The sequence below is a fragment of the Halonotius pteroides genome, assembly GCF_003605635.1.
Lineage (GTDB): Archaea > Halobacteriota > Halobacteria > Halobacteriales > Haloferacaceae > Halonotius > Halonotius pteroides.
In genome coordinates this window covers 115,344-283,971 of the sequence record NZ_QMDW01000001.1, presented here as the reverse complement: position 1 = coordinate 283,971, position 168,628 = coordinate 115,344, and the positions used below count along the sequence as shown (strand labels likewise).

Below are 168,628 nucleotides of genomic sequence, written 5' to 3'. Positions count from 1 at the left end.
TGACTGGTCAATGATCCGCCAGCAAAATTGATGTTACGGCTTATCGAGAAGAGCGAGTATCAAATCCGCAGTGTCTCACCGCTACAGCACCGCAACAGGGGGGTAGAGGCCGATTAGAGGAACACCCAAACCCCCGCAACAAACAGCAACGAACCGAAGACAAAGGAGACATCTCGGGATCGAATCATCATATCATCAGTTCGTAGCTTGCGGCTTTTCGGATCGCTCAGTGATTGTGAGAACCCCTTCGTCTCCATCGCCTCGACGGTAACTCGAGAGCGTTTGGCGACATTGAATATCAACGGGTAGAATGCCTTGACCGAGAGCTTCAGGAGGTAGAGTAGATATCGCCAGCTCAGTAGCCCCTTCTTTTCCGGCACCTTACTTCGAAGCCGGAAGGAGTTGATGAGCGCGTGGTACTCCTCAACAAGCAGCGGCATCATCCGGTAGCCGTAAGCGATCGCAAACGTGAGCTGTCGCGGTACCCCAAGCCGGAGCATCCCTTGGCTGATCTTTTGTGGACTCATCGCCGAGAAGACCGCCAAACTGATTATCGAAATAATGGTGAGCTTGAGAAAAAACGGCACGACAGCACCGACAGCTTCGACCCCTGCCTGCTGGCTTGACAGTGCCGTGTTGATCCCCGCCCCGACAGCAGCCGCGACAATGCTGCCAGCCTCAACGATCACCGATGGGTCAACTGCGAGGACACCATCGATCAGCTGTGAACTGTTGGCACTGAGGTCTTCCCACCCGGTAACTAAGCCACCCATTGCCGGGACTAGTATGAGAAAAAAGCCGATGTTGGTGAGCTGCCCGAATAGAAGCAACGCAAGCAGATACTTGCTCACCTGCGAAAGTGCCGCGAGGGCGAACGCTGCCGCCAACAGGGTGACCAACGGGAGCGTGTCGTAGAACAACCACGGAATAATCATAAACAGCACTGTCCACAGCAACACCACCCGTGGATCAAACGTGTTCAACAATGCGTCCTCATTGTCGTAGGCCGTCCGCATCAGGTCGACCTTGAGATCCGCAATCGAGATGTCCGTCAGCGCGGTCAGATAGCTCATTGTTCCTCCCCAAGCGTCTGAGTCGTGTTCGACATCCCGGTGTCAGAAGCCGCGTCATCGCCGACTGCGGGTGTACCATCCGACGCTGTGTTCATCCCGATCGCCTCAACCATCGCGTCGGTGGTGAGCACCGGTGTGTCAAACCCAAGCCGATCGCTCAACGCAACCACCTGCGGCTGTCTGAGATCGGCCGCCGCGAGGAGTTCCGCATCGTCGAACACCGCTGCCGGCGGCGCGTCCGCGAGCACGTCTCCCTCGTTGAGCACGATCACCCGATCGGCCCAGCCGGCGACCAGTTGGAGGTCATGCGAGGCGATGACGACCGTTTCGACGTGGCTTTCGGCTTTGCGGAGGATCCCTGTCACCTCCCGGCGGCTCTGAAGATCGAGGCTCCCGGTCGGTTCGTCGAGCAGTACGACTGTTGGGTCGGTCGCTAACCCGATCCCAAGTGAGGCCCGCCGTTGTTGGCCCAGGCTCATCAGTCGCCCGTCGCGGTCGGCTAACTCCTCCAGATCGAGGTACGTCAATATCTCCTCGACACGCCGTTCGACATCGTCTGCACCGCGGTTTTTAAGATAGTAGCCGATATCCTTGCGGACGGTGTCTTCAACGAACATCTCCTCGGGGTTCTGGTGAATGTAGACGGTGTCGTCTGCAAGCTCCTCGGGAAGTGCGTTGTTCGTTTCTTGACCCAGTACAGAGACCGTGCCATCGTCCGGTGACTCAAGACCGGTGAGCAGGCGAAGCAGCGTCGATTTGCCCGAGCCGTTCGCCCCGACAAGCGCGACCCGGTCACCGGCGTACAGATCAAGATCTAACCCATCGAGTACTTGGTTGTATCCCTCACGAAGCGTCGGATAACCATGGCCGACATCACGGAGGGTGACAACAGGCTCACTGGTATGATCTTCAGCGATCTCCTCGCTTGGGCGACTGCGTGATGCCGACTCGGTCGCCCCATCTGTGGCTACTGGTTGTTGTTCGTCTGGCGGCGCGGATTCAGCCCACAATGCGGTTTCTGCCTCATCAACAGTTACCGGATACCGACCATCCGAGACGGTCGCCATCCCGGCGGGCACCGCGTCGGCGATCTGTGTGACCTGTGGCGGATGGATGTTTTCGGCACGCAGATCGTCAAGTCGGTTGAGGCCAACCTGCGCTGGTTCCTTCCAGGCGACACCGCCGCCGGAAACCAACACCATCTCATCGCAGTACTCCGCGATGAACTCCGAGTGGTGTTCGATCACGATGATCGTCTTGTCCCGTTTCTCGTGTAGCCAGCGGAGTCGTTCGTACGCCTCCCGGGCGTTCTGTGGGTCAAGCTGAGCAGCCGGTTCATCAACCACCACGAATTCGGGATCCATCGCAAGCACGCCAGCGAGCGCGACGAGGTGTTGTTGGCCACCGCTGAGCTCCCAGATAAACCGATCTTCAAGCTCGGCGAGGCCGACCATCTCAAGGGCATTCGTGGCCCGTTGCTCGTAGTCGTCGAACCCGTAGTTCAGCGGCGCGAACTCAACGTCGTCTCGCACCGTCTCCTGGACGAGTTGGTTCTCGAAGTCCTGAAACACGTAGCCAACCGTTCGGGAAAGCTCCCCGACATCGGCGTTGCGGGTGTCAGTGCCGTCGACGCGGACGGCCCCGTCAAACGTCCCCTCGAAGAAGTGGGGGATGAGTCCGTTGAACGTTTTACAGAGTGTCGTTTTCCCGCTGCCGTTCCCGCCGACGACAGCGGTAAACTCGCCGGAGTCGATGCGCAGATCCGCCTCTCGGAGCACCGACTCGTCGCCACCGGGGTATTCGAACGTCAGATCGTCAACGATGATGCTGTGTGTGCTCATACAATAAAAAAATCAGCAGCCAGTTAGTTGTCCAGCGAATCCGTCTTGCGCTGACGGTAGGCAACCACGCTGAAGGCGACCACCGCGGCGGCCAGAATCGGGACGAACAGGAACTCTTGACCGTAGGTCTCGACGAACTGCGGGGTGAAGGTAATAAGCCCACCGCTGGTCTCGCTGAACGCCTCGATAACGAAGGCCAGCGGGAGGAACGCTCCCCACGCGAACAGTCGCTTCGCCGAGGAGCGCGTGAACATGGGGCCGTCGCGGGCCTCGACCGGCGTCATCCCCAGCAGGGGTTCGATCTTCCCACGCAGCCGTGGGTAGAGGAAGTACGTCGGAATCGCCCCGAAGATGATCCCGGCAACGATGATCTGGGTGAACGCACCCATCCCCTCGGTCACCCAGACGGTTTCGGGCAGCCATGCGATCGCGTCGAGCTCTTCGACACCAACGTAGAACTTTCCGACATCGATCAGCCACGCACCGATCTCCTCCATCGCCTTTGCGATGAAACCGACCACAGCGATCTGTTTTGGATCCGTCGGATCAGTGATCAGCGACATCGCAAAGAACCACGACAGGGTGATCACGATCAGCCCTTCGACCGTCCCAAGCGCGTTGAAATCGCCGATCAGGATCTCACCGAAGACGGTGATCCCAACCGGGATCGCCAGACACGCCCAGAACGATCGGAACAACAGCGCGACCGACATCGCAACAAACCAAAACGGGCCGATCTGGACGTCTAATACCCCTGAGATACTCGGCAGGAGTTCCGAGATCATACTCTGCAGACCATGCAGCGACATGATGAGGATGAACGCCATCATGTCCCGATGGTCGAAGCTGAACGGGTTGTGTGAGCCAGACGACGTGTAGCTCGCCATGCGGGTACAAACGGTGGTGAATCCCGTTTAAGCGATTATATGAGGCGTCTATCCCGGTTCAAACCAGTTGGGAACGAACAAAATGAAATGATCTTCACATAGTAAAATAAAATCTACATATAAATATATAGCTGTACGCCAACACCTCCTGTCACCGAATGAACGACAACATTGATCCACCACGAAGCGGTGGTCGTCGCTACGACAGCACCGAGTCGACATCGACAACCGCAACGGCTGACCGATCAGCGGCGGCTTCGAGAGCCGGTACCCGTGTGGTCAACTCGTCGGGCGTGTGGCTGTCGGTGCCGAGCACGAACTCAACACCGTGGTCGTGGAAGCAACCAAACAGCTCGGGATCCGGATGAACCTGGTTCAGCGACCGGTTGACCCGGCCGGCGTTGATCTCAGGTACCGTTCGTGAGTCCGCCAACGCGGCAGCGACGCGCTCGTAGTCCGCAGTAGTCGAGAACCCACGAAGGGTAGGTAGTCGCTCAGGTAGATCAAGATGGCCGAGCACGTCGAACAGCTCGGCGTCAACAAGCTCAACAACGGCGTCGTAGTAGCGTTCAACGGCCGTTCGGCGCGTTTCATTATCCGCATCAGCGTACTGTGCGGCAGCAGTGTAGTCATACTGATCGGCAAAGTGGACGCTACCGATAGTGTACGCAAAGTCAGCGGTCGATAGGAATTCTCGGATCGCGTCCGCCTCGCTGGCGACGTAGCTCACCTCCGCAGCGTCGTACAGCGTCAGGCTGGTGTCCTCGCGGGCCGCGTCCACAACCGCCCGACGCTGTTCGTACGTTTCGACAAGATCGAACGTCTCACGACGACCAAAGGCGTCGTCGGTGACGATACAGTGATCGGTGAGTCCGAGCGCGTCAAGCCCTGCCGTTTCGGCCGCATCGATCATCGCAGCCAGCGTCGACCCGTCGGAAAACGCCGTATGAGAGTGGACATCGGTTTGCATCACTCGGCCCCAGACACGTCGTAGAGCTTCTGGCCGTCCAGTTTTGGAACAACGTCACGGCTGTCGAAATCAAGGGCGTACTCGTAGAGATCCGTCCGTTTGATCTGTGGTTTCTTCTCGTATTTGGCCCCCTTCGAATATTCGACCATCTCACGGTAGGTTCTCCGGTGGTGGTCGGTCGGCGACTCCCCGGAGAGATGCCGGGCAATGTACAGTGCACCTGCGATATCCTCGGGTGAGGGCTTCCCGTTGGAGCCAGCAGCGACAAAGTATGTCGGCTCAGTTTGTGCTCGGAGATGCGCTGCCAGCGCGGCACCGTTGGTCAAGCCGCCGACGTAGACCGTGACGGCATCATCGCCGGCCAGTCGGAGATCGGTCACCGCGTTGCCGCCGTTCGTTGAGGTCATCGCTGTTGGGCGGCCCTCGACATCGACATCCTGGACAACGCTCGGCGAATTGAAGAAGTCATAGCCTGGCTCCCCACGGTAGTTGGGCCCGGAGCCGCCGCCGATCTTCGCTCGGGGATGCTCCTGTTGAAACTCTGGTTCCTCGCCGCGGTTTTCGGTGATGTGAATATACTCCGCCCCGTTGGCAAACAGTTCCGGCACAGTCGTTGAAAACTGCGCCACATCAACAACGACGTAGTTGCCGGGATCGGGGTCAGCAGGGATCTGTGATCGTGCAGGGATCATCCGATCGACAGGGATCGGCTCCCTCGGTGAGGCTGCATGCATGCCCATATGCTTTCCAAGATCCGATGTATTACTGTGACTATGAGGGCTATATGCCCCTCTTGAGGGATAGTGAATGGAACGTATCGACACGGCCACAGGAACCAGCGTCTCTTAGGACGCAGAGACGGGTTGAACTGGACTCATGCGTCTATACGTTGAACCAACTACTGACTCGCGGTCGCTCACCTGCGGTGTTTCCGGCGACGCTACGCCGGTCGCAGCCGAACGATCGGCGCGTCTCCAGCATCAATAGCGACGTACAACGCGCCGTCGCGGCCGACGGTCACATCCCGAATCCGTTGTTGGCGGTCGGCCAACAACGGTTCCGCCTCGCGTACCTCATCGCCATCGACCACCAAATGAACAACGCGCTGGGTGACCAACCCACCGACAAAGAGGTCACCCTGCCACTCGGGGAATGCATCACCGTCGTAGAACGTCATCCCGCTCGGGGCAGGGCCGTCCTCCCCACAGGGCCAGCCGAAGACCGGCGCGATCACATCTTCGCGGTCGTCGTGGCTCACGCCGATCGGCTGGCCGGTGCCGTAGGTACAGCCCTCGTCGGCGACCGGCCAGCCGTAGTTGCCGCCGCGTTCGATCCGGTTGATCTCGTCGCCGTCGGACTCGCCGAACTCGCTTTCCCAGATCGCGCCTGTTTCGGGATGGACATCGAGGCCCTGGGCGTTCCGGTGGCCGTAGCTGTAGATCGCATCCCGCGCCTCGGCGTCGCCGACAAAGGGATTGTCTGAAGGGATCGCGCCATCCGGTCGCAGGCGGAGCGTTGTCCCGAGATCGTTGGTTCGGTCTTGGGCGACGTGGTCGGGCCCGAAATTCTTGAACTGGCGATCACCAACGGTCATGTAGAGATACCCCTCAGGCCCGAAGGCGACACGGGAGCCGTAGTGCCCGTTGTCATCGATAAACGGCTCGGCCGTATACAGCCGTTCGAACTCGATCAGCCGGTCGCTGTTGCCCTCGGCGTTCCAGCCACCGTCGCCGGCGAGCCGCCCGCGACCGAGCCGGGTCGTCGTTTCGCCGGTCTCGTTGGCGACGACGTAGGTGAGATAGATCCACTCACCATCGGGATCCCACGTCACATCAAGGAGGCCGCCCTGACCGGCTGTGTCGACGGTGGGGGTGCCGTCGATCGCGGTCGTCGTACCGGCGTCAGGATCGACGCGGCGCAGCCGTCCGGTGTCGCGTTCGGTCACCCACAGCGCGCCGTCGGGGCCACCGACGGCCAGCCCCCATGGATGGGTGAGCCCGTCGACAACCGTTTCGACGGCGAGATCCCCGCGACTCGATTCACCCGCTGGCCCGCCGAGACAGCCGCCAACCGCGCCGATGCCGACCGCGCCAACGGCCGAGAGATAGCTGCGTCGCCACATACACCGCTGTTTGGATCCGGCGGGCAAAACGACACCGTCTCACCAACGACTACATTGTCTACGGGAGTTGGCCACCGGCCGAATCTGTTTTAGGTTGGACAAAATTTTATTTTGAACTTGCAAAGTTTCTTTGCAATCGAACGGGAACATACGGATATGGGTCTCTTGGTGAACCTGACGTTCGTCTTTATTGCCGGGCTGATCACGGCGTTGGCGACCGGGCTTGGGGCGATCCCGTTTTTCTTTGTCGATGATTTCAGCGACCGCTGGAACGTCGCACTTTGGGGGATCGCCTCGGGGATCATGGTCGCCGCATCACTGTTCGGCCTCGTCAACGAGGGGTTGGCCTACGCCAGCGACGGGTTGCCGACGCTGCTGATCGGTGGCCTCGTTGCGGGGGTTGCCCTCGTTGAGGTTGCTGATCGCGTGCTCGATGCGGCCGATGTCGGTGGCGACGGCGGCCACGATGCGGCGCACGACCACGCGGACGACTCTGACGCTGACGCGGCAGCCGCCGCTATCGATGGCGAGGCACGTACCGATGGCGACGGGGAACCCCACGACCATCCGATCGACGTCGAAGCCTTCGCCGAGGGCGATCTGAAAAAGCTCGTGTTGATTCTGGGGATTCTGACCGTTCACAGCTTCCCGGAGGGTGTCGCCGTCGGCGTCTCCTTTGCGGAACTCGGGTTGGAGGGTGGGGTCGGCGTGCTCGGTATCTCCGTGCCGCTGTTAGCCGTCTTCATGACGGTCGCGATCTCGATCCACAACATCCCCGAAGGCACCGCCATCGCCATTCCGATGCGGGCGATGGGGCTCTCGAAGTGGCGGATGGTCGGCGCGGCGGTGTTTTCGAGCCTCCCACAGCCGATCGGCGCGGTCATCGCCTTTGGGTTTGTCACCTGGGCCGAATCGTTCCTTCCGTTCGGATTTGGCTTTGCGGCCGGCGCGATGGTCTATCTTGTGCTCACGGAGTTTATTCCGGAGGCGTTGGCCACCGGTATCGATCTTCCGCGTCACGGCTACGGTGAGTTGGCGACCGGGATCGCCGCTGGCGTGTTGTTGATGCTGCCGTTGTTGTACGTGTAAACTGCCTCGGGGGCAGGTGGTTCGAGAATCTTCGATTCTCGTCGTTGCCAGACTGCGTCCGGCAGGCAGCCAGAAATCTCCGATTTCTGGCCACATCACGGAAATCTTCGATCTCCGAACGACCCCGTGGCATCCGCCTTGTGAACTCTGTGAACCGTTGTCGACGTTGACGCCTCACCACTCGGCTGCTCGGTGCGGCCACCCGTTTTATGATTGTTGCCACTAGTTTGACAGCAATGAATACCATCCAGAAAATCGGCTTAGGGATCGTTGGACTGATGCTCCTGTTCCTTCTGGTCGGGATGGCTCTCGAAATCCCGTTGTGAGCCGTTTTGATCGCAGTCACCACTCTTTTGATGACTGATCGCGCCAGAACTCACCGCTCGGGGCGTCGGGTCTGAACCGCGCCAGCCAGATCGGTGTTTCTGCACCCTTTTCAGGTGTTCTGGGCGCGCTCCCCTCGGTCATATCGGTCTGAACATAGCCGGGACAGACCGAGTTTGCGAGCAACCCCTGTGTGCTGTATTCGCCGTCAAGATAGCGCGTGAGTCCGTTGAGCCCCGTCTTTGAGATCCGGTAGGCCGGCATTCCGCCAGACTGTGGCTCGGTGATCGCCCCGAGCCCGGAGGAGACGTTGACGACGCGGGGGCCGGGCTGTGGCAACAAGAGATCAAGCGCCTGCTTCGTCAGGTGAATTGGGCCGTGGAGGTTCGTCGACAACGTCTGCTCGATTGTCTCGGTCGGCATCTCGCCCAGCGATTCGCGGCTGTCCATCACGCCGGCGTTATTGACGAGGATATCGAGGTGGCCGGCCTCCTCAGAGATGCGGTCGATGGCCGCGACACGATTGGCGTCGACCGTCACGTCGAGTTCGATTGCCTCGCGGTCGTCGTTACCGATGTCAGCGGTGTCGCGCGCGCCGGCGTAGACGGTCGCGCCCTGATCGACGAGTCCGTCGGCGATTCGCTTGCCGATTCCACGGGTCGCACCGGTGACAAGCGCGACCTGCCCATCCAAGCTGTCGTAGAGAGGAATCTCCATGCAAACGACAGGGCCACAAGCGGCAAAAGCTGTCCGCCCCACTACAGCTCAGACGCTGGCTTCGACGTAGTCGATCGCCGCTGTGTGGGATCGACGTGTTCGATCCACACGACGCTGTCGACGCGATGAGTGTCGATCCCAGCGACCGGCTTGCCCAGCGTGAGCGCATGGCCGAGCTCTGACAGCACCCCCGGGCCGCTGTCGACGGCGATGACAGCACCGCCGTTCAACACAGCGACCGCATTTCGGCCATCGGTGACCCCGGTGGCGATCACCGTCTCAACGAAGGGGGTGGCAGCCGCCGGCTCCGAGCGCAAAAAATACCGATGGTGTGGCCACCGGCCGACCGAGTGCTCCGACAGACGGCGTCGATAACGCCGGTGCTACCGCTACAGATGACCTCGTGGCCGCGGTCGGCACGCCGTCTGCCGAGCGTCTGTGTTGTGACATCCTCCGCTTCGTTGACCGTGCTGCCGCCGATAACGCTGACATGCACATCCTACCTCTCGCCGCTAGGGCTCTCGCTGGTTTTGGCCGTCAAGCTGTCGACCGATTGCAGTCAGAACCCGACACCGTCAACCAGTACCGTTCTCTCGATGTAGGTTTCCAGCTCTTTGTGGAGCATCGATCGGGGGTCATCAGTCCGCGTTGTCTGCTGGAGATTGATGCCTTCGATGGTGGTGACCAGATACTCCGCCATCGTTTCCGGATCGTCAACAGCAAAGACACCCTGCTTGACCCCGGTTTCGATGATCTCGGTGAGGTTCTCGACGAGGGCGGCCGACAGCTCGGTGAACTCGGATTGAAACGCCGGGTTTTGGATCGCTTGGGCTCGCAGCTCCAGATAGGTTGAGAGCCGCGCGTCGGCGTCCGGCGTTCCCTCGGCAGCCGGATACTCGCCGAGCGACACGGTCACGAATGCGTCGAGGTCGCCAACCGGGTCACCGGTGGACTCGATCCGATACCCTCGCTCGAAGTAGTCACGCATATACTCAACGAACGAAAGAAGGATGTCGTCTTTCCCATCAAAGTGGTGATAAAACGTCGATTTCGTCAGGTCAGACTCGTCGGCGATCCGCTGGATTGAGATGCCAGGATAGCCGTGTTTGCGGAGCGCAACAAACGTGGCCATCATGATGGCCTCATGGGTATCAGCTGGGTTGCCGTCAAGCGGTGCTTCGTCACTCATGGATGTGACTTCGCTGTCAGGCCGAAAATAGCTTGGTACCCGTAGCCACGCGACACTGCCGTACAGAGATCGGGGTGACTCAACAGAACACAGCGAAACAGACTTCTGAACAGCTTAGCAGCACTTTAGCAGGCGAGACAGATCCATTGAGCTCTGATTAGGGGCAGTGGCTTTGGATTCGGGTGAAAGTAGGTCTTTCACTCACGAAGTGCCTCAACGGGGCGTTCATTTGCGGCCTTCCAGGCCGGATAGAGCCCGCTAAGGACGCTCGCAAACACCGCAAACCCCATTCCATACAGCAGATATCGTGCACTTTGCCAGCTGAATGCATCAAGCGGACTCCCGACTAAGATCTCGAAGATCACGACCCCAATGGCCGCAGACACCACCACACCAAGGATGCCACCGATCACACCGAGGAAGGCGGCTTCTGTGAGGATCATGCGAAGCACCTCTCCACGCCTGATGCCAACAGCCCGTAGAACGCCGATCTCGCCGCGACGTTCGACAGTGCTCATCAGCATCACGTTGAGAATGGCGACACTGGCGACCACCAGCGAGATCGAGCCGATCCCTAACAGTCCGAGCTGTAAGGTGCCAAGAAACGAATCGACATTCTGCTGGACGGCAGCAAAGTTTCTGACGTTGACGATCTGCTCGTCGTCGTCGTTGAACCACGACTCAATATCGGTTGTCAGGCTCTCTACCGACTGCTCAGAGGTAGTCAAGACAGTCACTGAATCGTAGTGATCTTGCTCGGCCATCGCTGACATCGGGACGACGAGTTCACGTCGCCCACCACCGAACCCCTGCGACGACGACAGGATCCCTTGAATACGGTATAATCTATTGTTATACGATACCGGATCACCGATCTCTAACCCCAGCCGCTCGGCGTCTGATTCGGTGAGTAACGCTCCTGATCGGAGCCGATTTGAGACCTGCCCTCGGCTCACGTTGTACATCGCATCCGCCTTTGTTAGTGCGGTCACCCGGAGCCGTGTTTCAGCCCCGTTTCGGGCCGACAGCGTTGTGACATTGGATTTCTCTGGAACAACCGTTGCATCGCCGGTGACTGTCTCAATGTCGTCGACTTGATCAGCGGTGATCCCATCATGAGAGTGATCCGGCCCCGCAGAGACGGTGACCTCATTTGATAACCCTTGTAGATCCGCGGTGGCCTGTTGTTGGAGGGCTGCCGTCGCCATCCCTAACGATGCGATTGCGACCACCCCGATGAGGATACCGAGTGTCGCCAACGCGGTTCGAACCCGATTGCGGCCAAGGTTCCGCCAGGCCATCAGTACACTCGGGAATCGATGTACGAAGTGTTTGCTACTCATGAGGTAACCGTCCCATCAACCAGTTCAACGACCCGGTCGGCGTACTCGACCAACTGTTCATCATGCGTGACCGCGACAATCGCGATCTCCTCGGTTTCTTTGAGCCGAGTCAACTCATCTAGGATCGTTGCTCCGGTATCTTGATCTAAATTACCGGTTGGCTCATCGGCCAGTAGCACATCGGGCTCGTTGATGAGGGCCCGCGCGATGGCAACTCGTTGCCGTTGACCGCCGGATAGCTGGGTTGGTTGGTGGGATAATCGATCACTCAGCCCAACACGGCCAAGGAGATCAACGGCTCGGTCATGTTTGTCGAGGGTGGGCTCCCACATCGTTGGGAGTTCAACGTTTTCTGTCGCTGTGAGCATCGGAAGCAGGTGATAATCCTGAAAGACGAACCCGATCTCTGATCGTCGTTCCTCCGTTAGCTCATCTGGAGAACAATCCGTGACATCACGACCATTGAGTTGCACGGCTCCCTCAGTCGGCGTGTCAAGCAGGCCAATCATATTAAGCAAGGTACTCTTGCCCGACCCTGATGGACCGATGATCGTGACCATCTCGCCGTGACTGGCCTGAAACGTCACGTCATCAAGGGCGGTGATCAACTCCTCGCCACTCTTGTATTCCTTGACCACATCCACAAGTTCGATGACACTCATTGTCTACGCCACAACACCACCCCGAGGATGCTGATGACTACGAGGACAGCCACACCCCCAATGAGCAAGATTGGTGGCCCACCACCAGATGGTGGTGTGGTAGTCGCTGTCGCTTGGGCTTGTTGTGTTCGGGGGAACCCTGATAGTGAATCTGCCACCGGTATTTGCTGGGTTTTCGTTACCCGTTCGTCATCACGATTCTCTCCGGTCGTGATGTATGTGAGTTCAACCGGCACCGAGTCTGTCCCATTGGCGATGTCAGCGGTGAGCTCATACGTGCCAAATTCACTGGTCTCGATGCCGCCAACATAGTACTCGCCGTTCGGCGGGCTCGGCGAAACCGAGCCTGTCTCTGGAACACGCAATAGCACTGATTCGACATCGGTACCGCCGATATTTGCGGCATCGCCCTCAATGCTGACGGTTCCGCTGCCGGTGACTGAGTTGCTTGTCAGACGCACATCGCCACGGAGATCCGAGTCATCTATTACATCAATGTAAAGTGGCTTTTTATACGTGTGTGATGAATCTCCACCCTCGTTTGACACAGTAATAACCAGATCAAGATGCTTCTGACCAGTGCTGGTAAACGTGACTGAGAACGGGATTGTGAGTTCCCCACCGGGAGCGATCACACCCACATCCTCCGATTGTTGGTATGTATCTAATTCACCGCCTTCACGCAACCACACATACCGCACTCGTACATTTTGGTTATTATTGTTTGCAAGATTCGAGATATTCGCGTCAATCTCAACTGGTTCTCCCGGTTTTGGTTCCTCTACATCTGTTGATATTTCAATTTGAACGGGCGGTGCTGAGGCCGCAGCTGATTGGATGCCTACCAACAGAATGGTCGTGAGTATAATAGCAGTACAGATAACTCGCAGCTTCACACACTGTGAGCCACGTTGGTTGAAATCAATCATGGTGGGTGGTTGATCTTTACATCCGTCATGACAAGGGGTAGGTTACTAGGTTCGTCGTCGCTCATATCACCGGTAGTAGATTCACTCACAAAGTCACATGGGAACTGTTTCACGGTGAGAAACTCGACATCAGCCAGTAACTTGAATGACATTCGACCCGAGAGACGCTTCACACGAACGGCACCGCCAGATGATCCCCATCGGTCTGGGCATATGTTCTATAGACCCCCGAGCTGTCTAAGCGTCAATGAAGCCGTTGGAAAGGCAGACCGATCGGATAGGAGCCGCTCTCAGTCGCTCCGAAGCCCCAACGTTTGAACGGTCGGGAGGCTCCAGTCGAATACCACCGCCACCAACCGCGTCCCGACGGTCACCAGCGCACACACCACCGCAGCGGTACCCGCTGAGACGCCAAGCAAGCCGACGACCCAATAAGCGGCTCCACCGAGGACGGCACAGCTCGCATAGAAGTCCTCAAAGAGAATAAACGGGGGTCGATCTAGCAAAATGTCGGCGACAGCACCACCACCAACGGCGTTGATCGTCGCAATCGCAACGATGCCAAACGCCGACACGCCAGCCTCAGTTGCGACGATGGCTCCCGTCGTCGCAAAGGCAGCGAGGCCGATCGCGTCGGCGACGAGCGTTACCGGATGTGTTTCCGGTGATTCAAGCACGATGCTCAGGGCGATCGCCAAGCCAACGCCGAGAAGTCCCAGGCTGATTTCAATCGGTGATTGCAGGGCCAGCGGGGTTCGTGTCACGAGCAGATCACGTGTCGCGCCACCAGCAAACGCCATAGCAAGCCCGACGATGATGAGTCCAAGCAGGTCGAACTCCTCACGGATAGCCTTCGAGGCACCAACGAGGGCGAAGGCGGTCAAGCCGATCGTATTCATCACCGCAAAGGGATCGCCGAAGAGCAGCCCGAGGGCATCCTGACTCACTGTGTTTGGCTTTGGGGTCAACGCTATTGAGTGGCACGTATCGGTTCTCCTCTCAAATCGTAAACAAGTAAACGATCGCTACTACCGTTGCGCTGATCGTTGGTTCGCACAGCTCGTCAGGAGCTATCGCAGTTATCTATCGCCGCACGACAAGGAGTGTGGTGGCAGCCAGCGAGGGCTGCCGAGGGCCGAACCGCCACGTGATCGCTCAGACCGTTCCAGGGATCCAGACGCCGGTCGGCAACACGCCAGCGACATACAGGAGCCCGACGCCGAACGACCAGATGATGATCGCCATCGCGGGCGGATCGATGTGGGTGCGGCCATGGGCGTAGAAGATCCGCTGGGTGGCCTCGCCGGCCAGCGCGGCAACAACGCCAATCCCACCGGCAAACAGCAGGCCAACGGCGGGTGGAAGGCCAGAGAGCGCGGCCTCACCCGAGGCCGTCACCGCGAGGAAGATCGTCGAGCCAGCCAGGGTGATGTGGTGAGTCACCGGGAACCGCTCGACACCAAGGTTGAGGAACAACAGTGAGGCCGCGCTCAGCCCAAAGCCGAGGAACGGGCTCCCGGTGCGGAAGGCGAGATAGCCCGACGCCAGCCCAGCAGCCAGCCCGATCATGGCGACGTTGGCCCATTTGTACTGCTGTGGCAGCCATGGCTCAGTCGCCAGCCACCCGCTGGCCGATTCGCCGCCGTTTTCGGTGCCGTTGTCGTTGGCGACTGCACCACCGTTGGCAGTCTCCGCAAGGGTGTCACCGCGCTCGAAGGGCCCCATATCGAGCAGGCCCGAGCCCTGTGGGTTACCGATCAGCGCGTAGCCGAAGACTGCTCGGTGAACAAACGCGCTGACGACGATGCTGACCGGGATCGGATCGACCGGGATCAGCAGGTTGCGGGACAGTTGTTCGACGGCAATCCCCAGCAGGCCGAAGGCCCCGCCGACGGCCAGTACATCGGGCTTGGTGCCGAGGGCGAAACCGATATCTTTCGCGTTGTGGAAGTCAAACCCACTCTCCATGTAGCCGCGTTTGGCCGCGTAGGCCGCCGCGGCCGCGCCGCCAGCAAACGAAATATGGGGGCCGAAGACGTGGCCGAAGCCGACGCCGACAAGCCCAACCGCGCCCTCAGGGGCGACGCCGACGATATTGGCCGCCGCGCCGGCGATGACCAACAGCCCGGTCAGAATGAACGCCGGCAGCGCGCCGATGGCGGCACCAAAGGCCCCGCCGGCGAACGCGCCGATCCAGATGGATGCCTCACCGAGGACGGCTGTCACGTCGGCGAGTGAGCCGCCGAAGGCCTGCAGTACCGTGACCGGTTCAACGACCATTCATCGTCACCACCGGTCGCGTGTGTGATCGCTTCTGTCTACTGGGTCTGTACGGTCTGTGTCTCGCTGTATCTATCATGATCGTTCCACCGCGTCCCGAACGAACGTTCGTTTTATTATCAACGTTACGGTAGCGGAGCTATGACGTGGGTGATCATGTACCCATAGCTCAATACGGGGGCTATATGCCTACGCGGCAGACGAAGTACCCCCGGCAACGACGGTGTACAGGCCAAACGTTGCCACTATCGTTCCGGACAACTGCGTCCCGGCCGTGGCGATGAAGCCGACATCGTACAACAGTGGGGCAGCCATGAACCACCCGCCGAAGATCGTTGTGAGGACAGCCGCCGGGAGGCTGACGGTTTCGGTCGCTCGATACAGTTGGACGGATCGGCCGGCAAACACGACGCCCAACACGCCGCTGGTGGTGATACTGCCGGTGTACGCCGCCGACGCCCCTGCGATGATCGGTGAGAGAGCGGCACCAACTGAGCCCACAAGTGCAAGCAGCGTTGCAGCGGTGAGAAACCCGCTTCTGGACGAAGCCATGCGGTTGGCTACGATCTATGCCATCAAAAATCCGTGGCACAATCCAACACGGTCGATCCCTGTGTCTTCGTCGACGGACTACGGTTTAACGAGCACCTTCACCGCCTCACGGTTGTCCATCGCGGCGTACCCCTCCGGAACGCCGTCGAGATCGACTGTCTTCGTGAAGATCGGCGACGGGTCAAGCGTCCCCTGCAACACGTCGGCCATCAACTCCTCAGCGTAGGCGCGGACGGGGGCAACGCCGCCGTTCAGCGTGACGTTGGCGCGGAAGAACGGTGCCAGATCGAGGCCGTCGCCGAGGCCGTGAGGCACGCCGACGTAGCCGACGGTGCCGCCGGGACGGGCGACGCCGATAGCAGTCTCCATCGAGGAGGTCGCGCCGACACACTCCATAACGTGGTTGACGCCGCCGTTTGTGAGCTCGTGGACGCGCTCGATGGCCTCGTCGCCGCGTTCGCTGACACAGTCGGTCGCGCCGAACTCCGCGGCGATTTCGAGGCGATCCTCGTGGTGGCCCATCGCGATGATCCGCTCCGCGCCGAGTCGCTTAGCCGCCAGCACGCCACAAAGCCCGACCGCGCCGTCGCCGATGACCGCAACGGCCGACCCCGCCTCAACACCCGCGCTGACGGCGGCGTGGTGGCCGGTGCCCATCACGTCAGTCAACGGCAGCAGCGAGCGAAGCGTGTCTTCGTCGTCGGCATGGCGGTCAGGGACGCGAACGAGCGTCCCGTCGGCTTCGGGACATCGGACGTACTCGCCTTGCGCGCCGCCGTTGCCGCCGCTCCAACTGTCCTGATTCACACAGGAGGTATGCAGTCCCTTCCGGCAGAACTCACAGCGGCCACAGCTGATGAAAAACGGTGCGAGCACGCGATCGCCGGGATCGATGGAGACAACATCGTCGCCGACTGCCTCGACGATCCCCATCGGCTCGTGGCCGACCCGAGAGGGCACCTCGCGGTCGCTTTCGCCGCGATAAAACCAGAGATCGGAGCCACAGACCGCGGTGTGGGTAACACGAACGATTGCGCCACGCGAGGAATCGAGTTCCGGTTGTGGGACAGATTCAACGCGGATGTCGCCGGGGCCATGGAAGGTAGCTGCGCGCATACTGGCTAGGTGTGTTCAGCAATGAAAAACCCATCTGTCGGCCGGATCGGCTGTGCCCCCCGGTTTTAACCCGTATTAGACAATGATATAATCGTGCTACTTACACTACTGCAAGTTCCGACCAGTCTGGATGGCCTCCTGACACAGTACGGGAACGTCGTCGTCGACTTCGGGATCACAGTCATCACGTTCCTTGTGACGTTCCTGTTGCTGTACCGAATCGGCAAATCGGTGCTTGTCCGGGCAACAAAGAGGGCACTCAACGCACGGGAGTTCTCTTCGGCGGTCGTGAGTCTTGGCTCAAGCGTCGCCGCCGTGCTCGCGGTCGTTGGTGCCGTCGCCATCGCCGCGACGGTCGCCGGCTTCCCAGCGATCCTCTCGGCGTTTGCGACGCTGGCCGGCGCGCTCGCGTTAGGAGTGTCCTTTGCCGCCGGCGACATCATCGAGAACTTCGTTGCAGGGATTTTCATCCTCAAGGACAAGCCATTTCTTGTCGACGACTACATCGAGTGGGATGGCAACAGCGGTATCGTCCGGGAGATCAACCTCCGGGTTTCGAAGCTTGATACCTTCGACAACGAGCAGCTCACCGTCCCGAACAGCGACCTCGCCAACGCGGTCGTCACCAACCCTGTCGCCAATGAAACCCGCCGTGTCACCGCCGACTTCGGCATCGAGTATGGGGCCAGCATCTCGGATGCCAGAGCGGCGATTCTTGATGAAGCCAGCAAGATCGATGGCGTGCTTGCGGATCCGGAACCGTCCGCGCCGGTGACCGGCCTTGGCGACTCAGCGGTCGTCCTAAACGGCCGTGTCTGGATCGACCCCGCAGAGACCGGTGCCGGTGGTGTGAAGCACACACTCGTCGAGAACGTCAAGCGTCGCTTCGACGCCGAAGGGATCGGCATGCCGTACCCCTACACGGAACTCACCGGCGAGATCGATATCAACAGCCGCGACATCGAGACTTCGCCCGCCGACGACTGACCGCGCTCACTGCGCTATCGCCGCTTTGGACTGGCCGCGCTGTTGTTTTTTCGCTACTGTACACCCTCGCCTGCTCGGAACACCGCCCACCGCCAGTGGGTTCGTCGCGGTGGCGGTACTTCTATTATCATCGGTCGCCGTTGTCTGAGGGAAGTCATCTATGGAACTCTCAGAGCAACTCCTCTGTCTGTTCAGCGCGTCTGTGAGCGAATCCGCCGACGGCTACACGGTCGAGGTGCCGAAACGCGAGGTCGAAACCGGTGATATCGAGGTTGGTGAAAGCTATCGGGTGGCGTTGATCGACGGCACCGACACGACAGCGTCGACGACAATCGATGACTCTTCGACGACCAGCGGCGACCGTGGCGAGCCACAACCGCCCGTCGAGCCCGGTGAACTTCGCTACGTCGAGATCGAGGATATCGGCAAACAGGGCGACGGGATCGCCCGTGTCGAACGCGGCTACGTGATTATCGTCCCCGGCGCGGAGATCGACGAGCGCGTCAAAATCGAGGTCTCGGAGGTCAAATCCAACTTCGCGGTCGGCGAGATCATCGAGGAAGAGTTCTAATTACTCGACGACCCAGTAGGACACCGAGGCCACGCGGTCGCCGCCGCCCGCCGAGCCGACCGCCCGATCGAGTTTGCGGAACGGGCGAGCGAGTCGCGTCGGGAGGCTACGGTAGAACCCATACGGCAAGACGAAATCGTGGGTGGCGTCGACGAGGTCGACACCGGCGTCGGCCAGCAGGCTCTCGACGGCCTGCCGGGAGTAGAGCCGCGAGCCCATCGGCAACAGCCAGTTGTACAGCACGCGGCTGCTTTCGAGATTGAACGTATCAAACAGTACCGGCCCCGCCGAGACACGAGCCAGCTCTGTAAGAAACGTTACCGGCCGGTCGGCGAGATGGAAAAATCGCATCGCGAAGACGGCATCGAAATGATCGTCGGGAAACGGCAGCCGCGCCGCATCACCGCGCATGAACTCGACGGTGTCGTCGACGCCGACAGCCTGTGCTTTCTCGCGGCCTTGTGCCAACATCGCATCCGACACGTCGAGGCCGACAATGTCGGCACCCAACTGTGCCAGCATGACGGTAAATCGGCCGGTGCCGCAGGCAACCTCAAGGATCTCCTTGTCTGCGACCGGCCCCAGCGCGTTGCGAACGGCTGTTTTTTCGCGGCGATCGATGAACTGCCCACCGCCGGAAAACCGCTTGTCGTCGTAGGCCTCGGCGATCTCGTCGGCCTGGTACCACTCGGTGCCTTTCACGCTGGCGGCAACTGCTCACCCGAGGGATAAAACCGTACTGGATACGCCCCACTAACGGAGCGATCCTGGGGGCTACGTCGGGCGGTCGCCGACAGACGGAATCCCACGTTTGTGACCTTATACAATATATATTTACCGGCGCAATATGGAGACAACCTTTACCACTGGCCTCGGCGGTGAGATAAATATGAGCACTAGTCCGATCGAGGCTAACAGTCCAGTTCGACTCTCAGATGCCGAGTTCCGCGAGCGGCTCCGGGAGCTACCGCCGAGTGCAAAACTTATTGCCAAGGTGCTTGAGGGCGACGAACCACTCTCGCAAGGCGAGCTTGCCGAGGAGTCGTTGCTGCCGGATCGGACGGTGCGATACGCGCTCAACCGACTGGAGGAATCAGAGCTGATCGGCTCCCGGTACAGCTTCAAAGACGCCCGCAAACAGGTCTACTACCGTAACACCTGAGCGTCAGGCTCAATCAGATGGTGTCGCCGCTGATCACCCCTTTTATATAGCAGCCGGTGTAGTAGACCGGATATGGATCTCTCGGTCGTTGTCCCTACGCTCAACGGGCGCGACCAACTGGGTGCCTGTCTCGATACGATCGCCGATCAGGCTCCCGACGCGGACGTTGTCGTCGTTAACGGCCCCTCGGCCGACGGCACCACCGGCATGGTCACCGAGCGAGCGGACGTTGATGTTCTCGTCGAAGTCGCCTCTCGTACGGTCAACGTCGCCCGCAACGCCGGCATCGACGCCGCCAGCGGCGACGTGATCGCCTTCCTCGGCGACAACCTTCGGCTCGAATCGGACTGGCTGCCCGCGGTTGTCGACGGCCTCACCGAGGCCCCGGTCGTCACCGGCCCAACCCACCGAACGCTCCGCGGCGGCGTCGCCACCGAATCAACCGAGGAGGTGACGATCGCCGGTCGCGGGGTGACAGCAATCGCCGGGCATAATGTGGCGTTTCAGCGACGTGTCTTGGAGGCTATCGACGGCTTCGACGAGTATCTTGAAACCGGCGGCGCGTGGGACGTGGCCCATCGGCTGGCGGCCACCGATCACGCCGTCGCGTGGCGGCCCGACATGAGCGTCCGCCGCGAGTTCGAAGCCGACGGCGGGCGTGCCGACCCCGATTGGGGATGGACGTATCGCGCGTTGGCCTACCGGCTGGTGAAAAACTACGGCCTTCGGCCGACGGTCGCCCGTCGCACGCTGTCACACGCCGCCAGCGACGCGATCACCGCGGCCCGCGACGTGATCCGGGGTGACGCCGAGCCGACAACGTGGTTTGCCACCGGCCGGCAGGTCATTACCGGCATGTTGACCGGTGGCTCTGATGGGCTTGTCGCTCGTGCCCGCGACCGGAGTGAGGCGCACAACCCACACGGCCTCTCAAAGCGGGCCGACCGCGCGGTGACAAGATACGAGTTTGGCGACACGAGTCAGTAGCTCAGACATCAGCACCGGCCGCAAAGCCGGGAATGAGTCGGCTCGGGTTTCGATTGAACACGCGCGTCATCGCGTCTTCCGGCAGATCAAGCGTAAGAATCTCCATGACGGCAACGTTCGGATGGACATCGGGGGTGCCGCTGCCGAAGATGATCCGGTCGGGATGTTCTTGGAGGCCGCGTTCGAGGATATCTCGGGAGCGAACCGCACAGGTATCGAGATAGAGATGGTCGTACTCATCGAGCAAGGCGAGCGCAGTTTTCATCCGCGATTCGGCCATTGGGTAGCCGCCAAAGCCAGCAAGCACGACAGGATACCCATCGTTCAGCAGCGTGTCGGCAGCCGCCGATGGTGGGAACCCGTCTCGACAGTAGACGACAACAGGAAGGTCGACATCCGCCAACTCCTCGCGTACCGGCGCTTTCGGGAGGCCGTCGTTGATCGGATCGAGCACGAAGCCGTGGAACCGGTCATCGTAGGCGTACTGCTCGATGTCGCCCGGACGTGTATGGTGGGTCTCACGGGGCGCGTAGAGGTTTCGAAACGTCGAGATCGGACTTTCGGCGGCCGCCAGCGGGCCGTTAAGTCGGGCGAAGGCGAGAAACGGGCGGTCGACGCTGAGCCGCGCGACAGCGTTGTTCGCCCGTACGTAGCCGATGTCGCTTGGACGGCGGGTCGGTGAGACGGCTGTGCGGACGACGCCGGCTTGGTGACACTCCCGTTCGAGTCGGTCGGGGCCCACATTGTGCCCGTGGGTGGAGACAGCCACCTCGTCGTGGTCGAGATGCCCGTGGATGTCGACCACGCGGAACCCATGTTCCAACTCTAGCATTGTCTGACGGTTACGGGCGGCCCACATAATTGTTGTAGACCCTTTGGGCCGAATCGACCATCTCTGACAGTACACACGCGGCAGATCTACGTGGGTATGTGACGATCCCACACGCCGCCTGCTGGCGATTTGCGGTATCGAAGGTCGATGGATTTATATAGAACTGCAAACCATCATTCAACGAGGCGATTTTACATGGCACAACGACAGCAACCGATGGTAATTCTCTCGGAGGACAACGAACGAACGCAAGGCGAGGACGCCCAGGATTCCAACATCCGGGCCGGCAAAGCCGTCGCCAACTCGGTGCGGACGACGCTGGGCCCGAAAGGGATGGACAAGATGCTCGTCGGCTCCTCGGGTGATGTGACGATCACCAACGATGGGGCGACCATCCTCAACGAGATGGATATCGAGCACCCTGCCGCACAGATGCTCGTCGAGGTCGCCGAAACCCAGGAGATCGAGGTTGGCGACGGGACGACGACCGCGTCCGTGCTTGCTGGCGAACTGCTCGCTGAGGCTGAGGAACTGCTTGATCAAGATCTCCACCCCACCGTCATCGTCGAGGGCTACCACGAAGCCGCCAAACTTGCCCACGAGGCGGTTGACGACCAGACGCTCGCTGTCGATCTCGACGACGACACCCTAGAGGCGGTTGCCCGTTCTAGTATGACCGGCAAAGGCACCGGTGATGTGACCGTCGATACCCTGGCGGAACCGGTCGTCAGCGCGGTCCAGCAGGTCGCCACCGACGCCGGTGTCGACCGCGAGGATATCCACATCCACACCCACCCCGGGGCGTCGACGAGTGCGACCGAACTGATCGAGGGCGTTGTCATCGACGAAACGCCGCTTGACGACGCAGCCCCAAGCCAGCTTGCGGAGGCGACGACGGCGATCCTCGATACGGACCTGGAGTTCGATACCGGCGAGGCCGACGCCGAGTACAACATCACTGACGTCGATCAACTCAACGAGGCTATCGCCGCCGAGGAGGAGGAGCTAGAGGGGTATGCTGACGCGATCGTCGACGCCGGGGTTGAGCTCCTGTTTGTCACCGGCGATATCGACGACCGTGTCGCCAGCCACCTCGCTGCCGAGGAGATCGTCGCCTTCGAGGATATCGGCTCCTCGGATGCCGACGCCATCGCAGCGGCAACTGGTGCCCGCCAACTCGGTACCCTTGAGGACATCGAGGACGCCGATCTCGGCACCACCGCCGCTCTGAGCGTCGAGACCTACGGCGAAGACGAGTTCACCTTCGTCGAAGGTGCTGATGCCGCCCACGTCAGCCTCTTCGTTCGCGGCAGCACCGACCACGTTGTCGACGAGCTTGAGCGCGCGCTCAACGACGCCCTCGATGTTGTCATCGCCGCTCTCGATGCCGGCGGCGTCGTCGGCGGCGCGGGCGCGGCTGAGGTCGCGATCGCCGACCACGTCCGGGGTCACGCCGCCAGCGTCGAAGGCCGGAAACAGCTCGCCATCGAGGCCTTTGCGACGGCGGTCGACGAACTGCCGCGCACGCTTGCCGAAAACACCGGCATGGATCCGATCGACGCGCTCGTTGACCTGCGAGCCCGCCACGACGCGCAAGGACGCGCCGGTCTCGTTTCAACCGGCCGTTCGGGCACGGTTGGCGACCCGGTTGAGGAGGATATCCTCGATCCCGCAGCTGTCAAACACGAGGCCGTCGACTCCGCGACCGAGGCGGCGACGATGATCCTCCGCATCGACGACGTGATCAGCTCGGACGGCTAACGCCGCTCGTTGCCGCCCCGATGGCGGTCACGGCTCGTTCCCGTTTTTTTGTTGCACATGTTTAAGTGAACAGGGCAGCACCCGTTACTAACAGCAGTTTAGTCGGTAAACCACCGCGAGCCCGGGCTACCCGACTACGGCGTACCACACAATGACAGAGGATCCACCGACCGATGACGACTACGATATCGAGCCGATCAGCACCGGCGTTGCTGAGCTCGACAAACTCCTGCATGGCGGATACATTCGGGGTCGCACCTACCTCGTACAGGGTGTCTCTGGCACCGGGAAATCGCTGCTTGGCCAGCATTTTCTCGAAGCCGGCCTCGAAGCCGGCGAGACTGTCGTTTACATCCACGGCGAGGAATCAAAAGCCGATATCGTCCTCAACGCCGCCCAGCTGTCGGTTGATATCGGCGACGCCGAATTTCTTGACATCGGCCCTGGCACCGACTTTTTCGCCGAGGATATCTCCTATGACCTCGTCGAGACCGCCGAGGTCGAGTCCGAACGCTTCACGAAGGATATCAAGGAGGTCATCGAGTCGGTCGATCCCGAACGCCTTCTGATCGATCCGATCACCCAACTGCAGTACGTCGAACGCGACGAATACCAGTATCGCAAACGCCTCCAGTCGCTGATCCGGTTTCTCCGTGATCGGCAGGTGACGACTGTCGCCACACGGACGGTGAGTCGGGGGGTTCCGCACGGCAGCAGCTACGACGACTTCGAGTCGCTCAGCGATGGCGTGGTCAACCTCTATCTGGATGAGAGCGAACGCCGCATCGCCGTCCCGAAACACCGCGGCCTCGGACAGGCCGACGGCACCCACGGCCTTGAGATCCGCGACAATGGCATTGAGATCTATCCACAGACGATCCCCGACCACGACGACCGACCCTTCGATCCGACACTGATCACGACCGGCCACGAGACGTTGGACTCGCTGCTCGGCGGTGGGATCGAACGCGGCGCGGTGACGTTTATTGCTGGGCCAACCGGGATCGGCAAATCGACAACCGGTGCGCAGATGCTTTCGGGGATCGCCGCCGACGGCAGACCCGCCCTCGGCTATCTTTTTGAGGAGTCGATCGATCAGTTCACCTACCGGTGTGAGAACCTCGGGATCCCGATCTCCGAACTTCGCGAGACAGGCCAACTTCATCTTACCGAGGTTGAACCGCTGGTGCGGTCGGCCGAGGAGTTCGGTCAGTACGTCGTCACCGAGGTCGAAACGCACGATCCGGCTGCCGTCTTCATCGATGGACTTGCGGGCTACACGATCTCCTTGCAGGGCGACGATCAGCGGCTTGTCCGCCGGCTTCACGGGCTCACCCGGGTACTCAAAAACCACAACGTGGCGACGATCATCACCGACGAATCCGATGCCTTGACCGGCTTTCCGAAGGCTACCAGCACGAACACCAGCTACATCGCCGACAACATCGTCTTTCTCTCGTATGTCGAGGTCGACGGCGAACTCCAGCGGGCGATCGGCGTGCTGAAAAAGCGGCTCGGTGACTTCGACAGTCGGTTCCACCGGTTTGCGATCGAAAGCGAGGACGGACTGCAGATCACCGGCCCCTTCGAGCACGTTCACGGGATCATGCAGGGAACCAGCCACCGATCGGAGTGACGTGACGATGCGTGATACCCCCACGGACAGCATCGATCGACTCCAGCTCATTGTTGCCAACGAGGCCGACCGCGAGGCGATCCGGACGATGCTCAGCGAGCGATACGATGTCATCATTGCGGAGGAGCTACAGGCTGCCGACTGCTACCTCGTTGATGATCGTAGCCTGCCGGCCTACCGCGAGGCGATCAAACAGCAAAAGGCCGAGTTGGATCCGACGTTTCAACCGCTGTTGTTGCTCCGCCGAGAGTCCGCGACCGAGACGGCTCCCCGGTTGGGAGCCGACAACGGTGATGATGACCTGCCATTGATCGATGAGGTGGTCACCGCCCCGATCGACCAGGCGACACTGCACCGCCGCCTAGAGAACCTCCTTGTCCGCCGCCGACAGTCCGCCGAGCTCACTCAGCGGTACGCCGACATTCAGACCCGGTTCGAACGCCTCTTCGAGGCAACTAACGACGCGATCCTTGTGCTTGACGCGGAGTCGCTGCGCATCACCGCCTGTAACCCAGCCGCCAGCGACCTGCTTGGCTACTCGCGGCCAACGATCCTCGACACAGAGCCGTCTGAACTGCTTGCCACCGACCAGCCCGATGCCCTCGCGGCGTTGTTCGAGGATACGATCGCGGCCGGCGACGCCTGGACGGACGGGCTCACCTGCCGGACGAACGCCGGCGAGGAGCGGGCGATCGAAATCTCGGCGACGACCTTCGAAACCAGCGACGAGCTGTCGATCTTGCTGTCGATCCGTGACATCACCGAGCGGAAAGCCTACCAGGAGGAGCTAGAGCTCAAAACACAGGCGATCGATGGCGCGCCGATCGGTATCAGCATCAGCGATCCGTCACAACCGGATAATCCGCTTGTCTACGTTAACGATGGCTACACGGAACTGACCGGCTATTCAGCGTCGGAAGCGACCGGCAGAAACTGCCGGTATCTTCAGGGGCCGGGCACCCGCGAGGAGCCGGTCGATAAGCTGCGGCAAGCCGTCGATACCGAGGAGCCGGTCACCGTTGAGCTCCGTAACTACCGCAAGGATGGAACGGCGTTTTGGAACCAGGTAACGATCGCGCCCGTCCGCAACGATGGGGAGGTCGTCAACTGGGTTGGCTTCCAAGAGGATGTCACCGAGCGCAAGGAGCGCGAACAGGATCTCCAGCTGTTCCGTCGTGCCGTCGAAAACGTCGGGAGTGCTGTCGTGATCACCGACCGCAACGGCGACATCGAATACGTCAACCCTGCGTTTGAAGCGCAGACCGGGTATAGCCGCACGGAGGCTGCCGAAGCAAACACCAACCTGCTGGCCTCGGGCACGCAGTCAGATGAGTTCTACGAGGAGCTTTGGGAGACGATCCTCGGCGGTGAGGCCTGGGAAGCAGAGCTGGTCAACCAGCGCAAGTCCGGCGAGCTCTATCATATCGAACAGGAGATTGCCCCCATCGAAAACAGCGTCGGCGACATCACCCATTTCGTCGCCATTGAGACCGACGTGACTGACCGCCAACTCCGGGAACAACAGCTGTCCGTGCTCAACCGGATTCTGCGGCACAATCTCCGCAACGGGATCAATGTCATCGAAGGAAACGCAACGCTGTTGTCGGAGACAGTTGCCAACGAGGAGGCCCGCCGATTTGTTGCGGCGATCGAGGAGCGAGCCACGGCGCTTGCGGCCCTCAGCGAGAAGGCATCGACGGTACGGTCGCTGTTCGAACAAGAACCGCCGACCGATGCTCGGTATCAGCTTGCGGCCCTCCTTGCGGCGATCACCGCAGCGTTCGAGGAAGCACACTCCGAGGCGGCGATCGAAACCGCACTCGCCGAGCCGCTGGCGGTGCGAGCCGACAGCCGTCTTCGAGTCGCGCTTGCGGAGTTGTTGACGACGACGCTCAGCTACAACGACGAAGCGACCCCAGCGATCACGGTGACAGCCACGCCGGCCCCCAACAACCGCGGCGAGGAGTGGGTCGAGATCACGGTCACCGACAACGGCCTCGGGATCCCGGAACACGAGTGGCAGGCGATCGAACAGGGAGAGGAGACCCAACTCCAGCACGGCAGCGGGCTCAGCCTCTGGCTCGTCCACTGGACGGTCTCGCTGCTTGGTGGGGAAGTTCGAATTGAAGAAAGCGATATCGGCACGCAAACGGTGTTGACGCTGCCGCGAGTGCCGGCTGACGAATAAGGGCCGTCAGCGGCCGAGCGAGACTCGAACCACATCGCCAGCGGCGAGCCCAAAGGCGTCGTCGCCGCGGCCCTGATTCACGTCACATTCAACGTAGCCGTGACTCCCGACAGTGACCAGCGTCTCACCGCGACCAACATGGTCGAATGTCTCGACGACCGGGACGCTTGCGTCGTTGACGCCCACCGTATCGATGTCGCCGAGCTTGTCGCCCGGGATGTTCGTGATCACGTTGCCAAAGTCGTCGACGACGAGCACCTCGCCGCAGATCGTTCCGTCGTCGACGGTCGGGGTCGGAAACTCGATGTCGACACAGGCATCGAGAGCGATCCGGCTGAGGCTGTCGATGTCGGCCATGGCGTCGACGCCGACAGCATGGATGTCGCCGGCCGCGGGGGCGAAGACATCTCGGCCATGAAACGTTGTTGACGCTGGGTCTTCGATACTGATCTCGAAGGCCTCGATGGGCGGTTCCGTGGCGGTTGAATCGGCCGCGGCTGCCGTCTCGCGGAGTCGTCGAACAACCGGCCGAGCCAGCCCGTTGTCGGGGGCAACGACCGCGTGGTTGCCGACACGAGTCGCGATCGCACGGCGGTCGGTGCCGACACCGGGGTCGACAACCGCGAGATGGACAGCCGGCGGAAACCACGGGATCGTCTCACGGAGCCAGAAGGCCGCCGCGCGGGGATCCTGCCGCGGGAGGTCGTGAGCGATATCGACGAGGCGGGCGTCTGTTCGCGAGCAGATGACACCCTTCATCGCCGCCGGATAGGGGCTGCCAAAATCAGAAGCAAGCGTGAGCATCGGGTGGCTGTTATATATCGTCCGCGCCGTCGGTATCGCTGACCTGTTGGATGCGTTCGACACCGCCGATCTCCCTGATGACGGCTGCCGCTGGATCAGGGATCAACGAGGCCCAGTCCTCGCCGTCGATCATGCGCTCTCGGAGCTCCGCGCCTTCCAGGATCTCTCGACGAAACATCGGTGACTGTCGCACCTCGACGCCGGCTTCCTCGAACAGCCGGATCACCAGCGGGTTATTCGAGAAGGCGACATCGAACGCCGGCGACATGCTCTGGACGTGGCTGACCCACACCGAGTTGCGGTCGAGATCCTCGATGGGGACGACGTAGGTCGGGATATCAAATTCGGCGACGGATTTGGTGACCATCATGACGCGTTCGCCGGCGGTAAACGGATCCCGTTGGGTATGGGAGTCCCCCGCTGAACCGATCCCTAACACTAGTTCGTCGACCTGCTCGGCGATCTCCTCGACCATGTGGTGGTGACCCGCATGGTACGGTTGAAACCGGCCGATGTAGAATCCCCGCATACCACACGCTATCACGTCACCCTTTATAAGCACGGCGAGTCTGCGGCGAGATCGCAGACGCCCGGTAGAGGGCTTCTACGACGCCAATTATGCATACTGACGATTTTTCACAAGGGGAGAAAGTATATCAGTCGCCGAGCCGTCCATTCACATAGCGAACCCGTTCTATGAGCAACAACACGGATACAGACGACGGGCCTCCCGACACGGAGGCCGAAGAAACGGCCTCGGAGCCCGGGCACTCCGAGGAGGTCGCCGACGGCGAGACCGGCGATCGACCGCACAATGACCACGAGGAACAGCCGGACGCCGACGAGAGCGGCGACCACGCTGACGACGGCGAGGAAGTATGGCCACCAACCGGGCCAGACCACGATGGGCCAACGATCGCCGACGAGGACGCCTTTGATTCCGACCCTACCACGGATCGCACCCGTGGCAACGAACCAGCCGAAACCGAAGGAACAGCGGGCACGATCGAGGAACTCGGCAGCGACGTTGAGGTTAGCGCGCCGGTCGCCGACGACCCGGATGAAGACGACCTCCTTGGCGGGCTGTTGATCGATAGCACCGAGGATGTTGAGATCCCTGACCGTCTTGTTGACCAGGTTATCGGTCAGGAACACGCCCGCGATGTGATTATCAAAGCTGCCCGTCAGCGGCGACACGTCATGATGATCGGCTCGCCGGGTACCGGCAAATCAATGCTGGCGAAGGCGATGACTGAGCTCCTCCCGAAAGAGGAGCTGCAGGATGTCCTGATCTACCACAACCCCGACGACGGCAACAAGCCGAAGGTGCGGACAGTGCCGGCCGGGAAGGGTGAACAGATTGTCGACGCTCACAAGGAGGAGGCCCGCAAGCGCGATCAGATGCGTACCTTCCTCATGTGGATCATTATCGCCGTCGTGTTGGGCTACGCGCTCATCATCGCCGGCCAAATCCTGCTGGGGATCTTGGCGGCTGGGATCGTCTATCTCGCCTTCCGCTATGCCTCCCGTGGCGGCGACGCGATGATCCCGAATCTGTTGGTCAACAACAACGACACCACGAGCGCGCCGTTCCGCGACGCTACCGGTGCCCACGCCGGCGCGCTGCTCGGTGACGTGCGACACGACCCCTTCCAGTCCGGCGGCATGGAGACGCCCTCACACGACCGCGTTGAGGCCGGGGCGATCCACAAGGCCAACAAAGGCGTGCTGTTTGTCGACGAGATCAACACCCTCGATATCCGCAGCCAGCAGAAGCTGATGACCGCGATCCAGGAGGGTGAGTTCTCGATCACCGGCCAGAGCGAACGCTCCTCGGGGGCGATGGTACAGACTGAGCCGGTGCCGACGGACTTCATCATGATCGCCGCCGGCAACCTTGATGCCATGGAGAACATGCACCCCGCGCTCCGCTCCCGTATCAAGGGGTACGGCTACGAGGTCTATATGGACGACACCATCGACGACACGCTGGAAATGCGCCAGAAGTACGTCCGCTTCGTGGCCCAAGAGGTCGCCAACGACGGTCGGCTGCCGCCGTTTGACGCCGAGGCGATCGAGGAGGTCGTTCTTGAGGCGCGGCGACGCGCCGGCCGGAAGGGCCAGCTCACGCTGCATTTCCGTGATCTTGGTGGGCTTGTCCGCGTCGCCGGCGATATCGCCCGCGCCGAGGACACCGAGTACACGACCCGTGAGCACGTTCTGCAGGCCAAGGAACGCTCCCGATCGATCGAACAGCAGCTTGCCGACGAGTTCATCGAGAAACGGAAGGATTACGAGCTCCAGGTCTCCGATGGCTACGAGGTCGGCCGCGTCAACGGCCTTGCCGTGATGGGTGAGGACTCCGGGATCATGCTGCCGGTGATGGCCGAGATCACCCCCACCCAAAGCGGTGGGCAGGTGATCGCCACCGGCCAGCTACAGGAGATGGCCGAGGAGTCGGTGCAAAATGTCTCGGCGATCATCAAGAAGTTCTCCGACGAGAACATCTCGGAGAAGGATATCCACATCCAGTTCGTCCAGACCGGCCAGCAGGGTGTCGACGGCGACTCGGCGTCGATTACGGTTGCAACAGCCGTGATCTCCGCGCTTGAGGGCGTCGGCGTCAGTCAGGATCTGGCGATGACCGGCTCGCTGTCGGTTCGTGGCGACGTGCTTCCGGTCGGTGGGGTAACCCACAAGATCGAAGCCGCCGCCAAAGCCGGCTGCAAACGCGTCATCATCCCGCAGGCCAACGAACAAGACGTGATGATCGAAGACGAGTACGAGGATATGGTCGAGATCATCCCCGTCAGCCACATCAGCGAGGTGCTTGACGTGGCGCTCGAAGGGGAAGCCGAAACCGACTCGCTTGTCGCCCGACTGAAAAATATCACCGGCTCCGCGCTACAGGATGGTAGCGTCGCCGGCCCCTCCAGCCCCAGCCCACAGTAAGCGAACTACCGGGAGCGGGGGTTTCAAGACGCTGTTTTTCCAGATTCGTGTATGGACGCAGTTCCGGTCGATATCGAACCCGATGACCTCCCGTTGGTGGCCGCGACCGTCGCCATCGCCTTCGGCAGCCTGTTTGTCATCGTTGGCAACGCTGAGGGCCACCTTTTGACTATTCTGTCCTTGGTCGGTGGAACCGTCGCCTTCGTTTGGTTTGCACTCCAGCGGATCGAGCCGGTCGAAGCCAAACTGGCGATCCCAGTCTCGGCGATGGTGCTCGGCAGTGTTCTCGTCGGGTTTGACGTGCCGAATCTCTTCGAGTTTGACGGGCCGCTGGGAGCAGCCCTATTTGTCTACGGGGCGATCCGCCTGCTCGGATACGCCGACGAGTAGCCGGTCACAGTCTGTCTGCGTTGCTGCTTGGTCGCTAGTTGTCTTCGAGGTCGCGGAGTGTCGCGGCAACATCGGGCGGTGTCGCCCCCTGTGCGTCATGGACGCGGTGATCCGGGATCAACAGCGGCACCGGGTTTGTCTGTAGTGCGTCCCGGATGGCCGCCTGATCCTCCTCGCTGTCCTCATCCATCCCAGCCAGCCGCGCCAGCCGCGAGACGGTCACCGTGTTGCCAGCCGAGACATTCTGGAGGGCATCAAGCACCTGGCGGTGGTCGGTTGGCAGCGTTAGCGCGATCTCGACGTCGGTCAGCGCGAGGCGATCACCGTCGAGATAGTCGTTGATCAGCGTGAAGACCTCGTGGTCGGTTGTGGCGTCGTCAGGAACCGTATCAGGGAACGATACGTCGATGACCTGGCCGCTGGCGACACCGAGCTGGATGACGGTATCGAGCTCGTCGAATCGCTGTGCGTAGATTCCGGGTGTCATGCTTCGATATAGGCTGCCGCTGCCTCTCAACGGTTCCGGCTCACGACGCAAGTCTTATGTACAGATACGTACATTGATGTACATAGATGAACGAACAATCAGGGGAGGTGGCCCCGGCAGTGCAGTCGATTCTCGATGCGGCCGCGGCCCGACCGGGCAGCGACGAGCGCGTGTCGGTGAGCCCGCGGTCGTTGTCAGCGGCGTTCACGGCGGCCGAACGTGACGGCCGCGTGCCGGTGATCGCGGAGGTCAAACCGACGAGTCCGACGACCGACGGCGAGCACGATGCTGATCCGGCTGCGCTGGCGAAAGCGATGGTTGACGGTGGCGCGACCGCGCTGTCGGTGCTCACGGAGCCGGAACATTTCGGCGGCTCAGTCGAGAACCTTCGGCGTGTCCGCGAGGCCGTCGACGTCCCGGTGTTGCGCAAGGATTTCATCCTGCGTGAGGCCCAACTCGACACCGCCGACAGCGACGTGATCTTGTTGATCGCCCGGTTTCTCGGCGACGACCTCGAACCGATGCTTGCGGCCGCCCAGGATCGCGGGTTTCAGGTGCTGGTTGAGGTACACACCGCCGCGGAACTCGACGCCGCAATCGACGCCGGCGCGGCGGTTATCGGGATCAACAACCGCGATCTCGCTCAACTGGAGGTCGACCTCTCGACCGTTGAGCGGTTGGCACCCGACGCCCCCGATGATGTAACGTTGATCGCCGAAAGCGGCGTTGCGACGGTCGAGGATGTCCGCCGGATGCGCGAGGCCGGCGCGGACGGCCTGTTGATCGGGGGGGCGATCATGGATGGCGACCCACAAACGAACACTGAGCGGCTGACCGGAGCAGCGCACTGATGGGAGACAGCACACCGACACACCAAAGCGAGGGTTACATGACCATGCCACACAAGAGGAACACACAATGAGTACAGACCACGCGACAGACGCTGCGGACTCACACACACAGGCGGCAGACGGCAAGTTCGGCGACTACGGCGGCCAGTACGTTCCTGAGGCCCTGATGCCAGCGATCCAGGAACTCACCGATGCCTACGAGCGATACGTCGTCAACAACGAGGATGGATTCATGGACGAGTTCCGCCAGCGGTTGGCGGATTTCGGCGGCCGACCGACACCGTTGCAGCGGGCCGATCGGCTCTCTGAGCGATACGACTGTGAGCTCTATCTCAAACGCGAGGATCTGCTCCACGGCGGGGCCCACAAGCTGAACAACGCCCTCGGTCAAGTGCTCTTGGCCAAATACATGGGCAAGGATCGCATCATCGCCGAAACCGGTGCGGGCCAACACGGCACCGCAACGGCGATGGCGGCGGCCCATCTCGATATGCCCTGCACGATCTACATGGGCGAACGTGACATCAACCGCCAGCGACCCAACGTGTTCCGAATGAAGCTCAACGGCTCGGATGTCAAACCGGTGACTGCCGGCCGGGGCACTCTCAAAGAGGCCATCTCGGAGACGATGCGGGATTGGGCCGCCAGCGTCGAGACGACCCACTACGTTATCGGCAGCATCGTCGGCCCCCACCCGTTCCCGGTGATGGTACGTGATTTCCACTCAGTTATCTCCGAGGAGATACGCACACAGACCCGGGAACAAACCGGCGGGCTCCCCGACGCTGTCGTCGCCTGTGCGGGCGGCGGCTCGAACACGATGGGTGCGTTCGCCCACTTCATCGACGACGATGGCGCGGAACGCAGTTCCGCGAAAAACCAGAGCGGCGACGAGCCGCGAGGGCGCGTCGACCTCGTCGCTGTTGAGGCTGGTGGCTCCTCGCTGGCTGTCGACGAGGAGGAAGGTGTCGCCCCCAACTCCGCGTCGCTGTCGACCGGCGACGAGGGGGTTCTCCACGGCGCGCGCACCAAGCTCCTGCAGGATAGCTTCGGCCAGATCATGGAATCACACTCGATCTCCTCGGGGCTCGACTATGCGGGTGTTGGCCCCGAGCTCGCCCATCTCGTCGACGAGGATCGCGTCACCCCGGTCGCTGTCGACGACGATGCGGCACTGGAGGGCTTCCACCGGTTATCGAACACCGAGGGGATCATTCCCGCCCTCGAAACGGCCCACGCCTTCGGGTACCTGGAGGAACACGCCGACGAGCTATCTGGCACCGTCGTCGTCAACGTCTCCGGCCGCGGCGACAAGGATCTGCAGGCGGCCATCGAGGAGACCGAGGCCCGCGACGTGCCGAACGCGCCGGATATGTCGATGTTTTCAGGGGGCATCTGAATGACCGAGGGTGGGCAGTCGGCCGAGACCCGTCGGAGCGACGGCGCGGCCGCCAACAGCGAGATCGCCGCTGCCTTCGCCGACGGCCCCGCGTTTGTCCCGTATCTCGCTGTCGGCGACCCAAGCTATGAGGCCTCAAAGGCATACGTCGAAGCCCTTGCCCGCGGCGGCGCGGATGTGATCGAACTCGGGTTGCCGTTTTCTGAGCCGATCGCCGAGGGCTCAACGATTCAGGGGGCGATTGTCCGCGCCCTGGAAGGCGGGATGACGCCCGAGCTGTTCTTCGAGTTCGTTGAGGCTGTCGATGTTGACGTCCCGCTGGTCTGTATGACCTACTACAATCTCATCTACCAGTATAGCAACGACGGCGACAGCGAGGCGCGACGCGCCTCGGGTGCGAACGGCACAGCCGCGAACACGGGGCCAGCCGCCTTCGTCGCCCGCGCCGCCGACGCCGGCATCTCGGGGCTTGTCGTTCCTGATCTCCCCGCCGAGGAAGCCGACCCGCTGCGGGCGGCCTGTGATGAACACGGGTTGGATCTCGTCTTTATCGTCGCACCGACGACCGAGGGCGACCGCTTGGAATCGATGATGGAGCGCGTTTCTGGATACGTCTACGTACAGGCTCGGCTCGGCACGACCGGCGCGAAAAGCGACGTGTCCGATCAGACCGATCGGAGCCTCCAGCGGCTCAGTGGGTGGGATGTCCCGAAAGCCGTCGGCTTCGGCATTTCCAGCGGCGAGCAGGCCGAGCGAATCGTCGCCAGCGGAGCCGATGGGATCATCGTCGGCTCCGCCTTGGTTGACATCGTTGCCGACGGTGTCGACAACGACTGGTCGACCGCGGAAACCGCTACAAAGCTGGAAGCGAAAGCCAGCGAGTTGGCCGATGGTGCGAACCGCGGGCGACCGACGCCGACGACCGGCGAGGAGTAGGCTCGGAGTCGCAAGCTACATACCCGCTTACTGACAGAGGTTCACACAACAGTTATGTCCGCAGGAATCAGCGCGCGGCTCGATCGTATCTCCACCGGGGGCCGGTATCTGATCGTCCCGATGGATCACGGGATCACAATGGGCGCGGTTACCGGCCTCAAGGAGCTGGAGGCGACCGTCGACGGTGTCACCAGCGGCGGTGCCGACGCCGTCCTTACCCAGAAGGGCGTCGCCGACCGCGTTCACGGCAACACCAACGGGGGCGGCTACATCGTCCATGTTAACGGCTCAACGACGATCGGCCCGGATGAAAACGACAAACGCCTCACCTGCAGTGTCGAGGAAGCGATCCGCGCGGGGGCTGATGCTGTCTCCTTCCATATCAACGTCGGCTCGAACTACGAACCAAAACAGATCGAAGAACTCGCCGAGATTACCGGCGAGGCCGAACGCTTTGGAATGCCGGTGTTGGCGATGGCCTACGCCCGTGGCCCCGGGATTCAGGGCGATGAACCTGAGGCCCTCGGCCACGCCGTTCGGCTCGCCGAGGAACTTGGCGCGGACGTTGTCAAAACCGGCTACAGCGGCGACGCCGAGAGCTTTCAACACGTCTGTGCGTCGACGAGCCTGCCGATTGTAATCGCCGGTGGCTCGAAGGGGACTGACGCCGAAACCGTTGAGATGGTTCGCGGCGCGATGGATGCCGGCGCGGCGGGCGTCTCGATGGGGCGATCGATCTTCCAACACGACACACCCGAGGCGATCACCCGTGCTGTCTCGGCAGTTGTCCACGACGACCACGACGCCGAGGACGCACTCAGTGCGGCTGGCCTCACCGTCGAAGCCTAACCCGCCGTGATCGAATTCGGGCCGTCGACCGATACCTGTGGTTTGATCGGCACTCACCAACTAACGGCCGTCTCAGGGGCTGAACGGTACTACTTGGCTCATGGTGAGTTTTAAGTATGCTACACGATTCCGATGAGGTAGTCGATGGTGTACCGATGGCGTGCGCGAAGCGGGGAGTTCACCGTCTGGTCGGCCAGCCGCGAGGAGACCGTCGAGCGGGTGAAAACCTACATCGCCAAACGCAATCAGCGCCGCCTCACACAGGAGGGGGTGATGGTCGGCTGGTCGTGTCCCTACTGTGATCGCCGCAACTCCGCCCACGACGAGCACGTCGCGCTTGAAACGTTCAAACAGCACCTGTTTTCACACAAAAAACCGCTGTTGGAGTCGGGCCTCCACGTCGCCGACGAGATCAACGGAACAGGGTCGATCGCGGTGCTGTCGCCTGTTGCGTCGACCGGTGCCAACAACGCCAGAGTTCATTTTCTCTCGCCGGGTGATGTCGTCGTCATCGTCACCACAGATCCGGCAGCGCGGATCGACCTGTTGCGTTCCAAACTCAGCGAATGGCCGGAGTGGACGGTTCTCTTGACGACGAAGGAAAACCCACTGGAGGGGCTCAGCGGCGTCCAGCTGATGGATATCCCCGTTGAGATCGTCCATCTCGACAAACAGATGGGGTTAGGCAGTCTCACCGAAACCATCTCACGCGTGCTTGAAGAGCAACAAGCGCCCGGTCGGAAGATCGCCTTCGAGTTCGATATCCTCACCGAACTCATCCAGAAGGCAAAGCTTCAGCGCATCTTCAAGTTCCTCCACCTGCTGACGGCCCGATTGGAGGATGTAACCGCGCTGTCGCATTTCTTTGTCAACCGCGACCGGATGGCCTCCAGTATGAACGTGCTAGATCCGGTGTTTGATATGCAGATCAAAGCCGACGGCCCGTTGTTCCTCCAGGAGTGAGCTTACTCATCGCGCTTCTGGGCGGTGTAGTCGGCGGGTTCAGTCACCCGTACGTACTCGACAGTTTCCTTTAACAGCTCCTCGGCATCGCTGTCGGTGATCTGGCTGTGGACGAATTTTGCGCGCTGGCGGGCGTCCTCGCTGGTCTCGTAGCTGTCGATGGCGTCCGCAAGCTGGTCTTCAAGATCGATGCCGCCGATCCGGACGAGACTGGTGGCGGCGATCTGTGCGGTGGTACCGTCGTCGGCATCCAGCGCGTCGATGAGTGTCTCGACTGTCTCCTCGCGCGGATGCGGGTTAGCAATGTGACCAAGCAGCCACGCTGTGTTTCGGCGGATCGCCCGCCGGTCGCTCTCCGCAAAAAGTCGCAGAAAGATCGGAACGGTGTCGCTGTCGGTGTTGGCCTGGAGCTCCTCGACGACCGTTTCGCGAACTGTATGGCTCTCCTCGAAGGGGGCTTGATACACCAACTCGACAACGGATTCGGCGGCCGCCTGTTGGACGGCGTCATCACTATCGTCGATCCCGTTGAGCAAGATTGTGAGCACATCAAGCGACCCGAGTGTCCCGAGGCTTTCGATAACCGTCCGCCGGAGTTCCGTGTTGTCAGTTTTCGCGGCGTCGATAAGCGCCTCGATGGCGGTATCGCCGCCGATCTGTGCGAGCGATCGGGCCGCCTTCATCTTGATCGCCTCGTCGTAGCTGTCGAGGGCGTCGACAAGCGCGTCGACACAACGATGGTCGCCAACCCGGCCGCATTCCTCGATCGCTCTGGCCCGAACGCGGTAGTCGTCGTCCGTACATGCGGAGGCCAGCTTTGGGACGACGGTGTGGGTGCCGACATCGCCGAGCCCAGCGACCGCCAGCAGGCGGAGTTCAGGGTGGTCGCTACCGAGCCACTCGACTAACACCAACGGGTGTGGCGAGTCGGTCGGCGTCGGCTCGGTGTCGGCGGCGACCTTTCGGACGAGCGTCTCAATGATGTCCTCGTCGTGGATGTACAGCAGCGCCTCGACGATGCGAGCCCGAACCGTTTCGTTGTTCTCGTTGAGAACGCCACTGATGAGTTGTTGTTTGATCTCACCGTTGTCTGCCCGTCTTACCCCGTCGCCGAACTCGGCGAGGATGCCGGCGGCCCCCAGTCGAACACCCAACGAGTCGTTGCTCCCGAGGTAGCGGGCGATCCGGTCGAACTGGCCGTTGGTCGCCAGTGTATAGAGGAAATCCGGCTGTGTGGTCTGTGGTTGGTCGTCCATTGCGTCCTCTGAAAGCTGGTGTTGCCCGGGTCGACAGCGGCACGCTTACCGCCGCTATCGATTCAACGTATGTGATCGCTTACAACTGAACTATAATAAGCCTGTAGGAACCCGACAGGTGGCCGGTTTGAACTGCGTGAACTCAGCTTGAGGAGTTGTTGTCGCCGTTGGTGTCAGCTTCCGGCCCATCGCCCGTGGTATCGTCGTCGGTGGGATCCGATGTGACGGCCGCATCAAGCGGCGCGACAAGCCGGTCGACGAGCGTGTATGGGTCAACGTCGCGTCCTGCGACGGCGGTGGCCACCGCATCGAGGCCGCCGTTGGCCTCCAGCAGGCGTTCGCTGATCGCACGCAGATCGCTCCGGAGGAGTCGCTGCAGGGTTGCTGCTGCCCGCCGGTGCCGGCGGCTGGTCGCTCCGGCTGACCCATTGAGGTGAGTCGTGTGTGCAGCGACAGCATCGGCGAACTCCTCAACCCCCTCGCCGGTCGTGGCGATTGTCTCGACGACTGTGGGCGTCCACGACCTCGGCGCTTCACTATCGTCGCTGATGTTGGACTCGCTTGGGGGCTCGCTGTCGTCGCTACCGTGGGCACCAGGGCCGATATCAGCGGTGTGGTGGCCAGCAACGCTCCCGGTCGCCTTCGACCCGTGTACCATCGCCTCCAGATCTGCGACTGTCTGAGCGGCCTCGTCCATATCGGCCTTGTTGACGACGAAAATGTCACCGATCTCGAGGATGCCGGCTTTCAGCAGCTGGACATCATCGCCGGAGCCTGGCTGGACGACGACCGCGACGGTGTCGGCGGTTTCGACGATGTCGACCTCGTTTTGGCCCGCACCGACGGTTTCGATGATGATCCGATCCATGCCGAAGGCCTCGAAGGCGGTGACGGCGTCGGTCGTCGCCATCGAGAGCCCGCCGAGGCGGCCGCGCGCGCTCATCGAGCGGACGAAGACGCCCTCGTCGCCGGCGGTCGACCCCATTCGGATCCGATCGCCCAACACCGACCCGCCGGTGTACGGGGAGGCGGGATCGACCGCCAACACGCCGACAGTCTCGCCGCGCTCGCGGTAGTAGTCAGTGAGTTTGTCGACCAGTGTGGATTTGCCCGCGCCGGGACTGCCGGTGACCCCGAGCACCGGTGTCGTCCCGGCGTGGGTGTATAATGCGGCCAGGAGGTCACGGGCTCCCGCTGTCCGATCTTCTATCTTCGTGAGCACGCGTGCAAGCGCGCGCTGGTCGCCGTCCAAGAGACCGTCCAGCAACGCTGTATTCGACGCCGAAAGCTGCTCACGCGGAGCCGCTGAACGGGTCGCCAGCAACGCATCCGGGAGCGATGCTGTGGGATCACTGTTGGCCACGTCATTGCCACTGCTGCCGCCGGCGGTCTGGGGGGTGTCGTCGCCCATCGCTACTCCGCTCCGGCGTGTTCGCGGACGAACGCGACGGTCTCTTCCATCGGCGTCCCGGGGCCGAAGATCTCGGCGACGCCCATCTCTTTGAGCGTCGTTGTATCTTCCTCGGGGATGATGCCACCGACGAGGATCAGGGTGTCATCGAGCGCGCCGTAGGATTCGAGACCGTCGATGATCGTCGGGATCAGCGTGTTGTGGGCCCCTGAGAGGATCGAGATGCCAAGCACATCCACGTCCTCTTGGACGGCGGCTTGGACGATTTCCTCGGGGGCGCGGTGGAGCCCGGAGTACACCACCTCGAAGCCGGCATCCCGGAACGCCCGAGCGATGACCTGCGCGCCGCGGTCGTGGCCATCGAGGCCAACCTTAGCGATCAAACACCGGATCGCCCGCTGTGTCGATTCCACGCTCATAACTGCTGATTTGGGCGAGAACGGTTTGATTCTACCGGCCAGCAGTCTCATCCCTCGCCTGCTGTTGGCAAAGCTACTTAGCTGATGTATGCACAATGCATGCATATGAGCACATCCATCCGTGTTTCCGAGCAGACAAAGGAGAAACTCGATCGGCTCAAACGCGACAGCGAGAGTTTCGACGAGCTACTGCGTCGGCTGGCAGCCGACGAACAGCCGATCGAGATCGGGGCGTGGGATTCGGAGACGGCCGACCGCGCCCGCGAGGCGATCGACCGTTCTCGGGAGAGTTTCGAGCGGTGACATTTCTCGATTCGTCGGTCATCATCGACCTGCTCGAAGGTGTTGATGCAACGGTCGGGTTCATTCGATCGCGGGACGATCAACTACTCACCTCCTCGATCTGCGTCTATGAGGTGCTTGATGGCGTTCTCGGCAGCGGATCGACAGATATCGTTGCCGAACGCCAGCGATTCGGTGGTGTTCGGGCGATCGAACTCACCGACGACCTCGCGGTGGAAGCGGCTCGGCTCCAAGACGAACTGCTAGCAGACGGTGTGCGAATGGCAGCCCGTGATTGTCTTATCGCTGCCACAGCGCGTTCAACTGGCGATCAGCTCGTGGTTGCTGACGCGGATTTTCAAACTGACGCAGTTGGGTCGAAAATCGACATCACGAATCTTCGAGACTAGATCGTTCTTGATTGTCGTTGGACGTGTTGTGAATGATCTGATCCGACCGGCCATGTTAGTGTGAGACACGACCGCAGGCCTCGGGCGCGGCTTATGACCTTCCAGCCCCAAACAAAAGTATGACCACGGAAGTTGAAGATCGACTCCTCGAACTCGCCGTTGTGGCCCTCCTCACTACCATCAGCGGTGAGCTGGCTGGTGTCACCGCAGTCGTTTCCCTCGGCGTGACGACGTTTGCGTTCGCCTTGGCTGCACTGTTGGTTGTGATGACCCTCTCGCTGGTCGTTGGCCTCAGCCGGCTCTCGGGGCCGGACATGCAGCCGGTGACATCGACTGACCGAACGCACTGAATCGCCGCTCCAACCGTCCACGGCAGGCATCGCAGCCTGCGACGATCACCTCTGTAGGTAGGTTCTGACACCAACGAACACAGACGCGACACCGTAGATACGGAGCGACAGCCACCCGGTCGCCCGCGTGGGCAGCGATCGATGCTTGCGGTCGATCGGTTGCGTTTCGCGTAGGTTTTTAATCAACGGGTGGCACCCTTCAGGTATGCGTGTCGCGTTTGTCTCGATGCACACCCACCACACCCGCGACACTCCTGGGATTCGACGGCGAACGCGACTGATTCAGCTGCTCAGCCGCACTGACCACGAGGTTGTGGTACTCTGTAGCCGCTGGTGGGACGGCGACCACCCCACCTTCGAGCAAGACGGTATTTCTTACCGCGCGGTCGACGGCGACTTCTCGACGAACCGTTTTGTCGCCAAACTCCCGTTGGCCATTCGACGGGCCGACCCGGATGTCGTCCACATGCCGAACACGCCGGCCCGACACGCCCGCGCCGCCAAAGCGGTGTGCCGACTGCTGCGGGTGCCGTTGGTCGTCGACTGGTGGGCGGTCGACGACGGCGACAGCGACAACGACTGCCGGCGCGTCGCCAGCAAGGCCGACCGGATCATCGCCCCCTCCCAAACGGTTGAAACGGTCGTCCGTGAGTATGGGGCCGCCGAGTCGACGATCAGCGTCATCCCCGAGGGATTGGACTTCTCGGTGATCGAATCCGCCCCTGTCAACGACGAGTTTGATCTGGTCTACAGCCGTCGGCTGGACTCCCATGCCAACGCCGAGACGTTTCTGCTCGCGTTGGCCGAGCTCCGCGACCGTGACTGGTCGGCGGCGATCATCGGCAACGGGGACGCGGCGTCGGATATCGAGCGGACGGCCCGCGACCTCCGCATCCGCGATCGAGTCTCCTTTCTCGGCGAGTTAGGCAACCAACAGCGTGTCGCCGTTTTGAAAGGGGCCCACGTGTTCGCCCAGACCGCCGAACAAGAGCCGTTTGCGACGAATCTGCTGTGGGGGTTGGCCTGTGGCTGTGTCGGCATCGCGGAGTATCAGACCGATTCGGCGGCCCATGAGCTGATCGAGGAGAAATCCCGGCTTGCGGCGACCCGCGGCGAACTCGTCTCGACACCACAGGAGTTTGCTGATGAGATCGTCGCCGCGGGTTCGCTTGAACAGCGAACCATCGATCCAGCGTACGAACGTTACGATTACAGCAGTATCGTCGACCGGTATCTCACCTGCTACCGGCAGGCGATCGATAACTACGGCCTGTTGTGATCAGGCGGCGTCCTCGTAGTCGCCACCGTATTTGAGGAAGAAGAAGGCAAACGAGAGCGTCGAGACCATCGCCACGAACGTTGCCAGCCCAAGGGTTTTGGCCGTATCCGGGATCTGTGGCGCGCCGCCACCGCCGCCACCGCCGCCGGTCTCGACTGTCGGCACGTCGCCGCCGACCGCGACCGCTCCGAGCATCCCGAGCGAGGAGTGGGGGACACACTGATAGTTGGTGATGCCGGTGTGTTCCTCGGTGAAGGTGAACTCGTAGCTAAAGCCGGCCTCGCTCACTGTCTCACTTCCAAGCCCGGCTGGCCCCTCAACAGCCTCGACGTTGTGGCCGCCGCCGTTGCCGGTCCACTCCCAGATGACGGTCGTTCCCGGGTCGATCCAGATGCCGGCGGGGCCGAAAGCGAGATTGCCGCCGTTGCCGCTGGCACCGACTTCGACGGTAACTTCATCGTTTCCGCGAAGGTCTTCGGTGCCGCCGTCGACGCCCTGTAGATGACTCCCGAAATCAGCCATCTCCGACTGCCCAGCCGCGGTACCTGCCGTGGCCGTTGTGGCTCCCGCCGCGGCAACGCCGCCGGCCGCTGTTCGAAGCAGCCCTCGCCGCGAGACCGCGTCGTTGTCGCTCATATTTCGCCCTTCGTGATCGGGTGTAGTGAATATGTTGGTTCGCAGCCGCCCACCCGGTGGTGAGCCTCCCCGCGTGTCACCCGTTTCGGAACGCTTTTACTGCCAATCCCGACACATTCGCCCATGTCATCAGTCGAAGCCGAACTCCGCGAGCAGTTCACCGAGGCCTTCACTGGAGCTGACTACCCGATCACCGGCCAGATGGATCTGGTTCCGGCGCTCCCAAACGGCCCGAGGACAACGTTTACTGCCGGAGAGCGAACGCTCACCGCCATGGAGCTTGCCTCGGATCTCAGCGGCCACCAAGAGTTTCCCTACGAGGATGTTGAGTCACTCGTTGACGACGCGATCGCGGGCCTGAAAGCCGAGGACGTGATCTGATCGACAGCGGCGAGACGTTCTTTATTGTGGAGCGTAAACGGCAAATGTGCTTTCCGTGCTGCAGGCCACGCTGCCGGCGTGGGTCGTCTTTGGGCTCCTCTTTGGGCTGGTTGCTTCCGCGATCGTCGCCGCGCTCTTCTATGTTGGCGATCGATTGTTTCCTGCCACAGATCACGGCCACAACGACCACACCCACCACACCAGCGGCACGGAGCGTCGTCGCGCCGAGTACAGAGACTACCTGACCGCGATCAACGAACCGTATCTTGAAGCCCATGATCGTGCCGGCCACAGCCTGGATTTCTACCTCCCGCAGCGGGATGTCGGCCTCACGTTCGATCCACGCGTCCTCTTTGGACTTGAGGAGACCACGACCCACGTCATTCTCTGTGAGGCTGAGATGCCCGCGGCCAACCTTGGTCGCCGGCTACCGTTTGAGATCCCGGATGATGTCCGTACCCCACCGACCAGCAACGACCCGGTAGATCAGGCCTACGAGCAGCTTGGGATCACACCTGATGCCACCGCCACCGAGGTTCGGGATGCCTACCGCTCGCGAGCCAAGGAGACCCACCCTGATCGCGGCGGCAGCAGCGAGGAGTTCAAACAGCTCCAGGAGGCCTACGCGACCGTGAAAGATCACGCCGAGGGCACCGCCTGAGCGCTTGGTGCGACAGCGTGCGTTTACAGTGTCGTGACATCATAATCTGTGTCGCCATCGCGGAGTGTGTCGGTGACACGACCAACCGTGTCGGTTGCGGCGACGACGACAACAGCCATTCCGACGGCGGCCGCCGCGGCGGCGACCTCGCCGGCAGCAACCGTCACTGCCGGTTCGTAGCCCGCCTCCCGGAGGGAGACAACGCCCTCGACGTCGGCCGCCAGACACTGATCGGCGGTCTCACACTCGTCGGCCAACGCGTCGGTATCGGCTTCGCGACTGCCGCCATCACGAGCCGGCGGCACCTGTGCGACGGTGACTGTGCCGGTTGTCATCTCGATGATCCCCTCGAATGAGGTGACGCTCACGTCGGTACCGGCGTCAGCGTCGGTCGTGGCGACCCCGGTTGCCGGCCCCTCGTCGCCAGGGGTCGCATGCAGCAATCCCTCCGCCAGTGAGAGTGTCACCTGCTGGCCGGCCTCGATCGTGTCCGTGGCGATCGCGGTATCCTCCTGAACGCTGCCCAACACATCGTCGGTGACGTGGTTGGCGAACCGCTGGAGGGATCTGGCCTCCTGAAACAGCCAGTCGACGCCCTCCTTGGTGACGGCATACCGGGAGCGTCCCTCCTTGCGGACGAGGCCGTCGTCGACGAGCTCGCGGATGTACTCGGAGACCGCTTGGCTGGTGACGCCGACCGAGTCGGCGATCTCGCCTTGGCTCACCGCCGGCTGGCGGTCGGCGATCTCCACCAGCACGCGAAACCGCGTGGCCGTTCGCTTGTCCGCGAGCGCATTGCTCATACCGGCTGCTTTCGGCGGCACGGTAAAAAGCCCGACGGGAGGGTTTTGTTCATTGACACCAACACGTGGGTATGGCCATCCGCCCACCGGCTGCTGAGGCACTGACGGTCGCCGACCGGGCGGTGTACCTTGATGACGCCGACGCGGTGGTGCTCGCTGATCTCCACTGTGGCCGGGGCGATGCCTCCCGTGTTGCGGCGCCGATCGACGCTGGTGAGTCGATCCGCCAGCGCGTTCGCACCCTGCTGGATCGATTTGAGCCGGCAACGATCGTTTTTGCTGGTGATCTGCTTCACAGCTTTGACCGGCTGCCACGAACTGCCGCCGACGCTATCGAGGGGCTGTGGGCCAACTGTGTCGACGCCGGCGTCGAGGTGCTCGCTGTCGAGGGCAACCACGACAGCCGGCTAGCCGACTGTTGGCCAGGCTCGGTTGCTGACGCGGTCACACTTGCTGATGGCACTGTCGTCTGCCATGGCCACGCCCCGCCCGAACAGCGGGGTCATCGCTACGTGATCGGCCATGCTCATCCGGCGATCACGATCGAGGGGGTGAAACGACCCTGCTATCTGTTTGGCGACGCGGCGTACCGCGGCGGTGAGTTGCTGGTGCTCCCGGCGTTTACCACCCTGGCTGGCGGCGTCGATATCAGCGACCGGCGGGCAGGCGATCTGCCGTCGCCGCTGGTGTCAACGCTGGGCTCGCTGCAGCCGGTGGTCTGGGATGATGGAGATAACGACACACTGTGGTTCCCCCCACTCCGGCAGTTACAGCGGTTGTTGTGACGGCGTCTCAGCGGTCATCAAGCACCGCACGGGCAGCCTCACGGCCGCTTTTCATCGCGCCCTGAATCGCCGACCACTCGGTGTACTCACCGGCCAGATAGGTGCGTCGCCCGCCATCTCGAACGGCTGGCAGTGATTCGTGCACCCCGGGTGGTTGGGCGAACTGCGCAAACGGGATCCGGTCGGTTCGTAGGGGTTCGAGACCGTCAAACTGCCGCTCGGGGTACCACGCCGACAGCGTCTTGCGTGTCTTGGCAGCGAGTTGCTGGCTGTCGGTGTCGATGGCGTCGTCGCCGAGGAACGTCGCATTCAGCAGCAACGTATCGTCGGGCGCGTACTCGGGCGCAACCGTCGACATCGGTACAACCGTATTCGGCGCGCTGCCGCCGGCGTTCAACAGGAGTCGCCGCCCGGTGTCGAGACCGTCGGCCGCTGGGAGCCGATAGTGTTGGGTGACACAGCCGACGCCATCGGTCGGGATCGCCGCACAGTCGGTGAGCCGCGCCGCCTGTCGCGGGCCGGTTGCCACGACGACGGCGTCGACCGCGCGGCGATCGTTGTCGGTGACGACGACCGCGTGGCGGCGTTTTTGTCGGAGCTCTGTGACCGCCTCGTCGGTCTGGATCGTTGCCCCGGCGTCGGCGGCGGCCGCGGCGAGTTGCCGCGGGATCGCGGCCATCCCGTCGGCCGGCACCGCGCTGTCGCCGTCGCTGAGAGACTTAAACGTGTACTCGAAGACGCGCTTCGAGGTCGACAGCGACCGATCCAGCGTGATCCCGCCGTAGAACGGCGCGATGAAGTTGTTGATGTACTGCTCGGAGAAGCCCCATTCACGAAGCCACCCACGGATCGATGTGTCGGGTCGCTGGAGCAGGTCGTCGTAGGTTCGCGTCGAAAGATCCTGCCGGAGCGCGAGCGTTCGCAGTTTGTCGGTCGTGGTGACCTCAGTAGTGAGTAGACTGGCAAGGGCGGCACTCGGATCACCCAGTGGGTCGGCCAACACCGACCGACTGCCGGGCCGAGCGATCGTTGCGCCCGGGGAAAACCGCCGGAGATCGAGGGCAGCAAGATCAAGCTCCCGTTGTACCGCCGGGTAGGCGGTAAACAGCACCTGAAAGCCACGATCCAGCGTATAGCCACCTTCGGTGTGAGTGGTGACGCGACCCCCGACTGTCTCGTCGGCCTCATACAGCGTGACAGCCACACCACCGTCTGCGAGATGGCGTGCGGCGACCAACCCGGCGAGTCCGCCGCCGATAACGACAACAGAACGACTCATACCGCTATATCGGGTGGCGGGGACAAAGAAGCACCCGGACTCCCCTCGGGCTGCAGCAGCGTTAACCTACCCACCGAGTGACTCAATCCACGGGAGCGTTGCCCTAAGGGTCTTCGGGTGAGCCATCAGTTCGAGATGCGAGAGGCCCTCAAGAATCGACACCTGACTCCCCTCGGTGTCAGCCAGCAACGACTCGTAGGCCGTCGGGATCACGGCCTCGTCGTCGGTGCCGACAAGCGTGAGCACCGGCTGTTCGATCTCGGTGATTGCGGTATGCTCATCCGGCACCAGATCGGTGGCGAGGCGGAACGTGTAGGAGCGCGTTTCACCCCCATAGCGGGCGGCTTCCGGCATCTCGTAGCTGACGACCTCGGTGTCATTGTAGAGCCCACCGCCGAGGCCGTTGAACAGCCCGGCCACCAGGGCCGACTGGAGGTTGAACCGCTGCCACCCGCCGAGGGCGCGTCGGCTTGTCGGGGTGAGCAGCCGCCCGAGATGCGGTGCCAAAAACAGATAGGCGTCGGCGAGGCTGTCGCCGAGTGGATCCGCGCCGATCTGGGCCGCAAACCCCCCGCCGGCACCGTGGCCGCCGATGATGACCGTGTCAAACTCATCGAGCGGCGTCGGTCGCTGGAGGCTGTTTGCGGTGGCGATGACCGCTTCAAGATCGTCGCTGAGTTGCCCCACATACTCGCTGTCACCACGACGAATCGGGTTCGGCCCGTGGCCCCGAATATCAGGGGTGATGACGTGGGCACCCCCGCTTTCGGCAATCGCCGCGGCCAGTGGCGTGAGCATTCGGCTATCGAGGGTGGCGTTATGATACAGAATCAAGACGGTGTCCGGATCGCCGTCGGCCGGATACTCCCGGAACACCGGTTTTTGTGTGCCCGCGGTTGTCTCCTTTGGTGGCGGGGCAGTCGCCCAGTCGATGGCATCCAGCACCGAGTAATCGACCGTTCCATCCGGTTGATCGCCGCCGAGACAGCCGGCTGTGCCGCCGGCGATGGCGGTTGCGGTCAACCCGAGTGTCTGTCGCCGGGACAGTGGGGAACCCATCGCTGTGGGCTACGCTGCCGCATACATAATAGCTTGCCATCAGGTTTCTCACACCACCCAGAAGCGACGGGAAGGGCTTAGGGTGTCGGTGTCCAACGCCGTGTATGGAACCAACGGGGGCTGTTCAGGGCCTACGGTGTCCGGACTGCGAGACGATCCACCCGCTTGATGCCGATCAGGGCTGTCCGACCTGCGGCACTGCCTGCACTGTCGCCTACGACTACGACGCGGTCGACGCTGCCGCGTTGTTCGACCGCGGTGCACCTCCCCGCGACACAGCCGTGACCACCGGGAGCCAGTCCGCACGCGGACAGTGGCAGTATGACGCCTTGTTGCCGTTCGACGCCGCCGACACCGTCACCGCCGGCGAGGGGGCGACGCCGCTGGTCGCCGCCGATCGGCTGGCCGACGAGCTCAGCGTCGACAGCGTTTACATCAAAGACGAGAGCCGAAATCCAACCGGAACGGTCTATGATCGCGGCATGAGTGTCGCGGCGACCGCGATCGCAGCCAGAGCAGCTCCCGAGGCTGTCGAACCGGCTGCACTGGCGACAACCGGCAACAGCGGGCAGTCGGCAGCGGCGTATCTGCGCCGCCTCGGCGTTCGGAGCTACGCGTTCGTTCCCTCGCGGTCGGCGTTTTCGAACAAGGCGATGATCAACGTCCACGGCGGGGAGATGCAGGTCGTCGGTGGGCGGTACTCGGATGCCGCTGACGCTGTCGACGAGCAGTTGGCCGGCGACTACTACTCGCTGCAGGAGTTTACCACGCCGTACCGACAGGAGGGCGCGAAAACCCTGGCCTTCGAGCTGTATGCGGATCTCGGCGCGGTTCCGGATGTCGTTTTTGTCCCAGCAAGCACCGGCGAGGTGGTTGTTGGGGTTGCTGCTGGCTTCGAGGAGTTGGTCACGATTGGCGTTGCTGACGAGACGCCAACCCTGGTTGCGGTACAGCCGACGGGGTGTGCGCCGATCGCCACCGCGGTCGACAGCGGCGCGAGCGCGCCCGAGCCGTGGGCCGTTCCGGATACGATCGTCGGCGAGCTAGAGGTGCCTGATCCGGCCGGTGGCTCGCAGGCTGTCGCCGCCTTGGAGGAACTTGACGGGGCGGCTGTCACCGTCGACGACGATGCGATCCTCGAATCGGCGGTCGCCGTCGCCAGCAACGAGGTCATCGAGATGGGGGCGGCCGGCGGCGCGGCCCCGGCTGGCGCGTGGCGGTACGCCGATGACGGTGGCTTCGGTGGCGACGAGACGGTAGTGTTGCTCAACACCGAATCCGGTACCAAGACCCCGGATATTCTCCGCAGTCATCTGATGGGCCCCGGTGGATAAGCTGCGGCCGTCGCTGCCTCCCGGTAGCTATTTGCCCCCGACACCGCTAGCCCCCGTATGTTCAGCGACACCATGGAGGACTACCTGAAGGCGATCTACGTGCTTCAGACCGAGGGCGGGCCGCCGGTGTCGACCTCCGAAATCGCGGAGTATCTTGAGAAAACCCCGCCGACGGTCACCAGCATGGTGAGTTCGCTGGCCGAAGACGGGCTTATCGACCACGAGAAGTACAACGGCGTCGAGTTGACCGCGGAGGGCGAAACCGTCGCCTTAGAGGTGATTCGCCACCACCGCCTGTTAGAAACGTATCTCACCGAGCAGCTCGACTACGACTGGCACGAGGTTCACGACGAGGCCGACGCCTTAGAACATCACATCTCCGAGGAGTTCGAACGCCGCGTCGCTGAGGCCCTCGATAATCCAACTGTCGACCCCCATGGCGACCCGATTCCGGGTGTCGAACTCGACCCGATCGAGGGCGATGATGCCGTCCGGCTCACCGAGTTTGCGACCGGCGATCACGTTGTCGTCAGCCGTGTCAGTGACCGCGACGAGGAAGAGTTGACCTATCTCGAAGCGGCTGGCATCACGCCCGGCACGGAACTCGAACTCACCGATATCGCGCCGTTCGGCATGATCACCGTCGAAACCGCCAGCGGCGACGAGCAGAGCTTGCCGGAGTCGGTTGCGCGGTCGATCCGAGTTGAGCCGGTTGATGAGGCTGTGGCCTGAGCTGTGAGCAGTGGCCACCGCGACACAAGCAAGACAATACGTGACGCGGTGTGTTAGGCTTCAACCCAGATCGTTTCGATCCCACAGCTCGGACAGTCGTGGAGCGTCTCCATCGGCTCGTTGTCGTCCGATACCCCATCGCCGTCGACCGATGCGACCGCTGTTTCGCCACAGATGATGCACTCGAATTCGACGTTCACGGTGTGTACCTACGTCGTTCGGTTCAATATATCTGACCCGATTGTGGCTTCTCATCCCGAACGCGGCGCTGTGAACCAAACTCCGAGCGTCGGTTCCGATCGGTTCACACGCCTGCAGGCAGCTCTTCATGGCAAAAACTGTAATCGGCTATATGACACCAAACGGTTTCATGGTCGGCGGTTGATGACCCGTATATGTTCGATAAATCGACCTGGATCAAGCTTCCGCGGAACGTGGTCGTCGGCCACGGCGTCATCGAGGAGCTTGGTCAGGCGGTCGCCGAACTCCACCTCCACGGTGACCCGCTTGTCGTCACCAGCCCGACGCCGAACGAGCTCGCGGGCGACCGGCTCCGTGCCCAACTCGACGACCCGACGACGGTAACCATCGAGTCAGCCAGCTTTGATTCTATCGAGCGTGTTACCGAGCTCGCCCGTGATATCGACGCCGGCTACCTGATCGCGCTGGGCGGCGGCAAACCGATCGACATCGCCAAGATGGCCGCCGACGAGATCGACCGCGGCTTCGTCTCGGTGCCGACCGCCGCCAGCCATGACGGCATCGTCTCCGGCCGTTCGTCGGTGCCGGAGGGCGACAGCCGCCACTCGATCGCCGCCGATCCGCCGCTGGCGGTTGTCGCCGACACCGAAGTCATCGCCGAGGCCCCATGGGAACTCACAACCGCCGGCTGTGCCGACATCATCTCGAACTACACCGCCGTCCAAGACTGGCGGCTCGCCCAGCGACTCAAAAATGTCGAATACTCCGAGTACGCGGCCGCGCTCTCGGAGATGACCGCCGAGATGTTGGTCGACAACGCCGCCTCGATCCGGCCGAACCTCGAAGAGTCAGCGTGGATCGTGGTGAAAGCGCTCGTTTCCTCCGGCGTCGCCATGTCGATCGCGGGCTCCTCCCGCCCCGCTTCGGGCGCGGAACACCTGTTTTCGCACCAACTCGACCGTATCGCACCGAACAAAGCGCTCCATGGCCACCAAGTCGGCGTCGGCTCGATTTTGACCGAATACCTCCACAGCGGCGACGGTGGTCGGTGGCGGGCGATCCGACAGGCCCTCGACAGTATCGACGCGCCGACAACAGCCGACGAACTCGGCGTCAGCGACGACGAGGTGCTGGAGGCGCTGACGACAGCCCACGAGATTCGGGATCGGTATACGATCCTTGGCAACGGCGTCGATCTCGATGCCGCCGTCGAGACGGCGACGGCGACCGGTGTCATCGACCGCGAGTAGGGGCCTCACCGCGCCGCTGCTGGTCGCTACTCGGGGTGAGTCGAAACCCGCATTACCACCACGTTCCAACAGCAGGTATGGAGACTCCGATGGTCGGTGGACGGGTTCGTGCGCATCCGCGGGCGACGACACTCCTGTTGGCCGTTGTTGGCTACGCGGCCGTCGTCGGCGTGTTCGCGGTGCCCTCGGTACAGGCCCTCTTTCCGGAACTGAGTCTTGGACAGGTCAATCTGCTGGCTCACGCGATTGCGGTCGTCAACACACTCGCGGTCACGTCGCTGGCCGCCGGCTGGTACTGGATTCGCAACGACGAGGTGAGCAAACACGCCCACGCGATGCTCTCGGCGTTTGTCCTCATCCTCCTGTTTCTGGGCATGTACCTCCCGAAGGTCGCCGGCGGCGGCACCAAGGAGTTCGTGCTTGACTCGGCGTACGGCTGGGTGCCGCTGTGGGAGTGGGTGTATCCGGCCTATCTCGCCATGTTGGCGATCCACATCCTGCTGTCGATTCTGGCGATGCCGCTCGTCCTGTACGCTGTCGTGCTTGGACTGACGCATACGCCCGAAGAACTTCGTACACAGACGCCCCACCGCACTGTCGGCCGCGTCGCCGCAGGCACGTGGATTCTCTCCTTAGCGTTGGGCGTTGTCACCTACCTACTGCTCAACCACGTCTACGCCTACGAGTTCGTGGCCGCCTGATGGCGTGCAACGCCCTCGCCGACGCGGGACTTTTGTCGGTGCGGCCGCAGCCTCCGAGCATGCGGCACGTAGCGTGGGAGCGATCTCGATGAACGTTGCCGTCGCCCAGCCCCCGGCTGACGCGGTGGCCGACCAGTTGCGTGAAGCGATTGCGGCGATCGACGGGCTCAACGGTGTCGACCCGGCGGCTGCTGACGTGCTGCTCGCTGTCGACGACGCTACCCTTCGAGCGGCTGTCGACAGCGAGCATGGCCGACCGTTGCTCGTGCTGCCAGCAAGCGACAGCGATGCTGCGCCAGCCGATCGTTCGACCGTGCTCGCCAATCTTGCGGCCCACGCAACGACAGTGCCAACAACTAGCCGCCGGGTGTTGTCAGTGCAGGCCGATGATACGGCGACGCGTGCTGTTCGGGACTGTGCGATCGTGACGACCGATCCAGCCCGGATCTCGGAGTACCGAGTGATGAGCGAGGAGACGACGGTGACGACGTTTCGTGCCGACGGCGTCGTCGTCGCCACGCCGTTGGGAACGGCCACCTACAGTCGGGCTGCCGGTGGGCCGCGGCTCGCCCCCGATACCGGACTCGCGGTCGTTCCGATCGCGCCGTTTGCGATGACAGCCGATCAGTGGGTTGCCAGCCCGCCGCTGACGCTCCGGGTCGAGCGTGACGACGCCGTGACCGTTCTCGCCGACGGCCGCGAGGTCGCCAGCGGTGGTGCCGACCTCACAGTTTCCGTGTCGGTTGCGGGATCGATTACCGTTGTTGACCGTCGCCGACTCGCCGAGCGCGGCCGCAATTGGAAAAACTCTAATGAGTCGTCGCCACAGGGCTAGGTATGTACGCATTACAGTTTCTCGTTCCCCTCGGCTGGATCGAGACGGTCGGGCCGATGCTCCCGATTGCCATCCTTACCCTCGCGGTTGGCAACATCGTCACCCGGCTGTTGAGCCACCGCACACACAAACAACAGGTTGAGCAAACCGGCGACGACGATGGGCTCAATCGGTATCCGCCACACGTGTTCACCACCACCGGGCTGGTCATCCTCGGGCTGCTGTTCACGGTGTACCGACCGACCAGCGGGATGATCCTCATGCTGCCGGTGATCGGCGTGTTCATCACCGACTTCTTCGAGTACGAGTCACGAGCGGTCGAAGCTCGCAACGATATGACATTTGAACGGCCGAAGGCCGGCATTGCGATCTCACTGCTCGTGTTGGTGTATGCCGCCTACTACAGCCTGCCGTTCCTGTATGAGCCGCTGCTTGACGCGCTGTTAGTGTAACTGGCTCACAGCGTGGCTGCTGTTCTCGGTGCGTGCTCGATCGACAGTCGCTGTTGTTGATTGGTTGGCTCTCCGGTCAAAAAATCGGTTGTAGCTGCTCAACAGATACCGGCGTCGACGCCCAGTCCTACTGGAAGCCGACGCGGCCGCCACGGCGATCGCCGAGTTGGTCGCCGCCGCCTTGGAACTGCTCTTCGATATCCTCGTAGTAGGTTTCGATCTCGTCGGTGACTGTCGGGCGCACCGATTCAAGCGCCCGCCGGAAGTGCTGCATCTCGACTTCCGTCGCGTCGTCGTCATCCCGAAGAGCTTCGATCGCGCTTTCGCGGGCGATCGATTCCAGATCCGAGCCGACGTAGCCGTCGGTGATCTCGGCCACCTCACGAAGGCTAACATCGGGTGACAACGGCGTATCGTCGGTATGAATCTTGAGAATCTGTTCGCGACCCTCTTCACCGGGTTGGGCGACCTTTACAAGCCGATCGAACCGCCCTGATCGCAAGAGGGCGGGGTCGATCATATCCGGGCGGTTGGTCGCGCCGATGACCATCACATTACCCATCTCTTCGAGCCCGTCGAGCTCTGTGAGGAGTTGGTTGACAACGCGTTCGGAGACGTTGTTGCCCATATCCTGCCCGCGAGCGGGCGCGAGGCTGTCGAGCTCATCGAAGAAGATGATCGTCGGATCAACCTGTCGGGCCTTCCGGAAGGTCTGGCGGATCGCCTTTTCGCTTTCGCCGACCCATTTCGAGAGCAGCTGTGGCCCCCGCACCGAGATGAAGTTGGCGTTGGTTTCGCTGGCGACAGCCTTCGCCATCAACGTCTTGCCGGTTCCCGGCGGGCCGTACAGCAGCACGCCTTTCGGTGCCTCGACGCCCATGCGGTCGAACTTTTCTGGCGTTGTCAGCGGCCACTCGACGGCCTCTTTGACCTGTTGTTGTGGGGATTCAAGCCCGCCCACGTCGTCCCAGGTGATCTTGGGTAACTCGACGAGCACCTCCCGCATCGCCGAGGGTTCGACCTCGTTGAGCGCGCTTCGGAAATCCTCACGCTTGACGATCATACGATCGATCAAACTCGGCGGGATATCCTCCTCGTCGAGATCGATCTCCGGGAGGTACCGCCGGAGGGCCTTCATCGCCGCCTCCTTGGTCAGACTTTGGACATCAGCCCCGACAAAGCCATGCGTTTCGCCGGCAAGATGGCCCAGCGACACATCATCCGACAGCGGCATGCCACGGGTGTGGATCTGGAGGATTTCCTTGCGGCCGACCTCGTCGGGCACACCGATCTCGATCTCCCGATCAAACCGCCCCGGCCGACGCAGCGCGGGATCGACGCTGTCGACACGGTTGGTCGCGGCGATGACGACGACCTGGCCGCGGGCTTCAAGCCCGTCCATCATCGTCAACAGTTGGGCGACAACGCGGCGTTCGACCTCGCCGGTGACATCCTCGCGTTTCGGCGCGATCGAGTCGAGTTCGTCGATGAAGATGATCGACGGCGACTCCTCCTTTGCGTCCTCGAAGATCTCCCTGAGCTGTTGTTCTGATTCGCCGTAGTACTTCGAGATGATCTCCGGGCCGGCGATAGAGAAGAAACTCGCCGACGTTTCGTTGGCGACAGCCTTCGCCAGCAACGTTTTCCCGGTGCCCGGTGGCCCGTGTAACAACACCCCTTGTGGCGGCTCGATGCCGAGCTTCTGGAAGATCTGGGGGTGTTTCATCGGCAGCTCGACCATCTCGCGAACGCGCTGGATCTCGTTTTCGAGCCCGCCGATATCCTCGTAGGTGATCCCGCCGCCGGTCTTCTCGAAGCCGCTGATTGGCTCCTCGCGGAGCTCCACGTCGGTGTCCTCGGTAATCAGACAGACACCCTCCGGCTCTGTCTCGACGGCGATCAGCGGGATCGCTTGGCCCGGCGACCGCATGAAGGGGTGGTTCGTCGAACTCATCACGGGAACAATATCGCGTTCGACAACCGGCCGCTTCAAGATCTGTCGTTTGACCATGCCCGCGGCGTCGCTGCCGAACTGGACACTGGCCTCCTCCGGCGGTGCGAGCACGAGTGTTTCGGCCTTCTCGGCCTCGGCTTTGCGGATCGAGACGCGTTCGCCGATGCCGACATCCGCGTTCTGGCGGGTGAAGCCGTCGATGCGGACGGTGTCTGTGTTCCAGTCCTGTCGGTCGGCCCGCCAGACCTTTGCGGCCGTCGTCTCCGCGCCTTCGATCTCAATGATATCGCCCGGCGAGAGCTTGAGATGCAGCAGTGTATCGGGGTCAAGACGGGCGATCCCGCGACCCGAGTCGTTCGGGTACGCTTTCGCCACTTCAAGTTGCACTTCGTTCATGATTGTCTCTCAGTAATTACCAGATTGTCGGTTCGGTCGGCTGATAAGCCTGTTGCTACCCGGGGTGATCGCCCACAGACCGCCGCCCCTGCTGGCGACCTGTCGGTCGCTCGTGTGTCGTGTCCTGTCACAGTATACCAAACGAGTGGCTCCGCACAGAAATCCCTACCGGCTGCGGCCGTATTGCGACCGCGCCATCCGCGACACTTAGGAGCCTCCCACCCACAGCCCACAGCATGCTCCTCACGAACGCCGAACTCGTTGATGGTCACACCGTCGACTGCCGTATCGACGGCGAACAGATCGCCGCGGTTGACGCCGCGCTTGATCCAGCCCCCAACGAGTCGGTGATCGACGCCGCCGGCAACCTGCTTTTGCCGGGTGCAATCGACGCCCACGTCCACTTCCGTGAGCCCGGATACCAACATAAGGAAACATGGACAACCGGCACCCGGAGTGCGGCTGCCGGCGGCGTGACCACCGTCATCGACATGCCGAACACGTCGCCACCGACGACGACCGGCGAGGGTTTCGACGCTAAGGCCACAGTCGCCGAGCAGGCCTGTATCGATTATGGGATCAACGGCGGCGTCACCGGCGACTGGGAGCCTGACTCGCTGTTCGACCGCCCGCTCTGTGCGCTTGGTGAGGTCTTCCTCGCGGATTCGACCGGTGATATGGGCGTCGCTTCTGATGACTTCGCTGACGCCGTCGACCGTGCCGTCGACGAGGGGGTAACCGTCACCGTTCACGCTGAGGATGAAACCCGCTTCGACGCCGCCGCCCGCGATGGCGACGCCGGTGGGCCGGGACGAGCTGCCAACGCCGACCTCTGGAGTGCCTACCGCACAGCAGCGGCCGAGGCGGCGGCCGTCGACTATGCAACCGACGTGGGTCAGGAAACGGGTGCTGATATCCACATCGCCCATACGTCGACGCCGGAGGGGATCGATGCCGCGGTCGACGGCGGCGCGACCTGTGAGGTCTGTCCACATCATCTCTATCTCTCCCGTGCGGATCTCGACGAGCTCGGCACCCACGGCCGGATGAACCCGCCGCTCCGGAGCGAAAATCGCCGCCGGGCCGTGTTTGAGCGCGTCGCCGACGGCACCGTCGACATCGTTGCAACCGATCACGCGCCACACACGCGCGAAGAGAAGAATGCTGGCCTGTGGGACGCCCCCAGCGGCGTCCCCGGCGTCGAGACGATGCTGCCGCTGCTGTTGGAATCGGCTCGCAAAGGAGAGTTCACCTACGAGCGCGTCGTCGACCTCGTGGCTCACAACCCGGCTGAGATCTTCGATCTGGAATCGAAGGGGCGGATCGCCCCCGGCTACGACGCCGACCTCGTGCTCGTCGACCCTGACGACCCCCGAGCGATCCGCGGCGACGACACGCACAGCAGATGCGAGTGGACACCGTTTGCGGGCCGGCAGGGCGTCTTCCCGGAACTCACGATGGTTCGCGGTCAGGTCGTCTATGAGCGCACGCCGGCCGGTGGACGTGGCCGCGGCGGCGACGACGAGCAGTTCAGCGATATCGACGGCGAAAATGTCCGCGCCTGAGGGGTTACGCTCCACCAGCCGTGGGGCGGCCACTGGACTCATATACACTGCGCCCGTTGATCAACTGTGGACGCGACTCATCTCGACGACGCCCTGCGAGCGGCCTTCGATAGCACAACAGCCGACCGTCGCGTCGTCGTCCGCCAAGCAACCGACCTCGCCGCTGTCGGCAAGCCGAACGCTGATCGCGGCGTTGCCCTCACCGTCGACGACATCGTCGACAACCTGCAGGACGCTCCCGACGGTGCGGATCTCGTTGACCGCTGGAACTGGTGGCTGGGTGCACTCGACCTCGCCTACGGTGGCTACCAGCAGTTCACCGTTCAAGCGAGCACAGACGATCCAGCACCCGGCACGTAACGCGATCGCGGATCGACGGATGAAACCGTCGCCAGCAACAACCAGTTGCTAATGGATGTACAGTTTCTCGGCGGAGCCGGCGAGGTCGGCCGCAGTGCGATCCTCGTCAACGACCGCCTGCTGCTTGATTACGGGGTTCAGTCGGCGACGCCGATGCAGTACCCCGTCGGTGACGTTGCGCCCGAGGCTGTCGTTGTCTCACACGGTCATCTCGACCACGCCGGCGCGGTGCCGACGCTGCTCTCCGGTGATCGCCGCCCCGAGATCCACTGGACGCCGCCGACCGCGGCACTGACCCGAACGCTTGCCCGCGATACGCTCAAACTCCATGGCGGCACGATGCAGTGTCCCTTTACTCAAACGCACGTCGCACGCCTCGGGGAAGTTGAGTGTCGACACGGCTACCGCGAATCTTTCGAGGCGGCAGGCCACGAGATTACCTTCTACGACGCCGGCCACATCCCCGGCAGCGCGCACGTTCTTGTCGACGACGGCGACACACGGCTGCTGTACACCGCGGATTTTCACACCGACGACACTAGGCTGTTGTCGGGATCGACAGCGCGACCTGCGGCGGATGTTGTTATCTGTGAATCAACTTACGCAGACGTGACCCACGAGAACCGCCAGTCGGTCGAAGCCCGCTTCGCAGAGACGACGCGGACGACGCTGTGGGAGGGTGGCACCGTCGTCGTTCCGGCCTTTGGGATCGGGCGCACACAGGAGTTGCTCATGGTCTGTGCCGCCCACGACATCGACTGCTATGTCGACGGGATGGGGGTTGAGGTTCTCGACATGCTCCGGGAACATCCTGCCTTTTTGCGGGACGCCGACGCGCTTGATCGCGCCGCCAGCCACGCGCGCACTGTCACCGGTCGGGACGGCCAGCGCAAGCGGATCGCCGCAAAAAACACCGTTATCATCACCACCAGTGGGATGCTTTCCGGTGGGCCGGCGATGACCTACATTCCGGAGATTCGAACTGATCCGACCAACCGGATCTCGCTGACCGGCTATCAGGTCGAGGGGACGCCGGGACGGGAACTGCTTGAGACGGGCCGATGTGAGCTCAACGGTGGCGTTCGGCCGGTTGCCGCCCAAACAGCCCTCTTTGATTTTTCTGCTCACGCCGACCGCGATGGGCTGCGATCGTTCCTTGCTGCCTACGAGGAGGCGACAGTGCTCGTCAACCACGGCGATACCTGTGGGGAATTTGCCGCGGAACTGCGTGCGGAGGGGGTTGACGCCAGCGCGCCCGGCGTCGGCGACGACTGCACCGTTCGGTGAGCCAAACGAAACGCTTTACACCACGACCCCGGTATCGTAAGCCGCGGGCTCGTGGGTTAGCTTGGCCATACTTCGGGCCTTGGGTGCCCGTGACCCCGGTTCGAATCCGGGCGAGCCCATCAAACTGACGAGTGAAGCGAGTTGTGTTTGATTTCTCGTGAACGCGGATTCGAAGCAGGGAGCGACGCGAACACCGTGAGCGGAGCGACCGAGGTTCGAATCCGGGCGAGCCCACTCAATTCTGCGAACGACGTGAGTAGTATTTTAGCCACTGCGAGCGCGGATTCGCAGCCTTACCCAACACGCACAGCGGAGCGAGCATGTCGGGTTCTGGTTCGAATCCAGGCGAGCCCACTCAACTCTGTGAACGACGTGAATCGTGGTTGATTTTTTGTGAGCGCAGGTTCGAAGCAGAGAGCGGCACAACAAAGTGAGCAAAGCGACCGAAGTTTGGATCCAGGCGAGCCGATTGTCGACGATCGCAACTCAGGACGAAGCTAAACGAGAGTAACAGCGGGAGCGAGAGACCGAAACCACAATATAGGCAGGGTTTTACTTCTTGTTGCCGACGATCAGGCCAACGCGTAGCTATCGCCGTTCTTTGAGATGAGATCCTCTTTTTCGAGACATTTGAGCACGCTGTACAGTGATATTTTCTTCATATCGAGGCCATTTTGGAGTTCGTTGATTGTCACGGTACCGTTCATCGACAGGAACAGATACACGAGCTTCGCTCGGGGCGATTCGAGTTCGCCCGGCAACGCGATCTGCGACGCCGTCTCTGCGATCATATCTACCCCTTAGCTTCGACAATTATAAATGTGGGCTACGTCGTTCGTCGAACCGCGCTATACAACAAAACCGCTGGTTTTCCGGGTTTCAGGCGTCCACACCGGTTCGACGTGATCGATCATGATCAACTGCGCCGCTGAGATCGACTACCTGTTTCGACTGTCGACGTATTCGTGTGTCTCGCTCACATACACCGTATTTTGTGCCGGTTCGGTGGTGAGATGTGACTGATTGATTCCCTGTTTGGCAGTACCGCTGATGGCTCTTCAGATCGGTTGCTGGGTGCTCCGGAGGCCTTCTGACCTCACCCTGGTTTGTGTCGTTGCAACAGTGCCAACTCAGCCAGTATCACCTACCCAAGTCGGTAAGGTCACCAGCGACGGGTGACTCAGCGAGCGTGGATCGCTTCGCCGCGTGCCGCCTCGGCGGCCTCGACGAGTGTTTCGGGGAATGTCGGATGGGCGTGCATCGTTGTTGCGAGATCATCAAGTGAGGCACCCATTTTGAGGGCTAACGTTGCCTCGGCGATCGTATCGGAGGCACGTGCACCGACGATCCGCACACCCAGCAGTTGTTCGTCACCATCGGCGATGAGCTTGAGGTAGCCCGACGTTTTGTCGGTCGTCAGCGCGCGCCCGGATGTTGCCATCGATACACGACCGACCAGCACGTCGTTGTGCTGCTCGGTGGCCTCGGCCTCCGAGAGGCCGACGGTGGCGACCTCCGGGTCGGTGTACATGACTGTCGGCATATACTCCGTGTCGACAGCGCGCTCCTCGCCGGCGGCGACCGCGGCGGCGACCTTCCCCTCGTGGGCGGCGACGTGTGCCAGATACGGCGGGCCGGCGGCGTCACCGATAGCCATGATGTCGTCGTCAGCCGTCCGAAGCTGGTCGTCGACCTCGATGAAGCCGTCCTCGGTACGTTCGACACCGGTCGTATCCAGCCTCAGCCGCTTGTACGCCGCGTTCGGCTTCCGGCCGGCGGCGACAACGATGTAGTCGCCTGAGAGCCGGATTTCCTCGTCGTCCTGTTCGGCGACGAGCACAGGTGTTCCGTTGTCGTATTCGATGCCTTGAGCCAGTGTGGAGGTATAAATCTCGTCGTCGTACATCTCGCTGGTCTCCTGGATCGAATCGACGATCTCCGGCTCGAACTGGGTGAGCACGCGGTCAAGTGCCTCGACGATCTTGACGCGTGCGCCGAACTTGGTGAACTTGGTGACCGCTTCCATCCCGATGTAGCCGCCGCCAACGACGACGATCTCGTCGGGCACCTCGTCGACCTGCAGAATCTCTCGGGAGGAGATAACGCCATCTTGCTCGTATTCGAGGCCAGGAATCTCGATGGGATCGGAGCCGGTGGCGATAATCGCCGTCTCGAAGTCGATGGTTCGGGAATCGTTGCTGGTGTCAGTGTTTTGACCGTCGCTGTCGACGTGAAGGGTATCTGAATCGGCGAAGCGAGCGGTACCCTCGATCAACTCGACGCCGTGGTGATCAAGACTATCGAGCACCTGCTGATCAAGTGTGTCGACCACGCTATCCTTCCAGTTTTGGATAGCGTCGTAGTCGACGTCGACCGGGCCGGTCTCGATGCCGAGGGCGTTCCAGTGGTCGATATCCTTCTGGAAGCCGGCGGCGTGGATCAACGCCTTTGCGGGGATACAGCCGTGGTTGAGACAGACGCCGCCGACGGTTTCGCGTTCGACGAGGACGACATCCAGTCCCTTCTGTGCGCCGCGGATGGCTGCGGTGTAGCCGCCCGGGCCGGCACCGATGACAGCGAGGTCAGTGGTTGATGGCACGTTCCATACTATTGGTCTGAACACGCTTAGTAGTGTGTTGGGCCGCCCCAGTCAACGTCCAGCACAGTAAAACTGTTATCAGTCGAACCGCTAGGTACGGTGAGTCTCGTTCGGCGGAACGACGATTCAGCCCTACCAATGAGCACAAAAGAAATTCGGAAAATCGAACGCGGAAATCGAATCACCGTCGTCGATGAGACGACTGGGCTGTCCGGTGAGGGTGACACGTATTCCGACGCGCTCGTAAATCTCATCGAACACCTCCGAGCGAGCGAAAAACTCCGACAACAGCTTAACGAGATCGACGAACTCGCAGAGCAGGCAGCACGCATTGAAGACGTAGCCGAAGAGATCGACGACATCCACGAGACGGCGACGCTCGTGAGCCAGTTACAGGACATGGAGTCGACGGCCCATTTCATTCGGTTGGCCAGTGAGACACAGAAACGATTCGAGGACGAAGCGATCGACAAGGACGTAGTCGACGAGGCAATCGAATGGGCTCGCTCGGAGTAATCTTCGATACGAACGTGCTCGTTTCGGCGATCGGCTTCGGGGGCAAGCCATGGGACTGTCTCGTGGTGGCGTTCGTTGGTGATGTCGAAATGGTCACGGCCGACGCGGCGGTAGCCGAATTCGAGCGTGTTCTCGGCTACGACCGCCTCCCATTTACCGAGGCCGAACGAGAGCAGTATCCCACACTGATTCGTGAAGAGGCAACAGTTGTCGATCCCACTCAGTCAGTTCAGGTGATCGACGACGATCCGGACGATGACCTGTTTCTGGAGATCGCGCTCGAAGCCGAGGCGGAATACATTGTTTCCGGCGACCCACATCTCACCGGCCTTGGAGCGTTTCGTGATATCGAGATTGTCTCGCCGACGGCGTTTCTCGAACAGTCATCTGAACCGGTGTAGTTCCTGAGCCAACGGACTGGGAGAACCTCCGACTGGAGTTGGGTGCGATCTATCACTGTCCACAACCGCATCCAACAACACTTATCCCCGCATATCAGTTTCCCGAATACATGAGCGAAATCGCTGTCGTCCTGCCGGACGGCTCTGAACTGGGCGTGCCCGAAGGAGCGACGCTGGAGGATGTTGCCTACGAGATCGGCCCCGGCCTCGGCGACGACACCGTCGCCGGCAAGATTGAAGGCGAATTAGTCGACAAAGCAACCCCCGTCAGCGACGGCGACCGAGTCGAGATCGTCACCGACCAAAGCGACGAATACCTCTCGGTGCTGCGGCACTCGGCGGCCCACGTCTTCGCACAGGCCCTGCTGCGGCTCTACGACGACGCCAAACTCACCATCGGCCCGTGGACCGACGAGGGCTTCTACTACGACATCACGGGCGTCGATCTCGACGAGGACGACCTCCGCGAGATCGAGAACGAGATGCAGGAGATCGTTGAGGCCGACTACGATATCGAGCGCGTCGTCTACGACCGCGAGGCGGCCGTCGACAAGTACGAGAGCGACAACGAGTACAAACTCGATATTCTGGAGGCCGAAGCCAGCGACAGCGACGAGATCTCCTTCTACGAACAGGCCGAATTCGAGGACCTCTGCAAGGGGCCGCACGTCGAATCGACCGGCGAGATCGGTGCGTTCAAGCTCCTCAACATCTCCTCTTCGTACTGGCGCGGCGACGAAGAAAACGATACCCTGACCCGCGTTCACGGCACCGCTTTCGAGAGCGAATCAGATCTCGAAGCGTTCCTCACGATGCGCGAGGAGGCCAAGGAGCGCGACCACCGCAAACTCGGGCAGGAACTCGATCTATTCTCGATTCCGACCGTCACCGGCCCCGGCCTGCCGCTGTATCACCCCAACGGCAAAACCATCCTCCGAGAGCTAGAGGCATACGGCGAGTCGATGAACGACGAGTACGGCTACGAGTACGTCGAGACGCCGCACCTCTTCCGTACGGAACTCTGGAAGCAGTCGGGGCATTACGACAACTACGTTGACGATATGTTCCTGCTCGATGTCAACGACGAGGAGTACGGCCTCAAACCGATGAACTGCCCCGGCCACGCGACGATCTTCGAGCAGAACTCCTGGTCGTACCGTGATCTGCCCGTCCGCTACGCCGAAAACGGCAAAGTCTATCGCAAGGAACAACGCGGCGAACTTTCGGGGCTCTCCCGCGTCTGGGCGTTCACCATCGACGACGGCCACCTGTTCGTCCGGCCCGAACAGATCGAATCGGAGGTCAACGACATCATGGCGATGATCAACGACGTACTGGAGACGTTCGATCTTGACTACGAGGTCGCTCTCGCCACGCGGCCGGAGAAATCCGTCGGCAGCGACGAGATCTGGGAGCAAGCCGAATCCCAGCTCGAAAGCGTCCTCGAAAGTGCGAACATGGACTACGAGCTTGAGGCCGGCGATGGTGCGTTCTATGGCCCGAAGATCGATTTCGCCTTCACCGACGCGCTCGGTCGCAAATGGGACGGCCCGACCGTCCAACTCGATTTCAACATGCCCGAGCGGTTCGATCTCTCCTATACGGGCAAGGACAACGAGGATCACCGCCCGGTGATGATCCACCGCGCGCTCTACGGCAGTTTCGAGCGGTTCTTCATGGTGCTCATCGAGCACTACGACGGGAAGTTCCCGCTGTGGCTCGCACCCGAACAGGTGCGGATCCTCCCGATCAGCGACGACGAACTCGGCTACGCCCACCGGCTAAAAAACGACCTCGAAGCCGCCGATTTCCGCGTCGACATCGAGGATCGCTCCTGGACGCTCGGTCGAAAGATCCGTGAGGCACAGGACGACCGGGTGCCGTACATGCTCGTCGTCGGCAGCGACGAAGCCGAGGCCGGCACCGTCTCAGTGCGGGATCGCAAGGAGCGCGAACAGCAGGACGTAGACCTTGACTCCTTCATCGATCACCTCACCGACGAACGCGCCGAGAAACGCGAAGCACCCGACTTCGTCGACTGAGCGAGTCGCGTTACCGACGACCCGACCTCGCCGCGGTGTTTATTCGACTCCTCTCCATCAGTGCTGGTATGCGCGCCGTCAGATTCCACAGCCATGGTGGCACCGACGTACTCCAGGTAGACGAGATCGACCGCCCCGAACCGGCGGCCGACGAGGTGCTGATCGTCGTCGACGGTGCAGCCGTCAACCCTGTCGACACCTACTTTCGGGAGGGCTCCTACGAGCCGTTCACGCTGCCGATGATCCCCGGAATCGACGCCGCCGGCGAGATCAGTGCCGTCGGCGACGACGTGACCGGCTTCAGCGAGGGCGATACTGTCATGGCTACCGGCATCGGCAAGGCCCACTACGGCGGCTACGCGGAGTACGCCGCGATTCCCGACGACCGAGTCGTCACCCTTCTCGACGGCGTTGACACCGTCGAAGCCGGCGCGGCAGGCGTTGCAGCCGTCACCGCCTGGCGCGCACTCATCGATCACGCAAACCTCCAACTCGGTGATTGCTGTCTGATCCACGGGGGAAGCGGCGGCGTCGGCCACGTGGCTGTCCAAATCGCAGCCGCCGCGGGCGCGGAAGTCATCACAACTGCCAGCCCAGGGTATCACGACGAGCTCGGCGAGCTTGGCGCGGATCACGTCTTCGACTATCACCGCGATGATCTCGCCGACGCAATCGTTGACGCCAGCGACGGAGGTGCCGATGTGATTCTTGACCATCGCATGCATGAGTACCTCCAGCTCGATGCCGACGTGGCCGCCACCGGCTGTCGGGTCGTCGGCATCGGCGAAAAGGAGCAATCGGTTGGCTTCAACCAGTCTGCAGCCGTTCGCCGAAAGGATCTGCAGCTGACGCTGATGAGCATGTTCAACACGCCAGATCTGCGAGATCCGCTCCGAGATGTATCGCGACTACTGGCGTCGGGCGACCTGGATATTGAGATCGCTCAGCAGTACGACCTTGGCGGTGCAGCCGAGGCTCAGCGTGCGGTGCTCGAAGAGAGCTTCCTCGGTAAACTCGTTGTCACCCCCTGAGCAGCCGGGCGGCTATAGTACCAAACTCAGTTGACGACGAACGCGTATCCCGCCGCGGCACCACCGATGAGCCCGCTGGCAACGAGGGCTGCCCAGGGATGGAACTCCAGCCAGTCGTACTGTGTCGGGAAGCTGTAGATGACCTCCGACGGAACCAGCAGCGTCCAGGCGGCTGTCAACCCAAAGATAGCCAGCCCAACCGCGAGCATGATCCCGGCGACAAGCGTCGGATCCGCCTGCCCGCGAACGCCCGAGAGGAAGATCACGACCCCGAGGATTGCCAGAAAGATCCCGCCGGTGAGACCAAACGGGCCGGCCGCGTAGTAGGCACCCAACAGCTCCGTCTGTCCGGTAACAAGCACATACGGCGCGGCGGCGACCACGGTGAAAACGAGTGACGCCACGGCTCCGAGATACGGCAGCGTGCGATCCGGCTCCATACCGAGTGCTCGGCCGGCCGTCCTGTTAAATCGCCCGAGATGAGCTGGAAGGGAAATCGGTAACTACCCCGCCGTGAGAGACGTGGTATGGATCGCGTTGCGATCGTCGGCGCGTCGATGACTCAGTTTGGCCAACGCGAGGGCTGGATCCGCGAGCTGCTCGCGGAAGCTGGTCGGGACTGCTTGGCCACCGCCGGTATCGACGGCGACGACCTTGAGCATCTCTACGTATCGAACATGGCCAGCGGCGAGTTCGAGGGCCAAACCGGGGTTGCCAACGCCGTTGCCCACGACCTCGACGCGCTGCCGGCCTACACCGCCCGGATCGATCAGACAAGCTCCTCCGGCGGCGCGGGCGTCCACAGTGCGTGGCAGTCGGTTGCCTCCGGCGCGAGCGACCTGACGCTGCTGATCGGCGGCGAGAAGATGACTCACCGCTCTACCGCCGAGGCGACCGACGTGATCGCCTCGCTGACCCACCCCGCGGAGTACAAACACGGCGTCACGCTGCCCTCCTTTGCTGGGCTGACCGCCCGCCGATACCTCCACGAGTACGACGCCCCACGCGAAAGTCTCGCCAAGGTCGCCGTGAAAAATCACAAAAACGGCGTCGACAACCCCCACGCCCAGTTCCAGAAGGAGGTTGACCTCGACACCGTCATGGAGTCGCCGATCGTTGCCGACCCGCTGCGGCTCTATGATTTCTGCCCCATCACCGACGGCTCGGCTGCCCTGCTCATGTGTCCCGAATCAGTCGCCAGCGAGTACGCCGACGAGTACGCCGTCATCTCCGGGATCGGCGGCGCGACCGACACCCACGTCGTCCACGAGCGCGCGGATCCGACCGTCATGGGTGGCGTCGTGGATTCCAGTACGATCGCCTACGAACAGGCCGGTCTCGGTCCAAACGACATCGACGTAGCCGAACTGCACGACATGTTCACGATTCTTGAGTTCCTCCAGTCGGAGGGGTTAGGCTTCTTCGAGCAGGGCGAAGGCTGGAAAGCCGTTGAGGAGGGTGTCACCGACCGCGACGGCGAACTCCCGATCAACACCTCCGGCGGCCTGAAATCGAAGGGCCATCCGCTCGGTGCCAGCGGTGTCGCACAGGTGTATGAGATCTACAAACAACTCACCGGCACCGCCGGGCCGCGCCAAGTCGACGCCGAAACCGGCCTCGCCTGTAACGTCGGTGGCTTTGGCAACTGTGTGATTACGACGATCATGGAGGCAGGCCAATGAGCGACCGAGAGAAGACACACGACGCTAAGAGCGACGAGCCGCCGATGGAAGCCGCCCGCTACCCCGACGGGTCGATCCTGTATCCGGCGCATCCGCTCGGCCCCGATGGCCAAGAGCCGATCGAGATGGTCGATCTCAGTGAGTACCGTGCGACCGTTGTGACGTGGACAACCTCAACGGCGACACCCTCGGGTGTCCGTGAGCCGAACCACCTCGCTATCGTCGAGTTCACCGTTGACGGCGAATCGGTGCGAGCGATCGGCCAGCTCACCACCGACGAGGTTGCGATCGGCGATGCCGTTGAACCAGTCTATGCGCCGGAGCTCCGCGATCCCGACGCCGGGATTCGCGAGCCTGACAGTCAGTCATGGGATGGGTATCGGTTCCGTCCGGTCAAGTAACTATTCGTCGGTGTCGTCGTCTTCCGTCGAGTTGTCCGGGGTCTCATCACGCTCCGCGTCGTCGATCGCCTGTTCGGCCTCGTCGAGTTCGTCTTTGATCGATTCGAGTTCGGCGTCGACATCGACCGATGGGGTGTCGTCATCGGCGTTGTTGCCGTCGTCAGCCGGCGACCGGCTGCTGTCGTCGCTGTCGTCACCGCCATCGCTAACGTCGATCATCACGCCGTCGTTGGCTTCGGCGGCGTTCGACTGTCGCTTCCGGGTCGATTTTCTGTCTCGTTCACGATCCCACTGATCGTTGACAGTTTGTTCGGCGTCGCGAAGCCGCGCTTCGATCTCGCCGGTTAACTCACGGGCGTCGGTGATGAGATCGCGGGATTCGGCGTTTTCCGGAAGATCAGCGTCGGACAGTGCGGTGCGAAGTTCGGTCAACGCGTCGGCAAGCTGCCGTCCGGCCTCGCTGCCGGCCTCGTCAAGCCGGCCTCGGACGGCAGCACTTTCCTCGCTGGCAGCACGTTCGGGATCGGCCAACCGAAGCGTTCGTCGCAGCAGTTCGAGTGAGCGAACCGTCGCCTCAAGAATCGCGATCAGCGTCGGGATCGTATACTGCTCGGTAAATCGGAGCAGTTCGCTCAGCCGCGGCGGCTGTGGTGGCCCACGCTGCTCTTCGCTGCGAAGCTCACTCCGCAGGTCTGTGAGTGTCGCCTCTAACTCGTCAAGTTGCGCCGCCAACTCATCGTTGTCCGGTGGATCGGACGGGGTGTCTGCGGACGGGGTCATACACTGTTGTTGGGCCGCAACTCTGTTAAGACTGTGGCAGCGGTATAGGCACAGTAGAATACACAAGCAGTATTACCTGTTTGATCGGCTATGTGTGTTTTCTTCGTCGCTTACGCTGTTGTACCCCTCCGAGTTGATTACTTGTTAGAGGCTCTCTTCTGCCCTTTTTCGACATATTCTACAATAAAATCAACATCAGAATATAGCCGACGTAAACCGGCTTCTTATGATTCTCGGACACATAGAATATGTATACCAATGGCCGCACCATGGACGACTTCCGCTGGCGTTGCCTACATGGGGCTGTTTTGTCTCAGCGGCCTCGCCTGTTTTGCCTCGATTCCACGAGCCCGCAGCTTCAACGATGTCGAGATGCGGTATGGACTGGTCGGCCTGCTTGCGACAACCGGTATCTGGGCGATGTTTAAGACTGCGTTTTTTATCGTCCCTGATCCGCTCCGAGAGGCAACCTACATTGTCGGCCTCGTTTCAGGGTTTGCCACCGTCTGGGCGTGGCTGTACTTCGCGTCTGCCTACACCGGTCGGTCGCTGCATAAGAATGCCACACTTCGCCGACTCAGTGTCGCCGTGTTCCTTACGGTCGTCTTTATAAAGCTCACAAACCCATTTCATGAGCTCTACTTCACCACGACGCTGGTGACAACGCCGTTCCGCTATCTGGCGATCAACCACGGCATCGTCCACTGGGTCGCAACAAGCCTGTCGTACGTGCTCGCTGCTGTCGGCCTGTTCATGGTTTTTGAGCTGTATGTCGAGTCAGGGTACGACACCAAACCGATAGGGATCCTGACCGGGCTGCTTGCCCTCCCGGTTACACTTGATATTGTTGCGATTGCGAGCCCGGAGCTGATCAACTTCATCTATGCCCCGATCGGGGTCGCCGCCTTCGCCATCGGCACGCTGTTCATCTTTGGCGAACAGTTTCTGGCTGTCCGAACCACCGCCCAGGGTGATGAGGCGGCGATCATTCTCGATGACAGCGGCCGGATTCAGGATTACTCGCCGGCTGCCGAAGCCGCCTTTCCTGAACTTGTAGCGTCGACCGGCGGGTCGCTTGCCGACGTGCTCCCGGCGGTCGCCGCCACCCGCGAACGCGACAACGAGCAGATCGTTACACGTGACAGCGATACGGGGACGGAGTACTATCTTGTCTCCCCGCGGTCGATGACCCTTGGCGATGCCGCAGTCGAGGTGCTCGCCCTCACCGATGTCACGGATATCGAACGGCAGCGACGCACGCTCATCGAGCGCGAGCGCGAGCTTGACGAGCAAACCGAACTGTATCGGGCTATTATCGCCGCCAGCTTTGCGTTTGTGTTTCGGCTTGATCTCGACGGCCGGTACGAGTTTGTCTCACCGTCGGTTGAGGGGTTTCTTGGGTACGAACCCGACGAGCTCATCGGCAACTCGGTGGTGATGCTCACACCGGATGACGACACAGCTGAGCTTGCTGAGAACTCCCTTGAGGAGGTCGCAAACGGTGAATCAGTTCAGATTCGTGACTTCCCAATTGAGGCTCGTTCCGGTCAGACGGTGTACGCCGATGTCCGGGCGGTTCCGATCTATGCGGCCGATGTTGCACTCGAGGCGCGGACACCCGCTGATATCGTCGGTGCTCAGGTGATGGTTCAAGACGCGAGTGATCGACGCCAGCGTGAGGGGCTTATCAGTGTCATCAACCGCGTGTTGCGGCACAACGTCCGCAACAAACTGACCGTAATTACTGGCTACGCCAATATGTTGGCGGCCGAGCTGGATGGTGACGATGCCGAAAAGGCCGAACAGATCGTCGGCACCGCTGATCGGTTGCTCGATCTCACCAAATCCGCACGCCAGATCGAGGACAATCGTGAGCTCTCCCCGGAGTTAGAGGCAGTTGATCTCGCCCCGGTACTACACGACGCTATCGACCAACTCAACACACGGTACCCCGAGGCGTCGGTCACGGCTGAGATTCCAGCCGCTGCGACCGCAATGACGTTGCCACGGATCGAGACCCCGCTGTGGGAACTGCTCGAAAACGCCGCTGTCCACGGTGGTGAACATCCAGCGGTAACCCTTGGTGTCACCGAAACTGACGAGCAACTTCGGATCACGATTAGCGATGACGGCCCGGGGATACCGGAGGATGAACGGCAGGTGTTGGCTGAGGGGAAAGAGGAGCCGCTCGTCCACGGTCAAGGGCTTGGTCTGTGGCTTACCTACTGGATCATCACGACCCTCGATGGCGAGATCAGCGTCCCAAAATCACAGCAAGGAACCGTCATCGAGATTCGACTTCCAACCCCATCGACAACGGCATAGCACCTCGGTCGACAGTACGACACCGCGACGGGGTGCTGATTGTTCGCCGCACGATGTTAGGCCGACCAAAACGTATATCCCTTTAGGCATGCCTAAGAAGTTGTATGGCAACTACCGACGTAACCGAGTCAACGACTACGGCTGAAGTCCCGGATGACACGCCACATGTCACAGTCTGTAACGCGACACCTGATCGAACCGTGTTCACCGAAGAAGGTAATGAGGACGGCTGGATCGCCACTGACTGCAGCGTCACTGTCACAGAGTAAGCCGTTTGTTTCTGTTGTAATCGATAGATGTAGTTGTGACTCCGCGTTAGTTACTTGTTAGACAGCTGTGTGGTGGCTGTTCGGTACGCTAAAAAATGAGAGGTCGCGGCGGTCGTTAGTTGGTTGCCGACTCAACGACAAGCGTGTCGTCTTCGAGGTAGTGTTCGATATGGTGGGCGTCTTCCTCGATCTCGATGAGCTGCTCCTTGAGGAGATGCTCGGTTGTCGGGTCACCAAGGTTGGCCGCCAGCTGGATGTGGTCGCGCATGCCTTCGATAATATCACCGTAGGCTTCCATGTCGTTTGCGAGCGAGGTTCTGATGTCGTAGACATCCTCACCCTCAAACTCGATGGTGGCATGGTCTTCCTGACTGGTCGGGCCAGCGATCGGCACACCGCCGATGGCCTGGGCGCGCTCGGCGATCTCGTCGGCACCTTCCTCAAGCGTTTCGGCGGCTTCGCCGAGGAGTTCGTGGATGTCGTTGAACTCCGCGCCCTCAACGTTCCAGTGATGCTTCTTGATCTGGTGATACATCACGTACGCGTTGGCGATATCTGTATTCAACGCGTCGATGATCTGCTCGGCCTTGTCGCCATCGAGACGCAGTGCCTCCGACTGCTCGACCGCATCGAACTGCTGGCGAACTGTCTTTTGGGTGCTCATAGCAATTAGTTACTAGACTGCCATCCACTTAAATATTTGGGATACAGAAATAGCTTTTTTGATTTCAAAAACTATTGTTTGCGAAAGTAACGAACTCCGGCGAGCGGTGTCATTACACAGTTGGCTCACTCCCGTCTGGTTAGTTCGCTGATTCCGCCGACAGTGTCTACGACACCGGCTGCTCGTCGGTGTCTCCGTACCGATGTATTCATAGTTGCACAATCTCGAAGCGTTGGTATGAATCGCGCCGAGAAGGCAGCCCTCCAGCTACAGGCTGTTGCTGTCCTTCGGATGCTGAAAACCGACCGCACCTACGCGGAACTCGCCGCGGAGACCGGCCTGCCGGATGGCGATCTCAACCGATACGTCAACGGCCACGTGCTTCCCGGAGCCGACCGCGCCGAGAGGATCGTCGGCGAAATCGGCCAGGAAGCTATCGCACAGGAACTTCGATCCCGGGTCAGCGTCGATGACGAGGGGTATGTCGACAACTCGGCGATTGTCTTCGATCAGTCGTTTCTCGACCGTGTCGCACCGGTCGCCGCCACCAGCGTTGGCTTCGAGCGCCCGGATGTGGTGTTGACCGCCGCCACCGACGGCATCACCCTTGGGGCGGCGATGGCATCGTACTTTGATGCCCGGCTCGCCTACGCCAAGAAATCAAAGGAGACCGCCGTCGAGGAGTTTATTGAGGCTCGCCAGCGGCTCTCCTCAGGGATAGAGCTCACCTACTACCTGCCGGCTGCCGGACTCGCTGCGGGTGAATCGGTGCTCATTGTCGACGATCTGATTCGATCGGGGGAAACCCAGGAGCTGTTGTTGGATATCGCTGCCCAGGCTGACGCCGCAGTTGTCGGTGTTTTCACGCTGATCGCTGTCGGCGACGAGGGGTTGGCCCGCGCTCGCGGCCGCACTGACGCGCCGGTGGCAGCACTCACGACCGTTGAGTAGCCTATGCGGTAGCGATCGTTCCCACGCTCGACACTTCGTTTCTCAGCATATCACGATCGTTCATCCGAATTCGACGGCGATCTAGTAGTCCACCACACAATTATGCGAATTTTTAAGTCAGTGTCGCAAGCAACCGCTACATACCACAAATGGGACTCAACTCGTTTTTCGATCTTGACGATCACGACACCGATGTCAACTCGGAGGTGATCGCCGGCGCGACAACGTTCCTCGCAATGGCGTACATCATCGTCGTCAACCCGACGGTGTTGTCGAACGCGATCAGTATCGAAGGCTACAGCGACCCCGAGGTCTTCCAGATGATCGCCATCACGACGATCCTCGCCTCGGTGGCCGCGATGTTGGTGATGGCGCTGTATGCAAACCGGCCGTTCGGGCTTGCCCCGGGGTTGGGGCTGAACGCCTTCTTCGCGTTCACCGTCGTTCTCGGCTTAGGCATCCCGTGGCAGACGGCACTCGCCGCCGTCTTTGTTGAGGGGATCATCTTCATCGTGTTGACCGCTATCGGCGCACGGGAGTACATTATCAACCTCTTCCCCGAACCGGTCAAGTTCGCTGTCGGCGCGGGGATCGGCGTCTTTCTGTTGTTTATCGGGTTACAGGAGTTTCAGGTGATCGTCAACGATGATGCGACGCTGGTGACGCTCGGCTCGGTTGGCTCAAATCCGGTGGCGATCCTCGGACTATCCGGCGTTGTGCTAACGCTGCTGTTGTGGGCCCGCGGTATCACCGGTTCGATCATCATCGGGATTCTCACGACCGCCATCGCCGGCTGGGGGCTCACCCTCGGCGGCGTCGTTGACCGCGGCGTGCTTGTCAACGAATCGGTGCTGTCGGCGGTCGAACAACAGGGTGTCGTTGGTGTGATCACCGGGATTCAGTACGACATCACACCGCTGGCTGGCGCGTTCATCGATGGCCTCTCACGGGTCGAACCACTTACCTTCGGCTTCGTCGTACTGACCTTCTTTTTCGTCGATTTCTTCGATACGGCCGGCACGCTGATCGGGATCGCACAGTTCGGCGACTTCCTCGATGAGAACGGCGAACTCCCGGAGATGGACAAACCGTTGATGGCTGACGCCGTCGGCACAACCGTCGGCGCGATGCTCGGCACCTCAACGGTGACGACCTACATCGAGTCCTCGACCGGTGTCGAAGCCGGCGGCCGCACCGGGCTCACCACGCTCGTTGTCGCCGGGCTCTTTCTGTTGATGATCCCGTTTGTCGCCATCGCGTCGGCGATTCCGAGTTACGCCTCGTTTATCGCGCTGGTGATCGTCGGCGTCATCATGTTTGAGGGCGTCGTCGATATCGATTGGCGCGATCCGGCGTGGTCGATCTCGGCGGCGTTGACGATCACGATCATGCCGCTGACGTACTCGATCGCCGACGGGCTGGCCGCCGGGATCATCAGCTACCCGCTGGTGAAGGCCGCCGCCGGCGAAGCCGACGAGATTCGGCTTGGCCAGTGGCTACTTGCGGCCGTGTTGGTCGTCTACTTCTACGTTCAGACCAGCGGGATGCTGCTGTAGCCTGGGGCTGCTATCCTTTGATCTCGCTACGACGCCATGCTGAGACAGTGATCTGCCCCGTTAGAAGCGTGCGACGCATTGCAGGACTGTACCAGACCGCTTTTGCGCGATTGCTTCATTACCACACATATGTCAAACACCGCTGCAACGTCGAGTCCCACAGGAATTCAGTGGCCTACCAACACACTGGGGTACGTCGCTATCATCGCTGCCATCATCACTGGCGTCGTTCACCTGCTGGCTGTCACCAGAGCCATCCAGTTCAGCCAGATGCTTGCGATCCTGTTTGCGCTCAATGGGGCGGGCTTTCTGGGCGGGGTCGGGATCTATCTCACCCGCTACTGGCGACGCTCGCTGTTTCTTGTCGCCGCGGCGTATGCGATCATCACGATCCTCGCGCTGTTTGCGTTTCAGGGCTGGAGCATCGAGGCGTTCTACATGGGCGGAAGCCTCAACCCGATTGCTGTGATCAGCAAGGCAGCTGAGGCCGCACTGGCGATCAGTGCGATCGTGTTGTACAGCCAAGCTAACGCCTGATTGCGGTCGTCGCAGCCGATCCGACGCCGCCCAACCGGTCGGGATCTCGCGCTCGAGGCGGTTTTACACACAACACCAGTGGCTTCATTTGCACCCCGTCCGTAAAACGGCTGATGTCAGATCTCATCCTCTATGAACTGCCGGGCTGTCCGTACTGTGCGAAAGTCACCTCAAAACTCGACGACCTCGGGCTTGCGTATGAGTCCCGAGAGGTGCCGCGCTCACACAGCGAGCGCACCGAGGTCAAGGAGGTCAGCGGTCAAACCGGGGTGCCGGTGTTGATCGACGAGGAACACGATATCGACGGGATGCCCGAGAGCGACGATATCGTCGCCCATCTCGACGAACACTACGCCTAAGCCTCAGGTTCGGCCGCTCGTTCCTGGATCAGCTCTCGGATCGCTTCCGGATCTGAGATCCCGGCCAACTCCTCACAGGAGACGATCGCCGTCCCACCGACGGACTCTCGTTTCGTTCGGTCGGTCGTGAAGTATACTGACCGGGTTTTTGTGACGCGACCGATCGACCCCATGAGTTCGGCTCGCTTTTCGGCGCTTTCGGTAAACGATGAGTGACCGGTCAACACGTCGCTGGCTCGCCGCCCGGTCGCCATGCTGACGGCCTTAAACGGCGAGCGCGTCGTCGGATGCACGTCGAAGCCAGCCTCCGCCAACACTGTCAACACGTGTTCGTCGTCAGGGTCGGCGTCGGGCTCGTCCGGAACCGGGTCAGCGTCGTGGACATCCTCCGCGCCATCAAGCACGGAGACCGGATTCGAGAACGGCTGATCAAACAGCTCCTCCAGCTGGATCGCCACCTCGATCGAGGCGTTCATCCCGTCCTCGTACTTTGAGACAGTTCGCCGGGAGACACCGAGTTCGGTCGCCAGCCGGCCCAAACTCCAGCCGCGGTCTTCGCGTTCGTCGGCCAGCAGATCGCCGTCGATGCTGACGTAGAGGCCACCGGGAGCGGCGTAGATCAGGGGTGGAACTGCTTCGACGAACAGGTCGTAGGCGGTATCGGGGTTGAACACCGGGACGCCGTGGCGGAAGTAGACGACGCCGGGTTTGAGATCCTCGTTGCGCGTTCGTAATCCGATCACCATCGGCGTCGCCGACAGATACTCGCCGAGTCGGCGGAGCTCCGCACCGGTTCCGGCGTTGAATGCGTCGATATTGCCGAGTATCTTCAACAGCACGAGATCCTCCCCGCGACGGGCCGCGAGATCGAAGCTCTTCGGCCGGACGGAACACCGGTCGCTGACAAGGAAGTCGGCATCCTCCAGCATCGCGGTGACGTTACCGACCAGTGCTGTCCGTGACATAACCGAGGCTAGCCTGTTATCACATATATACGTTGCGGCACCGAGAGCCGGCTGTCGGCGTCACGTCAGTTGATTTCTCCGGTCACAGCACCGATACGATTTTATATAAACCGGCTCGGCCGACCCGAAACCGATTTTCGCGTCGCGGCGGTACAGCCATCGATGACCGTTATCGGGCTCGACGATACCGACTCTCGAACGCAGGGGATGTGTACAACCTACCTTGCCGCCCGAGTGGCCGAGTCGATCGTCGACGCCGGCGGGCAGGTCACCCACACATTGCTCGTTCGGCTGAACCCGGCTGTCAAGCACAAAACGCGTGGCAACGCCGCGTTGGCGATTCACACCGATCTTCCGGTCGCCGACGCGACCGGGATCGCTGTCAAGCAGATCGAATCGCTCGCTGTCGACACCGACGCCCGAACAAGTCCCGGGCTCGTTGTCGCCGACGACGGTTCCGAGACCGTCCCCGACGCTGTCGCCGATTTTGCCGCGCACGCAATGTGCGATCAACTCAGCCTCACCACCGCGGTCGATATCGCCGACGCGGCAGGCTATGAGCATCGTGGCTGGGCCGGCGAAAGCGGTGTCGTCGGCCGCGGCCGGATCGGCGCGCTGGCGGCTGTCGGCGCGTGGACGGCGTTCGACGAATGGACGTACGAACAGATCGCCTACCGCGAGTTCGATCGTTGTGGCTCCCCCCGCGATGTTGACCTCAACTCGGTGTTTGCGGCCGCCGACCGCGGCTATCCGACCGTCTGGGATACCGTCGGTCGTGAGGCGGGCCAGGCAGTTTGTGTGCCAAACGCCCCCGGCCCGATCCTCTATGGGATTCGTGGCGACGACCCTGATGCCGTCGCCCGTGTTGCCGACGCCATCGACAGCGAAACAGTCGAACGAACCCGCTGTTTTGTGACGAATCAGGGAACCGACCTGCACCTGCAGGCAGGCACGCTTGGCTCGCTGCATGATGGCGTGGCCTATCGTGTCGACGGCGTCGTCACCGAGCCGCCGAACACACGAGCAGGCGGCCACGTATTCTTTACACTCGGGTCGTCACAGGGCGATAGCCCTGACGACGGCGACAGTGCCACCACCGCCGACTGCGTCGCCTTTGAGCCAACGAAACAGTTCCGCGAGCGGGTGCGTTCGCTCCGAGTCGGCGACCGACTCACGGTCTGTGGCGAGTACAGCGACGGCACGATCAAACTCGAAAAGTTCGCTGTTCGGGCACTCCACCGTACCGAGCGTGTGACCCCGACCTGTGGGGGCTGCGGTCGACGAATGAAGTCCGCCGGCCGCGGACAGGGGTATCGGTGTCGGGACTGCGGCACGTCGGTCCCAGGGAAGGTAACCCGACAGATCGATCGAGAACTAGAGCAGGGCTGGTATGAGGTGCCGCCGTCTGCGCGTCGCCACATCGCCAAACCGCTCGTTCGCGGCGGGTTCGACGCGCCCACACATCCGGAACGATAGATGGGCGGACTCGACTACGCGGCCGTGGTGCCGTAGGCAGCTATCACGGTTTCGATGCGGTTGGCCAGCACATCCATATCCGCGGCGGCGTGGTCGCCCTTGTAGACAAACTCGGTGACGCCGTTGTCGACGGCGTCGCTGGCGAGCGGTTCGAGCTTCTTGCCCGTCAGGAGGATAATCGGGACTGACGGCTCGGTACCAGATTTGTTAAGCGAGCCAGCAAACTCGATGCCGGTCTCATCCGGGAGCTCGTAGTTGACGACGATCACATCGAAGCTATTGGTTTCGAGACAGGTTCGTGCCTCGCTGGCTGTTTTGACGGCTGTCAGCTCCATCTCGTGGTTCGATTCCAGCGCGTCGACAACCCGCATCGACATGAACTCGCTGTCTTCGACCAGCAGTATCTTGGGTGCGGTCATCCCTGTGGCTCCTCGGGGGGTTTTGGCCCGCTGTCGTGCCCTGTGTGTTGGTGGTGTGTCATCGCCCGAATACTCCGTTATCGACGCTATGTGTCCCGACTACTTATTTTTGCGTCTCCTCTGGGCGGGTTCTCACTGACTGAGCCGACGGTCACGGCTGCTCGACAGCCCGACGACGGCGGCGAGATCAGTAGCTGTCGACGTTGGTGCCGACCGAACAGACGTACTCGCCGCTGGCGACCTGCGGCAGCCGCCGTGACCGCCAGAGAATGCCGCTGTTGTCGGCGGTGGCCTCAGCCTTGACACGTCCGAACGTGTCGGTGACGGTAAACAGCGTGTCGCCGGCATCGATGCGGTCGCCGAGGGCGGCACGGTACTCGACCAACCCGCCGGCCGACGCGCCATACTGATCGAACCGCTTGGCTCTGGTTTGCCGTTCCATCGAGGGTCCGCCGTCAAGAAACTCGTAGTGCCGAAGAACATTGTACACGCCGTCGACACCGGCTTGCACGCTCTCGGGGTCGAACCCGACCGAGCCGCCGAGTTCGGGGTCGACGGTTGGAATCCCTTCATCCGGGGCGACGCGGGCGAGTTGTCCCTCCGGGCCTTTCTGATCGAGAACGTAGCCGCAGTTGAAGACCTTCGCCAAGCGGAGGCACTCGCTGTGCATCGTGTGTCGCCGACCACAGCGCACCCGCACCTCGTTGATCATGCGACTAGTCGAGCCCTGGTGGAGATCCAAGATCAGATCTGCTGTGTTAGCAACGTCAAAGACGGCATCGGCGATCCGCTCGCTGGCGGTGCCCTCGCCGTCGCCGGGGAACGTCCGGTTGAGCTTGCGGTCGTCGATCGGGTTGCGGTGTTCGGCGATCTGAAAGCCGTGATAGTTGACGATGCCGACGACCATGATCTCGCCGGCGATCTCAGCCGGGTCAAGCTGTGGCACCACCTCTCGAATGACGCCGAGGCCATTGAGCTCGTTGCCGTCGCTGACCGCCTGCAGATAGAGCCGCTTGCCGTCGTCGGCCCCGTTGATGACCGCAACCGGGAGCCGCGCCGGGCTGCCGTCGCGGGTCTCACCAACCGCAAGCCGACCGGTGTCGATCGCTCCGGGATCGGCCGCGGCGGTTCCAAGCGTAATCGTCATTGGCGAAGTGAGGGACGCCCCGTTCTTTAGCGGTTCGATCCCACGTGAGCACCCCAACCGTGCTACTGACTCTCACGCTATCATTTTGCCGTGATAGGTTGATGAGGTTGATAATGGATGCGGAGGCCAGCCCCCTCGACGGCTACCGCCAGTTTTTCGCCCTCTCCGGCGACGTGTTCGTCCTCTCAATCGCCATGTTTGCTTTCAGCCTCGGTTTTCAGATGACAACCCGGTTTCTCCCGGAGTATCTTCGTGTTCTTGGTGCCAGTGGCTTCGTCATCGGGCTCTTCGGGACGGTTGGGAATCTCATCAGCGCGCTGTACCCGTACCCTGGTGGGGCGGTCTCTGATCGGATCGGCTCTCGGTATGCGCTGACCCTCTTTGGGGCGGCCTCAACACTCGGCTTTCTGGTGTGGGCGATCGCGCCGTCTTTTGGGACAATTGCGATCGGCGGGCTCACGATTCAGCCGTGGCTCTGGGTGTTTGTCGGCCTCGTCCTCGCACAAGCGTGGAAGTCGTTTGGGCTGGGGGCGACGTTTGCGATCGTCAAACAGAGCGTTTCAGCTGAGCAGCTGGCTCGTGGCTTTGCCAGCACTGAGACCTTCCGCCGAAGTGCGTTTCTGTTGGGGCCCGTACTTGCTGCCGGCCTCCTTGCGTTACACCCCGATTTTACCGTGAGTTTCCGCTATATCCTTGCTGTCGCCGTTGTCGTCGGTGTCGTTGCCACCGCTGTCCAACACACCCTGTACGATGCGAGCGATGATAGTTTCGGCGACTCAGTTGAGGGGCTGTCGCAACTGCGCTCGGATCTCCGGTCGTTGCCGTCGACGCTCCGACCGCTGCTCATCGGCGACACCTTGGTTCGGTTTGCCAACGGCATGGTCTACGTCTTTTTCATCATCGTCGTCACCGAGTTTCTCGACGTCGGGCTGTCGCTCTCACTGCCGGGTGTCGGCGGTGTCGACCTCGCGCCGGCGACATTTTTCGGCCTCTTGCTGGGCGTCGAGATGATCGTCGCGCTGTTGGTGATGGCTCCGGCCGCCGCCCTCGCCGAGCGGGTCGGGCTCAAACCGGTCGTTGCAACCGGGTTTGCGGTGTATGCGATCTTTCCGGCGTTGTTGATCAGCGCGCCCCCCGATGCCGTTGTGCTTACAGCTCTCTTTGCGTTCTCTGGGCTTCGGTTCGCCGGCCTCCCAGCACATAAGGCGTTGATTGTCGGCCCGGCCAAGTCCGACGCTGGCGGGCGCGTGACCGGTGCGTACTATCTACTTCGGAATCTGATCGTGATCCCGAGTGGGGCGCTTGGTGGCGCGCTTTACGGCGGGTTGCCGAACCCCTTCGGCGCGGGCCAACTCATCGCCGGTGCGCCCACGCTGGCGTTCGCTGCTGCGACCGTGATCGGCCTCGTTGGCACCGGCTACTTTCTCGTCGCTGGCGAGGAGTTTACCGCCTACCAGTGATTGGGGGTCGGCAGCTGCGACTGAGTATGGTGGCCGGCAGTCGGTGCCGCTTTTATCATCGCGTTCATAGCGGCTGTTATGAGTGAGTCCGACGCTGACGCGGACGCGGATGGCCCGCCGACAGCGGCCCTCCTTGACGCGCTGGCGGTGAAACGAAACACGCTGGTCGGTGTCGGTGTCGGGATCGGCGTTGCCGCGCTGGCATACGCTGTCCGTATCTTTGAGCTGCTTGGCCCGGTTGGGTTCGAGCGGACGTACCCGATCGTCGGCCCAGAGGCCTGGTTTCTGCTGTTGGCGATCGTGTTTGCGTCGGCGACGGCACTCGGCGTTGTCGTCGTGTTGACCGCGATCCGAGCGGTACGGCTCTCAAAAAACGTGTGAGCTAGTCAGCGGCCGCTTCGCTGTTTTCGATGGCCTCGATAGCCTGTGGGGTGAGCTCGTAGATGTTCTGTCTGGCGTCGGCAAAGTAGACATCCTCTTCGACGAGGCCGATCCGTTCGAGGCGTTCGAGGGCATACCGGACGGTACGTGCCGAAAGCATCGATTCTTCGACGATCCCCTTCTGGGTAAGGGTACCGTTGTACTCTAAGACTTTGAAAACCAGCTTTGCGCTCGGGGGAAGATCGTCAAGCGTTTCGTCGTCTGTTCCAGCCATCGATACCGATTCCGAGCGACAGCAGTATAAAACTTCACCAGTATCACGGCCGCCCGACACGCCTTTCACCCGGCCACCCGTTTGATCGGCCATGTCAGATGCCCAAGCCGACGCCGGCACCGCCGAGGGCCAAGGCCCGGTTCGGATCACCGAGGCTGTTGCCGACCGCCTCGCCGAAAAACGGGCTGACCTCTTCGAGGAGTTCGAGATCAACGACGAGTTTCCCAGCGAGGTGCTCGTCGAAGCCCGGAAGCGAACCGAAGACGTGTACGACGAGATCGAGGCTGAACTCGACGAGCGGCGCGACCTCCGCGATCTCACGGCGTGGACGACCGACCCCGCCGACGCCCAGGATTTTGACGACGCGATCAGCATCGACGCCGACGAAGACACCTACACGTTGTGGGTGCATATCGCCGATGTCAGCCACTATGTACATCCGGGCTCGGAGATGTGGGCCGAGGCGGTCGAACGCTGTAACACCGTCTATCTGCCCGCTTACACGGTTCACATGTTGCCGCCGGTGTTAGCAGAGACCGTCTGCTCGCTCGTCCCCGAGGAGGATCGGCTGGCCCACACCGTCGAGATGACCATCGACCGCGAGACCCTGTCGTTTGAGGATGTCGACATCTACAAGTCCGTCATCCACAGCGACGAGCGACTGACCTACACCGAAGCCGAAAACCGAATCGAGGAGGGCGACGCGGGACTCCACGAGGAGTGCAATCTCGTCTACGAGTTGGCCGACCAACTCCACGAGCAGCGCAAGGCGGACGGCTCGCTCGTGCTCAACCCCTCACGGGATCGCGCTCACACCATCGTCGAGGAGTCCATGCTGAAAGCGAACAAAGCCGTCACCCACGAGCTGATGTGGGATCGCGGCGTTGAGGCGATGTACCGCGTTCACCCACAGCCGACGCCTGACCAGTGGAATGAGGCGCTCAAGGAGATTCAGGATCTCGACGGCGTGTCGATCCCAGGTGGCTCATGGGACGAACCGCGGAAGGCTGTCAACGCCGCACTGGAGGAGTCGCCGGGGCGACAGCTCAACAAGATTCAGCGGGCCGTCCTCAAGGTGATGCCGCGCGCGAAATACATGAACGACCCCTTCGGCGGCCACCACGCACTGAACTTCGATATCTACGGCCACTTCACGAGTCCGATCCGGCGGCTGTCGGATCTGATCAACCACTGGATCGTCGCCGAAAACGACGTGCCCGAGGATCTGATCGAGCTCTGTGATCGTGCCTCCGACAAAGAGAAAGACGGAGAAACAGTCGAACGCCTCTACAAGCAACATATGGAGGAACTCCATCTCGAAGGCCACGCGATCAACGACCGCGGGCTGGAAGTCGTCGACGACGCCGACTTTGCGGCGATGGATGACGACGAACGCGAAAATATTAATCAGGTGCCCGAAACCCAGCAATAATAGATACCGTTTTTACACCGACGGCAAAACGTTCCGGCAATGCTGCGTAGACAGTTCGTCCGCGAGAATTCCGCGGCCGTTCGTGCTGCCCTCGAACAGAAGGGTGTTGATGTCGACCTCGACCGAATCTTAGAGATCGACGAGGAATGGCGATCGCTCAAAAGTGAGGGCGACGATCTCCGGCATGAGCGCAACGAGGTCTCAAGCACGATCGGCCAGCTCAAAGCCGATGGGAAGGATGAGGAAGCCGAGGAAGCCATCGAACGCTCCTCGGAGCTCAAAGACGAGCTCCAAGCAATCGAAGCCCGTGCCGACGAGCTGGAAGCCGAGCTGGAAGCCGCGCTGCTGACGCTGCCACAGCTACCCGACGATTCGGTGCCGGTCGGCGCGGACGAAAGCGAAAACGTCGAGCGTCGCCGCAACGGCTTCGACGAGCTCAGAGAGCGTCCCGACGAGATCGAACCACACTACGATCTCGGTGAGACACTTGAAATTCTGGATTTCGACCGTGGTGCGAAGGTCTCCGGTGGTGGATTCTACGTTGCGAAGGGTGACGGCGCGCGTCTCGAACATGCGCTGATTCAATTTATGCTTGATCTCCACCGCGAGCAGGGGTATACCGATATCTTCCCGCCGCTGGCAGTCAACAGCGCGTCGATGCGTGGCACCGGCCAGTTTCCGAAGTTCACCGAGGACGCCTACCGGATTGAGGGCGACAACAACGACCCCTACGACGACGATGATCTCTGGTTGCTGCCGACCGCTGAGGTGCCGGTCACCAATCTCCACCGCGATGAGATCCTGCTGGATGACGACCTCCCGCTGAAATATCAGGCCTACTCACCGAACTTCCGACAGGAGGCCGGCGAACACGGCACCGAAACGCGGGGGATCGTTCGCGTCCACCAGTTCAACAAGGTTGAGTTGGTGAACTTTGTTCGCCCGGAGAACAGCGACGAGCGGTTCGAAGGCCTTGTTAGCGAGGCCGAATCCGTGCTTCAGGAACTCGGGCTTCCGTACCGGGTTTTGGAGATGTGTACCGGCGACCTCGGCTTCACACAGGCGAAAAAGTACGACATCGAGGTCTGGGCCCCTGGCGACGACATGGCGGACGGCCCTGCTGTGGGTGGGCGGTGGCTGGAGGTCTCCTCAGTGTCAAACTTCCGGGCGTTTCAGGCCCGGCGGGCGGGGATTCGGTACCGACCTGAGCAACACGAATCGGCGGCGTATCTACACACGCTCAACGGCTCGGGGCTGGCGGTGCCGCGGGTGATGGTAGCGATCTTGGAGTATTATCAAAACGAGGACGGCACCGTGAGGGTGCCGGAGCCGTTGCGACCATACATGGGTGGACAGGAACTGATCGAGGGCCACGATGCCGTCGGTGAGAGCGCGGTCGGTGACGGTGAAACGTCCTGATCTGCGACATGTTGTGTGGTCAACAGCCTTACTCACTCACCGAGCCGTGTCCCGAATTGTAATCTGACGGAAGCCAAAAAACAAATAAAACAGCACCGCGACCGGGATCAGTATCACACTGTTTACGCTTGCTACTGCTACGAACGGGTGAACGTCGTGTAATGCCCGTATACCGGTAGCTGGAAGCACATGGATATAATGATGCTCAGATCGAACACGGACATGTGATCCAACCTCCTCCGGTGCCGAAATGGTGACCTGTGTTTCAGCGGTTTCCCCAGGTGGAACCCGCAACACCTGTTGAGAGTACCGAATCCCGTCTGTTTGGGGTTGTAGAATAACTACTATCGGAAACGGTTGACTGTTTTCAATGGTGGATTGAATCTGTGAGCGTCCACCTGCCTCTATCTGTAGCGGGCCGCCGCTTGGTTCAAACGCAGTGCTAAGGACGGTGAGTTCCTCACTACCACTGGGGATAGCCATCACTGCCGTTACCGGTAGCGAGAGCGCAAGTAAAATCACCACTAAGATAAGCCGGCTGTCAATCGTTTCTCGCCGGTTTGTCTGGCGTGAGGGTGTTCTGGAGTTGCCACCAGCGATCCACTCAACGGCAAGTCCAACACCCACAACAAGAATGCCAACAAGCCCGATTGTCAGCCCCACGTTGGCTGAGGGTGTTCCGCCGAGTCCAATTACCGTGGCAACGTTCGACAGTAGTGCTGAACTGGCCTGTGCAGCAGATCCAACACCAGGGATGGTGACGACTTGACCGTCAAGTTGGAGTGCAACCAACTCAATCTGTGCGTCGGTAACAATCGGCTCCCCGTTCGCTTGATCTGTGACCGCATTCGCATCACCTTTTGTGATATAGCCATTCTCACGGCGATCCTCGATGCGGTGGGTCGTCAAGCCACCATCCTGTATCGTCTGTGCCCTATATGTGACTACATCCCCCTCCGATATCTCTCCAGCGAGTGGCGCGGGAATACCGACAAACCCCGCTCCGGGATTCATCGCCGGCTCCATGCTATCGGTCGCAACGAACGCAATCGGCGACGGAAAGCCGAAGACCTGTGATAGCACAACAAAGACGATAATCGTCGACAGAAGTACGGTAAGCCCGTTGTTAACGATCGCGCTACGGTTCATTTTTATTTATTGATATTACGGATCAGGCCGTGTGTTTGGCTGACTACTACTGTCCCTGATTACCTATTACCGACGTACGGATGTGTATCTACCAGCTAATATGATTATTTCTCAACTAAAGGTGTCGACTGGACAGCTAATAGGCCGGAACCTATTTGGAAAATATTAAGTAATTTAGAAAGAATTTCACCCTCAGAGGTACAATGAATCGACGAAACTTCGTTCTCGGTCTTGGGACAGCGGCCACGCTAAGTGGAGCAGCATCAGTAACAGGCGCGGCGTTAGCGAATACGACGGATGTAAGCAACACTGACTTCCAGGTCTTCGCCCAGGCAGCTCTGGAGGCAAACGGTGTGTTCGATGGCGATGATGGTGTGCAAAACTCCTCAAACGTTGATATCGTTAATGCAAGCGGAAACAACGAGATTGACTACAGTGGGGTCGACACAACCAATTTCAACAATGACTTCCCACTTGCCACGGCGGGTGGCAGTACCACAGACAATGATCTAAGTGTTGAACTGGCGTTCAGCCGTACAGCCAGCGGCCGGAAAGACGGCGTGCTTGAGATCAACAATACCGGCTCAACCGACGAAGATGTTGGTATCGTCTTCCAAACAGACGACAGCACTGCCGGATTCGGAACCGACGTCGGGACAGCCAGTGGGCCGACAGCACAGAGCGTCGTCGAGACAATCAGCTTTGAGGCTGGTACCGGTGATACCCAGATTTCACCATCCAGTGTCTCCGGCGCGAGTGACTCCGATCAGGATCCCGCCAACAGAGTGACTGTTCCTGCCGGTGGCTCCGTAACCGTTGACATCAACTTCAGTTCAACGACAGAATTTGAAAACGGCGTCGAGGGCAACGTGTCAGCCTCGGGTGGAAACCCGTTCGAGGGCGGCGGCCTCGGTAGCATCGACCTTATCGACGGGATCCTCATCGGCACCGGCACTGCCTAATCGGCGCGGCGTCATACTCCTTTATTTTTTGTCGGCTGAGCGGCGGTGCTCTACACGTTGGTACTATCCGAACTAGTAGCGACTATCACCGGTCGATTAGCCAGCACACAATAACGGCGTTGTACGATACAGGATCACTCGATATCGACGCTACCATCGGGTTGAATCCGCACCGACACATCGAAAACCGATTTGATCGTCTCGACATCGTCCTCGCTGTGTCGGCCCGGATCGAGATGGCAGTAGCCCATCACGCCTGACTCATCGAGCTTTGAACAGAGCGTATACAAAAACGGTACCACCGTTTCTGTGCCGAGATGTTGCACCATCGACGACAGGGTATGGAACCCCAACACCGTCGGATACTGGTTGTCGATCCGGCTGAACTCATGACTGATGACGACGCCGAGCTTCGCCAGATTCTGCGGGTTTGGCACCTCCTTGTGTGAGTCAACGTTTCGCCCGAGCGTATTCGTACTGCGGGTTGACTCCGGCTCTGACCGTGGTTGGCCAACCTCGATCAGCGTTGTGTGTCCATCGACCCACGCTTGGAATTTTCTAGCCATCGGCAGTCGGTCGCTGGTCGACCGTGTCGCCGTTGCGAAGACGACATTCTGGGTCGCCGTCCCCTCAGCCACACAGATCTGCGCGAAGATATCGTTGGTGACGCCGTGGGTCGTCGGACTCAACACGAGCACCTGCGTCGGCGAGGTTGACTGCCCAAACGAAGATAGTGTGTCTAAGACGCCGTCGAACGATTGATTCGGCTCTGGGGACTGCTGTGTCGGCGACGGTGTTGCGGTACTGGCATCGGTCGTGGTCGACGCTGTCTCCTCCTCGGCGTCGCTGTCACCGGTAAAATTGTCCCATAGTCGGTTTGCTGACTGTGTGGGTGCCGTTGTGGCATCCTCGCCGGCTGCCGATGTCGCCGCAGCGAAGACCTGCCCGACGCTGGTATCCGTCTCGCGGCTGCGGTGTGAGTCGCTAGTAGCCATCGGTGATATCGAAGCTTGTGTGTTGCTGCTGTGTGTTGCCGCCAACACGGGCTCTGGATGTTCAGTCATCAACCCAATCAAACCCACCATCGGTTCGTTGTTGACCGTCGATCTCCGGCCGTTCCTGTTGGTCGGTATGTGGTGCCGACGAGTGGTCGTTCTGGTTCGATCGTCGGTCGGCCGTGTGTGAGCCTTGGTCTTGTGGGCCTCCCCAGACGTTCTCTGTCTGCGATCGCCGTGCGGTTGCTGTTCGTAGCGTCGCCGTATCGAAGGGCCACCAACTGCTCGCGGTGACGCCGGTGAACTGCTGGTCGCAGTTCGGACAGTATGGATCCGGGAGCAGCCCAAGATCGACTGTCTCGCCGCAGTCGTCGCAGTCGGCGGCGTCGACGCCCTTTTCGATCGCCTCGTTTTTCACCGTCCGCAACTGTTCCTGTTCGGCGTTGGCGGCCTGCAGCGGTTCGAGTGCCTCACGCTGGGAGTCGATCGCCGATCCAAGCCGGTATTCGAGGTTGTCGGTCGTCGACAGGAGGTGTTGGAGCACGTCTTCGACGTTGTCGAACTCGGTTTCGATCCACGCTTCGAGCTCTGCCCGTTCATCGGACTCCTCGGCAAGTCGGTCGGTGAGCTCGGCTTCAAGCTCCGAGAGCCGGCTTCTGATCTCGATAAGCTCATTGTCTAACTCGGCGACAACGCCACGACTGTCCGACCACGACTCCGTTTTTGCCGCAGTAAACTCCTCGAACCCATCGGATTCGTCGTCGCTCTCGGACGGTGACGGTGCGGCAGACTCATTCTGGTCGGTGTCGGGCGTTGTTGATTCCGGCGTTGGCAGCGACTGCTCGGTCGCCAACTCGTTGATGACCGTCCGGAGTTTTTCGAGCTCCTGCTCGATGCCCGACAGCTCCAAGTCTTCGTCTGATTTCGCTTCGATCGTCGACTCTGGTTCGGTTACCTGATCTGATTCGGCCGGTGTGTCGCTATCCGGCGACCGGCTCACGTTGTCGGTCGGTTGTTTCTGCCGGTCGGCCGGCTGTGTCTGTCGATCCGCGGCCGCCGTCCGGGCTGTCGGTTCCGGTGGGGCGTCATGTTGGCTCGATGGGTAGTCACTGCCTTCGGCGGTCGGGTCGCCGTTGAGCACGACATCGGAAAGCTCCTCAAGTACCCAGTATGACGAGAGGATCTCATCAAGCAGCTCCCGCTCGGAGACACCTTTTTTTCTCGCGGTTTCAGCGACCCACGCGCCGAGGGCATCCGTGTCGACCGCGGGTGTTCCGTCATCTGAGAGTTGGTCACGTGACATGTACGATACGTTTATTAGTAAATCAATTATCGTATTACAATGTTAAAAACATATTGTATTTCCAATGCGTGGATGGCTCATAAGCCGAAGACGCGTTGTTTCTGTCAGCTGTCTATACAATACTCCTCACCGACGATGGCGACCTCCCGCGTTGGCTAGCTCTGCCGAGCCGCTATCGACTCGCTGGGTGCAGTCGTGCGTCGTCGGTGAGCGGGTGGTTCCAAAGGTCTTTGACTGTCGCTTGTCTACTACACTGCAATGGATGCTGCCGTGCGGGCGCGGACTGCGGCCCGCGAAACCGTTGAGGATATCGAGCCACCACGGCTACGGGCCGTCCTGCTTGATCGACTTGAACGGGGGTCGATGGCCCCCGGTGTTTTGGTGTATGAGAGCGCGCTCGGACGGAAGCCGTCGCTCGCGTCGGAGGCCGTCGTCGACCGAAGTGTCGGTGTCCAGCTCATCTACGAAGGGCTCCGACTGACGCGGTCGTTGGCTCACGAAGAGCCATGGACAACCGCCGAAGCAGGCGAGATCGATGCCGATTTAGAGATTCTGGCGGCTGACATCCTCGTTTCTCGGGGGTTCCACCTGTTGGCCCGAACCGAGGTCTCCGATGCCGCTGTCGAAACGATCCGGGCGTTTGGTCGAGATCAGACTCGCCGCCGCGAGCCCGACGCTGATGCCCCGACACTTGATCGCAACCTCGAAGCCGACATCTTCACCTTGGCGGTTCGGGCCGGTGTCACCGCTACCGGTACCGATCCTACCGAGGCGTTACTTGAGTTTGCAGCCGACGCCGCTCGCAACTACGAGACGTTGCCCCCAGCGGCGAACGTTGTCACCGAGCCGGTTCGTCGGCGACTGACTGAGCTTACCGCCGGCGGTGACGACCCAGCCGCGTCGGCGGTCGGGGATCGCTGACCGGCCACAAACCGCGTGGCGGCACCGCCGAATCGAAACGCCTAAAGACAAACCCGGACTACGACTGAATGCGTGCCTGGGTAGCTTAGCGGTAAAGCGCGTCCTTGGTAAGGACGAGAGCCCGGGTTCAAATCCCGGCCTAGGCTCTCTTTGGCTGTTACGTCCGGTAGTTATCGGGTTCTTCGTCGGTGAAACAATGTCCACCGCGCAAGAACGAGTACCCGGTGTCAAAAACGGCACTCCGACGCCTTACAGCGGTTTCGACGAAAAGACAGGCATATTACATTATACATTTAAAGATTGCCACGCAAACGATCTAGATCTAGTACAGGAGATCGAACTATGACGTACAGCTCTGAAAACAAAGTAGACGGGATCGTACTCGTCACCGACGACGCAAAAGAATACCTGAACCCGAGACAAGAAGTTACATACCGCGAACACCGCCGCAACCTGGCAGAATGGATGCTGGCCCTCGGCAAAAACCCGGAGAAAGCCGAAGGCTACAGCCACAGCACCGCGAAAAACAGGATGAACCGTTTAGACCTCTTCTACCGGTTTGTCTGGAATCGTAAAGGCCGATTCATACAAGACCTGACCACGGACGACGCCGACGACTGGATGCGCCACCTTGCGACCGAGGAGATGAAAGAATCCACGAAGAACCACTACCAGAAAGCCGCATACACATTGTTCAAGTGGAAACGCGAGGCCCGCAACAAAGACGTGGAATGGGAACCTGAGATCCAGTACAGCGACCCCAGTACGACTTACACTCCTCGGGACTACCTAACCAAAGACGACCGCCGGAAAATGCGGGAAGCCGCAATGAGCTACGGAAGTGTACCCCACTACAACAGTGTAACCCCGAGTGAACGCGACAGATGGAAGACATATCTCTCACAACGCTTGCAGAAACCGAAGGACGAAATCACGATGAAGGACTGGGAAAAAGCAAACAGCTTCAAGTACACTTCGATGATCCACGTCGCCTTGGATGCGGGCCTACGTCCTATCGAGATCAAACGTTCAAATGTTCACTGGGTCGACACCGAAAATGGCGTCCTCCGTATCCCCAGAGAAGAAAGCAGTAAGAACCGGGAAAACTGGATAGTCGCACTCAAAGAAGAAACCAGTCAAATACTCGAACGCTGGCTCGAAGAACGAGAGACACGAGAAAAATACGATGATCGGGATGCGCTCTGGCTCACGATGTACGAAAATAGGTACAACAAAGACAGTTTCCGGGACGTCTTCCGCAAAATCGCATCCGAAGCAGGACTCGACCTCGAAAATAGAGACCTAACACCGTACAGCATTCGACACAGTACTGCGACCTACATAGCTGAAGAAGAAGGACTCGCAGTCGCCGCCCAGCAATGTCGACACAAATCCAAGCGGACAACGGAGAAGTACGAGCATAGCTCCACGACACGGCAGCAGGACGCGGTCAACAATATAGACTAAACCTCTCCCCCCCTTCTCTCTTCGTTGCGTGAAACCCGTACACGGCAGTAAGTCGTTCGAGTTTAGGACCTGATTCAAAGCTTTCTGTCGAAGCAGGGAGGTAGGGTTGAGACCTGTTTCAGGGCTATTTTTCTGACCCTGTTAATTTGTTCGGGGCTGTTTCCGGTGCTGGTTTTCCGTACCTGGTGAGTTGATCAGGGCTGATTGAGATATGAAATCGGAAGCTGATTTAAAAAACGAGTATGATAGGGTCAATTATGGCCGTCTCAGATCTCCCAGACTGGTGGGTTCGCCACGTTGCTTTAGAGCGTTTAAACTGCCGATCATTCTTCACCCCGGAAAATTGGATAGAGTACGACCTAGATCTAACCGATGAGAATCTAAAGATAGTAGCTGAGGCAAAGGTGTTGATCACTGGTCCCTACAGCGTCTTAGATGAGGTCGATCCAATCTCAGTTACACCGCGAATGACCCGCGGTATCGGTGGCAGCTACTTTGAGCCACTGAACGAGAATATGTTGAACGAGGGAAAGCTAAGTAGCGACTCATTCGCTCAGCCAGGGAATCCCATTGAAACTGCTGACCCAATCACATCCCTTTCATCCAATATGTATGTTCGACACGGTGAAGACATCTACCAGTGGGAGGTAGCTGAACTTCGCAAAGGCACCTTAGCAGGTCAGGAAGGAAGATTCCCGCCAAGGGAGAGAAGCTTCCAGATTTCAGACGAGTTCCCAGAGCTCTTCTACCGTGCGCAAAGGAAACATCAGGAAATACACCACCTCCGCAACCAGGTCAATTCCGAAGAGATATCGAAAAATGAAGGCCGTGAACGGATGCAAGACCGGTACGATGAACTCCGGGAGATTTACCAGGAGTATTATGATGACATCTATGAATACTCTCAGGAGCGGGTTTCAGAATACGAAGATCAGCCGAAGCCGAGGAAGCCCCCCACGCTAACCGGTATTGATCGAGCGGTTAGAGTAGATGAAGAAGGTAATGTGCACGGTAAAACCAGTGTGGAAGCACTCACATACCGTACTGCTGTTAAAGAGGCGTTGGAAGCTCGAAAAGCTCACAAGAAGTTGGAGGAGGATCGTCAGGTAACCCATATTGAGAAGGAGTTGGAGCACTCTGCAACGGCGATAATTCTCTCAGTTCAATCTTTGGAAGCCTATATCAACGGTGTTGCGCAGGAGGAGTTACCTGATTACTGGGAGAACTTGGAGAAGGCGAATATACGTGCAAAGTGGCAGACTGTACCCCATCTTGTGACTGGAGGGAAAGTGTTCGAATCTGGGGAAGCTACGTTCGGTAAATTTACACGAGCGGTTAGGTGCCGTAACCAAATTGTCCATTTCAAGAAAGATACAGAAGAGTTCGTAGAAAGAGATGACTACGGATATGTTAGCCCGGTCATCGAGTATGCGAATCATAGAGAGGCCTACAAAGCTGTCTCTGCTGTTAAAGAGATGATTGAACAGTTTTCGGAAGCACGCGGAGAGCCTTCACCTGACTGGGTGAATTCCAACCTCTGGATATACGGAAAAGATCCCGGCGGAATCGATGACCCACTCGCTTTTGATTACTGGGCCTCAAAAGAGGGTGAGTGAAGACAGTTACCTTTCTTTTAATTCCCTCTTCACCTGTTCTCTGAATAGTTGGAATGATTCTCTAACTTCCGCTAGTTCTTGTTCTAGCCGATGAACTTGTTTAACAAGTTCGTGGTGGCTCAGGTTCTCGTATTCGTCTAACTCTTGTGTGTCCGCTTGTTGAAGGTGGTGTTCTCCTTTCTCTGTGAGTTCTGCTTGTTTGGGGTGTTGGAAGACCCGTTTTTGTCCGTCGATGATTCTCTCGACTGTTCCGTCTGGCTTTGAGACCGTCAGTAGGTCGAGTTCCTCAAGTTTTTTGAAGGCGTAGGTGACGTGGTGGTTTTCGAGGGTGGTGGCCTGGGTGATTTTCTGGACGTCGTCGTTGCCACTGTCGACCTGTTGGAGTATGATTTGTTCTTTGTCTCTGAGTTCTGGTTCAGTCATCGGCCTGTAGTACGCATTGGGTTTCGAGTGCAGAGCAGAATCCATCTTCGTCGCGGTAGAGGCAGAAGTTTTTGAGGTCGCTGCGGTCGTTGTGCTCCAGCTCGGGGCACTCGTCCTCGATTTCTTCGTGTTCCTCCAGCGTGTCTCCGCTGAGTTCTAGGACGCGGTATTCGGCTTGTTTCAGTTCGTCTATCTGGGTGATGGGTTCGCCGTCGATGTTGTAGTAGCTGTAGCTACCTTCCTTGTCTTCGTGCTCTGAGCCGCGGCGGTTGACGGGGTCGGAGACGATGTTCTCCAGTTTCGAGGCTTTTCCTTCCTCGACGACATAGAAGACTTCCCTGTCTTGCTCAACGCCACGTTTCAGGTTTTTCAGGACTTTTCCTGGCTTGGTAAGTGTCGAGTTCTCTGCTTCGAGGTGTGCGACTTCGTTGTCGGGGAGGTGGACGTGGCCGTCCGGTTTCTCTTCTTCCTGACCTTGGTACAGCAGGTTGACGTGGAATCCTCGGTTTTCTAGATCTTGTTTGGCTGCTACGAGGAGCTCCTGATGTGTTTCTTGTCCGGCGTTGGCCTGGTTCCCGAGGCTTTGCGTAAGCTGGACCTGGGTTTTGTTGCTGGTGCGGGCAGCGGCTTTCTCCGTCTTGATTTTCTCCACCTCTGAGCGGTCGGCTTCCCAGGGCGGGTATGTGTTGAACAGGACTGCGTTTCTCTGATTCTTTTCCGAGGGTTTCTGGACGGCGGCTCGGTACTTGCCGAGACTGGTTAACGTGGTTTTGTTGATGTTTTGTAGCATTCCTGCGATCTGTGCCGTGTTTTCGCTGCCGCTGGGGTTGAAGACGACTTTGGTCCGGCAGTTGTTGGAGACGGCCCGCTTCATTTCCGGTGCAAGTTGTTGGAGGTACTGTGTGGCGAGCCAGCAACCGAGCCGGTATTCTCGTGCTTCACTGAGGATTTTGGTGAAGTTGCTGCCTTCGCCGGCGAAGTTCTGGAGTTCGTCGACGTACAGGTAGAACGGTGTTCGTTGTTCCTGGGGTTGTGTGATCCGGCTTTGTGCTGCTGCCCAGATCTTGGTGATGACAATTGACCCGACGAGTTCTGAGACGGTGCCGCCGACCTCTCCTTTCTGAATGTCGACGAGCACTATTTTCCCGTTGTTGACTGCTTTTCTGAAGTCTAATCCGCTTTCTTCTGCGCCGATGACTCTCCGGATTGTCGGGTTCATCACGAAGTCGTTCAATCGTCGCTGCAAGGGCTCCATCTCGTAGCTGGTCATGTCTTCTTTGACCCGGACGAGTTGTTCTCGGATGACGGAGTCCTGGGTTTGGTCGATTAGCTCGGTCAAGGGCTCGTCTTGGATAACGCAGCGGAAGACGTCGACCAATGTCTTCGATTCATTTTGTTTGATGTTCAGGTCCAGGTGTGCTCTGAGCAGGGTTTCGAGGACTCGTCCGAACTGGTCGCCCCAGTTCTCCGACTGTCGTTTGAACAGGTCGATGAGGTCGGAGACGATGATCTCCTTCTGGTTCTCCCGTTGCGCTGTGTTCATTTCGTCCGTGACCTGAGGTTCGAGGACGTTGATCGGTGTCACGGGTTCACTGGCGGGGTTGATGTAGACGATGTCGTCTAACCGGTTTTCAGGTAGTTTGGCGATGAGTTCGTCTATGAGGTCGCCTTTCGGATTGATGATGCAGAGGCCGTGGTCTTTCTCTGCGTCCTGTAGTGCGACGTGGGTCAGTAACTGGGACTTGCCGTAACCGGTCGGCCCGATGTTCAGGACGTGGGTCATCCTGTAGTCGTCGCTGAGGCCGACGTTCTCCTCAACTCCTAACTGGCTTTCACGGTAGCCGAGGTACGTCGTGTCCAGGGTCTCGGTGCTTTCGATCAGGGTACGGGTTTCTTCCGGATTCATGGTTCTGCCTGTGTAATGTTTTCCTGCTCAGTACTGGGGAGAGACAGCAAAGCCGCAAGCTCGGGAACCGAAGTTTGGAATCTGTGGCTCCAACTACCAAACTCTCGGTTAGCAACTGTTTCTGCAAAACCCAGAATCTGGTTTTCTCTGAGAGACTTGACAGTGACTGTGTCGAGGTATTGTCCGGTATCCGGGTTTTCGAAGATGTTGTAGCCGCCGCTGAGTTCCTTCACCCGGCTCTGCGTGTATTCGTCAGCTCCGATCACCAAGAAGCGGATGCTGGTGTGGAACCGGTTGGTACCGGCCTTGTCTTCGATGGCATCGGCCTGCCGTTTTTCTCGTGGAGTCGGGTTACGGCTTCCCCATAGCTTCTCTTTCTCTTTCCGAAGGTAGCCGATCCTCTGGTAGGCTCGACGCCGCCAGTACCACCGACGCAAAGGTCTTCCTATGACTGGCTGGAACAGGATTTGAACGATGAACTTGGTGTCCCGCATCGCGTGCCTATGCAAGGCGGAGACGACGGAGTTGATGGGCGGGTCTTTGAACTCGTGTTTTAACGGGTACCAGTCCCGTCTTCCCGTGGTTAGGAGTCCTCCGCCGACCGTGTCTTCTGAGGTAACCGGGATACCTTGGGAGCCTTTCTCGAACCGTATTCCTGGTATTTCGTTGGTGAGGTGTGTCCTTAGTTTTCTCTCCAGTCGAACGGTGGGTATGGAGAACTGGAATTTGATTTTGTCCGGGTGGCTTCGTCGGATCTCGAAGCTGGCGACCGGTGACGTATTCACGAATCCGAGTCGTTTACTCTGTAGCTCGGTAACCGCTTTCACCAGGTTCACCGGGACTGCTGGGATGTCGCCGTTCCTTGGTGTTTTGACTTCGAGACTGTAGGACTTTACTGGTGGTTTCTGAAGGATTTCGGCTTGCTCTTCTGTCGGCTTGGTTGTGTAGTGATGCAGCCGGTCGATCATTGTTCCTCCTGGTGGATGACATCGTGTTCAGCCGGTGTGGATTCGATCTTGATTCGGGTGTCGAGGTTACCGGAGATTTTCAGGATTGCTTCGCTGTACTCGCTATCTGTACCTGTTTTGAGTTCGTAGAGTTCCTGTCGTTCCCTCTCGGAGAGTTGGAAGTAGTCGACAACCGAGTCCGGCACCCGGTCGTGCCGCATAAACACCTTACCGGGGACGTTGTCCAGGATTTCTCGGCCTTCCCGGCAGTAGGTGAAGTGGGAGGCGTTCTGTGTAACCAGTGTGACGGCAGTGTTGGTGTCTCGGCCTTCGAGGACGAATTGATTCAATACTTTCCGGCCTTCTTCATCGTTCATCAGGATACGGGCTTCATCGATCAGTACCAGTGTTTTTCTCTGGTCTTGGCTGACATAGCTGTAGATCTCTCGAATCAGTTCGACCAGTTCCCGGACGTTTTCTTCCTCTCCCCTGTCTTTTACTTGAAAGCAGACGTGTTGGTCTTCCGGGAAATGGTAGTCACTAGTACTGTCCAGGTACTCTATACTGCCTCCAAGAGCCTCGGTTACCGTTCTGTACTCCTGTTTCGGATCGACTGTGATTATCTGAAGGTTGTCGTAGACCACGGCAGAGCGCAGCAGCTCAATTTTGGCTGCATAGCTTTTGCCGGAGCCGACCATCCCCATTCTAACCATTGAGTGAGAGGACCACTGAAAACGGTCAGCGAGGACGGGTGCCTGGTCGCTGGTGTCAACGCCGTAGATTACTCCTTGGTTTTGCTGTGTGCTCTGTGTTCCGAATGGGAATCCTGCTGCTGCACTGGTTGACGGCATTAAATGTGTTTCGTTCAATGCGTCACCGTACGCCGGGTGATCGGTTTTGAACGCTTCGTCAGTACGGAGAACTGGTTTCGTGTACTGGTTTCGCAGGGTATCTAACCGGTTCTGTATCTGCCGGTAGGTCTGGATACAGCTTTCTTTATCGTTGGCTTTGGCGGTGATGTAGACCCCGTAGTCGACAGCGGTACTGCGTCTTTCAGCCAGTAAGTCGAGTATCCATTCGGTGTCTTCGAGCAGCGTTTCGAGTTTGTTGGTGCCTCTGTATCCGTGACTAAGGATTGAGTCGATCTCGGCGTTGAGTTTTTCTGACAGTCGCTGAAGTTTGGTTGAGGCTTTCGCACTGCGTCTTGGTTCGATAACTTGTGTTATGTCGACGAGTCCTTCCGTACGCAGCAGTTGTAGAGGCCAGCCGAGCTCAACGGTGGACGGGTACTCGGAGAGGTATAGGGACTTCCTGTAGCCTTTCGTGTTGAATTTCTTTCCAACGCTAGTCCAGTCGGGTTCTATATTTTCACTGACTGTTCCTGGGTAGAAGTTACTGAGAGTTTTCAGATCACTGTCGGTGACCTGTTCTGCTTGGAGTTCTGCTGAGTTGATGGCGTCGATAACTTCGTTGCACCGGCTGTTCAGCTCCTCTGTCAGTGGTTTCTCATCGGCTTCTTTGTCGGTGAGCTGTAGGAAACTGGGCATTAGGGTGTCGACATTTTTCTCCGCGAAGATCTTGATGTAGTGCGTGGTGTAGGAGAGATCTTGATCGGAGAACTCCCGGCATTTCAGCATATACTGATGCCGGATATCTTGACGTGTATTACCAGGTTTATCCAGTTTCTGGATGTAGTCTTCTAGATCCAGGTGGTCTTGTCGGGAGATGACGTGGACAGGGTAGTTGACAGTGTCCAGCAAGTTCCGGTACAGGCTGTGTAGTGCTTTTCTTTCGTCCTCGCTCTTCATATCGAGGTTGGTTGGTGTGACCTTGACGAACGCCGCTGCCCTGTCGTCACCCATTCTAATTATTTCGTTGAATGCGGTCGGCTCAGATTCCATGTCGATCTTTTTCTGGTGGGTTCTGTACCGTATCAGGTTGTACAGCAGTGTGTCGAGGTGTTGTCCGTATGGAGTGAACCAGTACCAGGTTACTCCCAGTGCTCCGGCAAGTAGGAAGCCGAAGATGGAGGGAACGAAGATGTAAACCAGTCCTGAAGGTGTCAGTAATCGGAGCAGGTCTTTTACGGTGAACTGTCCGAAGAACTTGGTTGAGACTTCGAGTTTGCCGGGGAAGCGGATACTGGTCATTAGTCGTCACCTCCGAAATCGAATTTTTTGCTTCCAGAGGACATTCTGCGTTTTCTCCGGTTTTCTCGTAGCCGCTGCTTCTGATCCTTGTCCAGCATTTCTGAGAACTCATCTTCACCATCATCACTGGAGTTCATTCGTTGTTTCACGTTGCTGGATGCTGCGTAGGTCAGTCCGACTGCGGTTTGTGATGCGTCCCATATCTGTTTCGGCACAAGCAGGAGGAGGACTGGGAAGGATAGTGCGAGCACCCAGTTTGATACGCCTTGTACGGCTGTGTTGCCGGCTCCGTTGAACATGGCGAAGGCGAATTTCAATACGAGCATGTCCAGTGGTGCGATTAGGAGTGCGGCGAACCATCCTGCGATGAACGTGTCGGCGTATCTTTTGACTCTGGGTAGGCTCCATCCCAACGCCAGCAACGGACTGATGGCTGCGACAAACAGGATATACACGTCCCTGATAACGAACAGTACTGCGACCGCCAGCAACAGCAGTGATTGAATCAGGTAGGCCAGGATGAGTCCTGTACCCATTCCCATACGCTGTTGAAACGTGGATTCGTAGAACTCAGGTTGGAATGCAAGGGTTAGTGCGCGTGTGAACTCCACTCCGTATTGGAGCAAGGGTAGGGAGACGCTGGCGAATACCAGTGCGAGGATGACTCTTGGCAGGATTTTTCGGACCTGTCCGTAGGTGATGCCGAGAATCGGCCCGATCATATGTAGTATCCCGGCAACGATGAACACCAGTGAGGACAACAGGTATGCCACCAACAGTACGTCACTGTGGACGTCTTCGACCGCTGAGTTCGGGTGTACGTCAGGAGTTGCGGTCAAAAGACGTGCTGTAGTGGCGAGTAATGCTTCTCCAAGCCGGATGAAGGGCTCGAACAGGATCAGATACAGTGTGTCCTTCAGGATCTCGGTAAGTGACTTGCCTTCGGTGAAGTCTGAAAGTGTTTCCGCCAATCCGGACAAAATACCGGTTTGCTCCTGTTCTTCTTCGGAGTCCTCTTGTGCCACTGCTGGAGCAACCAAGACAGTGCTGAGGACCAGCAATGTCAACGCCGGAAATACGAGTTTTTGCCAGTTCATCGTCTTTAGGCGCAGATGCTACCTCCAAGCTGGGAAATCAAGTATGAGGTAATCATATTCGCTGATAGGAGCAGGATTGCTCCGATCAACCCGTTCTTGGCAATATTCTTACCGAGACGGTTGTAGCCCTGTCCGGGGATGATCAGGCAGGTGCCGGCGACAACGAATGTTAGTGTCGCTAGGCCGACTCCGGCTAGGAACGCTAACTCGGTGATTGAGTTCAGGAAAGTGAACAACGGCTCCATTCCATCCGGTGGGTCGCAGGGGAGGTCGTCCGCAACGGTCTGTGCTGAGACCGGTGTAACCATTGCCAGAAGCAAGGTGAGTGCTGAGGCTGCTGTTTTTCCCACGTCCCTTTTCCACTGACCGTTAATTCCGGGTAGTCGGATCGCGATGCGCTGTTGTGTGTCGTTGACCAGTGTTGCCACTGATCGAAGCGGATTCTCACTCATGGCTGTTTTTAGGTGTTTTCCGGGGTCTTTTCCCGGAAGAAGCCAGGATTCAAGCCTTGGTTCAGGCTGGAATTTGACTTCGAATTTCTATATGATCGGCAGCAGATTAAATGTAATATATTTTATGCATCTACTATTGATTATAGAGTTAGAACGAATCGCGTCTGATACCACATCTTTGAGTCCGTGAAATTATTATAGCAGTAGAAATCTTTCTAGGTGAGTATGAGTGACTGGCGTTTTGTTCAGAGCCGGCCTGTTTTGAGCAACCGGAAGATCAGGATTCCTGATGAGGTGAGAGAACCACTCATGGAGAATGAGGAGCGACCAGCTGTTCACTGGCAAATTGAAAAGAATGCAAAATTTATTGTGATCTCGAATAAGCCTATCTACAAGCCCACATATGAGTTTATTAACCGAACTAAAATATTCTGTGAGGGAGACAATCAGAAAATTAGACCGCCCGATGAATTTGAGGACTCTGTTTTGTCGAGGTTTGAGAAAGGTGAACATTTATTTTACTTGATGTACGAAGATTTTGAGGTTGAAAAGACGGGTGCAAGATATGCGTTTTTGCTTGATAATGGTCAATCAGCTGAATTGCTTCCCACCAAATCTCATCCTAATGATGATTTTGATGATGATGATTTACGTAAGGGTATCTTGAACGCACCTGGATTTCTACCTAACTTGTGATTAGGTTAAGTTCTGAGACGTGGGATGTAACCAGTCTCTTTGACAAGGCTGTTGAGAAAGTGGAGAAGGATCTTGATGAGGTTGATATTGAACCGGTGGTTGAACAGGAGGAAAATGAAGGTGGCTTCACTGTTTCTAAATCTTGGAGTTTCAGCAGGTTTCTAGGCTTGTGTGAACGAAGGGTGTCACTGGATTATGAGGAAGGTAGGGTCTATACAGGAACATATGTTGATCCGGTTTTCTTTGCTCTTTCCGCTTGCCTGATTGTTTCTTACTGTCTATATGTTGCGTTGCTTCCTGATCTTACTCGAAGCATTTTCTACGAGGATTATGGGTATTTGCTTCTATTGTCTGTAACCGCTGTTGTAGGGTTACTTACTTTATTTACTGTTAGTCACGAGAACTTGGTTGATATTCAAGATTATGGGGTGATAGTTTCCTGGTTTTCTAATCCGTATCCGGGTTTAGCTGTTCTCGGTATCCTTGCTGCTGTTTTCTCAAGATTTGCATTCCTTTTTCCTCCGGTTGTGACAGGAGTCGTCGTCACTATGATATTGACCGGTAGTGTATTCAAGATTCTTGTGGATGTGTATATTCCGCGGGAGAAAACCGGTTTTTCAAAGCTGTTGATCATCCCGTTTCAAGCAGCATTCTACCGTTTGATCCCTTTCGGATTGCTTGTTTTCATTGCTCTGGGTCCGCTTTCCTTGCTATCGGGATTTGATGTATCTCTGTCTTTTTATTCTGAAATTGAAGACGATATTCCGTTGTTTGGCTTGGCCAGTATGTTCTCTGATTTCACTGGAAGTTTTGCAGGGTCAGAGGCTATGGCTACGCTTTATAACGGGATTCCTTCTCTTGTCAATAATTTTATTTTATTTATGATTCTTCTGATCAGTTTTGAGTATCTTAGCTGCTATAGGACACACCGGTACTTGAGGAACTCACGGATTCAGGGCACTGATTCGAGTGTTATCTCCTCTCTTTCAGCAGTGGCATTCTTTTTTTCCAACCTGATGGTTCTCTTGCTTGGAGGTCTGGCGGCTGCGATCTTGGTCTATGACTTTGCCGGGGTCGTCTTGGTGCCGTCTGAATCAGCAGTACTGCTATCCTCCGGGTTCTATTCTAATATCCTTGTAATGTCCGAGAACTATATTGGTGGTAGCTTGATAGTTATCGAGCAGAGTATGGCCGGTTTACCTTTCTTGTCCACGCGGGCGTACACGACCCTGTATTATCTCGTGTTTTTCACGCCGCTGATCCTAACAACTGCTCTATGGGTACGGCATATTGTTTCATTGTATCAAGAGAGAAGGATTTACACTGAGCTGGATTCCCTGGATACGGATTTAGCATCAATTAATGTGGTTACGGTTGACTCTAAGGCACCTGTCGTTGGACCGGTTTCAACGGGCTTTGGCTCAACCTCTATCCTTGTCAGCCAAGCTGTTGTTGAAAAGCTGGACGATGATGAGCTGAAGGCTGTATTAAGACATGAAGAGTATCATATTATTAACAGGGATCTTTTAGCTAATATTGTAGCCAGTATCCTTTCGGTAGGGTTTGGTGGCAGAAATACTCTGCTTGCTTTTTATGGGTACCCGGGTATAGAAAAATCCGCTGACAAGTACGCCGTCGATAAAACAGACAAGCAGACCGTTTTGAAAGCAAATAGGAAGATGTACAAGTTATATCACGATTTCAAGACCCAGGATGCCGAGCTTCATGGATTTGAGAGACTCTGGAAACCATTTTACGAATTTTATTTCGGCGAGTTTTTGCTGGGAACATCTCACAATATATACAAAGAACGCATAGAAATGATTTCAGATTTCGAAGAGTAAAGGGATTTGAGCAGGTGAGAAAGTAAGGGTGATTGGTCTCTGAATTGTTTTAGATCCAGGATTTAGAGAGGTTTTTCACTTCTTTTCAGGTACATCATGATGCTTATTATTGTGATTGGCGTTGAGAGTTTCCAGTAGCCCTGTGCTATTCTTATTCCGCCTACTGCTGCGGTGAAGAGCCAGAGCTTCTGGTTTGTAAGCATCTATTTTCGACCTGGTATTTGAGAACTTGCTGTTGGTTGTTCTTATTGTTCATCCGAAACTTGGTGTGTGGCTTGAATAGTAGCGTTTCGGTCACCTGTTTTCTCCACAAGGTGATTCAACGATTCAAGTCGAAGAGTACGTTTTCGATGGTTTAGACGAGCTTTACGAAACCGCAGAAATGCTTCCGGAGGTGGACCGGCACGAAGTCTACGCCCATCACACCGGGGAGGATGACTGGGAGGATATTCCGTACCGGGACAGTTTGTGGACTGACGATGGCAGAGCCACCGGTGTCGTCTCCAGCAGCGATGATTTCTACAACATCATCCAGTACGGGGATATCCTGGAGACGGTCGGGGACGCAGTGGACAGGCACGAAGAGGTAGAGCCACAGGGCAGAGTTTCTATCTCTCCTACTGCGCACAAGATGAGTGCGAAAATAGATTTTGACGGTGCAACGGTGTACGCTGCCGAGGATGATCCTATCGACCTGGGTTTACAGGTGCAGAGCGGTCACAGTGGTTTTCACGGTTTGAAGTACGAAGTGGGTGCGGAGCGCCAGGTATGTAGTAACGGGATGACCGCCTTCATCTCCGAGCTCGGATTTGATCAGACTCACAGCGAGCCGTTCCAGCCGGGTTTGGCGTACAACGCTGTTGATGCCGTGATTGAGTCGCCGGCGGAGATCGAGCACCGGTTAGCCCAAGCCCAAAATAGAGAGTTGATGAATCAGGATGAGGCCCTTTTGGTGTTGATGGATACCGGGATTGATCGGTACTTGGAGAATCCTGTACCGGATCTTCTGAATGCTATGCATAGTGAGGTGGAGGATCTGGAGTCTCCAACACTCTGGGAGACGTACAACACAGGTACACGCGCACTTACGCATTACACGCGGGATGTACCTGATTATGAGTTGGCGCAAGGGTTTGAGCAGGCCGCCCAGCTCCTGGAGAGCGGCGGTAACGATGTACCGGAACCTGAGAATCTCGGTCGTTCAGCTGTTTATACTCGTTCGCGGGATTTGATCGAGCAGGGAGATGCAGAGCCGTACTGGCCGGGTGAAGAAAGCGCGCTTAGAGAGTTGATGGAGGAGCACGAGATGCAGGCATAGCGCCTATTCTTGTTTTTATTCTATCTTTGTATTCAGAATACATTAATAATATTCATATTAGATTTGTGACTATAAGGTGAACAATTTGGGAGATTATCTTGAGGAAATAAATACAGCACTCGCAACACAGGGAGAAGAATTTTACTACGAATCTTTAGATGATGTAATAAGTGCATTAGAGAATGAAAGCGAGGAGTATCACGAACAAGCTAAACAACGCGCAACGACAGGACTTGGAATCTCAGGTGCTGGTGTAGCCGGCAAGCTTGCTCCAGAGTTCTACTCACAGATCTCAGAACAGGTCGACACAATCACACAGAGTAATCTTGCCACAGTTGGACTCGTTGGAGCCCTGGGTGTTTCCACACTACCCGCGTATCTGACGAAAAGAAGCCTGGATGAAAGGGACGAGATCGATCAGATGATAGAAGACCTGGAAGAAGGAAATTACAGTGAAGGAGATACCGACTTCGCCTACGATGTAGCCGAGAAACTGGCTTGAAAAAGAGTCCTTAGAAAGTCAGCCAATCAGACACTCTCCTACTTTTTCTTTATTAATTTCATACGAAATACGGTGTCTCATCTCTCTACTAGCTTTACGGATTCCGTGTTCTCCACAGGATGATGACTACTGTTACATCGGATATACGAGAGGAGGTATACAAAGCCAGTCAAAAATCTTCCAAAGCCAAGGTTCGGCCGGCGGTGACGTACAATTACTGATTACGATGAGGAGGAGCCTGTCGCGGAGTGGGAGGCCGCGTTTCTCCCGGACTGGGAGTGGGAGGCCTACGACAAGGCCGGGGATGACGACGATGTCTACTTCGGCCGTGTCCGCTCTCCCAACACCTACGGAGAATGGGAGTACGGCTACTTCAGCCAGGAACAACTGGAAAAAGCCGGTGCGTACCGTACTGATCTAGATCCGGAGGAAGACGCACCCTTGTACCCTGACGGAGGCGAGGTTGAGGAGGTCATCGGGGTCTTCGAAACCGAGTTAGAGGCGTTGCTTGAGCCCGAAGAAGGTGATGAACGATACAGGGAGTAGATGAACTGCTCGAAGAATACGCCGAGGAGAAACGGTTCGTCGAGGAGGATAAGCCGTACTGGATGAATCTTACCGGCGGCACCTCCTTCTCCGGACCTCTCCGCTTCAAACTGGAGAATTACTTCCCCGAGGCACACTACAAACAGGCGATTGACCAGGCATTCGAGAAAGAAGCTGAGGAAGAGATTCTGCCAGATGGAGGCAGCAGAACGCAGTACTACTGGAGTGGAGACGAAGGAGTCGTGTACCACACCGAGGCCGGAGATGAACTGGTCGACCCCTTCTTCGGCTCTATAGATGAGGCCGAACAGTATCTGGAGAGCCTAGCTGACCGCCACGGCAAAGAACAGTACACGGGAATGGTGCTGAGAAAATCCGGGAACCGGAAAGTCATGGAAACAACAGAGGTACTGACCGAACAAAGCGGGCTGACAGACTGGTGACCGAGAGATCTTATAAAAATGAAACGAGTGGAATAAAGAGGAATGGGCTTCTCCGAATAGATAACCTGGATGCACGTAGTAAGTACGATGGGAAGTGGAGAGCTCGGCAGGCAAATAGAGCTTTCAGAGGTTATTCAAGCTCTTTCTGACGAATTCGACATAGAGGCTAAAACTCACAGCAATTCTATGGCGACGATACGTTTGGAGGAAGGAGGACCGGCTCTTACTCTCTACCGTACAGGGACTTTCCAGATCCGAGGTACCCCCAACAGGGAAGCATTGTTTGAGGCCAAGGAAGACCTGCTGAGTGCCCTTCGAAAAATCGGCGTGGAGTTTGATGAAGTCCCTTTCAGACAAAACAACTCTGTCTATCTCGCAGACTTCGATACAGAGATTCAATTAGAGGCTTTAGCTATCCACCTAGGACTTGAGAACGTCGAATATGAACCAGAGCAGTTCCCTGGCGTAATCTATCGACCTCCAGATCTGGGAACGGTGATGCTCGTATTTGCTAGCGGAAAATCGATTATCAGCGGTACTATAAGCAGGGAGGAAGCGGAGAAGTCAGAGTCTCATCTGGGAGACCAGCTTCAGATACTTCGTTGACCTCTGTTGATGGCCGCCAGTTCAACGCAACCATTAACAGTGTTTCCTCAGCAACACTATGTATGGCAATTGCGGGAAATTCTAACGGCGAACTTGAAAAGAAACTCTGGGAAACAGCTACGAAACTACGTGGACCAGTTGACCCATCAGAATACAAGGACTACACTCTTGGACTCTTGTTCTTAAAGAATATGTCAGATTCTTTTGAGGAAAGGAGGGCGGAATTAGAAAGAAAAATCGATGATCCAGACTCCCGTTACTACACTGAAGACGAGAAGGAACGCGAATATATCTTAAAAGATAACGACGAATATACCCGAGAAAACGTCTTCTACATTCCTGAGGAAGCAAGGTGGAACCATCTTGTTAATAATGCAACTGATCCTCAGATCGGACAAAAGATAGACGAAGCTATGCGAGCAGTCGAGGAGGAAAACCCTCGATTAAAAGGGATGCTCCCGAAGGGATACTCTCGTTCTACTCTTCCCCATGATTCATTGGAGGGACTAATTAACCTCTTTGCTGATATTGAGATGTCTCAGAAAGATGAGAACGGAGATAAAAAACAGGATGAAGATATCTTTGGGCGCGTGTATGAGTTCTTTATCAAAAAATTTGCTATGGAAGGCGGTCAAAAAGGAGGAGAATTCTACACGCCGAAAAGTGTAGTCGAACTTCTCGTCGAAATACTGGAACCCTACGAAGGCCGTATTTTTGACCCATTCTGCGGGTCTGGAGGGATGTTTGTACAGAGTCATAAATTCCTTCAGAATCACGGTGGAGATACTGATCAAATTTCCATCTACGGTCAAGAAATTAAGGAATCAACATGGCGGATTTGTAAAATGAACCTGTACCTCAGGGGTCTAGATGGGAATATTAAGCTTGGTGACAGTATACGTGATGACCAACATAAAGGTCTTGATGCCGATTATATCATTACCAATCCTCCGTTCAATATGGATGACTGGGGAAAGAACTCAATCGCAGATGATGATCCTCGTTTTGATTACGGGATGGCTCCCGCTCGAAATGCAAATTTCGCGTTTATTCAGCATATGATCCACCATCTCGATGAAGATGGAATGGCAGCAACTGTTATGGCGAATGGTTCTCTCGCCAACCAGGATCCAGAAGGTGAGATTCGAAAAGAGATCATCAAAGAAGATCTAGTTGACGCAGTTATTGCTCTTCCAGGAGAATTATTCTATACAACCTCAATTCCCGTGTGTATCTGGATTCTGAGTAAAGGAAAGAAATCTGACGAATATAGGGATAGAAGTGGGGAGACATTATTCGTAGATGCCAGAGACATGTATGAAGAAATTGACCGAACACTGAATGAATTATCGGAAGATCATATATCAAAAATCACAGAGATAGTAAGAGCATATCGAGGGGAGAAAAATGCTGAAGAGTACTCAGATGAAGTTGGATTCTGTGCCGTGGCCAGCCGGGATGAGATTAAAGAGCAAAACTGGGTGATTACTCCTGGCAGATACGTTGGAATAAAAGACGAAGATTATGAGGGGGAACCGTTTGATAAAAAGATGTCTCGGTTGACAGAAGCATTAGCAGGACAGTTCGAGGAGAGCGATTCACTTAAAGAAAACATCCGTGAAAATCTCCGGGGGCTTGGTTATGATGAAATCTGATTGGGATGTAGTAGAGGTCAGAGAAGCCTGTGAACTCATAGTTGATTGTATCAATAACACAGCTCCGACAGTGGATGGCCCTACACCGTATAAGATGCTGAGGACTACAAATATCGGTGAAGGACGAATTGATCTCAGTGACGTAGATTATGTAACGGAAGAAACGTATGAGGAATGGATCCGCCGAGCGGAGGTGAACAAAGGTGATGTTCTTTTAACTAGAGAAGCCCCTCTTGGGGACGTTGGACTCGTTAGAGAAGATGATACGGTATTTTTGGGTCAACGTGTAATGCAATATCGACCTGATCCAGAAGTGCTTGATTCCAGATACCTAACTTATGCGTTTCTAAGCCCTTTTGTACAGAATCAGATTCACAAATACAAGGGAAGCGGGTCAACCGTTGATCATATTCGTGTTCCTGAGTGTGAAAAGATAAAAATACCGCTCCCACCACTGGAATATCAAAAAAAGATAGCCGACGTACTCACCGACTTTGATGACAAAATACAGACAAATATAGAGATGAACGACCGGTTGGAGGCCATTGCTGATGCACTCTTCCAATCTTGGTTCATCGACTTTGACAACTATACGGATTTCAAAGACTCTAAAGAAGGTCAAATTCCTTCAGAATTTCAAGTTAAAGAATTAGGAGAATTGGTCAACCCAAGCCGAGGGCTCTCATACACCAGTGACTACCTTGATAAGAAGGGAGAAGAAGGATACCCAATGATCAACCTAAAAAATGTAGAAGAAGGCGGAGGGTTTAGAGAGGACGGTATGAAGTTTTATACAAAAGAAGAAATGAAAGAAAGATATGAGATGGAGCCATATGATCTAATTATTGCAATCACAGAACAAACTATGGACGGTTCGCTATTAGGCAGTCCTGCTTTGATCCCGCCAATATTTGATGAGGATCGCATTATTATCTCTCAGGATGTCTGTGACATTTCTCCAAAAGAAGACAATATGTTGGACGAATATTTCCTCTACTATCTAATGAGATCCGACAAATTTAGGAACTATTGTCATGCTCATGCAACCGGAAGTACGGTACATCATCTTAGGCAGGACGTCATCAAATCATATCCTGTTATTCTACCACCAGAATCTGAGATTGAGCGATTCTCTGATATTGTCCAATCTATGAAAGAACTTCAGTTTAGCAATATGATTGAGAATCGTTATTTGGAGGAAATGAAACAAACGCTACTACCCCGACTAATGACGGGGGAAGTCAGGGCAAGTGACATTAATATTGGCGAGAAAAAATTATCTAACGAGGTCTAATCGTGTATGTCTATGAATGAGATGGAGTTGGCAGAGAAGCCGGCCCTACAGGCTTTTCAGAACATCGGGTATGATTACAAGCCTGGTTCTGAACTTGGGCCGAATAGCGATGAGCCAGAGCGGGATTCTCTCTCTGAAGTTGTACTTAGAGACAGACTCAGAGCAAAGCTCCAAGAATTAAATCCATCTCTTCCGAATGAAGCTATTGAACAAGCTATATCTAAACTTATAGGATTTAATTCTCCGAAACTTCTGAAGAGCAATCAAAAGTTCCATCAAAATATTGTCCAAGGCGTGCATGTTGAGTACGAAAATGAGGGAGAGACACGAGGGGAGTATGTGGACATTTTTAATTTTGATGAGCCAGAAAAGAACGATTTCCTAGTTACTAATCAAGTAGTTATACAGGTCGGGGAAGGTCCACAACGGAAGCCCGATGTCATCGTGTTTGTCAACGGTCTTCCTATCGGTGTTTTGGAAATGAAGGATCCGACGAATCCTCAGGCATCGATGGGTAATGCGTATAAGCAGGTCACGGATCGATATGTGAGCGATATTCCGGATCTGTTCCACTACAACGAGCTTATTGGCGTTCTGGATATGAACAATGCCGAGCTCGGATGCCTTAGTGCCGGTTGGGAGTGGTTCTCACCTTGGCGGTATATCGATGAAGAAAAAGATGCTACAGATGAGCTACCACCTTCAGAGGTATTGATCCGTGGTGCATTCGACAAAGAAAGACTACTGGATCTTATCGAGAATTTCATAGTATACGCTGATGAGGACGGAAAGCTTGGGAAAAAGCTTGCAGCCTATCATCAGTTCTATGCGGTGAACAGCGCTGTTAAGAGCAGTAAGGAAGTTGTTCCCAATCCTGATGAGAATCGTATTGGGCTTGTCTGGCACACCCAAGGTTCTGGGAAGTCCCTCTCGATGGTTTTCTATGCGAAGAAAATTCGTCGTGAGAGTTCGATGAAGAACCCGACGCTTGTCTTCCTCACTGACCGAAATGATCTTGACGACCAACTATACAAAGAGTTCAAGAACCACGGTTTAGACGCTGAGTGGGCAGATAGCGACAATCGAGTTGAACTCCGGGAAAGATTGGATCGAGAGGCAGGAGGGATTATTTTTGCGACGATTCAAAAGTTCCAGACCACGGACGACGAGGTTCAGTATCCGGAAGTCAACGACCGAGATAATGTGATTGTGGTTGCGGACGAGGCTCACCGTACTCAGTACAAGAGCTTGGCTACAAACGTTCGTGACGGGCTTCCTAACGCTTCGCACCTCGGTTTTACAGCAACTCCAATAGAGAAGGAAGATCGGTCTACTACGAATACATTCGGTGGCTACATCAGCCAGTATACTATCAAGGAGTCAGAGAAAGATGAGTCCACAGTCCCGATTTTTTATGAGAGCCGTCTAGCTAAACTCCAAGTTAACGATCCTGGGATTGAGGACCGGTTTAACGAATTGATGGAGTCGAAGTCGGATGATTTGAAGCAGGAGATGAAAAGAAAGTGGACTCAGCTTCGCCGCGTCATTGAGAACAGTGAAGAGCGGACGGAGATGATCGCTGACGATATTGTTGAGCACTTCAACAACAGAGAAATCGAAGGTAAGGGAATGGTGGTTGCGATTAGCCGTCAAGCCGCAGTGAACCTGAGCAAGAAAATCAGGGATAATCCGGACGCTCCAGAGACACGAGTAGTGATTTCAGGAGCAGAAGACTTCATCGACGATCCTATCTCAAATGATGAATTGAAGCGTCGTTTCAAAGACGATGAAGATCCATTCAAAATCGCGGTCGTCTGTGATAAGTGGTTAACAGGGTTTGACGCGCCCCATCTACACACCTTGTACATGGATAAGCCGATGAAGAATCATAATCTGCTTCAAGCAATCGGCAGAGTCAACCGCATTTACAAGGACAAACCTGGTGGTCTGATTGTAGACTATATCGGGATCAGTAAGCGGCTAAAGCAGGCTTTGGATAAATACACGTCCGAGGTTCGGAACGATGCGATGCTGGATATTGAGGAGGGTGTAAAGGTGATGAAGGAAAAACATCAGAAGGTTGCGGACTACTTCGCAGCAGTTGATTACAGCGACTGGCCGGAGCTTGATAAGTTGGAGCGGAAAAGGTTGCTCTATAAGGCACAGAATGAAGTGTTGATTACTGAAGAGCGTGAGGATCAGTTCCGGGAATCAATGAAGGAGTTGAAGAAAGCTCACGCATTGGTTACTCCGCACTCTGCGGCAAGTGACATCCGTGTAGATGTAGCCTTCTTCGAAGCCGTTCTCGGAGCAATAAACAGTATTGAGGATTCCAATAATCCCGACGAGATGGAAGACTTAGACTCGGCCATGAAAGATTTAGTAGCTGAAGGAGTCGGTATTGAGGATCTGATCGAAGTTACGGGTTTCGACAAATGGGAGAAAGAGAAGCCAGTACTTAGTGATGAATTCCTTGAGGATGTGGAGGAGGTCGAATTCGAGAACCTTCAGGTGAAGATGCTCCGGCAGCTACTGGAAAATGAGATTACGACCCGGAAAAAAAGCAACTTGGCAAAGTACGAGTCGTTCGAAGAAGAACTTCAGAGTACGATTCACGACTATAATGAAGGGTTTCTGTCGACTCAGCAGGTTATCGACGAGTTGAGAAATTATGCTGAGAGGATTCAGGAGACGGATGATCGGCAAGATGAACTTGGATTGAGTGACGAGGAACTGGCGTTCTATGATGCTATTTCTGCGAATACGGAGACTGAAATCGGCGAAGAAACACTGAAAAGCATCGCTCGGGAACTCAAGCACAATCTGAAGGATAGCGTGGAGCTTGATTGGACGAACAGGGAAAAGATTAGAGCCGAGATCAAGACAGAGGTCAAAGCGGTTCTGAGAAATAACGGTCTCAGCCTCTACAAGCACGAAGACCTAGTTGATCCAATTGTAGCCCAGGCAGAGGAGTTCTACGGTGGAGCTGCCGCATAGAATTTCAATAGAAGCTTGGTATATCCCATCGTTGTAGAATTCTACCCTTTCACTGTCTGATGTGAGTCGTGATCCTGAGAAGGTTCTCCGATTGGCAGATCAACGTGGCATTCTTGATGATGATGAGGTGCAGAAGCTGGTCTTAGCCTCTGGGTTTTCCAGTAGTGAGTATATCCAGGATGCGATTTCGAAAGCTGTTTTTGGAAAGTCTGTTCAACGGTATCGTTACCCGTTCGAAAATAGCGCGAGGTACGGTGATGTTTATTTGGGGGAGACGTTTCGGAAACAGTCGTTCTATCTTTCTCAGGAGGATCTAACCAAGCATCTTCTCGCTGTCGGCCAGTCGGGGAGTGGTAAGACGACTCTGTCTTACAGGTTGATGGATGAGGTGGGTAAGCCGTTTTGGGCGTTTGATTTGAAGCAGGATTACCGGCATCTATCCCAAGACATTGATTTGCTGGTGTTGTCGTGGACTCGCCTCAAATTTAATCCGTTGAAGCCGCCGACGGGTGTTCCGCCTCGTAGATGGGCACAGGTTTTTGCTGAGATCTTTGGTCACGCTACTTCGTTGCTGAGTGGTTCGAAGAATTATTTGATGAAGAAGGTTGTCGAACTTTATACTCTGTATAATTTGTTTGATAGGGTTTCTGAGCCGTATCCGAGTCTTCACGAGCTGGAGCTTTTGATCAAGAAGCAGAAGGTCAACTTTGTTCGGAAGGCGTCTGATTACCGCGATACCTTGTTGAATCGGTTGGAGGCGATTAACCTGGTTGCAGGCACTGTTTTTGACTGTAATCGGGGGTATGCTGTAGACGAATTGCTGAAGGAGAATGTTGTCTTCGAGTTTGACGGCTTGAGCCGGGATGTCCAGAATTTCTTGATGGAGGTTCTCTTTGCTTATGTCTACGAGTATCGTTTGGCTCAGGGTCACCGGGATAGTGGTTTGAATCATCTCTTCTTTCTTGACGAGGGTAAGCGGGTTTTTTCTGTGTATAAGGAGCGGCAGGATGCTGCCGGTATCCCTGAGGTGGATGAGTTGACGGCGAAGATGCGGGAGTTCGGTGAAGGATTGGTTGTCGCAGATCAAGAGGCAAGCAAATTGACGGATTCGATCAAGGCGAATACCTTCACCAAGCTTCTGTTGCCTACAGCCGACCGGAAGCAGTTCCAATCGGTCACGGATGCGATGAACCTGTCTGAGAGGCAGGCGGAGTTCGCTCACGATCTTACCACTGGTGAAGCAGTCGTTCAGGTCGGTGGCCGGTACCCAGTCCCGGTCAAACTCGAAAACTACGAACTGGAGAAGACCGTCACGGATAGAGAACTCGAAAAGCAGCAGGCCGAAAAATGGAGTAAACTGGAAAGCGAGAGACGGAAGACCACGAAGCGTTTCGACAACCGGATTGCTCCTGGCAGATCCGAGGAAGTACCGGAGACCACGATCCCCGATGATCCGACCGAGATACAGGTATCTGAGGACGCCGACCGGTTACTGAAAGATATTATCGAGAACCCGTTCAAGCCTCTCACCAAACGATACGAGCGTTTCAGTAGTACGTACAAGGGAAACAAGGCGAAGAACGAACTGGTCGACCAAGGTGTTGTAATAGAACGCCACGTCAAGGCTCAGGATGGCAAGCGAAAGCTGCTCCAGTTGACGGAGAAAGGCCGTGACTACGCAGAAGGTCTAGATCTGGACGTGAAACACAGGGGGCGAGGAGGAATCATCCACAGGTACTGGCAGAACCAGATTAAGGAAGCATTCGAAGAACAGGGTTTGGATGCGTTCCTCGAAAAGTTCGACGCCGATGTCTACGTCAACATGGGAAACATGGAGTTAGTGGTTGAGGTGGCGATGGGCAACAATCAGCGGGAAGTCGACCATCTGAAACAACACCTGGAATCTGGTTTTGACGCGGTCTGGGTAGCAGCACGGAAGCAAGAAGTACTGGAAGGATTGAAGCAGAGGATAGAGGAAGAAGGGTTAAACTTGGATCGAGTGGCGTTTAGACTGGTTCGGGATTTTAGAGAACTTGAGACAACGTCACTATAGGATGTTCTGATGGTTCGAGAGGCCGGAGTTTATTGCCTTAGTTTTCTTCTTCGGTGAATATTTCGAGCTTTTCTTCTTCGTAGTTGTACTTTTTCAGTACCTTTTGAATAACTCTATTTACGTCGTTGGCAGAGAAGTTTGATTCTACGTATAGTTCTGTTTCTGGTATTTGTTTAGGGGAGACTAAATCAGATTGTCTTTCTTTTTTGACAAAATAGCTTCTTGTTCGTCCTTCAATTTCAGTGACTTTCTCTTGATCATCGACTTCAGCCAGTATCTGTGCTACTCCGGTTTGGAGGGTATCAGTCCAGTTATCGACTTCATGTGTCTCTCCTAATATCTTGATTATGGCAGGGGTTGTTCCAGTGTAGTTCACTGATTCCGTGTCTTCTGTATCGGTTTCTCTTTCCTCAATTTCGGCTTTAGTGGTGTTCTTCAATATTTTATTGACAGTTTCTGCAAACTGCTGGTAGCCACCTTGTAGGAAGACAAATTTTTCGCTTTGTTTATTATAGGCGTATTTTTCTGCTATTTCGTGGACGCCTTTTTCAGCTGTAGAGAGGTTCTTTTGTGGATTTGGTTTCCACATATCAAGTAATTCAATGTTTCTTGCACCCCGGCTATACTGAGATAAGGTATTATCTATGTTGGTTGATTTCCCTATTTTGACGTCCATTATTTTTAGTCCAGAGTACTCCAAGTTTGAGATTCTTACAGCGTAGACGACATCGGTCATATTAGGGAATTGTAGAAGTACTGTCTTTACATTTTTCCAAGCCTAGCTCAGAACTATGTTCGATTATTCTATATATCAGAATTCAAATAATTGATTACCTGACGAACCATGCTTCGTGAGGATCGGTTTCGGACCTTCGTTCAATTACTTGGTTGAACACGTCTTTGAGGTCTGTTTCTGTGAGGTTTGATATTGCTGCTGCGGCGACTGAAGGACTGCGGGAGGAACCAGCCGAGCAGTGGACCAGGACACGCTGACCGTTTTCACGTTGCTCCACAACTGTTTCTACGGCTTCAGCGAACGCTTGGTAACTGTTCTGAGGTCCATCTATCATCGGCACATCTACACGAGTGATGTCTCCTGTTTTCGGGTTGCTGTGAGTTAGAGAGACCACGGTATCGACACCGTGTTTCTGTAGAAGTACCTCATCGCTGGCATCAGATTCGGGACCTACGAAAATCCCATCAACAACCTCATCCATTCCGATACATCTCGTTGAAAAGGGTCTATGGCCAGGATTTGTTTAACTTCCATCCGTCGATAACCCTGAATTCAGATGGTGTACAGGACAGATTATTTAAATATTCTAGACCAATCTTCACTTGAAAAACCAAACGAAGGAAGGAGAGGACTTGAGAAACAGTGAACGGAAAGTAGGTAGCCCCGTCCGGGCACCCTATCAAGGGTTCACTGTCCTTCAACCGTAATGAGGGGTCTGAACCCCAAGAGAAGCGTTGCGATAAGGGCATCTGAACAGAGGGTTCAATGTCCTTTCCCAGCAGTTGATCCATCTGAACCGCGGCTTGTCCTCTCCTTTCCTTCTCTTTGAGGTGCAGAACCACTCTATGTCTACTACACGCTACATCAACGTTGAGCAACAGCTTAAAAATCTGAAAGACTCAGAACTGGAATCAGCTAATGTAGAGGCGATCCGGAAGTTCATTGATCACAGTGCTGCTGAAGGGATTAGTGAGGTCCGTCAAAGCCGTTTGATCACTGCTTTGAAGTCTCTAGTGTTGAATTTCGCTCCGGATGATTTTGAGTTGAGCGGAGCTTCTGAGGAGGAACTGAAACTGATGATCGCGAATTTGAACAGGAGTGATTATGCCGATTCTACGCAGCATACGATGAGAGCTGCTGCCAAGAAGTTCTATAAAGTCGAGAACGGGGGACGTGAGCATCCTGAGAAAGTTGATTTCTTCTCTGCTTCTTCGAGCCAGAAATCGACTGTAAGCCGAGAGGATATCTTCACTGAAGAGGAGTTGAAGCGGTTGTTCAGCAGTTTCATCAGCACTCGTGACCGTGCATTCACGATGGTTTTATATGAGTCTGCGGCACGTCCTGGTGAGCTTTTATCTCGTAACCTGGGCGATTTTACTTCGAATGAGAAGGGGGACTTCATCTATTTGGAGGGTATCAAGGGAACCCCTGATAGGACCAATCAACTGGTTCGTTCTGGGCGTCCTCTACGTGAGTGGATTGCTCAGCATCCTCTTGGCGGTGAGGTAGGAGATATTGATGATCCAAGTGTCCCCTTGTTTGTCAAAACTCAGCAACAGGAGTGTAAGAAGTGCGGTAATGTGCCTCAACAGCACGGCGACACTAACTGTATGTACGAACCGGATTTGAGAGACAGGTGGAAGTACGATAGCTTTCTCCGCCGGTTCCAAGATGCCTGTGAAAGAGCAAGTATCCCTGAGAACAAGCGTCGGCCATACAACCTGCGGCACACCCGTTTGACTGAGGTTGCGACGTTTATGGGCTATGAGCAGTTGAACAAGTTTGCAGGTTGGAAGCCAGGATCGGACAGAGCGAAGGTGTACGTCCACTTGAACAATGACGACGTCAATGAAGCTATCCGAGAAGAATACGGTTTGAGCGGTGGTGAAGACGAGGACGGAAGCGTTGAATGTTCGTTCTGTGGTGCGGAGAACAGCGATGTCTACTCAGAATGCCGTAACTGTGGAAGAGCTCTCAGCCTTGAGGATGAGTCTACGAAAGAGGAGAAACAAAACGTTCTGGAGCGATTAGCCGAACTGGAAGACAAGGGTGTATTGGAGAAGCTGGAACAGCTTGAGGACTAGATCTTGAGAAACACAGTGTTCCCATATTTTCCAATCTTTTCATCTCTTCTTGTTTTGGTATGAGTCGAGTCGCAGCAAGTGAAGTATTCGAGGCCGAGGATCTCTTGGAGAAAGTTGATTCTTGGAGTGAAGAGGAGATCGAGGAGTTACCAAAGTTCTATAGGGAGAAGGCAAGAGAATATCGGGGTCTAACGAACTCTGGGGAGGGATAACACCTTTTCCAGTTATCCGATCTTTATTGCGTGATGGAGTACCGGAACTACTGGGAAGACCTAGATCTATCTTCACAGGGATTCAGTGTCGAGGAGTTTCTACAGGAAGAGCAGCAGGATGAACAGGAACGGTTGGAACAGGAGCTTGAACGGATTGAAGATCTGCTGAAGGAGCGTAGGGAGATCCATTCAGAGACGGTCGAGGAACTTGAGTCGAAGCTTGACTGGTATATTGAACGGTTGGAAGACCTGTACCACGGTTTCGGAGGCGTTCAAGAAGACAAGAAGAGGGAGTTGAAGAGTACGATTGACGAGTTTTATTCAGAGTTGAGGCGGGAAAGACGGGATCAGTGGCGTGACAGGATCGAACTGGAGATGGAGCTACGTGAGGTGGAGCAGTCTTTGGAGGAAGTGCGGGATGAAGAGTCGCTGTGGGAGCTTATAGACTCGTTGTAAGTCAAGAATCAGATGGTAATTCTAAAGAAAGCAAACCAGACGGGTGCCTGTCTCGAAATTGGGCTGTTGAGATGTACAGGATATATACTTGAGATCTGGTTTCCGGCCATCATATAAATAGCCTAACTGAGATTTTCAAAAGAAATCATTCTGCAACTCTTTGTCTGACTTGGTCGTAGGCTTGGTCGGCTCTGATTTCGTTGATTCTTTCTAAAGTTGTGCCTCTGATTTCTGGGTTTTCTACTGTTCCTGTGATGGCTAGGTCTGTATCCCATCCTTGTTCCTGTCTGATTGTGTAGATTCCTCTTCCGATGTTTTCTACGTATTCTCTTGTTTCTGGGTCAGGATCTGTAACGTATTCTTCCAGTGATTCGCCAAATTCATCTGAAACTAACGTGCCTCCTACTTGAATCCCATCTTGTCTGTTGATATCCTGATTTATTTCTTCTCCATCTTCTACGTATCCTGTTACATACTGGTCATCTACTAATTCTGTTAGGAACTGTCCTATTTCATCTCCCAGTGATTCGTAATCGTTGTCTGCTGGTCCGTCGTTTGGTCCGAATCCTAGGATGTCTTCGTTTCTTAGTTCTAGTTCTCTTGCTTTGCTGTAGTCTAGTGCTGTTACGAAGTGTTCTGGGAATCCTCCGTTTTTCATGGTGTCTTGGTCAAGGCTTGCACGGTATTTGGAGTCTTCTGGGTCTCTGACAGTACTCCAAAACCTATTAGGCCATGTGGCTTTTGTTAGTTCAGTGTACTTAACTTCTGTTTCGCCTTCCTTTTCGTATTGAAGTAAAGCTGGCATATGTCCAAAGCCACTGTTCTTGTAAGTGGCTCCGCTTGATACTTCTCTAGGTCCTCCTCTGTGGCTTGATGTGGACTGGGCTGAGCGTAGTGTTTCTGTTGATGGCAATGTACTTAATTTGAAATTATCAAAATTGACGAAGTCTAGTTCTTGTTCTGCGTATTCGGCCATGTTTGATACTATGTCGTCTGCTAGTCCTGATGTGTCTACTCCTGCTTCTTGTGATGCTTTGATTAGTGATCTTGTGAATGTTATTTCGTCATCTTCGTTTTCTATATTTGGTTCGCCGTTCCACAAATTAAATTCTTGGTTTTTGTAGATTTCTTCTGCTCTTTGAAGCATTTCTTCTAGTGTTTGTTCGATTCCGTTGTTTGCTGATTGTCTTGCTAATTCTCTTTCTCTTCTTACTCTTTCTATATCGTTTGTTTGTTTTTCTTGCCATTCGTCTTCGGTTAGTTCGTTTTGTATTTCTTGCCAGTCTTTTGCTTCTGTAGGTGCTGATTGTTCTCCTAGTTGTCCCATTGTGCCGGCTGTGTCTTGGAAGAAGTATTGTTCCCCATTTCTTTGGATGGTTGTCTCTTCTTCGGTTTGTTCTGTATCTTCTTCGTCAGAATCACCCATACATCCAGCTACTGAGATTAAACTTGTTGTACCAACAGCAGTGAGAAGCTCTCGTCGGTTCATAGTGATTGCCTAGTGGTCACATTTTCTAGGCCTAAACTTATATTATTGCCAGCTATTCTTCCCATTAGTAATTACTGATAATATGAGAATATCTCCCATCATATTTTCCATTTTAATGTCGTTTACTTCGACGTCGTTTCATCTAGTCGTAAATAAGTTGAATATCCGATGTTGGTTATTCTGGCACGGCAAACTCGTTGTATTCGCCAAGGTGGTAGATTAGTTCTCCGTTGTCTTCCATCTCGTGCATAACTTCGAACACTCTGTTGTCTTCGTAGACTATGTCGTGTTCTACTCTGAGTTCTTGTCGGACGATACCTGGAGTTACTGCCGCTGCATCAGCTTCCTCGACGATTCCGAGGCAGAGCTGTTTCAGTTCGTCTTCATCAGGATCCATTTACTGACTTGGTAGATGTCTTAAAGTAAAAGATGTATGGCGTTTAGAGAGTTACCAGGTTCACGTCTCGTGTTTTGCCTTTGCTGCCGCCGTAGTGATATTCTGCTTCGATCAGGTCGACTAGTTCCAGGTGTTTCAGGTAATCGCTGAGCCGGCGTTTGGATAGCGTGTTCTCGTTGTAGGCTTTGCAGAGTTCTTCGTACCGTGTGTAGATTTTTCCTGTCTTGATCGTGTTTTCTTCGACGTCGAGTTCCCGTATTGCTTGGTACAGTAGTCGGTGATGTTCGGTAAACCGGTTGAGAAGGTTTGCTGCGTATTTCTCGTATGCCTTCTTCTGCACCTGTTGGACGTGAGATTCTGTAATGACTGAGTCAGTGGTTTCAGCTGCGTGTTTTAGCCAGTGCAGGCCGACAGAGATGTTCTGAGTGGTGGAGGTGATGTAGGTTAACGCGGCTTTCTGGAGGCTTTGGTTGACCAGTGCTTTCCGAGCTCTTTCTACGAGAATTTGGTATGTTTCTTCTGCGGTGTAGGGTTCGAAGTTGATTCTTTGTGGTTGGAGGCTGCTGTAGGTTCTTTCTTCGATCTGTGATTTTAGCCCGGTGTGGTTTGAGGAGATGAGTACTAGATCTACGCTGTTTCGTGTTTCCATCCTGGTGAGGAAGTAGAGCAGGTCGTCGCCGTCGTTCAGGAGTAGAAAGTCGATGTCGTCGAGGATGATTACCGTATGTACGGCCTTGGTTTTCTCCACTACTTTTCTCTGAAGATCAGAGGTGTGGTGGCCGTCGTTGACTTCTTCGTTTAGTCCTCTGAGGATCTGTTTCAGAGCCTTGTACTGTGTGTCGTGCTGGGTGCAGGGGACGTAGCACTTCCTGTCGCTTTTTTCGAGTGCAAAGTGTGTGACGTGGGTTTTGCCTGTGCCGCGGGGTCCGTGCAGGAAGAGGTTCTGTGGAGCAGAGTTATCCGAGGTCAGGTTTTCCAGCGGCTTCTGCTCTTCCTGTCGGTTGTACAGATTCTCAGGCAGGTAGTTTGGTTGCAGTGGTGTCGGGTCTTTCAGTGGGTCTGTCATAGATGATTTTCTTTGATGAAAGGGGTTACACGGTTTTACCGGCACCCGGGTTCGGATGCCTCTTCGATTGAGGAGTGTGGTTTTGCTAGTTTTAATTCAGGCCCGGAGGTTTCCGCGGAACACATAGATGCAAGTGAAATGCCTCCCTTGGTCCGGTTTTTGAAGCTACCTGTTACACGTTAGATGATACGAGGGGAAGGTAAACTTTGTTCCAAGAATCAACTAGCAGCGGCGGGATTCTACGTTCAGAAACCTACTTGACATCGAACTACGAGCCGGATGAGCCGGTCGGCAGAGAAGCCGAGATAGAGAGGATAGCTGACGCTGTCCGACCACTCACTCGACGGAGGACTCCGGAGAATTTGCTGGTGTATGGTCCGGCGGGAGTCGGGAAGACGACGTGTGTGAAGCATGTTTTCGACCGGTTAGAGACTGAGGCTGGTGCAGACTCTGTGTACATCAATGCCTGGCAGTATAATTCTCGTTCCTCGCTTCTGACTGAGTTATTGATTCAGCTTGGGTATCCTGCGCCTCGGAAAGGTAAGCCAGTGGATGAACTGCTTTCCAAGCTGAAGGAGTGGTTGGATAAGAATCGTGGCGTAGCTGTGGCCATTGATGAGTTTGACCAGTTACAGGAGAAGACGGAGATCATCTACGACCTGCAAATGCTGAATCAGGAAGCGGAGAACTCGCTGGGATTAGTGATGGTTTCCAATCGACCGCCCTCCAAGGCCAACCTGGATCCCAGGAGCCAATCACGTTTGAACTGCCAGACACTCCAGTTCAACTCCTACAACGCACCGCAGCTCGAAGAGATACTGAAGAAACGAGTGGAGCAAGCCTTCAAACCCGGAACCGTACCCGACGAAGTCATCGAAGAAATCGCGGAAACAGTGGCAGAGAACAGCGGAGACTGTCGAGAAGCACTGGAGAAACTATTGAGAGCAGGACGGAAAGCAGGTGAAAAAGGGCTTTCAAAAGTTACATCAGATGAAATTTCAGTTGAGCCTTGATTTTAAAACGTTCTCTGCTGTGTTAACGAGTTATGAGGATCAAAGCGGGCGACATTATGACGGAAGACCTCACAACGTTTTCTCCAGAAGATCGTGTGAATAGTGTTTTAGAAGAAATGAATAAGTTTTCGTTTGATGTGGCTCCTATCGAGATATCTGGTCACATTAGAAAGTACGTCCGACGAAAAGATCTCAAGGGTGTATCTGAGACAGATCGGATTATAGGTCACGCGGAACCTTTGGAAGAGGACGATTTATTAGGCAGTGAAGTCCCTGTTATTGATCCATCTCCAGGTTCACGAGATCTACTGAACATAATGGATGAAAGGGATAAGCGATTCGCGTTCATATTGAGAGATGGCATAGAGGGGATTATAACTCACGCAGATTTGAATAGTGTTCAAGCTGGAGTACCACTCTATCAACTTATTTCAGAGTATGAAGGCGCAGCATGTGACCTTATCTACGACGAGATTGAACATGGAAGATGGCTTTCGCATTTGACGGATAATGAGCAAGGGGAAATCGAAGATATATACCAAAGACAAGTAGACCAAGACGCTGATCTTCGACTGGTAGACTGTCTGAACACTCGTCAGATCAACGAAATCGTTCGAGAGTACGAGCTCGTAGATCGGTTAGGGTTTGAAGAGGATCAGGCGAAGGAAGTCTTGGATGATATAGAAGGTCTTCGTAACGACGTAATGCATCAACGTTCTGTTGTTGGTAAACATACTTTCTCCGAGTTTGTAGAAATAGTGTCAGATCTGAAACTAGTAAATCAAGCGTTGAAATAGAAATGACGAGGCGAGACATCTCGATTAGTATTCTTGCTCAGGCCGAAAGACTGCTTGCCCGGTGTTTCAAGGGGGTGCGCGATAATACTAAGTTGACGAAGAGACCGGCCAACACCAGAGAATACAGCAAAGTCCAAGACGGCGACGTGGTCTGAAATAAAATGAGAATACGTGTCGTCTGAAGACGGTCAAAATGCTGTTTTCAGGCCACGAAACATATCAATGTCTTGGTAAGGACGAGACCCCGGATTCAAATTCCGGCCTAGGCTTTCTGCGACGAACGTGAGGAGCGAAAGCTACACGTGGAATTTGATCCCTGGAAGACGAGCGACGCGAGTCTTCCTCTGGTTCAAATTCCGGCCTAGGCTCTCTTTGGCTGTCACACACTCTCACCTGTTCAGCGATCGCCCCCGACACAGTCGCTTACTCAAAAAGCCTCGATAGCGGTTGTTTGACCTGCCATCACAGCGTATGTAAATCGACGTGCCTACTCGGCGTGATCGAGTCGATCGATAACAGTGCCGAAGGCAACGTTCGGTCGCACCGTTTCGATCCGGATCTCGACGGTCTCGCCTTCATCAGTTTCAGGGATGATCACCACGAACCCACGTTCAACGCGAGTGATCCCGTCGCCTTGATCGCCGACGTCTTGAATCTCGACGACTCGCGTCTCACCCTCGCTCACCGGTGGCTTCGGCTGCGACGCTGTCGATGTCTCAGACCGCGCTGTCGAGGCTGTTTCCTCGGCGGTATCGTCGGGACTGTCGCTGCCATCGCCAACATCGTTGTCGGTCAGTACGGCAACACGAAGCGTCTCACCCGGCGTGACTGATCCCTCTTCGACCTCCGTGGCTGGCACGGTGAACGTGTAGCTGTCCTCGGTCTCAGTGAGTTCTGCGGTGTACAGACAGGCGAGTTGCTCAGGGATTTCCATTGAGTTGCTGAAAGAGATGCGGCCAGTCTCTTGAACCTATCGACACCGCAGAACGGCGGTGACGCTGGAAACGCCAGCAGCGAGGCGGCTACTCGCTGTACTCCTCGACAAGGTTTGTCAGTGGGGTTCGGAGCGTGCCCGTTCCGTCAACGTCGCCTGTTTTGTAGATCCGGTACTGTTCGTCGCGTTTCTCGACGGTGATCAGGTGATCGTCGGGATCGACTGTCCAGCCGGCGTCCTCAAGCCGTGTTTGGAGGGCGGTGAGATCAACTGTCTCCTCGGCGAGCATGATCGCCGCCTGCTGGCCGGTCAGCGTCCGGAGTCTGCCCTCGGGGAACGTATAGAGCTTCACGTTGTGGTCGGTTGCTCCCTCGTAGAGCGCTGCGGGTGGAGCGTCCGTCCAGTCAGGCCACTGTCGGTTGAGCCCGGATTCGACAAAGGCGACGCTGACAGCGGGCTCGGAGGCCTCGTACTCCGGGTTATCAGCGGCGACCGTTCGATCCGAATCGGGATCCGACACGGTGACTTCACTGATCGGTGCGTCTCGCTGCAAGACAACGACCGCGAGATCAGGTTCGTCGTCCTCGGTATCAACAACGTACTCGCCCGGTTCCATATGCTTCCGTTACCGAAGCCGGAATAAATAGTTCCTGCATACAGATCGTCATGATGGGATCGTGACAGCGCGTGACTAGCAACATAACGAGCACCCGCCGTCGGTGGATATCGATCCGAAAGGAGCCGATTGGAACGTTGTGTGGTCAGTATCGTGAGGGGAGGAAGGCGAAGGCGATCAACAGCATCGCGATGAAGCCGGCGGTGAACGTGACCCACCGCAGCCCACTGACGCGTTGGGAGAACGTTTCCTGTTCGCTGACGGCTGCTTGATAGGCCTCGGCGCTGGCGGTCAACTCAACCGTGTTCGGCCCGGTGAAGTAGGCGGTGTAGGTGGTGTTGTCAGCCAGTGTGATCGTATCGCCGGTTTTCAGCGTCTGACTGTTTGACTCATCAGCCGTCCATGACACGGTAACACTCTCGTTGGTGACCGAGTCAAGCGTGGCCTGTTGGCCATCGTACGGCACCGTTTCACCCTCGGTGAACGTCACCGTCGCGGGATCGAAGTACTCCGAGACAGGGACGCGCTCGTCGTCGACAAGGACGAACTCGCCGCTGTCACCCGAGTATGTCGTGTTGTCAGCCACCGGATCGGCTTCGAGAATCGCTCCGCGGTCGATGACCTCCTCGACGGTCACCGACGAGGCTGAGGTACTGACGACGTTCCACTCCTGGCCGTCGACGGTGATCGTATCGCCGACTGCCCAGTCGTCGGTGGTTTCGACATTCGCCACCGTCCATTCAAGCGTTGCCTCTCTGTGGGTGCTTGTACTCCCGTGGCCGCCCTCCTCGGTGACCTCTTCGACCGTCGCTGCGGTGTAGGACTGGCCGTCGACGGTGAATCCATCACCCGATGAAAGCTGGAAATTTGGATTCTCGACCGCTACTTGTGGTTGTTCGGCAGTTACCATCAGCGTGTACGACGCCACGCCGATGAGGACGAACAACGCGACGTACACGGCCACAGCGCGTCGTTGCATGTTTTGGGCAACGTACGTCCGGTGTATAACGATTACTAACCGCCGGTGGCTGTGAGGGCGGTTTCGACGTGCTTTTTATTGGCGACCGAACAGACAGTGGTATGGCAGAGTTCCAAGTCGCCGTCGCTGACCCGACCGACGGACAGACGTATCAACATGAGGTCGACGGACAGGACGCCAATCGATTCCTCGGGCGAGAGCTCGGCGAAGAGGTCGACGGCGGTGCCGTCGGTCTTGATTCGTACACGCTCAAATTGACCGGCGGCTCCGACGAGACAGGCCGCCCGATGCGCGAGGATGTTCCGGGCGCACAGATCCGTGAACGCCTGCTTGAGGGCGGCGTCGGCTTCAATCCGACCCATGACGGCGAGCGCAAACGCATCACCGTTCGCGGCCGTCAGGTCTCCGAGGAGACCGCACAGGTCAACGCGACGATCGTCGACAGCGACGGCAACGTTCGTGTCGCTCTCGGTCTTGAGGAGCCGGAACCGGACGACGAAACGGACGAAGCTGCCGACGATACTGACGATGCAGCCGCCGAAGACGCCGATGCGGAGGCTGCTGACGATGCGGCCGCCGACGAGGCGGCCGACGCCGACAGCGACGAGCAAGAGGCGAACGCGTAAGCACACCGCCTATGTCAACGCGGCTTCCGAGCGACAGCGATGCGATCGACTCCTCTCGGGCGACGATCGTCCGCCGCGGCGGCAGTCGTACCCCTTGTCTTGAGTTCCCGACGGCTGTCGCCGAGACGGTCGCTGTCGACGACCGTATCACGATCGTGATCGACGGTGCGGAATACTTTGCGACCGTTGCGGGCGACGACAGCGGACGACTGTTGTATGGTGCCTATGACACCCGCAAACAGGCCCGGTCGACCGGCGAGGGCACCAACCGACTCGGCGCGTGGCTCCGAGGCCTCGACCGCGAGATCGGCGACAGCGTTATCTGCGATGTGGTCGTTGACGGCGAGCGATACGGGCTGCGCGCGCCGGGTGACCGTGCCGTCTACACGGTCAAACACGAACCACGGGACTCCCTGCAATCGATCGCCGAATCGCTCGATGGCGACAGTTGAGCCGCTGGCTGTGACAGTCCAGATGACTGAGTTGCTACTCACAACGCTTTGTCTTGTTGGAAGTATACCCATATCTGGAGAGCCGATGTTGCCTGTTGACGGGGTTTTACCCCGCTTGTTGCTTGGTAGTGTGATCGCATGGATCGGTGTGACTGCGACGACCAGTGGGGCCAACTCTGTGACCGATTGGTGGATGATCGTCTCGACGGATTCAGTCTCAATCGCTGAAGCGATCGCAGCCGGTGACATGGCCCAGATCCGGGGCCGTATTCGTCCACTCCGACCAGATGACACACTCATCTCACCGCTACGAAACAAAACGTGTGTCGCCTATGCGTATACGATCAGTAAAGTTGTACAGGATGCCGGTGACAGCTCCATCGACTCCGACAGTAAGCATCGGCCATTTCTCATTTCTGACGGCACCGCCGAAATCCGTGTTGGGCCTGACGCGGATAGTTTGTCGCTGGATATGACGACCAACCGGCTCACCAGCAACGAGGAAATCATCGCACAAACCGATGATGAGCGGATTGCGTTGGAACCTGCCGCAGATCGCTCAGGAATCGGCGATAGCACGACCCCGATCGAGTTGCGGGAAGGAACACTCGCCGTCGGCGAGACCGCCACCGTTGTTGGGAAACCAGCCCCAGTGCCGGATGATGCACGCACAGCTGCGGATGCGGTCATGACAGCTACCGAATCTCACCTCACGGTGATGAATGACAACTCCGACAACACCGCGCTGCGGAACGCTGCTCGGGGCGGGTTTCTGTTGGTACTTGGGTTAGTGCTCACCGTATTCGCTATCCTTGTTGTGACGCCCGCGATCCCCGATCTTATATAACACAAGCACTGTTGAGAGCTGATCTACTGACCATACGCGATCCATCGCACACAGCGCTTGCTGATTGTAATCGAATAGAACTGTTTCAACCACCGTCGGCAAGGGTCATTGCTAAATGTGTGGCGTCACCACGGCGGATATGGACGATCTCACCGCGTTTCTCGCCGGCGACCGACTCGATGATGTGGCGATCTACGTCGCCGATACCGTCGTGGATACAGACCACCCACTGTCGACGGCCGGTATCGCTGTCGATGGTGGCGTCGTGGTCGTCGTGGCCGGCGAAACGGGCCGAGAGGCCTTCGCCGACAGCACCGGGCTTGATCCGATGGCATTCGCGAAACAGGCGATGGATCGAACCGGTGAGATCGACGACCGCCTCGCCGGTGGTGTCTGTCCGGCCGCTGCGGACGATCCAACGGCGTCCCACCACATCGAGTTCGGCTTCGCGTTTGCCGAGGCCGAAAACGAAGAGGTCGGCGGGCTCTACGCCGAGGGCGACGTGATCCACGCGTACGCTCACTGCAGCTGTGGCACCGACTTCAGCCAGAAGTGGGTGGCCGATCCACCGGCCTGAGCGGCCACTGTTGCTGCCGGGAACATACCTTTTTGATGCCGACTCTCATACGAGGCCGTATGCGAATCATTGTCGTTGGCTACGGCCGGGTTGGAGCCCGCACGGCCCGGGTGTTAGACGAGGAAGGCTACGATGTCGTCGTTGTTGACAACGTTCGGGGGAAGGTTGACCGTGCCCGCGAGACGGGCCTGACGGTGATCCACGGCGACGGGGCCAACGAGTCGGTGTTACAGGAGGCCGGCATCGACGACGCCGACGCCATCGGCGGGATCACCGGCGATGTGGTGGTCAACCACGAGATCTGTCTGCTCGGCCAGGAGTACGGCTGTCGCACCGTCCTGCGGATCAGCGACGACGTGAGCAACGACAAATACGATGAGTACGCCGCGGCCGCCGACGATGTCATCTACCCGCAGCGGCTCGGCGCGGCCGGCGCGAAAACCGCGCTGCTCGGCGGCAGTCTCAACGCGATCGGTGATCTGACCGAGGCCCTCCAGCTGACAACGGTCATTGTCGACGACGATGCCCCCATCGTCGGCCAGCGAGTCTCGGAGATCGACTTACCGGAGACCGCGCGGCTCTACGCCCACGGCCACAAGGGCGATCCGATGACGATCCCGCTGCCGACGACAACCGTCAAGGCCGGCGATCGGCTGGCACTCGTTGTTGAACAGGACGCTGTCGACGAAGTTTCCGCGATTCTTCTCGGTGCGTAACCGACTGAGAACGCTCTTGTAAACGGGCCTCCAACGCCGCGTATGCACTGGCCTGAGCTGTTTGCTCGCGCGCCGACGGTCGACCGCGAGGCCATCGAATCCGCGCTCTCGACACGCCGCGATCGCGCGGAAAAAACCGCATCAGCTGCTGTGGATCCCTCCGAGAAAGTTACCGACCCACGAGAGTCACAGCCCGTCTGTGTTGTCGCCGATGCCGACGTGCTTGTGGCCGATCTGTGTGGCGACGGCGACGCCAGTGCCGCGCTTGAATCCTTGTGGCAACACGCTTGGACAACGCTCGTCGCCAGCGACGACCTACTCGCCGATGCCGAAGCCGTCATCGAGACGGTTGCCGACAACGACTTGGCGACCGACTGGCGGACAGCCATCGATTCGTGGCGGGAGCCTGTTGTCCACCCCCCTGGCGACCACCCAGCACTCGCCTCGGCCTACCGCGGTGGCGCGATGCACCTGCTGTCGTTTAATACTGGGCTCACCGGCGCGCAGGCGGGGGCGACACTCAGCGGGCAGTTCCCGGTTAGCGTGCGTTCGCCAGCGGCGTTCGCTCAACTGTTTGTCCCCGACCGACTGTACGGCACGGTTGCCGACGACTCCTACCCCGGCCCGGATCGTGAGCCACGATCGGCGTAGCTACCGCTGCTGATACCACTCGGCGAAGGCCGCCAGCGCGCGGCCACGATGTGACAGCTCGTTTTTTTCCGCGGCGGTGCGCTCCGCAAACGTCGCCCCGTCGTGTTCGAAGATCGGGTCATACCCGAAGCCACCGTCACCGCGTGGGGCGACGATCTCGCCGTCGACGACGCCGGTGAAACACTGTACCGGGAGGTCGCCGTCGTCAACGGGGTCGTCAACCGCCTCGCCATCACAGTAGGCCAACACACAGCGGAACGACGCGGGACGATCGCTCAGTGGCTCGGCTAACTCCCAGACCCGGTCGACGCCGATCGTGGTTTCGACAAACGAGGAGTACGGCCCCGGAAAGCCATCGAACGCCTCAATGAAGAGTCCGGCGTCGTCGACGACGACCGGTTGGCCGACCTCACGGTAGGCGTCGCGAGCCCCTGCGGCCGCGATCGGCTCCAGCGTCGGGGCTTGGATCTCCGGGTAGTCGTAATCGTAGGCATCGATCATCTCGTCGCCAAGATAGCTTTCGGCCTCCCGGAGCTTGCCAGGATTGGTCGTTACATACTGCAGCATGGTTTACTGTTCGTCGCGGCGCGAAAAGAGGCGTCGATCCCTTTAGTCTTCGACGATAACTTCGACCGGTTCGTCGTCGCCGTCGTCGTCGAGATCGATATCCTCGCCGTCGTCGCTGCCGCCGCTGCGCTCCTGATAGAGCAGCGCGCCGGTGACACCCAGGGCGACCCACGACCGCCAGCTGGCGAGGTTCAGCGTGTAGCCGATGCCGAACGGTTTCTCCACGAGCATCCCCTCGTCTGGTTTCCAGTGAGCCGACAGCAGCCGGCCGATGGAGGGGCGCTCGAAGTTATACGGGATCCCAAACAGCGTTCCGGACTCGGATTTCTTTCCCATAGGAGCCGGTAATTGCCTCAGTGTAATGAAAATTCGCCTTTCGACGCTGATAGGTTTCCGCCTGGCCCCGATGTCGGCTACTGATATCGGCCGCGATCCTCGACCGTTGCCAGCCGATCGATGACCGCGGTGTCGCCGACAGCGGTGTAGCCACCACTCACCGCGTCGAGTAGCGGAGCTGGGTCATCGGCGGTCGCCGCAAGACTCTGGCGGAGCACATGGAGATCCATCGCGTAATCCTCGATGTGGCCCGAATGAAAGCCGAGGCCGAAATCGATCAGCCAGACGCGGTCGCCAACGCGGACATTTCGGGTGGTCGGATCACCATGCACCAACCCTGCATTGTGGATCGCCGCAAGATGGTTCCCTACCGTCGTGATCGCGTCGGTCGTCAGTCGCTCAGCAAGATCAGCCTCACCAACATGCTGGAGGTGGAGTGTCGCGGTTTCGCGGTCGACATCCCACACGAGGGGCGTCGGAACCCCCGCGGCGCGGGCCTCGCTGGTCAGCCGTGCCTCGGCCGTCGTGCGTTCGCCGGTGAGTGTCGTATCGAGGGCGGGATGGCGATAGGCTTTCGAGAGCCGGTGTTTCCGAACACACCGAGCGGGCAGCTCGTACTCGCAGTCGGTTGGTGCAATGATGTCGACGACGGCTTCCGCCCCGCGCTGACGACCGTGCCGATCACCGGCTGACTGCGTCGCTGTCGCCCCGTCTGTTGGCGACGCCGTCTCACCACCGCGACCACACGCGACCGACTGCTCACCCTCTCGCCACGCGACAGCGACCTCGTCGGGCCGAAAGTTCGGATCAACCGTTGAGTCCTCGATCGTGATCGTCTGGCCGGCGGCGAACTGTTTGGCCCCCAAGACGGCGATCATCCCCGCGTTGTCACGGAGAAACCGGTTGTCTGGAACGTCAAACGCCGCACCGCGCTCCTCACACATGGTTTCCAGCATCGACTGCAAGCGGGCGTTTTGGCCAACGCCGCCGCCGAGAACGAGTTCGTCGGTGCCCGTCAGCGACAGCGCGCGCTCGGCGACCTCGGTCAACATCCCGAAGATGTGTTCCTGCAGTGAAAAGCAGATATCCTCGATCGCTTCACCCTCGTCGGCAGCATCTTTTGCCGCGCTCATGATGCCGGAAAACGAGAAGTCCATCCCCTTGACGACGTAGGGGAGATCGATGAGTTCGCCGTCCGTGGCTGCCGCCTCAACTTTCGGGCCGCCGGGATGCTCCCAGCCGATATGTCGGGTAAACTTATCGAGGGCGTTGCCGACGCCGGTGTCCATCGTCTCACCGAGCACCTGGTAGCGACCGTTGTGATACCCCAGCAGGTGGGCGTTTGCGCCCGAGGCGTTCAGACAGACCGGCGAGTCGAACCCTGACTGATGGCGGCCGATTTCGAGGTGGGCGACCATGTGGTTGACGCCGACCAGCGGCACGTTGAGGGCCTGTGCGGCCGCCCGGGCGGCGGTGCCAACCGTGCGCAGACACGGCCCGAGTCCCGGGCCCTGTGAGAACGCAACGCAGTCGATCCCATAGCGGTTTGGACTGTCAGTGTCGTTGGTGGCGGTGTCGGCCGCGTCGTCGACAGTCTCAGCGGCGTGGGTGAGCACGCTATCGATAACGTTGGGGAGTGCTTCGCCCATATGTTCGGCGGCCTCACGCGGGTGAATACCGCCGCTATCGGGTTGGTAGGGATCCGACTCGATAAAAACGGAGTCGCCGGTGTCGTCATAGCAGGCCGCACTGGCGGCCCATGCGGTGCCCTCGATGCCGAGCACGCGCATGTTGCCTTAGGCTTCCTCGGCGTCGGGGGCGTCGTCGGCGATCTTGTTGCGCTCCAACACGTGCTCCTGTTCGACCTCCGCGGCGTGGTCAGGGTTATCGTAGACCTTCGCGTAGCCGACCGTTTTTTGCATCCCGAAGGTGGTATCAAGCTCGTGGACAACAACCTCTTCGGCGTCCTTATCGAGTTTGGCCGCGAGACTGTCACGCACCGAGAGCCGCGATGGCGTGGCCTCGTCGTGAACCGTCTCGAACCGGATATCCGTGCGATGCAACATGGGGTTCTCCTCCTCGGAGACGATAGTTACGTCCATGGTTAGTTAGTGATACTCCACCCGAAAGCTGTAAAAGGATTTCGAAGGGGGCTCCGCGGCCTGCCGCGGTACCTGCTGTTACTGTTGGGAGGTAACTGTCCGCGTGTCGTTCCAGTCCAGCACCCACTCGAAGAGCACAAGTCCGGTAACGGTCATCACCCCAGCCGAGAGGAAAAACAGGATCTCCTCGATCGGCAGGCCAAAGGGGGCGATTCCGGTCGTATACTCATTGGAAATAATCCACAGCCCACGACCGATCGCCCAGCGATCAATAATCCACAGATAGACGGTCGGCACCACCGCCGCCTCGATCCACGCCCGCGGCCGCCGAACGAGATAGCCGCCGCCGACGCTCCACTGGAGGGCGACGACGGGGCCAACCCACGCGAGCAGTCCACCGAGATACAGCCATGACGGCCCCTGAAACACCATCCAGAGGCCACCGCCGAACAGAAGCACACCAACACCGACGCCAGCGATCCGGGGCCCCCACGCGAAATCACCCGTCTCGTAGCTCGGATCGAACCCACGCCAGTAGAGATAAAAGCCGACGGTCAGCGTCTGGATCCCAAAAAACAGGTATTCGCCGGCCGGAATCGACAGCAGTCTGGCGGCGACGACGCCCTCGCCGTACCACCAGACACCGCGTTGGATCATATACGATCCCCACGGCGTCGTGTAGGCGACGGCGATAGCAATGAGGATCGCCAGCCCGGCCGCGCCGCGCCGCCGCCGGATCCGGTCGTATGTCGGCGTCAGGTACCACAGCAGGGCCAACAGTGGCAGTGTCAAAACGAGATGAAACTGCAGATATGTGGTGGGCACTGCTTGACGTAGTACCCACTGATAAAACAACATTGCGAATACAGTGCGCACTATGAATCAATATCGTGATACGAACTCAGGAGACGAACCGCCATTCAACAGGACGGGGGCTCTTTGCGTCCGCTCTGGTTAGCGGCTCGTCACGCCGTCGGCGCTGACTGTGATCACCGTACAGTCAAGTTCGCCTTTGAGGAACTCCCCGATATCAGGGTCGGCCCGCAGCTTTCGGAGCATGCGTTGCCACCGGCCGGCCTGTCGGGAGCCGATCACGACGAGATCGGCGTTCTCGCCGACGATCTCCTCTAGGATGGTTTCTTCGAGCAAAAAGCCCCGCCGAACAACGTACCGCACGTTGTTGAGTTCGCCGAACTCCCGTTCGACCGCCCGCTTGAGGTCGGTTCGGGTGACGTTCTTGCTGTGCTGATAGAGGTCAACGTGAAGTACCGAGAGCTCGGCGTTGCGGTCAGCGCTGATCTTGATCGCCTCCCGAAGCGTCGCTGCGGAGTGTTCGCTGAGTGGGTACCGAACCGGGACGACGATCAGCGTCATTGCCATCGTTCGCCGCCGGGCGATCAAGAAGATATCGCTCCGGTTCGCTGGCCGGCAGAGCGGTGGGTCACGGCTCAGATCGGGGCACTGCCCGGATCAGGGTGGACAACCTGAAACTCGCCGTCGGGCTCGATACCGATGATCGCCCAATCGTAGGGTGGCTTCGCCGACTGAAGTGACGACTGCAGCGGCTCGGTACAGTCCATCCAGGTGACGAAACACCGGAGCCGCGGGCCGCCCTCCGAGCCATACTCAAGCAGCTCGCCGGGCGATTTGGCGTCCTCGGCACGCAGCGGTGTCACCTGGACGCGCCGCCACTTCCGCTCGGCGACGAACTCGTTGCCGCGCTCCTCGATCGCGTAGCCGAGCCGTTTGAAGACGTCTCGGGCCTCTTCAGCCGGTGGTATGGTAACAGTGGCCATCCATATCAGGGTTAGGCGTAATCCATGATAAAGTTTCGCACGGTCGTTGTGGCGGTGTTCTGATACGGACTGAAAGGCGAGGCGTCACGATTTCTGCGTGCGTATGAAAGAATTTAGACGCCTCAATAGCAGTATCGACCAAATTGGATTAGACGTTGTGGAACGAGAGACGAAGTAAGAAAATCAGTGTTCAGCACGGTTATCTTCGATCGTAGTTGACATAGGTTGTCTAGTACATCCTCATGTATGATATGATGATTCGCAACCTGCATCACAGAAGTGTTTGTACTCGACTTCGCCGTTGTTTTCGGTTGCGATAACACGATTGGTTGGTAGATCAACGATCTTTGAACTACAGACAGCACACTGCGGAGCGTTCTCCTCTGATATTGTTGGTTCACTCATGCAATAAACAACATCAATTATCATCTAATAAAGGTTATGTTGATTCAGTTTCATGCTTCCGACTACAAACTCTATATTCAGCATCTCGAAGGCACTCATATCATACTTCAGATGCTGTTTTAGTAGACTAAGCAGGCCCTCTCAAAGATATGACCGTAGATTCAGTTAGTACTGAACGCTGGTATAGTAGCCCGCACAACAGGGCATGATATTAAACAGCCTACTACTGTATGCACAGGCATGTACGACACGATTTTGGTGCCGACAGACGGCAGCGAAACGATCCGGCGAACGCTCCCGCACGCCCTGACGCTGGCCGCCGATAACGACGCGACCGTGCGCGCCCTGTCGGTTGTTGATATCCGCTCGGTGCAGGCGGCTGGCGACGACGATCGCGAGGGCGTCGATGCGGAACTCACCGCCGACGCCGAGGTCGCCGTCGAAGAAGTCGCCGACGCGGCCGCCGAGGAGGGGCTTGCTGTCGAGACGACCGTCCGACGCGGCACGCCCGACAAGGAGATCGTTAAGGAAGCCACCGAGCAGGATGTCGATGTGATCGTCATCGGTACCGACGGGAAGACACCACGCGAAAAGCTCCGCTCGCTCGGGAGCGTCTCCGAGCGCGTTGTCGACAACGCCGAGGTGCCAGTGTTTGTGATCAAGCAAGCCGCCGAGGACGCCTCGTAAGCGACACCGCGCCATTGTCGGTGTGGGGATCTAAGCGAGTGAGACCGTCGAGCGACACGCTTAACCGCGAAACGCAACCACCACACAGTAATGCGACCCGTTCGATCGGAGGTGTTGCCGTGAGCTCTGAACTCGCCGACGGCGAGACCACCGAGGAATCCGTGGCGTTCCAACAGGCCTGCGAGGAGCTCGTCGACGGTATCATCGACGGTGAGATCGAGCGTGACGATCTTGAATCCGCGAAGCTCGATGTCTGTGCTACGTACTCCTCGCCGAAAGTGCCAAAAAACACGGAGCTGCTGTCCTACGCCCCACAGGAACACCGCGATACGGTCAAGGCTGTCGTCAAGCGCAAACCGGTACGCACGGCCTCCGGCGTTTCGCCGGTAGCGGTCATGACCTCCCCGCATATGTGTCCCCACGGAAAGTGTCTCTACTGTCCCGGCGGCCCCGCCAGCGAGTTCGACTCCGCACAGAGCTACACCGGCCACGAGCCCGCGGCCGCCCGCGGCGAGCAGAACGACTACGACCCCTACGGACAGGTCACGCTGCGACTCCACCAGTTGCGAACGATCGGCCACCCGGTCGACAAGGTTGAACTCATCATCATGGGCGGGACGATGACCGCCCGCAGCCATGACTACCAGGAGTGGTTTGTCAAGCGCGCCTTACAGGCGCTCAACGACTACGACCTCGACAGCGACCCCGCCGCCGCCGAGGGTGAAAGCTTCGCCCAAGACCCGGCGGAATACGAGTTTGAGTATCTGGAGGATGTGATCGCCGAAAACGAGAAAAACGAGATCCGCAACATCGGCACCACCTTCGAGACCAAACCCGACTGGTGTGACCCTGAGCAGATCGACCGTATGCTTGATCTCGGCGGCACGAAAGTTGAGGTCGGCGTCCAGACGACCTACGAGCGAATAAATAGGGAAATGCACCGCGGCCACGGCAACCAAGCCTCGATCGACGCCAACCGCCGGCTTCGGGATTCGGGCTTCAAAGTTGGCTTCCACATGATGCCCGGCCAGCCCGGGATGACCAAGGAGATGTGTCTGGAAGACTTCCGGCAGTTGTTCTCGAATTCGGATTACAAGCCGGACTATCTCAAGATCTACCCCACCATTGTCGTTCGTGATACGCTTACCTACGACATGTGGCGACGCGGCGAGTACGAGCCGCTGCAAAACGAGGAAGCCGCCGAACTCATCGGCGAAATTATGGGGATGATCCCGAAATACACTCGCCTCCAACGCGTCCAGCGTGATATCCCTGCGGACTTCATCGATGCCGGTGTCTGGAAGTCGAACCTCCGGCAGTTGGCCCAGCAGTACGCCGACGACAACGGCATCGAGTGCCGAGATATTCGCGCCCGTGAGGTCGGGATGAACGAGGCCGACCCCAACGCCGACGACATCGAACGCGACGTACTGACCTACGAGGCCTGTGGCGGCACCGAGCACTTCATTAGCTACGAGGATACCGAACAAGACCTCCTGATCGGCTTCTGTCGACTCCGATTCCCAAACGACCCGGTACGACGCGAACTACAGAACGCAGCGATCGTCCGCGAGCTCCACGTCTACGGCAGCGAGGCCGGTATCGGCGAAGCCGCTGGGGAGGCCGACTGGCAACACCGCGGCTACGGCCGCCGGCTACTCGAAACGGCCGAGGAACTCGCCCGCGATGCCGGTTTCGGCAAGCTCAGCGTGATCTCCGGGATCGGCGTTCGGCAGTACTACCGCGAGAAGTTGGGCTACACACAGGATGGCCCATACGTGAGCAGATGGCTGTAGAAGGACATGGTCTCTGTTTTGGTAGTCAAAACAGTCATTTTCAAGCTATCACCGACAAAAACTGACCGATACGCAACCCCTGAATCATATTAGCAGATCATCATTTCTCGTAAACGGTCAGTGGAATTTATATCCGAGTAGACAGCAATACTGGCTATGACTGCGGTCAACGACGCCGGGGTAACGTCGACAACTGAGGGCCACGGGCCATGTCTCGTCGGCCACATCGCCGACACGACAGCCGCACGGCGTGGCGCGATGGTGGGACACGCCATGGCGACCGTCCGGGACGCTGAGTTGCTCCTTGCGGAGTCGACCACCGCAACACCGGCTGGTGACACCCAACTGCCACCGGATCACCGCGATGCATACAGCCAGCCGACCACCGCCATCGCCGCGGCGGCCGACATTGAACCCGCAGTCAACCGGCGAAACCCCTCAGCACTCGTCGTCGAACGCGACTCAAGGCCATCCTTGCTGTCTGGACTCCGCGGAACCGCAGCCGAGCGGTTGGCCGACCGAACGGATGTCGTTACCGTTGACGACCGCGGCGATGTCGAAACGTTGGCGTCGATTCTTGTGCCGATCGCCGGCGGCCGTCACAGCCAGTTGGCGGTCGAGGCCGCGCGGGCGGTCGCCGCCGCCAACGACGCCGCGGTTGATCTCTTCCACGTTGTCGAAACTGCGGGAACAGCGAGTCGTGAGCGCGGCGACCAGATCCTTGCCACGGCGGCGACCGCGCTGGGCGAGTTTGAGAACGTCGACACGTGGCTCTATGAGGCAGCGTCGGCGGCCGACGCCATTATCGAACAGTCGGAGTACTACGACCTGACGGTAATGGGTGCGCCGACGGTCGGCCCGTTAGAGCGGTTTGTCTTTGGTTCGACCTCAACCGATGTACAACAGGATGCTGACTCGCCGGTTGTTGTTGCCCACGCTCACCACCCCTGAGACCGCAGCGCGCTCACTGCTTACTCCGGACGTTCTGCAAGGTCGCTGGCAACGCCAGTGTAGCCGGCCGGCGTCAACGCCAACAGCTCCTTACGAACTGACTCCGCAACATCAAGTGAGTCGAAGAGGTCATAAAAGTCCTCGATCGTGACCTGCGTGCCGCGAGTGAGTTCCTTCACGCGCTCGTAGGCGTCGGTATCCCCCTCCCGCCGGAGGATCGTCTGGACAGCCTCCCCGATGATCTCGGGTGTCGATTCAAGATCGTCAGTCATGACCTGCTCGTTGGGGACGATCTTGCCAAGGCCGGTCTGCGCCTTGTTGTATGCGATCAGGCAGTGGCCGAAGGCCGCGCCAACGTTGCGTTTGACCGTTGAATCCGAGAGGTCACGCTGGAGCCGTGAGGTTGTCACGTAGTCCGCGAGGAAGGTGAGATCCGCGTTCGCCTTCGAGAGGTTGCCCTCGCTGTTTTCGAAGTCGATGGGATTGACCTTGTGTGGCATCGTCGACGATCCGGTTTCACCGTCGACGGTCTGTTGGCCGAGGTAACGATCCGAGATGTAGAGCCACATATCCTGATCAAGATCGATGAGGACGTTGTTGACGCCGCGAACCGCATCGAACACTGCGGCCAGATCGTCACAGGGGTTGATCTGTGTCGCCAGCGCGGTGTGGTTGAGACCGAGATCGGTGACGAACGACGCCGAAAACGCCTGCCAGTCGACATCGGGGAACGCGGCGTGGTGGGCGGCATAGGTGCCTGAGGCTCCGGCGAGCTTCCCCGAGAGGTCGTCGCTGGCGTGTGTGAGTCGTGCCATCGTCTTGCCGAGTCGGGCTGCGTAGACGGCCATTTCCTTGCCGAACGTCGTCGGCGTCGCCGGCTGGCCGTGGGTACGAGCAAGCATCGGGAGGTCTCGGTGTTCGTGGGCGAGGTCGGTGAGTTTGTCGCGAATCTCGCGGAGTTCGGGCAGCAAGACATCCTCGACAGCGGGTTTGACCAACAGTCGGTGGGCGAGGTTGTTCACATCCTCGCTGGTGAGCCCGAAGTGAAGCCACGGATAGAGCCGTTCGGCGTCGTTGATTGCGTCGGCCTCGCTGAGCCGAACGCGAAGGAAATACTCGACGGCTTTCACGTCGTGGTTGGTCGCGTTGTAGCCCGCCGCGCCGTCGACTTCGAGTTCTTTGATTAGTTCGGCATCGGCGGCGTCGAACTCCTCGTAGGTCGCACGGATCGTTGTCCGCTCATCTGTGGTGAGATCAAGCTCAACGGCGGCAACGTCGGCCAACGCGAGCAGGTACTCGGCTTCGACGCGGACGCGAGCCCGCATGAGTCCGGATTCACCCGCGTACGGCGAGAGGGGGGCTGTCCGGCGGCTATACCGCCCGTCAAGCGGCGAGACCGCCGCCAGCGGGTCGCTACGCGAGAGGTCGCTCATAGCCGACGGTGCCCGTGGCAGTTGCAAAAGCATGTCGATGGCCACAGACTGCTGATGAGTTGCCAGCAGACGCCCCCGGCGGCCGACCGCAACGGTTTTTCGCTCGCCCGGATACCCATCGGTATGGTGAAAATCGCCGGCGTAGCGAGTAATCGCGGCCGAAATCTGTTGCATATCGCTGACCGCACACCGGGCGGTGCGGAGTTGGCTATCGTCCTGACAAACGAGGATGGCGCGCCCATACTGGAGGAAGCCGCCGAGCGGGGTATTCCAACCGAAGTCGTTGCCCGCGAGGAGGGTGAATCCCGTGAGTCACACGAAACACGTATTCTCGACACGTTGGAGGGGTACGATTTCGATCTTGTCTGTCTTGACGGCTATATGCGGGTGCTCACCGACGAGTTCATTGACAACGCCCCGACGACGCTCAACGTCCATCCCTCGTTGTTGCCGGCGTTCCCCGGGAGGGACGCCCACGAGCAGGTGCTTGACGCCGGCGTGCGGATGACCGGCTGTACCGTTCACGTCGTCACCGAGGAGGTTGATGCCGGCCCGATCGTCACCCAAGAGGCGGTGCCAGTCTACGAGGACGACGACACCGACGACCTCAAACAGCGGGTGCTCTACGACGGCGAGTTCACCGCCTATCCGCGAGCCGTGCGGTGGTTCGCCGAGAATCGTGTGAGCGTCGACCACGAGGCAGAAACCGTCGAAATCGACGGCGACACCGGTGGGGACTTCCCACAGCGCCGACTCATCGACGACGACCTCGCTGACACCTTACGCTACGGCGAAAACCCCCATCAGGACGGCGCGGTGTACGCCGACGGCACCTGCGAGGAGGCCAACGTCGTCTCCGCGCCGCAACGCAATGAGGGGGCGAAAGAGCTCTCGTATAACAACTACAACGACGCCGACGGCGCGCTCAACCTGATCAAGGAGTTTGACGAGCCCGCCGCTGCCGTCATCAAACATACCAACCCCGCCGGCTGTGCGGTCGCCGAGTCGCTGGCTGACGCCTACGACCGCGCGCTGCGAACCGACGCAAAAAGTGCGTTCGGCGGCGTCGTCGCGCTCAACCGCGAGTGTGACGCCGAAACCGCCGAACAGGTCGTTGACTCCTTCAAGGAAGTCGTCATCGCGCCCGGCTACACCGAGGCCGCCCTTGATGTGCTGACAGAAAAAGACAATCTCCGAGTTCTCGATGTTGGCGAACTCGACGAGATTTCCGAGACGATGACCGAGAAACCCATCGTCGGCGGGCGACTCGTTCAGGAGCGCGATCTTGGCTCGCCAGATCCCGAGGCGTTTGAGGTTGTCACCGAGCGCGAGCCGACCGACGACGAACTCGAAACAATGTCCTTCGCTTGGCAAACGCTCAAACACGTCAAATCCAACGGGATCGCCTTTGCCACCGGTACCGAAACAGTCGGCCTCGGCGTCGGGCAGGTCTCCCGCGTTGACGCCGTCGAACTCGCCGCGAAGAAAGCCGAACGCGACGCCGACGGCAAATCGTCCAAGGGCGCTGTTATGGCCTCCGACGCGTTCTTCCCGTTCCCGGACGGGATCGACGCTGCCGCCGAGGCCGGCATCGAGGCCGTGATCCAGCCAGGCGGATCCGTCAACGACGAGGATGTGATTGAGGCCGCCGACGACCACGGGATGGCGATGGCCTTCACCGGAATGCGTTGCTTTCGGCACGACTGAACGGAACGGTCAGTCGGCTGCAGTCAGATACGCCGGCGGGACGTGGTCTGTCGTATAGACGGCCCGCCCGCGTTTCGTGATCGTGTGCCCAGCAGTTTGCATCGCCGCGGCGTCAACCTGGAGGATCACAGGGTCGGCCGCATGGCGGCTCCCGACGTCGTGAGCGTCGCCAACCGAGTCACTGAGGTGGACGTGCTGTCTACTCATCGGTTTGAGGCCTTCCTCGCGGATCGATTCCAGCGCGTCCGGCGAGGTGCCGTGATACAGCGTGTCGGGAACCGGCGTGTTGTCGGCGTCCAGATCGACGGCGATCGAGTGGCCGTAGGCCGCCCGCACCCGTTCGCCGTCGACCTCGAAGCGACCCTTTGGGTCGGTTTGAATGACCCCGATGACCGCCTCGCGGTCGATGCCGTACGTCTCGCCGGCGCGGTCGACGACGCTGTCGAGGGCCGTCCAGCCGGCTTCGTCGAGGGCAAGCCCGGCATCGTCCGGGAAGTGCCGCAACGCGCCACTGAGGAACGTCGATACCTGTCGTCGGGTCGATCCATCGATGATGTGGCTGCCAGAGTTACCGCAGGTGGGGCACCGCTTGGCCGTAACGTATCCGTGGATGTCACAGCGACGAATATCGTTCATCGATGCTCGGTTGTTGTGACAACTAGTTCCTGTTGGTAGATAGCCATTTCCATGCTACCGCTGTTGGCGACACAACGACCTGTCTGTGTGGCGACAGGCGACTGGTGATCGACCAACACATGTGACCGTCAATTGAGGGCTGGGATTCTCACCGCTCGCCGGAACGAATGTGAGTTTGACGCCGCTGTTTGACTCGCGTAGCTTTATTATACGATCCCAAAAGCAACAAAAATCAATAAACGCGCATTAATATATGATTACAGTACTCATTGCGCGAACCAGAATGGATATATGGTATAATATCTCACTAGAAAATATGCGATCAGCAAAGAGACTGTCAGCACAGGTGCACAGGATCACCCCCTTTCAGACTGTTTGTGATGTGGTTGGAACTGGTTTGAAGACGCTTTCTAACGGAGCCAGCGAGATAGATGCTTAATCTGGCCCAGCAGTCAGATGATCCGATTACAATCGCTGTACTCGAAAACCGCTCAGGAAAGTTCGCTGAACTTGGCACCTCCAAATGGCAAGCAAGCCATCTTGCGGTCGAAGAAATAAATCAAAACGGCGGAATTCTCGGCCGTGAAATCGAGATCATCGACCCGGATCCACAATCCGATGTCAACCGATACCGACAGTTGGTCACCGATATCCTGGAACACGAGAACCCAGACGCGATCTGGGCTGGATACGCCTCCTCGGAAAGAGAGGTTGTCCGTCCGCTAATCAACGCTCACCGACAGCTCTACTTCTATACGACACAGTACGAGGGCGGTGTCTGTGATAGGTACACCTTCCCTGTGGGTGCGACCGCTCGCCAGCAACTGGGCGCGGTGCTTCCGTACCTCGTCTCTGAGTACGGGCCGAAGATCTTCACCATCGCCGCCGATTACAACTTCGGACATCTTTCGGCTGACTGGGTGGATATCCTTGCAGCGGAGAACGATGCGACGGTGATCGGCAGGGAGTTTGCCCCCCTCTCACAGACCTCATTCGAGCCGTTGATCGATACGATCGAGGCTGCTGATCCTGATGTGATTATGTCGATGCTCGTTGGGGACAACCATGCGGAGTTCTTCCGAGCGAAAGCCGAGCGTGGGCTTTCGATCCCTGTTGGTACGTCGACAGCGATGGCTCAGGCGTTCGAGCATGAACGATACGAGCCACCGGCGTTTGCGGACGTCCATGTTGGGATTAATTACATGGAAGAGATCATGACACAGGAAAACACCGCCTTCGTTGAGCGGTTCTATGAGATGTTCCCGGATGCGGACTACATCAATCAGGAAGCACAGAATAACTACGTCTCGATACACCTCTACGCAAAAGCTGTCGAAGCGGCAGGCACAACCGACCAAGCTGCGGTGATCGAACAGCTCGAAAGCGGGCTGACGTTCAACGCCCCAGAGGGTACTGTGACCCTTGACGGCGCGACACACCACGTCAATCACAACATGCGGATTGCTAGGGCTGACAGGCAGCATAATCTCGAATTTTTTGGGGAACAACAGCGCGACGAGACGTTTCTCTCCGAGACGGTCGGCTGTGACCTCCGTGAAGTCGCCGAAACAACCCAGTATCGACCTGCCCTGTTCCATGAGGAAGGGACGTTCGATAGCATGCACGATTCACTGCAGGATCGGATTCAACAGGGCCATGAATCACAGAAACTGCGTGAACAGCTCGAAGCACGCGCAGCGGAATACAGCGAGTTGATGAGTGCGTGTGCTGACGGTGATCTCACGGTTCGACTGCCGTCAGACACGGATACTGACGCCATGAACGAGATCGCCATAGCGTTCAACGCGATGCTTGATGAGATCGAGGCGACGGTCACAGATATCCAGGACTTCTCACAGGAGGTTGCGGCAGCGAGCCAACAGGCCACCACCGGTGCCAAAGAGGTAAAGAAAGCCAGTGACGTGGTCAGTGAGTCGATCGAGGGCGCAACAACCCGCGCCGACAAACAGCGTGAGCGGCTTGACAGCGTCTCCAGTGAGATGAACAACCTGTCGGCGACCGTCGAAGAGGTCGCAGCGGAGGCACAGACTGTCGCCGAACTCTCGGAGGACACCGCCGCGATCGGCGTCGATGGCGAGGCGACAGCCAAACAAGCGAGAGACGAGATGGAGCGTATCCAGGCGGATATGTCGTCGGTTGTCGCGGCTGTTGAGCAGCTCAACGACCAGATGGAGCAGATCGATGAGATTGTTGAGCTGATCTCCGATATCGCCGAACAGACGAACATGTTGGCGCTCAATGCCAATATCGAAGCAGCGCGGGTTGGCGGTGGCAACGGAACCGACACCGGCGATGGGTTCGCTGTCGTTGCGGACGAGGTGAAAGAACTGGCCGAGGAGACCCAAGACTCGGTCAGCGATATCTCTGCGCGTATCGACGATGTCCAGACGCGGACGTCGACAACCGTCGACCAGATCCAACACACCGAGGATGACATCGCAGAAACAGCCGCGTCGGTGGATGCTGCGGTTGACGCGTTTATCGATGTGGTGAACAACGTCGAAGACACTGATAGCGGCGTCCAGGAGATAACCCGTGCAGTTGATGATCAGGCCAGCAGCACCGAGGAGATTGTCTCAATAATTGAGGAGGTTGCTGAGCTTGGCGAAGCCACCGCCCAGGCCGCGGAGGATGCCTCAGCCGCAGCGGACGAACAGGCGTCTTCGATAACGCAGGTAACGTCGAACGCCGAATCACTCGCCACCCAAGCAAACCAACTCCAGACGCGGCTTGACACGTTCACCGTGAGCAGGTAGCGATCGGCTTGTCGAGCAGGCGAACAGCCAGCAGTCACTCCCGCTTCGGTGTCCTTTCGGCCGTCATATTCACCTGACTCGTCCGTGGTTGTCTACCGTCGATACATGCGACGCTGACAGTACACGGATACAGCAACAGAGCTACATTGCTAGCCGAGTTGATCGGTTGACACCGTTCGTTTCTTGTCGCTGCCGGCCACGTGTCAGATATGCAGCATCGTCGCGTTGTTTCTGTCCTCGCTATCATCACTGTCGTCGCTCTCGCCGGCTGCAGTGGGGTTGCCCCGCTGCCGACGCCGGATGCCGGGCCGACGACCGAGCCTACTGCGACCGCAGAGGGGCCGTCATGGAACGTCACGGTTACCCGCGTCATCGACGGCGATACCGTCGAGATCCGGTACACAAATGCCACGACCGAGACGGTTCGACTCCTCGGTGTTGACACGCCGGAAACGCCACCAAACACGGTCTCACCGGGGGAATTTGAGGGAATTCCTGACAGCGAAGCTGGCCAAGACCATCTCGTCTCGTGGGGTGAGAACGCAACTGCGTTCGCTGAGCAAAAACTGGCAGACAAGGAAGTCCGGCTCGTCGTCGACCCCGAATCGGATCGGCGCGGCGGCTACGGTCGCCTGCTGGGCTATCTCTACGTTGACGGCAAAAATTTCAATTCGCTGCTGCTGTCAGGCGGCTACGCACGGCTCTATGAGAGTGAGTTCCGGCTTCGAGATTCGTTTGCGACGACCGAAGCCACCGCACAGCAAGAGCGGGTTGGACTTTGGGACTTCGAATAAGTTGTCAGCGGCGGGACTGTGTTGTTCCTGAAGCTCCATGATGACTATTCGCGTGTTATCGCCAACGCCGCTGTGGCTGTGTTGCCACCGACTGCTTCGAGAGCCCCACCAGATCACTCTTTGAGTCGCTGCCCGTAGGAGCCGATCGGACGGTGAGGCGATCCCGTCGCTGATTCGTCTCCGACAACAGGCCATCTATGAATCGACGACAGGCGTTGACCGGGCTTGCTGGCATCGGACTCACCGGCGGGAGCCTCTGGGTCGTTCGTGGCAACGACACCAGTCGTGGAGACGCGTTTCCGATCACCGTTGAGACAATTGACGCCACGGGATCGACAGCCGGCGAAACCACGCTGCCGGTCGCCGACGCACCGACCCTGATCGACTGTTTTGCGACCTGGTGTGATCCCTGCAAGGAGCAGTTTCCAAAGCTGGCGGATCTTCACGCGGCGTTTGGCGAGTCCGTCGCCGTTGTTTCTGTGACGAACGAACTCATCGGGCGCGGCACCACGAAGGCTGAACTGCGACGGTGGTGGAACACCCACGGCGGGGCGTGGCCGGTCGGGATCGATCGAGACGGCGCGGTGCTTGCGGCGATCGGTGCCAGCAGCATCCCATCGCTCGCTATCGTTGACCCAACGGGGACGATCCAGTGGACCGACAGCGGACAGTTCGATGTGGCATCGCTGCGGACACAACTTGCCGCGGTTTCGGAGTCGCGATGACTCAGTCGGCGTTTCTCGGCACGCTGGCCTTCGCCGGCGGGGCTGGTGTGACGACCTTCTTTTCGCCGTGTGCGTTTCCGCTGTTACCTGGGTATGTGGGCTACTACGTCCACAACAGCGACGAGTCGACACCGGCGACCGTGTCGGCGATCGCGGCGGCCGCCGGCGCGCTGCTTGCGGTCGGTATGGTCGGCGGCCTCGCCTTGCGTGTCGGCCAACAGGTGACGACCCTGTTGCCGTTGTTCGAACCGCTGGCCGGTGTTGCGTTAGTCGTGTTCGGCGTTGCGATCCTGTTTGGCGTCACGCCGAGCCAGCCGATCGAGTTGCCGGCTCGGCCTGACTCGCTGCTCGGGTTCGCGGGGTTTGGCGCGGTCTATGCGGTTGCGGCCGCCGGCTGTGTTGTGCCGGTGTTTTTCGGCGTCATCTCCCAGGCACTCAGGCTGCCAGATCTTCAGGCAGTGGTCGTCCTCGGTGGGTATGCTGTCGGGCTCGCTGCCCCGCTTGTCGGGGTAACACTGCTCACCAGCGCGGGCATCGAGTCATGGCGGGCGGCCGGCCGGTACGCCGGCTGGCTCAAACGCGGGGCGGCTGTGGTGATGATCGCCGCCGGGGTCGGCCAACTGTCTCTGTCGGTCGTTGTGCTCGATCTCCTGTAAGGCGGCGGGCGCGTTGTCGCCGGGTGGTCCAACGGCCTCGCCAAGGGTTGATATCGCTGGCCCGCCGAACTGTCTCTGTGGCCGAATCGAGTCCACTCGGCTTTCAGTCAGCTACAACCGAGTACGACGACTACCGCCCGCCCGTTGAGGGAACGATCCCGGCGTGGCTTTCGGGGACGCTCATCCGCAACGGCCCCGGCCGCTTCCGTGTCGGCGAGCAGCGGGTCAACCACTGGTTTGACGGGTTGGCAATGTTGCGCCGCTATAGCTTCGACGATGGCGCGGTTCGATACACGAATCGGTTCCTCCGCAGCGACGCGTACGCCGACGCCGAGGCCGGCCGACTGACCGGACAGTTCGGGACCGATACCCGCGGCTGGCGGCGCGTGCTTGATACCCTCCGCTCGTTTGGCCTCCCGGAGCCGACCGACAACGCCAATGTCCACGTCGCCCGGATCGACAACGAGTATGTCGCGCTCACCGAGGCCCCGCGTCGGGTCGCGTTTGCTCCCGACACGCTTGCCACACGCGATGAGTTCACCTTCGACGACGACCTCACCGAACACATCACCGCAGCCCACCTCGTTGACGACCCTCACCACGAGGAGCTGATCGGCTTTGCGACCCAGTTTGGCATCCAACCGCAGTACCACATCTACCGGGTTCCACGTGGCAGCCGGCGACGGGAGCTGATCACCTCGATCGACGCTCGCGGGCCGGCGTACATCCACGACTGCAGTGTGACCGATCGGCACGTCCTGCTGGTCGAATCGCCGCTGACGCTGTCGGTGTTGCGGGCGATGAATCCGTTTTCGGAGGGGGCGATCGATATGTTGGGGTGGGAGCCCGACCGCCCGACGCGACTGCTCGTTGTCGACCGCGAAAGTGGCGAGTTGGTCGCCGAGCCAACCTTCGAGGCGACATTCTGCTTCCACCACGTCAACGCCTTTCGGGACGGGGGTGAGATCGTCCTTGATCTCATCGAGTTCCCCGACGGCGACATCGTTGGCGCGCTCTCGATGGCTGAACTCGACAGCGATGGATTCCCTGACGTGCCGGACGGCCGGCTCATGCGCTATCGGATCGATCCAACGACCGCTGACCTCGATCGAACACGGCTATACGCTGGCGGCATGGAACTGCCGCGTGTCCCGCGAGCCGCGGTCGGTCGTCGCCACCGCTACGCCTACGGGCAGGCCACCGACCGCGATGGGGCCACCGGACTGGTGAAAGTTGACTGCGAAACTGGGACGGCACAGGAGTGGTGGGAGGAATCGGTGTATCTTGAGGAGCCGATCCCGATACAACGCCCCGGCAGCGACGCGGTCGACGACGGTGTCGTAGTGGCGACCGCACTCGACGCGACACAGGAGCAGACCAGCCTGCTTGTGTTTGACGCCGAGACGCTAACGCTGCAGGCACGGGTCGCTCTGCCGCACGTCGAGCCATTCGGCTTTCACGGCCGGTTTTTCCCGGACGAATAGCCGTCGCCTTCGGCAGTCGACATCGCTTGCGGATGCAGGACGATTTTATCCGCGGTCGCAAAATCATACCTATGAGCGAGGAGCCGGCGTCGTCGCCAGCCGACACACCTGACCGCGCAGCCGGGAGCGTCCGGGCTGTCTACGACCGTATCGCTGACCATTTCGCGTCAACACGGGCATACGCCTGGCCCGAGGTTGAGTCGTTCGTGACGGCGGTCGCTGACCACGAGGGACTCGGTCAGGCGCTTGATCTCGGCTGTGGCAACGGTCGCCACACCGAACTCTTAGCCGAGTACGGTGCTGACGCCATCGGCGTCGATGTGAGCCGGGGGCTGCTGTCGGCGGCGGCGACCCGTCGACGTGATCACGGGTTTGCTGCTGCTCTCGTGCAGGGTGATGCGGCCACGCTGCCGTTCGCCGACGCGACGTTCGACCAGATTGTCTACGTTGCAACGCTGCATCATCTCCGGCCGGCGGCGACTCGCCGACAGAGCCTCGCTGAACTTGGTCGCCTGTTGCGGCCGGGCGGGCTTGGGCTTGTCTCCGCGTGGAGCACCGCCCATGACCGCTTCGACGCTGAGACGAGCTTTGATACGACAGTTGCGTGGACGCTGCCCGGCGGCGAGACGGTTGATCGATTCTATCATATCTATGATCCTGACGCGTTTCGGGCGGCTCTGAACGCCGTCGATGCGATCGAGCCTCTCACCGTGACCGTCTCCAGCGGTAACTGCTATGCGGTCGTGACGACCGCCACCAACGACGTGACGACGGACTGGGGGATCAGATCGGTATTGTAACCTGTGCGCACGATTGGTACGGAGTTATATGACTGGGGGCATTACAGAGATATACATGAGTACAACGGATGCCGCCGATACTGATGTTGAGGCCGACGAGTATGAGGTTGCGGTGATCGGGGGCGGGCCAGCCGGGCTCTCGGCCGCGCTCTATACGACGCGACTCAGCCACGACACAGTCCTTATCGACCGCGGTGGCGGCCGCGCGGCGATGATGCTAGATACGCACAACGTCGTCGGTGTTCCCGAGGAGATCTCAGGCAACGAGTTTCTGCAAACCGCCACCGAACAGGTCGAAAACTACGGCGGCGACGTGGTTCGTGATCTAATCACGGAGATCGAACGCGGCGATGACGGCCGGTTCCAGCTTAGCGGTAACGACACCGATGTTGTGGCCGACCGTGTCGTGCTCGGCATGGGCTTTTCCGATGAGCGACCTGAGCCGCCGCTACCGCGAACCGGCAAGGGATTGCATTACTGTCTGCACTGTGATGCCTACATGTTTATCGACGAATCGGTGTACGTGATGGGCACCGGCGAGGCGACAGCCCACGTGGCGATGATCATGCTCAACTTCACCGATGAGGTTGATATCCTGACGCGCGGCGACGAGATCGAGTGGAGCGAGGAGACTCAGAAACTCGTTGAGGGCCACCCGGTCGACGTGATCCACGAGGATATCGAGGGCCTGACCCGCGGTGACGACGGCTGGCTTGAAAGCTTTACGTTTGAGGACGGCACCACCCGAGAGTACCGCGGCGGCTTTGCGATGTATGGCTCCGATTACAACACTGGGCTGGCGACCGACCTCGGCTGTGAGCTTAACGACGATGGGACGGTTATTGTCGATGACCACGGAGCGACGACCACAGACGGCGTCTACGCGGTTGGCGACATCACGCAGGGCCACAATCAGGTTCCGGTCGCGATGGGGAAAGGAGCCAAAGCCGGGTTGGCGATCCACAAGGAACTGCGGACATTCCCCAAGTCGCTGGACGAACTCGAAGCTGAGGGGCCGGTCGGCGAGACTGAGGTGCCAGGGGTCTCCCCGGATATCCGGGATGCTGCCGCGGCGTTTAGCGACGACTGACGGCACTGAATCGGTAAGGTATTAATGGCCCACCGGAAAGGGAGCGATGCGTGCCGGTGGTCTAGTGGTAGGACCTGAGCCTTCCAAGCTCATGGCCCGGGTTCAAATCCCGGCCGGCACATTTTCTGCCGAACGAAGTGAGGCGAAAATTGCCACGGTGATTTGAACCAGCGAGTGGCGCGAACAGAGTGAGCAAAGCGAGTGAGGTTCAAATCCCGGCCGGCACATACCGCCGAAGACAACACTGCGAGCGACTGCTCTGTCGCTCGCCCCTCGTCTGCGGCTGTCTGTAACACGCCGGATTTGAATCCGACCAGACCGGTCGGTTCACATTCGCAAACAGCCGGTAGAATCCTGATATCGACCAATTTTATTGAGAATTTCATTGTTTCAAACAGATAACTACTACAGAACAGCAGAAAAGTTTGTTATAGTTTTGGTTTGTTCGGCTTCACTCGACCAGTGCGGGGTTTCGACTAAAATATTTACTTCAAACCGAGTTGTTCATTATTTTGTTTGCGGAGATTTTGATGATAACTCAGAGTTTGCCGCTTTAGACAAACAAATGTATGTATATATCGTGTTTTCAATTGCAATGATGGCAAGAAAAACAGCTGAATCGGAACAATCAAGTATTGAATCCGGTCGATACAAACGGTTCTGGGCAACCACCGACAGCGGCTCACGGTACAGCAGCCTGCGGGCGACGAGTGGTACCATCTACCGCCGTCGCTCCCAGCGGCGTCGCCGCTGACGCGATCGGTTCCCCTGTCGTCCCACTGTGCCACCGTTTGGTGGCCACTCACTCCACCTGGTGTTTCCGTGCTGACCCACACGCTACTCATCCCGTGGGTTTTCGAACAGCGTGAGACCAAAATCTGATACTGCACGCTTCTCGACAGCGGTTTGATACACTGGTCTCGAAACACACGGTACGCGATAGCGCTGGTAGTGCTGCCGCTGGCCAGAATCGGCTTTGCTACACAGCTCGGTGACCACTCAACGCCATATATCCCAGCGGTCTACCTCATGATAGCAGCCATGAGTGCACTGACTCTACTGCTCGCGTATGCAGACAAGTGACTAACCGAATGATTCTCTTGTTCTGTGGGTGTGACCGAATGACACTCCTGCTCTGTGGGTGAGCCGCTCTTTTCGGACTGGGAGTCACTACCGCCTATGAAAGCGTTGCTGTGGAGCGACTCGACACCATCGCTCTCGTTGCCCCCCACTCGATTCGTGGTCACTGCTGTGCGTGTCGTCAGTTGTAATGTTCCTTGAGGTACGCCGAGATCTCGGAGCTATCATGCAAATAGCCCTCGGGAAGATCGTCGCTGACGAGCACTGGGACGCCGCGTTGGCCGGTGATCGAATCGAGGGCGTCGCGGTCGGCCTTGGCTTCTGGGACGATAACCTCCTCGTGGTCGACTGCAAGGACATCGAGAACGCGGCGCACGCGTTTCGAGTACGGGCAGTCGGGTCTGTCCTAGAGGGTGAATGTTGGCATGCACTGACAGGTGGGGCTGGTAGTCGGATAGTGATTTTTCAATCAGCGACCGGAGTTGGGTCGAAGAGTGCTCAAACTCAGTTCAAAGCTTGGATAGTTTGAACCGTCTGTTGAACCGGTAGCTGGGCACGTCTCCATTCGCTTCGCCGATTTCAGGGCTGCAGTTCGGAATTGATCCCTTGCGGACCGGGGTACCAGAACACTTTTTACTGTTTTGCTGTAATCTGTAATCAAGATCCAACAGTGTCACAGCCCGTAACCCCCGCTGACGGCGACATCGTTCGTGACTTCCTCTCGGTCGCGGATCTGCTTGAAGAGCCACAGCTGGCCCAGCTGCACGCGTATTTCGACTGCGAGGGTGCGGCGACGGTCAAAGAGGCGATGGCAGCCCTCGATCTCCCGCAGGGGACAGCCTACAGCTACGTCAACCGGCTCGTCGACGCCGGCGTTGTCGAGATCACGCACGACGAACAACCCCGGCGGTATACGGCCCGCGAGATCGACCTCACCGTGACGACCGCAGCGGGCGAGTATACGATCACGCCGGCACTCATCGACGCGGTCGGCCGCCGCGAGACCGACGACGACATCGACACCTACATCGACCGCCACGGCGTCGCCGGCCTTGCGACGGCGCTGACGTATGCCGTTTCCCGTGAGCGCGGCGAAACGACCCACCGGCTGATGGCCGACGATCTCGATATCTCGCCGCTTGCTGCGGAACTAATCCTCCAAGCACTGCGCCCGGTCGTAACTGAACAGTATGCTACTGATGCGTCCGGCGGCTCGCTCGACGAAATCGACCCGGCAGATACTGCCAGCGACGCGTGAGTAGCCTGCATATCGCTGACACCGGGTTGTTCGTCGCAATGGGACAGCCGTCGAACAGTCGCTATCAGGCTGTCCGCCGGTTCGCTCGCCGCAACGATATCACGTTCGTGGTTCCGGATCGTGTCTACGAGGAGTTGACAACCGACCAGCCCGCTGTTGAGAATCCACCCGTCAACACCGCAATTGAAGCGGGCTGGGTGCAGGTTGCAGCTCCGCTTCCGTTCTCGGAGCCGATCGTCTCTCGCGTCATGGATGGTGTCCAGCGATACATCGCCAACGTCGACGACCGACCGGCCGACGAAGTAGAGCAGGCTGACGCGGCCCTCGCCGCGCTGGCGGCCCAGCAACTCAGCACAGGCCAGGCAACGGCAGCGTACATCTACACGACCGATATCCCGGCCGGCGAGGGAGCTAAAACGGTGCTCGGCGATGAGGGGTACGGCGACTCGGTGACGTTCGTGAACGGATTTCGGTTCATCGATGATCTATTGATTGGTGATACATAACTGATCGACAGCGTTCTCACGGCAGCGTCCTCCGTCCGCGAACCAAACGCGTTTTATATACTCACGGCAAAGCCACGCCAAGGAGATTATCCCATGGAAATGCCACGCCGGATGAATACATACTGTCCGCATTGTGACGCTCACCACGAACACGAGGTTGAGAAGGTTCGCTCGGGTCGATCCACCGGAATGAAGAAGGTGCAAGACCGCCAGCGCGACCGCCAGACCTCGACGATCGGCAACGCCGGGAAGTTCTCGAAGGTGCCCGGTGGCGACAAGCCAACGAAGAAAACCAACCTCACCTACCGCTGCAGCGACTGTGGCACCGCCCACATCCGTGAGGGATGGCGCGCCGGTCGACTCACCTTTCAGGAGTAAGTATGGCAGGCAACTTCGTCACCGTCGAATGCAGCGACTGCGGCAACGAACAGATCGTCTTCGAGAAGACCGCCACGGTCGTCAACTGTGCGGTCTGCGGCACCACGCTGGCAACGCCGACCGGCGGCAAAGCCGACATCGACCACGAGGTCGGCGAGACTGTCGAGGCACGGTAGGCTCCGCAACCGATGAAGTACAGTGGCTACCCTGAAGTCGGTGATCTTGTCGTCGGCGAGGTCGACGAGATCGCCGATTTCGGCGTGTTCGTCGATCTGGATGAGTATGAGGACAAACGCGGACTCGCCCACATCAGCGAGGTCGCCAGCGGCTGGATCAAAAACGTCCGCGATCACGTCCAAGAGGGCCAGACAGTCGTCGCCAAGGTGTTGGATGTCGACGAGAGCTCCCAGCAGATCGATCTCTCGATCAAGGATGTCAACGAACACCAGCGCAAAGACACCATCCAAGCCTGGAAAAACCAACGGAAGGCCGACAACTGGATGGAGCTCGCCCTTGGCGAGGATGTCGACGACGACACCTACAGTACGGTTGTCAACGGACTGTTGGCCGAATTTGACACGCTGTATGCGGCCTTCGAGCAGGCGGCGATCCACGGCACCGACGCCCTCGACGACACCGATCTCGCCGAGGAACATATCGCGGCGATCGTCCAGACCGCCCGCGAAAACGTCTCGGTGCCCTACGTCACCGTCACGGGCTACGTCGACCTGCACTGTCCAAGCCACGACGGTGTCGACGATGTGAAAGAGGCACTCCAGGCGGCAGAGGGCAACGGTGAGGTACCGGCGGAGGTCGAACTCGAGGTCACCTACGTCGGCGCGCCGGAGTACCGCATCAAGGTACAAGCCCCCGACTACAAGACCGCTGAGTCCGAGCTTGAGGCGAGTGCCAACCGTGCAACCGAAGCCATCGAGGCCGTTGGTGGCAACGGCGAGTACCACCGCGAGCGACGCGAAGACGACGACTAATCGCCTTCTCCCGCGTTCTCATGAAATCGAACATTCGTGTTTGTCGTGTCTGGGAGACAGAACACGAACGGCCGGTCTACAGCCTTGGTGATACCTGCCCCGAGTGTGGCAGTCCCACCGCAAACAGCGCACCCGCGCCGTTTAGCCCGGAGGATCCATACGGCGAGTACCGACGGGCTCTTAAGCGACGCGACCGCGAATAACGCTATGGACGAAATCGAGATCAACTCGCTTGCGGAGCCGGAGCTCCGCGATCCGGTGTTGATCGAAGGACTGCCGGGTGTCGGCCATGTCGGCAAGCTCGCCGCCGAACATCTCGTCGAGGAGCTTGACAGCGAGCTGGTACGGCAGGTGTACGCCGACGAGTTCCCCCCACAGGTCACCGTCAACGATGAGGGGGTCGCCGATCTCACATGCGCCGAGCTCCATGCCGTCACAACCGCCGGCGACGGCCCTGATCTCGCCGTCTTAACCGGCGACCACCAAGCGGCCACCAACGATGGCCACTACCGCCTGACCACCGCCTTTCTCGATGCAGCGGAATCGCTCGGCGTTGAGACCGCCTACGCACTTGGCGGCGTCCCGACCGGCGAACTCGTCGAGGAGTACACCGTTCTCGGCGCAATTAGTGCCGCCGATCAGAAAGCGACACTCGAAGACGCTGGCGTTGAATTCCGCCCCGACGAGCCCGAGGGCGGCATCGTTGGCGTCAGCGGTTTGATCCTTGGATTGGGCAAGCGCCGTGGCCTTGATGCGGCCTGTCTGATGGGCGAAACGAGCGGCTATCTTGTCGACCCGAAGAGCGCGCAGGCTGTCCTTGAGGTGCTCGAAACGGTACTCGGCTTCGAGGTCGATTTCAGCTCCTTGGAGGATCGCGCCGAGGAGATGGAGGAGGTCGTCGGCAAGATCCAAGAGATGCAGTCCCAACAGCAAGCGCAGGCGATCCCCGACGAAGAGCTGCGGTACATCGGCTGAACTGTGATCCGCTTCGGCGTGTCGACAGCCACCACGCCGATCGTACGCGCTGCGTAATTATTTTGCCCCAACTGTTGAATCGAGAGCGACGCGTTCTGTGCGTGTCGCCGGCGTCGGTCTCGCACTGTTCGGCGACCATCGAGACACGCGCAACGACCGACTTGTTGTGTTGCGGCCGGCAGTAGCAACGATCGCTGAACCGCCGGAGAGACCATCCCATCCGATCGTGTCGAGACGTCTATACCACCAGCACCCCAAATGCGAGTATGAGCGACGACGAGGGCTTGGGTCTCACCGTCAAGAGCGCGGAGAAACGCGACGCCGGCCGCGGGATCGCTCGCCTCTCGGAGCGGGCGATCCGCGAACTCGGCGTCTTGAGCGGTGATACGGTTGTTATCGAGGGCACACAGGCGACCGTCGCCAAGGTCTGGCCCGGCGGCCACGACGTGGCTGACGGCACCGTTCGCATCGATGCCGACACCCGCGCCAACGCCGACGTGAAAGTCGGCCAGCAGGTACGCGTCAGAAAGGAGCCTGTCGCCGAGGCAACCGCGGTGACGCTGCAGGCACCCGAGGAACTCGGCACCGTTGACATCGACCACGAGACGATCGAAACGGCGGTCAAACGCGGGCTGCGGGATCGGCCGATCAGAACCGGCGAGGGTGTTCGTATCGAACGACTCGCCGGCAATCGATTTGTCGTGACCGACACCGATCCCGATGGCACGGTTCGGGTGAGCGGGTCGACAACGGTGACCGTCTCGCCGACCACCGGCAGCGACGCCGGCGGGTCTGCCGGCGACAAACTCCGCAACACTGTCGACCGGGCGACGGGTGCCGGCGACGACGCGCCACAGCGACCGGAAGCCGGCGTCACCTACGAGGATATCGGCGGGCTTGATGAGGAACTCGAACTCGTCAGAGAGATGATCGAACTCCCGCTGTCGGAACCGGAGGTTTTCACCCGCCTCGGCGTCGATCCGCCGAAAGGTGTCCTGCTGCATGGCCCGCCGGGCACCGGCAAAACGCTCATCGCCAAGGCCGTCGCCAACGAGGTTGATGCAACCTTCCTCACCGTGTCCGGCCCCGAGATCATGTCGAAATACAAGGGCGAAAGCGAGGAGAAACTCCGCGAGAAGTTTGAGGCGGCCGCCGAGGACGCCCCTGCCATCGTCTTCTTTGATGAGATCGACTCGATCGCGGGCAAACGCGACGACGGCGGCGATGTCGAAAGCCGCGTCGTTGGGCAACTCCTCTCGCTGATGGACGGGCTTGACGCCCGCGGCGACGTGATCGTCATCGGCGCGACCAACCGCGTTGACTCGTTGGATCCCGCACTTCGGCGGGGCGGCCGCTTCGACCGGGAGATCGAGATCGGGGTTCCCGGCGAGGCTGGCCGGCGGGAAGTCCTTGATGTTCACACTCGCCGGATGCCGTTGGCCGAGGATGTCGATATCGACACACTCGCGGCGCGAACCCACGGGTTTGTCGGTGCTGATCTGGAGGGCCTCGGCACGGAAGCAGCGATGACCGCGCTCCGTCGAACCCGACAGGCCGGCGAGGATCTCCGAGCCGTCGAGGTCACCCGCGAGGACTTTGAGACGGCGATGACGGCGGTCGAACCCTCTGCTATGCGGGAGTATGTCGCCGAGCAGCCAACAACCGATTTCGACGACGTTGGTGGTCTCACCGCGGTGAAAGAACAGCTCAGGCAGGCCGTGACGTGGCCGCTGCGGTACGGCCCGCTGTTCGATGCCGCCGATACAACGCCACCGACTGGGGTGTTACTGCATGGGCCACCGGGCACCGGCAAGACGCTGTTGGCCCGGGCGATCGCCGGCGAAAGCGAGGTCAACTTCATCCAGGTTCGGGGCCCCGAGCTACTGGATCGCTACGTCGGCGAGAGCGAAAAGGCTGTCCGGGAGGTCTTTGAGCGCGCCCGACAATCCGCACCGGCGATCATCTTCTTTGATGAGATCGACGCCATCGCCGGTGACCGCGACAGCATGGGTGGTGATTCCGGCGTCGGCGACCGCGTCGTCAGCCAGCTGCTGACCGAACTCGATCGTCTCAGCGATACCCCGAATCTCGTGGTGTTGGCCGCGACGAACCGTCAGGAGAGCATCGATGGAGCGTTGCTTCGCTCGGGGCGGCTTGAACAATCGATCGAGGTGCCGAACCCGGATCGAGCGACCCGCAAAGCAGTGCTCGATGTGCATACGCGAACCATGCAGTTGGCCGACGATGTCGACCTCGATGCGGTCGCTGCCTCGACGGAGGGGGCTTCCAGCGCCGATCTCACCTCGATCTGCCGGGAGGCGTCGCTGCTGGCGATCACGGAGCTTACTGAGCAGTACGAAGGGGCCACAGCCAACGACCACACCGACGAGTTGGAAGTCACCGCAGCCCACTTCACGGAAGCCAAAGCATCGGTGTTTGAAACGTAGCTCTGGTGTTGTCGACACCGATCCGTGGTTTGAAGCCGGCCGCCATCAAACGGCGGAGCATGGGCGATGAAGAACCGTTGTCCGGGCAGCCACTCACCGAGAGCCGCGCCGACCAGCTCACAACCGTTTGCCGGAGCGCGGTCGGCGACAGCGACGTCTTCGTGACGACCGACGGGCTGAAGCTCACGGACTTTGACTCGTCGATCGCAATCATCTCTGGGCTGCTCGAACGCTGGGAGTAGGCTGTGTCATTGGGTCGGCTTCGCACGCTGCTCGGCGTGCCGGTGACCGCAGCACGCTGGTGGCGGCGCACAACAACCGCGCCACTCGCCGAGCAGTACCTACTGTTGGTTGCACTGCCAGCAACGCTGAGTTTCGGTTGGCTGCTCGGTGTCGGTGACGGCCTGGGATTTAGTCTCGCCGCCGACTCGTTGTTTGCCGACAGACGGACGCTGCTCACAGCCTTTACCGCGAACTACATTCACGTCAGCGGTCGACACCTTGTCGATAATCTGCTCAACTTTTGGGTGACGCTGTTTGGACTCTACCCGCTGGTGTCGATCGCTGGCTGGGAACGGCAGTTTCGCCGCCTGACAGTCGGCTATCTTCTCGGCGTTCCATTCTGTATCGCTTGGGGCACACTGGCGACGCTTGGGCAGGTCACCAACCAACTCTCAGTCGGGTTTTCGGGGATCGTCGCCGCTTTTCTCGGATCAGTGCCGGTCATGCTGGTGGCCGCTGGCAGCGAGGTTACTGACGGTGAGATCGACCCCGCATGGAGTGTGGTGCCGTTTACCGGCTCGTTGGCCGTTGTCTTTGCCGCCCCCTCGGTGTGGTACTTTCCCGTCCAGCCGCTGCTCGCTCTGAGTTGTCTCGCAACCGGGGGTCTCGCCGGTGGGCTCCTCTGGTGGCTGAAACCACCAGCCGGTGTCGTCGCCACCGCGCGGTCGACGCCGCCCGATCGTCAGCTGGCGTTTTTGATCGGAACGACTGTGTTTGTCTTCGGCGTTGTCGGCGCGTTGGTGCTTGTCCCGCGCGGCACCAATGTGTGGGGACATCTCACGGGCTACGTCGCTGGCTTTCTGCTGCCGTATCTCGGCTACGTCATCGGCCCGGCACTGCAATGAGACCGCAGCTGGCTCCCGCCAAACACGTGTCCAGCCCATCTACAGTGCCGAAACCGTTATATTGGTACTGGTTAATCCTATATTTAGATGCCTCTAATTCACACCGAAGCCTCGGTACTCTCTCATCGGAGGTGGATCGATGGCGGGTGAGATCCTCGATATCTTCCTCGCCTCGGTACGAGACGGCTACGTACAGGTCAGCGCGTTTGTCGCGGTAACTGTCCTCGCGTTCAGCTACGTCCAGTATCGAACCAAGGGCGCACTCGTTGAGCGACTGGAATCCAACCGCCGGTACCAACCGCTTGTCGGCGCGGCGATGGGGTTGACGCCGGGCTGTGGCGGAGCGATCGTGATGATGCCGCTGTATATTCGCGGGACAGTGAGTTTCGGCACCGTCGTGGCGACGCTGATCGCGACCGCCGGCGACTCCGCGTTTGTCATTCTCGCGCTGGCCCCGGAAGCCGCCCTCTACGCCTACGGGCTGGCCTTCGGCGCGGCGGTCTGCTCGGGGTACGCTATCGACCGCTTCGGGATGGGCGTCGGCCGCGTCGATAGCGCGGTGAGTCACCTACAGATGGCCGCGACCGATGGCGGCACCGCAACCAGTGTCATCGGCCGGAGCTCAAATCCGGCGCACACGTATGCCGGTGAGACGCCCGGCCACAGCCACGAGGCCGGCCCTGACCGCGAGTCGGCCGTGTTGACGCCGCTCAGCCATGCGATACATGTGTTGTGGTGGGTGGCCGCGGTGTTGGCGCTTGGGTTGGGCGTCACCTATCTCACTCGCGGCGCGCCGGCGGTGCCGCTGTCGGTTGGTGGGTCTTTCGCCGGCCTGTTCACGGTTGTCGGCATCGCCGGCACGACGCTGTCGTTTTACCTCTATCTCATCGGGCGACACTACATCGGCGAGGGGCAGGTCGGCCGCGCCCGGGAGTCCTTCGGGAGTCTGTATAGCACTTTTCAACATGCCGCTATGGAGACGAGTTTCGTCACCGTCTGGGTGCTTGTTGCCTATCTGCTCTATGAGTATCCCGTCGCCTTCTTCGAGATCGATATCGCCGCCGTCGCCGCCGCGGCGGGCGTCTTCGCGCCGGTTGGCGGCGCGCTATTGGGATTGATTCCGGGCTGTGGCCCACAGATCGTCCTGGCGGGTGCCTACGCTCAGGGCGGAATCCCATTCTCCGCGCTGGCCGCCAACGCGATCAGCCAGGATGGCGACGCGCTGTTCCCGCTGATCGCGATCGACAAGAAGGCCGCCATTATCGCCAGCATCTACACGACGATCCCCGCGCTCGTCGTTGGCGTCGCGCTGCACGTCCTGTGGGGGCCAGTTTTCGGGCTGGAATCCTTCGGCTTCGGCGTTCTCGGCGGCTAACTTAGGCTGCGTCTGCGTTACCAGCCGAGACATCGGCTGCGAGATCGGCGATAACACCGGCCAACAGGTCGATCCCGACGGCGATATCTTGCGCTTCGACATCGAATGTTGGCGTGTGGTGGCCGCCCGGATGATCGGTGCCGACGCCGAGATAGGCTGCCAGTCCGCCCCGTTGGTGGACGCGCTGCATGAGATACGTGGCATCTTCGCTGCCGCCAAGACTATCAGACGCAACGACGGTGTCGACGCCGGTCGTTCGGCGGGCGACGCGGTCGACAACCTCGACGAGTGCGGCGTCGCTGTGGGCACTCGGCGCGTCGCCCAGTCGCTCGATGGTGACCTCGCAGTTGTGCATCGTCGCCGCTCCTGCTAGCACATCCTCGGCGCGATCCCACATGTACTCCATTAGGTCAGTTGTCTCGCCGCGAACCTCGCCCTCAATGAAGGCTTCTTCCGGAACGATATTGCTCGCGGTGCCGCCGCCGACACGGCCGGCGTTGACACGGGTACCGCCGGCGGAGTTGCGCGACAGCCCGTAGAGATTTTGAACGGCAGCTGCCATCGCCTGCACCGCGTTATCGCCGGCTTCGGGCCGTGCGCCAGCGTGGGCCGATTCACCCCTAAACGTCGCTTCGAACTGTCGGACAGCAAGAAACTCATCGATGCCGGCGACAACTTCGCCTGAGGGGTGGTCAAGTCCGATATGCGGAGCCAGCAGGGCGTCGACATCGTCGAGAACTCCGGAGTCAGCAATGGATTTGCCGCCGGAGATCGTCTCCTCTGCGGGCTGGAGGATGAGTTTGAACGTGCCCGTGAAGTCGCTCCCGAGCACCCGATCAAGCACGCCAAGCCCGATGGTCGCATGCGCGTCGTGACCGCAGGCATGCATGTAGCCCTCGTTCGTCGAGCGAAACCCTGCGGCTGTGGGCTGGTGATCGTCGCTGTCGGCTTCGGTGATCGGCAACGCGTCGATGTCGACCCGGAGTGCGATTGTCGGCCCGTCGCCGCGCTCAACGACGGCGACCGCGCCGGTGACGCCGTCGCCGATTGTTTCGAGTACGTCGTCGTTTGCGCCGGCCTCGCGGGCACGCTGCCGCCACTCGGTGAGCGTCGTGTCATCGGGGACGTTTCGGCGACCCTCGGTCGCGTGGATCGCTGAGCCATACCGGAGTTTGTCTATCTCGCGCCGTTCAAGCTCGTCGATCAGGCGGCTTGTCGTGTAGAACTCACACCACGCCGGTTCGGGATACTGGTGGAGATCGCGACGAAGCGTACGGTAGCGAGCAGCGAGTGTGGGGTCGTCCATACCAGCATCAAGACGGCAGCGAAAATAAAACGCGGCGACCGTGGCGAAGCGTCGCCCATGGTTGTGGTCGCATCGCTGGTTCGGGTCGTCGATCTATGTCGTCGAGGCCCGTCTGCTACTGTGAGTACGGGATCCGGGAGGGGCGACCCATATTTCGGGTTTCGGCGGCTTCCATCCGGCCGACGACCATCCCGGCGACCTGTACCGCGGCGGCCAACACCGGTGTTTCGATATCCATGTGGAGTTCTTCGGGGGATTGGCTGGCTAACAGTTCGAGATACTCCTTATTGAGGTCGTCTAACAGTGCCGGATCGAGCTCTTCGAGAATGAACGCCTCCGCCAGCTCATCCGCTAACTCCACAACGTCGGGATCAAACTCGAAGGCCCCTCTATCGGCTGGCGACTCCGTCATATGTTTATCTACCACGCTCAGCAAAGTGAATCTTTCTCCATTCAACCGTTATGTGTGGAATACAATCCCAATACCACAACAACTAGTCAAATCAGCAACCAGTTGCTCGGCCAAACAGATTTAGTTGCCGCCCAACGGTTGCTGTTGTTCGACCTCGATTTCGACGTGGATCGAGTCGGGAAACTCCATGTGACCGACCTCGTTGGCGATATGTTCCGCCCCGTGGATATCGATCCGGCGTTCGTACACGCTGTACTCCCAGTTTGGGAAACTATCGCCGGGCTGGAGCGTCTGATACTGAGGCACGGTGAGCCGGGTTTCGGGGGAGGTATGCGGCCCCTTACACTGGCCACCTTTCCGCTCGACCAGTTGCTTTAGCTCGTTGACCGTCTCCGTAAGGACGGCTCGATCCCCGGATTGGAAGGTGAGTTTGGTGACGAAGGTCATATCCACCCCTGAGACGGCAAGCAGTAAAAGCCCGTCTACCGGCCCGTGGCGTGCGGTACCCTCTCATCCACGATGGCACGACCGGACTCCGTTCTCGGTCGGTTGCCGGCTGTTCGACCGAGAGCGTGGTACCGCCGCCTCCGATACCCTCTTAGGGTGGGCCTCCGTAGCAGAGCGCAATGACGGTTGAGGCAACCAGTGCTGGAGCGATCCTCTTCCGCGATACCCGTGGCTGCCGGGAGTATTTGCTCCTCAAAAGCCGACCAGGGGACTGGGAGTTCCCGAAAGGCGGGGTCGAAGGAGACGAGGAGCTTCAGCAAACTGCGATCCGAGAGGTAACGGAGGAAGCCGGGATCGAGGAGTTTCGACTCATCAACGGCTTCCGTGAGGACTACGATTACGTGTTCCAGGCCAGCGGCGACACGATTCATAAGACGGTGCATCTCTTCATCGCCCACTCCTTTGAGGCCAGCGCGGAGCTCTCGACGGAACACCGCGACCTGCAGTGGCGCGACTACGAGCAGGCCCTCAATACAATCACCCAAGACGGCCCCCGAGAGATCCTCAAACAGGCCGACGAGTTTCTCGATGAGCGGCTTGTAGCGGAGGGCGATTACATCTAATCCGGGTCGTGTCCGGCCCTGCAACCGCCGACTCGGAGTTTACCTACGAGCTGTGTGTCTGTCGGTGGGCGGAACTCGCGTGGCCGCCCGGCAGTGACACCCAAGCCAGCGATGACGCGGCGTATCTTGTTGCTCGGCAACTCGGCACCAAACACCGGCGCTGGGACACCGTCGTTGTCGAGTGTAACCGCGACGCACTGCAAGCCCGGGCGGCCTTCGGCGACGACGAACTCGATTCTGACCTCCTGCATGTCGTCCGCAACGCGCCCGCTGAGTGGGCATGGTACCGTGACCCACTCCCCGAGCCCGACTATCCGTGGCGATATGTCCGCGAAGCCGTCCACCGTGCGGCCGACCGTGGCGTGGTACAGACCCGCAGCGAGGGCAACCGGATTCAGCTCAAACGGATCGCTCCCTACCCCGACTGGGTGCGGCGGCTGATCGCGATCGAAAACAAACCGGATCTCGACGCCGCGGCGGCCGACCGACTGGCCGAACAGATCGATCACGATGTCGAAGCCGACCTCGCCGACGAGGTTTGGGTTGCCACCGCCGAAACCGGGGCGACCGTCGAGCCAGCTTTGCTGGAAGCACTCCCGGTTGAGGCCGGGATCCTGACGACTGATTTCGCCGGTGGCGTCGACGCCGACGCCGCCAGCGTCGCCTGGCATCCAACGTCGGTGACACCGACTCATGATGACGACGACCGGGTGTCACGCCGACTTGAACTCGCTGAACGCGCCTATGGCCGCGGCTGGCGGGACTATCAGGCGACGATGCGACCAGATTGCCGGCATTTTGAGCTGCAACGGACTGGCCGGCTTTTGATTCCATGGTGTGCTGCCAAGGAGTGCCATCAGTCGTCATCAGTGTGTAGTGGTAGTTGCGAAGCATTCGAACCTGAACCACCGACATGGCGCACCAACGGTTGGCCGATCGACGGCGGGCCGGGAGCCGGGATCCGCCGCCTGTTGGAACAGCGGGCTGAGCGAACGCGCCAACAGCGTTAAAAGAGGACGCGTTCGACCAGCCGCCGCACAAAGCCGGGTTGGTTTGCCCTCTCGGGGTAGACCGTAATCGCCGTACAGTTCGACGGTGCCCGTGGCTTTCGATCGAGGAACGCCCCTCTGAGCCGGTAGTCCGCCCCGCGTTGGATCCGGACATCCGGCGTCGACGCGACGGCATCTGCTGTCGGGGTCGTATCCAACTCGACGGACACCGAGAGCAACCCCGCAAGTTCGTCCCGGTACTCCTGTACGGTTCGTTCGCGTTTCTCGGCGGGGGTGGTCGACGGGAGGAACCGAAGCGTAACTTGGCCGTTGTTGGCGACAGCGACAGTATCGGTGACAGCGATCGCTGTTGGGTCGAACGGGCTTCCATCGCCGAGGAGTTCGATCTCCTGTGGGCTGTCATAGCCCTGATTGTCGACCAACAGCACGTCACAGGGGGCGTGACGAACCATCCAGTCGATCGGGTCGCCGATAAGCCGCGAGCGAAGGCGGAGCCGTTCGTGTTCGGCCACGATCGTGTCGACCCGGCGGTGATCGGCGAAGTTGACCATCGAATGTTTCGTGTCGTGGCTGACGATCTCGCCGACATCGACCTCGATCCCAAGCTCCGCGGCCAACTCGTCGGTTTGGCTCTCGAAGGCGACCTCAGCCGGCGTCTGGGTTTCGGCGGCGGTCGCAAGTGGCTCCTGATCCGGCACCTCCTCGAACCAGACGGCAACGACCCGGCCGTCGTGGGGTCTGACCTGATCGGCAGCGAGTTCAAGCAGTGCTCGCTCGCGTTCCCGGCTGATATCACGGGTGATCGCCACAAGCACCTCATATCGTTGTTCGTCGAGTGCGTCCTCTGTTTCGGCGATGCGGCTCCGGCCGACCTCTCGGCGGACAACATCGGCTGCAACCCCCTCACGGTCGATTCGCGTGCTGGCATAGAGGAAATACCACGCGATGCTGCCAACCGTGATACCGACCGCGCCGGTGATGGCGATCGTTCCCATCTGTGTCAGCAAGACGATTCCGCTGAGAACGCCGAAGCCCTGCATCCATGGATACAGCGGTGCGGCGAAACTCGGCTCGTAGTCGGTGTCGCCGCGGCGGAACGCGACGAGTGCGACGTTGATGAGGATAAAGACGAGAATCTGGAACGCGCTGGCAAGCTTGGCGATCTCCACGATCGGGACGAAGGCGATCAGCAGCACCAACACCGCACCGGTGAGCGTGATCGACAGCGATGGTGTTCCGAACCGGTCGCTGACCGCTGCCAACGATTCAGGGACGAGCCCGTCGCGGGCCATCGCAAACGGATAGCGGGACGACGAGAGGATTCCGGCGTTGGCGGTCGAGACCAACGCAAGAATTGCCGCCAATACGACCGCGGCGACACCGAGGGTGCCGAGGGTCTGGTTGGCCGCCGCCGCCACCGGGGTAGCTGAGCCGGCGACCGTCCCTGCGTCGGTGACGCCGACGATGATGGCGACGATCAACACGTACAGGAGGGTGGTAAACGCCAGCGAGCCGAGGATCCCAAGTGGAATATTTCGATCAGGCTTTTCGACCTCCTCGGCGATGCTGGCAACCTTTGTCACCCCGGCGTAGGAAACAAACACCAGGCCCGTCGCCTCAAGCAGACCGCCGAGCCCGCCGCCGAAAAACGGCGAGAAGTTTGTTCCCGTCGACTGTGGCGCGCTCCCGACAACGAACCATCCGAGTGCGGCAAGCATGACGACAACGATCGCAACCTGCAGTCGACCGGTCTGTTTCGCGCCGACAAGGTTGATCAGGATCAACACAACCGCCAGAGCGACCGCGACCGGTTTGGTCGGCAGATCGAAAAATATCAACAGGTATGGGACGCCGCCAACCAAGGCGAGACCGCCTTTGAACGCCAGCGAGAACCACGTCCCGACGCCGGCGACAGTGCCCATCATCGGCCCCATCCCGCGCTCAATATAGAGGTAGGTGCCGCCGGCTTCCGGCATCGCCGTCGCCATCTCGGATTTTGAGACAGCCGCCGGAATGACCAACACCCCGGCCAGCAGGTATGCGAGAATTACCGACGGGCCGGCGATGTCGAGTGCCAACGCTGGCAGAATGAAGATGCCGCTGCCGATCATCGCACCGATACTGATCGCCAGCACCGTCGGCAGCCCAAGGTCGCGTTCGAGGGTTTTCATTCAGGTCGTCCGCCTCTCGGATGTTGCCGGAAGGCCGGTAGTGCGGACAAAGAGATTTATTTCCGCATCTATGCTGAAAGATGATGCATTTTTCCAGCTGTTGCTCATCGAGTATGGTTATTTGTTGATATTCACCCGATATAAACGTATGGACTGGTATTTTCGCAGTTGCAGTTCGTGCTCGGTCGTCGTCATCAGTCTTCGGTTGTCGACACCGATACCGATTCGCGGTCGACACAGGCACGAAACGTCGGTACTGCACGGTAGCTGACTTCGACGACACCGATCCGCTTGAGTCGTTGGAGGGCCTGCCGGACATCGTCAACATCGGGGTCGATATCGGAGACCGCTCGCAGCCCGTTGAGCACGCTGACGACGCTTTCAGACCGCTCATCGGGTCCAGCGACAGTTTCGAACACGTTGGCCTCCAGCGGCGAGAGTCGAACCGAACTCGGCGGCGCGTCGTCGGCTTCGCCGTCGGCCGGCGGGGCAACGCCCGGCTCAACACCGGTGAGCTCGACGGCCTCCGGTGTTGAACGGATGAGGCTGTCGTCGTCGCGGTAGTAGTAGTCTTTGAGGTGGTCTTCGAGATACTGATGGACTTCGCTGCCGCTGTCTAGGGCCCAGCGTTGCTGTAGCTCGCCGTTTTTCGTCGGTTGGAGCTCGACGACATCTTCCAGCCGTGAAAGCTCCTCGTCGGTGAGGCTCATATCGGCTGTTTGCGACCATCCCATATCGTGGTTCCGGGTTTCGGGTAGCCACCGATCACCGTCGCAACCCTGTGGTTTAAGTACGACAGTTGATTGCCTCCCGCTAATGGAATTCTGTGACGACTGCGGGTCGATGCTGAAGACCGAGGACGACAAGTGGGTCTGTGGGTCGTGTGGCTTCGAGAAGCTCCGCGATGAGGCCGCCGAGGCCGCGATGGTAACAACCGAAGGACAGGAGAAAGGCGAGATCATCGACATCAGCGATGCCGAAGACAAGGGGCTGCCGACGACGACGGCGGCCTGTCCGGAGTGTGACAACGACCGCGCCTACTGGTATATGCAGCAGATCCGTGCGGCCGACGAAAGCGAGACCCGCTTTTTCGTGTGTACCGAGTGTGAACACAAGTGGCGCGAGGACGACCACTAGATGGACATCCCCCGGCCAGCCGTTCCGAGCGACCACCTGGCCGGCTGGCAGGAGACTGACGCCAGCGTCGAGGAAGCGTTTTCGACGCCGGTTGTGACCGTTTATACGCATACGGTCGTGTTTGAGGAGACCGAGGCACGCGAGCGGATTCGCGCCCAGACCGGCTGTGATCACCCCTGGCAGTTCTTTTTTGTGAGTCGCATTCGGCTTGCACCGCCACGCGACCCAGGGCCGGTGCTGACAAAGCTGGTGCGACGCAAGGCGGCCGCTGGCTTCACCGACCGCCTCGCCGACCGCGGTATCGAACAGGTCACCGAACGCGGTCGACGCGACAGATTGATCGGCGACACCGACGGACTACTTGTCACCTACGGCGGGCTGGTTCGACGATCGGTTCAGGATCGTGATCCCACCGACTCCTCGGCTGTTGCCGACGAGCGCACCGATGTCTCCAATCGCACTGACGATACCGCGCCCGCGCTGTTGTCGGTGCCGATCACCGCCGTCCTTGGTGTCTGGGCGGCCGATGGAGACTACCACGTTGCCGGCGGTGGTACCCCAGCGGGGCCGCCCGACAGCGGCCCCTCAGACGTTGTCGACGCCGTCGCCGAGACAGTCGATCCAACAGCAGCCCGTGAGACTCTTCTTGGGCTGATCGATGCCTGCGGCCAGGTCGGATAATCACGTGGGCTACCTGTCGAGTATCACCTGACAGCAGGCGCGAGCGGCAGCGATGTGTTCGTCGGCACTCTCGTCGCCGGTCGCATCGGCCTCAGCTAACAGCCCGGCGACCTGCTGGACTCGCTGCCGTCTGGTCGTCGGATCGATCTCGTCGCTGGCTGCATCCTGTGCCACTGCTTCGGCTTCGCCAAGCCATCGATTGGTTGCCGGTGGGATCGGTCGCTCGGCCGTGGCAGTCAGATGGGCAGCCAACGCATCGCTTGCGGCTGCGGGGTCTTCTGGGGGCGTTTCTGGTGGTTCCATACACCTCGTCGTCGGGGGAGCCGTGTAATCGTATTGGCTCCCGTTGCGATCCAGATGCAGCATCGTTTCGTTGTCGGCAGTCGATCAGTGCGGTTTTATATGTGGTGTCAGTAGCGAACAACCATATGACTGAGACGCCGTCTGTGAGTCGACGACGACTGCTTGCCGCCGGCGGTGTCGGCCTTGGGTTGGCCGCTGCCGGCTGTATGGCACCGGGATCAGAGCGACGCGCCACCGCTTTCCTGCAGCTATCGGAGGACGCACAGGCCGAACTGCAGACACAGAACCAACGGCTCAGACAGGAGCTTCAGAACGGCAGCATCTCCCGACAGGAAGCTGGCCAGCAGGTTTCGGAACTCCGCGGCGAGCTCACCGACGAGCTTGTCGACAGCGCGACCACAGAGGCCGAATCGCTCGGACTGACTGTTGAGGATTCGATCACTCCACCAAGCGGCTCACCGCTGCTGCTCGTGTCGGGATCTGAGAGTGCGCTCCTCGATTATATGAACGTCGACATGGTTACCGGTCTGACTAGCCCTGACCAGTTCGAAGAACTCCAACAACAGCGGGCCCAAGCAGCAAATCAGACTACCCAACCAACCGGCTAACCGCGGACGGTTGCACGCCGCTGGTGCCGACACCGATCTTTTTTGCGTCCGCCGCGCCGACGTGGGATGATGACTGATCCACTGCGTCGTAATCGATTGGCCGAGGAAGGCAGCCCGTATCTTACCCAACATAAGGACAATCCCGTCAACTGGCAGCCGTGGGATGAGACCGCTCTGGAAGCAGCCAAAGCACAGAACAAGCCGATCTTTCTGTCGATCGGCTACTCGGCGTGTCACTGGTGTCACGTCATGGAGGAGGAGAGCTTTGCGGACGACGCTGTCGCCGAGCGGCTCAACGAGGATTTCATCCCGATCAAGGTCGACCGCGAGGAACGACCGGATATTGACAGCATCTATATGTCGATCTGCCAGCGCGTCACCGGCCGCGGCGGCTGGCCGTTGACGGCGTGGCTCACCCCCGAAGGCAGTCCGTTCTATATTGGCACCTACTTCCCGAAGGAACCACAGGGACAGATGCCGGGCTTGCTCGATCTTCTCGACAAGATCGCAGCCTCATGGAACGATCCCGAGGAGCGAAGCGAGATGCAAACCCGCGCCGAGCAGTGGGTTGACACCGCCCGCGACAAGTACGACACCCCCGACGCCGACGGCACAGGCGAGGTACCGGGCGACGACACCCTCGACAGCGCGGTTCGAACCGCACTCCGTTCGGTTGACGACGCGTACGGCGGCTTCGGCTCCGATGGCCCGAAGTTCCCCCAGCCGGGGCGGCTCGATCTACTGTTGCGCACAGCGGGTCGCAGCGGCACCACCGACGCACTAACGGCGGTGACGGCAACGCTTGATGCGATGGCTGACGGCGGGATGTACGACCACCTTGGCGGTGGTTTTCATCGGTATGCGACCGACCGTGAGTGGACGGTGCCGCACTTCGAGAAGATGTTATACGACAACGCCGGGTTGCCACCGCTGTATCTCGCTGGCCACCAACTCACCGGCGATGAGGGATACGCTGAGACTGTCGATGAGACGCTAGCGTTTGTCGAGCGCGAGCTCACACACCCCGATGGCGGTTTCTACAGCACGCTT

The 168,628-nt window shown here is 58.8% G+C and carries 173 protein-coding genes, 3 tRNA genes and 3 pseudogenes (1 of these 179 running past the window's edge); 105 read left to right on the top strand and 74 right to left on the bottom strand.

The genetic code is table 11. The features are described 5' to 3' along the window. Nucleotides 1-113 precede the first annotated feature (113 nt). The 6 genes from DP106_RS01405 to DP106_RS01380 all read right to left on the bottom strand — a co-directional run bounded on the left by DP106_RS01405 (nucleotide 114) and on the right by DP106_RS01380 (nucleotide 6,893). Nucleotides 114-1,073 (bottom strand): energy-coupling factor transporter transmembrane component T family protein, encoded by a 960-nt coding sequence (locus tag DP106_RS01405; protein ID WP_120082782.1) that lies wholly within the window; start codon nucleotides 1,071-1,073, stop codon nucleotides 114-116. Next, nucleotides 1,070-2,914 (bottom strand): ABC transporter ATP-binding protein, encoded by a 1,845-nt coding sequence (locus tag DP106_RS01400; protein ID WP_120082780.1) that lies wholly within the window; start codon nucleotides 2,912-2,914, stop codon nucleotides 1,070-1,072. Before DP106_RS01400 ends, DP106_RS01405 begins: the two co-directional genes overlap by 4 nt. Before the next feature lie 23 nt (nucleotides 2,915-2,937). Beyond that, complete coding sequence (locus DP106_RS01395; RefSeq protein WP_240625304.1) at nucleotides 2,938-3,801, bottom strand: hypothetical protein; 864 nt, start codon at nucleotides 3,799-3,801, stop codon at nucleotides 2,938-2,940. A gap of 199 nt (nucleotides 3,802-4,000) precedes the next feature. Beyond that, the gene (locus tag DP106_RS01390) at nucleotides 4,001-4,771 is read right to left on the bottom strand and encodes a PHP domain-containing protein (protein ID WP_120082779.1); all 771 of its coding nucleotides are present in this window, start codon (nucleotides 4,769-4,771) and stop codon (nucleotides 4,001-4,003) included. Beyond that, a complete protein-coding gene (locus tag DP106_RS01385) occupies nucleotides 4,771-5,511 on the bottom strand; it encodes a 2-phosphosulfolactate phosphatase (protein WP_120082778.1) in 741 nt (246 codons plus the stop codon). The genes DP106_RS01390 and DP106_RS01385 overlap by 1 nt, the downstream gene beginning before the upstream one ends. Before the next feature lie 200 nt (nucleotides 5,512-5,711). Beyond that, nucleotides 5,712-6,893, bottom strand: a complete 1,182-nt coding sequence (locus DP106_RS01380; RefSeq protein WP_120082776.1) for a PQQ-dependent sugar dehydrogenase — start codon at nucleotides 6,891-6,893, stop codon at nucleotides 5,712-5,714. Between the two features lie 156 nt (nucleotides 6,894-7,049). Here DP106_RS01380 and DP106_RS01375 point away from each other — a divergent pair, with 156 nt between their 5' ends. Next, the gene (locus tag DP106_RS01375) at nucleotides 7,050-7,982 is read left to right on the top strand and encodes a ZIP family metal transporter (RefSeq protein WP_120082775.1); all 933 of its coding nucleotides are present in this window, start codon (nucleotides 7,050-7,052) and stop codon (nucleotides 7,980-7,982) included. Nucleotides 7,983-8,324: 342 nt separating this feature from the next. On the opposite strand, the gene DP106_RS01370 is transcribed toward DP106_RS01375, so the two are convergent. From DP106_RS01370 to DP106_RS01325, 10 genes and pseudogenes are all read right to left on the bottom strand, one after another. Continuing rightward, complete coding sequence (locus DP106_RS01370) at nucleotides 8,325-9,023, bottom strand: SDR family NAD(P)-dependent oxidoreductase (protein WP_120082774.1); 699 nt, start codon at nucleotides 9,021-9,023, stop codon at nucleotides 8,325-8,327. Nucleotides 9,024-9,064: 41 nt separating this feature from the next. Next, nucleotides 9,065-9,519: pseudogene (locus DP106_RS16495) on the bottom strand (SLOG cluster 4 domain-containing protein). 63 nt (nucleotides 9,520-9,582) lie between these two features. Beyond that, a complete protein-coding gene (locus DP106_RS01360; protein ID WP_120082773.1) occupies nucleotides 9,583-10,212 on the bottom strand; it encodes a TetR/AcrR family transcriptional regulator in 630 nt (209 codons plus the stop codon). A gap of 197 nt (nucleotides 10,213-10,409) precedes the next feature. Beyond that, complete coding sequence (locus tag DP106_RS01355) at nucleotides 10,410-11,555, bottom strand: ABC transporter permease (RefSeq protein WP_120082771.1); 1,146 nt, start codon at nucleotides 11,553-11,555, stop codon at nucleotides 10,410-10,412. Further along, nucleotides 11,552-12,217, bottom strand: a complete 666-nt coding sequence (locus DP106_RS01350) for an ABC transporter ATP-binding protein (RefSeq protein ID WP_120082770.1) — start codon at nucleotides 12,215-12,217, stop codon at nucleotides 11,552-11,554. The genes DP106_RS01355 and DP106_RS01350 overlap by 4 nt, the downstream gene beginning before the upstream one ends. Beyond that, nucleotides 12,214-13,113: a COG1361 family protein gene (locus tag DP106_RS01345; RefSeq protein WP_165857792.1), complete on the bottom strand. Its 900-nt coding sequence runs from the start codon at nucleotides 13,111-13,113 to the stop codon at nucleotides 12,214-12,216. The genes DP106_RS01350 and DP106_RS01345 overlap by 4 nt, the downstream gene beginning before the upstream one ends. 323 nt (nucleotides 13,114-13,436) lie before the next feature. Beyond that, nucleotides 13,437-14,093 (bottom strand): trimeric intracellular cation channel family protein, encoded by a 657-nt coding sequence (locus DP106_RS01340; RefSeq protein ID WP_120082768.1) that lies wholly within the window; start codon nucleotides 14,091-14,093, stop codon nucleotides 13,437-13,439. 208 nt (nucleotides 14,094-14,301) lie between these two features. Beyond that, complete coding sequence (locus tag DP106_RS01335) at nucleotides 14,302-15,426, bottom strand: hypothetical protein (protein ID WP_240625302.1); 1,125 nt, start codon at nucleotides 15,424-15,426, stop codon at nucleotides 14,302-14,304. A 189-nt stretch (nucleotides 15,427-15,615) separates the two neighbouring features. Then, the gene (locus DP106_RS01330) at nucleotides 15,616-15,978 is read right to left on the bottom strand and encodes a hypothetical protein (RefSeq protein WP_120082766.1); all 363 of its coding nucleotides are present in this window, start codon (nucleotides 15,976-15,978) and stop codon (nucleotides 15,616-15,618) included. Between the two features lie 78 nt (nucleotides 15,979-16,056). After that, entirely contained in the window at nucleotides 16,057-17,094 is a 1,038-nt protein-coding gene (locus tag DP106_RS01325) for a zinc-dependent alcohol dehydrogenase family protein (protein WP_120082764.1), read from the bottom strand. 93 nt (nucleotides 17,095-17,187) lie between these two features. On the opposite strand from DP106_RS01325, the gene DP106_RS01320 reads away from it, so the two are divergent. Both DP106_RS01320 and DP106_RS01315 read left to right on the top strand, forming a co-directional pair. Next, complete coding sequence (locus tag DP106_RS01320) at nucleotides 17,188-18,081, top strand: mechanosensitive ion channel family protein (RefSeq protein ID WP_240625301.1); 894 nt, start codon at nucleotides 17,188-17,190, stop codon at nucleotides 18,079-18,081. 160 nt (nucleotides 18,082-18,241) lie between these two features. Further along, the gene (locus tag DP106_RS01315) at nucleotides 18,242-18,652 is read left to right on the top strand and encodes a TRAM domain-containing protein (protein ID WP_120082763.1); all 411 of its coding nucleotides are present in this window, start codon (nucleotides 18,242-18,244) and stop codon (nucleotides 18,650-18,652) included. Here DP106_RS01315 and DP106_RS01310 read toward each other — a convergent pair whose 3' ends face one another. Beyond that, nucleotides 18,653-19,354: a class I SAM-dependent methyltransferase gene (locus tag DP106_RS01310; protein ID WP_120082761.1), complete on the bottom strand. Its 702-nt coding sequence runs from the start codon at nucleotides 19,352-19,354 to the stop codon at nucleotides 18,653-18,655. Between the two features lie 187 nt (nucleotides 19,355-19,541). Between DP106_RS01310 and DP106_RS01305 the strand changes: the two genes are divergently transcribed. After that, nucleotides 19,542-19,814 (top strand): MarR family transcriptional regulator, encoded by a 273-nt coding sequence (locus tag DP106_RS01305; protein ID WP_120082806.1) that lies wholly within the window; start codon nucleotides 19,542-19,544, stop codon nucleotides 19,812-19,814. Nucleotides 19,815-19,886: 72 nt separating this feature from the next. Then, nucleotides 19,887-20,801: a glycosyltransferase family 2 protein gene (locus DP106_RS01300; protein ID WP_120082759.1), complete on the top strand. Its 915-nt coding sequence runs from the start codon at nucleotides 19,887-19,889 to the stop codon at nucleotides 20,799-20,801. 1 nt (nucleotide 20,802) lies between these two features. Here the strand turns inward: DP106_RS01300 and DP106_RS01295 are convergent, their stop codons facing one another. Further along, entirely contained in the window at nucleotides 20,803-21,633 is an 831-nt protein-coding gene (locus DP106_RS01295) for an amidohydrolase family protein (RefSeq protein WP_120082757.1), read from the bottom strand. A 195-nt stretch (nucleotides 21,634-21,828) separates the two neighbouring features. Here DP106_RS01295 and thsA point away from each other — a divergent pair, with 195 nt between their 5' ends. The 3 genes from thsA (at nucleotide 21,829) to DP106_RS01280 (ending at nucleotide 27,218) form a co-directional block, all read left to right on the top strand. Beyond that, entirely contained in the window at nucleotides 21,829-23,394 is a 1,566-nt protein-coding gene (thsA, locus tag DP106_RS01290) for a thermosome subunit alpha (protein WP_120082756.1), read from the top strand. Nucleotides 23,395-23,545: 151 nt separating this feature from the next. Next, nucleotides 23,546-25,030 (top strand): ATPase domain-containing protein, encoded by a 1,485-nt coding sequence (locus DP106_RS01285; protein ID WP_120082754.1) that lies wholly within the window; start codon nucleotides 23,546-23,548, stop codon nucleotides 25,028-25,030. A 7-nt stretch (nucleotides 25,031-25,037) separates the two neighbouring features. After that, complete coding sequence (locus DP106_RS01280) at nucleotides 25,038-27,218, top strand: PAS domain S-box protein (protein WP_133305082.1); 2,181 nt, start codon at nucleotides 25,038-25,040, stop codon at nucleotides 27,216-27,218. Nucleotides 27,219-27,224: 6 nt separating this feature from the next. Here DP106_RS01280 and DP106_RS01275 read toward each other — a convergent pair whose 3' ends face one another. Beyond that, complete coding sequence (locus tag DP106_RS01275) at nucleotides 27,225-28,022, bottom strand: SAM hydrolase/SAM-dependent halogenase family protein (RefSeq protein WP_120082752.1); 798 nt, start codon at nucleotides 28,020-28,022, stop codon at nucleotides 27,225-27,227. Nucleotides 28,023-28,032: 10 nt separating this feature from the next. Continuing rightward, nucleotides 28,033-28,551: a nicotinamide-nucleotide adenylyltransferase gene (locus DP106_RS01270; RefSeq protein WP_120082751.1), complete on the bottom strand. Its 519-nt coding sequence runs from the start codon at nucleotides 28,549-28,551 to the stop codon at nucleotides 28,033-28,035. A 167-nt stretch (nucleotides 28,552-28,718) separates the two neighbouring features. Here DP106_RS01270 and lonB point away from each other — a divergent pair, with 167 nt between their 5' ends. Continuing rightward, nucleotides 28,719-30,974, top strand: a complete 2,256-nt coding sequence (gene lonB / locus DP106_RS01265; protein WP_120082750.1) for an ATP-dependent protease LonB — start codon at nucleotides 28,719-28,721, stop codon at nucleotides 30,972-30,974. A gap of 51 nt (nucleotides 30,975-31,025) precedes the next feature. Further along, nucleotides 31,026-31,364 (top strand): hypothetical protein, encoded by a 339-nt coding sequence (locus tag DP106_RS01260; RefSeq protein ID WP_120082748.1) that lies wholly within the window; start codon nucleotides 31,026-31,028, stop codon nucleotides 31,362-31,364. Between the two features lie 34 nt (nucleotides 31,365-31,398). Here DP106_RS01260 and DP106_RS01255 read toward each other — a convergent pair whose 3' ends face one another. Then, nucleotides 31,399-31,851, bottom strand: a complete 453-nt coding sequence (locus tag DP106_RS01255) for an MGMT family protein (RefSeq protein ID WP_120082747.1) — start codon at nucleotides 31,849-31,851, stop codon at nucleotides 31,399-31,401. 86 nt (nucleotides 31,852-31,937) lie between these two features. Between DP106_RS01255 and trpC the strand changes: the two genes are divergently transcribed. From trpC to DP106_RS01230, 5 genes are all read left to right on the top strand, one after another. Further along, nucleotides 31,938-32,702, top strand: a complete 765-nt coding sequence (trpC, locus tag DP106_RS01250; protein ID WP_120082745.1) for an indole-3-glycerol phosphate synthase — start codon at nucleotides 31,938-31,940, stop codon at nucleotides 32,700-32,702. A gap of 67 nt (nucleotides 32,703-32,769) precedes the next feature. Further along, on the top strand, nucleotides 32,770-34,101 hold the full coding sequence (gene trpB / locus DP106_RS01245) for a tryptophan synthase subunit beta (RefSeq protein WP_120082744.1): 1,332 nt from the start codon (nucleotides 32,770-32,772) through the stop codon (nucleotides 34,099-34,101). Next, entirely contained in the window at nucleotides 34,102-35,037 is a 936-nt protein-coding gene (gene trpA / locus DP106_RS01240) for a tryptophan synthase subunit alpha (RefSeq protein ID WP_120082742.1), read from the top strand. Nucleotides 35,038-35,091: 54 nt separating this feature from the next. Then, complete coding sequence (locus DP106_RS01235; RefSeq protein WP_120082741.1) at nucleotides 35,092-35,886, top strand: 2-amino-3,7-dideoxy-D-threo-hept-6-ulosonate synthase; 795 nt, start codon at nucleotides 35,092-35,094, stop codon at nucleotides 35,884-35,886. Nucleotides 35,887-36,030: 144 nt separating this feature from the next. Beyond that, nucleotides 36,031-36,849, top strand: a complete 819-nt coding sequence (locus DP106_RS01230) for a DUF7504 family protein (RefSeq protein ID WP_120082740.1) — start codon at nucleotides 36,031-36,033, stop codon at nucleotides 36,847-36,849. Nucleotides 36,850-36,851: 2 nt separating this feature from the next. Here the strand turns inward: DP106_RS01230 and DP106_RS01225 are convergent, their stop codons facing one another. From DP106_RS01225 to DP106_RS01215, 3 genes are all read right to left on the bottom strand, one after another. Further along, on the bottom strand, nucleotides 36,852-38,105 hold the full coding sequence (locus DP106_RS01225) for a HEAT repeat domain-containing protein (RefSeq protein WP_120082739.1): 1,254 nt from the start codon (nucleotides 38,103-38,105) through the stop codon (nucleotides 36,852-36,854). A 142-nt stretch (nucleotides 38,106-38,247) separates the two neighbouring features. Beyond that, nucleotides 38,248-39,516, bottom strand: a complete 1,269-nt coding sequence (gene meaB, locus DP106_RS01220; protein WP_120082737.1) for a methylmalonyl Co-A mutase-associated GTPase MeaB — start codon at nucleotides 39,514-39,516, stop codon at nucleotides 38,248-38,250. A gap of 2 nt (nucleotides 39,517-39,518) precedes the next feature. Next, on the bottom strand, nucleotides 39,519-39,935 hold the full coding sequence (locus DP106_RS01215) for a cobalamin B12-binding domain-containing protein (protein ID WP_120082736.1): 417 nt from the start codon (nucleotides 39,933-39,935) through the stop codon (nucleotides 39,519-39,521). A gap of 105 nt (nucleotides 39,936-40,040) precedes the next feature. On the opposite strand from DP106_RS01215, the gene DP106_RS01210 reads away from it, so the two are divergent. The 4 genes from DP106_RS01210 (at nucleotide 40,041) to DP106_RS01195 (ending at nucleotide 42,256) form a co-directional block, all read left to right on the top strand. Continuing rightward, nucleotides 40,041-40,238, top strand: a complete 198-nt coding sequence (locus DP106_RS01210; protein WP_120082735.1) for a DUF7557 family protein — start codon at nucleotides 40,041-40,043, stop codon at nucleotides 40,236-40,238. Next, nucleotides 40,235-40,627: a PIN domain-containing protein gene (locus DP106_RS01205; RefSeq protein WP_120082733.1), complete on the top strand. Its 393-nt coding sequence runs from the start codon at nucleotides 40,235-40,237 to the stop codon at nucleotides 40,625-40,627. The genes DP106_RS01210 and DP106_RS01205 overlap by 4 nt, the downstream gene beginning before the upstream one ends. 119 nt (nucleotides 40,628-40,746) lie before the next feature. Then, the gene (locus tag DP106_RS01200; RefSeq protein ID WP_120082731.1) at nucleotides 40,747-40,977 is read left to right on the top strand and encodes a hypothetical protein; all 231 of its coding nucleotides are present in this window, start codon (nucleotides 40,747-40,749) and stop codon (nucleotides 40,975-40,977) included. Nucleotides 40,978-41,182: 205 nt separating this feature from the next. After that, nucleotides 41,183-42,256 (top strand): glycosyltransferase family 4 protein, encoded by a 1,074-nt coding sequence (locus tag DP106_RS01195; protein WP_120082730.1) that lies wholly within the window; start codon nucleotides 41,183-41,185, stop codon nucleotides 42,254-42,256. On the opposite strand, the gene DP106_RS01190 is transcribed toward DP106_RS01195, so the two are convergent. Next, nucleotides 42,257-42,892 (bottom strand): halocyanin domain-containing protein, encoded by a 636-nt coding sequence (locus tag DP106_RS01190; RefSeq protein ID WP_120082728.1) that lies wholly within the window; start codon nucleotides 42,890-42,892, stop codon nucleotides 42,257-42,259. It lies immediately after the preceding gene. Between the two features lie 123 nt (nucleotides 42,893-43,015). On the opposite strand from DP106_RS01190, the gene DP106_RS01185 reads away from it, so the two are divergent. Together DP106_RS01185 and DP106_RS01180 are read left to right on the top strand one after the other, a co-directional pair. Then, complete coding sequence (locus DP106_RS01185; protein WP_120082726.1) at nucleotides 43,016-43,273, top strand: MTH865 family protein; 258 nt, start codon at nucleotides 43,016-43,018, stop codon at nucleotides 43,271-43,273. Nucleotides 43,274-43,319: 46 nt separating this feature from the next. Beyond that, entirely contained in the window at nucleotides 43,320-43,934 is a 615-nt protein-coding gene (locus DP106_RS01180) for a J domain-containing protein (protein WP_120082725.1), read from the top strand. Between the two features lie 23 nt (nucleotides 43,935-43,957). Here the strand turns inward: DP106_RS01180 and DP106_RS01175 are convergent, their stop codons facing one another. Continuing rightward, nucleotides 43,958-44,737 (bottom strand): DUF7839 domain-containing protein, encoded by a 780-nt coding sequence (locus DP106_RS01175; RefSeq protein ID WP_120082724.1) that lies wholly within the window; start codon nucleotides 44,735-44,737, stop codon nucleotides 43,958-43,960. 71 nt (nucleotides 44,738-44,808) lie between these two features. On the opposite strand from DP106_RS01175, the gene DP106_RS01170 reads away from it, so the two are divergent. Continuing rightward, a complete protein-coding gene (locus tag DP106_RS01170; protein WP_120082722.1) occupies nucleotides 44,809-45,522 on the top strand; it encodes a metallophosphoesterase in 714 nt (237 codons plus the stop codon). A 7-nt stretch (nucleotides 45,523-45,529) separates the two neighbouring features. On the opposite strand, the gene DP106_RS01165 is transcribed toward DP106_RS01170, so the two are convergent. Then, the gene (locus DP106_RS01165) at nucleotides 45,530-46,801 is read right to left on the bottom strand and encodes an NAD(P)/FAD-dependent oxidoreductase (protein WP_120082721.1); all 1,272 of its coding nucleotides are present in this window, start codon (nucleotides 46,799-46,801) and stop codon (nucleotides 45,530-45,532) included. Nucleotides 46,802-46,867: 66 nt separating this feature from the next. Further along, nucleotides 46,868-47,860 carry an alpha/beta fold hydrolase gene (locus tag DP106_RS01160; RefSeq protein WP_120082720.1) on the bottom strand — a complete coding sequence of 331 codons (993 nt, stop codon included), beginning with the start codon at nucleotides 47,858-47,860 and terminating at the stop codon, nucleotides 46,868-46,870. Nucleotides 47,861-47,964: 104 nt separating this feature from the next. Here DP106_RS01160 and DP106_RS01155 point away from each other — a divergent pair, with 104 nt between their 5' ends. Together DP106_RS01155 and DP106_RS01150 are read left to right on the top strand one after the other, a co-directional pair. After that, complete coding sequence (locus DP106_RS01155; RefSeq protein WP_120082718.1) at nucleotides 47,965-49,194, top strand: pyridoxal-phosphate dependent enzyme; 1,230 nt, start codon at nucleotides 47,965-47,967, stop codon at nucleotides 49,192-49,194. Nucleotides 49,195-49,251: 57 nt separating this feature from the next. Beyond that, nucleotides 49,252-49,926 (top strand): metal-dependent transcriptional regulator, encoded by a 675-nt coding sequence (locus DP106_RS01150; RefSeq protein WP_120082716.1) that lies wholly within the window; start codon nucleotides 49,252-49,254, stop codon nucleotides 49,924-49,926. Between the two features lie 53 nt (nucleotides 49,927-49,979). Here DP106_RS01150 and DP106_RS15695 read toward each other — a convergent pair whose 3' ends face one another. After that, nucleotides 49,980-50,126: a hypothetical protein gene (locus DP106_RS15695; protein ID WP_165857791.1), complete on the bottom strand. Its 147-nt coding sequence runs from the start codon at nucleotides 50,124-50,126 to the stop codon at nucleotides 49,980-49,982. A 195-nt stretch (nucleotides 50,127-50,321) separates the two neighbouring features. On the opposite strand from DP106_RS15695, the gene DP106_RS01145 reads away from it, so the two are divergent. The 4 genes from DP106_RS01145 (at nucleotide 50,322) to DP106_RS01130 (ending at nucleotide 53,365) form a co-directional block, all read left to right on the top strand. Further along, nucleotides 50,322-51,377: an NAD(P)-dependent glycerol-1-phosphate dehydrogenase gene (locus tag DP106_RS01145; RefSeq protein WP_120082715.1), complete on the top strand. Its 1,056-nt coding sequence runs from the start codon at nucleotides 50,322-50,324 to the stop codon at nucleotides 51,375-51,377. Between the two features lie 77 nt (nucleotides 51,378-51,454). Next, nucleotides 51,455-52,078 (top strand): DUF420 domain-containing protein, encoded by a 624-nt coding sequence (locus DP106_RS01140; RefSeq protein WP_120082713.1) that lies wholly within the window; start codon nucleotides 51,455-51,457, stop codon nucleotides 52,076-52,078. A gap of 88 nt (nucleotides 52,079-52,166) precedes the next feature. Continuing rightward, nucleotides 52,167-52,913: an NAD(+)/NADH kinase gene (locus DP106_RS01135; RefSeq protein WP_133305081.1), complete on the top strand. Its 747-nt coding sequence runs from the start codon at nucleotides 52,167-52,169 to the stop codon at nucleotides 52,911-52,913. Between the two features lie 2 nt (nucleotides 52,914-52,915). Continuing rightward, on the top strand, nucleotides 52,916-53,365 hold the full coding sequence (locus tag DP106_RS01130; protein WP_120082711.1) for a DUF7313 family protein: 450 nt from the start codon (nucleotides 52,916-52,918) through the stop codon (nucleotides 53,363-53,365). A 127-nt stretch (nucleotides 53,366-53,492) separates the two neighbouring features. Here DP106_RS01130 and DP106_RS01125 read toward each other — a convergent pair whose 3' ends face one another. Further along, entirely contained in the window at nucleotides 53,493-55,715 is a 2,223-nt protein-coding gene (locus DP106_RS01125) for a CDC48 family AAA ATPase (protein WP_120082710.1), read from the bottom strand. Between the two features lie 236 nt (nucleotides 55,716-55,951). On the opposite strand from DP106_RS01125, the gene DP106_RS01120 reads away from it, so the two are divergent. From DP106_RS01120 to DP106_RS01105, 4 genes are all read left to right on the top strand, one after another. Continuing rightward, nucleotides 55,952-57,280 carry a dihydroorotase gene (locus DP106_RS01120; protein ID WP_120082709.1) on the top strand — a complete coding sequence of 443 codons (1,329 nt, stop codon included), beginning with the start codon at nucleotides 55,952-55,954 and terminating at the stop codon, nucleotides 57,278-57,280. Nucleotides 57,281-57,346: 66 nt separating this feature from the next. Then, nucleotides 57,347-57,640 (top strand): hypothetical protein, encoded by a 294-nt coding sequence (locus DP106_RS01115; protein WP_120082708.1) that lies wholly within the window; start codon nucleotides 57,347-57,349, stop codon nucleotides 57,638-57,640. 51 nt (nucleotides 57,641-57,691) lie between these two features. Continuing rightward, entirely contained in the window at nucleotides 57,692-58,927 is a 1,236-nt protein-coding gene (locus DP106_RS01110) for an MBL fold metallo-hydrolase (RefSeq protein WP_120082707.1), read from the top strand. Nucleotides 58,928-58,972: 45 nt separating this feature from the next. Continuing rightward, nucleotides 58,973-59,046: transfer RNA gene (locus tag DP106_RS01105), tRNA-Pro, on the top strand. A 453-nt stretch (nucleotides 59,047-59,499) separates the two neighbouring features. On the opposite strand, the gene DP106_RS01100 is transcribed toward DP106_RS01105, so the two are convergent. Together DP106_RS01100 and lpdA are read right to left on the bottom strand one after the other, a co-directional pair. Beyond that, nucleotides 59,500-59,718 carry a TrmB family transcriptional regulator gene (locus DP106_RS01100; RefSeq protein WP_120082705.1) on the bottom strand — a complete coding sequence of 73 codons (219 nt, stop codon included), beginning with the start codon at nucleotides 59,716-59,718 and terminating at the stop codon, nucleotides 59,500-59,502. 389 nt (nucleotides 59,719-60,107) lie between these two features. After that, entirely contained in the window at nucleotides 60,108-61,526 is a 1,419-nt protein-coding gene (gene lpdA / locus DP106_RS01095; RefSeq protein ID WP_165857790.1) for a dihydrolipoyl dehydrogenase, read from the bottom strand. Nucleotides 61,527-61,664: 138 nt separating this feature from the next. Between lpdA and DP106_RS01090 the strand changes: the two genes are divergently transcribed. The 4 genes from DP106_RS01090 to DP106_RS01075 all read left to right on the top strand — a co-directional run bounded on the left by DP106_RS01090 (nucleotide 61,665) and on the right by DP106_RS01075 (nucleotide 65,516). After that, nucleotides 61,665-62,042: a hypothetical protein gene (locus DP106_RS01090; RefSeq protein ID WP_120082703.1), complete on the top strand. Its 378-nt coding sequence runs from the start codon at nucleotides 61,665-61,667 to the stop codon at nucleotides 62,040-62,042. Then, complete coding sequence (locus tag DP106_RS01085; protein WP_120082702.1) at nucleotides 62,024-62,443, top strand: putative toxin-antitoxin system toxin component, PIN family; 420 nt, start codon at nucleotides 62,024-62,026, stop codon at nucleotides 62,441-62,443. Before DP106_RS01090 ends, DP106_RS01085 begins: the two co-directional genes overlap by 19 nt. A 110-nt stretch (nucleotides 62,444-62,553) precedes the next feature. Continuing rightward, the gene (gene thrS, locus DP106_RS01080; RefSeq protein WP_120082701.1) at nucleotides 62,554-64,485 is read left to right on the top strand and encodes a threonine--tRNA ligase; all 1,932 of its coding nucleotides are present in this window, start codon (nucleotides 62,554-62,556) and stop codon (nucleotides 64,483-64,485) included. A 68-nt stretch (nucleotides 64,486-64,553) separates the two neighbouring features. Next, nucleotides 64,554-65,516, top strand: coding sequence for an NADPH:quinone reductase (locus DP106_RS01075; RefSeq protein WP_120082700.1), 963 nt, complete (start codon nucleotides 64,554-64,556; stop codon nucleotides 65,514-65,516). Nucleotides 65,517-65,542: 26 nt separating this feature from the next. Here DP106_RS01075 and DP106_RS01070 read toward each other — a convergent pair whose 3' ends face one another. Beyond that, the gene (locus DP106_RS01070) at nucleotides 65,543-65,956 is read right to left on the bottom strand and encodes a DUF7548 family protein (RefSeq protein ID WP_120082699.1); all 414 of its coding nucleotides are present in this window, start codon (nucleotides 65,954-65,956) and stop codon (nucleotides 65,543-65,545) included. 87 nt (nucleotides 65,957-66,043) lie between these two features. Between DP106_RS01070 and DP106_RS01065 the strand changes: the two genes are divergently transcribed. Both DP106_RS01065 and DP106_RS01060 read left to right on the top strand, forming a co-directional pair. Beyond that, complete coding sequence (locus DP106_RS01065; protein ID WP_120082698.1) at nucleotides 66,044-67,198, top strand: thiolase family protein; 1,155 nt, start codon at nucleotides 66,044-66,046, stop codon at nucleotides 67,196-67,198. Continuing rightward, entirely contained in the window at nucleotides 67,195-67,599 is a 405-nt protein-coding gene (locus DP106_RS01060) for an OB-fold domain-containing protein (RefSeq protein WP_120082697.1), read from the top strand. The genes DP106_RS01065 and DP106_RS01060 overlap by 4 nt, the downstream gene beginning before the upstream one ends. On the opposite strand, the gene DP106_RS01055 is transcribed toward DP106_RS01060, so the two are convergent. Beyond that, complete coding sequence (locus DP106_RS01055; RefSeq protein ID WP_120082696.1) at nucleotides 67,600-68,379, bottom strand: DUF7547 family protein; 780 nt, start codon at nucleotides 68,377-68,379, stop codon at nucleotides 67,600-67,602. Nucleotides 68,380-68,637: 258 nt separating this feature from the next. On the opposite strand from DP106_RS01055, the gene DP106_RS01050 reads away from it, so the two are divergent. Both DP106_RS01050 and DP106_RS15690 read left to right on the top strand, forming a co-directional pair. Continuing rightward, nucleotides 68,638-70,704, top strand: coding sequence for an ATP-binding protein (locus DP106_RS01050; protein WP_120082695.1), 2,067 nt, complete (start codon nucleotides 68,638-68,640; stop codon nucleotides 70,702-70,704). A gap of 104 nt (nucleotides 70,705-70,808) precedes the next feature. Beyond that, complete coding sequence (locus tag DP106_RS15690; protein ID WP_165857789.1) at nucleotides 70,809-70,973, top strand: hypothetical protein; 165 nt, start codon at nucleotides 70,809-70,811, stop codon at nucleotides 70,971-70,973. Nucleotides 70,974-71,088: 115 nt separating this feature from the next. On the opposite strand, the gene dpsA is transcribed toward DP106_RS15690, so the two are convergent. Then, nucleotides 71,089-71,637 (bottom strand): DNA starvation/stationary phase protection protein DpsA, encoded by a 549-nt coding sequence (gene dpsA, locus DP106_RS01045; RefSeq protein WP_120082694.1) that lies wholly within the window; start codon nucleotides 71,635-71,637, stop codon nucleotides 71,089-71,091. A gap of 237 nt (nucleotides 71,638-71,874) precedes the next feature. Between dpsA and DP106_RS01040 the strand changes: the two genes are divergently transcribed. The 4 genes from DP106_RS01040 to DP106_RS01025 all read left to right on the top strand — a co-directional run bounded on the left by DP106_RS01040 (nucleotide 71,875) and on the right by DP106_RS01025 (nucleotide 75,040). Continuing rightward, nucleotides 71,875-72,588 carry a phosphoribosyltransferase family protein gene (locus tag DP106_RS01040; protein WP_120082693.1) on the top strand — a complete coding sequence of 238 codons (714 nt, stop codon included), beginning with the start codon at nucleotides 71,875-71,877 and terminating at the stop codon, nucleotides 72,586-72,588. Between the two features lie 149 nt (nucleotides 72,589-72,737). Continuing rightward, nucleotides 72,738-74,144, top strand: coding sequence for an NCS2 family permease (locus DP106_RS01035; protein ID WP_120082692.1), 1,407 nt, complete (start codon nucleotides 72,738-72,740; stop codon nucleotides 74,142-74,144). Nucleotides 74,145-74,273: 129 nt separating this feature from the next. Then, complete coding sequence (locus tag DP106_RS01030) at nucleotides 74,274-74,681, top strand: DUF7475 family protein (protein ID WP_120082691.1); 408 nt, start codon at nucleotides 74,274-74,276, stop codon at nucleotides 74,679-74,681. Nucleotides 74,682-74,794: 113 nt separating this feature from the next. After that, nucleotides 74,795-75,040, top strand: a complete 246-nt coding sequence (locus DP106_RS01025; protein WP_120082689.1) for a glutaredoxin family protein — start codon at nucleotides 74,795-74,797, stop codon at nucleotides 75,038-75,040. On the opposite strand, the gene DP106_RS01020 is transcribed toward DP106_RS01025, so the two are convergent. After that, nucleotides 75,037-76,005, bottom strand: a complete 969-nt coding sequence (locus tag DP106_RS01020; RefSeq protein WP_120082688.1) for a transcriptional regulator — start codon at nucleotides 76,003-76,005, stop codon at nucleotides 75,037-75,039. The two genes, DP106_RS01025 and DP106_RS01020, sit on opposite strands and share 4 nt — an antisense overlap. A 162-nt stretch (nucleotides 76,006-76,167) precedes the next feature. Here DP106_RS01020 and DP106_RS01015 point away from each other — a divergent pair, with 162 nt between their 5' ends. Continuing rightward, nucleotides 76,168-77,481, top strand: coding sequence for a tRNA(Ile)(2)-agmatinylcytidine synthase (locus tag DP106_RS01015; protein ID WP_120082687.1), 1,314 nt, complete (start codon nucleotides 76,168-76,170; stop codon nucleotides 77,479-77,481). 14 nt (nucleotides 77,482-77,495) lie between these two features. On the opposite strand, the gene DP106_RS01010 is transcribed toward DP106_RS01015, so the two are convergent. Further along, nucleotides 77,496-77,900 (bottom strand): response regulator, encoded by a 405-nt coding sequence (locus DP106_RS01010; protein WP_120082686.1) that lies wholly within the window; start codon nucleotides 77,898-77,900, stop codon nucleotides 77,496-77,498. A 187-nt stretch (nucleotides 77,901-78,087) separates the two neighbouring features. Continuing rightward, the gene (locus tag DP106_RS01005) at nucleotides 78,088-79,047 is read right to left on the bottom strand and encodes a succinylglutamate desuccinylase/aspartoacylase family protein (RefSeq protein ID WP_120082684.1); all 960 of its coding nucleotides are present in this window, start codon (nucleotides 79,045-79,047) and stop codon (nucleotides 78,088-78,090) included. A 113-nt stretch (nucleotides 79,048-79,160) separates the two neighbouring features. On the opposite strand from DP106_RS01005, the gene DP106_RS01000 reads away from it, so the two are divergent. After that, a complete protein-coding gene (locus DP106_RS01000; RefSeq protein WP_240625300.1) occupies nucleotides 79,161-80,507 on the top strand; it encodes an MFS transporter in 1,347 nt (448 codons plus the stop codon). A 78-nt stretch (nucleotides 80,508-80,585) separates the two neighbouring features. After that, on the top strand, nucleotides 80,586-80,888 hold the full coding sequence (locus DP106_RS00995) for a DUF7536 family protein (protein ID WP_120082682.1): 303 nt from the start codon (nucleotides 80,586-80,588) through the stop codon (nucleotides 80,886-80,888). Nucleotide 80,889: 1 nt separating this feature from the next. Here DP106_RS00995 and DP106_RS00990 read toward each other — a convergent pair whose 3' ends face one another. Then, the gene (locus DP106_RS00990; RefSeq protein WP_120082805.1) at nucleotides 80,890-81,162 is read right to left on the bottom strand and encodes a MarR family transcriptional regulator; all 273 of its coding nucleotides are present in this window, start codon (nucleotides 81,160-81,162) and stop codon (nucleotides 80,890-80,892) included. 91 nt (nucleotides 81,163-81,253) lie between these two features. Here DP106_RS00990 and DP106_RS00985 point away from each other — a divergent pair, with 91 nt between their 5' ends. Together DP106_RS00985 and serS are read left to right on the top strand one after the other, a co-directional pair. Next, on the top strand, nucleotides 81,254-82,594 hold the full coding sequence (locus DP106_RS00985; protein WP_120082681.1) for a ribonuclease catalytic domain-containing protein: 1,341 nt from the start codon (nucleotides 81,254-81,256) through the stop codon (nucleotides 82,592-82,594). 39 nt (nucleotides 82,595-82,633) lie between these two features. Beyond that, nucleotides 82,634-84,013, top strand: coding sequence for a serine--tRNA ligase (serS, locus tag DP106_RS00980; RefSeq protein WP_120082680.1), 1,380 nt, complete (start codon nucleotides 82,634-82,636; stop codon nucleotides 84,011-84,013). Nucleotides 84,014-84,049: 36 nt separating this feature from the next. Here the strand turns inward: serS and DP106_RS00975 are convergent, their stop codons facing one another. Further along, nucleotides 84,050-85,162, bottom strand: a complete 1,113-nt coding sequence (locus DP106_RS00975) for a signal peptidase I (RefSeq protein WP_120082679.1) — start codon at nucleotides 85,160-85,162, stop codon at nucleotides 84,050-84,052. Nucleotides 85,163-85,365: 203 nt separating this feature from the next. On the opposite strand from DP106_RS00975, the gene DP106_RS00970 reads away from it, so the two are divergent. Beyond that, nucleotides 85,366-86,124: a hypothetical protein gene (locus DP106_RS00970; RefSeq protein ID WP_120082677.1), complete on the top strand. Its 759-nt coding sequence runs from the start codon at nucleotides 85,366-85,368 to the stop codon at nucleotides 86,122-86,124. Between the two features lie 134 nt (nucleotides 86,125-86,258). On the opposite strand, the gene DP106_RS00965 is transcribed toward DP106_RS00970, so the two are convergent. Beyond that, nucleotides 86,259-87,119: a DUF7504 family protein gene (locus tag DP106_RS00965; RefSeq protein ID WP_133305080.1), complete on the bottom strand. Its 861-nt coding sequence runs from the start codon at nucleotides 87,117-87,119 to the stop codon at nucleotides 86,259-86,261. Nucleotides 87,120-87,180: 61 nt separating this feature from the next. Further along, nucleotides 87,181-88,422 (bottom strand): hypothetical protein, encoded by a 1,242-nt coding sequence (locus tag DP106_RS00960; RefSeq protein WP_120082674.1) that lies wholly within the window; start codon nucleotides 88,420-88,422, stop codon nucleotides 87,181-87,183. Nucleotides 88,423-88,680: 258 nt separating this feature from the next. Here DP106_RS00960 and DP106_RS00955 point away from each other — a divergent pair, with 258 nt between their 5' ends. The 4 genes from DP106_RS00955 (at nucleotide 88,681) to DP106_RS00940 (ending at nucleotide 92,426) form a co-directional block, all read left to right on the top strand. After that, complete coding sequence (locus DP106_RS00955) at nucleotides 88,681-89,343, top strand: DUF7114 family protein (protein WP_120082673.1); 663 nt, start codon at nucleotides 88,681-88,683, stop codon at nucleotides 89,341-89,343. 74 nt (nucleotides 89,344-89,417) lie between these two features. Then, nucleotides 89,418-89,489 (top strand) — tRNA-Thr (locus DP106_RS00950). A gap of 196 nt (nucleotides 89,490-89,685) precedes the next feature. Next, complete coding sequence (locus tag DP106_RS00945) at nucleotides 89,686-90,810, top strand: tyrosine-type recombinase/integrase (RefSeq protein ID WP_120082672.1); 1,125 nt, start codon at nucleotides 89,686-89,688, stop codon at nucleotides 90,808-90,810. Between the two features lie 257 nt (nucleotides 90,811-91,067). Further along, nucleotides 91,068-92,426 carry a hypothetical protein gene (locus DP106_RS00940; protein ID WP_133305079.1) on the top strand — a complete coding sequence of 453 codons (1,359 nt, stop codon included), beginning with the start codon at nucleotides 91,068-91,070 and terminating at the stop codon, nucleotides 92,424-92,426. Between the two features lie 6 nt (nucleotides 92,427-92,432). Here DP106_RS00940 and DP106_RS00935 read toward each other — a convergent pair whose 3' ends face one another. The 6 genes from DP106_RS00935 to DP106_RS16190 are packed head-to-tail and all read right to left on the bottom strand — an operon-like array spanning nucleotide 92,433 to nucleotide 99,401. Further along, nucleotides 92,433-92,849 carry a hypothetical protein gene (locus DP106_RS00935; RefSeq protein WP_120082669.1) on the bottom strand — a complete coding sequence of 139 codons (417 nt, stop codon included), beginning with the start codon at nucleotides 92,847-92,849 and terminating at the stop codon, nucleotides 92,433-92,435. Then, on the bottom strand, nucleotides 92,842-94,755 hold the full coding sequence (locus tag DP106_RS00930) for a type IV secretory system conjugative DNA transfer family protein (RefSeq protein WP_120082667.1): 1,914 nt from the start codon (nucleotides 94,753-94,755) through the stop codon (nucleotides 92,842-92,844). Before DP106_RS00930 ends, DP106_RS00935 begins: the two co-directional genes overlap by 8 nt. Further along, nucleotides 94,752-95,723, bottom strand: a complete 972-nt coding sequence (locus DP106_RS00925; protein ID WP_120082665.1) for a hypothetical protein — start codon at nucleotides 95,721-95,723, stop codon at nucleotides 94,752-94,754. Before DP106_RS00925 ends, DP106_RS00930 begins: the two co-directional genes overlap by 4 nt. Further along, nucleotides 95,720-97,852: an ATP-binding protein gene (locus tag DP106_RS00920; RefSeq protein WP_120082663.1), complete on the bottom strand. Its 2,133-nt coding sequence runs from the start codon at nucleotides 97,850-97,852 to the stop codon at nucleotides 95,720-95,722. Before DP106_RS00920 ends, DP106_RS00925 begins: the two co-directional genes overlap by 4 nt. Then, on the bottom strand, nucleotides 97,852-98,949 hold the full coding sequence (locus DP106_RS00915; protein ID WP_120082662.1) for a hypothetical protein: 1,098 nt from the start codon (nucleotides 98,947-98,949) through the stop codon (nucleotides 97,852-97,854). Before DP106_RS00915 ends, DP106_RS00920 begins: the two co-directional genes overlap by 1 nt. Before the next feature lie 5 nt (nucleotides 98,950-98,954). After that, nucleotides 98,955-99,401 (bottom strand): pilin, encoded by a 447-nt coding sequence (locus DP106_RS16190; protein ID WP_240625299.1) that lies wholly within the window; start codon nucleotides 99,399-99,401, stop codon nucleotides 98,955-98,957. Nucleotides 99,402-99,626: 225 nt separating this feature from the next. Here DP106_RS16190 and DP106_RS00905 point away from each other — a divergent pair, with 225 nt between their 5' ends. Beyond that, on the top strand, nucleotides 99,627-100,097 hold the full coding sequence (locus DP106_RS00905; protein WP_133305078.1) for a hypothetical protein: 471 nt from the start codon (nucleotides 99,627-99,629) through the stop codon (nucleotides 100,095-100,097). A 59-nt stretch (nucleotides 100,098-100,156) separates the two neighbouring features. Continuing rightward, a complete protein-coding gene (locus DP106_RS00900) occupies nucleotides 100,157-101,941 on the top strand; it encodes a M56 family metallopeptidase (RefSeq protein WP_133305077.1) in 1,785 nt (594 codons plus the stop codon). Between the two features lie 62 nt (nucleotides 101,942-102,003). Here the strand turns inward: DP106_RS00900 and DP106_RS15685 are convergent, their stop codons facing one another. Next, nucleotides 102,004-102,144, bottom strand: a complete 141-nt coding sequence (locus tag DP106_RS15685; protein ID WP_165857788.1) for a hypothetical protein — start codon at nucleotides 102,142-102,144, stop codon at nucleotides 102,004-102,006. Between the two features lie 179 nt (nucleotides 102,145-102,323). Here DP106_RS15685 and DP106_RS00895 point away from each other — a divergent pair, with 179 nt between their 5' ends. From DP106_RS00895 to DP106_RS00860, 8 genes are all read left to right on the top strand, one after another. Continuing rightward, nucleotides 102,324-103,259 (top strand): DUF932 domain-containing protein, encoded by a 936-nt coding sequence (locus DP106_RS00895; protein WP_240625298.1) that lies wholly within the window; start codon nucleotides 102,324-102,326, stop codon nucleotides 103,257-103,259. A gap of 85 nt (nucleotides 103,260-103,344) precedes the next feature. After that, on the top strand, nucleotides 103,345-103,761 hold the full coding sequence (locus DP106_RS00890) for a hypothetical protein (protein WP_120082658.1): 417 nt from the start codon (nucleotides 103,345-103,347) through the stop codon (nucleotides 103,759-103,761). Nucleotides 103,762-104,369: 608 nt separating this feature from the next. Continuing rightward, nucleotides 104,370-104,750, top strand: coding sequence for a hypothetical protein (locus tag DP106_RS00885; RefSeq protein ID WP_120082656.1), 381 nt, complete (start codon nucleotides 104,370-104,372; stop codon nucleotides 104,748-104,750). 69 nt (nucleotides 104,751-104,819) lie between these two features. Then, the gene (locus tag DP106_RS00880; protein WP_120082655.1) at nucleotides 104,820-105,356 is read left to right on the top strand and encodes a TATA-box-binding protein; all 537 of its coding nucleotides are present in this window, start codon (nucleotides 104,820-104,822) and stop codon (nucleotides 105,354-105,356) included. 62 nt (nucleotides 105,357-105,418) lie between these two features. Further along, the gene (locus DP106_RS00875) at nucleotides 105,419-107,011 is read left to right on the top strand and encodes a type I restriction-modification system subunit M (protein ID WP_120082654.1); all 1,593 of its coding nucleotides are present in this window, start codon (nucleotides 105,419-105,421) and stop codon (nucleotides 107,009-107,011) included. Next, complete coding sequence (locus DP106_RS00870) at nucleotides 107,001-108,305, top strand: restriction endonuclease subunit S (protein ID WP_165857786.1); 1,305 nt, start codon at nucleotides 107,001-107,003, stop codon at nucleotides 108,303-108,305. Before DP106_RS00875 ends, DP106_RS00870 begins: the two co-directional genes overlap by 11 nt. A gap of 12 nt (nucleotides 108,306-108,317) precedes the next feature. Next, entirely contained in the window at nucleotides 108,318-111,302 is a 2,985-nt protein-coding gene (locus DP106_RS00865; RefSeq protein ID WP_240625297.1) for a type I restriction endonuclease subunit R, read from the top strand. A 61-nt stretch (nucleotides 111,303-111,363) separates the two neighbouring features. Next, on the top strand, nucleotides 111,364-113,355 hold the full coding sequence (locus tag DP106_RS00860) for an ATP-binding protein (RefSeq protein WP_240625296.1): 1,992 nt from the start codon (nucleotides 111,364-111,366) through the stop codon (nucleotides 113,353-113,355). A 37-nt stretch (nucleotides 113,356-113,392) separates the two neighbouring features. Here the strand turns inward: DP106_RS00860 and DP106_RS00855 are convergent, their stop codons facing one another. Then, entirely contained in the window at nucleotides 113,393-114,091 is a 699-nt protein-coding gene (locus DP106_RS00855) for a GIY-YIG nuclease family protein (protein WP_120082650.1), read from the bottom strand. Nucleotides 114,092-114,185: 94 nt separating this feature from the next. Continuing rightward, entirely contained in the window at nucleotides 114,186-114,572 is a 387-nt protein-coding gene (locus tag DP106_RS00850) for a dual specificity protein phosphatase family protein (RefSeq protein ID WP_120082649.1), read from the bottom strand. A 364-nt stretch (nucleotides 114,573-114,936) separates the two neighbouring features. Between DP106_RS00850 and DP106_RS00845 the strand changes: the two genes are divergently transcribed. The 3 genes from DP106_RS00845 to DP106_RS00840 are packed head-to-tail and all read left to right on the top strand — an operon-like array spanning nucleotide 114,937 to nucleotide 116,843. Beyond that, entirely contained in the window at nucleotides 114,937-116,175 is a 1,239-nt protein-coding gene (locus tag DP106_RS00845) for a tyrosine-type recombinase/integrase (protein WP_120082647.1), read from the top strand. Between the two features lie 59 nt (nucleotides 116,176-116,234). Further along, the gene (locus tag DP106_RS15680) at nucleotides 116,235-116,387 is read left to right on the top strand and encodes a hypothetical protein (RefSeq protein WP_165857785.1); all 153 of its coding nucleotides are present in this window, start codon (nucleotides 116,235-116,237) and stop codon (nucleotides 116,385-116,387) included. Nucleotides 116,388-116,420: 33 nt separating this feature from the next. Next, on the top strand, nucleotides 116,421-116,843 hold the full coding sequence (locus DP106_RS00840; protein ID WP_120082646.1) for a hypothetical protein: 423 nt from the start codon (nucleotides 116,421-116,423) through the stop codon (nucleotides 116,841-116,843). 145 nt (nucleotides 116,844-116,988) lie between these two features. Here the strand turns inward: DP106_RS00840 and DP106_RS15465 are convergent, their stop codons facing one another. The 3 genes from DP106_RS15465 to DP106_RS00830 all read right to left on the bottom strand — a co-directional run bounded on the left by DP106_RS15465 (nucleotide 116,989) and on the right by DP106_RS00830 (nucleotide 119,795). Then, the gene (locus tag DP106_RS15465) at nucleotides 116,989-118,269 is read right to left on the bottom strand and encodes a hypothetical protein (RefSeq protein ID WP_133305075.1); all 1,281 of its coding nucleotides are present in this window, start codon (nucleotides 118,267-118,269) and stop codon (nucleotides 116,989-116,991) included. Between the two features lie 238 nt (nucleotides 118,270-118,507). After that, nucleotides 118,508-118,729, bottom strand: coding sequence for a hypothetical protein (locus tag DP106_RS00835; protein ID WP_120082645.1), 222 nt, complete (start codon nucleotides 118,727-118,729; stop codon nucleotides 118,508-118,510). 43 nt (nucleotides 118,730-118,772) lie between these two features. Beyond that, nucleotides 118,773-119,795 (bottom strand): Cdc6/Cdc18 family protein, encoded by a 1,023-nt coding sequence (locus DP106_RS00830; protein ID WP_120082644.1) that lies wholly within the window; start codon nucleotides 119,793-119,795, stop codon nucleotides 118,773-118,775. A 206-nt stretch (nucleotides 119,796-120,001) separates the two neighbouring features. Here DP106_RS00830 and DP106_RS00825 point away from each other — a divergent pair, with 206 nt between their 5' ends. Together DP106_RS00825 and DP106_RS00820 are read left to right on the top strand one after the other, a co-directional pair. Continuing rightward, a complete protein-coding gene (locus DP106_RS00825) occupies nucleotides 120,002-120,808 on the top strand; it encodes a Cdc6/Cdc18 family protein (RefSeq protein WP_120082643.1) in 807 nt (268 codons plus the stop codon). 56 nt (nucleotides 120,809-120,864) lie between these two features. Next, entirely contained in the window at nucleotides 120,865-121,605 is a 741-nt protein-coding gene (locus DP106_RS00820) for a CBS domain-containing protein (RefSeq protein ID WP_165857784.1), read from the top strand. Nucleotides 121,606-122,092: 487 nt separating this feature from the next. Here the strand turns inward: DP106_RS00820 and DP106_RS00815 are convergent, their stop codons facing one another. From DP106_RS00815 to DP106_RS00805, 3 genes are all read right to left on the bottom strand, one after another. After that, the gene (locus DP106_RS00815; protein ID WP_120082639.1) at nucleotides 122,093-122,539 is read right to left on the bottom strand and encodes a TRAM domain-containing protein; all 447 of its coding nucleotides are present in this window, start codon (nucleotides 122,537-122,539) and stop codon (nucleotides 122,093-122,095) included. 88 nt (nucleotides 122,540-122,627) lie between these two features. After that, nucleotides 122,628-123,155 carry a hypothetical protein gene (locus DP106_RS00810; RefSeq protein WP_120082638.1) on the bottom strand — a complete coding sequence of 176 codons (528 nt, stop codon included), beginning with the start codon at nucleotides 123,153-123,155 and terminating at the stop codon, nucleotides 122,628-122,630. Between the two features lie 145 nt (nucleotides 123,156-123,300). Continuing rightward, entirely contained in the window at nucleotides 123,301-124,134 is an 834-nt protein-coding gene (locus DP106_RS00805; RefSeq protein ID WP_133305074.1) for a hypothetical protein, read from the bottom strand. A gap of 101 nt (nucleotides 124,135-124,235) precedes the next feature. Between DP106_RS00805 and DP106_RS00800 the strand changes: the two are divergent. From DP106_RS00800 to DP106_RS00775, 6 genes and pseudogenes are all read left to right on the top strand, one after another. Next, nucleotides 124,236-124,643: pseudogene (locus DP106_RS00800) on the top strand (30S ribosomal protein S6e); the annotation flags it as partial. A gap of 128 nt (nucleotides 124,644-124,771) precedes the next feature. After that, a complete protein-coding gene (locus DP106_RS00795; RefSeq protein ID WP_120082633.1) occupies nucleotides 124,772-125,212 on the top strand; it encodes a DUF7112 family protein in 441 nt (146 codons plus the stop codon). Between the two features lie 178 nt (nucleotides 125,213-125,390). Beyond that, entirely contained in the window at nucleotides 125,391-126,059 is a 669-nt protein-coding gene (locus DP106_RS00790) for a hypothetical protein (RefSeq protein WP_165857783.1), read from the top strand. Nucleotides 126,060-126,198: 139 nt separating this feature from the next. Then, a complete protein-coding gene (locus DP106_RS00785; protein WP_120082799.1) occupies nucleotides 126,199-126,636 on the top strand; it encodes a DUF5807 family protein in 438 nt (145 codons plus the stop codon). 59 nt (nucleotides 126,637-126,695) lie between these two features. After that, nucleotides 126,696-127,352 carry a potassium channel family protein gene (locus DP106_RS00780; RefSeq protein ID WP_120082631.1) on the top strand — a complete coding sequence of 219 codons (657 nt, stop codon included), beginning with the start codon at nucleotides 126,696-126,698 and terminating at the stop codon, nucleotides 127,350-127,352. Nucleotides 127,353-127,394: 42 nt separating this feature from the next. Further along, a complete protein-coding gene (locus tag DP106_RS00775; protein WP_240625294.1) occupies nucleotides 127,395-128,003 on the top strand; it encodes a DUF7384 family protein in 609 nt (202 codons plus the stop codon). Here the strand turns inward: DP106_RS00775 and rdgB are convergent, their stop codons facing one another. From rdgB to DP106_RS16625, 8 genes are all read right to left on the bottom strand, one after another. After that, nucleotides 128,004-128,570, bottom strand: coding sequence for an RdgB/HAM1 family non-canonical purine NTP pyrophosphatase (rdgB, locus tag DP106_RS00770; RefSeq protein WP_120082630.1), 567 nt, complete (start codon nucleotides 128,568-128,570; stop codon nucleotides 128,004-128,006). It lies immediately after the preceding gene. A gap of 42 nt (nucleotides 128,571-128,612) precedes the next feature. Next, complete coding sequence (locus DP106_RS00765) at nucleotides 128,613-128,906, bottom strand: DUF5808 domain-containing protein (protein ID WP_120082628.1); 294 nt, start codon at nucleotides 128,904-128,906, stop codon at nucleotides 128,613-128,615. 77 nt (nucleotides 128,907-128,983) lie between these two features. After that, entirely contained in the window at nucleotides 128,984-130,696 is a 1,713-nt protein-coding gene (locus DP106_RS00760) for a bifunctional N(6)-L-threonylcarbamoyladenine synthase/serine/threonine protein kinase (protein WP_120082626.1), read from the bottom strand. 6 nt (nucleotides 130,697-130,702) lie between these two features. Next, nucleotides 130,703-131,008, bottom strand: coding sequence for a 30S ribosomal protein S24e (locus tag DP106_RS00755; RefSeq protein WP_120082625.1), 306 nt, complete (start codon nucleotides 131,006-131,008; stop codon nucleotides 130,703-130,705). A gap of 78 nt (nucleotides 131,009-131,086) precedes the next feature. Further along, nucleotides 131,087-131,833 carry a lycopene cyclase domain-containing protein gene (locus DP106_RS00750; protein ID WP_240625293.1) on the bottom strand — a complete coding sequence of 249 codons (747 nt, stop codon included), beginning with the start codon at nucleotides 131,831-131,833 and terminating at the stop codon, nucleotides 131,087-131,089. A gap of 129 nt (nucleotides 131,834-131,962) precedes the next feature. Next, on the bottom strand, nucleotides 131,963-132,382 hold the full coding sequence (locus tag DP106_RS00745) for a universal stress protein (protein WP_120082622.1): 420 nt from the start codon (nucleotides 132,380-132,382) through the stop codon (nucleotides 131,963-131,965). A 74-nt stretch (nucleotides 132,383-132,456) separates the two neighbouring features. Beyond that, complete coding sequence (locus tag DP106_RS00740) at nucleotides 132,457-132,804, bottom strand: DUF7116 family protein (protein ID WP_120082621.1); 348 nt, start codon at nucleotides 132,802-132,804, stop codon at nucleotides 132,457-132,459. A gap of 240 nt (nucleotides 132,805-133,044) precedes the next feature. Continuing rightward, nucleotides 133,045-133,209: a DUF7576 family protein gene (locus DP106_RS16625; RefSeq protein WP_449405079.1), complete on the bottom strand. Its 165-nt coding sequence runs from the start codon at nucleotides 133,207-133,209 to the stop codon at nucleotides 133,045-133,047. 240 nt (nucleotides 133,210-133,449) lie between these two features. On the opposite strand from DP106_RS16625, the gene DP106_RS00735 reads away from it, so the two are divergent. The 3 genes from DP106_RS00735 to DP106_RS00725 all read left to right on the top strand — a co-directional run bounded on the left by DP106_RS00735 (nucleotide 133,450) and on the right by DP106_RS00725 (nucleotide 136,643). Continuing rightward, nucleotides 133,450-133,896, top strand: a complete 447-nt coding sequence (locus DP106_RS00735; protein ID WP_120082620.1) for a universal stress protein — start codon at nucleotides 133,450-133,452, stop codon at nucleotides 133,894-133,896. A gap of 119 nt (nucleotides 133,897-134,015) precedes the next feature. After that, nucleotides 134,016-135,692 (top strand): tRNA uridine(34) 5-carboxymethylaminomethyl modification radical SAM/GNAT enzyme Elp3, encoded by a 1,677-nt coding sequence (locus DP106_RS00730; protein ID WP_205738855.1) that lies wholly within the window; start codon nucleotides 134,016-134,018, stop codon nucleotides 135,690-135,692. 156 nt (nucleotides 135,693-135,848) lie between these two features. Beyond that, on the top strand, nucleotides 135,849-136,643 hold the full coding sequence (locus DP106_RS00725) for a universal stress protein (RefSeq protein WP_120082618.1): 795 nt from the start codon (nucleotides 135,849-135,851) through the stop codon (nucleotides 136,641-136,643). A gap of 20 nt (nucleotides 136,644-136,663) precedes the next feature. Here DP106_RS00725 and purB read toward each other — a convergent pair whose 3' ends face one another. Further along, a complete protein-coding gene (gene purB / locus DP106_RS00720; RefSeq protein WP_120082616.1) occupies nucleotides 136,664-138,076 on the bottom strand; it encodes an adenylosuccinate lyase in 1,413 nt (470 codons plus the stop codon). Between the two features lie 123 nt (nucleotides 138,077-138,199). On the opposite strand from purB, the gene purN reads away from it, so the two are divergent. Further along, the gene (purN, locus tag DP106_RS00715; RefSeq protein ID WP_120082615.1) at nucleotides 138,200-139,783 is read left to right on the top strand and encodes a phosphoribosylglycinamide formyltransferase; all 1,584 of its coding nucleotides are present in this window, start codon (nucleotides 138,200-138,202) and stop codon (nucleotides 139,781-139,783) included. A 9-nt stretch (nucleotides 139,784-139,792) separates the two neighbouring features. Here purN and DP106_RS00710 read toward each other — a convergent pair whose 3' ends face one another. Further along, entirely contained in the window at nucleotides 139,793-140,419 is a 627-nt protein-coding gene (locus tag DP106_RS00710; RefSeq protein WP_120082613.1) for an RNA 2'-phosphotransferase, read from the bottom strand. A gap of 431 nt (nucleotides 140,420-140,850) precedes the next feature. Here DP106_RS00710 and DP106_RS00705 point away from each other — a divergent pair, with 431 nt between their 5' ends. From DP106_RS00705 to DP106_RS15460, 9 genes are all read left to right on the top strand, one after another. Continuing rightward, nucleotides 140,851-143,196, top strand: coding sequence for an urea ABC transporter substrate-binding protein (locus DP106_RS00705; protein WP_120082612.1), 2,346 nt, complete (start codon nucleotides 140,851-140,853; stop codon nucleotides 143,194-143,196). 209 nt (nucleotides 143,197-143,405) lie between these two features. Next, a complete protein-coding gene (locus tag DP106_RS00700) occupies nucleotides 143,406-143,990 on the top strand; it encodes a thermonuclease family protein (RefSeq protein ID WP_120082611.1) in 585 nt (194 codons plus the stop codon). A gap of 197 nt (nucleotides 143,991-144,187) precedes the next feature. After that, nucleotides 144,188-144,715, top strand: a complete 528-nt coding sequence (locus tag DP106_RS00695; protein WP_120082609.1) for a TlpA family protein disulfide reductase — start codon at nucleotides 144,188-144,190, stop codon at nucleotides 144,713-144,715. Beyond that, nucleotides 144,712-145,371 (top strand): cytochrome c biogenesis CcdA family protein, encoded by a 660-nt coding sequence (locus DP106_RS00690; protein WP_120082607.1) that lies wholly within the window; start codon nucleotides 144,712-144,714, stop codon nucleotides 145,369-145,371. The genes DP106_RS00695 and DP106_RS00690 overlap by 4 nt, the downstream gene beginning before the upstream one ends. A gap of 77 nt (nucleotides 145,372-145,448) precedes the next feature. Further along, nucleotides 145,449-146,855, top strand: a complete 1,407-nt coding sequence (locus DP106_RS00685) for a carotenoid oxygenase family protein (protein WP_240625292.1) — start codon at nucleotides 145,449-145,451, stop codon at nucleotides 146,853-146,855. A gap of 71 nt (nucleotides 146,856-146,926) precedes the next feature. Continuing rightward, a complete protein-coding gene (locus DP106_RS00680; RefSeq protein ID WP_120082604.1) occupies nucleotides 146,927-147,655 on the top strand; it encodes a class I SAM-dependent methyltransferase in 729 nt (242 codons plus the stop codon). Between the two features lie 55 nt (nucleotides 147,656-147,710). Further along, entirely contained in the window at nucleotides 147,711-148,745 is a 1,035-nt protein-coding gene (locus tag DP106_RS00675) for an NAD(P)/FAD-dependent oxidoreductase (RefSeq protein ID WP_120082602.1), read from the top strand. Nucleotides 148,746-148,795: 50 nt separating this feature from the next. Next, nucleotides 148,796-148,866: transfer RNA gene (locus DP106_RS00670), tRNA-Gly, on the top strand. Nucleotides 148,867-149,130: 264 nt separating this feature from the next. Beyond that, the gene (locus DP106_RS15460) at nucleotides 149,131-149,499 is read left to right on the top strand and encodes a hypothetical protein (protein WP_133305072.1); all 369 of its coding nucleotides are present in this window, start codon (nucleotides 149,131-149,133) and stop codon (nucleotides 149,497-149,499) included. 507 nt (nucleotides 149,500-150,006) lie between these two features. Here the strand turns inward: DP106_RS15460 and DP106_RS00665 are convergent. Further along, a pseudogene (locus DP106_RS00665) lies at nucleotides 150,007-150,216 on the bottom strand (glutaredoxin family protein); the annotation flags it as partial. Between the two features lie 279 nt (nucleotides 150,217-150,495). On the opposite strand from DP106_RS00665, the gene DP106_RS00660 reads away from it, so the two are divergent. The 11 genes from DP106_RS00660 (at nucleotide 150,496) to DP106_RS00610 (ending at nucleotide 158,880) form a co-directional block, all read left to right on the top strand. Continuing rightward, entirely contained in the window at nucleotides 150,496-151,083 is a 588-nt protein-coding gene (locus tag DP106_RS00660; RefSeq protein ID WP_120082600.1) for a DUF7437 domain-containing protein, read from the top strand. Continuing rightward, nucleotides 151,080-151,589 carry a hypothetical protein gene (locus DP106_RS00655; RefSeq protein ID WP_120082598.1) on the top strand — a complete coding sequence of 170 codons (510 nt, stop codon included), beginning with the start codon at nucleotides 151,080-151,082 and terminating at the stop codon, nucleotides 151,587-151,589. The genes DP106_RS00660 and DP106_RS00655 overlap by 4 nt, the downstream gene beginning before the upstream one ends. Nucleotides 151,590-151,682: 93 nt before the next feature. Then, entirely contained in the window at nucleotides 151,683-151,967 is a 285-nt protein-coding gene (locus tag DP106_RS00650) for a 50S ribosomal protein L44e (protein WP_120082597.1), read from the top strand. Between the two features lie 2 nt (nucleotides 151,968-151,969). Continuing rightward, nucleotides 151,970-152,143 (top strand): 30S ribosomal protein S27e, encoded by a 174-nt coding sequence (locus DP106_RS00645; RefSeq protein WP_120082595.1) that lies wholly within the window; start codon nucleotides 151,970-151,972, stop codon nucleotides 152,141-152,143. A 12-nt stretch (nucleotides 152,144-152,155) separates the two neighbouring features. Next, a complete protein-coding gene (locus DP106_RS00640; protein ID WP_120082593.1) occupies nucleotides 152,156-152,956 on the top strand; it encodes a translation initiation factor IF-2 subunit alpha in 801 nt (266 codons plus the stop codon). Between the two features lie 20 nt (nucleotides 152,957-152,976). Next, the gene (locus tag DP106_RS00635; protein WP_120082592.1) at nucleotides 152,977-153,159 is read left to right on the top strand and encodes an RNA-protein complex protein Nop10; all 183 of its coding nucleotides are present in this window, start codon (nucleotides 152,977-152,979) and stop codon (nucleotides 153,157-153,159) included. Nucleotides 153,160-153,163: 4 nt separating this feature from the next. After that, on the top strand, nucleotides 153,164-153,931 hold the full coding sequence (locus DP106_RS00630; protein WP_120082590.1) for a proteasome assembly chaperone family protein: 768 nt from the start codon (nucleotides 153,164-153,166) through the stop codon (nucleotides 153,929-153,931). 266 nt (nucleotides 153,932-154,197) lie between these two features. Continuing rightward, nucleotides 154,198-156,378, top strand: a complete 2,181-nt coding sequence (locus DP106_RS00625; protein WP_120082588.1) for an AAA family ATPase — start codon at nucleotides 154,198-154,200, stop codon at nucleotides 156,376-156,378. 59 nt (nucleotides 156,379-156,437) lie between these two features. Then, nucleotides 156,438-156,620, top strand: coding sequence for a hypothetical protein (locus DP106_RS00620; protein WP_120082587.1), 183 nt, complete (start codon nucleotides 156,438-156,440; stop codon nucleotides 156,618-156,620). A 3-nt stretch (nucleotides 156,621-156,623) separates the two neighbouring features. Continuing rightward, complete coding sequence (locus DP106_RS00615; RefSeq protein WP_120082585.1) at nucleotides 156,624-157,505, top strand: hypothetical protein; 882 nt, start codon at nucleotides 156,624-156,626, stop codon at nucleotides 157,503-157,505. A 139-nt stretch (nucleotides 157,506-157,644) separates the two neighbouring features. Continuing rightward, nucleotides 157,645-158,880, top strand: a complete 1,236-nt coding sequence (locus DP106_RS00610; protein ID WP_120082584.1) for a putative manganese transporter — start codon at nucleotides 157,645-157,647, stop codon at nucleotides 158,878-158,880. A 1-nt stretch (nucleotide 158,881) separates the two neighbouring features. On the opposite strand, the gene DP106_RS00605 is transcribed toward DP106_RS00610, so the two are convergent. The 3 genes from DP106_RS00605 to DP106_RS00595 all read right to left on the bottom strand — a co-directional run bounded on the left by DP106_RS00605 (nucleotide 158,882) and on the right by DP106_RS00595 (nucleotide 161,045). After that, entirely contained in the window at nucleotides 158,882-160,186 is a 1,305-nt protein-coding gene (locus tag DP106_RS00605) for an amidohydrolase (protein WP_120082582.1), read from the bottom strand. A 115-nt stretch (nucleotides 160,187-160,301) separates the two neighbouring features. Further along, nucleotides 160,302-160,598 (bottom strand): hypothetical protein, encoded by a 297-nt coding sequence (locus DP106_RS00600; protein ID WP_120082581.1) that lies wholly within the window; start codon nucleotides 160,596-160,598, stop codon nucleotides 160,302-160,304. Between the two features lie 120 nt (nucleotides 160,599-160,718). Further along, nucleotides 160,719-161,045 carry an uS10/mL48 family ribosomal protein gene (locus DP106_RS00595; protein ID WP_120082794.1) on the bottom strand — a complete coding sequence of 109 codons (327 nt, stop codon included), beginning with the start codon at nucleotides 161,043-161,045 and terminating at the stop codon, nucleotides 160,719-160,721. Nucleotides 161,046-161,224: 179 nt separating this feature from the next. Here DP106_RS00595 and DP106_RS00590 point away from each other — a divergent pair, with 179 nt between their 5' ends. Continuing rightward, nucleotides 161,225-161,668, top strand: a complete 444-nt coding sequence (locus DP106_RS00590) for a bis(5'-nucleosyl)-tetraphosphatase (protein ID WP_120082580.1) — start codon at nucleotides 161,225-161,227, stop codon at nucleotides 161,666-161,668. A gap of 8 nt (nucleotides 161,669-161,676) precedes the next feature. Continuing rightward, on the top strand, nucleotides 161,677-162,678 hold the full coding sequence (locus DP106_RS00585; protein ID WP_120082578.1) for a DUF5787 family protein: 1,002 nt from the start codon (nucleotides 161,677-161,679) through the stop codon (nucleotides 162,676-162,678). On the opposite strand, the gene DP106_RS00580 is transcribed toward DP106_RS00585, so the two are convergent. Together DP106_RS00580 and DP106_RS00575 are read right to left on the bottom strand one after the other, a co-directional pair. After that, nucleotides 162,675-164,849, bottom strand: a complete 2,175-nt coding sequence (locus DP106_RS00580; protein WP_120082577.1) for an amino acid permease — start codon at nucleotides 164,847-164,849, stop codon at nucleotides 162,675-162,677. The two genes, DP106_RS00585 and DP106_RS00580, sit on opposite strands and share 4 nt — an antisense overlap. 194 nt (nucleotides 164,850-165,043) lie before the next feature. Then, on the bottom strand, nucleotides 165,044-165,559 hold the full coding sequence (locus DP106_RS00575) for a DUF5797 family protein (protein ID WP_120082793.1): 516 nt from the start codon (nucleotides 165,557-165,559) through the stop codon (nucleotides 165,044-165,046). Nucleotides 165,560-165,665: 106 nt separating this feature from the next. Here DP106_RS00575 and DP106_RS00570 point away from each other — a divergent pair, with 106 nt between their 5' ends. Together DP106_RS00570 and DP106_RS00565 are read left to right on the top strand one after the other, a co-directional pair. Then, nucleotides 165,666-165,986, top strand: coding sequence for a transcription factor S (locus tag DP106_RS00570; RefSeq protein WP_120082576.1), 321 nt, complete (start codon nucleotides 165,666-165,668; stop codon nucleotides 165,984-165,986). Continuing rightward, a complete protein-coding gene (locus tag DP106_RS00565; protein WP_120082574.1) occupies nucleotides 165,987-166,667 on the top strand; it encodes a hypothetical protein in 681 nt (226 codons plus the stop codon). It abuts the gene before it with no gap. Nucleotides 166,668-166,676: 9 nt separating this feature from the next. Here the strand turns inward: DP106_RS00565 and DP106_RS00560 are convergent, their stop codons facing one another. Further along, a complete protein-coding gene (locus DP106_RS00560; RefSeq protein WP_120082573.1) occupies nucleotides 166,677-166,970 on the bottom strand; it encodes a hypothetical protein in 294 nt (97 codons plus the stop codon). Between the two features lie 125 nt (nucleotides 166,971-167,095). Here DP106_RS00560 and DP106_RS00555 point away from each other — a divergent pair, with 125 nt between their 5' ends. Together DP106_RS00555 and DP106_RS00550 are read left to right on the top strand one after the other, a co-directional pair. Next, nucleotides 167,096-167,578, top strand: coding sequence for a hypothetical protein (locus tag DP106_RS00555; RefSeq protein WP_120082572.1), 483 nt, complete (start codon nucleotides 167,096-167,098; stop codon nucleotides 167,576-167,578). A gap of 69 nt (nucleotides 167,579-167,647) precedes the next feature. Then, nucleotides 167,648-168,628: the beginning of a thioredoxin domain-containing protein gene (locus tag DP106_RS00550; protein ID WP_120082571.1), read on the top strand. 1,131 nt of this gene lie beyond the right edge of the window; the window shows 981 of its 2,112 coding nt (coding positions 1-981); its start codon is at nucleotides 167,648-167,650; its stop codon lies off the right edge, out of view.

Coding starts and splice junctions, on each gene's coding strand:
- DP106_RS01405 (WP_120082782.1), bottom strand. CDS start 1,073: ATGAGCTATCTGACCGCGCTGACGGACATCTCGATTGCGGATCTCAAG.
- DP106_RS01400 (WP_120082780.1), bottom strand. CDS start 2,914: ATGAGCACACACAGCATCATCGTTGACGATCTGACGTTCGAATACCCC.
- DP106_RS01395 (WP_240625304.1), bottom strand. CDS start 3,801: ATGGCGAGCTACACGTCGTCTGGCTCACACAACCCGTTCAGCTTCGAC.
- DP106_RS01390 (WP_120082779.1), bottom strand. CDS start 4,771: ATGCAAACCGATGTCCACTCTCATACGGCGTTTTCCGACGGGTCGACG.
- DP106_RS01385 (WP_120082778.1), bottom strand. CDS start 5,511: ATGGGCATGCATGCAGCCTCACCGAGGGAGCCGATCCCTGTCGATCGG.
- DP106_RS01380 (WP_120082776.1), bottom strand. CDS start 6,893: ATGTGGCGACGCAGCTATCTCTCGGCCGTTGGCGCGGTCGGCATCGGC.
- DP106_RS01375 (WP_120082775.1), top strand. CDS start 7,050: ATGGGTCTCTTGGTGAACCTGACGTTCGTCTTTATTGCCGGGCTGATC.
- DP106_RS01370 (WP_120082774.1), bottom strand. CDS start 9,023: ATGGAGATTCCTCTCTACGACAGCTTGGATGGGCAGGTCGCGCTTGTC.
- DP106_RS01360 (WP_120082773.1), bottom strand. CDS start 10,212: ATGAGTGACGAAGCACCGCTTGACGGCAACCCAGCTGATACCCATGAG.
- DP106_RS01355 (WP_120082771.1), bottom strand. CDS start 11,555: ATGAGTAGCAAACACTTCGTACATCGATTCCCGAGTGTACTGATGGCC.
- DP106_RS01350 (WP_120082770.1), bottom strand. CDS start 12,217: ATGAGTGTCATCGAACTTGTGGATGTGGTCAAGGAATACAAGAGTGGC.
- DP106_RS01335 (WP_240625302.1), bottom strand. CDS start 15,426: ATGGTCGTTGAACCGGTCACGGTACTGCAGGCCTTCGGCGGCTCACTC.
- DP106_RS01330 (WP_120082766.1), bottom strand. CDS start 15,978: ATGGCTTCGTCCAGAAGCGGGTTTCTCACCGCTGCAACGCTGCTTGCA.
- DP106_RS01325 (WP_120082764.1), bottom strand. CDS start 17,094: ATGCGCGCAGCTACCTTCCATGGCCCCGGCGACATCCGCGTTGAATCT.
- DP106_RS01315 (WP_120082763.1), top strand. CDS start 18,242: ATGGAACTCTCAGAGCAACTCCTCTGTCTGTTCAGCGCGTCTGTGAGC.
- DP106_RS01305 (WP_120082806.1), top strand. CDS start 19,542: ATGAGCACTAGTCCGATCGAGGCTAACAGTCCAGTTCGACTCTCAGAT.
- DP106_RS01300 (WP_120082759.1), top strand. CDS start 19,887: ATGGATCTCTCGGTCGTTGTCCCTACGCTCAACGGGCGCGACCAACTG.
- DP106_RS01295 (WP_120082757.1), bottom strand. CDS start 21,633: ATGCTAGAGTTGGAACATGGGTTCCGCGTGGTCGACATCCACGGGCAT.
- thsA (WP_120082756.1), top strand. CDS start 21,829: ATGGCACAACGACAGCAACCGATGGTAATTCTCTCGGAGGACAACGAA.
- DP106_RS01285 (WP_120082754.1), top strand. CDS start 23,546: ATGACAGAGGATCCACCGACCGATGACGACTACGATATCGAGCCGATC.
- DP106_RS01280 (WP_133305082.1), top strand. CDS start 25,038: ATGCGTGATACCCCCACGGACAGCATCGATCGACTCCAGCTCATTGTT.
- DP106_RS01275 (WP_120082752.1), bottom strand. CDS start 28,022: ATGCTCACGCTTGCTTCTGATTTTGGCAGCCCCTATCCGGCGGCGATG.
- DP106_RS01270 (WP_120082751.1), bottom strand. CDS start 28,551: ATGCGGGGATTCTACATCGGCCGGTTTCAACCGTACCATGCGGGTCAC.
- lonB (WP_120082750.1), top strand. CDS start 28,719: ATGAGCAACAACACGGATACAGACGACGGGCCTCCCGACACGGAGGCC.
- DP106_RS01260 (WP_120082748.1), top strand. CDS start 31,026: ATGGACGCAGTTCCGGTCGATATCGAACCCGATGACCTCCCGTTGGTG.
- DP106_RS01255 (WP_120082747.1), bottom strand. CDS start 31,851: ATGACACCCGGAATCTACGCACAGCGATTCGACGAGCTCGATACCGTC.
- trpC (WP_120082745.1), top strand. CDS start 31,938: ATGAACGAACAATCAGGGGAGGTGGCCCCGGCAGTGCAGTCGATTCTC.
- trpB (WP_120082744.1), top strand. CDS start 32,770: ATGAGTACAGACCACGCGACAGACGCTGCGGACTCACACACACAGGCG.
- trpA (WP_120082742.1), top strand. CDS start 34,102: ATGACCGAGGGTGGGCAGTCGGCCGAGACCCGTCGGAGCGACGGCGCG.
- DP106_RS01235 (WP_120082741.1), top strand. CDS start 35,092: ATGTCCGCAGGAATCAGCGCGCGGCTCGATCGTATCTCCACCGGGGGC.
- DP106_RS01230 (WP_120082740.1), top strand. CDS start 36,031: ATGGTGTACCGATGGCGTGCGCGAAGCGGGGAGTTCACCGTCTGGTCG.
- DP106_RS01225 (WP_120082739.1), bottom strand. CDS start 38,105: ATGGACGACCAACCACAGACCACACAGCCGGATTTCCTCTATACACTG.
- meaB (WP_120082737.1), bottom strand. CDS start 39,516: ATGGGCGACGACACCCCCCAGACCGCCGGCGGCAGCAGTGGCAATGAC.
- DP106_RS01215 (WP_120082736.1), bottom strand. CDS start 39,935: ATGAGCGTGGAATCGACACAGCGGGCGATCCGGTGTTTGATCGCTAAG.
- DP106_RS01210 (WP_120082735.1), top strand. CDS start 40,041: ATGAGCACATCCATCCGTGTTTCCGAGCAGACAAAGGAGAAACTCGAT.
- DP106_RS01200 (WP_120082731.1), top strand. CDS start 40,747: ATGACCACGGAAGTTGAAGATCGACTCCTCGAACTCGCCGTTGTGGCC.
- DP106_RS01195 (WP_120082730.1), top strand. CDS start 41,183: ATGCGTGTCGCGTTTGTCTCGATGCACACCCACCACACCCGCGACACT.
- DP106_RS01190 (WP_120082728.1), bottom strand. CDS start 42,892: ATGAGCGACAACGACGCGGTCTCGCGGCGAGGGCTGCTTCGAACAGCG.
- DP106_RS01185 (WP_120082726.1), top strand. CDS start 43,016: ATGTCATCAGTCGAAGCCGAACTCCGCGAGCAGTTCACCGAGGCCTTC.
- DP106_RS01175 (WP_120082724.1), bottom strand. CDS start 44,737: ATGAGCAATGCGCTCGCGGACAAGCGAACGGCCACGCGGTTTCGCGTG.
- DP106_RS01170 (WP_120082722.1), top strand. CDS start 44,809: ATGGCCATCCGCCCACCGGCTGCTGAGGCACTGACGGTCGCCGACCGG.
- DP106_RS01165 (WP_120082721.1), bottom strand. CDS start 46,801: ATGAGTCGTTCTGTTGTCGTTATCGGCGGCGGACTCGCCGGGTTGGTC.
- DP106_RS01160 (WP_120082720.1), bottom strand. CDS start 47,860: ATGGGTTCCCCACTGTCCCGGCGACAGACACTCGGGTTGACCGCAACC.
- DP106_RS01155 (WP_120082718.1), top strand. CDS start 47,965: ATGGAACCAACGGGGGCTGTTCAGGGCCTACGGTGTCCGGACTGCGAG.
- DP106_RS01150 (WP_120082716.1), top strand. CDS start 49,252: ATGTTCAGCGACACCATGGAGGACTACCTGAAGGCGATCTACGTGCTT.
- DP106_RS01145 (WP_120082715.1), top strand. CDS start 50,322: ATGTTCGATAAATCGACCTGGATCAAGCTTCCGCGGAACGTGGTCGTC.
- DP106_RS01140 (WP_120082713.1), top strand. CDS start 51,455: ATGGAGACTCCGATGGTCGGTGGACGGGTTCGTGCGCATCCGCGGGCG.
- DP106_RS01135 (WP_133305081.1), top strand. CDS start 52,167: ATGAACGTTGCCGTCGCCCAGCCCCCGGCTGACGCGGTGGCCGACCAG.
- DP106_RS01130 (WP_120082711.1), top strand. CDS start 52,916: ATGTACGCATTACAGTTTCTCGTTCCCCTCGGCTGGATCGAGACGGTC.
- DP106_RS01125 (WP_120082710.1), bottom strand. CDS start 55,715: ATGAACGAAGTGCAACTTGAAGTGGCGAAAGCGTACCCGAACGACTCG.
- DP106_RS01120 (WP_120082709.1), top strand. CDS start 55,952: ATGCTCCTCACGAACGCCGAACTCGTTGATGGTCACACCGTCGACTGC.
- DP106_RS01110 (WP_120082707.1), top strand. CDS start 57,692: ATGGATGTACAGTTTCTCGGCGGAGCCGGCGAGGTCGGCCGCAGTGCG.
- DP106_RS01100 (WP_120082705.1), bottom strand. CDS start 59,718: ATGATCGCAGAGACGGCGTCGCAGATCGCGTTGCCGGGCGAACTCGAA.
- DP106_RS01090 (WP_120082703.1), top strand. CDS start 61,665: ATGAGCACAAAAGAAATTCGGAAAATCGAACGCGGAAATCGAATCACC.
- DP106_RS01085 (WP_120082702.1), top strand. CDS start 62,024: ATGGGCTCGCTCGGAGTAATCTTCGATACGAACGTGCTCGTTTCGGCG.
- thrS (WP_120082701.1), top strand. CDS start 62,554: ATGAGCGAAATCGCTGTCGTCCTGCCGGACGGCTCTGAACTGGGCGTG.
- DP106_RS01075 (WP_120082700.1), top strand. CDS start 64,554: ATGCGCGCCGTCAGATTCCACAGCCATGGTGGCACCGACGTACTCCAG.
- DP106_RS01070 (WP_120082699.1), bottom strand. CDS start 65,956: ATGGAGCCGGATCGCACGCTGCCGTATCTCGGAGCCGTGGCGTCACTC.
- DP106_RS01065 (WP_120082698.1), top strand. CDS start 66,044: ATGGATCGCGTTGCGATCGTCGGCGCGTCGATGACTCAGTTTGGCCAA.
- DP106_RS01060 (WP_120082697.1), top strand. CDS start 67,195: ATGAGCGACCGAGAGAAGACACACGACGCTAAGAGCGACGAGCCGCCG.
- DP106_RS01055 (WP_120082696.1), bottom strand. CDS start 68,379: ATGACCCCGTCCGCAGACACCCCGTCCGATCCACCGGACAACGATGAG.
- DP106_RS01050 (WP_120082695.1), top strand. CDS start 68,638: ATGGCCGCACCATGGACGACTTCCGCTGGCGTTGCCTACATGGGGCTG.
- DP106_RS15690 (WP_165857789.1), top strand. CDS start 70,809: ATGGCAACTACCGACGTAACCGAGTCAACGACTACGGCTGAAGTCCCG.
- dpsA (WP_120082694.1), bottom strand. CDS start 71,637: ATGAGCACCCAAAAGACAGTTCGCCAGCAGTTCGATGCGGTCGAGCAG.
- DP106_RS01040 (WP_120082693.1), top strand. CDS start 71,875: ATGAATCGCGCCGAGAAGGCAGCCCTCCAGCTACAGGCTGTTGCTGTC.
- DP106_RS01035 (WP_120082692.1), top strand. CDS start 72,738: ATGGGACTCAACTCGTTTTTCGATCTTGACGATCACGACACCGATGTC.
- DP106_RS01030 (WP_120082691.1), top strand. CDS start 74,274: ATGTCAAACACCGCTGCAACGTCGAGTCCCACAGGAATTCAGTGGCCT.
- DP106_RS01025 (WP_120082689.1), top strand. CDS start 74,795: ATGTCAGATCTCATCCTCTATGAACTGCCGGGCTGTCCGTACTGTGCG.
- DP106_RS01020 (WP_120082688.1), bottom strand. CDS start 76,005: ATGTCACGGACAGCACTGGTCGGTAACGTCACCGCGATGCTGGAGGAT.
- DP106_RS01015 (WP_120082687.1), top strand. CDS start 76,168: ATGACCGTTATCGGGCTCGACGATACCGACTCTCGAACGCAGGGGATG.
- DP106_RS01010 (WP_120082686.1), bottom strand. CDS start 77,900: ATGACCGCACCCAAGATACTGCTGGTCGAAGACAGCGAGTTCATGTCG.
- DP106_RS01005 (WP_120082684.1), bottom strand. CDS start 79,047: ATGACGATTACGCTTGGAACCGCCGCGGCCGATCCCGGAGCGATCGAC.
- DP106_RS01000 (WP_240625300.1), top strand. CDS start 79,161: ATGGATGCGGAGGCCAGCCCCCTCGACGGCTACCGCCAGTTTTTCGCC.
- DP106_RS00995 (WP_120082682.1), top strand. CDS start 80,586: ATGAGTGAGTCCGACGCTGACGCGGACGCGGATGGCCCGCCGACAGCG.
- DP106_RS00990 (WP_120082805.1), bottom strand. CDS start 81,162: ATGGCTGGAACAGACGACGAAACGCTTGACGATCTTCCCCCGAGCGCA.
- DP106_RS00985 (WP_120082681.1), top strand. CDS start 81,254: ATGTCAGATGCCCAAGCCGACGCCGGCACCGCCGAGGGCCAAGGCCCG.
- serS (WP_120082680.1), top strand. CDS start 82,634: ATGCTGCGTAGACAGTTCGTCCGCGAGAATTCCGCGGCCGTTCGTGCT.
- DP106_RS00975 (WP_120082679.1), bottom strand. CDS start 85,162: ATGAACCGTAGCGCGATCGTTAACAACGGGCTTACCGTACTTCTGTCG.
- DP106_RS00970 (WP_120082677.1), top strand. CDS start 85,366: ATGAATCGACGAAACTTCGTTCTCGGTCTTGGGACAGCGGCCACGCTA.
- DP106_RS00965 (WP_133305080.1), bottom strand. CDS start 87,119: ATGGCTACTAGCGACTCACACCGCAGCCGCGAGACGGATACCAGCGTC.
- DP106_RS00960 (WP_120082674.1), bottom strand. CDS start 88,422: ATGTCACGTGACCAACTCTCAGATGACGGAACACCCGCGGTCGACACG.
- DP106_RS00955 (WP_120082673.1), top strand. CDS start 88,681: ATGGATGCTGCCGTGCGGGCGCGGACTGCGGCCCGCGAAACCGTTGAG.
- DP106_RS00945 (WP_120082672.1), top strand. CDS start 89,686: ATGACGTACAGCTCTGAAAACAAAGTAGACGGGATCGTACTCGTCACC.
- DP106_RS00940 (WP_133305079.1), top strand. CDS start 91,068: ATGGCCGTCTCAGATCTCCCAGACTGGTGGGTTCGCCACGTTGCTTTA.
- DP106_RS00935 (WP_120082669.1), bottom strand. CDS start 92,849: ATGACTGAACCAGAACTCAGAGACAAAGAACAAATCATACTCCAACAG.
- DP106_RS00930 (WP_120082667.1), bottom strand. CDS start 94,755: ATGAATCCGGAAGAAACCCGTACCCTGATCGAAAGCACCGAGACCCTG.
- DP106_RS00925 (WP_120082665.1), bottom strand. CDS start 95,723: ATGATCGACCGGCTGCATCACTACACAACCAAGCCGACAGAAGAGCAA.
- DP106_RS00920 (WP_120082663.1), bottom strand. CDS start 97,852: ATGACCAGTATCCGCTTCCCCGGCAAACTCGAAGTCTCAACCAAGTTC.
- DP106_RS00915 (WP_120082662.1), bottom strand. CDS start 98,949: ATGAACTGGCAAAAACTCGTATTTCCGGCGTTGACATTGCTGGTCCTC.
- DP106_RS16190 (WP_240625299.1), bottom strand. CDS start 99,401: ATGAGTGAGAATCCGCTTCGATCAGTGGCAACACTGGTCAACGACACA.
- DP106_RS00905 (WP_133305078.1), top strand. CDS start 99,627: ATGAGTGACTGGCGTTTTGTTCAGAGCCGGCCTGTTTTGAGCAACCGG.
- DP106_RS15685 (WP_165857788.1), bottom strand. CDS start 102,144: ATGCTTACAAACCAGAAGCTCTGGCTCTTCACCGCAGCAGTAGGCGGA.
- DP106_RS00895 (WP_240625298.1), top strand. CDS start 102,324: ATGCTTCCGGAGGTGGACCGGCACGAAGTCTACGCCCATCACACCGGG.
- DP106_RS00885 (WP_120082656.1), top strand. CDS start 104,370: ATGAATCTTACCGGCGGCACCTCCTTCTCCGGACCTCTCCGCTTCAAA.
- DP106_RS00880 (WP_120082655.1), top strand. CDS start 104,820: ATGCACGTAGTAAGTACGATGGGAAGTGGAGAGCTCGGCAGGCAAATA.
- DP106_RS00875 (WP_120082654.1), top strand. CDS start 105,419: ATGGCAATTGCGGGAAATTCTAACGGCGAACTTGAAAAGAAACTCTGG.
- DP106_RS00870 (WP_165857786.1), top strand. CDS start 107,001: ATGAAATCTGATTGGGATGTAGTAGAGGTCAGAGAAGCCTGTGAACTC.
- DP106_RS00865 (WP_240625297.1), top strand. CDS start 108,318: ATGAATGAGATGGAGTTGGCAGAGAAGCCGGCCCTACAGGCTTTTCAG.
- DP106_RS00855 (WP_120082650.1), bottom strand. CDS start 114,091: ATGACCGATGTCGTCTACGCTGTAAGAATCTCAAACTTGGAGTACTCT.
- DP106_RS00850 (WP_120082649.1), bottom strand. CDS start 114,572: ATGGATGAGGTTGTTGATGGGATTTTCGTAGGTCCCGAATCTGATGCC.
- DP106_RS00845 (WP_120082647.1), top strand. CDS start 114,937: ATGTCTACTACACGCTACATCAACGTTGAGCAACAGCTTAAAAATCTG.
- DP106_RS15680 (WP_165857785.1), top strand. CDS start 116,235: ATGAGTCGAGTCGCAGCAAGTGAAGTATTCGAGGCCGAGGATCTCTTG.
- DP106_RS00840 (WP_120082646.1), top strand. CDS start 116,421: ATGGAGTACCGGAACTACTGGGAAGACCTAGATCTATCTTCACAGGGA.
- DP106_RS15465 (WP_133305075.1), bottom strand. CDS start 118,269: ATGGGTGATTCTGACGAAGAAGATACAGAACAAACCGAAGAAGAGACA.
- DP106_RS00835 (WP_120082645.1), bottom strand. CDS start 118,729: ATGGATCCTGATGAAGACGAACTGAAACAGCTCTGCCTCGGAATCGTC.
- DP106_RS00830 (WP_120082644.1), bottom strand. CDS start 119,795: ATGACAGACCCACTGAAAGACCCGACACCACTGCAACCAAACTACCTG.
- DP106_RS00820 (WP_165857784.1), top strand. CDS start 120,865: ATGACGGAAGACCTCACAACGTTTTCTCCAGAAGATCGTGTGAATAGT.
- DP106_RS00815 (WP_120082639.1), bottom strand. CDS start 122,539: ATGGAAATCCCTGAGCAACTCGCCTGTCTGTACACCGCAGAACTCACT.
- DP106_RS00810 (WP_120082638.1), bottom strand. CDS start 123,155: ATGGAACCGGGCGAGTACGTTGTTGATACCGAGGACGACGAACCTGAT.
- DP106_RS00805 (WP_133305074.1), bottom strand. CDS start 124,134: ATGCAACGACGCGCTGTGGCCGTGTACGTCGCGTTGTTCGTCCTCATC.
- DP106_RS00795 (WP_120082633.1), top strand. CDS start 124,772: ATGTCAACGCGGCTTCCGAGCGACAGCGATGCGATCGACTCCTCTCGG.
- DP106_RS00785 (WP_120082799.1), top strand. CDS start 126,199: ATGGACGATCTCACCGCGTTTCTCGCCGGCGACCGACTCGATGATGTG.
- DP106_RS00780 (WP_120082631.1), top strand. CDS start 126,696: ATGCGAATCATTGTCGTTGGCTACGGCCGGGTTGGAGCCCGCACGGCC.
- DP106_RS00775 (WP_240625294.1), top strand. CDS start 127,395: ATGCACTGGCCTGAGCTGTTTGCTCGCGCGCCGACGGTCGACCGCGAG.
- rdgB (WP_120082630.1), bottom strand. CDS start 128,570: ATGCTGCAGTATGTAACGACCAATCCTGGCAAGCTCCGGGAGGCCGAA.
- DP106_RS00765 (WP_120082628.1), bottom strand. CDS start 128,906: ATGGGAAAGAAATCCGAGTCCGGAACGCTGTTTGGGATCCCGTATAAC.
- DP106_RS00760 (WP_120082626.1), bottom strand. CDS start 130,696: ATGCGCGTGCTCGGCATCGAGGGCACCGCATGGGCCGCCAGTGCGGCC.
- DP106_RS00755 (WP_120082625.1), bottom strand. CDS start 131,008: ATGGACGTAACTATCGTCTCCGAGGAGGAGAACCCCATGTTGCATCGC.
- DP106_RS00745 (WP_120082622.1), bottom strand. CDS start 132,382: ATGACGCTGATCGTCGTCCCGGTTCGGTACCCACTCAGCGAACACTCC.
- DP106_RS00740 (WP_120082621.1), bottom strand. CDS start 132,804: ATGGCCACTGTTACCATACCACCGGCTGAAGAGGCCCGAGACGTCTTC.
- DP106_RS16625 (WP_449405079.1), bottom strand. CDS start 133,209: ATGAGTGAACCAACAATATCAGAGGAGAACGCTCCGCAGTGTGCTGTC.
- DP106_RS00735 (WP_120082620.1), top strand. CDS start 133,450: ATGTACGACACGATTTTGGTGCCGACAGACGGCAGCGAAACGATCCGG.
- DP106_RS00725 (WP_120082618.1), top strand. CDS start 135,849: ATGACTGCGGTCAACGACGCCGGGGTAACGTCGACAACTGAGGGCCAC.
- purB (WP_120082616.1), bottom strand. CDS start 138,076: ATGAGCGACCTCTCGCGTAGCGACCCGCTGGCGGCGGTCTCGCCGCTT.
- purN (WP_120082615.1), top strand. CDS start 138,200: ATGGTGAAAATCGCCGGCGTAGCGAGTAATCGCGGCCGAAATCTGTTG.
- DP106_RS00710 (WP_120082613.1), bottom strand. CDS start 140,419: ATGAACGATATTCGTCGCTGTGACATCCACGGATACGTTACGGCCAAG.
- DP106_RS00705 (WP_120082612.1), top strand. CDS start 140,851: ATGCTTAATCTGGCCCAGCAGTCAGATGATCCGATTACAATCGCTGTA.
- DP106_RS00700 (WP_120082611.1), top strand. CDS start 143,406: ATGCAGCATCGTCGCGTTGTTTCTGTCCTCGCTATCATCACTGTCGTC.
- DP106_RS00695 (WP_120082609.1), top strand. CDS start 144,188: ATGAATCGACGACAGGCGTTGACCGGGCTTGCTGGCATCGGACTCACC.
- DP106_RS00690 (WP_120082607.1), top strand. CDS start 144,712: ATGACTCAGTCGGCGTTTCTCGGCACGCTGGCCTTCGCCGGCGGGGCT.
- DP106_RS00680 (WP_120082604.1), top strand. CDS start 146,927: ATGAGCGAGGAGCCGGCGTCGTCGCCAGCCGACACACCTGACCGCGCA.
- DP106_RS00675 (WP_120082602.1), top strand. CDS start 147,711: ATGAGTACAACGGATGCCGCCGATACTGATGTTGAGGCCGACGAGTAT.
- DP106_RS00650 (WP_120082597.1), top strand. CDS start 151,683: ATGGAAATGCCACGCCGGATGAATACATACTGTCCGCATTGTGACGCT.
- DP106_RS00645 (WP_120082595.1), top strand. CDS start 151,970: ATGGCAGGCAACTTCGTCACCGTCGAATGCAGCGACTGCGGCAACGAA.
- DP106_RS00640 (WP_120082593.1), top strand. CDS start 152,156: ATGAAGTACAGTGGCTACCCTGAAGTCGGTGATCTTGTCGTCGGCGAG.
- DP106_RS00635 (WP_120082592.1), top strand. CDS start 152,977: ATGAAATCGAACATTCGTGTTTGTCGTGTCTGGGAGACAGAACACGAA.
- DP106_RS00630 (WP_120082590.1), top strand. CDS start 153,164: ATGGACGAAATCGAGATCAACTCGCTTGCGGAGCCGGAGCTCCGCGAT.
- DP106_RS00625 (WP_120082588.1), top strand. CDS start 154,198: ATGAGCGACGACGAGGGCTTGGGTCTCACCGTCAAGAGCGCGGAGAAA.
- DP106_RS00620 (WP_120082587.1), top strand. CDS start 156,438: ATGGGCGATGAAGAACCGTTGTCCGGGCAGCCACTCACCGAGAGCCGC.
- DP106_RS00610 (WP_120082584.1), top strand. CDS start 157,645: ATGGCGGGTGAGATCCTCGATATCTTCCTCGCCTCGGTACGAGACGGC.
- DP106_RS00605 (WP_120082582.1), bottom strand. CDS start 160,186: ATGGACGACCCCACACTCGCTGCTCGCTACCGTACGCTTCGTCGCGAT.
- DP106_RS00600 (WP_120082581.1), bottom strand. CDS start 160,598: ATGACGGAGTCGCCAGCCGATAGAGGGGCCTTCGAGTTTGATCCCGAC.
- DP106_RS00595 (WP_120082794.1), bottom strand. CDS start 161,045: ATGACCTTCGTCACCAAACTCACCTTCCAATCCGGGGATCGAGCCGTC.
- DP106_RS00590 (WP_120082580.1), top strand. CDS start 161,225: ATGACGGTTGAGGCAACCAGTGCTGGAGCGATCCTCTTCCGCGATACC.
- DP106_RS00580 (WP_120082577.1), bottom strand. CDS start 164,849: ATGAAAACCCTCGAACGCGACCTTGGGCTGCCGACGGTGCTGGCGATC.
- DP106_RS00575 (WP_120082793.1), bottom strand. CDS start 165,559: ATGAGCCTCACCGACGAGGAGCTTTCACGGCTGGAAGATGTCGTCGAG.
- DP106_RS00570 (WP_120082576.1), top strand. CDS start 165,666: ATGGAATTCTGTGACGACTGCGGGTCGATGCTGAAGACCGAGGACGAC.
- DP106_RS00565 (WP_120082574.1), top strand. CDS start 165,987: ATGGACATCCCCCGGCCAGCCGTTCCGAGCGACCACCTGGCCGGCTGG.
- DP106_RS00560 (WP_120082573.1), bottom strand. CDS start 166,970: ATGGAACCACCAGAAACGCCCCCAGAAGACCCCGCAGCCGCAAGCGAT.
- DP106_RS00555 (WP_120082572.1), top strand. CDS start 167,096: ATGACTGAGACGCCGTCTGTGAGTCGACGACGACTGCTTGCCGCCGGC.